Origin of the sequence: Aminobacter sp. NyZ550 (assembly GCF_025628925.2) — a bacterium.
Lineage (GTDB): Bacteria > Pseudomonadota > Alphaproteobacteria > Rhizobiales > Rhizobiaceae > Aminobacter > Aminobacter ciceronei.
Genome location: NZ_CP114190.1, coordinates 2614856 through 2838720 on the forward strand (window position 1 = coordinate 2614856; position 223865 = coordinate 2838720).

The window sequence follows — 223865 nt, forward strand, 5'->3', positions numbered from 1 at the left end:
GCTCTTCGGCGCCTGGTCGTCGATCGTGACGAAGGGGGCGTAGTCGACGCCCGTCTTGACCAGCGCCTCGGAAAACTGAGCGCAGACGCGCGGCGAGGTCGTGTCGGCGTCGATGGTGTGCTCGACGACGCGGAAGCCTTTTCGTGCCTTGAGGTCTTCATATTCGGCGCGGATGGAGGCCGAATTGTCGAGTGCGAGACTCGCTTCATAAGCCTGCAGCGAGGGTCGGAACATGTCGCGCTTGTCGAGGCCGCGCGCCAAAAGCGCCAGTGTCTCGGCGCGGTTGGTCGCCGAGCGCGACAAAAGATAGGCGTTGTAGGCGGTCGAGGTCGTGTCGCGCTGCAGCGACGCGGTCTCTTCGCCGTTGATCGGCGACACCATCGGCGTGGCGCGGGCGAGGCGCGTCCAGATCGCGGCGTCGTCGGGCAGGATGATCGCTGCAGCGCGGAACTTCTGCATCGCCGTGCGGCCGTCGCCGCCCAGGAGCGCCTGCTCGCCGGCATCGATCAGCGCGGCGAGGCCGAGCGCCGGATCGACGGTCGCATTGGTGGTCAGCGCACTGCGATACTGGCGCGCCTCGTCCACCATCGACGCCGGGAAGAACGTAAGTTCGGCCGGCGCGCCGATGTCAGGCTCGCCACTGACCGGCACGACCTTGCCGGCAACCGCGCCGGTGAACGACTTGATCGTGGCGAAGTCGGATTTCAGGAAGCACCATTTCGCCTTGGTGTTGTAGGTGAAAGCGCGGCAGGACTGGTCGCCCATGCACGAGATCTGGCACTGGTCGAGGCTGACATTTTGCTCCGAGCGCAGGTCGAAACCGAAATAGTCGGAGTTGTCGGTCGTCACGACGCGCCGGGCTTCGACCGCCGCAGCCTCGAATGTGTTGGCCAGCCCGAATGCCATGGCCAAAATGAGAAGAACGAATACCGGAAAAGCCCGCAGCGCACGCATCGCCAACTCCCTCCACCACCCTGATCGTCGCTCTAGACGACATGTTAAGCTTGCCACAGTCCAGTCAATACTGCAGCTACGCAGGCACCGCCTGCTACGTTAATACTTGTCTTGGACGCCGTGCATGGTATTGCCCGCCCATGCGGTTCGCTCCGATGACAACACCCGAATCCCTGGCCCGGCTGTCGTTCATTTGCCCAATGAATTCTGACATATCGAATGTGGCTGCTTTACGAAATGCCAGAAACTTCATTCCAATTTTAGGATTGGAGGTTACGGTGCCTTGATGTTTGTGCGGCGTTTGCGTGGATTCGACAGACCAACGATCGCCCGTGCGCTTCCGCGCGCGGCGGTTGCAATGCTGTTGTCTTCAGGCATCCTGGCCGTGGAGACCCAGGGCGCCTCAGCCTTCGAAATCTTCGGAATCAAGCTGTGGGGCTCGTCGAAGGAAGACGACGCCGACGTTGTCGACCCGCTCGACTATGCCGTTACCTTCGAAGTCGACACCACTGACGATGACCTGAAGGAAGCGATCGAGAACGCCTCGCTGCTGAAGGGCGAGGAGGATCGGCCGGTCTCCGGCTCGCTCGGCCTGCTCGCCAAGGCGCGCAACGACCGCGAGCGCCTTGTCGCCGCACTGTTCTCCAAGGCGCACTATGATGGCGTCGTCACCATTTCCATCGCCGGCAAGAATCTCGACGACCTCGCTCCTGACGCCGTCTTCGACGGGCCACAGCCCGTCCCGGTCAGCATTACGGTCCAGCCCGGCTCGATGTTCACGCTCGGCGATATTGTGCTCAAGGGCGATGCCGCCAACATCAGGGGCGCCGATTTCGGCCTGATCGCGGGCGGCAATGCCGCCTCCGACGCCATACTGAAGGCCGAGGCCGGCATCGTGCGCGCGCTGAAGGAAGAGGGCAGGCCGCTCGCCAAGGTGACCAGCCGGACCATCGTCGCGGATCACGCTACCACCACGCTCGACGTCACCCTCGACGTTGCCGCAGGCCCGATCGCCGGTTACGGCGCAACGACGGTCGAAGGCACCGAGGCGGTCGATCGCGAATTCACCGTTTACATGACGGGGCTGGAAGCCGGCCGGAAATACTCGCCCAAGGAAATCGAGGAGGCACGCAACCGCCTCCTGGCGCTCGAAGTGTTCAGCTCGGTGTCGATCAATGAGGCGCTGGCGCTCGATCCGACCGGCAACATCCCGATGGACGTCCGCGTCAGCGAGCGCAAGATGCGCTATTTCGGAGCCGGCGCCACTTACTCCAATACCGAGGGTGCCGGCATCGAGGGCTACTGGGGCCACCGCAACCTGTTCGGTCGTGCCGAAAAGCTGCGCATCAGCGGTTCGATCGGCCGCATCAGCGACACCACCGAACTCGGCAAGCTCAATTACAATGCCGGCATCATGTTCGAGAAGCCTGGCGTCATCGGGCCTGACTCGAAGTTTTTCGCCAACCTCAAGGCGTCCTATGAGCACCCCGATGCCTATGACATCTTCTCGGTCAAGGGCAATGCTGGCGTCTCCTACGAGCTGACCAGGCAGCAGACCGTCTCGGCCTCGCTCGCTGTCGACTATTCCGACATCGAGGACGCACTCAATCCGGATGGCAAGCGCTACCTGCTGGTCTCGACACCGCTGCAATACGCCTTCGACAATCGCGACGACAAGCTCAACCCGACACGCGGTTTCCGCGCGCTCGCCTATGTCGAGCCGACCTATGACGCGCTGAACGGCAACGCCTTCGTCAAGCTGAAGGGCGAGGGCTCGGCCTACTACGGCCTTGGCGACCAGAACCGGTTCGTTCTCGCCGGCCGCGTCGCCATGGGTTCGATCCTCGGCGCTGGCCTCGACGACGTGCCGGCCGACCGGCGCTTCTATTCCGGCGGCGGCGGCTCGGTGCGCGGCTACGCCTACCAGGGCATCGGCCCGGAGATCAACGGCAAGCCGACGGGCGGCCTGTCCTATGCCGAGACCTCGGTCGAGATCCGCTACAACTACAACGACAAGATCGGCATCGTGCCGTTCATCGACGCCGGCACGGTTTCCGCCAGGCAGTTCCCCGATTTCGGAACCGTCAAGGTCGGCGCCGGCATCGGCGTCCGCTATCTCACGCCATTCGGCCCGCTGCGTGTCGACGTCGCCGTGCCGCTCAATCCGGGGCCGGGCGACCCCAGCTATGGCTTCTACGCCGGCGTCGGCCAGGCGTTCTGACCGCGATGGTTATGCTGAAGAAAATCCTGCGCATCCTCCGCATCGCGGTTCTTGTCGTGCTGGCCTTCGTCATTGGCGCCACCGCCGTCTTCACGCTGACCTCGAAGGGCCGCGAAAACCTCGCTGGGTTGATCTCCAGCGTCGCCTCGACGCCCGACCAAAAGATCAGGCTGAGCGGACTAAACGGCATCTGGTCGGGCAATCTCCGGCTCGACAACGTGGTCATCGAAGACGCCCAGGGCGCATGGCTCGCTCTGCGCGGCGTCTCTGTGGACTGGTCGCCGCTGGCGCTTCTGTCGCGCACCTTCCGCGCCGGCAGGATCGCCGCCGACCGCATCGAGCTTGCCCGCCTGCCGCAGGGCGGCACGAAGAAGGATAGCAGCGGTGGCGGTCTGTCGTTGCCGGTTTCCGTCGACATCAAGGCAATCGAGTTGCCCGAGATCGCGCTCGGCGAAGCGCTGGCTGGAACCGGCATCGCCGAGCTTGCCGCCAAGGGCATGCTGCGCGCCGACCGTTCGCCGCTGGGCATCGAGACCAAGCTCAACGTTTCGCGCAGCGACGGGAAGCAGGGCGTCGTCGACGCCGACATCGCCTTTGCGCCCGCCGACAACCGCATCGCGCTCAACATTCGCGCCTCTGAGCCCGCTGGCGGCATCATCGCCAATATCCTAAAGCTGCCCAACCAGCCGGCGGTCGAACTCGTCGTTGCGGGTGAGGGGCCTGCTGCCAACTGGAGCGGCAACGGCACCTTCGCCGTCGATGGCAAGGTCGTCACCCGGATTTCCGGCACCCATCAGCTGACCGACAACGGCAACGTCATTTCGGCCAAGGGCGACGGCGCCTTCGAGGATTTCCTGCCCGCAGCGCTCAAGCCGCTGCTCGCCGGCAACACCACTTTCGACGTCGCCGGCACGCGCACGACGACGGGCGGCCTCGACATCGAACGCGCCACCGTCGCCAGCAGCGCGCTGACGGCCACAGCAGCCGGTTCGCTCGATCCGGAAGGTGCCGCTGACCTGTCGCTCGACGTCAAGGCCAATGAGGGGCCGATCGTGCTCAGCCTCGGCAGCGATGCCCAGCCGGTCACGGTTGCCATCAACGCCGCCAGCCTGCGCGTCTTCGGCGACGGCAAGGAGCCGGGGGTCGATTTCAGCGCCTCGCTGCTGTCGGTCATCGCCGGCAATACCGAGCTGCGCGACATCGCCGCCTCCGCCCATTCCGAAGGCTTCGACATTGCCAACCGCAGCGGCCCGCTGTCGATCAAGCTCGGCGTCGCCGAACTCAAGACCGATGTCGCCACGCTTGCACCGTTGGTCGCCGGCCGTGTCGCGGTCGACATGGCGGGCTCCATCAGCAAGGATCAGGTCGCCGTCGACGAAGGCACGATCCGCAGCGACACGCTCAACGGCGCGCTGAACGCCAAGCTCAACCTGGCTGACCTGTCGCTCGAACTCGGCGTCAGGGCCGACGTAGCTTCCAGCGCGCTGCCGGCAGGCGTCCGTATTGCGCTCGCCGAGCGCACGCAGTTTTCGGCCACCGCGAGCCGCGATGCCGAAGGCAGCTTCGCCGCCAACGCCATCGAATTCACCTCGGGCGCGCTCACCGCCAGCGGCACGGCCCGCATGAAAGGCACCGATGTCGATGCCGACCTCAAGGGTTCCTTCGCCGACATCTCGCTTCTGTCCAAGGATGCCAAGGGTGCGGTGGATTTCGCCCTGACCGCCAAGGGCGCGCGCACCGCCCCTGACATCTCACTGACCGTCACCAGCGACCGCATCGAAGCGGCGGCGCGCGAAATCACTGGGCTCAGCCTGAAGGCAACAGGCAAGGTCGACCCGGCCAACCCGGCCGCCAATGTGGCACTTTCGGGCAACGTCGCCGGTCAACCGCTCCAGGGCAGTGCCGTGCTCGCCACATCAGACGGCAAGCGCGAGATCAAGGGCCTGTCGCTGTCGCTGGGCGAGAACAAGCTGTCGGGCGACCTGGTCCTCGACCAGGATTTCGCGCCGCTCGGCACGGTCACCATCAACATGCCCGATATCGGCCCACTTGCAGCACTTGCGCTCGAAAAGGCCGAAGGCGATCTGCGCGGCAAGATCGACTTCACGCGTTCAGGCGATGTCCCGCAGGCGCGCCTTGAACTGGGCACCGCTTCGCTCAAGCGTGGCGATCTCGCCGCCAATGGCGTTTCCATCAACGCCGACATCCTCAACTACCTCAAGGCGCCGGCGATCTCTGGTACGATCAAGGCCAAGTCGGTGACCTCGGGCAAGACGGTCATTTCCGGCATCGATGTCGACCTCAAGCGTGATGGCGAATGGACCGGCTTCTCCGGTGGCGCCACCGTTGCCGACATTCCGGCCAAAGCCGCCGGTCGCGTCAAGCTCGCTGGCGGCACCACCACCATCGAGCTCGCCTCGGGTGACGCCGTCATGCGCGGCATCAAGGCTGCCGTTGCGCGTAAGACGACGATTTCGATTGCAGGCGGCACGACGACCCTCGACAAGCTTGCGCTCAATCTCGGCGGCGGCACGGCGACTGTCTCCGGCACGGCGGGCTCGGCGCTCAACCTCAACGCCACGCTGGCCAATGTGCCGGCTTCGCTTGCCAATTCCTTCGCGCCTGGTCTTGGTGCCGCCGGTTCGATCTCGGGTACGGTCAAGGTCTCGGGCGCTGCCGCCAATCCGACAGTCGGCTACGACCTCAAGGTCGCGGGTGCCGCGACCGCACAGACAACGGGGGCCGGCTTCGGTGCCATGAACATCGGCTCGACCGGCACTTTCGCCGGTGGCAAGCTCACCTTCCAGTCGACGATCAGCGAAGGGTCGGGCCTCGCGATCAAGGGGGGCGGCAGTGTCGTCACCACTGCCAAGCCGGTGGCGCTCGACCTCAATTTCCAGGGGCCCGTGCCATTCCAGTTCCTTGGCCGCACGCTGGCCGCCCAGGGCATGGCGCTGAACGGTTCCACCGACGTCAACGTCCAGGTGCGCGGCCCCGCCACGTCACCTGTCATCGGCGGCAGCATCCGCGCTTCCGGTGCGCGGCTTCTGATTGCCCAGTCGGGCATCGCCATCAACGACATCAATCTCGACATCGGCATTGCCGCCGGCGTTGCCCGTATCAACCGCCTGACCGGCGCGCTGTCGACGGGCGGCCAGCTCACCGCGAGCGGTACTGTCGGCACCAATGCGGCGCAGGGGTTCCCGGCCGACATCTCCATCAAGCTGACCGACGGTCGCTACACCGACGGCCGCGTCGTCACCGCCAATCTTGGCGGCGACATCGCGATCAAAGGACCGCTGGTTTCGGCGCCGGTGCTGTCGGGCACAATCAATCTGGCACGCACCGTCATCAGCATTCCGGAAAAGTTCCCCGGCGCGCTGACCGCCGTCGACGTCAAGCACAAGAACGCGCCCAAGGCGGTCGTCGCCCAGCAGGAAGCGATGCGTCCGCCGGCGAAGGCCAGCGGCGGCAGCGGCGCGCTGATGCTCGACGTCACCGTCAACGCGCCCAACCAGATCTTTGTCCAGGGTCGTGGTCTTGACGCCGAGCTTGGCGGTTCGCTGCGTCTGTCGGGCTCGTCGGCATCGCCGCAGGCGGTGGGTGAGTTCACGCTGCGCCGTGGCCGCCTGTCCATTCTGGGCAAGCGACTCAACTTCACCCAGGGTTCGGTCGGTTTTTCGGGCTCGCTCGTGCCGACGATCAACTTCGCCGCCGAGACGACCGCGGGCGACGCCACCGTCACCATCGGTATTTCTGGCGAGGCCAACAATCCGAAATTCGCCTTCTCATCGGTGCCGGCGCTGCCGGAAGACGAAGTGCTGGCGCGGCTGATCTTCGGCCGGTCGATGTCCAACCTGTCGCCGCTGCAGATCGCCCAGCTTGCCGACGCCGCTGCCCAAATGGCCGGCATCGGTGGTTCGACGTCGCTGCTGTCGAGCCTACGTGCGACGCTCGGCGTCGACGACCTCGACATCAAGACCAACGAGCAAGGTGATACTTCGGTTGCCGTCGGCAAGTATCTGAACGACCGTACCTATCTGTCGATCGAGGCCGGCGACCAGCCTGGCTCGGGCAAGGCGACGATCGACCTGAATGTCGGCCGCGGCGTCAAGCTGCGCGGCCAGGCGACGGACTCCGGCGAGGCCAAGGGCGGCATCTTCTACGAGAAGGAATACTGAGCGGGCTGCCGCTCGGGTAACCCCTGCACTGACATATCAGGCGATGTGTCGTGGCACTGCCGGCGATTGTCGGAACCCGGGCATATTAGCTTGGGGCGAAGATTCCGACGAATCCGCAACGCATTACCATTTTTGCGCCAACTCTGTCGCTATCACGCGAACTGCTCTCCGTTCAAAATTGCAGACTTACCTATGGGAACGATGACGTCCGACCGTTTTGACAACGGCAATCGGATGCGAAATGGTAACGTTACAGCTGCAATGGGAGACGGAAATGACATTCTACAAGAGCAACTCTGATCTTGTTCCCGGCCACATCCGTGAGCTGGCAAGTGCTGTCGTCGACGGCAAGATGGACCGTCGCGAGTTCCTCGCGATGGCAACGACCTTCGGCGCATCCGCAGCCATGGCCTATGGCATGATCGGTCTTGCCATGCCTGTCGAAGCCCAGGCGCAGGAAGCCAAGAAAGGCGGCGTCCTGAAGGTCGCACAGTGGATCAAGGACCCCAAGGATCCGCGCAAGGCGGACTGGTCCGAGATCGCCAATGCCGAGCGCCAGGCGATCGAGCCACTGGTCAAGTACACCGACAAATACACCTTCGAGCCTTATCTGCTGGCCAGCTGGGAAGTGAATGACGACGCCACCGAATATGTCCTGCATGTCCGTCCGGGCGTGACCTGGTCGAACGGCGATGCGTTCAACGCCGACGACGTGATTTTCAACTTCACGCGTTGGGCCGACAAGAGCGCAGAAGGCAATTCGATGCCAGGCCGCCTCGGCACGCTGGTCGACGAGAAGACCGGCAAGCTGCGCGAGGGCTCGGTTGAGAAGGTCGACGACATGACGGTCAAGCTCAAGCTGACCACCTCCGACATCTCGATCATCCCGAATCTCTGCGATTATCCCGGCCTCATCGTCCACAAGACCTTCGATGAGAAGGGCGGCGACTTCAAAGCCTGCCCGATCGGCACCGGCCCGTTCGAGCTCGTCTCCTATGACGTCGGCTCGAAGGTGGTCTACAAGCGCCGCGAGGACAACAAGTGGTGGAACGGCGAGGTCTATCTCGACGGCGTCGAACTGATCGACTACGGCACCGACCCGGCCGCCATGGTCAGCGCCTTCGAGGCCAACGAAGTCCACACCAACTTCGAAACCTCGGCCGACTACGTGTCGATCCTTGACGGCCTCGGTCTGGTCAAGTCGGAAGTCGTGACCGCGGCGACCATCGTCGCCCGCACCAACGTCGCCAACAAGCCCTATGACGACCAGAAGGTGCGCCAGGCGCTGCACAAGGCCGTCGACAACGCGGTCGTGCTGCAGCTCGGCTATGGCAATGCGGGTGCCGTCGCCGAAAACCACCACGTCGCGCCGATCCATCCGGAATATTTCGAGCTGCCCAAGCAGGCCCGCGATCCGGCGGCGGCCAAGGCGATGATGGCGGAAGCCGGCCAGGCCGACTTCGAGCATGAGCTGATCACCGTCGACGAGGACTGGCACAAGAACACCGGCGACGCTATCGCCGCCCAGCTGCGCGAGGCCGGCATCAAGGTCAAGCGCACCGTTCTGCCCGGCTCGACCTTCTGGAACGACTGGACGAAGTACCCGTTCTCGATGACCAACTGGAACATGCGCCCGCTCGGCGTGCAGGTCCTGGCGCTGGCCTACCGCACCGGTGAAGCCTGGAACGAAAGCGCCTGGTCGAACCCTGAGTGGGACAAGAAGCTGAACGCCGCACTTGCCGTCGCCGACGTCGCCAAGCGCAAGGAAATGATGAAGGACATCGAACAGACCCTGCAGGATTCCGGCATCATCATCCAGCCGTTCTGGCGCAAGCTCTACAATCACTCGGTCGCCGCGGTGAAGGGCGGCGGCATGCACCCGACCTTCGAGCACGACTACGGCAAGGTGTGGCTCGACGAGGCCTGAGCCTGGGCCGCAATTCAGGGAGGGGTGTCCTGCACCTCTCCCGCCTTTCGCAACCGGGTTGATCGCCACGGACCCCAAACCCACAAAGGCAGGGGACGCCAATGCTATCTTTCATCATGCGCCGCCTCGGCACCATGGCACTGACCATGCTGTGCCTGACCCTCGTGGTGTTCTTTCTCATCAATCTCGAGCCCAACCTGAAGAAGCTGGCGATCAGCCAGACCGAAATGCGCACGACGGCCGAACAGCTCGAAAGCTGGCTGCAGCGCAACGGCTACCGTCAGAACTTCTTCGTCCGCTACGGCCAGTGGCTCGGCGTCGTCCAGAAGCAGCCCAATATCGACCCGGCCAACGGCCAGGCGGTGCCGCGTTTCCGCTTCTGCAACGAGGCGGCGGAGCCTACCTATTCCGGCATCCTGCAAGGCGACTTCGGCTGCTCGACCAAATTCAAGACACTCGTCGCGACCAAGCTGTTCCCCGCACTCGGCGCCACCGGCATTCTGATGTTCTGGGTGCTCGTCACCATGGTGCCAATATCGCTGTTGATCGGCATCCTCGCCGGCATGCGCGAGGGCTCGCGCACCGACAGGACGCTGTCGGTCGCCTCGATCGCCACGACCGCGACGCCTGAATATGTCTCGGGCGTCATCTTCACCGTCATCTTCGCCTCGTGGCTGGGCTGGCTCAACGGCTCGGCGGCCTCCGCCAGCCAGGGTATCACCTTCTACAACTTCACCTTGCCCGTCATGACGCTCGCCATCTACGGCATCGGCTACATCGCCCGCATGACGCGCGCCTCGATGGTCGAGGTGATGACCCAGCAATATATCCGCACCGCCCGGCTCAAGGGCCTGTCCTTCGGCAATGTCGTGGTCAAGCACGCGCTGCGCAACGCGCTGATCGCGCCGTTCACCGTGATCATGCTGCAGTTCCCGTGGCTGCTCACCGGCGTCGTCATCGTCGAGGTGATGTTCCGCTACCAGGGTTTCGGCTACACGCTGGTCGAAGCCGCCGGCAACAACGACATCGACCTGTTGCTCGGCTGCTCGCTGGTCTCGGTCTTCATCGTGCTGATCACCCAACTGATCTCGGATGTCGGCTACGCCTACCTCAATCCACGCATCCGCGTTCAGTAGGGAGACAGCCGCATGCAGCTCGAATATATCGGCGCCTTCCAGGTTGTCCTCGGCGTGCTCGCCCGCTTCTGGCCGGTGTGGTTGGCGATGGCCATCGTGCTGGTCGCTAGCTTCAACTTCCGCAAGCATCTCGGCCTCTACGGTCAGCTCTTCGATTCGGGCGTCGGTATCGCCGGCGTCGGCATCTGCTTCTTCTGGCTGTTCACGGCGATCTTTGCCGCTAAGGTTGCGCCCTTCGATCCGCTCAGCCAGGTCCCTGTCATGAAGGACGCGCTGCCCGGTGCCATCGAACCCGCGTCGAAGCAGGTCTATCTGTTCGGCGGCGACAAGCTCGCCCGCGACGTGTTCTCGCGCATGGTCTTTGGCAGCCAGATCGTGCTGATCATCGCACCTGCCGCCACCGCCTTCGCGCTGATGGTCGGCATCACGCTCGGCCTGCCGGCCGGTTATTATGGTGGACGGATCGACTCGTTCCTTTCCTTCCTCGCCAACCTCGTGCTCGCCTTCCCGGTGATCCTTCTGTTCTACCTGCTGGTCACCCCCGGCATTATGGACACGCCGATCCCCTATGCCATGGCCGGTGTGTTCTTCCTGTTCCCGATCATCTTCTTTTCGGTGCTGTTCTACACCCGCTTCAAGAGCCGGCCCGAACGTATCTACCTGCTGCTCGGGCTCACCCTGCTGCTCGGCGGCTGGGTCTATGTCGGACTGGTCTTCAACGCAGACCCGCTCGGCATCATCTCGATCGATCCCAACCAGCTCAACATCTTCGTCGCCGTCGTCTTCGCTTCCAGCCCGGGCGTGTTTCGCATCGTCCGCGGCCTGACCATGGACATCAAGACGCGCGACTACGTCGCCGCCGCACAGACCCGCGGCGAGACGCCCTGGTACATCATGCTGTGGGAGATCCTGCCCAATGCGCGTGGGCCGCTGATCGTCGATGCCTGCCTGCGCATCGGCTACACCACCATCCTGCTCGGCACGCTCGGCTATTTCGGCCTCGGCTTGGCACCCGAAAGCCCGGACTGGGGTACCGCGATCAAGGACGCCAGCCGCCTGCTGCGCTCCTTCATCCACCCGGCATTGCCGCCGACAATCGCGCTGATGTCCTTCGTGCTCGGCCTCAACCTTCTTGCCGATGCGCTGCGCGAACAATCGATGAAGGACTGAAGGAGAGCGTCATGAACGAGACCGTCAGAAACGCCACCGCCCAGGAACCGATCATCGAGATCGAAAACCTGTCGATCTCGTTCTTCACCCGTCGCGGCGAGATCCCCGCCGTTATGGACTTCTCCTGTACCGTCATGCCGGGCGAGGCGATGGGCATCGTCGGTGAAAGCGGCTGCGGCAAGTCGACAGTGTCGCTCGGCATCATGCGCGACCTCTCCAACATTGGAAAGATCGTCGGCGGCCGCATCAAGTTCCAAGGCAAGGACATGGGCGACATGTCCGAGGACGAGCTGCGCTCCATCCGTGGCAACAAGATCGCCATGATCTACCAGGAGCCGATGGCCAGCCTGAACCCGGCGATGAAGGTCGGCCAGCAGCTGATGGAAGTGCCGATGATCCACGACAAGGTGTCGAAGGAGGAGGCCTACAAACGCGCACTCGAAATGGTCCGCTCCGTCAAGCTGCCCGACCCCGAGCGCATGATGCGCTCTTTCCCGCACCAGCTCTCCGGCGGCCAGCAGCAGCGCATCGTCATTGCCATGGCGCTGCTGTCCAATCCGGCGTTGCTTTTGCTCGATGAGCCGACGACAGCGCTCGACGTCACCGTTGAGGCCGGCATCGTCCAACTGGTCAAGGGGTTGGGCAAGCAGTTCGGCACCTCGATGATCTTCGTGTCGCACAATCTCGGCCTGATCCTCGAGACCTGCGACCGCATCACGGTGATGTATTCGGGCGAGGCGGTGGAAACCGGCTCGATCAAGGACGTCTTCGACCGGATGCGCCACCCCTATACGCAAGGGCTGTTCCGCTCGATTCCGCTGCCCGGCGCCGACAAGAACTCGCGCCCGCTGGTTGCCATTCCCGGCCAGCTGCCCTTGCCGCACCAGCGTCCCAAGGGCTGCAATTTCGGCCCGCGCTGCCACCATTTCGTCGAAGGCGTCTGCAACGCCGCCGAGATCCCGATGATCCCTGTGGCCGGCCATGACGGCCATTTCAGCCGCTGTGTGCGCTTCAACGAGATTGACTGGGCTGCGATGCCGCCGGGCGCCGAAAAGAAGCACGAGCCGGTCAAGCCGGGCGCGCCGGTGCTCAAGATCGATGACCTCAGAAAATATTACCGCGTCGGCGGCAACGAGGTCTTCGGCGGAGCCGAGGGCAGGGTTGTCAAGGCCAACGAGACCATCAGTTTCGAGGCGCGCGAATCCGAAACAGTCGCCATCGTCGGCGAAAGCGGCTGCGGAAAGTCGACGCTCGCCAAGGTGCTGCTCGGCCTTGAGACCGCGAGTTCCGGCAAGGTGCTGCTCGGCAACAAGGAGATCCAGTCTACCGGCATCGAGGACCGCGACGTTGCCACCGTCGCGTCGATCCAGATGGTGTTCCAGAACCCGTTCGACACGCTCAACCCCAGTCATTCGGTGGGCTCGCAGATCGTGCGCACGCTGGAGAAGTTCAAGATCGGCAAGACCGCCGGCGACCGCCAGCAGCGCATGCTGGAGCTGCTCGACCTCGTCAAGCTTCCACGCGCTTTCGCCGAACGCATGCCGCGCCAGCTCTCGGGCGGGCAGAAGCAGCGCATCGGCGTAGCCCGCGCCTTCGCCGGCCAGGCCAGGGTCGTCGTCGCCGACGAGCCGGTCTCGGCGCTCGACGTCTCCGTGCAGGCGGCGGTGACCGAACTTCTGATGGACATCCAGCGCAAGTCGAAGACGACGATGCTGTTCATCAGCCACGATCTGTCAGTGGTGCGCTACATCGCCGACCGCGTCGTGGTCATGTATCTCGGCCATATCGTCGAGCAGGGCACCACCGACCAGATTTTTTCACCGCCCTACCACCCCTATACCGAGGCACTTCTGTCAGCGATTCCGATCGCCGACACGTCCGTCGTGAAGAAGCACATCGTGCTCGAAGGCGACATCCCCTCGGCGATGAACCCGCCGTCGGGCTGCCCGTTCCAGACCCGCTGCCGCTACAAGAGCCAGGTGCCGGGCAATCTCTGCGAAACCCAGGTGCCGCCGGTGCGCGAATTCGGCGACGGCCACCAGATCAAATGCCACCTCCCGCCCAGCGCCTTCGACGCCATGGAGCCGGTCATCAGCATGGGCAAGGGTGCGACACCTGGCGCGCACGACGTGACGCCGGAGGCTTGAGGGGGCATCCTCTGCTCCTCAACTTTTGCCGATCTCTGTTGACGGATCACGCGAGCGCCTGTCTTCTCGGCTGAGCAACATGCGGCAGATGTTGGGCCTGCGCTCAGCTCTGGGGGGCGAATGGAAGAAGGGACAACGATCTGGGACCATGAGACCGCCAATTTCGGACGGCGGTCCATCGCATTCCAGTCATTCAATGGCCTCTACTCCGTCGAGATAGACGAGGCCAATCAGGACGAGATTTTTGTCCTGTTCGACGGACAGCGATTGAAGTGGCACGTCTTCGTCAAAAGCGTGCAGGATGGCGTGTTCAGCGTGCAAGGTATGACTGGGGGAACCGGCGATCCTTACAATGACGGAGGGGACTGGTTCGAACTTATCCTCAGCTCTCCTGCTGTCCTCCGATATTGGGGCAATCAGGTTCTGGTTCACGAGGACCAGGAAGTTTTGCCGGCGGCTTGAACGGGCGAGAGCGTGGAGAAGTTCTCCACGCCCTTCCATTTTTCTGAACGCCATCGCCAAGCGGAACTCCCGCAGATCGCCTCGGCCGCGATCCTTCCCACGCCCCCCTCTGCCCTGCCGGGCATCTCCCCCACAAGGGGGGAGATCAGGCCGTCATCGCCGCCGCGACCAATCGCCAAGGTCATCAGTCCTTCCGGGCTTTTCCATGGGACGTCGCAGAATGGGCGCCGCCGGCGACGCGACTGATCTCCCTCCTTGTGGGGGAGATGGCCGGCAGGCCAGAGGGGGTGCGAAGGATCGCAACGCCAAAGGTTTGCTTCGTAGGCACGCCCCTCGGCGCTCACTTGTCACCATCTGTCACCAACCCGCGTGGATAACCGCCCCGGTTTGTCCTCGCCCTCTCCACCTCCCGTAAATCCCCTTGCGATCTTCCACGGGACTCCGGTGCGCACCGGGCAGCGGGGGGAAGCGCCGGTGCCGGGCTGGCAGGAGGTCGGATCTCCTGCTGGGTGATGAGCCCCCAAGCCCGGGCTTTGCGGCGGCTGGCGGTGAAAGCCGAGGCGACTGAGCGGGGCAAGAACACCGGGCGGGGCGCGAACGTCGCGCCACATACTTACAATCGGAAGGCACGGCCTCGCGCCCCGCTTCCCGAACTTTCAAACAATAGCCAGACCGGAAACGGGGCGTGGCAAGGCGAGAACAGGCCTTCTCCCGCAAGGGGAGAAGGCCTTGCCAATGCCCTGCCTCTCGCAACGGAAGGAATCACCCCAGAATCAGAAAATCCTGACCAAAATAATCATCTTATTTTCACGCAAAATCAGAGACTTACGCCAAAAATTGACCAATTGATAAAAAATTAGAACGTGCTACGCTTCCTCAAAACGAGAACAAATTGGGGAACTGGAATGGCAGAAGGTCTTTTCAAGGAAGGCATCGTCGGCGGCCGCCTTGCGCCTGCACAATACGCCGACAATTTCTCCGACCTGCACCCGCCGCTCGACCATCACGAGGCGCTGGTGGAGTCCGACCGGTGCTATTTCTGCTACGATGCGCCCTGCATGCAGGCTTGCCCGACATCGATCGATATCCCGATGTTCATCCGCCAGATTTCGACCGGCAATCCGATCGGATCGGCCAAGACGATCTTCGACCAGAACATCCTCGGCGGCATGTGCGCGCGCGTCTGCCCGACCGAAACGTTGTGCGAAGAGGTCTGCGTCCGCGAGGTCGCTGAAGGCAAGCCGGTGCAGATCGGCCGCCTGCAGCGTTATGCCACCGATGTGGCCATGGCGCAGGGCAAGCAGTTTTACAGCCGCGCCGAGCCGAGCGGCAAGACGGTCGCCATCGTCGGCGCCGGCCCGGCGGGCCTTGCCGCCGCACACCGCTTGGCGCGCCACGGCCACGACGTGACCATCCTCGAGGCGCGGCCGAAGTCGGGTGGTCTCAACGAATACGGCATTGCCGCCTACAAGAGCACCGACGATTTCGCCCAGGCAGAAGTCGACTACGTCACCGCGATCGGCGGCATCAAGACCGAGAACGGCAAGGCGCTCGGCCGCGACTACCATCTCGCCGATCTCACCGCTTCTTATGATGCGGTATTCCTCGGCCTCGGCCTTGCCGGCGTCAACGCGCTGCGCGCCGAAGGCGAGGACGCCTCGGGTGTCTCCAACGCCGTCGACTTCATTTCGACGCTGCGCCAGTCGAGCGATCTCGCGGGCCTGCCGGTCGGGCGCCGCGTCGTCGTCATCGGCGGCGGCATGACAGCGGTTGACGCTGCCGTGCAGTCCAAGCTGCTCGGAGCCGAAGAGGTGACGATCTGCTACCGCCGCGGCCAGGAGCATATGAATGCCTCGGAATTCGAGCAGGATCTGGCGGCAGCCAATGGCGTTGTCATCCGTCACTGGCTGCAGCCGAAGAAGGTCATCTCCGAAGGCGGCAAAGTCGTCGCCATCGAACTCGAATACACTGCGATGAAGGGCGACAAGCTCTCCGGCACTGGCGAGACCGTGCGCCTTGCTGCCGACCAGGTGTTCAAGGCGATCGGCCAGAGTTTCGAGCCTTCGGCGCTCAACGGCAGTGGTCCATCGGTTGCCATGGACGGCGGCCGCATCAAGGTCGACGGCGAAGGCCGCACGTCGCTCGCCAAGGTCTGGGCCGGCGGCGACTGTATTGCGGGAGGCGACGACCTGACCGTCTCGGCTGTGGCGCAAGGGCGCGACGCGGCTGAATCCATCCACCGCGCCCTGGTCGGCTGAGGGAGGACAAGATGGCAGACATCCGCAACAATTTCGTCGGCATCAAGTCGCCCAATCCGTTCTGGCTGGCGTCCGCCCCGCCGACCGACAAGGCCTACAATGTCGTCCGCGCCTTCAAGGCGGGCTGGGGCGGCGTGGTCTGGAAGACCTTGGGCGAAGAAGGCCCGCCCGTCGTCAACGTCAACGGTCCGCGCTATGGCGCGATCTGGGGCGCCGACCGGCGCCTGCTCGGCCTCAACAACATCGAGTTGATCACCGATCGCGACCTGCAGACCAATCTGCGCGAGATCAAGCAGACCAAGATGGAGTGGCCTGACCGGGCGATCGTCGTGTCGCTGATGGTGCCCTGCGTCGAGGAAGCCTGGAAAGCGATCCTGCCTGTCGTCGAGGAGACCGGCGCCGACGGCATCGAGCTTAATTTCGGCTGTCCGCACGGCATGTCGGAGCGTGGCATGGGTGCCGCCGTCGGCCAGGTGCCCGAATACATCGAAATGGTCGTGCGCTGGTGTAAGGCGAACACCCGCATGCCGGTCATCACCAAGCTGACCCCCAACATCACCGATGTGCGCAAGCCGGCACGGGCGGCACTCGCGGGCGGCACCGACGCCGTGTCGCTGATCAACACCATCAATTCGATCACCGGCGTCGACCTGGACAACTTCGCGCCGATGCCGACCATCGACGGCAAGGGCTCGCATGGCGGCTATTGCGGTCCTGCGGTCAAGCCTATCGCCATGAACATGGTGGCCGAGATCGCGCGCGACCCGGAGACCGCGGGCCTGCCGATCTCCGGCATCGGCGGCATCACCACCTGGCGAGATGCTGCCGAATTCATGGCGCTGGGCGCCGGCAACGTGCAGGTCTGCACCGCCGCCATGACCTATGGCTTCAAGATCGTGCAGGAGATGATCGCCGGCCTCGAAAACTGGATGGACGAGAAGGGCCACAAGTCGCTCGACGACATCGTCGGCCGCGCCACGCCCAATGTCACCGACTGGCAGTATCTCAACCTCAATTACGTCGCCAAGGCGCATATCGACCAGGACGCCTGCATCAAGTGCGGCCGCTGCCACATCGCCTGCGAGGACACCTCGCACCAGGCAATTACCAGCATGCTCGACGGCGCGCGCCATTTCGAGGTGATTGAGGAAGAGTGCGTTGGCTGCAATCTCTGCGTCAATGTCTGCCCGGTCGACGGCTGCATCACCATGGAACCGCTGGCCGTGGGCGCCATGGACAAGCGCACCGGAAAGCCGGTGTCGCCGCACTATGCCAACTGGACGACGCACCCCAACAATCCGATGGCCAAGGTGGCGGCGGAGTAGGGGCGGCAAACCATGGACGACAGGAGCGAGATCGTTGAACTCGCTCTTGCCTGGGCGGAGGCGATCGTTGCCAACGATGCTGCCGCCATCGGCCCCTTCATGGCCGACGACTGGGTGATCATCGGCCCCGACGGCGCGACCGCCAGGGCGGATTTTCTTGGCCTTGTCGCCTCGGGCGATCTCACCCACGACATGATGCGTACGGTCGGCGATGCCAGGGTCGCGTTTTACGGTGCGACTGCGGTCTACACCGCCCGGGTGATCAACAACGGTCATATTCGCGGACAGCGTTTTGCTGCCGACGAATGGACAAGCGATGTCTTCGTTCGCGACGGAACCGGCTGGAAATGCGTGCTCAGCCACGTGACGCCGGCAGCGCAAGGCTAGGCCGACATCGACTGACACTCGTTCCGGCCAACTCGGCCGAGTGCCCTGCTGCGCTTGTGTCGATATCGTCGCGGCGAGCGAGGGAACAGGCGATGCGTCTGATCGGGGCTGGGGTGATGGTCGCGGCGAGCCTGCTTTCGCGTGGGGCGTGGGCCGACGATCTTCAGTCGCTCGACCTCGATGCGCTCGACAAGGCCGAGGTTGACGGCTTTCTCGGCAGATGGCGGATCCGCAACGAGGCCGGCGACAGGAGCTGCGATGTCGTGCTCGAGCGCGAGATGACCATCGGCGGCTTGCAGATCGATGTCGACCCGGCCTGCGCCAAAGCCTTTCCTGTTATGGACGAGATTGCCGCCTGGCGTCTCAAGGATGGCTGGGCCATCGACCTCGTCGACGCCGTCAGGCAGATGCGCCTGCGTTTCTACACACCCGACGTGACCTACATCGCGGCACAGGAGATCGATGGCATCTTCACCATCGAGCAGCTGCAGAAGAAGTGAGCCGTGGACGGTTTTTCCCAGATTGTTCGCATGCGCCTATTGCGGATATTATTTATCCACGATATTATATATCCACGATAAGGAGACCACGATGAAGCTCGGTGATGGCGTGGAGGCGGCGATCCATTGTGCGGCGATGCTGGCCGGCGTCGATGGCGACGGCACGCTGCCCGCCAATGCCATGGCCGAAGCCTTCGGCCTGTCACCGAGCTACCTGCTCAAGCACTTGAAGGCGCTGACGGCGGCGAAGGTGCTGGAATCGCTGCCGGGTCCGAGTGGCGGCTACAGGCTGGCGAAGCCGGCCGAGCAGATCACGCTGCTCGACATCGTGCTGGCGGTCGAGGGCAGGGAGCCGGCGTTCCGCTGCGGCGAGATCAGGCAGAAGGGCAAATATGCCCTCGACCCCTCGGCCTATGTGAAGCCCTGCGGCATAAATGTCGCCATGCTCAAGGCCGAGCGTGCCTATCGCGCCGCACTTGCAGGCACAAAGCTGTCCGACATCGTCTCCGACTTCACCGAGAACACCGACCAGCGCATCGTTGCCGCCAGTTGCGCATTCGTCGCGCTGAACCAGCGGCCGCAAAAGAGAACCATCAACGAAAGGAAGATACCGTGAAACCAAGGATGAATTTCTACACCGCTGCACCCGACCTGACGAAGCTCTTGGTCTCGCTCAACACCGCAATCAATGAATGCGGCCTCGAGCACAGCCTGCTGCACCTGATCAAATTGCGCGCATCGCAGATCAACGGCTGCTCCTATTGCGTCGACATGCACAGCCGCGAGGCCAAGCAGGATGGCGAGACCGAGCAGCGCCTCTGGCTCGTTGCGGCATGGAAGGAATCGCCGCTTTTCAGCGAGCGTGAGCGCATGGCCTTTGCCTGGACAGAAGCGGTCACCAACATTGCGGATGCCGGTGTTCCGGCCGAGCTTTATGCCGAGGGGCAAAAGCACTTCTCCGGTGAGGAACTGGTCAAGCTCACCATGGCGGTCGGTATGATCAATACCTGGAACCGGCTTTGCGTGACGTTCCATGCCGTCCATCCGGTCGCCGACGCCAAGGCCGCCTGAGTTTTCCAGCCTTCCCAAAAAATCAGACGTATTTTCAGCGGTCGCCGATGGCGGCCGCGCAAGGAGCTGTGCATGTTCGAAACTGATATTTCCGTGCTTACTGCAGTCGGCCGTCTTTTGCTCGGCGGCGCCTTCGTCTTTGCCGGACTGCGCAACATTACCAACACCAAGCTTTTGTCTGGCATGATGACTGCGCGCGGCGTACCGCAGGCCCATCTCGTCCTATGGGCCGGGATCATTCTGCAAATCGTCGCCGGCCTGATGCTGGTCGTCGGCTTTCACGCCGCCTATGCGGCCGCGGCCCTGATCGTGTTCCTGATTGCCGGGACGCTGATGTTCAACAATTTCTGGGATCATCAGGGCCCGGATCGCGCCTCGCGAATCAATGGCGTGGTCAGCAACGTGGCGCTGGCCGGCAGTTTTCTGATGGTGATCGCAACAGGCGGTTAAGCTGCTTTGCAGCGAAGGAACAGATTCAATCTGTGCTGCCAAGTCATGCCAGAAAAAGTGCTTTCCTGATTTGAGAAAGGCCTGTGGTCAGCGGCGTTGCGCTCTTCAAACAAGGTGAAATCACCTTGTCCGGACACGAAAACGCCTGCATCGGGACGCGTCTCATGTTTCAATGAACGCTGCAGCCTGTCCTCATTGGCGGGCCGCCAAGCCGACGGCGAAGACGAGACACGCCATGACCAGAACGCCCAAGAAAAGCGAAACGCTGGAAATCCGGATTCCGCACGAAACCAAGCAGGCCCTGATGGCCCGCAGTCGGGCAGAGGGGAGGCCGGCCAGCGAGGTCGTGCGCGGTTTCATCGACGCCTATCTGTCCGAAGCGGCATGTTCAACCCCCTCAGCTTGGGACAGAAACATGACCAGACTTCGCCTCTACGCCCGGCCATCCATGGCCCTTTTTGCCACCCTCGTCGCCGTAGGCGGCGTCGGGCTCGCCGTCTCGCCAGCCACCGCACTGCCGGACCTCCAGGCCGCTTTCAAGGAAGCCGACGCCGATGGCAATGGCGCGCTCAGCGCCGACGAGTTTGGCGGAACATTGTCAAGAACCTTCCGGATCGGGCCAGCGGCCAATACGGCCGAACCGCCGGCACCGCCCAAGGCTGACAAGGCCCAGCCGGGACTGATGTTCGTCATGTGTGCGGCACCCGAGACGGGGGACAAGCCGGTGGTATTGTCAGTGCGCGTGCCCGACAGCGGCGGCGCCAAGGATCGCGCCGGCCAGTTCAGGACAATGGATCTCAACGGCGACGGCAAGCTGAACTTCGAGGAGTTCGAGGCGCATCACCGGGCGCTGGTCGACCGGGCCTTCGCTGCCGTCGACGCTGACAAGGACGGCTTCCTGTCGCCGGGAGAGGTCGGTGGTGACGGCGATCGCGCTGATCTCGTTGCCGCCTTCGACCGCGACGCCGACGGCAGATTGTCGCCCCAGGAGTTCATGGCGCCGAAGGAGTAGTGGGTGACGGCGCTCCGGCCGCCGTGGCTGGAGTGCCAAACCGTCCCAAGGACGCGCAATCGCGCCTCCGAGAGAAGACCCACGGCCTTGTGTTCGAGCAGGATCGCTGGAAATGACACGGAAGTGGCGTGATAGCGCGGTCAGCCAGCCTTCGGCTTGAGCCCTTCGAGGAACAGCTGTTCGAGAAATCGGGCGGCATCCTCGAAACGGCCGTCGCCGCCACGGTCCGGGCCGAGCACGGCGCGGACCTGGACGTCGAAATCGGCATAATGCTGGGTCGTTGCCCAGATCGAGAAGATCAGGTGCCAGGGGTCTGTCCTGGCGATCTTGCCGGCCCGCATCCAGCCTTTGATGACCTCGGCCTTCTCGTCGACGAGTTCCTTCAGCTCGCCCTCCAGCATCGGCATGATGCGCGGCGCGCCTTGCAGGATTTCATTGGCGAAGAGCCGGCTCTCGCGCGGATAGTCGCGCGCCATTTCGAGCTTGCGCCTGATGTAGCTGCGCAACTCGGTCATCGGGTCGCCGATGTTGTCGAGCTCCTTCAGCGGCGCGAGCCAAGTGTCGAGCAGCCGGTGCATCAGTGTCTCGTGGATGTCTTCCTTGCGCCTGAAGTAATAGAGCAAATTGGGCTTCGACATGCCCGCCGCCTCAGCGATCTGGTCGATGGTCGAGCCACGGAAGCCGTTGGTCGAAAACACCTCCAGGGCGGCTTCGAGGATGACCTCACGCTTCTCTTTCTGGATGCGGGTGCGGCCGCGCGGTGTCGAGCCTTCCATGGTCATGACATCCCGCATTGGAGGGTGGACGGAGATCGCATCTGGACCAATCCGCTGGACCAGTTCTTGCCGACCTGTGGAGCGCGCCTCAGAAGCCGCATTTCCGGTAGTAATCCCTTGACCGCCAATGCGGCGGTGCTAACGTTTGTCCATTCGGTCAAAAAATTGCGTAGCATGAAAACGCACCGAAGACCAAGCGTTGGCCGTACCTAAACAGGGGAAGAAAGGAAAGCTTGGTCATGTCGGACAGGCTCAAAGTTACGCCCAACGATCTCAGCGCATTCTGGATGCCGTTCACCTCGAACCGGCAGTTCAAGCAGTCGCCGCGCATGATGGTTGCGGCCAAGGACATGCATTACACCTCGAGCGACGGCCGCAAGGTTCTCGACGGCACCGCCGGTCTCTGGTGCGTCAATGCCGGCCACTGCCGGCCCAAGATCACCGAGGCGATCCAGAAGCAGGCGGCAGAGCTCGACTATGCGCCGGCCTTCCAGATGGGTCACCCGATCGTCTTCGAGCTGGCCAACCGCCTCGTCGACATCGCGCCCAAGGGCATGGACCACGTCTTCTTCACCAATTCCGGTTCGGAATCGGTCGAAACCGCGCTCAAGATGGCGCTGGCCTATCACCGGGTGAAGGGCGACGGCGCGCGCACCCGCCTGATCGGCCGCGAACGCGGCTATCATGGCGTCAATTTCGGCGGCATCTCGGTCGGCGGCATCGTCACCAACCGCAAGATGTTCGGCACGCTGCTTGGCGGCGTCGACCACATGCCGCACACCCACCTGCCGGCCAAGAACGCCTTTACCAAGGGCGAGCCGGAATATGGCGCAGAATTGGCCGACGAACTCGAGCGCATCGTCACGCTGCATGACGCCTCGACAATCGCCGCCGTCATCGTCGAGCCGGTCGCCGGCTCCACCGGCGTGCTGATCCCGCCGAAGGGTTATCTGCAGAAGCTGCGCGACATCTGCACCAAACACGGCATCCTGTTGATCTTCGACGAGGTCATCACCGGGTTCGGCCGTCTCGGCACGCCGTTCGCGGCCGACTATTTCGGCGTCATCCCCGACATCATCACCACCGCCAAGGGCGTCTCCAACGGCGTCATCCCGATGGGTGCTGTGTTCGTGAAGAAGGAGATCCACGACGCCTTCATGATCGGCCCCGAGCATATGATCGAGTTCTTCCACGGCTACACCTATTCGGGCAATCCGATTGCCTCGGCCGCGGCACTGGCCACGCTCGACACTTACAAGGAAGAGGGCCTTTTGACCCGCGGCGCGGAGCTTGCATCCTACTGGGAGGAGGCGCTGCATTCGCTCAAGGGCGAGCCGCATGTCATCGACATCCGCAACATCGGCCTGATCGGCGCGATCGAGCTGCAGCCGATGGCTGGCGCGCCGACCAAACGTGCCTTCTCGGCCTTCGTCAAGGCGTTCGAGCGTGGCGCGCTGATCCGCACGACCGGCGACATCATCGCCCTGTCGCCGCCGCTGATCATCACCAAGGGCCAGATCAACGAGCTGATCGACCACGTCCGGGAAGTGCTGAGGATGGTGGATTGACCTACCAGGCGCGGCAGCAGGCGACGAGCGAAGTGCTCGTCGACGACGACAGGGTCCGCGTCACGCGCTGGGATTTCGATCCCGGCGCGGAAACGCGTTGGCACCGCCATGGCATGGACTATGTCGTAACGACGATCACGCCTTGCGCTTTCCTGCTGGAAGAGCCCGGCGGCGGCACGCGACGCGTCGACATGGCTGCCGGCGTCGCCTATAGGCGCGACGAGGGCGTCGAGCACAATGTGGTCAATGCCGGCGACAAGCCAATGTCGTTCGTTGAAGTCGAGTTGAAAGCATAAGGGTCCGAACCATGTCCGCACCAGGCGAAAATCTACGAATCAATTCAGAGCGTTTGTGGGATTCGCTGATGGAAATGGCGAAGATTGGCCCCGGCATTGCCGGCGGCAACAATCGCCAGACCCTGACCGACGAGGACGGCGAGGGCCGCCACCTGTTCAAGAAATGGTGCGACGCGGCCGGGCTTGAAATGGGCGTCGACGAGATGGGCACGATGTTTGCCCGTCGCGAAGGCACCGATCCCGATGCGCTGCCGGTGTATGTCGGCAGCCATCTCGACACCCAGCCGACGGGCGGCAAGTTCGATGGCGTGCTCGGCGTGCTTGGCGGCCTCGAAGTGATGCGCACGCTCAACGACCTCGGCATCAAGACCAGGCATCCGATCGTCGTCGCCAACTGGACCAACGAGGAAGGCACGCGTTTTGCCCCCGCCATGCTGGCATCTGGCGTATTCGCCGGCGTGCTCGACCAGGATTATGCCTACGCACGCACCGACGCCCATGGCGCGCGCTTCGGCGACGAGCTCGAGCGCATCGGCTGGAAGGGCACCGAGAAGGTCGGCGCCCGCAAGATGAAGGCCTTCTTCGAGCTGCATATCGAGCAGGGGCCGATCCTCGAGGACGAGGACATCGACATCGGCGTCGTCACCCACGGCCAGGGCCTGAAGTGGCTGCAGGTGACGCTGACGGGGCGTGAGGCCCATACCGGCTCGACGCCGATGTACAAGCGCCGCAATGCCGGGCTCGGTATGGCGCGGGTGACCGAGCTGGTGCACGAGATCGCCATGGACTACCAGCCCGACGCCGTCGGCGCCGTCGGCCACATGGAGGTCTATCCGAACTCGCGTAACATCATCGCCGGGCGAACCGTCTTCACCATCGACATCCGCTCGCCGGAGAAGGAAGTGCTCGACGCCATGGACGGGCGCATCCGCGAGGGCATCGCCACGATCTGCGAGGCGCTTGATATCTCCTACGAGATCGAGCAGGTCGGCCATTTCGACCCGGTCGCCTTCGATGAGAGCTGCGTCAAGGCCGTGCGCGACGCCGCCGAGCGGCTCGGCTACAGCCACCGCGACATCGTTTCGGGTGCCGGCCACGACGCCTGCTGGATAAACCGCGTCGCGCCGACGGCGATGGTGTTCTGCCCATGTGTCGACGGGCTGAGCCACAACGAAGACGAAGAGATCTATCCGGAATGGGCCGCCGCTGGTTGCGACGTGCTGTTCCACGCCGTGGTCGAGACCGCGGAGATCGTTGAGTGATTCTTTGGGCCGACATCTCCACGCTCGCAGCCCTTTCCCATCACGGGGAAGGGCGGCTTGCGCTTGGCCTGCGTGGAGTGTCTGCCGTTACATGATGTGAAACTTTGCTGAAGCGCTCGCAAAGAAGCGCGGCAACAATAGGGGAACTGAACAATGACCAAAGTCATCCGAAACGGCACCATCGTCACGGCCGACCGGACGTGGAAGGCCGACGTGTTGATCCAGCATGGCAAGATCGTCGCCATCGGCGAGAACCTGCATGCCGACCACGAGTTCGACGCCACTGGCTGCTACGTCATGCCCGGGGGCATCGACCCACACACCCATCTCGAAATGCCGTTCATGGGTACTTATTCGGCCGACGACTTCGAGAGCGGCACACGCGCGGCGCTGTCCGGCGGCACGACCATGGTTGTCGATTTCTGCTTGCCGTCGCCTGGCCAGTCGCTGCTCGAAGCGCTGCAGATGTGGGACAACAAGACCTCCAAGGCCTGCTCCGACTACTCGTTCCACATGGCGATCACCTGGTGGGGCGAGCAGGTGTTCAACGAGATGGCTCAGGTGGTCGACAAGGGCATTACCTCGTTCAAGCACTTCATGGCCTACAAGGGCGCGCTGATGGTCGACGACGACGAGATGTATTCGTCGTTCAAGCGTTGCGCCGAGCTCGGCGCGCTGCCGCTGGTCCATGCCGAAAACGGCGACGTCGTCGCCCAGCTGTCGGCCAAGTTGCTGGCCGAAGGCAATAACGGCCCCGAGGCGCATGCCTATTCGCGGCCGCCCGAGGTCGAGGGCGAGGCGACCAACCGCGCCATCATGATCGCCGATATGGTGGGCTCGCCGCTCTATGTCGTGCACACCTCCTGCGAGCAGGCGCATGAGGCGATCCGCCGGGCCCGCCAGAAGGGCATGCGCGTCTATGGCGAGCCGCTGATCCAGCATCTGGTGCTCGACGAGACCGAATATTTCAACAAGGACTGGGATCACGCCGCACGCCGGGTGATGAGCCCGCCCTTCCGCAACAAGCTGCACCAGGATTCGCTGTGGGCCGGCCTCCAGGCGGGTTCTCTCCAGGTGGTGGCTACCGACCATTGCTCGTTCACGACGGCGCAGAAGCGCACCGGCGTCGGCAATTTCACCAAGATTCCCAATGGCACCGGTGGTCTCGAGGACCGCATGCCGGTTCTGTGGACCAAGGGCGTCAACACCGGCCGGCTGACGATGAACGAGTTCGTGGCAGTGACCTCGACCAACATCGCCAAGATCCTCAACATGTACCCGAAGAAGGGCGCCATCGTCGAAGGCGCGGATGCCGACATCATCGTCTGGGATCCCAAGCGCAAGAAGACCATCGCCGCCAAGACCCAGCAGTCGGTGATCGACTACAACGTCTTCGAGGGCATCGAGCTGACCGGCCTGCCGCGCTTCGTCTTCACCCGCGGCGAACTGGCGATCCAGGAGCACGAGGTCAAGGCGCATCCCGGCCATGGCGAATTCGTCGCGCGCGAGCCGCATGCAGCCGTCAACCGGGCGCTGTCGCAGTGGAAGGAGATCACTGCGCCGCGCAAGGTGGAGCGGACGGGCATTCCGGCAACGGGCGTGTGATCGCTTGTTCGTCGTGGTTTCGATGGCGGCGAGGGCATTCCGATGGCACCGAAAACCGTCACGCCCAGACGCGGTTTCGACAGATACTTCTCACTCGGCGCGCTTGTCGGGAGCGTGTTCGCCGGCATTTGGGCTGGTGGGACCATGGTGATGCTCCCCAATGCTGAAACCATTTCGGAACTGCCATTGCATGTGGCTGGTTCGGTTTTGGCGAGCATGGTGATCGCAATCTTCTGGACCATTCCTATGAGCGCGGTCGTCGGTCCGATTGTCGCTGTGATGGCGATAGCATGGCACAATCGCCCACTGCCGGGTTTTGCAGGAGCTATGGGGTGGGGGGCTGCCGTTGGCTTGACGATTGGATTGCTGCTCGTCTTGCCCGATGTCGTCACCCGTGGGGCTGTTCTTATTCTTAGCAGCTGGCCGCTCGCCTTGGGCGGTATCGTGGGTGGAACGGTTGGCGGGGCCGCCTATCGGGCACTTTATGTCTATCGTTATCCGGACGAGGGGCATGGTCGGCAAGGAGGCCGCGTTTGACCAACCAAGGTTCCACGGCAAAAGGCCGGCCGTTTCCTGCGTCTAGAAAGAGTCGCGATCAAGTGGACGCCTACCTCAACTTCGGAGAGGATGGCATGATGTGGGGTAAAGTCGGGCAATGCTCATGACAGTCAATCAAGCCACGGCGACGCGTGTCGATCAGAACGCCGTCGTCGAAGCCAGACAACTGGGGCTGACCTTCCAGACCAATGACGGCCCGGTGCGGGCGCTGTCGGACGTCAATCTGACCATCAACAAAGGTGAGTTCGTCTCCTTCATCGGGCCTTCGGGCTGTGGCAAGACGACGTTCCTGCGTGTCATCGCCGATCTCGAGCAGCCGACGGAAGGGAAGATTTCGATCAACGGCATGTCGCCCGAGCAGGCGCGCGAGGCGCGCGCCTATGGCTACGTGTTCCAGGCGGCGGCACTGTTCCCGTGGCGGACGATCGAGAGCAATGTCGGCCTGCCGCTCGAGATTATCGGCCTGCCCAAGGCGGAGCAGCAGGAGCGCATCAAGCGCACGCTCGACCTGGTCAATCTCTCCGGTTTCGAGAAGAAGTATCCCTGGCAGCTTTCCGGCGGCATGCAGCAGCGCGCCTCGATCGCACGCGCGCTGGCCTTCGACGCCGATCTATTGCTGATGGACGAGCCGTTCGGCGCACTCGACGAGATCGTGCGTGACCATCTCAACGAACAGCTGCTCCGGTTGTGGCGGCAGACCAACAAGACGATCTGCTTCGTCACCCACTCGATTCCCGAGGCTGTCTACCTCTCGACCCGCATCGTCGTCATGTCGCCACGCCCGGGCCGGGTCACCGACGTGATCGAGTCGACGCTGCCCAAGGAAAGGCCGCTCGACATCCGCGAGAGCCCGGAATTCCTGGCGATCGCCGCGCGCGTCCGCGACGGGCTGCGCGCCGGCCATTCCTACGAGGATTGAGCCACAATGGATCGTGTTCGAGACCGGGTCGTGCCCGTCATCACCATCCTCGCTGTCATCGTCGTCGCCTGGTATGCCTTCGCCGTCTTCATGAACGCACCGTTCCAGCGCGATCTCGACCGACGGGCGGGCGAGACGCCGACGACAATGGAATTCATCGGCAAGACGCTGTCGCAGCCCAAGCCGACGATGCCCGCACCGCACCAGGTGGCGCAGAACTTCTTTGAAAACACCTTCCTCAGGAAGGTCACCAGTGCGCGCAGTCTCGTCTACCACTCGTGGGTGACGCTGTCATCGACGCTGCTCGGCTTCACCTTCGGGACGGCACTGGGCATCCTGATCGCCGTCGGCATCGTGCATGTGATCGCGCTCGACCGCAGCCTGATGCCGTGGATCATCGCTTCGCAGACGATCCCGATCCTTGCGGTGGCGCCGATGATCATCGTCGTTCTGGCGGCAATCGGCATTACCGGGCTGATCCCCAAGGCGCTGATTTCGACCTATCTGTCGTTCTTCCCTGTCGCCGTGGGCATGGTTAAGGGGCTGCGTTCGCCCGATCTCATGCACCTCGACCTGATGCATACCTACAATGCGAGTGCGTCGCAGACCTTCTGGAAGCTGCGCGTCCCGGCTTCGGTGCCGTTCCTGTTTGCCTCGATGAAAGTGGCGGTGGCGGCAAGCCTGGTCGGCGCCATCGTCGGTGAACTGCCAACGGGAGCGGTTGCGGGCATCGGCGCAAAACTGCTCGCGGGCTCCTACTACAGCCAGACCATCGACATGTGGGCAGCGCTCGTCGCCGGATCGGTGGTGGCGGCAATGCTGGTGGTGCTGGTGGGGATCGTCGGCAAGATTGTCGAACGCTCGATGGGTGGGAGGCCGGCATGATGAACTCCAAGCCGTCCTGGCAGGTCGGGCTGGCGGTGCTGCTTTGCGCCGTAGCCATGGCGACAATGCCGATGCTCGCCACGGAGGCTACGGCACCGATGTCGAGAGGCACGACGTCACTTGTCATCGGGCTGATCGCATTGAGCGGCGTTGCCTCCTTCGCCATGTTTGCCGGCATCGCCAGTGCTGCCCTGCTGTTCGTCGGCGCGCATGGCGCTGCCTGGTTGCTGATCGCGGGTGTTGCTGGCAATGAAGGCATGGCGCGCCTGCCATACTTCCTGCTGCTTGCCGCCGCCTGGCTGCTGGCCTGGCGTTGCGTCGCCGTGCTGTCGGCAGTCCGCCCGGTGTCGAAACAGGCAAGGACGTTGCTCAGGCTGCTGATCCCGGCGATCTTCGGGGCGTGGATCCTGATCATATGGGAGGCGGTGACCCGCGGAGCGGGCATCCCCTTCATCCTGTTGCCGCCGCCGAGCGCAATTGCCGCGCGCATCGGCGCATCGCTACCGACCCTTGCCGCCGACGTGCGCCAGACGATCTTCAAGGCGGTTCTGTTCGGCTACGTCGTCGGCTGCGCCTCGGGCTTCGTCGTCGCGATCCTGGCCGACCGCGTGCCGTTCCTGCGCCGCGGGCTCCTGCCGATTGGCAACATGGTATCGGCGCTGCCGATCATCGGCGTGGCGCCCATCATGGTGATCTGGTTCGGCTTCGAGTGGCAGTCGAAGGCCGCCGTGGTCATCATCATGACCTTCTTCCCGATGCTGGTGAACACCGTTGCCGGCCTCGCCGCATCGGGCCACATGGAGCGCGACCTGATGCGCACCTATGCGTCCAACTACTGGCAGACGCTGTTCAAGCTGCGCCTGCCGGCCGCCGCCCCCTTCATCTTCAATGCGTTGAAGATCAACTCCACGCTGGCGCTTATCGGCGCCATCGTCGCCGAATTCTTCGGCACGCCGATCGTCGGCATGGGCTTCCGCATCTCGACCGAGATCGGGCGCATGAATGTCGACATGGTCTGGGCGGAGATCGCTGTTGCGGCTCTGGCCGGTTCCGTCTTCTATGGCGTGGTCGCCCTGATCGAGAGGGCCACCACTTTCTGGCATCCGTCTGTCCGTGGTGGGCGGGCGTGACCTGAGCTCCTTGGGCGGGGCCGCGGTCCAACTTCAGAGGGAAAGAAGAAGATGAAAAGACTGATGGTATCGTTGATGGCGGGAGCGATGTCGCTGGCCGCCGCACAAGCGGCACTCGCCGCCGACAAGGTGACGCTGCAGCTCAAATGGGTGACCCAGTCGCAATTCGCCGGCTACTATGTCGCCAAGGAGAAGGGCTTCTATGGCGAGGAAAACCTCGACGTCGACATCAAGCCGGGCGGTCCCGACATTGCGCCTGAGCAGGTGATCGCCGGCGGCGGCGCCGACGTCATCGTCGACTGGATGGGCGGCGCGCTCGCTGCCCGCGAGAAGGGTGTCGGCCTGGTCAACATCGCCCAGCCCTACAAGAAGGCCGGCATGGAGCTGGTCTGCCCGAAGGACGGCCCGGTCAAGACCGAAGCCGACTTCAAGGGCAAGACGCTGGGCGTCTGGTTCTTCGGCAATGAATATCCGTTCTTCGCCTGGATGAACAAGCTTGGCCTCAAGACCGAGGGCGGCGCCGATGGCGTGACGGTGCTGAAGCAGAGCTTCGACGTGCAGCCGTTGATTCAGAAGCAGGCCGACTGCATCTCGGTCATGACCTACAACGAGTACTGGCAGCTGATCGACGCCGGCTTCAAGCCGGAAGAGCTGACTGTCTTCAACTACACCGCCATGGGCAACGATCTGCTCGAGGATGGCCTCTATGCCATGGAAGACAAGCTCAAGGATCCGGCCTTCGAAGACAAGATGGTTCGCTTCGTGCGCGCCTCGATGAAGGGCTGGAAATATGCCGTCGACAATCCAGACGAGGCTGCCGGTATCGTCGTCGACAATGGCGGCCAGGACGAAAACCACCAGAAGCGCATGATGGGCGAGGTGGCCAAGCTGATCGACAATGCCGACGGCAAGCTGATCGAGGCGGCCTACAAGCGCACCGCCGACGCGCTGCTGGCACAGAAAATCATCACCAAGGAGCCTTCGGGCGCCTGGACTTCGGCAATCACCGACAAGGCGATCAAGTAAGCTTTTGGATGATTTCGGAAATCGGAAAGGGGCGGGCGACCGCCCCTTTTTTGTTTGAGGTTGGCGCTCGAGGTGCCTCCTCTTCTAGGCTCGCCTTTCAGGCGAACACCTCAGGACGAGGGCCGTTGTGGCAGAGGCGCTTCCCGGAAGGGCGTAGCGCCGTCAGGAGAGCGGGGCCAACTCCTGCGTCCTGAGTGCCTTTGAAGCGGGCCTCGAAGGACCCGCGCACGACCAAGGTGCGCCCGTCGGGCAGCCGGACGCTACTTCGCCAGCGTGTAGAAGGTCAGCGTGCGCGGCTCGCCCTTGGAATAGTTCATGCCTTCAATGATACCGCGCTGCCGGAGCGCGTCGGCACCACCGGGAACGGCGGCGAGGAAGGCTTTGCTTTCGGCTTCTGCGACGACGGCGATGGCGCAGGCGGGATCGGCGATGAGTGCCGCAGCCGCACCCTTGCCGTCGGTCAGCTGGGTGTTCGTGCCGGCGAGGAAAACGAGGCTTGGCTCGCCATAGCCGGCCGAGGCCAGCACGGAGGTCGGGCAGGGCTTCAGCTTCTCGAAGCGCTCGGCGATCTCAGGGCTGAGCCAGAGCGGCTTGAGCGGCGGCAGGATCTTCAGCGTCAGCACGCCAAAGACCGCAGCAGCCGCCGCCGCGGCGAAGGCGATGCGCTTGACCGGGTCCATGCCATCAGGCGCGCCGATGCCGTAGCGGGCGGCGATCAGGACGAGCACGGCGGCCAGCAGCCCCCACCAGGAGACATAGCCGAGGAAGTAGGGCGTGATGCCGAAAGCGATTGCCGAAAGGCCGATGCTGATACCGAACATGCCGAAGGCGCAAGCGCGGCGCAGCCAGAGCTGCCAGCGCGACAGCTCGATGCTGGCGGCCGATTTGGAGGTCAGCAGCCAGGCCATCAGCAGGATCATCGCCGGGTAGGCCGGCAGGGCGTAATGCGGCAACTTGGTCGGAATCAGCTCGATCGCCACCCAGTAGGGCAGGTACCAGGCAAGGCAGAACAGCAGGCGCGGGTCCTGCCGGAAGTTGTTGAGCGCCTTGAGCCCGCCTTCGAGTGCCACCAGCGCGAAGGGCCACATGAACAGCGAATAGGTCAGGAAATAATAGCCGGGCGGGAAACCGTGGGATTCCTGGCCGGAGCCGACCTTGCTCAGCAGGTCTTTGCCGACTGACTCCTGCCAGAATTCGGCGCCGGTCTTGAGCGTAATCAGGATCAGCCAAGGGGCCGCAACCAGAAGGGTCAACAGCAGGCCGGTGAATGGTCGAAGCTTGCGCAACCATGCGCGGTCCTTGTCGAAGACGACGAGGGCGGAGATGGTGAGCAGGCTGAGGAAGGGGATCACCGGTCCCTTGATCAGCAGCGCCAGGCCCTGTGCGGCCCAGAACAGCCAGTTGGCGTTGCCCTGCGGCCTGCCGGCCTTGTGGCCGAGATAGATGGTGGCTAGCGCGCCCTGGGCGAGCAGGGCGGTGGCGAGAAGGGTGGCATCGGTCTTGGCGATGCGCGCCTCGACGCCCAACATCAGGATGCCCATCATGCCGAGGCCGGCAATGACCCCGGCGCTGCGTCCGAACATGCGGTCGGCGATGAAGGCCAGCGCCAGCACCGAGAAGGTACCGGCGAGCACCGAGATCAGGCGGTAGACCCAGATCGGGGCGTCGCTGCCCTGGCCGCTCAGAAGCACCGCTGTGGATTGCAGCCAATAGATGCCGGCGGGCTTCTTGTAGCGCGGCACGTCCTGGAAGCGGATGTCGACATAGTCGCCGCTCTCGACCATCTGCTTGGTCGCCTGGACGAAGCGCGACTCGTCGCGGTCGGTCGGCGGCAACGTCGAGGTGCCCGGCGCAAAGGCGAACAACGCGAGCAGGCCCAAGAGGAGATAAGTCAGCGGCGTCAACGTTTTGCGGGACGTTGCGGAGGTTTTGAGTCCGATGGTCGACATGCCCGTGGTCAGTCCGTCTTGGACATAGCCAGGCGCCGCTCATTGGCGATCAGCCAGAGATTGCGGATGTAGATGAACAGGCCAAGCCCCTGGCCGGCAATGAAGACCGGGTCCTGGCGCTTGATGGCGTAGATCAGAAGCAGCGCGCCGCCGCCGAGCGAGAAGAACCAGAAGGCGATCGGTACGACCGAGCGCTTGGCGCGTTCGGAAGCGAGCCACTGCACCACAAAGCGCATGGTGAAGAAGCCCTGGGCAACGAAGCCGAGCAGGATCCAGCCGTCGAACTGGGCGATGAAAACGTCGTGCAGCCAGGTGCCGAGTTCCGAGATCAGGTTCATTGGCCAAGCTCCGTGACTGATGGCACGACCTTGCGGCGGCGGCGCAGCCACCACACGCCGAAGAGGTCGAGAACGCCGCGCAGGCCGCGATCGAGGATGCCGTAGTTGGACTTGCCGTGGATTCGCGAGCGGTCGACGACGTCGACATGGACCACGCCACGGCCTTCGCGCAGCGCAAGTGCCGGCAAATAGCGATGCCAGCCGTCGAAGAACGGCAACTGGCGGAACAGGTCAGTGTGCAGGGCTTTGAGGCCGCAGCCCGAGTCGCGGGTGCCGTCGTGCAGAATCCGCTCGCGCAGGCCGTTGGCAAAGCGCGAAGACAGCTGCTTGAGCTTGGTGTCGGTGCGTTTGAGACGCTGCCCTGCGGCGATGCCGACGGTGGGGCCGGCGGCAACAAGCGCGTCGGCGAGCTTGGGCAGGTAGGCCGGGTCGTTCTGGCCGTCGCCATCCATGGTGACGACGACGTCGCCTTTCGCGGCAAAAACCCCGGAACGGACGGCCGCACTCTGGCCGGCGGAACGGTCGTGCCTGACATGGCGCAGGCGGCCGGCGCTGCGCGCTAGCTCGGCGAGAACGTCTGGCGTGCGGTCGGTGGAGCCGTCGTCGACGACGATGATCTCGTAGTCGCGGCCGGCCATCGCGGCGTGAACCTCGCCGATCAGGATCGGCAGGTTCTCAGCCTCGTTCTTGCACGGAATGACGATTGAAATCATCAGTTTGCCTGGGGAAGGTTACAACAGGATGGCGAAATTCGCGGCCTCAATAGCATAAAGCCGCGTCTTTGCCACGATGGTTGCGCCTTTCCCTGAGCCAAGTTCCCAGTTGACTGCTGGGGCAGGTCTCACTTTTTCGAGATGTCCATTGGGGCAAGGTCTCCCTTGCCCCAATGCAATGCTCAGCGCTTGTCCCTGATGTCACTCAGCGTGCGCGTCGGCGTGATCGCTTCGGGATCGAGCTTGATCTCGAGGATCGACGGCTTGCCGCTGGCGCGTGCGCGTTCGAAGGCTGCGGCGAACTCGTCGGTCTCACGCACCGTCTCGCCATGGCCGCCATAGGCGCGGGCAAGGGCTGCGAAGTCAGGGTTCTTGAGGTCGGTTGCCTCGACACGGCCGGGATATTCGCGCTCCTGGTGCATGCGGATGGTGCCGTAGATGCCGTTGTTGACGACGATCACGATGATCGGCAGGCCGTATTGCACGGCGGTGGCGAATTCCTGGCCGTTCATCATGAAGCAGCCGTCGCCGGCAAAGGCGATGACCTCGCGCTCCGGGAACAGACCTTTGGCGGCAACCGCTGCCGGTGTGCCATAGCCCATCGAGCCGGAGGTCGGCGCTGCCTGCGTGCCGTAGCGGCGGAAGCGGTGGAAACGGTGCACCCAGGTGGCGTAGTTGCCGGCGCCATTGGTGAGGATGGCGTCCTCGGGCAGCACCTTTTCCAGCCAGTTCATGATCGGGCCCATCTGCACGGGGCCGGGGCCGGTGAGCGGCGGGGTCGACCAAGCGAGATAGTCGGCATGCGCCTTTTTCGTCTCCTCGGCCCAGCCTGGTACTGCCGGACCCTTGCGCCTGGCGAAAGCTCGCACGAAAGCGGCCGGCGAGGCGTTGATGGCGATCGTTGGCCGGTAGACGCGGCCGAGCTCGTCCGGATCGGCATGGACGTGGACGAGCTGCTGGTCCGGATAGGGGCTCTTGAGCAACGTGTAGTCGGACGACGGCATTTCGCCGAAGCGGCCGCCGATCAGCAGCACGAGGTCGGCTTCCTTGATGCGCGTGGCGAGTTTTGGATTGATGCCGATGCCGACATCGCCGGCATAGTTGGCGTGCAGGTGGTCGAACAGCATCTGGCGCCGGAACGAGACGCCGACCGGCAGCGACCATTTCTCTGATATCGCCTGAATGTCATCGAAAGCCAGGCGCTGGTCCCAGCGCGTGCCGCCGAGGATGACAAACGGGCGCTTGGCTGCGTTGAGCAGCGCCTCGACCCGGTCCAGCTCGGCCTCGCCAGGATGGGTTTCCACTTGTACGGCGGGAAGGGCGACAGGTGCCTCGACTTCGCTGGTCAGCATGTCCTCGGGCAACGAGATGACGACCGGGCCGGGACGGCCCGACGTCGCCACCGAAAAGGCGCGGGTGAGCAGCTCGGGAATGCGCGCGGCGTCGTCGATCTCGACAACCCATTTGGCGATGTCGCCGAAGAAGCGGCGGTAATTGACCTCCTGGAAGGCCTCGCGCTCCTTGGCGTGGCTCGCCACCTGGCCGATGAACAGGATCATTGGGATCGAATCCTGCATGGCGATATGAACACCGGCCGACGCATTGGTGGCGCCGGGACCGCGGGTGACGAAGCAGATTCCTGGCTTGCCGGTGAGGCGGCCGTGGCAGTCGGCCATCATCGCGGCACCGCCTTCCTGGCGGCAGACGATGCTCTGGACCCTGGAATCATGCAGGGCATCGAGCACGGCCAGATAGGATTCGCCCGGCACGCAATAGATGCGGTCGACGCCATTGGCCTCGAGCGCCTCGACGATCAGTTTTCCGCCGGTCTTCATTTCGCAGTCTTCTCCAGTTCGGCAAGGATCTCAGCGGTGTGTTGCCCGAGGCGCGGCGACGGGCGGTCATAGGCAAGCGGCGTCTCCGACATCACCATCGGCGCGCGCACCGACGGCAGCCTGTTGCCGAGGCCGTCGTCGAGGTCCAAGCGCATGCCGCGCGCGATCGCCTGCGGATCGGCGAAAGCCTGGCCGATGGTGTTGATCGGGCTTGCCGGCACCCCCGCAGCCTCGAGCTTTGCCAGCAACTCTTCGCGGCCGAAGCCGGCCAGGGCTGCGACGATCTTTTCGCGCAACGCGACGCGGTTGGCTACGCGGGCCGAGTTGGTGGCGAAGAGCGGGTCGGTGGCGATGGCTTCGAGCCCGACGATGGCGCAGAATTTCTGGAACTGGCCGTCATTGCCGACAGCAAGGATGAAGTGCCCGTCGCGCACCGGCAACACCTCGTAGGGCGAGATGTTGGGGTGGGCATTGCCCATCTGCACCGGCGAGTTGCCCGAGACGAGGTAGTTCAGGTTCTGGTTGGCGAGCACCGACATCTGGGCGTCGAACAGCGCCATGTCGACATGCTGGCCCTGGCCGGTGGCCTCGGCGTGACGCAGTGCCGCCTGGATGGCGATGACGGAGTAGAGCCCGGTGAATATGTCGGTGACGGCGACGCCGACCTTCTGCGGCTCGCCACCGGCGGGGCCGGTGATCGACATCAGTCCGGACATGCCCTGGACGATGAAGTCGTAGCCGGCGCGGGGGGCGTAGGGTCCGTCCTGGCCGAAGCCTGTGATCGAGCAATAGACCAGCTTCGGATTGATCTTCTTCAGGCTGTCATAGTCGAGGCCGTATTTCTTCAGGCCGCCGAGCTTGAAGTTCTCAATCAGCACGTCGGCGCCTGCGACCAGCTTGCGCACGATCTCGGCCCCTTCCGGCGTCGAGAAGTCGAGCGCGATCGAGCGCTTGCCGCGGTTGCAGGAATGATAATAGGCCGCCGAAAGGTTTTCGCCGTCATGCGAGGTGACGAAAGGCGGGCCCCATTTGCGGGTGTCGTCGCCGCCGTCAGGATTTTCGACCTTGATGACATCAGCCCCGAGGTCCGCCAGCAATTGCCCGGCCCAGGGACCGGCAAGGATGCGGGCAAGTTCGATGACGCGGATTCCGTGAAGAGGCGGATTGCTCATGAGGCACCAGATGTCATTTCAACAGATTGTACACAATTGGCTCTAACAGGAGTCCCGATTGGCCGCCACAGCGTTGGACTGGGCCAGCCCTGCCATTCACCGGGGAAGCGTCCGGTCGAGCCAACCGGCGAAATCGGCCATGATGGGTTCGCGGTTGATCTCGTTCAGGCTTTCGTGGCGGGTCTCGGGATAAACCTTTGAAACGAGATTCGAAAAGCCCATCCGGCGCAGCCGCCCGGCGAGCGCCTCGACAGCCTTGCCGCCATCGGTTGCGGGATCGCGTTGACCGCCGACCAGATTGAACGGCAAATCCCTGCGCACGCCGGCGAAGTTGCCGTCGTCGGCACCGGCGAAGACGAGGTCGAAGACGTCGATCCACATCGACACCGACGCATCCCAACCGCAGAGCGGATCGGCGACATAGGCGTCGACCTCTGAGACATCGCGCGACAGCCAGTCGAATTCGGTGCGTCGGTTGGGAATCTTCCTGGCCCAGTCGCCGAAGGTCAGTTTGGGCAGCATGCGGGAGGGCACGTCCGAGCCCAGCCGGAAGCGCTCGAAGGCGAGGATCGCCTGCGCCAGGCGGCCAAGTATGCCGGCGGAGAAATTGGCGTTCCATATCGCGGCAGCAGCAACGCGTTCGGAGTGGCGCAGGACGAAATTGAGCGCGATCAGCCCGCCCATCGAATGACCGAAGACGACCACCGGCAGACCGGGATGCTTTCCGGCGATATGGTCGTGGATCGCCGCGATGTCGGCGACCACGATGTCAAAGCCGTTCTTGCCGGCGAAACGGCCCTTGGGCGCATCGGGGGCAGTTGTCGCGCCATGGCCGCGATGGTCGTGCGCATAGACATGGCAGCAGCGCGCGGCAAGGAAATCGGCGAAACGGGCGTAGCGCGCGCCATGCTCGGCGAGGCCGTGGTTGATCTGGACGACGGCACGGGCAGGTGTGTCGGCGTGCCTGACATAAAGATTGAGTTTTGCCCCGGTCGGGGAGGCAAGCGTGGTGGTGGTGTCGAACGGCATTGCTGTCTCCCCCGGTGCGGACTGTCGGGGATGTCAGGTGCGCCCGTCAAGGCCGGCGAACCGTGGTGCACAGGGACAATGTCAGGAGTTGTCACGACGTCCCTTGTTCGGCGGAAGCCAGCCCATATATTGCGCTAACCTCAGAACCGGCCGCCCCCGCCGGCATTTTTCGCGATTTTCCGTACCATTCCCAGCTGAAGTGATGATCGTCATGCAGCCGATTATTTCCGTTTCCAATCTTTCCAAGACCTATGCGTCGGGCTTTTCGGCGCTGAAGAACATCAATCTGGACATTCGCCGCGGCGAGATTTTTGCGCTGCTCGGGCCCAATGGTGCCGGCAAGACGACGCTGATCAGCGTCATCTGCGGCATCGTCAATCCGACTTCGGGCACCGTACTGGCCGATGGCCACGACATCGTTCGTGACTATCGTGCGGCGCGCACGCTGATCGGCCTGGTGCCGCAGGAGCTGACGACCGACGCCTTCGAGACGGTGTGGGCGACGGTGAGCTTCAGCCGCGGCCTGTTCGGCAAGCCGGCCAATCCGGCCCACATCGAAAAGATCCTCAAGGACCTCTCCCTGTGGGACAAGAAGGACAACAAGATCATCACCTTGTCGGGCGGCATGAAGCGCCGCGTGATGATTGCCAAGGCGCTGTCGCATGAACCGCAGATTCTGTTCCTCGACGAACCCACGGCAGGTGTCGATGTCGAGCTCCGGCGGGACATGTGGGAGGTGGTGCGCCTGCTGCGCGAAACCGGCGTTACGATCATCCTGACCACGCACTATATCGAAGAAGCCGAGCAGATGGCCGACCGCGTCGGCGTGATCAGCCATGGCGAGATCATCCTGGTCGAGGAAAAGGCCGAGCTGATGCGCAAGCTTGGCCGCAAGCAACTGACGCTGCAGCTGCAGCAGCCGCTGGAGCAGGTACCGCCGGCGCTTTCGAGCCACGGGCTCGAACTGTCCGAGGACGGCAACGAGCTCATCTACACCTACGACACCCAAGGCGAGCGGACGGGCATTACGGCCCTGCTCAAGGACCTCAACGACGCCGGAATCCGCTTCCGCGACCTGCAGACCAAGCAGAGCTCGCTGGAAGAGATCTTCGTCAATCTGGTGAGTGAACGGCGATGAATTTTTACGCGATCCGCGCAATCTATCTGTTCGAAATGGCGCGTACGTGGCGCACGCTGCTGCAGAGCATCGTCTCGCCGGTCATCTCGACCTCGCTCTATTTCGTCGTTTTTGGTGCGGCCATCGGCTCGCGCATCAGCGAGATCAACGGCATCAGCTATGGCGCCTTCATCGTGCCCGGCCTGGTCATGCTGTCGCTGTTGACCCAGAGCATTTCCAACGCATCGTTCGGCATCTACTTCCCGAAATTCGTCGGCACTATCTACGAGCTTTTGTCGGCGCCGGTGTCCTATCTGGAGATCGTCATCGCCTATGTCGGGGCGGCGGCGTCCAAGTCGATCATTTTAGGCGTGATCATCCTTGCCACCGCGGCCCTGTTCGTTCCGCTGCAGGTCCAGCATCCGGTCTGGATGCTGCTGTTTTTGGTGCTGACGGCGGTAACCTTCAGCCTGTTCGGCTTCATCATCGGCATCTGGGCGCGCAGCTTCGAGCAATTGCAGCTGGTGCCGCTGCTGATCGTTACCCCGCTGACCTTCCTGGGCGGCAGCTTCTACTCTATCGACATGCTGCCGCCGTTCTGGCGCACGGTGTCGCTGTTCAATCCGGTGGTCTATCTGGTGAGCGGCTTCCGCTGGAGCTTCTTCGGCGTCTCCGACGTCAATGTCGGCATCAGCCTCGGCATGACGCTGATGTTCCTGGCGGCCTGCCTTGCCGCCGTCTGGTGGATCTTCAGGACTGGCTGGCGCATCAAGGTGTAACAGAAGGGCGGAGGCTTACTCGGCCCATTCCCTGTCGGCGGTGAAGGCGATCGTCAGCCAGCGGTCGGGGCCTTCGTCGCCGAGTTCGTCGCCAATCTCGTTGCGCAGGGCGTCCCATTCCTCGATGGTCCTAGCGGGCAGGCCGGGCGGGACGATGAAATAGAGCTCGACCTGCATCAGGCGGCCGACCTTGGCGACATAGGCGCGGTATGAGACGAAGCCGTGCTTCTTCACCGTTGCCCGTGCGACCTCGTCGACATGTGCCTTGAGCGCCTCGGGCGTGATCAGCAGAATGTCGGAGAAGGCCTGGCGAATTGTGCCGATGGGCATCGGGATGATGACCAGGCAGACAAGCGCGAGCACAGCCGGATCGACATAAGGCGCTGTCCAGGCAAGCTTTGAGCCTTCGACTAGCCAGCCGCCGATGAAGGCGATCAACAGTGCCGCGGTGATGCCGCCCGACATCATCCAGGCGGTGACGTCGAGCGCCACGAAGTCGGACTGGATCGTCCGGTTGGCGCGGCTGCCGATGGTCGCCATCGTCAGGCATGCGGCAAGGGTGACGGCCGCATAGATGATGGCGAAATCGAATTCGAGATGATGTCCGCCGGCCAAAAGGTTGGCGACAGCATTGATCAGCGCGTAGCAGGAGACGCTGATCAGCACGATGCCGTTCAGGCCGAGCACGATGGGCTCGAGATGCCAGAAGCCAAACGAGAAGCGCTTGTGCAGGCGTCGGTTGTGGGTGGCATTGCTGGTGATGAGGCGGGCGACGATCAGCGCCAGGATGGTCATCGTCGCATCGGCGAGCGAATAGGCGCCGTCGAAGGCGATGGAGAAGGAGCCGCTGAGGACGCCGAAGACGATGCCGAACAGCGCGACGACGAACGTCACGGCGATTGACATCCGAAGCAGATTTGTTTCGGTTTTCATGGGTCAGCTATGAAATAGCCGCCTGCGGATGTCCATCGCTGACGGCTTGAGGGCGGTCTTGCCTCAGATCGCCTTGCCGTTCGAGGCCAGGCGGAAGCTCTCGCGGCCGCCGCTCGGCACCACGATCATCTGCTTGACCTTGCCCTGCTTGAAGGCGGTGAGGAAGCGCTTGTAGTCGGCGAAGGCGACGCAGCCATGCGACTCCTCGCGCCCACCGCGCAGCAAATAGCTATGCGTCAGGAAGCCGTCGCGGCCATATTTGTTCTTGCCGTCGACCGGCAGCATGCGGATCGCCTCGACGCCGTGGAAGCGGCTCTCGCGCATCTTGAGATTGTAGGTGTGGGGCGGGGTCGGGCCGTTCATCTTGACGTGGACGTAGCGCGGGTTGTCGGCCATGTTGCCGATGCCCGAATGTGCCTCGAGCACGCTGCCGTCGGGCATGTAGACCTTGGCGGCGCTGATGTCATAGACCGCTACGCCGTTGCCGGCGCGGGTCTTACCGCCGAACAGGCTGCGCAGCGACTGGCCGAGCGTGCTGCCCGGCTTGTCCTCGGGAATTTCCGGGCGCGCATAGGCGAGTTTTTGCGGCTTTCGGGTTTCTGGCTTTTCGACCACCTTCGGTGCACTGACCTCGGGATCGGGGACGTTCGCCTTGCCGACATCTGCAGGCTCGGCGGCAGCGACTTCGGGGCGGAGTTCCGGACGGGGGCCGGCCGACGGGGTTTCGGCATAGTCGGGCAGGGCGGCCGCTTCTGCTTCAGCTTGTGCCGCGGCGAGTTCCTCTTCGGAAGACCCGGTCAGAAGGGTCGACAGTGCAGTGTCGGCAGCGCCGCCAGGCGACGGATCAGCATAAGCGAGGATGGTCGGGCGCTCTGCGACCGAAGCTGGCAAGGATACCGGCTGATCGGCGCTCTCTGCGGCGTCGGCAAGCTGTCTCAGTTCGACGGAACTGGCCGCGAACAGGCTGGCGAGCTTCTTGGAGCTCAGATCAGCCATGCTGGCTATGGTGTCGAAGCGGGCGGCATTGCTGTTTGCGGGCGCGGCAGCCGCTACGGTTGCATGGCGGGCTGATTTGCCCAGACTGCCGGCTAGGCTGGCCATGGCGGCGGGCTTGGCGCCGTTGGCGGATATCAAGGGCTTGGTCGAGGCGGCGAGCCGCGATGCCTTGTCGGTACTGACATAGGCCGTGAGCCGCGCCTGCTTGACGATCACCGGCTGCGCGTGCGGCTTGGGCGCCAGGTGGGCCGGATCGAAGGCGCTGACATTGCTTAATGCGGCCATGCCGGCCATCGACCACGCTGCCATGCCGGCGAAAGCCGTGCCGACACAAGCGATGACAAACGGGCGCACCAGACGGCGCAAGGATTGTGGACGAACGATTTTACTCAAAACGCGTAGCAGACCAGTTGTCCCGCAACATCGTGCGGCCGGCGAAGCGACCGCAGTGCGTGATTTCCGGAATGTCCCCAACTCGACAGAACGATGGAGAAAGGATGGACAAATGTGGTTAATTTTTGCTTTGCGTCCGAGCGATGTGTCGCGCTCGCGCTCGGCTGCTCCAGCCGTACGCGTATAGCCAAATTGCCAATACCAAAAATCAGCTGTTGTCGGCGCTCGCTGCGGCAGGCGAATTCTGGCTGCGGCGTGCAACGTCGATGCACTCGGTCAGGTGCTCGCGCACCCTTTCAGCAGTTTCCAGGTCGAAGTTGATGTAATTGGTAGGGGAGCCCTGCGCGCCGGCATAGCCGTCAGGTATCATGGCGAGCGATATGTAGAATTTGGCGCCATCTATAGATTTCTTCACGCGCCACTCAAAGAACGAGCTCAGGTTGGTGCCACGTTCTCGCGGCGTTGCAAAAATGACGTCGCCAAGGAGAGCGTTCAGAGATTTTGACCGGGAGAACAGCTTTCTGAATACGGGCCACACCTGCCTGCTGCCTCCCAGCTAACCTTTGTTCAAGCGCAATGCTTACCATCTGTCGCACGGGCCTGATTGGGCTGCAATTGGCACGTTGGTGGGACATTCAGCCAAGTGTGTTCTTGTGGATCGTGCCGTCCTTCATGATCACGACCATGTTCTTTCCTGGCTCGCTGATCAGGTCGATATTTTCGAGCGGATTTCCGTCCAGAAGGAGCATGTCGGCGAGGGCGCCTGGTTCGATCACGCCGAGCTTGCCGGGATAGGGATTGCGCAGATTGGACAGCGCCAGCAGCTGCGCATTCCCCGAAGTTGCCATGCGGAGTGCCTCGGCATTGGAGTAGAAATTGCTGAGATGGGTGAACATGACGCTTTGGCGCGCGGTCATTGCCGGCGAAAACAGCACGTCGGAACCCCACGCGGTCCTGATGCCGTGCTTGCGAACAAACTCGTAGACCTTGGGAGTGCCGGCGAACAGCTGCTGTATGCGTTCCGCGCTTGGACCGGTCTGAGGCTCAGCATCCTCGACGGTGAGGAATGGCTGCATGCTAAGCCATACGTCTTTTTCGGCAAAGAGCTTTGCCGTCGCCTCATCCATCAGGTGCGCATGCTCGACGCAGGCCGCTCCGGCGTTGATCGCCCGCTGAACGGTGTTGGGGGCATAGGCGTGGACGGTGATGTATGTATTCCAGTCTTTTGCCACAGAGACGGCAGCGCGTATCTCGTCTTCGGCAAAGGTCGACATGTCGAGCGGGCTGCGCGGCGACGAAACCCCGCCACCGCCGACAAGCTTGATCTGCGATGCCCCCTGGATCAGCTGCTCGCGGATGCGCATCTTCAAGTCGGGAATGCCATCGACGACCGCGTTGGCTCCCATCAGTTCGCCGACGCTGAGCTGGTTGCCATCTCGCGGGATCTCTGTCGGCATGCGCAAATCGCCGTGGCCTCCTGTCGTCGTGATCATCGCTCCGCAGGGAAAGATGCGTGGGCCCGGAACGATGCCGCTGTCGACAGCCTGTTTGAACGAGAAAACCGGACCACCCAAATCCCGGATCGTGGTGAAGCCGCGCAGCAAGGTACGCTCTGCCTCGGCGGTGGTGGCAGCGAAGATGATGCCCGGATCGCCCGCCAGCAGTACGTTCAACGGCACCGCCGCAAACACCGTATGCCAGTGGGCGTCGATCAGGCCCGGCATGAGCACACGATCGCCGCAGTCGATGACAGTTGCGTCGGAGGGTGCTGCGCTGTTTTTCGTGTCTACCGCTGTGACACGGTTGCCTTCGACCAGGACCTGAACGCCAGTCTTGAGTGTGTCGGAGGTGCCGTCGAACAGCCTGACCTGCCTGAACAGGGTTTTTTGTGACGGGCCGGGTGCCTGGGCCAGGGAAGGCGAGGCAAGAGCGGCAAAGCTTGCTCCCATGCCCGCCATGAAGCCGCGTCGCGTAAGGGCCTCGAGGCGTCGCGATGCCTGCTGAATCTCGGGGCTGAAGCAGCTGCAGCCGGTTCCGTGAACGAGGTGCTGGTACTTCTGACCTAACCGGAGCATTGCATCCCCCATCAGCCTTCGAGCGAAGTTAATGTAGTCCCATGGGAGGCATTGGCAACCTTAGATATTGCCTTGGCAAGAATACCACCAAGGTGATCTGGATGGTCCTCTGCCTGTTGGCGCGGGCACGACCGAGGCGTGGTGTCCGGACAGTGCTCGGACGCGCGTGTCATCGCGATGTTCGCCCCGAAAGCATTTGCCGTTTGGGGTAGGATGGCCTACATAGCGCGCAAATCTCCGTTCACCTGAAGCAGGATACGCGCGCGTGGCACGCCAGTTCATCTATCACATGTCGGGACTGACCAAGTCCTACGGCACCAAGAAGGTGCTGGAAAACCTCAACCTGTCGTTCTACCCGGATGCCAAGATCGGCATCCTCGGCCCCAACGGCGCGGGCAAGTCGACCGTGCTCAAGATCATGGCCGGCCTCGACAAGGAATGGTCGGGCGAAGCCTGGCTGGCTGACGGCGCCACCGTCGGCTACCTGGCGCAGGAGCCGCATCTCGATCCGGCCAAGACCGTGTTCGAGAACGTCATGGACGGTGTCTCCAAGAAGACCGCCATCATCGAGCGCTACAACGAGCTGATGATGAACTACTCCGACGAGACCGCCGACGAGGGCGCCAAGCTGCAGGACGAGATGGATCGTCTCAACCTGTGGGACCTGGAACAGCAGGTCGAGATGGCGATGGACGCCCTGCAGTGCCCGCCCGGCGATTCTGAAGTGACCCAGCTGTCGGGTGGCGAACGCCGCCGCATCGCGCTGTGCCGCTTGCTGCTCGAACAGCCCGACCTTCTGCTGCTCGACGAACCGACCAACCACCTCGACGCCGAGACCACGGCCTGGCTGGAAAAGCACCTGCGCGACTATCCAGGCTCGGTGCTGATCATCACCCATGATCGCTACTTCCTCGACAACGTCACCGGCTGGATCCTCGAACTCGATCGTGGCCGCGGCATCCCTTATGAGGGCAACTACACCAAATATCTCGACGCCAAGGCCAAGCGCCTGATCCAGGAAGGTCGCGAAGACGATTCGCGCCAGAAGGCGATCTGGCGCGAGCGCGAGTGGATCGCATCCTCGCCCAAGGCACGCCAGACCAAGTCGAAGGCGCGTATCAAGGCCTATGAGGAGTTGGTCGAGCAGTCGCAGAATCGCAAGCCGACCGACACGCAGATCGTCATCCCGGCCGGCGAACGCCTCGGCAATGTGGTGATCGAGGTCGATAGCGTGAACAAGGGTTATGGCGACGAGCTTTTGATCGAAAACCTGAACTTCAAGCTGCCGCCCGGCGGCATCGTCGGCGTCATCGGCCCCAACGGCGCGGGCAAGACCACGCTGTTCAGGATGATCACCGGCCAGGAAACGCCCGATAGCGGCACGATCCGCGTCGGCGAGACCGTCAAGCTCGGTTATGTCGACCAGAGCCGCGATGCGCTCGACCCGACCAAGACGGTCTGGGAAGAGATTTCTGGCGGCGCCGAAGTCATCAAGCTCGGCAAGCATGAAGTAAACAGTCGCGCCTATTGCTCGTCGTTCAACTTCCGCGGTGGCGACCAGCAGCAGCGCGTCGGCAACCTGTCGGGTGGTCAGCGCAACCGCGTCCACCTCGCCAAGATGCTGAAGAACGGCGGCAACGTGCTGCTGCTCGACGAACCGACCAACGATCTCGACACCGAGACGCTGGGCGCGCTCGAAGACGCACTGGAAGCATATGCCGGCTGCGCCGTCATCATCTCCCACGATCGTATGTTCCTCGACCGCATGGCCACCCACATGCTGGCCTATGAAGGCGATGCGCATGTCGAGTGGTTCGAAGGCAACTTCGAAGAGTACGAGAAGGACAAGATCCGTCGTCTCGGCGCCGATGCGGCCACCCCGCACCGGATGAGCCACAAGCGCCTGACGCGCTGACAGACCAAGAAAACGCCCCGCCCAAAAAGCGGGGCGTTTTTTGTTTTCTGCCCGCTGCTTTGCGTAGCGAGACGGAAAACGCCCTCGCACTTCCCGGAATTGCTTCTGGAGTCCCCGACATGAAGGACTGGTCCGCCGCGCAATATCTCAAATTCGAGGACGAGCGGACGCGGCCGTCCCGGGACCTTCTGGCGCAAATCCCGCTGGAGCGGCCGAGAAGAGTGGTCGACATCGGCTGTGGGCCGGGCAATTCGACCGAGCTTCTGGTCGAGCGCTGGCCGGATTCGACGGTGTCCGGCTTCGACACGTCGCCCGACATGATCGAGCAGGCCAGGCGTCGGCTGCCCGATGTAGAGTTCCAGCTCGCCAATGCGCGCGACTGGACGCCCGACGAGCCCGTCGACGTGATCTTCGCCAATGCCGTGTTCCAGTGGCTGCCGGACCATCAGGCCGTTCTGGCACGCCTGATGACGCTGCTCGCCCCGGGCGGGTACCTCGCAGTGCAGATGCCCGACAATATCGGCGAGCCGTCGCATATGGCGATGCGCGAGACCGCAGCCGCAGTGCCCTTCGCCGCAAGGATCGCAGGCGCCGCCCGCGCGCAATTGCCATCGGTCGTTTCATATTATGACCTGCTCGTGCCGCTGTCGGCGCGGGTCGACATCTGGCACACCGTCTACAACCACCCGCTGGCGGACGCCGCGGCGATCGTCGAGTGGGTCAAGGGAACGGGGCTCAAGCCCTTCGTCGATCCGCTCGAACCGGCCGAGCGCGAAGCCTATCTCGCCGCCTACACGGCGCGCATCGCCGCTGCCTATCCGCCCGCCGCCGACGGCAAGGTGCTGTTGCGCTTTCCCAGGATCTTCCTGGTGGCACAGCGAGCATAGGGCGGGATATCGGGGCGAGTGTTGCGTTCAGGGCGTATTCGAACGCCTCCATGTGACGTAATCTGCACTTGGCGAGTCTGCTGGAGACGGGGGCAGGATGCGCCGGGGCCTGATGGCTCCATTTTCGTCGCTGGAGCATGGGTTTTTCCGAAGCGGTAACTGCTATCGGGCATGCTGCGGAAATTCAGGCATGGACGGTCTTATGCATCGCGTCATCATCAGTGGCATCGGCGTCGAAATTCCCCAGGCAACGATCAGCAACGACGAACTTGTCGAGAGCTTCAACGCCTGGGCCGACATCGAGAACATCAAGCGCGAAGCCGCAGGGCAGGAGCCGATCAAGAGATCGGACAGCGACTTCATCGTCTATGCCTCCGGCGTGAAGAATCGGCACGTCCACACGCTCGACGGCATTCTCGACCCTGAGCGGATGACGCCGCGCATCGCGCCGCGCGCCGACGACGTCCTTTCGGTCGAGGCCGAGTTCGGTGTTGCCTCGGCACGCGAGGCGCTCGCCCATGCCGGGCTCACCGGCGCCGACATCGACATGGTGATCTGCGCCGCCTCGCACCAGCAGCGACCTTATCCGGCGATCTCGATCGAGATCCAGAAGGAGCTCGGCATCGAGGGTGCTGCCTTCGACATGAGCCTCGGCTGCTCGTCGGCGGCGGCCGCCCTGCACGTCGCTTTCAATCTCGTCCGCTCGGGCGGACAGAAGCGCGTGCTGATTGTGACGCCCGAGATCATCACCGGGCACCTCAATTTCCGTGACCGCCAGACGCATTTCATCTTCGGCGACGCCTCGGTGGCGATGGTCGTCGAGGCAATTGGACCCAAGGAGACCCGGCCGGGGCGCTTCGAGATGCTCGACACGCGCAACTGGACGCAGTTCTCCAACAATATCCGCACCAATTTCGGCTTCCTGCTGCGTGCCGGACAGGAAAACACCTCCGTCGTCGAGATGGAGGGCAACATGATCAAGCAGGTCGGCAACAAGGTGTTCAAGGAGGTGACCCATGCGGCGCATCGCTTCATCACCGCCTTTCTCGCCGACCACGGCATGACACCGTCCGACATCAGGCGCTACTGGCTGCACCAGGCCAATGCGCGGATGAACGCGATGATCCTGAAGCTGGCGCTCGGCCATGATGCCGACCACGACAAGGCGCCGATGGTGCTGGAGCGGCTGGGCAACACGGCGGCGGCCGGTGCGGTCATCGCGCTCAAGGAAAACCACGAGGACATGAAGGCGGGCGACCACGGGTTGATCTGCGCCTTCGGCGCCGGCTACTCGATCGGCGGCGCGCTGGTCCGCATGATGTGAAGGGGCGACCAGGGGATCGATCAGTTCGGATGATCGCCGGGATCAGGCTTTTTGTCTGGATTTCCCGGGTCATGCCGCTAAACCGAGAAGGCTAAAGATGCTCGACCCGACCATGCACCGCGAGGGCGAACCTGAAATCCTGCCGGGCCGCAAATTCGCGGCGCGCGTTGCCGGTGTCTACACCGCGCCGGAAGACCATTTCGTCACCTGGGCGGTGGAAACGCTGCCGCTGACCTTCGAGGGCATCGTCGGCGATGTCCATGCTGGTCACACCAGGCGCTCCGGCGGGCGCGAGCCGTGGTATCCGCGAGGCACCGAGATGCGCAACGAGCGGCAGCTGTCGATCGTCGCACCCGACGAGATGGCAATCGTCGCCGAGCGCATGGGCCTTGCCGAGATCAAACCGGAGTGGATCGGCGCCAATCTCCTGCTCGAGGGCGTGCCGATGCTGTCGATGCTGCCCTCGGGCACCATGCTGTTCTTCAAGGGTGGCGTGACGATCAAGATCGACGGCCAGAACGCGCCGTGCCGCGTTGCCGGTCGCTCGATCGCCGAGCATGCCGGCATGGTCGACCACGACGCCGGCTCGCTGCTGTTCCCGAAAGTGTCGCGCCGGCTGCGCGGGCTTGTCGGCTGGGTCGAGAAGCCCGGTGTGATTGCGGCCGGCGAAGAGGTCTCGGTGCGGGTGCCCGAGCAGTGGATCTACAGGGCGTGAGCACAGCCCCTACCGGTCAGGGATAGGTGACCGGCATCGACCAGTCGGGGTCGTCGTGTTTCGCCCAATAGGCGTCTTTCAGCCTTGTGGTAACAGGGCCAACCTTGCCATTGGCAACGTCAGTCCCGTCGATCTTGGTCACCGGCATGATTCCGCCGGCGGTCGAGGTGATGAACACCTCGTCGGCGCCAAGCAATGCATCGACGCTGACGATAACGGCTTCGGCGACAAGGCCGGCTTCGGCACAGAGGTCGAAGACGCTGCGCCGGGTGATGCCGGGCAGGACGCCGGTTGCCGGCGTCGCCAGGCGCCCGTTCTTCACGGCAAAGACATTGAAGCCCGGGCCCTCGGCGACATTGCCGTTGAAGTCGAGCAGCAGTGCCGTCTCGGCGTTGTTGTCATAGGCATCATAGAGGCCACACACGAGGTCGAGCCAGTGGTAGTTCTTGATTGCGGGGTCGATCGAGGCCGGCGGGATCCGCACGCGCTGGCTGATCGACACATGCAGGCCGCGCTCTAGCTGCTCAGGATTGGCGACAGAGCCGAACGGCACGGCGAAGGCCATGAAACGGTTGGTGGCGTCGCGCGGGTCGCGGCTGAAGTTCGGCGAGGCGCCGCGGGTGCACAGCATCTCGACATAGGCCGAGCGATGCCCTGACAGCGCCACGCAATTGTGCAGGATCTCGGTGACGCCAGCCCGGTCGAAGGGGATCGACATACGCAGCCGCTCCAGCCCGCTGAAAAAGCGCTCGATATGCAGGTCGAGCCGGAAGAAGGCGCCGTTCCAGACATGGACAGTGTCGTAGGTCGCGTCCGAATGCAGGAAGCCCCAGTCGAGTACCGAGATCTTGGCTTCCGACATCGGCAGATATTGGTCGTCGAGGAAGGCGATGCCTTGGGGATAGGCATGCGGATCCACGTGGCGGGGTTCGATCGCCGGCAATTGCTGTGGCTTGACGTCCATTGTCGCTGGTTCTCCGCGTCCAGGATGATTGACCGGACTATGCCGCCTCGCGATACGCCATTTCGGTCAAAATGCCGGGCCAGATGACGCAGGCTGATCAAAATCCCGGCCTTGCTGAAACAAGAGCAATGCAGTCGAGCCGTTTGAAGAGCGAATGCAGTTATACGGCGACGCGCGGTTCGAACTTGACGCGGTCCAGCATGATCATCGAGCGGAACTTGCGTATGTTGGGATTGGAGTAGAGCCACTTGCGGGTGAATGCCTCATAAGCGTCGATGTCTTCGACGTTGACGATCACCACGAAATCGGCGCCGCCCGTCACCATGTAGCATTGGGTCACTTCGGGCGCTGCGCGCATCTGCCGCTTGAACGCGTCGACAAGATCGCGCTGCTCGGCCTCGAGGTCGATGTTGATCACCGCTGTCAGCGATTTGCCGACGGCTACAGGATCGAGGATCGAAACGTCGGCGATGATGACACCGGCATCGCGCAGGCGCTTGACCCGTCGCATGCAGGAGGCTGCCGACGAGGCGACCCGCTCGGCAAGTTCGGCGAAGGACAGCCGGTTGTCCTGTTGCAGAGCGGCCAGGATACGGCGGTCGAGCTCGTCGAGCGGCACAGCACTTCGGCTGTTGGGCTGCGTTCCGGTCATTCCAAATCCTCGTCTGCGTCGAGCAGGCGGGTAGCGCGCCAGCGGGTGAGGGTGGCGTTGACCTGGTCGATGACGAAGAAGCGGGCGGAATCGCGGTCGTAACCCTCCGACAGCAGCTTCTCGTAGTCGGTATGGGCATGGCGGACATGGGCGACGGTCGCCAGCCACACGGCGATCGACGGCGGCAGCGTCTTCAGATGCACAGCGAGCGCGTCGGCGCGGATGGCTTCCGTGTCGGCATAAGGCGCGAGTGGCAGGAGCGCGGTCAGCGATTTGGCCACTGCACGTTGGCGGCCAGTGGAGGCTGGCATGGTCAGGCGTCCTTGCTCGGACGCGTCGCGTCGGGAATGGCGTCGACTGAAGCGAAGTAGGGTTTCAGGTCGATGACCGGTGTGCCATCCAACGCATCGATGGCATCGAGCTCGATCACGCCGTTTTCCATGTCGAGCGAGACGATCGCCGCGACGTGAAGGCCGATAGGGTTCGGTCGGGCAGGCGAGCGCAGGGCAAAAACGCCTTTCGCGTCAGAGGCATGGCGCGGTTTCTGGACAATCAGATTCCGCGGCGCCTGTTCGAACCAGCTAAGCACGACGACATGGCTGAAGCCGGCAAGGCCGGCGAGCCCGGCACGGTAGGGGACGTCGACGGTGACGGTCGCGCCACCGCCACGCTCGCGGGCGGCGTTCATGTTCTTGGGGCAGTGCTCGCGCTGCTTCCAGGGCGAGGCGATGCGGCCGATATAGGCGAGGCGGGCGTCGTCGGCGTCAGCCGCCGGATCGCCGGCGAGCGGGATTTCGCCCTCGCGCTGTTCGAACATCTTCATGCCGCCTCCCACGGTCGCGCCATTTTCTTGCCCGCATGCGACATTGGGCGTTGCAATCATTCGCTGCGTCACATAAAGATATGTTTATGTCTTTTGGCGAGAACCAAAGCCGATGCATGTGACGCTCGACACCATGGTAGATACCTTGAAGGCGGCGGCCGAATCCAGCCGGCTTCGCATCCTGACGCTGCTTTCACGTGGCGACCTGACGGTTTCCGACCTGACCGAGATCCTGGGCCAGTCGCAGCCGCGCGTTTCGCGTCATCTCAAGCTGTTGCTCGAGGCGGGGCTGATCGATCGCTACCAGGAAGGATCCTGGGCGTTCTTCCGGCTTTCCGACGCCGACCAGGCGCGTGGCTTCGTGCAGGGGCTGGTATCAAGCATCGATACGTCAGATAGCCAGGTGGTGCGCGATTTCGAGCGTCTTGATGACGTCAAGCACAAGCGCCAGGAGCGCGCGGCCCGTTACTTCAGCGCCAATGCCGCGAGCTGGGACGAATTGCGCTCGCTGCATGCGCCCGATCGTGCCGTCGAGGCGGCCCTTGTCAAGCTAGTAGGCAAGCGGCCGTTCCAGTCGATGCTCGACCTCGGCACCGGCACGGGGCGCCTGCTGGAAATTTTCGCCCCGCTCTATCGCCGTGGCGTCGGCATCGACCAGTCGCGCGAGATGCTGGCGGTCGCCCGCGCCAATCTCGACAAGGCGGGCATTGCCAACGCGCAGGTACGCCAGGGCGACATCTTCTCGCCGCCGGTCGAGCGCGATGCCTTCGATCTCGTGACGGTCCACCAGGTGCTGCACTATCTCGACGATCCCGCCCGCGCCATCCAGGAGGCGGCGCGTCTGCTGCGCCCTTCGGGCCGGCTGGTGATCGTCGACTTCGCCCCGCACGGGCTCGACTTCCTGCGCTCCGAGCATGCGCATGCGCGGCTCGGCTTTTCCGACCGGCAGATCGAGGACTGGCTGTCCGAGGCCGGGCTTGAGCTCGAGGAGACCCAGGAATTCGAACCGCGCGGCTCGGCCAAAGCCAGCCTGACCGTCAAACTCTGGCTGGCGCGCGACAAGCGCCTGCTGGTTGCCGATCCCAATCCTGAACTGCAAGCCCAAAGGGAAACTGCCTGATGAACCAATTTCCGCTCTCCAGGCGTTCCGACATCGGCAACAAGATTCGCGTCTCCTTCGAGTTCTTCCCGCCCAAGAACGATGACATGGAGGCGCGACTGTGGGAGACCGTGACCCGGCTCGAGCCGCTGCGCCCGCAGTTCGTCTCGGTGACCTATGGCGCCGGCGGCTCGACGCGCGAGCGCACCGCCCGCACGGTCAAGCGCATTCTGACCGAATCCACGCTGACACCCGCTGCGCACATGACCTGCGTCGACGCCACCCGCGAAGAGGTAGACCAGGTGATCGCGGAGTTTGCCGCCATGGGTGTGAAGCGCTTCGTGGCGCTGCGCGGCGACCCCAAGGAGGGTGTGGGTGCTGCCTACCAGCCGCATCCCGGCGGCTATGCCAACGGCGCTGAACTCGTCGGTGCGTTGAAGGCGCAAGGCGATTTCGACATCTCGGTCTCGGCCTATCCGGAAAAGCATCCGGAAAGCCCTGATTTCGTCACCGATTTCGACATGCTGAAGCGCAAGGTCGACAATGGCGCGACGCGCGCGGTGACGCAGTTCTTCTTCGACAACGATCTTTACGAGCGTTATGTCGAGCGTGCCCGCAAGGCCGGCATCTACATTCCGATCGTGCCCGGCGTGCTGCCGATCCACAGCTTCACCCAGGTTGCCAATTTTGCCTCGCGCTGCGGAGCCCATGTGCCAGGCTGGCTGGCCGAGCGCTTCGAAGGCTTGGACAAGGACCCGCAGACCCATGCGCTGGTGGCGTCGGCCGTGGCGGTGGAGCAGGTGCTCGATCTCGTCGAGCGCGGCGTCAATGATTTCCATTTCTACACCATGAACCGGGCCGACCTGGTGGTGGCGGTGTGCCACATGATCGGCATCCGGCCGCAGCCAGTTGTGCAGGGATCGGCAGCCGCCTGACGGCAATCCGACTGGGCGGAATCAAAAAGGCCGGGAGGGTGATCCCGGCCTTTTCGAAGCTTCCACCTTGGAGGTGCTTTGGTCTTCCGCCGTTGAACGGCCTATGGAAGAACTCCGACAATAAGCGCGCCGATGAAGGCAAAGGCAGCGCAAATCATGACTGCATTGATTGACCTAGTCAGTCCCATGCATAGCCTCCTGTTTGCAAGCCACAGGCCGGAATCTAGGGGCATTTCGGTCACACACAAGCGAAAAATGTGCTGCATTGCGACAAGATTGTGGAAAATGCGACGCGTTTCTCACGCTTAGCCGTTGGATTTGCTTGGTAAACACACCGGCAAGGGTTGTGAAGAAATTGTGGCAAATCGATTAGCCACGACAGTGCCCAATCACCTTTTCGGAAGGCGAAAGACGGCGCTGCAGCAATCCCGAGCTGGGCATTGCTCTCCCCAATGGCGACCCGATTTCGCTCACGCGCCCGCCGGCTGGCGCCGCTTGAACAGACGTCCGTCGATGGTGACGAGCCCGAGCGCGATCAGCGCCATGCCGCCCAGTTCGAAGGCCTCGAGCCGCTCGCCGAGGAAGCTTACCGACAAGAGCATGGCGCTCGCCGGCACGATCAGCGTCACCAGTGAGGTGTTGGTGGCGCCGGCCGAAGCCACCAGCTTGAAGAACAGGATGTAGGCGAAGGCGGTGGCGACCAGCGCCAAGACAAACGTTGCCAGCCACGCATTGGTGCTGGCGGCAAACAGGCCAGAGGTGCCGTACAGTATCAGGACCAGCGGGATCATGATGACCGATGAGGCCGTCAGTTGGCCGGTGGCGATGATTGCCGGCGGCACGCCCCGCAGCCGGCGCGCCACCATCAGGGCGAAGGCGTAGGATAACGAAGCGCCGACAAGGGCGAACTTGGCCCAGACAGGGCCGCCGAGCCCGGCAACGATGCCCGGCCCGACCATGATGGCGGTGCCAGCGATGCCCAATCCGATGCCGGCCAACTTGTTCCAGTTCAGCTTCTCGTCGCTGGTGAAGGCGTTGGCGATGACCAGTGTCCAGAACGGCGTCGTGGCATTGAGCACCGAGGCAAGGCCGGCGCCGATCTCGGTCTGGCCGAGGCAGATCAGCGTGAACGGGATGACGTTGTTGAGCACCGCGAGCACGAACAGCGTGCCGAGATGGGGGAAAGCAAGGCGGAAGGAGGGGCCGCGCAGCAGAAGGAACAGCTGGAGTGCCGCCCCGGCGATCAGCACTCTGAACAGGACGAGCTTGAGCGGCGCGATCTCGGCGACCGCGATGTGCACGCAGAAGAACGATCCGCCCCAGATCGCCCCCAGAAGCATCAGCCTGGCCCAGTCGCGTGCACTCATGTCCGCTTCCTTCTTCGCTTCGTCACATTCGACAGCTACGCGCGATTCCTGGGTAGGGCCACCCGATTCCTTTGGCTGACGCAACACTCCTGCCAAGCCCTGTCGGGTTGCATCGCGGACCGCTTGGTTTAGATTTTGGCCGGCAAACGAGGAGCTTCCATGCAGCGATTCGAGAATGCACGCGAGGCAGCCCTCGCTCTTCGCCCCGATGCCCCCGTCTATTGCTTCCGGCCGGAAGTGTTGAAGACCGACGCGCGCGCCTTCATGGAGATGTTTCCCGGCAGGACCGCCTATGCGGTGAAGACCAATGGCGAACTGATCGTGCTCAAGGCGCTGGTCGAGGCCGGCGTGACGATGTTCGACGTGGCCTCGCCAGGCGAGTTCGCTGCGGTGAGGGAGGTCTCCGCCGAGGCCGAGATGATCTACATGCATCCGGTCAAGGCGCAGTCGGACATCCGTCTGGCGCTGGAGACCTATGGCATCAGGGTGATCGCGGTCGACCACGAGGACGAGATCAACAAGCTGAACCGGGTCGTCCGGGCGCTGGACATCGACCCCGGTGCGATCACCGTCTTCGTGCGGGTCCAGACCAAGGGCTCGGCGGCTTATGAGCTGTCGAAGAAGTTCGGGGCAGGCCCAGCCAACGCCGTCGAGCTGTGCGAACGGCTCAACCGCAACGGCTACAAGGTCGGGCTATGCTTCCATGTCGGCAGCCAAATCGAGGACCCCGACACCTATGAGCGGGCGCTCGCCTCGGTCGACTGGGTGCGCAATCGCGTGTCGTTCGACCTCGCCGGGCTCGACGTCGGCGGCGGCTTTCCGGCGGAATATGGCCATGATCCGAACTCGAAGAAGCCGGTCATGCCGTCGATCGGGCAGATCATGTCGCGCTTGCGCGGCGACCTCAAGGAATACAATTTCGATGAAATGCCGCTCGTCGCCGAGCCGGGGCGGGTGATCGTGGCGCGGTGTCTGTCGCTGATCGTGCGGGTGCTTTTGCGCAAGGGCAGGCGGCTCTACATCAATGACGGCATCTGGGCGTCGCTGTCGGACTCCTGGACCGGCAAGATCACGCTGCCGGCGCGCTTCATCCCCGATCCGGCGATCCGCGCCCGCAACGGTGATGCAGGCAATATCGTGCCGTTCAAGGTGTGCGGGGCGACCTGCGATTCCGTCGACATCCTGTCCCGGCCGTTCTGGCTGCCCGAGACCATCGACACCGGCGACTGGATCGAGATCGGCCATATCGGCGCCTACTCGCTGTCGCTCCGGACCCGCTTCAACGGCTTCTACCCCGACACCTTCGTCGAGGTGACGACGCCGTTCGACGAGGGCGACGCGCCGCAGGGCTTTGCCAGCCTGGAGACAATGGCGGCGGAGTGAGGGAAGGGAAGAGCGAACAGGCAAACAATGATCGTGGCTTGAATAGCCTTGGGCGCGTCCCGATCTACGCATCTCACCACTCGTTGCCCACCATTCGCTAAGTGACTATTCCCATGGATGTTTTCCTTCTCGGCGGCACCGGCTTCATCGGTCGCCATATCCTGCAGCGCCTGGTGGAGGGCGGCCACGATGTGATCGGCCTCGCTCGTTCCCAAGCGTCGGCTGAACGCCTCAAGTCTGCAGGTGCCACGCCGCTGCTCGGCGACCTGCGCACTCCGCGCGAATGGGCCGGCAAGCTTCCACCAGTCGATGCCGTGATCCATGCCGCTGCCGACTTCGGCGACGACATGGGCGAGGTCGAGACGGCCTTGCTTGACGCGCTGCTGCCGGTGCTCGGTGCGATGCCGAAGCGGCCGCGCTTCGTCTATACCGGCGGCTGCTGGCTGTTCGGTGCAACTGGGGAGCGGGCCGCGACTGAAGACAGCCCGTTCGATCCGCTGCCGGCCTTCGGCTGGATGATCGAGAACATGAACCGCGTGCTCTTGGCGCCGGAGGTGGAAAGCACCGTGGTTCATCCGGCGATGGTCTATTCCGGCGAGGGCGGGGTGTTCTCGTCCTACATGGATGCTCTGCGCAAGGACGGCACCGTCGACGTCATCGGATCGACAGATGTCGTCTGGCCGCTCGTCCATGCCGAGGACCTTGCCGACCTCTATGTGCGGGTCATGGAGAAAGCGCGGCCTGGCTCCGTCTACAACGGTTCGGCTATTGAAGGCATGAGCGTGGGCGACATCGCCTCAGCCGTGGCGCAGTACCTGGGAATGGGGCAACCGGCAGTCCGCGCTACTGCCGTCGATGAGGCTGCGGAGCGGCTCGGCGAGTGGGCACGCGGCTATGCCATCAGCCAGCGGCTGGGCGGTGACAAGGCGCGAGCCGAGCTTGGCTGGAAACCAAGGCACGGCAGCGTGGCGGAGTTGTTTGGAAGCGAATAGCGAATAGAGAGGTTCCAACGGCAAGGCGTTGGTATCCCTCCCTATTCCCTTACAGATCCGCCAGCAGCTCGTCTGTCGGCCAACCGTCGACGGGCAGCTTGAGGCGCATCTGCTCCTGGCGGATGGCTTCACGGGTGTTGGTGCCCAAAATTCCGTCGATGCCGCCGACGTCGTAGCCTCTGTCGTGAAGCTTCTGCTGTAACGCCTTCATGGCGTCGCCCGTCAGGCCGGCGTCGGGATTGCCGCGGTCGAAGGCCGGCTGGCCGGCGAGGCGGGCGGCGAGGTGGGCTGCCGTCAGCGTGTAGGTCGCCGACTGGTTCCATTCGAGATAGACGTCGTAATTGTCATAGGTCAGGAAGGCTGGACCCTTGCGGCCCATCGGCAGCACGATGCCTGCCTTGAGGCCGGTGTCCTTGAGCGGCGTGCCGTCGCGCATTGTGACACCCATAGCCGCCCATTTCGACAGCGGCTGTTTGTTGGTGCGGCCGGTTTCTTCCCAGGCCATTTCGGCCGGTACCCGAACCTCTTCGATCCACGGCTCGCCGCGCTTCCAGCCGCGCGACTGAATCTTCTTGCCGGTCGTCAGGATGACGTCGGCGGGAGTGTTGCGCAGGTCGACGATGCCGTCGCCGTCACCGTCGACACCGCGCGCCAGATAGTCGGACGGCAGGATCTGAGTCTGGCCGATTTCGCCGGCCCAGGCGCCCTGGACGTCGGCCGGCAGCACGTTGCGGTCGATCAGCGTGATCAGCGGGATGACCTGCGGCCGGAACAGGTCCGGGCGGCGGCAGTCATGCGCCAGCGTCACCAGCGCGTTGAGCGAGTTGAAGTTGCCCTGCACCGCGCCGAAATCGGTCTCCAGCGCCCAGAAGGCGGCGATGACCGGGCCGGGCACGCCGAATTCCTGTTCGGCCATGGTGAAATACTGGCCGTATTTCTGCAGGTTGGCGGCACCATGCTTCAGCCGGTAGTCGCTGATCATGCGCTCGGAGAATTGGGTGAAGGTCTGGGCGAACACGCCCTGGGCGCGGTCGCGCTCGAGCACCTTGGGGTCGAGGGTGGCATTCGCCAGAGCCGAAAGGCCCTTTTCACCAACGCCTGCGGCCCGGGCTTCGTTGGCAATGTTCTGTTTCCAGGTGGCGAAGTCGTCGCCGCATTCCAGCGTCGCTGCCGGCGCGGCAGGGGTGACGGCAGCGGTATTCTGCGCGTTTGCCGGCATAACGGCGGTGGCAATAAGGGCGGCGACCATCGCCTTGCTCAGCAACTTCATGGGCAGCTCTCCTGCTTGACCGGCCGGGCCTTCGCGGAACGGCGAAAGCAGGCAGACGGCCAGCTCAATGTCTTGCCGCGCCTTCTACAGAACCCGGGCGAGGGCCGCACCCCCTCTTCTTGTCGCATCTGCCATGCGAAATGCGCAGCCCGGAGGTGCAGTCCGGACTATCTGGTGTTGGCGGCGAGCCACTTCCTCCAGTGGGCTTCGCTGCCGTTGAAGACGTTGATGTCGGCGTCGCCCCTGATCCCAGGCACGACACCGGTACCGGTGTACTGCCAGAAGGTGAAGGGGTGACTGCCATAACGCGACGTCGGGTGGCCTGCGACCGAGCGCAGCCAGTATGGATAACCGCGGAACGTCGACAGGTTATTGTCGTCGAAGAAATCGATCGAGGTGTAGATGATCGGCTTTTTGCCGTAGTGGTTCTCGACCATTTCGAGGAAGATCTTCATCTCGCTGCGCACGGTGGCGGCAGGCGGACGCAGCTTGCAGCTCGGCGACTGCGGGTTCCATTCCATGTCGAGGATCGGCGGCAGCGACGAGTGCTCATTCGGTACGTTCTGGATGAACCAGCGCGCCTGCTCGGCGGCAGGCCTGCAGAAATAATAGAAATGGTAGGCGCCGCGCGGCACGCCGGCGGACTTGGTTTCGCGCCAGTGCTCGGCGAAATAGTCGTCGACGCGGTCGCCGCCCTCGGTGGCCTTGATGAAGGCAAACGAAATGCCGCTGCCCTTGGCCTGGTGCCAGTCGATCGAGGTCTGGTACTTGGAGACATCGGTGCCATGGATGGCGTAGGTCCACGGGGCGCCGCTTTCCCACTGGTGCGGATCGCTGTCGCTGAAGCGTGGGTTCTTGACCGAAACGGAGGCCATGTTGCCGGCATTGCCGACGGGGCCAAGCGACAGGGTGTCGGAGGTCGAGCAAGCGCCGAGGAAGGCGAGCAGCACAAGAGCCGAAGCGCGGCGCATTACTTCTCCTTGCGGCCGGCAGGAACCGGCCAGAGCATATCGTTCATGGGGCAGGCCCTGCGGCCCGGATACTATTCCGATGGATCAGCGGTTTCCCCGAGACACCGCACATCCCCCTCTGTGATCGCCGATCATGGTTGATAAACCGTTGATCGCGCTCGACAGCCTCAAAGATTTGGCGGAGGAATGACGGCAATTCCATGGCGGACGCATGACGTAGGGGGCGGGGAAAGCTATGCGCATCATCGGCAAGATCCTGAAATGGCTGGTCGCCCTCATTGTCCTTGTGGTCGCCGGCTTGTCGGCCTGGTTGTACTTTGCGCCCCCGGCGCTGATCCGTGTCGGCTCCGGCTATGCCGCCAAGATCGTCTGTTCCAATGTCTTCCTCGCCGGCCGCGACGCCAATCAGGTGCTGGCCGACGATGTCCAGGCACCGGGTCATCCATTGCTCCGGCTGATGTCGGTGAGCGTCGACCAGAGCGCCGGCACGGTGCGCGCGGGCCTGTTCGGCGTCTTCGGCAGAGGACTTGCCGTTGCCCATGACGGCGCTGGTTGCAGCAACGTGCCGGACGGTGACATTGCCGCCGCTGCGCTGGGTTCCGTACCGGTCGCACCCGCGGCCGATGCCGAGGCGCTGTGGCCTGAGGGCGAGAAGGTCGATGCCTCGCAGAACCCGGCGATCACGGCCGTACTTGACGATGCGGCACTGGCCGGCCCCGGCATGCGCGCCATCGTCGTCGTGCAGAACGGCCGGATCGTCGGCGAACGTTATGGCGAGGGTTTTGCTTCTTCGACCCCGCTGCTCGGCTGGTCGATGACCAAGACTGTGACGGCCGCGATCATCGGCACGCTCGTCGCCGACGGCAAGATGTCGGTCGACAAGACGGAGCTGTTCGAGCCGTGGAAGGCCGATGGCCGCGCCGAAATCAGCCTGGCCGACCTCATGGCGATGTCGAGCGGGCTGGAGTTCAACGAGGATTACGGCGACGTCACCGACGTCACGCGCATGCTCTATCTCGAGCCAGACATGGCAAGCTTCGCCGCGGCCAAGCCTCTGGCCGCCGAAGTCGGCAAGAAATTCTCCTATTCCAGCGGCACGACCTTGCTTTTGTCGCGCCTCTGGCAGGACGCCGTCGGCGATCCGGCCAAGGCCCTGTCCTGGCCACGCGAAAAACTGTTCGGTCCGCTCGGCATGACCAGTGCGGTGCTGGAGGCCGATGCGCGCGGCACCTTCGCCGGATCGTCCTATCTCTACGCCTCGGCGCATGATTGGGCGCGCTTCGGCCAGTTCCTGCTGCAGGATGGTGTCTGGAACGGCGCGCGCATCCTGCCCGAAGGCTATGTCGCCTGGATGCGCGAGAAGGCTCCTGCAGCCCCGATAGGTGAGTATGGCCGCGGCCAGTTGTGGCTGCAGGGGCCGGAAGGCGGCACGCCGGAAGGCGAGGATCCCGATGTCGGCTTCGATCTTCCCGACGACACCTTCTGGATGCAGGGCCATGACGGCCAGACTGTGGCGATGGTGCCTTCGGCCAATCTGGTGGTCGTCCGGCTCGGCCTGACGCCGTCCAAGCTGCGCTACAAGCCGCAGGCGATGCTGTCGGCTTTGGTGGCAGCACTCAGATAGGCTTGGCGCCGCCGACGACGATGAGCCAGGCATAACCGCGGTAGAGCGAGGTGAAGCGGCAGCTCTTTCCGGCGGCGCGGGCCTGCGCAGCTATGTCGGAGGCGAGCGTCTCGCGCGGGGCGACATGAAACTTGGCCAGCCAGCGACGCAGCAGCTTGCGGAACCAGCCGGGCAACCCTTCTTGCTGGCCGAAGTCGACGACATGGACGGAACCCGTGGAAGCGGCGAGGGCCGCCGACACCGAGCGCTCCCAGCCGGGGATCATCGACAGTGAATAGGAAACGAAGATGCGGTCGAAGCCGGCTCGACCGAACAGGGATGCGGCGTCGAACGAGGTCGCGTCGCCCTGCGCCAGCGAAATGCGATCCGACAGGCCGGCACGGGCGATCGATGCTCTGGCGGTGACCAGCATCTCGGCTGAAATGTCGAGGCCGTAGAAGTGGGCATCGGGAAACCGCCTCGCGGCAAGGATCAGGTTGCGTCCGGTGCCGCAACCGAGTTCGAGCACGGTGCCGCCCTTGGGCGGAGCGAGCTCCGAAATCATGCGGTCGCGGCCGAGCAGGTAGTATTTGCGCGTCAGGTCGTAGATGTGGCGTTGATGCCGGTAGACGCTGTCCATCAGCCCGGAATGGCCGGCCGAAAGCTCGGGCGTGCTCATCAGGATTTCTTCACATAAAGGTGGAAGCCGCCATAGATCGCCGAGCGGTCGCGGGCGGTGTAATCGCGCGAGGCCCGTTCCTCGTAGGTCCACTGGTCGAGCAATGCCGGCGACAGGCGGCCTGGCAGCAGGCTGGGTTCCGCCGCGGTGCGGAAGATGACGCGGGCGCCCGGCGCGGCCGTGCGCGTAATTTCGGTCCACAGCGCGTTGAGTTGCTCGTCGCTCATCCAGTCCTGGGCGTCGAGCAGGATGTAGCGGTCGACGGAACCGGCATCCTTGTCGGCCAGAAGTTCGGTGAAGTTGGCATGGTGGACGGTGACACGATCGACGCTCGCGCGGATCGTGGCGTAATTGTCCTGCTCGAGATAGGCGGGCAGGGCGGCTTCGCCGGGCTTGGGGTAGCGGCGAGCGAAGGCCTGCCAGGCGAAATAGTTGCTTTCGAGCGGGAAGTCGCAGGCGAGCTTTTCCAACCGCGCCTTGAGCACGCCGGCCATCGAGCCGTCGCCCGAAGTCAGAAGCGAGTCGTATTGCGCCGGCGGGATGCCGAGACCGAACAGCGAGGATTTGCGCGACGTGATGAAGCGCAGCATGCGGCGCTCGAACACCGGCGCGATCTTTTCGTCGAAGAAGCGGCGCTGCTCCTGCTGGCTGCCGGTGGCCATGATGGCGGCCGGGTCGACGCCGTAGAGTTTGGCGACGCGGTGACCGGCAGCGATGAACAGGCCAAGCAGGCCGGTCTTGTAGAAATTGCCGTTGAAGGTGGCGATGCGGCGCTTGCCGCGCCAGCTGCGGCGCTCCCAGTAGGCGCGGCTCGAAGCATCGAGATGCGGCGCGATGAAGCGGTCATAGGCATGCGAGTTGTGCTCGACATCGGTTTCGCCGAAGAAGCGGAACAGGTCGCCCTGCGTTGGCAGGTGGCGTACCGCGGCCAGCTTCATTCGGTTCAGCGCAATGTGGGCACCGTTGAGATCGACGGCGTCGATCCTGGCCGGCGAGCGAGTAAGATAGGCGAGAATGTTACAGCCGCCCGAGGCGATGGTGACGATCCTGTGGCCCTCGCCAAGCTGCATGGCCTCCATGTCGACGTCGGGATCTTCCCAGATCTGCGGATAGACGAGGCCCGAAAACAGCAGCGCAAACAGCCGCTCGGACAGGCCTTCCTTCGAAAGTACGCGGTTCTGGTAAACCGCCTTTCCAACTTTCTTGCCGCGACGAAAGACAAGTTCTCCGGAAACGTCGGTCATGGAAATGCGATTCCCCGCTTCGTTGTTGGGCGCAGCGGGTAGCCTACCGGCGTGACAATGCGGTGACGGTGCGATGACGGCGGCACGACAGGCGCTTATGTGTCAGGGCGCAACCGAACGTTACGAAACCGTGCGGGACCTCGCGCATTTCATCTCCGACGCCCGTTCAACGGGCCGTTCTCGAAAGGAGATTGTTATGAAGAAGTTCATTCTCGCGTCGGTTTCCGCCATTGCGCTGTTCGGCGTCGCCGCCTGTAGTGACAGCGGCACCGACAGCACGACCACTGAAAGCGTGAAACCGCCTGTGACCGAACAGCCGGCTCCTGTGAACCCGGCACCGGCCACGCCCGAGGCCTCGCCGCCGGCGACCGACAACACCACGACCAAGAGCATTACACCGGCACCGGAGAGCGGCACGAGCGGCGAGATGCAGAACACCGATCCGTTGCAGCCCAAGCCCGTCGAGCCGGCTGCACCCGCGCAGTAAAGTTGCCGGAGGAGGCAAGCCCGGAGCATCGCTCCGGGCTTTTCTTTTGTGTCGAGGTTAGCGCGTCACCCGGGCCCGGCGGCCAAGCGCCACGATCGCGATGACGGCGAGCGCGAAGATGAGAGTTCTTGCGCCGACATGTTCGCCAAGCAGGAACGCGGAGATGGCGAGGGTGACGAAGGTCTGCAGCAGCTGGACCTGGCTGACGCGGGCGATGCCGCCCATGCCGAGACCGACATTCCAGGCGAAGAAGCCGAGGAACATCGAGCCGAAGCAAAGATAGAAGAAGGCAGATGTCTGCGCCGAGGAGGCGGAGGCGAACTCCGGATGCCAGCTCAGCAGGGCTCCTGTTATGGAGATCGGCGCGGTCAGGATCAGCGACCAGCAGATGACCTCCCAGCCCGGCATGCGGCGGGACAGCTTGCCAGACACGACGTAGCCGAGGCTCGCCGAGAGGGCCGCGAGGAACAGGAACAGGTCGCCTGACGACAGCTGCGTGCCGCTGTCGCTGATGGCGAAGGTGACGACGAGAGCGGCGCCTGCGACGCCGCAGGCCCAGAAAAGCGAGGATGGCCGCTCGCCGCCGATGAGGGTGGCAAAGATGCTGGTGGTCAGCGGCAATACGCCGAGAACCACACCGCCATGGGACGCCGCTACCGCCTGCATGGCGATGGAGGAGAAGATCGGGAAGCCGAAGACCAGAAGCAGGCCGGCGAGAAACAATGCCGGCGCATCGTCCTCGGGAACCGCTTGCGCAGGACGAGCAGCAGCGCGGCCGCTGCAAGCGAGGCCATTGCCGCGCGGCTGTTGGTGACGAACCGGGGCGAAAGGGTTGCGAGAGCCACGCGCGTCGCCGGCAGGGTGCCGCCGAAGATGACGACGCCGAGCGTGCCCAAGGCAAGGCCAATCGTCTCACGGGAGACCGTGCGTGCCGGCTGGGTGGTGTTGCGTGCATCCATGACGCAGATCGATAGCGGCGGCTGGCTTTTGCGTCGTGAAAATTCCATTGGGCAAGAATTTTGGTCCAGATGCCGGACTGTTGCCGACAAAGTTATGCGCGCGGCACCAAGGCATCTCGCATTTGCGAATGTTTCATCCTAAGAAGCGGCCATGTCGATTTGGGACCGTCTCGGCGACTTCATCGCGCGTATCTCTGCGTCGGCGGCAAATGGCGTCGCGGACGTCGTCGAGGCCGTGCGCACCGTCTTTTCCGGAGACGCGGAAACCCGCCGCCGCGTGGCGTTTTCAGTGGCGATGATCGCGCTGTCGGCGAAGATGGCCAAGGCCGATGGGGTTGTTTCTCAGGCCGAGGTGCGCGCCTTCTACGAAATATTTGCGGTCCCGCCCGAGCATGCGCGCGACGTCGCGCGACTCTACGACATTGCCCAGCAGGACGTCGCCGGCTTCGAGTTTTACGCCGAACGCATGGCCAAGCTGTGCGGTTCCGGCCATTCCAATTGCGGAATGCTGGAGGACATTCTCGACGGCCTGTTCCACATCGCCAAGGCCGACGGCATGATGCACCAGTGCGAGGGCAGCTTCCTCCATCGGGTCTCCGAGATCTTCCGCATCGACGAGGTGCACTACCAGACCATCGTGGCGCGCCATCTCGATCTCGGCGACACCGATCCCTATCGTGTGCTCGGCATCGAGCGCGGCAAGCCGTTCGAAGATGTGCGCAAACACTACCGCAAGCTTGTCGCCAGCAATCATCCCGATAAGCTGATCGCGCGCGGCCTGCCGGAAGAGTTCATCAGGATCGCCACCACCCGCATCGCCGCGATCAATGCGGCCTACGAGATGATCGAAAGGGGACTCCGGCACGCATGAGCGGTTTTCAACCCGACCAACCGCATGCCGAGGTACGGCTTTCGCCCAATTTCGGGCAGCGGCGCGACGGGATGAAGCCCGACATGATCGTGCTGCACTACACCGGTATGGAAACCGGCGATGGTGCGGAGTCCTGGCTGTGCAATCCCGAAAGCGAAGTGTCGTCGCACTATCTGGTGCATGAGGACGGACGCATCGTTCAGATGGTGCGCGAAGGCGACCGCGCCTGGCATGCCGGCAAGAGCTCCTGGCGCGGCGAAACCGACATCAACTCCTGCTCGGTCGGCATCGAGATCGTCAATCCGGGCCATGCGCTCGGCTACCGCGCGTTTCCCAGGCGTCAGATGCGGGCGGTGATCGAGCTCTGCCTCGGCATCGCCGAGCGCCACAATGTGGCGCCGGAGCGCGTCCTGGCGCATTCCGACGTCGCCCTGGGACGCAAGGTCGACCCCGGCGAGAAGTTTTCGTGGCGGATGCTGGCCCAGTCCGGCATAGGTCATTGGGTCGCACCTTCGCCGCGCAAAGGGCGCGCGCTGCTGCAACCGGGCGACGGCGGGGCGGCTGTCGAGGAGCTGCAATCGATGCTCGCGCTCTATGGTTACGGCGTCGAGATCACCGGCCGCCTCGACGCGCAAACGGTTGTAACTGTTCAGGCTTTTCAACGTCACTTCCGCACCAGCTGCGTCGACGGCGTGGTCGATTCATCGACCGTGTCGACGCTGCGGCGGCTACTTGCGGCGCTTCCCGGCGGGCTTGACTAGCCCTGGGTTGGTGATTCGCCAGATTACAACCTGTCACGCATTGTGACTTGTCCGGTCATTTTTCCCGCCAGTTCCCCCGTCACATGCATTTCCGTGCAAGGCGCCGGCTAAATCTGCCATGCCCCGTAAGAGGGCCCTCCGGCGTTTAGGAAGGGATGCTGCGCGACGGCTTTCGGCTGTCGTTCGGCCTGTTCGAGAACAAGGATAATATGAAGAATTTGACCGTTTTAGCGGTGGCATGTGCCGCCGGCCTGACCTCTTTTGCCGCTCACGCCCAGGACGGCGCAGTCAGGGCCTCGAAGGCGATCATCGAAACCAGCAAGAAAGCCAGTGCAGCCAAGGCAAACAAGATCGGCGACGATTGCCCATATCTGTTCGGCTGCAGCGCCAAAAAGGAAACCGCCGTCGACAATTTCACGACCGCCTCGATCGGCGCCAAGGGCGCGAAGTCGCTGAAGGAGCAGGCTGGCAAGTCGGCCAAGGCCGCCAAGGCGAACGCACCTTACGGTGAGATCGTCGCGCGCTACGCTTCGTCCTACGGCGTTCCGGTTTCGCTCGCCCATGCCGTGATCAGCGTCGAAAGCAACTACCGCCCCAACGTCCGCGGCAGCGCCGGCGAAATCGGACTGATGCAGATCAAGCCGTCGACTGCCCGCATGATGGGTTACAGCGGTTCGGCCAAGGGCCTGTTCAACCCCGAGACCAATATCAAGTTCGGCATGAAGTACCTTGCCAAGGCTCACGAGCTTTCCGGCGGCACGACTTGCGGCACAATCCTGAAGTACAATGCCGGCCACGGTGCCAAGCGCATGAACCCGGTTTCCGCCGCCTACTGCAAGAAAGTCCAGGCCCGCATCGGCGGATAACCGCTCGGGGATCCCGCCGCATCGGCTCGAAAATCGTTTGCGATTTTCGGAAAGCACGATGCGCAGATGTAGCGAGTTGGAGCGTCCGGGGTGCGTCCATTCGGACGCAGAGTGCGCTGAAGGCGAATGTTTTCATTTGCCTTTTGCCGTGTGAACCATTCTATACGCCTTGCCAGCTGGCCGGGCGGCCGCACCCGCAATTGCCGAAAGGCAGCGGGTGAGGAAAGTCCGGGCTCCATGGATACACGGTGCCGGTTAATGGCCGGCGGGGGCGACCCCAGGGAAAGTGCCACAGAAAGCAAACCGCCGCGATTTTCGCGGTAAGGGTGAAAGGGTGGGGTAAGAGCCCACCGCGCGACTGGCAACAGGAGCGGCAAGGTAAACCCCACCGGGAGCAAAACCGAATAGGGGTGGTGCGAGGGGAAACCCTCAGGGCTGTTTCCGGCTCACCGCCCGGGTAGGTTGCGTGAGGCGCATGGCAACATGCGCCCAAGAAGAATGGTCGCCACGTTCCCGTGCTGCAAGGCGCGGGGGCCATACAGAACCCGGCTTACAGGCCAGCTGGCGCTTGCCTCTTTGCCCATGCCTTCAATCGCTTGTGGCCGATCTCGCGTGTCTTGATTCAAGGGCGCGGAGGCCGCGCCCCGGGGCATGTGATTGGCCGAGGTCGATCATGTCATTTTCTGTCGTGTTGGAGGCGGGCGCGTAGACATCCTGTGCGTCCTTCATGGCCATAGTGGTATCTCGGTCGACGACGTTTCGTCGTCCTGACTGCCGTCAACCGTCCAGCCTGTCCAGCGATGCCTTCATCGCGGTCCACAGCTCCTCCGCCGGCTCGCAGCCGACCGACAGCCTGACGAAACCCGGCGTAACTGCGTCGCCGCGGCGCAGCCTGCGCTCGGCGACGGTGTGCACGCCACCGAAAGAGGTGGCAGCATGCATCAGTTCGCAGCCATTGATGAAGGCTTCCGCCCGCTCCTCGGAGCCGAGATCGAAGCTGATCAGGAAGCCGAAGCGGTCCATCTGGACACGGGCCAGATTGTGCGACGGGTCGCCTTCCAGTCCTGGGAAGCGCAAGCCGCTGACGGCCGGGTGCGCATTGAGGCGCGGCGCGATGATTTCGGCTGTCGAACACATGCGGTCGAAGCGCAACTCGAGCGTTTCCAGGCCGCGATGCACCAGCCAGGCCTCGAACGGGCCGGGAATGCCGCCGGCATTCTGTCGCCATTCGGTGACGGCGGCGACGATGTCCGGATCGCGGCTGGCGACATGGCCGAACAGCACGTCGGAATGGCCGTTGGGCGCCTTGGTGTCGGCGGCGACGACGATGTCGGCGCCGAGGTCGAGCGGGCGCTGGCCGAAGGGCGTCATCGTGGTGTTGTCGACGATAAGCAGGCCGCCGGCCTTGTGCACGGCATCCGCCACGGCCGCGATGTCGCAGATGTCGAGCGTCGGGTTGGACGGGCTTTCGATGAAGACGAGGCGGTAGCCTTGGAAGCCGCCATCGAGAAAGCTTGCCGTCGGCCGCACGTCGGTCTTGACGCCGAAGGCGCCGAGGAAGCGATCGGCCAGGATGCGCGTCGTGTGATAGCCGTCCGAGGCGACGAGGATACGGTCGCCGGTCTTGAGCAAGGCGAAGAAGGCGGCCGAAATAGCCCCCATGCCTGAGGGAAATGCCACGCAAGGCGCCCCCTCCAGATGGCCGAGCATCTCTTCGGTGGCCGACCAGTTGGCGTTGCTGAAGCGGCCATACTGGTTGAAGCCCGTCGCGTCGCCGGGCGCGTGATAGATCGAGGCCATGGTCAGCGGCACCGGGATCGGGTCGCCGACGCCGAGTTTCGAACGGCGCAGATGGGCGAGGCTGGCAGCGCGGGCTTTCATGGTCTCGGACATGATTTGCTGTCTCTCCCTGGCAATGCAGATGACACCTCAACGCTAGGGGCTAGGTCCTTGCGCGGCAAGACGGAAACCGGGCCGCAGCGTTGGGCCACGTAAGACTTCGTTAGCCTTAAGGGATCATAAAAATCAGGAAGCCGCGAAAGGGTCCGAAAGGGCGCTGGTGACGGCCAAGTGTGCCCAGTTCCCGTTGACGCCCATATCACCCCATGTTATCCCAAATCGGTAACCATGATTTCGTTCCAGTAAAGGGTAAGGCGTTCGCCGATCCGGCAGCCGCGGCGGCTGCAGGTCGAAGTGCGCTGGCCCTGCGACGGAGGCATTTTTTGGGATTGATCCGGGCCATCGGGGCTCGGGTGGCATGACGAAGAGGGGCACGGCCACGGAAGTGGCCGGATCAGTCGATGGATCGGTTTCTGTCAAACGCGGTGAACAGGATCGATGCGAAGGGGCGGGTCTCCGTTCCGGCGCATTTCCGTGCCGTATTGCAGAAGCGCGGCTACGCCGAGCTCTATGCGCTCAGGGCACTCGACGTGCCGGCGCTGGATGTTGGCGGCCTCGACCTGCTCGACCGTTACGAGCAGCGCATCGCCCAAGAAGATCCGTTCCTGCAGACGGCGGACGACATGTCCTTTTTCATCCATGGCGACAGCACCTTCCTCAAGCTCGATCAGGATGGGCGCATTTCGGTGTCGGATTTCCTGCGCGAGCATACGGGGATCACCACCGACGTGGCCTTTGTCGGGCGGGGGCAGTTTTTTCAGATGTGGGAGCCGGAGCGGCTGCGCAGCCATGGCGCGGACGTGCGTGCCCGGCTCCTGAAGCTTCGGCAGGGGACGAAGCCTGGGGAGCGACCGGAATGACGGCTGGCCACGGCGATGACCATCTTGCTGTCGGCGGACCGGCCCGCCACATTCCGGTCCTCCTCGCCGAAGTTCTGAAGGCGCTTCATCCGCAGCCGGGCGACGTGGTCGTCGACGGCACGTTCGGTGCCGGCGGCTATACCAGGGCTATTCTCGCGGCCGGCGCGTCGGTGGTGGCAATCGACCGCGATCCTGATGCCATTGCAGCCGGGCGCGAGCTCGAAGCGCAGTCGAGCGGCAAGCTCCGTCTCGTCCAGGCGCCATTCTCCAGCCTCGACGAGCATGTCGAGCTCGTCGACGGTGTCGTGCTCGATATCGGCGTGTCGTCAATGCAGCTCGACCAGGCGCAGCGCGGCTTTTCCTTTCGCGCCGAAGGTCCGCTCGACATGCGCATGGCCCAGGCCGGTGCCAGCGCCGCCGACGTCGTCAACCGCTTCAAATCAGGCGATCTTGCCCGCATCTTCGGTTTCCTCGGTGAGGAGCGCCACGCCGGGCGTATCGCCCGTATGATCGAGAGCCGCCGCGAGCGCCGCCCGTTCGAGCGCACGCTCGACCTGGCAGACGCCATCGAGACCCATATCGGTCGCGCGCCGAAGGACAAGATTCATCCGGCGACGCGCGTGTTCCAGGCGCTGCGCATCTATGTCAACGACGAGCTTGGCGAACTGGCGCGGGCGTTGTTCGCAGCCGAGCGTGCACTGAAGCCCGGCGGGCGGCTTGTGGTCGTCACCTTCCATTCGCTCGAAGACCGCATCGTCAAGCGCTTCATCACCGACCGCTCGTCGAGCCCGTCGCGGTCGCGCTACATGCCGGAACTCGAAACCATCGCCACGACCTTCGACAAGGCCGGCGGTGCTGTCGGTCCGAGCGACGCCGAGACGGCAATCAATCCGCGTTCGCGTTCGGCCAAACTCAGGGCTGCCGTTCGCACGACGGCTGCACCGCGCGCCGAAGACTTTTCCATTTTCGGGCTTCCGAAACTTCCCGACGTCAGCCAGTCGGGAGAAAGGTGAACCATGTTCCGCACCAGTGACATCGTGCTGATCGCCGTCATGGTTGGCGCCGCGGCGTTCACCTACAAGACCAAGGATGAGGCCGAGAACCAGCTCAAGGCCGTCAACAAGATCGAGGCGCAGATCCGCTTCGAGGAAGACACGATCGACCTGTTGAAAGCGGACTGGAGCCTGCTCACCCAGCCCGCGCGCCTGCAGAAGCTGTCACAGGTCTATGAGGCCGAACTCAAGCTGCAGCCGGTGGATGCGCGCCAGATCGTTGGCCTGAACGATCTGCCGGAACGCCAGTTGACCATCGAAGACATCACATCGGAGCGTTTCGGCGGCGTTGCCGAAGCCGTACCCGACCAGACCGTGACCGGAGGGATTGCCCGATGATCGGCTTGCTTGGCAGGAAGCGCGGCAAGGGTGAAGGCAAGCCCTCGATCGTCGTCGACAGCGCGCGCAAGGCGACCGGCGGCCGCACGCGCAACCGCGTCGTCATGACCATGGCGGTGTTCTTCGGCATCTATGCGACGATTGCCGGACGTCTCGTCTATCTCGGCATGCAGGACCCCGAGACGTCTTCGGGACCTGAATCGCGCGTTACGGCGTCGCGTCCCGATATCGTCGATCGCAACGGCGAGGTGCTTGCCACCGACATCAAGACGTCGTCGCTGTTCGCCGAGCCGCGCCGCATCGTCGATGCCGACGAGGCGATCGAGAAGCTCACCACCGTGCTGCCCGACCTTGAGGTCGAGCAGACCTATCTCAAGCTCAAGAGCGGCACCGGCTTTGTCTGGCTCAAGCGCCAGCTCACACCCAAGCAGCAGGCCGAGATCATGGCGCTGGGCATTCCCGGCATCGGCTTCCGAACCGAAAAGCGCCGCTTCTATCCCGGCGGTGAAACGGCTTCGCACATCGTCGGCCTGACCAACATCGACAACAAGGGCATTTCCGGCCTCGAGAAATACATCGACGATCAGGGTCTCGCCGACCTCCAGGCTTCGGGCCTGGCAATCGCCAAGGACCTCAAGCCGGTCAAGCTGTCCATCGACCTGCGCGTCCAGCACATCGTGCGCGACGAACTCGTCAGCGCCCTGGAGAAGTACAAGGCCATCGCCGCCGGCGCCGTCGTGCTCGACGTCAAGACAGGCGAGGTGCTGGCCATGGGCTCGGTGCCCGATTTCGATCCCAACAATCCCTACAACGCCCAGGACAAGGATCGACTGAACCGCATGTCGGCGGGCCTGTTCGAGATGGGGTCGACGATCAAGAGCTTCACCACCGCGATGGCACTCGATTCCGGCAAGGTGACGATGGACAGCACCTTCGACGCGCGCCGGCCGATCACCATCGGACGCCAGACCATCCGCGACTTCCACGGCAAGGGCAGGGTGCTGACCGTGCCTGAGGTGTTCATCTATTCGTCCAACATCGGCTCGGCGCGTGAAGCCGATGTTGTCGGCATCGAAGGCCACCGCGAGTTCCTGAAGCGCATGGGTCTGCTCGACCGCATGCAGACGGAGCTGCCCGAAGTTGCCCGTCCGACCGAGCCGAAGGTGTGGAAGAAGGTGCATTCGATCACGATCTCCTTCGGCCACGGCATGTCGACGACGCCGCTACAGACAGCGGTTGGCGCCGCCGCCTTGATGAATGGCGGCAAGCTGATACCGCCGACTTTCCTGACGCGGACCGAGGCCGAAGCCGACGCGGTTGCGACGCAGGTCATCAAGCCGCAGACCAGCGAGGATATGAGGTATCTCTACAAGCTCAACGCGACCAAGGGGTCGGGCGGTTCAGGCGCGCGAGCGCAGGTCGAGGGCTACCGTGTCGGCGGCAAGACCGGTACCGCCGAGAAGGTCGTCAACGGCCGCTACTCCTCCGACGTCCGTTTCAACGCCTTTCTTGCGGCATTTCCGATGGACAATCCGAAATACGTCGTGTTGACCATCGTCGACGAACCCAAGCGTGAACATCCGGGCGTGGGCGCAACGGCGGGCTTCAACGCGGCACCCATGGTCGCCAACATTATCCGCCGTTCGGCGTCTCTGCTTGGCGTGAAGCCAGAATTCGGCCAAGAAGCTGGGGCAACGCTGGCTTCCTACCCTTGATTCTGGGCGCGCAGAAGCGTCCTGCTTGTTTGTGACGAACGGAACTCGATGAAAATAGAAGACCTTGCTGGTGTCCTGCCCGTCGACGGGGTTCTGCCCCGGGATGTCGAGGTGAGCGGGGTTTCGTCGGATTCGCGGCAGGTAACGCCGGGGATCCTTTTCTTTGCCGTCTCCGGCAGCAAGGCGGACGGCGCGACCTATGCAGGCGATGCGGCCAGGCGCGGTGCAATTGCTGTCGTCGCGGCCAAGGGCGTCGATCTTTCTTCCGCCGGCCTGCCGGTGATCACGGTGGACGATCCGCGGCGGGCATTGGCGCTCGCGGCAGCGAAATTCTACGGCAGCCAGCCCGAAACCATGGTTGCCGTTACCGGCACCAGCGGCAAGACCTCGGTCGCCGCCTTCACTCGCCAGGTCTGGAAACATGCCGGCCTGGCCGCGGCCAGCATAGGTACGACAGGCGTCGTCGCGCCCGGTCGGGTCGAATACGGCCAGCTGACCACGCCCGATCCGGTCGCCTTGCACAAGCTGCTCGCTGAACTCGCCGCTTCAGGCGTGACCCACGCCTCGATGGAGGCTTCCAGCCATGGTCTCGACCAGCGCCGCCTCGATGGCGTGCGCCTCGCCGCCGCCGGCTTCACCAATCTTGGTCGCGACCACATGGATTACCATCCGACGGTCGAGGACTATCACCGCGCCAAGCTGCGCCTGTTCGACACGCTGTTGCCCAAAGGCGCGCCGGCGATCGTCTTCGCCGACGATGCCTGGTCCGCGCCGACGATCGGAGCGGCCCGCGCCGCGGGCCTCGATGTCTTGACCGTCGGCCGTAACGGCCAGTTCCTGGCGCTCAAGCGCGTCGAGCACGAACGCCACCGCCAGCGCGCCGAAATCGAATGCGGCGGCACCATCTATGAGATCGACCTGCCGCTGGCCGGCGATTTCCAAGTCTCTAACTCGCTCGTTGCCGCGGGGCTCGCGATCGCTACCGGCACCGACGTTGCCAAGGCGCTGGCAGCCCTCGAACATCTCGAAGGCGCGCCGGGCCGTCTCGACCTCGTCGGCACAACGGCGCAAGGTGCGCCCGTTTATGTCGATTACGCCCACAAGCCCGACGCGCTCGAAAACGTGCTGGCGGCTGTCAGGCCGTTCACCACCGGCCGCGTCATCGTCGTGTTCGGTTGCGGCGGCGACCGCGATCGCGGCAAGCGCCCGATCATGGGCGAGATCGCGACGCGACTGGCCGACGTCACCATCGTCACCGACGACAATCCACGTTCGGAGGTTCCTGAAACCATCCGCGCGGCCATCATGGCTGCGGCTCCCGGCGCCATTGAGATCGGTGACCGCCGCCGGGCGATCCGCGAGGCCGTCGGCATGCTGCATGCGGGCGATACGCTGATCGTCGCCGGCAAGGGCCACGAGGAAGGCCAGACCATCGGCGCCGATACACTGCACTTCTCGGATCACGAGGAAGTCCGCAACGCGCTTGCCGGAGTTGCGGCATGAGTCTGTTGTGGACCTCCGAGGCGCTCGTTGAGGCGACAGGCGGCCGCCCGCTCGGCCAGATGCCGGAAGGCATTTCGGGCATTTCCATCGACAGCCGCAGCCTAAAACCCGGCGAGGCCTTTTTCGCCATCAAGGGCGACGCGATGGACGGCCACGACTTCGCTACCGCGGCGATCAAGGCCGGTGCCGGCCTGCTGGTCGTCGCCGAAGGCAAGCTGCCCGCCCTGGGGCGCCTGACGGCGCCCATGATCGTCGTGCCCGACGTGCTCGTTGCACTGGAGAAGGCCGGTATTGCGGCGCGTGCCCGATCGCGGGCACGGATCATCGCGGTGACCGGTTCCGTCGGCAAGACCTCGACCAAGGAAGCCCTGCGCCACGCTTTGTCGTCGGTCGGCAAGGTGCATGCCTCGGCCGCATCCTTCAACAATCACTGGGGTGTGCCGCTGACCCTGGCACGCATGCCCGAGGATTGCGACTACGCGGTCTTCGAAATCGGCATGAACCATCCCGGCGAGATCAGCCCACTGGTGCGCATGGTCCGCCCGCACATCGCCATCGTCACCCTGATCGCGGCGGCCCATCTCGGCTTCTTCCGCAATCTCGACGAGATCGCCAAGGCCAAGGCCGAGATCTTCGAAGGCGTCGAGCCGGGCGGGGCGGTGCTGCTCAACCGCGATGACGGCCGCTTCAAGCTGTTGGAAAAGTTCGCTCGCGCTGCCGGCATCGACAATGTCATGAGCTATGGCGAGAACGCCCGTGCCAATTTCCGCCTGCTGAAATGCACGCTGGAAGCCGATCATTCGATGGTCATGGCGCGCATCGGCGGCCGTGACGTGCCGGCCCGCATCGGTGCGCCAGGACGCCACATCGTCCAGAATGCGCTCGCCGTGCTGGGGGCAGCCCATCTCTGCGGCGCCGACGTTCCGACGGTCGCTACGGCGCTCGCCTCGATGACGGCCGAGAGCGGACGCGGCCAGCGCCACATTTTGCAGCTGCCGAACGGGCCGATCACGCTGATCGACGAGAGCTACAACGCCAATCCGGCCTCGATGAAGGCAGCGATCGAGCTGCTTGACGCGACGCCGATCCATGGCGCCGGCCGCCGCATCGCCGTGCTCGGTGATATGCTGGAGCTCGGCAGTCATTCGGCCAAGCTGCATCAGGCACTTGCCGAACTGATCGGCTCGACCAGGACCGACATGGTGCTGATGGCGGGACCGGAAATGAAGGCGCTTGCCGATACGCTGCCCGAGGGGTTCAGGGCCGAATATCGCAGCGGCGTCGAGGAGCTGAGACCCGTGCTCCTCACCACGCTGCGGCCCGGCGACGCGGTCATGATCAAGTCGTCGAAAGGCATTGGCTTCAATCGCCTGGTTGAAGCGCTCATCAAGACATTCCCGGCTGAGGCCGGCAACACCACACCGACCTGACGAGGTCTCGGGGGACCGATACGCATGCTAACTTTGCTTGTCGACTTTGCGGACAAGGTGTCGTTCTTCAACGTCTTCCGCTACATCACCTTTCGCACCGGCGGCGCGTTGATCACGTCGGCGCTGATCGTCTTCATCTTCGGGCCGGCGATCATCAACGCCCTGCGCCTGAGGCAAGGAAAGGGCCAGCCGATCCGCGCCGACGGTCCGCAAACCCATTTCAAGAAGGCCGGCACGCCGACCATGGGCGGCCTGATGATCCTCAGCGGCATCGTCGGGTCGACGCTTTTGTGGGCCAACATCACCTCCGTCTATGTCTGGGTGGTGCTGTTCGTCACCCTGGGCTTCGGCGCCATCGGCTTCTATGACGACTATCTCAAGGTGACCAAGCAGTCGCATCTCGGCCTGTCAGGCAAGGCGCGCCTCGGCATCGAATTCGTCATCGCCGGCATCGCTGCATGGGTCATCATGCACAATGGCCAGGCGCCGTTCTCGTCGTCGCTGACGTTCCCCTTCATCAAGGACTTCCTGCTCAATCTCGGCTGGTTCTTCATTCCTTTCGCCTGCTTCGTCGTCGTCGGCGCCGGCAATGCGGTGAACCTGACCGACGGCCTGGACGGCCTTGCCATCGTTCCGATCATGATCGCGGCGGCCTCCTTTGGCGTCATCGCCTATCTCTCGGGCAACGCGGTCTTCGCCGAGTATCTGCAGATTCACTTCGTGCCCGGCACCGGCGAACTCGCCGTCATCCTGGGCGCCGTCATCGGCGCCGGCCTCGGCTTTCTCTGGTTCAACGCGCCGCCCGCCGCCATTTTCATGGGTGACACCGGTTCGCTGGCGCTCGGCGGACTGATCGGGACGGTCGCGGTCGCCACCAAGCACGAGATCGTCATGGCGATCGTCGGCGGCCTGTTCGTGATGGAGGCGCTGTCCGTCATCATCCAGGTCGGCTTCTTCAAGATGACCGGCAAAAGGGTGTTCCTGATGGCACCGATCCACCATCATTTCGAAAAACTCGGCTGGACCGAGAGCCAGGTCGTCATCCGCTTCTGGATCATCGCTGTTATCCTGGCGCTGATCGGCCTTTCCACCCTCAAGCTGCGCTGAGGCACCCATGATCCCCGCGACGTCATTTCAGGGAAAGCGAGTGGCGCTCTTCGGCCTCGGCGGCTCGGGGATCGCGACGGCGCGTGCGCTCGCGGAAGGCGGCGCGGACGTACTTGCCTGGGACGACAATCCCGAAAGCGTGGCGCGGGCGGCCGGCGAAGGCATTGCGACCGGCGACCTGCGCGGCGCCGACTGGGCCGGCGTGGCCTCCTTCGTGCTGTCGCCGGGCGTGCCGCTGACGCACCCCAAACCGCACTGGACCGTGGAGCTGGCGCGCGGCGCCGGCGTCGAGGTCATCGGCGACATCGAGCTGTTTGCGCGCGAGCGCCTGGCGACGGCGCCGACCGCGCCCTTCATCGCCATCACCGGCACCAACGGCAAGTCGACGACGACGGCGCTGACCGCGCACATCCTGCAGTCGGCCGGGCGTGATACGCAGATGGGCGGCAATATCGGCCGCGCCGTGATGACGCTGGATGCGCCGCAGCCCGACCGCCACTACGTCGTCGAGTGCTCGTCCTACCAGATCGACCTCGCGCCCTCGATCAACCCGACTGCGGGTGTCCTGCTCAACCTGACGCCCGACCATCTCGACCGCCACGGCACGATGCAGCACTACGCGTCGATCAAGGAGCGCCTGGTCGCCGGCAGCGACACCGCAATCATCGGCGTCGACGACATCTACTGCGCCCAGATCGCCGACCGGCTCGGGCGCGCCGGCAAGGAGGTCGTGCGCATTTCCAAGCGTCTGCCCTTGACCGATGGCTATTTCGCCGATGGCACGGACCTGATGGAAGCCATCGACGGACGCTACAGCCGCATTGCCTTCCTGGAAGGCATCGGCTCGCTGCGCGGCCAGCACAACGCCCAGAACGCGCTCGCGGCCGTGGCTGCCTGTCTCAAGGTCGGGCTAGACCTCGGCGAGATTCAGGCCGGCCTCGAAAGCTTCCCCGGCCTGGCCCACCGCATGGAGCAGGTTGGGCGCAAGGGACACGTGCTGTTCGTCAACGATTCCAAGGCGACCAATGCCGACGCCGCGGCACCAGCGCTGTCGAGCTTCCCGCGCATCTACTGGATCGCCGGCGGCCTGCCCAAGGAGGGCGGCATCGAGCCGCTGCGCAGCCTGTTTCCGCGCATCGCCAAGGCCTATCTGATCGGCGAGGCGGCTCCGGCGTTTTCGGCGACGCTTGGCGAAGCGGTGCCCTACGAGATTTCGGGCACGCTGGCCGCTGCCGTCGAGCACGCGGCCGAGGATGCCGCCAGGGACGACACCAGCGAGGCCGTGGTGCTGCTGTCGCCGGCCTGCGCCAGCTTCGACCAGTTCAAGAATTTCGAAATTCGCGGCGAAGCCTTCAGGCAAGCTGTGGATGCTATTGATGGCGTCAGCGCTATCGGAGGGGCAAGATAATGGCCAGCCGTCTCGACAGAAGTCCCGTCGCCTTGTGGTGGTGGACGGTCGATCGATGGTTCCTCGCGGCATTCCTGTCGCTGATGGGACTGGGCATCGTGCTTTCATTCGCCGCAAGCCCGGCGGTTGCCGAGCGCATCGGCCTGGATGGGTTTCACTTCGCCACCCGCCAGATCATCTTCACCATCCCCGCCTTGGCGGTGATGATTGCGGTGTCATTCCTCGACACAAGGCAGATCAGGCGCATGGCGCTGGTGATGCTGTGCATTATGCTCGTCATGATGGTGGCCGTGCTGTTCATCGGCGTCGAGGTCAAGGGCGCCAGGCGCTGGCTGTCGCTGGCCGGTGTCTCGATCCAGCCCTCCGAGTTTCTCAAGCCGGCCTTCGTGGTCATCTGCGCCTGGCTGTTCGCCGAGCACGAGCGCCAGCCCGACATCCCCGGCAACCTGTTTGCCATGATCCTGCTCGGCCTCGTCGTGGCATTGCTTGTGGCGCAGCCAGACCTTGGCCAGACCATGCTGGTGCTGGGCACCTGGGGCGTGATGTTCTTCATGGCCGGCATGTCATGGTTCTGGATCATCGCGCTTGGATGCGTGGGCGCCGGCGGCCTGTTTGCCGCCTATACGATTTTCCCGCACGTCGCCGGACGTATCGACCGCTTCATGACCGGCGAGGGCGACACCTTCCAGGTCGACATGGGCCGCGACGCCATTATCAATGGCGGCTGGTTCGGCGTCGGACCGGGCGAGGGCACCGTCAAGCGGGTCATCCCCGACAGCCACGCCGACTTCGTATTCTCCGTCGCCGGCGAGGAGTTCGGCATCATCCTGTGCCTGATCATCATGGCGATCTTTGCCTTCATCGTGCTGCGCGGCCTGCGCACCGCGCTCAGGGAGCATGATGACTTCACCCGCTATGCTGTTGCCGGCCTCGTCGTCGTTTTCGGCTTCCAGTCGGTCATCAACATGGGTGTGAACCTACAACTGATGCCGGCCAAGGGCATGACGCTGCCCTTCATCTCTTATGGCGGCTCGTCGCTGATCGCGATCGCCATGTCGATGGGCATGGTGCTGTCCTTGACCCGCAAGAAGCCGGAAAAACTCAGGCCGGGTGGTTTCTCCGCCATGCCGCGCCATGTGGTTGCGGCCCAATAACATGGCCAAGGGAACTGTCATGCTTGCCGCCGGCGGGACCGGCGGCCATCTCTTTCCGGCCGAGGCGCTGGCACATGAACTGACCGCGCGCGGCTGGCAGGTGCATCTCGCCACCGACGACCGCGCCGAACGTTTCGCCGGCAAGTTTCCGGCTGCGGCCATTCATCCGATTTCATCGTCGACCATCGGCTCGAAGAACCCGATTGCGCTCTTGCGGGCCTTCTGGAGCATCTGGCGCGGCGTGCGCCAGGCCTCGAAGGTCATTGCCCAGATCAAGCCCTCCGTCGTCATCGGCTTCGGCGGTTATCCGACTCTGCCGCCGCTCTATGCCGCGACGCGGCGTTCCGTGCCGTCGATGGTGCATGAGCAGAACGCCGTGATGGGGCGCGCCAATAAGGCGCTTGCAGCCAGGGTCGATGCGGTCGCCGGCGGCTTCCTGCCCGAGAATGCCGGCGCCAATAGCGCCAAGGTCGTCGTGACAGGCAATCCGGTGCGCCCGGCTGTCATCGAGGCGGCGAAGACGCCTTACATTGCGTCGACCGGCGCGGATGCCTTCAATCTGCTGGTCTTCGGCGGCAGCCAGGGCGCGCAGTTCTTTTCCGACGCGGTTCCTGGTGCAATCGCGCTATTGAGCGAAGCGCAGCGCAAGCGCCTGTGTGTTACCCAGCAGGCACGCGTCGAGGATGCCGACAAGGTCAAGGCGGCCTATGCCAAGCTCGGCATCGCCGCCGACGTGTCGCCGTTCTTCGGCGACATGGCGCAGCGCATGGCGGCAGCGCATCTGGTGATCTCGCGCTCGGGTGCCTCGACGGTTTCCGAGATTGCGGTCATCGGCCGCCCGGCATTTCTGGTGCCTTATCCCTACGCGCTCGACCACGACCAAGCGGCGAACGCCGCGCGACTGGCTGCAGCCGGCGGCGGCGAAGTGCACCCGCAGGCAACGCTTTCGCCTGAGCGCATTGCCGAGCTGATCGGGGGTGCGATGGAGGATCCGGCGCGCATGGTGACGATGGCGGCTGCCGCCAAGTCAGTCGGCAAAGCGGACGCCACACGGTTGCTCGCCGACCTCGCAGAGGCTATTGCGTCCAAAACGCCCGTTTCGGAATTCAAGAAGGGAGTGCGGTCATGAAGATGCCGCAGACCATCGGCCTCGTGCATTTCATCGGCATCGGCGGCATCGGCATGAGCGGCATCGCCGAGGTGCTGCACAATCTCGGCTACAAGGTGCAAGGCTCCGACCAGTCCGAGAGCGCCAACGTCCAGCGCCTGCGCGACAAGGGCATCGAGTGCTTCGTCGGTCACAAGGCCGAGAACCTTGGCGACGCCGAGGTGATCGTCGTTTCGACCGCGATCAAGAAGACCAATCCCGAACTGCAGGCGGCACGCGAGAAGCTTCTGCCCGTCGTACGCCGCGCCGAAATGCTGGCCGAGCTGATGCGCTTCCGCAACGCGGTCGCCATCGGCGGCACCCACGGCAAGACCACGACGACCTCGATGGTGGCGACGCTGCTCGATGCAGGCGGGCTCGACCCGACCGTCATCAATGGCGGCATCATCAATGCCTATGGCACCAACGCCCGCATGGGCGAAGGCGAGTGGATGGTGGTCGAGGCCGACGAGAGCGACGGCACCTTCCTCAAGCTTCCGGCCGACGTCGCCGTCGTCACCAACATCGACCCCGAGCATCTCGACCACTACGGCACCTTCGACAAGGTGCGTGAAGCGTTCCGCCAGTTCGTCGAGAATGTGCCGTTCTACGGTTTTGGGGTGATGTGCACCGACCATCCCGAGGTGCAGGCGCTGGTCAGCCACATCGAGGATCGCCGCGTCATCACCTATGGCGAGAATGCCCAGGCCGACGTGCGTTTCACCAATCACCACATGGAAGGTGCCGTTTCGGTCTTCGACGTTGTCATCCGCAACCGCAAGTCGGCGACTTCGACCACCATCGAGGGCCTGCGCCTGCCGATGCCGGGCCGCCACAACGTCTCGAACGCCACAGCTGCCATCGCGGTTGCCACCGAACTCGGCCTTTCTGCCGAAGCCGTGAAGCGCGGGCTGTCGTCGTTCGGCGGCGTCAAGCGCCGCTTTACCCATACCGGCACCTGGAATGGCGTCGAGGTGTTCGACGACTACGGCCACCACCCGGTCGAGATCAAGGCCGTGCTGCGCGCGGCGCGCGAAGCCACCGCCGGCCGCGTCATCGCCATTGCCCAGCCGCACCGCTTCACCCGCCTGCGCGACCTGTTCGACGATTTCTCGGCCTGCTTCAACGACGCCGATACCGTCATGATCGCGCCCGTCTATACGGCCGGCGAGGATCCGATCGACGGCGTCAACTCGGAAGCCCTGACGTCCCGCATCCGTGCCGGCGGCCATCGCGACGCGCGTTACATCGATGGCCCGGCTGCCGTGGCGCCGGTCGTGCGCGAACTGGCCATGCCGGGCGACTTTGTCGTCTATCTCGGCGCCGGCAACATCACACAATGGGCCTACGCCCTGCCGGGCGAGCTCGCCGGGGGCGGATCGTGATCGGAGGCGAGGCGCTCATAGCCAAACTCGGCGACCGGCTAACCGGCCTGCGCGGACGCCTCACGCCCAGCGCCGAGATGGAGAAGATCACCTGGTTCCGTGCCGGCGGCCTTGCCCAGGCGCTGTTCCAGCCGGCTGACGAAGAGGATCTGGCTGCCTTCCTGAAGGCTGTGCCGGAAGAAATCCCTGTCATGGTCGTCGGCATCGGCTCCAACCTCCTGGTGCGCGAGGGTGGCATTCCTGGCTTCGTGGTTCGGCTGTCGGCCAAGGGGTTCGGCGAGGCCGAGGCAATTTCGGCGACCGGCATAAAGGCTGGTGCTGCGACGCCCGACAAGCGCGTGGCAGCCCTTGCGCATGACAACGGCATCGGCGGTTTTCATTTCTACCACGGCATTCCCGGCGCCATCGGCGGCGCCTTGCGGATGAATGCGGGCGCCAATGGCGTCGAGACGCGCGAACGCGTCGTCGAGGTCCGCGCGCTCGACCGCAAGGGCGACCTGCATCTGCTGTCGAATGCCGACATGGGCTACAGCTACCGTCAATCGGCTGCCGCAGCCGACCTAATCTTCACCTCGGCGACCTTCGAGGGTTATACGGAGGACAAGGACGCCATCAAAGCGGCGATGGATGCGGTCCAGCACCATCGCGAGACGGTGCAGCCGATCCGCGAGAAGACGGGCGGCTCGACCTTCAAGAATCCCGAGGGAACCTCGGCCTGGAAGGAAATCGACAACGCCGGCTGCCGCGGACTGATGATCGGCGGCGCACAAATGTCGCCGCTGCATTGCAATTTCATGATCAACACCGGCAACGCCAGCGGCTATGATCTCGAGTATCTTGGCGAGACGGTGCGCAGCCGCGTGCTCGAGAATTCGGGCATCCGCCTGCAGTGGGAAATCAAGCGTCTCGGCAACTTCAAGCCCGGCCACGAAGTGCAGGAATTCTTGGGGCAATTGCTCTAGGCGGCGCGCTCCGCCGGAGCAGCAGGAGCCTGTGAAGGCCATCCGAAATGACGATCTTCGAAAGGCCTCGGCGCATCCTCGCCGGGGCCTTTTTGCGACCCGAATTCCGCCTTTTCCTCTGGTCATCCTGCAGGTCAACGGAAGTCGCATTGGTCATGAAATTGCAACGAATTCCAATCGGCTCTTGCCACGGAATCAAGTCTCTGATTCTCTGACCTAAAGCGTTTCCTGATTTGAGTCGCGTGACGCGTAGCCCGCGTTTCCAGCCGGAGGTCCAACTTCCGGGTGCTCTTTTTTGATCTTTGGAAACAAGGCGTTGTGTCCGAGTCGAGAGGGGATCTCAGGGATGAAGTCAAAGCACGTCGCTGTCCTGATGGGCGGGTTTTCGTCCGAGCGGCCTGTGTCCCTGTCGTCTGGCAATGCCTGTGCCGAAGCGCTCGAGCAGGTCGGTTATCAGGTCACGCGAGTGGACGTCGATCGCGATGTCGGCGCAGTGCTTTCGGCGCTCAAGCCGGATGTCGCATTCAACGCCCTGCATGGCCCCTTCGGTGAAGACGGCACCATCCAGGGCATCCTCGAATATCTCGGCATTCCCTACACCCATTCCGGCGTGCTGGCCTCGGCACTGGCGATGAACAAGGAGCAGTCGAAGAAGGTGGCCAAAGCTGCCGGCATTCCGATTGCCGAATCCAGGGTTCTCGACCGTTTTGCCATCGGCAACCAACACCCGATGAAGCCGCCTTACGTGGTCAAGCCGGTGTCCGAAGGGTCGAGCTTCGGTGTCGTCATCGTCAAGGAAGACCAGTCGCATCCGCCGCAGGTCATCTCCTCATCCGAGTGGCGCTACGGCGACACGGTGATGGTCGAGCGTTACGTCCATGGTCGTGAGTTGACCTGTGCCGTTATGGGTGATGTTGCGCTTGGCGTCTGCGAGATCGTTCCGACCGGTCACGCCTTCTACGATTATGATTCAAAATATGTCGCCGGCGGATCAAAGCACGAATGCCCCGCGAAAGTTTCACCGAATATTTACCAAAAAATACAAACACTGGCGCTCAAGGCTCACCAAGCGATCGGGTGCCGGGGTGTCTCCCGGTCTGACTTCCGGTACGACGACCGCCATTCCGAAAATGGAGAGGTCGTCTGGCTGGAGGTCAACACTCAACCCGGCATGACGCCGACATCGCTGGTGCCTGAGATAGCCGCCCAAGCCGGGCATTCGTTTGGTGAGTTGTTGAGTTGGATGGTGGAGGACGCTTCGTGTTTGCGTTGAGGTCGGGACAGAACAGAAGGATGGGTGGCTCGGCGCCGCGCGTCTTCGGGCTGCCCTTGTCCGCGGAGCATTTCGTGCTGCCGCGGCTGCTGCGCAAGCCGGTTCGCATGCTGTCGCGCTTCGGGCGTGGGGAGTTCACTCCTCCGCCCTATGCTGCGTCGATGCTGACGGCTGCGTTCCTTGCCGCAAGCTCGCTTTATGGCGCCTATCTCGGTGGTCACATCCCGGCGATGGTCCAGGGTGTGACCGCTCGCAGCGGCTTTGCCGTCGACCAGATCAAGGTCTCGGGCAATCGCGAAACCTCCGAAATCGACATTCTCGACAAGCTCGAGCTCGATGGCTGGACTTCGCTCGTCGGCTTCAATCCGGAAGAGGCGCGCGAGCGTATCGTCAGCTTGCCCTGGGTGCGCGATGCCGCTGTTCGCAAGGTCTATCCCGATACGATCGAGGTTCGAATCGACGAGCGCGACGCTTTTGCGATCTGGCAGCACGGAAACCAGCTCAGCGTCGTCGAGAAGGACGGCAAGATCATCGCTCCTTATGCTGGCGGGCGCCAGGCCACGCTGCCGCTGGTCGTCGGCTTTGGTGCCGCCGACCGTGCCGCCGACTTCGTCGCCAGGGTTCAGGCGTTCCCCGCGCTTGGTTCGCGGGTAAAAGGCTACATTCGCGTCGGCGAACGGCGCTGGGATCTGCGTCTCGACAACGGCATCACCGTCAAGCTGCCCGAGAATCAGGTCGATGCAGCGCTTGCCGATCTTGCCGATCTCGACCGCGAGAACGCGCTGCTGACCCGTGACATCGCGGCCGTCGACATGCGTTTCAGTGACCGGCTGGTCGTGCAGTTGACGCCGGAAGCTGTCAAGCGGCGCGCCGATCTGCTGAAAAACAAGCCGAAAGCCCTCAAGGCGAAGGCGGAGAAGAGAATATGAGCTGGCTGGGCGGTCAAAAGGATCCGGTTTCGCGTCGCTCGGGCATCCTTACGGTGCTCGATGTCGGTTCGAACAAGGTCTGTTGCGTGGTCGCCAAGCTGAAGCCGGCCGAAGGCAGTCAGCTGCTCAAGGGACGTACCCACCAGGCCCAGGTCATCGGCATCGGCCACCAGAAGTCGCAGGGCGTGAAGTCGGGCGTGGTCGTCGATCTCGACCGCGCCGAACATGCCATCCGTCTCGCCGTCGACGCCGCCGAGCGCATGGCAGGCCTTACCGCCGACTCACTGATCGTCAATCTGTCCGCCGGCCGCATCAAGAGCGAGGCGTTTTCGGCAACCATCAATCTCGGCGGCCATGAGGTCGATGAAACCGACGTCCAGCGCGTGCTCGCCGCCGGTGCCAAGCAGGCGCTGAAGGCAGAGCGCGACGTCATCCACTCGCTGCCTGTCGCCTTCTCGCTCGACGCCGAGCGCGGCGTGCGCGATCCGCGCCGCATGGTCGGCGACACGCTTGGCGTCGACATGCATGTGCTGACCGGCGATTCGGCGCCGATGCGCAATCTCGAGCTCTGCATCAACCGCTCGCACCTGTCGGTTGAGCATATGGTGGCTACGCCTTACGCCAGTGGCCTTGCGGCACTCGTCGACGACGAACTCGAAATGGGTGCTGCCTGCATCGACATGGGCGGTGGCACGACCACGCTTTCGGTCTTTGCGGAAGGGCGCTTCGTCCATGCCGACGCCATTCCTGTCGGCGGTAATCACGTCACCATGGATATGGCCAAGGGCCTGTCGACGCGTCTCGACGATGCCGAGCGGCTCAAGGTCATGCATGGATCGGCGCTGCCCGGCACCACCGACGACCGCGACATGATCAGCATCCAGCCGATCGGCGTCGACGACAGCGAAGTTCCGCTGCAGATCCCGCGTTCTGTCATGACGCGCATCATCCGCGCCCGCATTGATGAGACGCTGGAACTGCTGCGCGACCGGCTCAACAAGTCGGGTTACGGCAATGCCGTCGGCAAGCGCGTCGTCCTCACCGGCGGTGCCAGTCAGCTCGTCGGCCTGCCCGAGGCAGCGCGACGCATTCTCGGCCGCAATGTGCGCATCGGCCGCCCACTCGGCGTGGCAGGTCTGCCGGAGGCGGCCAAGGGGCCGGCTTTCGCGACCGCCGTCGGGCTTCTCATCTACCCGCAGATGGCCGGCATCGAGAGCCAGTCTGCGAAAGGGATTTCCCGTTACAGGGCAACGGGAACTGGCGGAAAACTGCATCGCATGAGTCAGTGGTTGAGAGACAGTTTTTAGGAATTGACGGGGGCAGCCCCATTACCGGCCGCACGGCGAAGCGGTTCGAAAGGCAAAAAGGACGAGGACTATGACGATCAATCTGCAGAAGCCGGACATCACCGAGCTCAAGCCCCGCATCACCGTGTTCGGTGTCGGCGGTGGCGGCGGCAACGCTGTCAACAACATGATCACCGCTGGCCTGCGCGGCGTCGAGTTCGTCGTGGCCAACACCGATGCGCAGGCACTCACCATGTCGAAGGCCGAGCGTCTCATCCAGCTCGGCGCGCATGTCACCGAGGGCCTGGGCGCGGGTTCGCAGCCGGAAGTCGGTCGCGCCGCCGCTGAAGAGTGCATCGACGAGATCATCGACCACCTGTCGAACACGCATATGTGCTTCGTCACCGCCGGCATGGGCGGCGGCACCGGCACCGGTGCTGCTCCGGTCGTCGCCCGCGCCGCTCGCGAAAAGGGTATCCTGACCGTCGGCGTCGTCACCAAGCCGTTCCACTTCGAAGGCCAGCGCCGCATGAAGACGGCCGATTACGGCATCGAAGAGCTGCAGAAGTGCGTCGACACGCTGATCGTCATCCCGAACCAGAACCTGTTCCGTCTGGCCAATGACAAGACGACCTTCGCGGACGCCTTCGCCATGGCCGATCAGGTGCTGTATTCGGGCGTTGCCTGCATCACCGACCTGATGGTCAAGGAAGGCCTGATCAACCTCGACTTCGCCGACGTCCGTTCGGTGATGCGCGAAATGGGCAAGGCGATGATGGGCACCGGCGAAGCTTCGGGCGAGGGCCGTGCGATGGCCGCCGCCGAAGCAGCAATCGCCAACCCGCTGCTCGACGAAACCTCGATGAAGGGCGCCAAGGGCCTGCTCATCTCGATCACCGGCGGCCGCGACCTGACCCTGTTCGAAGTCGACGAAGCTGCCACCCGAATCCGTGAGGAAGTGGATCAGGACGCCAACATCATCCTGGGCGCCACTTTCGACGAAGACCTCGAAGGCGTCATCCGCGTGTCGGTCGTCGCCACCGGCATCGACAAGTCGGCTGCCGACATGGCTGCTGCACCGCTGACCATCCGTCAGGCGCCGAAGCCGGCACAGCGTCAGGTCGAGGCACCGCGTCCTGTCGTGCAGGCTGCTCCTGTCGAACAGCCGCGCATGGAAGTGCGCACCAACGATCCGGTTGCCGAGGCCATCCGCCTTGCCGAAGCCAATGCCGCCGCGATGGCGCAGCCGCGGCCAGCCGCTCCGGCTGACGACTTCCGTCCGCAGAGCAAGCTGTTTGCCGCTCCGCCGGCCCAGCCGCAGGTCCAGCAGTATCAGCCGCAGCAGTTCCAGCAGCCCGCACCGCAGCCGGTTGCCCAGCCGCAGATGGCACCGCAGCGCGAGATGATGCAGCCGGCCCAGGTTCAGCCGCGCATGCCGCGCGTCGAGGACTTTCCGCCGATGGTCAAGGCCGAGGTCGAAGCCAAGGCTCAGCCGGCCGAGCAGCATGAGGATCGTGGTCCGATGGGCCTGCTCAAGCGCCTGACCAGCGGCCTGACCCGCCGTGAGGAAGAACCGGCACGCCTGCAGCCCGCGCAGCCGCGCGAGCCCAAGCTGCGCCAGCCGGCGCCCGAGCAGCGCCGCATGACCAGCCAGGAATCGCAGATGTACGCGCCGCGCCGCGGACAGCTCGACGAACATGGCCGCCTGGCACCGCAGGCACGGACTCAGGAGGACGATCAGCTGGAGATTCCAGCGTTCCTTCGCCGGCAAGCCAACTGATCTGTGAACGGCCGGTAACACTGTTTGAAAGGCGGGCGTCTCGACGCCCGCCTTTTGCTCTGAAAAGATAAGTTAAAACATGAGCTTGGCGGGGCGAGTCGAAGCGTCCCCGCAGTTACACAGAGTAAGAAACCGTGATTTGGAGTCTCTCACCCGGAAGACTATCTTCGCGCCGATTAAGGTCGCTGACGGGTATTGTGGGGATGAGGTCCCGTCTGGCGAGCATAAGAGCCGTGCGCCGTGGTGTGGCGAAGCGGACGTGGTGAGTACGGGCATATGGGGATCGACTTGCAGGACTATCAGACAACACTCAAATCGCGTGTCACCCTGTCGGGCGTTGGCGTTCACAGCGGCAAGCCGGTAGCCATCCATTTCGCGCCGGCAGACGCGGATACGGGCGTGGTGTTTCAGGTTGCTGACCGAGAATTTCGCGCAATTGTGTCAGAAGTGGGTGCGACCGATCTTTGCACCTTGCTCGGCGATCCCGCCGGCCAGCACGTTGCCACGATCGAACACCTGATGGCCGCTCTGTTCGGCCTCGGTATCGATAATCTGCTGATCGAAGTCGAAGGCGCTGAAATCCCGATCATGGACGGCAGTGCCGCGCAGTTCGTCGAGGCCATCGACCTGGCCGGCATCGAAGTGCAGTGCGTCAAGCGCCGCTACATCCGCGTTCTCAAGCCGGTACGAATCGAAAGCGGCGCCTCCTGGGCCGAGTTCCGTCCCTATGGCGGCACGCGATTCGAGGTCGAGATCGATTTCGAGAGCCCAGCGATCGGGCGCCAGTCCTTTGCTTCCGATATCAACGACGACATATTCCGCCGCGAGATCTCGCGCGCCCGCACCTTTGGTTTCATGAAGGACGTCGAGCGCCTGTGGGCAGCCGGCTATGCGCTTGGTTCGTCGCTCGAGAATTCAGTGGTCATCGGCGACGACAACCACATCATCAACATGGAAGGCCTGCGCTTCTCCAACGAGTTCGTGCGCCACAAGACGCTTGACGCGATGGGCGACCTGGCACTCGCCGGCGCGCGCTTCATCGGCTGCTTCCGTTCCTATCGCGGTGGCCACCGGCTGAACGCCGCTGCGCTGCGCCGCCTGCTTTCTGACAGGTCGGCTTTCGAAGTCGTCGAGACGTCGCGCCGCGAGCGCGGCCGCTCGGCCGAACTTATCGCTGTCAGTGCCGCAGTCCACGCGCCCTGGACCCTCTGACGGCCGGCAATCGCCTAGAGGTGGTGTGACCTTGTTGCACCACTTGGCCGGCGAAATGGCATGCGTCATTGCGTGCCACAAAATTGCGCGATTGGCGGCTGATAGCGTTGCCCGGCAAAGCCAGTTGTGATCTATGGCCATTGCCTAAAAGCGAAACAGCGCCAAAGGGGCGGAACTCTGTGATGTCATTGATACGAGCCGATCGATCGAAATTGCGCGTGAAGCCTCTGGTTGTGGCGCTTTCGCTCATCGCTCCGACGCTTGCACTGTCCGGCTGCATGTCCGGCGAAGCCGATGTCGATCTCGCGACCTATGTCGAGCAGACCGAGCCGGCCGATGTGCTCTACAATCAGGGCCTTGCCAACCTCAACGCCGGCCGCCTCAAGGAGGCCAGCCGCAAGTTCGAAGCCGTCGACCGTCAGCACCCCTATTCGGAGTTCGCCCGCAAGTCGATGGTGATGGGCGCATTCGCCAGCTATCGCCAGGGCTCCTATGAAGAGGCCATCAACTCGGCCAAGCGCTATCTCGCGCTTTATCCCTCGACCGACGACGCGGCTTACGCACAGTACATCATCGGCCTCAGCTACTTCCGCCAGATTCGCGACGTGACGCAGGATCAAAAGGAAGCTCGCCGCACCATCGAGGCGATGACCGAGGTGGTTCAGCGCTGGCCCGCATCGGAATATGTCGACGATGCAAACGCCAAGATCCGCTTCGCCCGCGACCAACTCGCCGGCAAGGAAATGCAGATCGGCCGTTATTATCTTGAGCGCCGCGAATTTATCGCCTCGGCAAAGCGATTCCGCAACGTGGTCGAGAACTATTCGAACACCCGCCACATCGAAGAAGCGCTCGCCCGCCTGGTCGAGACCTACTACGCGATGGGCCTGACCTCGGAAGCCCAGACAGCTGCCGCCGTGCTTGGCCAGAATTATCCTGACAGCCAGTGGTACAAGGATTCGTACAAGCTGCTGCAGACCAATGGCCTAGAGCCCCGCGAGAATGCCGGTTCCTGGATTTCCAAGGCCGGGAAGATGTTCTCCGGCGCCTGACAAGAAATAGATGCTCTCGCGCCTGTCGATCCGCGATATTGTCCTGATCGAACGGCTGGACATCGATTTCACGCCTGGCCTGTCGGTGCTGACCGGTGAGACCGGCGCGGGCAAATCCATCCTTCTCGACGCATTGTCGCTCGCGCTCGGCGCGCGCGGCGATGCATCGCTTGTCCGCCACGGTGCCACGCAAGGGCAGGTGAGTGCGGTCTTCGACGTGCCGCGCAACCATCCGGCGCGTACGCTGCTTGCCGACAATGCCATCGACGACGATGGCGACATCATCCTGAAACGCGTCCAGACCGCCGATGGGCGCACGCGCGTCTTCGTCAACGACCAGCCGTCCAGCGTCACGCTGATGCGCGACATCGGCCGCGCGCTTGTCGAAATCCACGGCCAGCACGACGATCGCGCGCTTGTCGACGCCGGGGCGCATCGCGATGTGCTCGATTCGTTTGGCGGTCATGTCGGCGAAGCCAAGGCCACCGCCGACGCGTGGAAGTTGTGGCGCGGTGCCGAGCAGGAGCTGTCACGCCATCGCGCCCGCGTCGATGCCGCCGCGCGCGAGGCTGAATATCTGCGTGCCTCGGTGACCGAACTCACCAAGCTCGATCCCCAGCCGGGGGAGGAGAGCGAACTCGCCGAGCTGCGTGCCGCGATGATGCGCGTCGAAAAGATCGCCTCCGAAATCCAGGATGCACAGGACGTGCTGTCGGGCTCGTCGTCGCCGCTGCCGCAGCTTGCCAGCCTGTTGCGCCGCCTGCAGCGCAAGGCGGCCGAGGTGCCGGGCCTGCTCGATGAGGTGGTGAAATCGCTCGACGAGGCGATGATCTCGCTTGATGCGGCGCAATCCGGCGTCGATGCCGCCCTTCGCGCCACCGAATATGACCCGCAGCGGCTGGAAAAGGCTGAGGAGCGGCTGTTTGCCCTGCGCGCGGCTGCACGCAAGCACAATGTTGCCGTCGACGACCTAGCCAGGCTGCGCGACACGATGGTTGCCGACCTCGCCGACCTCGATGCCGGCGAGGAGCGGCTGCAGGTGCTGGAAACGCAGGCGAGGACCAGCCGCGATGCCTATGATCGCATCGCTGCCAGTCTGTCGGAGCTCCGCAAGACTGTGGCCGAGAGCCTGCGCAAGACCGTCATGGCAGAGCTGCCCGAGCTCAAGCTCGAACGCGCCGAATTCATCGTCGAGATGTCGAGCGAAGCCGACAATCGCATGCAGGAAGGTATCGATCAGGTCGAGTTCTGGGTGCGCACCAATCCCGGCACCCGACCGGGCCCGATGATGAAGGTCGCCTCGGGTGGCGAGCTGTCGCGTTTTCTCCTCGCGTTGAAGGTGGCGCTTGCCGACCGTGGTTCGGCACCCACACTGGTGTTCGACGAGATCGATACCGGCGTGGGTGGCGCGGTTGCCGACGCCATCGGCCAGCGGCTGGCACGGCTGTCCCGCCGGGTGCAGGTGCTGTCGGTGACGCATGCGCCGCAGGTCGCGGCCCGCGCGGCGACGCATTTCCTGATCTCCAAGAAGGGCAACACCGACAAGGTGGCGACCGGTATCCACGAGATGGACCGTACCGCGCGCCAGGAGGAAATCGCGCGCATGCTGTCTGGCGCCTCGATCACCGAGGAAGCGCGCGCCGCCGCCGAGCGCCTGCTGCGCGAGAACACGGCTGTCCTTTCCTGACCACGCGATTGCGGCTCCCATGTCAGGAGCCTTCGCGATGCTGCTGATTTGACGTGGAATTCGGTCCGGGCGGCTCCCGCTCGACAGCGTCCTGATCTATGGTGGCCGCGTTTTCAGCCGGAGCCGTACCATGTCCGACAAGCCAGTCGATTCGCTGAGCGAGACTGAAGCCGCGGCGGAGCTTGCGCGGCTGGCCGAAGAAATTGCCGGCCACGACCTGCGCTATCATGCCGAGGACGCGCCGACGATTTCGGACGCGGATTACGATGCGCTGCGCCGCCGCAACCTCGCCATCGAGCAGCGTTTTCCGCAACTGGTGCGTGAGGACTCGCCGTCCAAGTGGGTGGGCGCCGCCGTCTCCGAGAAATTCGGCAAGGTCACCCATGTCGTGCCGATGCTGTCGCTGGACAACGCCTTTGCCGACGAGGACGTCAGCGAGTTCGTTGGCCGCATCAGGCGCTTCCTCAGGCTGTCCGCCGACGAGCCGGTGGTAATCACCGCCGAGCCCAAGATCGACGGCCTGTCGCTGTCGATCCGCTACGAGAACGGCCGGCTGGTGACGGCGGCGACGCGCGGCGACGGCCAGGTCGGCGAAAACGTCACGGCGAACGCCCGTACCATTGCCGACATTCCGAACGTGCTGAAGGGCGACTTTGCCGAGGTGCTGGAAGTGCGCGGCGAGGTCTATATGAGCCACGCCGACTTTGCCGAACTCAACCGGCGCAATGCTGAAGCTGGCAAGCAGATTTTCGCCAATCCGCGCAATGCGGCCGCCGGTTCGCTGCGCCAGCTCGACACGTCGATCACTGCCAGCCGTCCGCTGCGCTTTTTCGCCTATGCCTGGGGCGAGGTCAGCGACATGCCGGCCGACACCCAGATGGGCATGGTCGAGGCTTTTAAGACCTACGGCTTCAAGACCAATCCGCTGATGAAGGTGTTCGACAGCGTCGACGGCCTGCTGTCGCAGTACCGGATGATCGAGGCCAATCGCGCCGGGCTCGGCTACGACATCGACGGCGTCGTCTACAAGGTCGATCGGCTCGACCTGCAGCAGCGGCTCGGCTTCGTCTCGCGTTCGCCGCGCTGGGCCATCGCGCACAAGTTCCCGGCTGAAAAGGCGACGACGACACTGCTCGGCATCGACATCCAGGTCGGCCGCACCGGCTCGCTGACGCCGGTGGCGCGGCTGCAGCCGGTGACGGTGGGCGGCGTGGTGGTCACCAACGCCACGCTGCACAATGAGGACTACATCAAGGGCCTCGGCAACAGCGGCGCGGCCATTCGCGACGAGGATCATGACATCCGCGTCGGCGACACCGTCATCGTACAGCGGGCAGGTGACGTCATTCCGCAGATCCTCGACGTCGTCCTGGAGAAGCGCCCGGCAGGAGCGCAGCCCTATCTGTTCCCGACGCGCTGCCCGGCCTGTGGCAGCCATGCTGTCCGCGAGGAGGGTGAGGTGGTGCGCCGCTGCACCGGTGGCCTGATCTGTCCGGCACAGGCTGTGGAGCGCCTTCGCCATTTCGTCTCGCGCAATGCCTTTGACATCGAGGGCCTGGGCGAGAAGCAGATCGAGTTCTTCTTCCAGTCGCAGGACCCGGCATTGCATGTCGGCTCGCCGGCGGACATCTTCACGCTGAAGCGGCGACAAGAAGGATCGCTCACCAAGCTCGAGAACATCGATGGCTTCGGCGCGACATCGACTCGCAAGCTGTTTGCGGCCATCGACGACCGCCGCCAGGTCGAGTTCTCGCGCTTCCTGTTTGCGCTCGGCATCCGCCACATCGGCGAAACCAATGCCAAGCGCCTGGCGCGCCACTACATCAATTTCGAGACCTTCCGCGCCGCTGGTGTTGCTGCCGTGATGCCTGAGGGCAAGGGTGACAAGGGCAATGCCGCCTGGCAGGAGCTGACCGGCGTCAACGGCATCGGCGCCATCGTCGCCGAGGCGGTGGTCGAGTTCTTCGCAGAGGAGCACAACAGGCAGGTGCTCGATGCGCTGCTTGCCGAAGTGACGCCGCTTGACGAGGAGCGTATCGGCGACGTGTCGTCACCCGTTTCGGGCAAGACGGTGGTGTTCACCGGCTCGCTCGAAAAGATGTCGCGCGACGAGGCCAAGGCGATGGCCGAGAAGCTTGGCGCCAAGGTGGCGGGCTCGGTGTCCAAGAAGACCGACCTCGTTGTGGCGGGCCCAGGCGCTGGCTCGAAGCTCAAGGCGGCGACCGATCTGGGTGTCGAGGTGATCACAGAGGACCAGTGGTTCGAACGCGTCGGGCAGGCGGGCTGACAGACGTCATGCGAGCACTTGCCATCGACTTCGAAACTGCCAATGAGCAGCGGAGCAGCCCGTGCTCCATTGGCCTTGCCTGGATCGAGGACGGCGCGGTCATCCGTATCGAGGAGCGACTGATCCGCCCCCGGGACATGCGGTTCTCGCGCTTCAACATTGCCGTTCACGGCATACGGCCCGAACATGTCGAGGACGCAGCCGAGTTTCCCGAGGTGATGGAGGAGTTCGAGGACGATCTCTCAGACACGCTTGTGATCGCCCACAACGCGTCCTTCGACATGAGTGTGCTCAGGGCGAGCTATCAGCTGTATGGCACTGTCAGTCCTGACATCGACTACATCTGCACGCTCAAGATGGCGAAGAAGGTGTGGCAGGAGCTGACCTCGCACCGGCTCAACGAGGTGTCGCGCCATATCGATTTCTCCTTCAGGCACCATAATGCTGCAGAGGATGCGCATGCCTGCGGCGAGGTGGCGCTGGCAGCCGCGCGCAAGCTGAACGTCTCGGCGCTGCGCGACCTGCCGATCAAGCTCGATATGACGATGGGCCGGCTTCATGCCGGCGGTAATGTGCCGTGCTCGGTGAAGCGGCCGCCGAAGGCCAAGAAGCGCTGATCGTTGGCTCAACCGAATTGATGTGACACGCCAAGCCGGCTGACTTATTCAGACCCCGCGCAAGCTATGGAGCCTTGGCCGAACTCGTTCGGCCTGTATCGTGCATTCCAACGCTCAAAATTCGATCTGGGGCCGATGCGCCACGGAGGCCTAATGTCTGATCGTCGCGGTGAATTCTTGCAGGGCATGCGATTGAGCGTGCCGGTGGTGGTCGCGTCGGCGCCCTTTGCCATCCTGTTCGGGGCGTTGGCCGTCGACAACGGCTTCTCCGTCGTCGAGGCGACACTGATGAGCGCCTCGATCTATGGCGGCGCCAGCCAGCTGGTCGGCATCGAGTTGTTCGGCCAGCATGTCGCGCCGTGGCTGGTGGTGCTATCGATCTTCGCCGTCAACTTCCGCCACGTTCTCTATTCGGCTGCCGTTGGCAAGCACATCGATCATTGGCCGTTCCTGAAGCAGGCCATCGGCTATTTCTTCCTGGTCGATCCGCAATATGCCGAGGCCGAGCGCAAGGGCGAGAATGGCGAGCAGGTGACCTTTGCCTGGTACATGGGCATGGCGCTGCCGATCTATGTCTTCTGGGTCGCCGAAAGCGCGCTCGGCGCGCTGTTCGGGCGGCTGATTCCCAACCCCCATGCCATCGGGCTCGACTTCCTGCTGCCGATCTATTTTCTCGGTTTGGTGATGAGCTTCCGCAAGCGCCCGCGCTGGCTGCCGATCGTCGTTGCCAGCGCCGTTGCCTCGATGATCGCCTACAAGACCGTAGGCTCACCCTGGCATGTTTCCATTGGGGCGCTGGCCGGCGTGCTGTTTGCGGCGGCGATGCCGGTCAGGTCCGACGAGAGCCTGACGAGCGAAGAAACGGCGGAGGTGGTGTCATGAGCACGACGCTTTGGATCATCATTGCCGGCGCTGTCGCCACCTATCTGACCCGTATCGGCGGCCATCTCGTCATTTCGCGTTTCGAGCGCATCCATCCGCGCGTCGAGGCGGGCCTGAACGCGGTGCCGGCTGCGGTTCTGACGACGCTCGTGGCACCCGCGGCACTCTCGGCCGGTCCGGCTGAGCTGGCAGCGCTTGCCGTGGCAGCCGTTATTGGACTGCGTGGTGGCCTGATGACGATGTTTCTGACAGGCGCTGCCGTGTTGATTGCCATGCGGCATTTCATCGGCTGAACGAAAACCGGCCGCATGAAGCGGCCGGTCGTTTTCATTACACGCTGATCAGGCGATCTGCGCCGTCGCCTTTTCCAGCCACGCCAGCGTTTCGCCGTCGAGCATCGGTCCGATCTCGGCCAGCACGCGGGCATGGTAGGCATTGAGCCAATCCAGCTCTTCGCGGGTCAGCAGGTCGGCGCGCAGCAGGCGCTGGTCGAAAGGCGCCAGCGTCAACGTCTCGAAGCCGTGCATGGCGATGTCGCCGCCGGGCAGCTCGGCGGTTGGCGTCACCAGGATCAGATTTTCCAGCCTGATGCCGTAATGGCCTTCCTTGTAGTAGCCGGGCTCGTTGGACAGGATCATGCCGGCGAGCAGCTTTTCCATGCCGGTCTTGGCGATGCGCTGCGGGCCTTCATGAACAGCGAGATAGGACCCGACGCCGTGGCCGGTGCCGTGGGCGTAGTCGAGGCCGTTCTTCCACAGTGCGATGCGGGCGAGCGCGTCGATGTCGGCGCCACGCGTGCCTGCGGGAAACCGCGCCAGCGAGATCGCGATCATGCCCTTGAGCACCAGGGTAAAACGCTCGCGCATCTCCTCACTCGGCTTGCCGACCGGCATAGTGCGAGTGATGTCGGTGGTGCCGTCCTGATATTGCGCGCCCGAATCGAGCAGGAACAGTTCACCCTCGGCCAGCACCCGGCTCGTCGCTTTCGAGACGCGGTAATGCATGATCGCGCCATTGGCGCCGGCACCCGAGATGGTGTCGAACGAGACGTCGCGGAGCGGCATCTGCGTTTCCTCACCGGTCTGGCGGCGGCATTCCTCCAGCTTGGTCACGACGGCGATCTCGTCGAGGCTGCCGGGATTCTGCCGGTCGAGCCAGCACAAAAGCTTGGCGACAGCAGCGCCGTCACGGCGGTGGGCAGCGCGCGAACCGGCGATCTCCTGGGCATTCTTGGTGGCGCGGGGCAGGCGGGCCGGGTCGGGCGCTTGCACCACCGTGCCGCCATTGTCCTCGATCAGGGCGCGCAGCCTGTCGGCGGCAAGCACCGGGTCGAGCGCGATCTTCGCACCAGATTTGGCAAGGGCCGCGACCGCGTCATCGAGCTTGCTCGGTGCCTTGATGTCGGCAAGCTGGGTGAGATAGGCCTCCTCGGTGCGGCCAAGTTTGCGCTTGTCCATGAACACGGCATGGCTGCCGTCGGCGGAGAGGATGGCGAAGCCAAGGGCAAGCGGCGTGTGGGGTACGTCGCCACCACGGATGTTGAACGCCCAGGCGAGCGACGACGGGTCGGTCAGGATCACATGGGTGGCGCCGTCGTTCTCGATCGCTGCGGCGAGCCGTTTCAACTTGTCCTTGGCCAGTTCGCCGGCAAAGGCCTCCGGATGGATCTCGACTGGGGCCAACGGTGCGTCGGGCTGATCTTCCCAGATCGCGTCGATGGGGTTGCGGGCGAGGGGGACAAGCACGGCGCCGACCTTTTCGGTTGCCGTTGTCAGCGCCTTGACCTCGCCCATGGTGTGCAGCCACGGGTCGATGCCAAGCCTTGCGCCCTTGGGCAGGCTTTCCTTGATCCACACCGATGGCGGGTTGTCGATCAGGCTTTCGACGGTGAAGATATCGAGATCGACCTCGTCGCGCACCTGCAGCGTGTAGCGCCCGTCGACGAAGATGTAGGCGCTGCGGGCGAGCACGATCGCAACGCCGGCCGAGCCGCTGAAGCCGGTCAGCCACCGCAGGCGATTCGAACGTGGCGGGACATACTCGCCCTGGTGCTCATCGGCGCGGGGCACGACGAAGCCGTCGAGCCCATTTTCCTTGAGCCATTGCCGGAGCAACGCCACGCGCGGCTTGCCGACGGTGGGATCGCCGGCTGAATCAAAGGACTGGAACATGGTGGTTTCCCGAAAGCTGGATGTCGGGCGAACCTATCCGCGCCGGCCGTTGCTGGCAACGCCGCCGGCTTGTCCAGCGGGCTCAGTTCTTGAGGTGGATTGTCACCCAGCCTTCCCTGTGGAAGGTCTCGATGTGGCGGAAGCCTGCCGCGACATAGGCTTCGACCACGGCGTCGTGCTGACGGTCGAGGATACCCGACAGCACGAGGGAGCCGTCGACCGCAAGGTTCGTGGCCATTTCGGGCGCCAGCAGCATCAGCGGCTGCGCCAGGATGTTGGCGACGATCAGGTCGAAAGGGCCGCGCGCGGCGAAGATCGGGTCGTCGAAGCCTGCGGCGGTGACCGTCTCGACGTGGTCGGCAGCACCATTGAGGCGGACATTCGCGGCGGCAACGTCGGTTGCGACCGGGTCGATGTCGGTTGCCAGTACCGGGATCGGCGCCAGCTTGGCGACTGCGATCGCCAGCACGGCGCTGCCGGTACCAAGGTCGAGCGCCTTGGCCGGTTTTTCCGCGGCCATCACCTTTTCGATCATCGCGAGGCAGCCTGCCGTGGTGCCGTGATGGCCGGTGCCGAAAGCGAGGCCGGCCTCGATCTCGATGGCGATCTGTCCGGGGCGCACGTCCTCGCGGTCATGGCTGCCATGAACGATGAAGCGTCCTGCCTGCACCGGCTTCAGGCCTTCGAGCGACTTCGCCACCCAGTCGACGTCGGGTAGCACCTCACGGCCCAGCGGGCCCTTGTGGCCTGCTTCTGCAACCACCTCGGCCATGCGGCGGGCAACGTCCTCGACATCGCCATCCGTGTAGAGCGAGACCTCGTGGATATCGCGGTCCTCGTCGACCTCGATCACGGCGATCGGCCAGCCATCTTCCTCGAAGGCGGTTTCGAGGGCAGCGAAGATGCGGTTGGCGGCTTCGCGGCCGGTGGTAAAGTGCAGCCGTGTCTGGGTCATGTCGGGTCCGGGAGAGGAGGGTCAGCCTTCCTTGGCAAGCCGCTTGAGCTTGGCAAGTGCGGTCTCTGGGTTCTCCTCATAGGCGATCGTGCCGAAGAAATCACCCTTGCTGTCGAGCAACAGCACCGACGCCGTGTGATCCATGGTGTAGTCGCCGCCTTCGGTCGGCACCTTCTTGGAATAGATACCGAAGGCCTTGGCCATGGCGGCGATCTTGTCGGGCGAGCCGGTGATGCCGGTGATGCGGTCGGAGACGTTGCTGACGTAGCTGTTCATCACCTCGGGCGTGTCGCGCTCGGGATCGACCGAGACGAAATAGGCGCGGAGGTTCTTGCCTTCGTCGCCCATCTGCTTGAGCAGGCCGTCGAGCTCGAACAGCGTGGTCGGGCAGACCTCGGGGCAATGGGTGAAGCCGAAGAAGACAGCACTTGGCTGGCCGCGGAACGCCGCTTCGGTGATCTCGGCGCCCTTCTGATCGACAAGCACGAAGGGCGCACCGAAAGCCTGGGCGCTGGTCTTGCTGCTGTACCAGTCGAAGGTCAGCCAGCCGACGCCGGCGGCCATCAGGATCAGAATGCCGGCAAGGATCGTGCGCATCATCGATTGTGATTCCATGGTGTTATTGATGACCGGTTCAGAAGCACCAGGACATGCCGGCCTCGACCAGCGACATGAAGATGCCGGCGTCCTTGTCCAGCCAGGAGGCGAAGGCGAGGCCCGAAGCTGCCGCAAACGCCATCATGCCGAGCGCGATCCACGCGGTCGCCGAAAGCGATATGGGCAAGGCCTGTTTCATCAACCCTACATAGCGCGGCGCGTGATTTGCCAAAAGGGACATGTTGACGCTCTCATTCGTCCACAAAACACCTTTTCGCGAGCAGGATGCAGCGTCTCTGGCTTGCAAGGCGGGCGCGGGCGACCCAAGTGTGGACGACTTCAGCCAATTCAGGAGGCTTTCATGCGGCTTGCCCTTTCCGTCCTTGCGACCACCCTTGCGCTCGGCGCAGCATTGCCCGCCATGGCCCAGCAGGTGGGCGAGGTCGGCGTCGACTGGCTCGGCAACGACATCATCGTCGAGGCGATCAAGGACCCCAAGGTCGAGGGCGTCACCTGCCACGTCTCCTATTTCGACCGCGGCGTGATCGACCGGCTGCAGAAAGGCAACTGGTTCGAGAACCCGTCGGACACCGCAATCTCGTGCCAGCAGACCGGACCGATCACCATTGGCGAGATCGACCTCGGCCAGGAGGGCGAGGAGGTCTTCAAACAGGGCATCAGCCTGATCTGGAAGGAGCAGGTGGTGAACCGCATCTACGACCAGAAAAACGAGACACTAATCTATCTCGCCCATTCGCGCCAAGTGCAGGACGGCTCGGCCAAGATGTCGATGACCACGGTGCCGCTCTATGGCCAGAACGTCGTCTGGGCCAAGGGCAAGCCGCAATAGCTTGCGGGCAGTGTGGCGCGGGCGTACATCCGCGTCATGGACGATCAAGCAGACCTTCGCTTCAAGGATGACGAACCGCGAATCCACCCGACGTCGGAGCTGAAAGGCTGCCGGCTTGGCCGCCATGTGATCGTCGGCGAGCGCGTCGTGTTGCGCGAGGTGGTGGTCGGCGACTACTCCTATTTCGAGCGCCACGCCGAGGCGATCTACACCACGATCGGCAAGTTCTGCTCGATCGCCGCAAATACGCGCATCAACGCGCTAGAGCATCCGATGGAGCGGCTGACCACGCACAAGCTGAGCTACCGGCCGAACGAGTATTTCCGCTATCTCGGCGTCGACAACGATTTCCGCGAGCGTCGCAGGGCTAAGCCCGTGATTATCGGACACGATGTGTGGGTCGGACATGGTGCGGTGATCATGCCCGGTGTGAGCATTGGCAATGGAGCGGTGGTCGGGGCGAATTCCGTGGTGACGCGCGACGTCGCGCCGTTTGAGGTTTTTGCCGGCGTGCCCGCAAAGAGGCTGAAGATGCGGTTCCCCGTCGAGGTTATCGCCCGCATCGAGGCGCTGGCCTGGTGGGATTGGCCGCGCGAAAGACTGTTCGAGGCGATCCCCGACATGCAGAGCCTGCCGATCGAGGCCTTTCTCGACCGCTGGGAAGCGAGGCAGGCCTAAGCGCCGGCTGCGGAACCCGAAGCGGGGCCCGGTTGTTTCCTTCGCACCGAAGGGATGTGGCCATGTTCGAGAAGGTTTTCACCAAGATCGCCAACAAGGTAGCCTATGCCGCCGGCCTGCCGCTGACCTTTCTCGGCTGCTGCATTGTCGTGTTGGCCTGGGCGGTATCAGGTCCGGTGTTCGGCTTTTCCGACACCTGGCAGCTGGTGATCAACACCGGCACGACCATCATCACCTTCCTGATGGTGTTCCTGATCCAGAACACCCAGAACCGCGACGGTGCTGCGATCCAGGCCAAGCTCGACGAGCTGATCCGGGTCGGCACCGGCCACAACCATTTCATCGGCATCGAGCATCTGACCGAAACCGAGGTCGAGGAAATCCGCAAGAAATGCGAGCAAGCGGCCAAACGGCATGATGTCCGAGCGAAAGCGAAGGGGTGAGTGCTGCGTCTCCTCGCAGACGAAGAAGTCCCTGCGCCTCGCATGCCTGGCGCTGCCTATGCTGCAGCGTCTTCATGCAGGCGCTTGGGATTTGGGAACAAAAACCACCGCGCGCAATTCCTGCTGCAGGCGTGAAAGTACTGTCCTCCGCTGCTCCCGGGCGGTTGACGATTGCCGCGGTCCGGAACAAGATTGTGGCGGGTAGGGTATGGCGTGGCGTGACTGACTGGCTGGATATCCTCAGAGAGCAGGCCGAGACCGGCGCCGAGATGGCGCGCGAGGTTCCGGCGACGCTCGCCAATCCCGACATCAGCCGCGACCAGGTCAAGAAGCTGTTTGCCGCGCTCGAACAGCAGGCCGAATTTGTCGAAAAGCTGAGGCAAGTGCTCGAGGCCAATGACTTCGAGCCGGAGGTGCTGGTTGCCGCCGAGGCTCTGGAGGAACGCTACGCCGAGCTGGCGGCGTCGGCCGCCGAACGGCTGAAGGCAATGCGCAGCGGCGAGCCTGTGCGCCGGCAGTAGGACAGGGCATCACCACTCGCGATGCGTTGCTGAGCCCTGCATCAGCACCGGCAATATGTCACGAGCATCAAATCAGGCCGGCGGCGAGCCTATATGGATGGCTTTCCTGACCTCCGCGCGGAAATCCGGTGTGTCATGCTCGCCATGGACGGCGACAGCATGCTGGACGGCAGCGTTGACCAGTTCGTCCTCGTTGTCGGCTGCGATCGCCACGGTGCACTTCATTTCGCTCGGGAATTCACGGCAATCGATATATCTGCGCATCGTCTTCGCCTCCCTGCGATCCACAATTAGCGCAAACCTGATGTTATTCCTGCGCATGCGGGGCGGCAACCGGTAAGTGGCGGCCGCGGCGGTGGCTCTCGCCGACGTGATTGCCGGCAAGAGGCTGATCGTGGCAGTCCTATGCCACCGGCAGCCTGATCTCGAAGCGGGTGCCCTTGTCGGTGCCGGCAAGCCGGATCGTTCCGTCATGGGCGTTGAGCAAGGCCGAGACGATGCCGAGGCCAAGGCCGGTACCGCCGGTTTCACGCCGTGTGGTGAAGAACGGCTCGAAGATGCGGGCGCGGTTGTTGGGCGAGATGCCGCAGCCATCGTCGGTGGCAGCTATGGTCACAGTGTCGTCAAAGCTGCTGGCCTCCAGCACGAAACGGCCGGCGCCATGGCGCAGCGCGTTGTCGACGAGATTGGACAGGATGGCCGCGCCATTTTCAGCCGACATGGCAAAGCGGATGTCAGCGCCAGACAAGATCGACAGGTCGACACCTTCGACAGGAGCGAGATAGCCGAGAATCTCAGTGAGCGACGTGCTCTGGCCTGGCAGCGCTGCCTTGTCGGCGCGCGCCAGTTCGATCAGGCGGCGAACCAGGCGGTTCAGCCTGTCGGTGTCGGCGACGATGTTGTCGAGGAAGCGCGTTCTTGTGGCCGGATCCATGTCGTCGCTGGCGTCGCGCAGCAATTCGGCGGCGCCCTGGATCGCGGTCAGCGGCGATTTCAGCTCATGCGAGACGTGGGTGGCAAAGGTGCGAATCGTTTCGTTGCGGATCTGCAGCTTGCGCGCCATGTCGAGGAAGGCTTTGGACAACTCCGCCATCTCGCGCGTGCCGTGATGGGCAAGTGGCTGGAGGGCGTCCGTTTGCCCCTCGGCGATGCGCGCGGTTCTTTCCATCAGATCGTGCATGGGACGGGAGATGGTGCGGATGAAGACGAAGCCGATCAGCAGCGTGACGCCTGTTACAAGGGCCGCTGCGGCGACCGCGCCATGCGATAGAACGGCGGGCTCGGTGGCCGGTTCGAAGCGCTGCTGATAGAGTTGGAAGCTGAACAGCCCCAATAGCGGCAGCGTCATGACGGTGGCAAGGATGGCCAGCACGACGAGGCCGAGGGGCGGGCGCCATTTTTCAGTCACGCGCCGCACCGCCCGAGGCGGAAGCCCATGCCATGGACGGTCTCGATCGCGTTGGAGCAACCCACTGTTGCGAACTTCGCGCGGATGTTGCGGATGTGGCTGTCGACCGTTCGCTCCGAGACGTGGATGTTGGCGGCATGGCTGGCATCGATCAGCTGACTGCGGTTGAGGACATGCATCGGTTTCGTCATCAGCGCCTTGACGATGGTAAATTCGGTCGCGGTGAGGTCGATGTCTCGGTCATCGTAATTCACCGCGCGCCGCAAAGGATCGAGCACAATCAGGCCGTGACTGAGGCTTGCCGAGACGAGTTCCGCCGGAGCCGGCCGTGCACGGCGAAGGATGACGTTGACGCGCGCCACCAGCTCTCGCGGGCTGAACGGCTTGGTGACATAGTCGTCGCCGCCCATCTCAAGCCCGAGGATGCGGTCGATTTCCTCGTCGCGGGCAGACAGGAACAACACGGGCACGTCGGAGGTTCGCCGAAGCCTGCGGCACAGTTCCAGCCCGTCCATCTCGGGCATGCCGACATCGAGCACGACCAGGTCGGGCATGCGGCGCTCTATGCGCGCCAGCGCTGCCATACCGTCGCCGACCGGCTCGGTCTCCATGCCGGCCTTGTCGAGGGCAAAGCAGATCACGTCGCGTATATGAGGGTCGTCGTCGACGACGAGGATATGGCGCGGCATCGTCGTCACTGCGGCTCTGTGCCGGAAGGCAAAGGCGAAGGCTGGTCGAGATACGCTGCCAGCCGGAAGTTCCGAAAACTCCAGGCACGCCAGTTCTGCAACTGCTCGCGAAACCGATCCGCCTCATAGTGGCGCGAGACGAGGCTTGTGCGCGCGACCGCGCCGGTATCACCCATGTGGTTCAGCACCACGTCGATTGCCGGGATGGCCTGGGGTCCAAGCGAGCGCAGATAATACCAGTCCAATTCCGATCCTCCATCCATCGCGCGGCTGTGGCTGACATTGTAGTGGGCGATGATTGCGGCGAAGTTGATGAAGCAACTGACGTAGAGAACTGCAGAAAGCGTCAGCATGTTGGCACCGAAAAGCCATTCGTTCGACTTGTCGAGAGCGATGCGGGACATGATCAGGACGATGCCGATAGCGACCAGTCCCATCCAGACAAAGGCGGCAACGCGCCAGTAGGTCAGTGAATATGCGTCGATGTAGAGGTCGAGCCGCAGGATGGACGAGATGACCAGGACAAAGTTCTGCGCCGACCAGAGATAGACCAGGGCGCGGACGCGGCGATCGGCCGAGGTCGTGCTGCCCGGCCTCAGTGCGAGCAGCACGAAAATCGCCGCCAAGAGTGCCGTGACGATGAGGGCGTAGGCACCGCGATGGGCATAGGCCGCATAGGTGAGCCCAGCGGGCAATGCCACGCCGCCCCAGAGATAAGCGCCGTCGAGGACGGTCTGCAGCGCGAAGATAAGGTTGAACACGACAAGCGCGCGCAGGATCGCCGCCTTGCCGAAGAGCGACTGGTGCAGTCTGGCGGGCGGTTCCAAGTTTACCTGTGCTTCGGCGATCGGCCGCGGTGTGAAGAGGCGCCATTTGGGTAGCCAACGCGGTAATCTTGGCCTGAGGAAGCTCCAGACGCTGCCAGCCACGACGAGCCAGAAGGCAATCCGCCAGACGTCAAGAAGGTTGAATATGGCCCGGATGTCGATCAGCGACATCCAGTAGCCGATGACGGGATTGGCGATGCCGAACAACGCGACGAACACCATGCCCAGAGCGACAGCCAGCGTCCAAGCGGTAAGGCTGTCAAGGCGCCAGATCTTGCGGCGTCCGGCCAGTTTCCGTAGCCGCGCGATGTCGAATGGCAGCCGGCCGGGGATTGTGAGGATAAAGCCGGCGATGCGCTTGAGGCAGTTTACCGGGCCGGATCGCAGGCGGGCCGAGACCGACAGAGCGAAGGCCGCCAGGCAAAGGGTCGCGACCGTCACCGAAAGCGGGCTGACATTTTCGGCGAGCGGGGCGAGAGCGAGCGCGGCGAGCACAATTTTGAGCGCGAGCGGGCGGGGACGGGGTCCCCGAGAATGAAATGCGATCATTGCACCAGCAGCCAGTGCGGCGAAGATGAAAAGCGAAATGTCCAGCGGCTGCCGGAACAGCAGAAAATCGGCTGCAAGGGTCAGCAGCAATGCGGCGCCAACCTTGGCGGAGATGGTGGATGGGGCATGGCGGAAGTTCATGCCCTACGCTCCAGCTTGCGGGGGAGTCCTGCCGGGCTGCAATATGTGCCAGGGAAGGGCGTGATCGCCTGAGGTGGCGCTGGATCAACCAGCCACCATGCTTCAGTGAGCAGCCGTTTGGGCAGCTGGCGGGGCGTGCGGTGCGTGGGGCTCGATGTCGTTTGCATATGACATCAATGCCGTTGCAGCGGGTGGGTATGGTGGCTGGAACGAGGAGATATTCAGGAGTTTCGTGCAGATTTCGTGCAGAGGGTTGAAGGTCGACCTGGCAAGTGAATCAGCTGCGGCCGCCTGTTGCGGGAGCGATACCAATGGGTCAAACCCGGCGACTGCCTGCCAAGCCCTGGATCACGGCGTCCGGTGGGAAAGGGCGTGGGCCGGCGGTGCGCGGTGCATTAACGCGTCTTTCGGTGAAATGGCCAGAGCAGTTGGCGCCCGAACTCTTCCGGTATGGGGTCGTTATGGATGCCGACATTTTCGGGCCAGGCATCGGCCGGCAGATAGAATGTACCAAAAAGCCTGTCGATCCAGGGGAAATGCACGGCGAAATTCTTGTCGATCGGCCTGACCGCATGGTGCCAATGGTGAAAACGGGGTGTGACCAGCAACTGTTCCAGCCAGCCGAGCCGTATGCGCATGTTGACGTGGTTGAAGGTGGCTTGTGCTGCCACGATGGCCAGCCAGATGTAGAGGGCGGCTTCGGAAAAGCCGAACAGGAACACGGGCACCAGAATGAGTGCCCGTGTGACGACGATATCGACCACATGCAGCCTGGAACCCGCCAGCCAGTCCATCGCGCGCGAGGAATGATGGATGGCATGAAACGGCCAGGCGAAACCTATACGGTGAAAGCTGCGATGTACCCAGTACTGCGTCAGGTCGGCAACGAGCATGATCAGCAGGACTTGCGCAATGAGTGGCATGCTCTTGACCTGGGCACTCATGGTATCGGCCTGCCAGGCTTGGGAGACAATCGTCGCAGGTAACAGTGTGAAGAAGGTCAAAAGCTCGACCAGCACGTGACTGACGATGAAATAGAGCCCGTCGGTCGTCCAGCCGGCACGGAACGTTCCATGCTTGGGACGCAGCGGAAACAGGCGCTCCAACGGCACGAAGACGAGTGACAACAACACGACATTGAGGACCAGCCAGTCCAAGCCGACATGAATCGGCGCGTCGCCGTCGTAATCGACATTGACGCCGGTGCCACCCAGAATGATGGCCAGCGTGGCAAAACCGATACCGGCAAGGCCCAGCTTCTTCGACGGCCTGAGCAGGATGTTCAGAGCGGAGAAGAAGAAACCGGCAATGATGGCGAGTACGAGCAGCCCGCGCATGAACTCGACCGGATAGGAGCTGCGCAGTTCGGACGTGGTCAACCATTCCGGAAACCGGAACACCAGGACCGCACAGAAACTTCCGAGGGACAACAAAAGCCCCAGCAGACCGGAAAACCAGCCGGATCCGAAACCTTGTGGTCCATGATCACCGAGCATGCGTTCGAACCAGCGGTCAAGCGCCGTGTGGCGGGACGTTGGCTCTGGCGCCGGGTCTGTCAAATGCCCTCACACTGGGTTCACGAACCCGTCCAGTACCTTCTTCTGGCCGGCCTTGTCGAAGTCGATGGTGAGCTTGTTGCCATCGATGTTGGCGATGTTGCCGTTGCCAAATTTCTGGTGGAAGACGCGGTCGCCGACCTCGAAGCGCGAGGGCTCCGTCGCGACCGACTTGGCGACCAGTTCGCCGTCGATTGTGCGGCCCTTGACCGAGCCGCGGCCGGCGCCGAAGCCGGAATCGGTTTCGCCATAACCTATGCGTTCGACCGAATGACCGGAGCGGGAACCCCAGTTGCGGTCGGTGGCTTCGGTGCGGTTTTGCTGGGCACGCTGCCAGCCGGGCGTGGCGTAGGTGTTGGAGAAGGACTTTTCACCGACGCTGTCGAAACGCGAGGCACCGTAGGGGTTCTGGCGGCCGCCGCCATAGCCGCCATAGGAATTGCCGGCATCGGCCACTTCGACATGCGCCTCGGGCAGTTCGTCGAGGAAGCGCGAGGGGATGGTCGACTGCCACAAGCCATGGATGCGGCGGTTGGAGACGAACCACAGATGCAGGTTCTTCTTGGCGCGGGTCAGGCCGACATAGGCGAGGCGGCGTTCCTCCTCGAGACCCGAGCGGCCGCCTTCGTCGAGGGCACGCTGGTGCGGGAACAGGCCTTCCTCCCAGCCGGGCAGGAAGACGGTCTCGAATTCGAGGCCCTTGGCCGAATGCAGCGTCATGATCGAGACGGCGTCGAGCTGCTCGTCCTGCTCGGCGTCCATGACAAGGGCGACATGTTCAAGGAAGGAACGCAGCGACTCATATTCCTCCATGGAGCGGATCAGCTCCTTGAGGTTTTCAAGTCGGCCCGGCGCTTCGGCTGAGCGGTCGTTCTTCCACATATCGGTATAGCCGCTCTCTTCGAGAATGATCTCGGCGAGCTCAGTATGCGGGGTGTTGTCGAGCGCCTTCTGCCAGCGCTCGAAATTGGCCGCGACTTCGCGCAGGGCGGCGCGAGGCTTGGGCTTGAGTTCGTCGCTCTCGGCGAGCTGGGCGGCTGCCTGCAGCATCGGCACGCCAAGGGCGCGCGCGGTATCGTGGACCTGGCGGATGGCGGCTTCGCCGAGGCCGCGCTTGGGCACGTTGACGATGCGCTCGAAGGCGAGATCGTCGGCACCTTGGGCGACGACGCGGAAATAGGCCATGGCGTCGCGGATTTCCTGGCGCTCGTAGAAGCGCGGGCCGCCGATGACGCGGTAGTTGAGGCCAAGCGTGACGAAGCGGTCTTCGAACTCGCGCATCTGGAACGAGGCGCGCACCAGGATCGCCATGTCGTTGAGATTGTGTTTCTGGCGCTGCAGCTGTTCGATGGTCTCACCGACGGCGCGGGCTTCCTCCTCGGAATCCCAGGCGGCATGGACATTGACCTTGCCGTCTTCGGGATCGTTGCGATCGGTGAACAGCGTCTTGCCGAAACGGCCCTCATTGTGGGCGATGAGGTGGGCGGCGGCACCCAGTATGTGCGCGGTCGAGCGGTAGTTGCGCTCGAGCCGGATGACGACGGCACCGGGGAAATCCTTGTCGAAGCGCAGGATGTTGTCGACCTCGGCGCCGCGCCAGCCATAGATCGACTGGTCGTCGTCGCCGACGCAGCAGACATTCTTCTGCCCCGGACCACCCGTTTCCTGGGCCAGGAGCCGCAGCCACATATATTGCGCGGTGTTGGTGTCCTGGTACTCGTCGACCAGAATGTATTTGAAGCGCTTGTGGTATTCCTTGAGCACGTCAGGGTAGGCGCGGAAGATGCGGATCGGATGACACAACAGGTCGCCGAAGTCGCAGGCGTTCAGCGTCTGCAGCCGGTCCTGATAGGCCTTGTAGAGCTCGCGGCCCTTGCCGTTGGCAAAGGAGCGGGCGTCGCCCTCGGGGATCTCGGCTGGACCGAGGCCCTTGTTCTTCCAGCCGTCGATCATCATGGCGAACTGGCGCGCCGGCCAGCGCTTGTCGTCGAGGCCCTCGGCCTGGATCAACTGCTTAATCAGGCGGATGACGTCGTCGGTGTCGAGGATGGTGAAGTCGGAGCGCAGCCCTGCCAGTTCGGCATGGCGACGCAGCATCTTGACGCCGATCGAATGGAAGGTGCCGAGCCACGGCATGCCCTCGACCGCTTCGCCGACAAGGTGGCCGATGCGCTGCTTCATCTCGCGCGCGGCCTTGTTGGTAAAGGTGACGGCGAGGATCTGGCTGGGGTAGGCGCGGCCCTGGCTGAGGATATGGGCGATGCGGGTGGTGAGCACACGCGTCTTGCCGGTGCCGGCGCCGGCGAGCACCAGAACCGGGCCTTCGGTGGTCTCGACAGCCTGGCGCTGCTCGGGGTTCAGGCCGTTGAGGTAAACCGGCGCTGACGGCGCCTGGCGCGCGGCCATGGCGCGCGCAGCGATACCGCTGGGCGCAGGCGTGCTGGCGGCCCGGGGTGGCATCCCGCCGGGCTCGTCGAAAAAGGGCATGTCGTCCGGAAAGTCTGACATTTGCCCCGAATGTAGTGATTCGGGGCGGAAAGGCCAGAAGTGTCTCTGTTTTGTTCTGGTTTTGCCGGGAAAAGCGAGCGGTGTTGACCCTGCCGCAGGCGCTTTGCTAGCGTGGCTGACGGCTTGATGTGGCCGGCAGTCCGCGCCCTCCGGGGGTATGGCGAACACATCGGACGCTTCCGTCACCTGATCCCATGGGATGGTGAGAGCATCGGCAATGCGGGCACTGATGGGATTTCTCGCCACAACCAGAGGATCGGAAGATCATGCGAACCTATCGTGACGCAAAGGCGATGGCGAAGGCCATGCGCGAGGCGCTTGCCCAGAAGAACCTCGAAGTCAGCCACAGCGAGGCGCTCGAGATCGTCGCCAGACAATTCGGCGTGGAGACCTGGAACATCCTGTCGAGCAAGCTCGAGAAGGCGGAAGAGCCGACAGCCGGTGCGGTGAGTTTCACCCAGCCGGTGCCGATCTTCCGCATATTCGACGAAGACAAGACGAGGGGCTTTTACGAGGGTTTCCTCGACTGCACTTTCGACTGGGAGCACCGCTTCCACCCCGGCGCACCGCTCTATTGCCAGGTGTCGCGCGGCGGCCTGAAGCTGCATCTGTCGGAGCATTCGGGCGACGCCAGCCCGGGTGCGACGGCTGTCTGCTACATGAAGGGCGTCGAGGCCTTCCAGAAGGGGCTGATTGCCAAGAACTACAAGTACAACCGCCCAGGCCTGGAGCGGCAGGACTGGGGGCTGGAGTGCCAGGTGATCGACCCGTTCGGCAACCGCATCCGTTTCATGGAAAGCGAAGACTGAGCGCTTGTCGAAGCGCCCGCGCCGACCTCGCGCGGGCGCTTTTTTCGTGGCCGCGGCGATCACGCAACAGTGAAACCAACTACATTTGCATACGTTAAACTCCCGGCCTCGGAACCAGACAGGGAGCGAGAAATGACACGACCTGCCATTACCCAGGCGATGATCGACGCCTATGACGAATACACCCACCTGACACTCGACCGGCGCGGCTTCATGGAGAAGCTGACCAGGCTTGCCGGCTCAGGCGCTGCCGCGGCGGCGATCGTGCCGTTGCTTACGACCAACCAGGCGCGGGCGGCGATCGTCGCCGACGACGACAAGCGGCTGAAGGCCGAGGACATTACCTATCCCGGTGGTGCCGGCGAAATGAAGGGCTATCTCGTCCGGCCGGCCGACGCCACAGGCAAGCTGCCGACTGTCATCATCATTCATGAGAACCGCGGCCTCAACCCGCATATCCGCGACGTGGCGCGGCGGGTCGCGCTCGAAGGCTTCGTGGCGCTGGCGCCCGATTATCTGTCGCCGCTCGGCGGCACGCCGGCGGATGAAGAAAAGGCACGCGAAATGTTCGGCCAGCTCGATGCGGCGCAGACAGTGGCCAATGGCGTCGCCACGGTGGCGTTCCTGAAGGGCCATGAAAGCGGCAATGGCAAGGTTGGCGCCATGGGCTTCTGCTGGGGCGGTGGAACCGTCAACGCACTGGCCGTCAACGCGCCCGATCTGGCCGCCGGCGTTGCTTATTATGGCTCCCAGCCGAAGGACGAGGCCGATATCGCCAAGATCAAGGCAGCCCTGATGCTGCATTATGCCGGCAAGGACGACCGCATCAACGCCGGCATAGACGCCTACAAGGCGGCACTGGAGAAGGCCGGCAAGGAGTTCCAACTGTTCGTCTATGACGGCGCCCAGCACGCCTTCAACAACGACACCTCGGAAGCCCGCTACGACAAGGCGGCGGCGGAACTGGCCTGGGGGCGTACGGTCAACTTCTTCAAGGAGAAGCTTGCCTGATCAGGCAAGCGGTGAAGGCGCGCGGCTGGCGCGCCTTTCGGCCGGCTCAGGCCACGCCGCGCTTGGAGCGGGCCTGGCGCAGGATGACGCGCCAGCGCAGCATTTCGATCGGGATCGGCCGGTTGTTGTTGGCGATCTCAAAAAGTTCGTTGTTGATGTTGCGAAGCGAACGCCAGAAATCATAGTCGCTGATGCGAGGGTCGCAGGCGAGTTTGTTGGCCGTTGCTTCGATGTCAGTGTGCATGCCTTGCCTCAAAGCCGTCCGGTGCCCGCCGCCGCGACTCAACTTCGCTTGCATGGGATTGTCGGAGGGCAGCGAGGGGCGATCAACGAACCTCAGGCTGTGGCGCAGGTTATAAACAGGTAAGGTTAATCGCCTGTGGCCTTGAAGCCACTATGCGGGCTTGCGTTTGATGCCGATCGAGCGACCGGCACGCTCGGGCGTCGGCAAGGCGGCATGGGCGGCGCGCATAGCGTCGAGGGTGGCCGTGATGTCCTGAGGGAAGGGCGCGACCTTCGGGCCGTTCATGTCGACATGCAGCGACAGCGTCTCTGACGTCGCCGACAGCCAGCCGTCGACATGGTGCAGTTCCTGGTAGACGCGGAAGCGCTTTTCGTCGTGGTCGAGCAGGTGGAAGGTGGCGGTGACCTTGTCGCCAAGATGCAGCTCCCTGACGTAACAAACATGGATCTCGGCGGTGTAGGTGGTGAGCTTGCGATCGCGGGCATAGGCCGCGCCCAGCCCAAGCAGGTCGAGCGCTTCTTCACCGCCGCGGTCGAACAGCACGTTGTAATAGGCCATGTTCATGTGGCCGTTGTAGTCGAGCCAGGCTTTCTCGACCTCCATGACGCTCGAGACGAACGGTGCAGGCATGGACGATCCTCTTGACCTTAAAGCGCCGCGCGTCCGTCAGGACGCGCAAAGGACGCTGTTAAACTTAGGTTTGTGCATGATCCTTTCCGATAATCCCGATTTTCGGGGTCATGCACGGTGGTGCTGGACAAACTGTCGGGGCTGGCAGATTACCGCAGCATAAGGCGCCGGCAAGGCGCCAGGCTGTTCCAAACGCGGAGGAAAACATGGCTCTGAGCGACCTGAAGGCGATGGCGCGGAACGAGGAGGGGATCGCGGCTGCGCTGGGCATCCTCAAGCAGCAGTTCGGCGAGCGCTTCCAGACCGGCCAGGCGATCCGCGAGCAGCATGGCCACACCACCACCTATCTGCCCAACCAGGCGCCCGATGGCGTGGTGTTCGCCGAAAGCACAGCCGACGTGCAGGACGTTGTGCGGGTCTGTGCCGCGCATCACGTGCCGGTCATCGCCTTTGGCACCGGCACCTCGCTGGAAGGCCATGTCAACGCTCCGGCGGGCGGCATATCGCTCGACATCTCGCGTATGGACAAGGTAGTGTCGGTCAATGCCGACGATCTCGACTGCACCGTCGAAGCGGGTGTGACGCGTGAGGCGCTGAACAATTATCTGCGCGATACTGGCCTGTTTTTCCCGATCGATCCCGGGGCGAACGCCAGCCTCGGCGGCATGGCGGCGACCCGCGCCTCCGGCACCAACGCGGTGCGCTATGGCACGATGCGCGAGAACGTGCTGTCGCTCAGGGCTGTCATGGCCGATGGCAGCGAGGTCGTGACCTCGCATCGGGCGCGCAAGAGTTCGGCGGGCTACGACCTGACGCGGCTTCTCGTCGGTTCGGAAGGCACGCTCGGCATCATCACCGAGGTGACGCTCAGGCTGCAGGGCATTCCGCAGGCGATCTCGGGCGGGGTCTGCCCGTTCCCGACTGTCGAAGCGGCATGCCAGGCCGTCATCACGACGATCCAGATGGGCATTCCGGTGGCGCGGATCGAGCTGGTCAACGCGCTGCAGATGCGGGCGATGAAGAATTACTCCAAGCTCGACTATCCCGAAAGCCCGTGCCTGTTTCTCGAATTTCACGGATCCGACGCCAGCGTGGCCGAGCAGGCGGAGAGCTTTGGCGAGATTGCGACGGAGTATGGCGGCGGGCCGTTCCTGTGGACCACTGTCGCCGAGGAGCGGGCGAAATTGTGGAAGGCGCGCCATGATGCCTATTGGGCGTCGCAGACGCTCAGGCCGGGCGCACGTGCCCTGTCGACGGACGCCTGCGTTCCGATCTCCCGCCTTGCCGAATGTATCGCCGAGACAGAGGCCGACATAGCGCGGCTGGGCCTGATCGCACCGATCGTCGGCCATGTCGGTGACGGCAATTTCCACACGCTGGTGCTGATGGATCAGAACGACCCCGCCGACATCGGCAGGGCGGAGGAATTCGTCAAGAGGCTGGCCGAGCGGGCGATCTCGATGGACGGCACCTCGACCGGCGAGCATGGCATAGGCCAGGGCAAGATGGGTCTGATGGAGCGCGAGCACGGCCATGGCGTGCAGGTGATGCGGACGATCAAGGCCGCACTCGACCCGCAGAATATTCTCAATCCCGGCAAGGTGTTACCCGCGGCGGAACAATCGACAGGGCATTGACGTGGCGTGGGCGGTGCTGCTACTGCGGCGCCGTCCAATCAGGAATCTTATGCGTAGAGACTTCCATCGCTGAAGCGTCGGCCCAAGTGCCGATGAGGCCGAAAGGCCAATACAGACGCTTATGCGTCTTTCTCTGATACGCAAAATTCCGAGGATATTCCCATGATACACGCCCATGGCGCGACGATCCGCGCCTATTGCGCCGCCGATCGCGATCGGCTGGCTCACGTCTGGCTCGAGGCTTCGCGCATCGGCCATCCCTTCATGTCCGAGGCTGACCTGCTGGAGCAGCAGGGGCGGGTCCGCGACATCTATCTGCCCCAGGCCGAGAACTGGGTGATCGAACTCGACGGTGAGCCGGCCGGCTTCATCGGCCTGATCGAGGGCTTCATCGGCGGCCTGTTCGTCGATCCCGCAGCCCATGGCCATGGGCTCGGCAAGGCGCTGGTGCTGCATGCCGTGGCGCTGAAGGGCGCGCTCGAGCTGGAAGTCTATGCCGAGAACGAGACGGCGGTCGGCTTCTACCGCAAGCTCGGCTTCGTCGAAACGCTGAGGCGCAACGCCGACGATGACGGGCGGTTGCAGGAGGTGATCCGGATGCGCCGCCCGGCATAGCCGGCTTGACCCCGCTTTGGTTCGGGCGGACAGTCCGGGTTGCTCAGGTCTTGTTGCCTAGGTCTTGGGCAACCGGACTGTGACAGGCGAGGACCAGAAGATGGCTGTTTCCAGGAAGCAGGAAGAACGAGCCCTCAGCGAAGACGAGTGGAAGCTGGTGCAGAACTCGCACCACCCGGTGGTGCAGGATCTCTCGGATGCCGAACTGCGCGACCTGCTGAAGGCGGTGCGCGAACGACGCGACAGGGCGCAGGGCGAAGCCAACCGCAAGCGCCGCGAGATGCGCGGCAAGGCAGCCGCCAAAGGCGCGCAGCCGGCGACCAAGGATCACGGCACCAAGGCAAAGCTCGGCGTGCTGGCGATGAGCATGCGCCGGCTCAACGGCGAACATGAGCGGCGGCGGCAATTGGCGGCGCGCATCGATCTCGTCGAGAACGCGCGCCACGCACTGGCGCTGAGCAAGGAAAAGAAGCCGGCCCGCGCCGCCGATTTCAACACCCGACAGGCGCATCTCGGCATGCGGGCGGTGGACAACGCCAAGGCCAAGAGCCTGGTCAGGCCGATGGAACGTGGGCGCCTGCGCAAGGCAGCGGCAGTAGCCCAGGCCAAGCGCGACTCAAAATAGCGGAGATTCAGGTGGGGCCGGCCTGCAAATGCCGGACACCTGCGCTTCCGGTACTCGCGTACCCGAATGTACGCTCCGTTCCGGTTCTCGGTCTCCACCATTTTCGGCTCGGCCTGACCTGAATCTCCGCGTCTTCGTTGGTCCGCTTGCAGGGACGGCGACGAATGCCGTGATGACGCGGCGCGACCGTTTTTCACGGGACAGGTTGCCGGGCGGCGTTGACGTGCTGCAGCGCACAGCCCAACATGCCACCAAATGACCACGCTCCTGCGCTTAGTCGCCTGGGACGCATGAAAGATTTGCCCAGAGGCAATGCTCGCACGCCTGTTTGTCATATTCGGTGGACTTTTCGTGCTGGCGCTGTGTGCGGCGCTGGTGGGGCCGTATTTCATCGACTGGTCGGGCTACAAGGCCGATTTCGAGCGCGAGGCCAGCGCAATACTCGGCCGCAAGGTTGCGGTGCAGGGAGAGGTGACGGCGCGCATCCTGCCGTTTCCATCGGTGACCTTCTCGGACGTCACCGTCGGCGGCGGGGCCGGCGGCAACGATGCGATGACCGTCGAGACGTTTTCGATGGATGCGGAGCTCGCGCCGCTGCTGAGCGGCGAGTTCCTGATCTACGACATGCGGCTGGTGCGGCCGAAGGCGATCATCGATGTCGCCGCCGACGGCGTCGTCGACTGGGCGATCCGCCCGTCTGCGCCGTTCGACGCCAGGCAGATCTCGATCGAAAAGCTGACCATCACCGAGGGACAGGTGCGGCTGCGCCGCGCCGCCAGCGGGCGCGACCACCTGTTGTCGGAGATCAACACCGAGGTCTCGGCAAAGTCGCTCGCCGGGCCGTGGCGCGTCGACGGTTCGCTGCGCGTCGACGGGCTGAAAACCCAGCTTTCGGTGTCGACCGGCTCCGTCGATCCGGCTGGACAGATGCGGCTCAGGATACGCGCGACGCCCGATCGCTACGGCGTGGTCATCGAAGGCGACGGCAATGCCTCGATGGACAAGGGCAAGGCCCTCTATGCCGGCGGCTTCACCGTGATCGAGGCGCAGCCTGAGCCCGTGGCCACGGCCGAAGGCGAAAAGCCGAAGGCGCCAGTCAAACCAGTTGAACCCGGCTTTCGGGTAAAGGGCAAGTTCGCGCTCGACCATGCCCGACTGGGCGTGGAGGAGTTCCGCTTCGAAAGCGGGCCACTTGAGGATCCCTATACCGCCGAAGGCACGGGCGAGGTCGATCTCGGCGCCAACCCGCATTTCACCATTACGGCCAATGGCGCCCAGGTGCGTTTCGACGAAGCGGTTGGGGGTGATCAGACCGGCACCGGCTTTTCGGTTTCCGAACGGCTGACGGCGCTTGAAAAGGTACTGGTCGACTTGCCGCGGCCGACGATCCCCGGCACCGTCGACGTCGACCTGCCCGCGGTCGTCGCCGGCGACACCACGGTGCGCGACGTCAAGATGTCGGCGCAGCCGGGCGAAGGCGGCTGGGTGCTGAAGTCGCTGGCTGCGACCTTGCCCGGCCGCACGCGACTCGAGGCCGACGGTTTCCTGCGCACCGAAAACACGCTCGGCTTCGACGGCCAGATGCTCTTGGCCGTGGGCCAGCCCTCGGGCTTCGCCGCCTGGGTCGCCAAGGATGTCGATGAGGCGGTGCGCAAGCTGCCGGCGGCGGGCTTCAAGGCCAAGGTGAGGCTGACCCGCGAGCAGCAGACATTCGATGCCGTCGAGCTGATCCTCGGCAAAGCCAAGTTCACCGGCGAGCTGGACAGCATGCTTCCCGACGATGCCAGGGCGTCGATGACGATGAAGCTCGACGGCGGCGAGCTCGATCTCGACGGGTTGCGCGCCTTTGCCTCGCTGTTCGTGACCGACCAGGGCGCCAACCGCTTCAGCGACGCCGACCTCGATCTCGCGGTGAAGGCCGGGCCGGTGAATTTCGCCGGCCTCAGCGCCGAAACCGTCGATACCGCGCTCAGGCTGCGCGAGGGCGTGCTGGAAATCGACAAGCTGTCGGTCGGCGGACTGGCAGGCGCCTCGCTCAGTGCCACCGGGCGGATCAAGGATTTTCCCAAGGCGCCGACCGGCAATCTCGACGCCTCGGTGATATCAGTCGACCTCGCGCCGCTGGTCGCGCTGGCAGCTAAACAGACGCCCGAGAACCGGCTGCTGAACGAGCTGGCAACCCGTGCTGCGGCCTATCCCGGCCTGCTGGCTGACGCGCGCATCGACTTCGTCGCCAGTGCCGTCGACAATGGCGACAAGACGACGAGCATTGCGCTCAGCGGGCAAGGCGAGGCCGGCGGCTCCGATCTTCTGGCGACGCTGTCGGCGCAGGCGATATCGAGCGCGCTTGCCAGCTCGCAGCTGAAGCTCGAATTCTCCGCCCGCAACGAGGATGCGACCAGCCTGCTGGCGCTGGCCGGCCTGCCGGTGCTGCCGCTCGGCGTGACCGGCCCGGGTGAGCTAGCCATTGCCGCGAAAGGTGCCGTGCAGAATGGCCTCGACGTGACCGCAAGCCTCAAAGGTGACGATTCTTCGGCCGGCTTCACCGGCACGGTGGCGGTGCGCGACGGCCTGCCCAGCCTGACGGGCCGGGCGACGCTGCAGGCTGCCGACCTGGAGCCGTGGCTGATGACCTCGGGCGTGAGCCTGCCGGGCATGGGCACCGGCACCGAGGTGGAGCTCGCCGCAGATGCCAGCCTTGCCCAAGGCGTTCTTGCGCTCGACAGGCTCGACGGCACCGTCAACCAGGGTGCGGTGGTCGGCAATCTCAAGGCCGAGCTGAACGAGGGGCTGCCGCATCTCAGCGGTTCGCTGACGCTTGACGAACTGAATCTCCGGCCGTTCGCCGAAATGACCCTGGGCGTCGCGGCGCTGGAAAGCGGCAACGGCGGGTGGCCTACGGCGGCATTCGCGCCGAAACCGATTGCGCCCTTCAGCGCTGACCTCGAAATCATCGCCGGCACACTTTTGGCCGAACCGCTGGCGACCGCCAATGATGCGGTGCTGGCGTTGCAGATCGACAGCCAGGCGCTCAGGCTGTCCAACATCAAGGCCAAGCTGTATGGCGGCGACCTTGGCGGACTTGTCGAACTCAAGAACAACGATGGCACGGCCTTCGTGTCGGGCCAGTTGAAGCTCGACGGCGCCGATGTCGCTGCGGTCCCGGTGGCCAGCGATATCGGCGGCAAGGGCAATTTTTCGGCGACGCTTTCAGGCAGCGGCAAATCGGTCGAGGGCCTTGTCGCCTCGCTGGCCGGGTCGGGCACGGCCGATATTGACGGGCTCGTCCTGCCCGGCTTCAACCCCGACGCGTTTGCCGCGCTGATCGCCAAGGCCGACGCGCTTGGCCGAGATATCAATGCGGCGCGCGTCGCAGAATTCGCGCCTGACCTGGCCGGCGAGGGCAGTTTTGCCGCCGGGAAGGCCGACATCGCGTTTACCGTTGCCGGCGGCATCCTGCGGGCGCCGCCACTGACGTTGAAAAACCCGGCTGCGATGCTGAACGCCGATTTGCGCACCGACCTCAACGCCGGTGTGATCTCGGCCAATGGCTCGATCACATACGCGCCCGGCAAGGAGCAGCTGGTCGGCTCGGAGCCGGCGATGAACTTCCAGATCGACGGCGAGCCGGGTGCGACGGTCAAGCTGTTCGACAGCGCGCCGATGGCGCAGTTCCTGACCCAGCGCGCCCTGGAAAAGGAACAGGCCCGCGTCGAGGCGATGCAGGCGGTGTTGCTGGAAAAGCAGCGGCTACGACGCGAGACGCGGTATTTCGCAGCACTCCAGGCCGAGCGCGAGCGTATCGCCGAAGAGGCGCGGCTTGCCGAGGAGGCCCGGATCCGGGCCGAGGAAGAGGCCAAGGCGAAAGCCGAGGCCGAAAGGCTGAAAGCCGAAGAGGAAGCCAAGGCAAAGGCGGAAGCGGAACGCTTGCGCGCCGAAGAAGAAAAACGCGCCGCGGAAGCCGCCGCGAAGGCCAAAGCCGAGGCGGACAGGGAAACGGCGCGCCAGGAAGCTGAGAAGGCACGCCAGGCAGCGGAAGAAAAGTTGCGGCACGAGGCCGAGCAGAAGGCGAGGCGCGAGGCTGAGGCTGCCAAGCCCAAACCAGCGGCTGAGATCGAGCGGGCGCCGTTGCCGGAAGTCCGGCCAATGGATGCGCCAGTCGACGCCGTGCCGGCGCCACCCGCCGATGCGCCGGTGAAGAAAAAGCTCGAACCGCTCAGCCTCGACGATTTCTTCAAGTCGCTGCAGAGCCAATAGGCAGGCGATGCTGGCCCGATGTGGTGGCGCTGTCGCGCCAGCCCGCCCTCTGCCTTTTCAGAACCTCGTTGATGCCTGTGCTCCAGCCTTTGGCAGTGGCCTTTGACTGGGCAATGACATCGGGATCGAGGCGGATGGAGACGACGCGCCTCAGGTCTGTCTCACGCCGCGCTTGGCTTGCTCCAGCACGAACAGCCTGAGCGCGGAGGAAAGGTTTGCCTCGCGCGGGCGCTGGGTGTCGACTTCGGCGACGAGGGCGGCCAGCGTCATGTCGCGCGCCGCCGATATGGCCAAGAGGTCGTCGTAGAACGGCTTTTCGAGCGAATAGCTGGTGCGGTGGCCGCGGATCGTCACCGAGCGCTTTTCGACCAGGCTCACCGGTCGGATTTCTCTGGATCGCGCTCGCGGCGATGGTCGTCGACGAATTTGTCGGCGCGCTCCGAGGTCAGTTGGTCGCGCTGTTTTTCGGCCTTGGTGCGACCGTGCAGGGCGCGGTTGCGGTCGGCAAGCGTCTCGCGCTCGGCCCGCGCCTTCTGTTTCTTGAACTGGCGAAGATTGACGATGTCGGCCATGCGACCTCGTCCTGGCTACTTCTTGCGGAACGCGTCGAGCGATACGACATCCGCGCCCTTGCCGTGAGCGGGCTCTTCGACGGCTTCCTTCTCAGTCGCGTCGGCTTTCTTTTTGGTCGCAGGCTTGCGCTCGGCAGGCTTGACCACCGCGATCGGCTCCGGCTTGGCGGCAACCTCTTCGGGGGCTGCAGCTGCTTCGGCCTTGACCTCGAATTCGAGTTCGAAGTTGACCGAGGGATCGTAGAAGCCGCGCACGGCAGAGAAGGGGATTTCGAGCTTCTCCGGAACATCCGAGAAGGACAGGCCGACCTCGAAGCCGGTGTCGGTGACCTTGAGGTCCCAATACTGGAACTGGATGACGATCGTCATCTGTTCGGGATAACGTTCATGCAGGCGCGAGGAGATGCGCACGCCCGGCGCGCCGGTCATGAAGGTGATGAAGAAATGGTGGTTGCCCGGCAGGCCGGTGCGCGCGACTTCCGCCAGGACCTTGCGCATGACCCCACGCAGTGCCTCCTGGGCGAGAATGTCGTAGCGGATCTGGTCTTCGGCCATATGTAGATGCGGGTCCGATTGAATCGTCTCCCTACCTGTAATCAAGCTTTTGGCCGGCGTAAACCGGATATAACGCGGTATGGAATGTTTGGGATTCGAGCAGGCGCCACGATGCCTGCCGCAGGTCCGGACGGCCGTCCATTCCCTAGGAATCAGACCGGGCGCGGCTTGCCGTAGGCGCGCAGGAAACAGCGCACGGCATTGCTTGCTGCTGTGCGCAGTTGTTCTTCCGAGACGGTGTCGCCGAAGATCAACGCCATCTGCAGATCGGCATTGACCAGCGCCAGGAACTGGCGCGCTGCGACATCGGGATCGTCGAGATCGAGCCAGCCTGACAAAGCGAGGCGGGCGAATCGCGCGGCAAGGGCCGCCCAGGTCTTGGCCGGGCCATGTTCACGCCAGCCGGCAAACAATTCGGGATAACGCTCGCCTTCGGTCTGCAGCAGCTTGCGCAGGAATTTGCCGTCGCGGTTGCACATGCAGTTCTGGTTGAGCCGCACGGCGAACTCGACGAGCTCGGCCGCGAGGTCGATCGGCTTGTCGGGGAAGGTGGCCAGCGTTTCGAACACACCAGCGTTGATGCGTTCGGTGATTTCCCGGACTACCGCGACGAGCAGGTTCTCCTTGTCGCCATGGTGGTTGTAGACGGTCTGGCGCGACACGCCGGCCTCGGCGGCGATGAGGTCGATGTTGGCGCCGGCGAAGCCCTCGCGGCAGAAGACGCGTGCAGCGGCGTCGAGGATCGAGAGCCGCTTGGCGGTGTGGCTGCGGCTGACCGCAATGTCAGGAGCGATGGCAGGTGTCATGGAATTTTTATATACAGGTGATTGACGATTTGGACAAGTCTGTCTAAAAAACTGGACGCAATGGCGAGATGCCGGTTCGGGAGGAGTCGGAATCTCATGTTGCCAAACGTCCTTGGATTACACGTCGCCGTGGCTTCACGGCGGAAACCCGATCCGAAAGAACCACATCATGACACCCCAATTTCTCCGCGTAGCGGTCGTGCTCGGCCTTTTGTCGGCCATCGGCCCGTTCGCCATCGACATGTATCTTCCCGCTCTGCCGACGATCGGCGCCGATCTCAACGCCGGCACCGCCGCCGTGCAGATGAGCCTGCTTGTCTTCTTCCTGGCCATGGGTCTGGCGCAGATCGTCGTCGGCCCGATCTCCGACATGATAGGCCGCAAGGCGCCGCTCTATATCGGCCTGGTGCTGTTTGCCATTGGCGGCCTTGGGGCGGCGCTTGCGCCCAATATCGAATGGTTGATCTTCTTCCGCGTCATCCAGGGCCTGGGTGCCTCTGCCGGCATGGTGGTGCCGCGCGCCATCGTGCGTGACCTGCATACCGGCACCGAAGCGGCGCGGCTCATGTCATTGCTGATGCTGGTGTTTTCGGTGTCGCCTATCCTTGCGCCGCTGACCGGTTCGCTTGTCATCGAAGGTTTTGGCTGGCGCGCCGTATTCTGGGTGGTGACTGCTGCTGCAGTACTTGCCATCGTGCTGTTGTCGACGTCGCTCAAGGAAACGCGCCCCGTCGAGCATCGCGCCGAAAGCTCGGTCGGCAGCGCGCTCAGCGGCTACCGCTTCCTGCTCGGCGACCGCAACTTCCTCGGCCTGACCTTCATCGGCGGCTTCGGCATTGCCAGCTTCTTCGTCTATCTCGCCAATTCGTCCTTCATTCTGATCGACCATTACGGCCTGTCGCCGTCGGTCTACAGCGTGTTCTTCTCGATCAACGCGGTAGCCTTCATCGGCATGTCGCAGCTGACCGGCTTGCTGACCGAGCGCTTCGGCCTGCACCGGGTGGTGCGGGTGGCAGTGGTCGGCTACGCCACGATGATGGTCATTCTGCTGGCGGTGTTTTCCGCAGGCGTCGACCGCCTCGACGTACTGGCCGTGCTTCTGTTCATCGGCTACGGCTTCCTCGGTCTCGTCATCCCGACGACCTCGGTGCTGGCGATGGAAGAGCATGGCGAAATCGCCGGAACGGCATCCGCACTGATGGGCACGCTGCACTTTGCCACCGGCGCCGTCGCCATGGCGGTGGCTGGCCTCTTCTTCGACGGAACGCCGCTGCCGATGGTGTTCGGCATCACCATCTCCGCCGTCGTCGCCTTCGCGCTGGCGCAGGTGACGCTCGGCCGCAGGCGCGAAACGGCCGTCGGCGCGCCGGCGGAGTGAGTTTTGTCGAGGCCGGGCATCCGCCCGGCCTCGTTTCACATCATCGTGACGCAGGTCAGGCGCTGTCGCCGTCGCTTCACAAAGCCTCGATATCGTTTGTTTACACTCGGCCGGTAAGTCGTTGCGAAGACACCGGAAGCAGAACCGAGACGTCGAGGCGACAAAAGATCTTGAAATTCATCCCTTCCGTCCTGTTGCTGTTGTTTGCGGCAACGTTCCTGTGCATCTGGCTGCTCGATCGCCGAAACAGGCACTTGCTGCTGTTTGCGCTGGCGTTCCTGACGATCAGTGCCGCAACCGTCGTCCAGTTCGCGCTGTGGCCGGCCGACGTCGGCTACAACACCATTGCGTGCGCGGTGCTCTATTCGGCGGCGCCGCTCTTTCTTGTGCAGGGCGTGCTGATGCGCTCGGGCAAATCGATGGCACGGGCCGAGCAAGCGCTGTGGTTCGGCGGCATCGTCGCCATCCTGACCTTCTTCTATTACGTCCACAACGATCTCGCCGTCCGCGTCTATGCCCTCAATTTCGGCATGGGCGGCATTTTGCTGAGCGGGGCGTGGAAGCTCAGGCATCTCGTGCTCGGCAATGTCGTCGACCGGGGCATGCTGTGGCTGCTGCTGGGCCTGGGGGCGACCTTTGTCGGCCGTACCTTGCTGACGGGCGGTACGGTGCCGAGCCGCGATGTCGATGCCTTCTTCCAGTCCGCCTTCTGGCTCTGGGCGCAGTTTGCCATGTCGGTGCTGGGCGTGGCGATGGGGCTTGCGTTGGTGGTCGTCGCCAGTGCCGACGTCATTCTGGCGCTGAAGGCGGAGCGCGACAGCGATCCTATGACCGGGCTGCTCAACCGCCGCGGCTTGCAGGGCAAGACCCAGCGCCTGTTCGCCAAGGGCGTAGGCCAGCCGTTGAGCATCGTCGCCTGCGACATCGACCGATTCAAGTCGATCAACGACAGCTTCGGCCATGCCGGCGGCGATGTCGTGCTGTCGAGCCTTGCCAGGGTCATCAAGTCGAAACTCAGGGCGGGCGACATCGCGGCACGCACCGGCGGCGAGGAATTCGTCATCGTGTTGAAGGATGCACCGGTGGACGATGCCTTCGGCCTGGTCGAGACGCTGCGCCGGGAGATCGCGAATGTGCGATTTGCCGGCATGCCCGGCGATTTCGCGGTGACATGCAGCTTCGGCATCGCCAAGCTGCATGCCGGAGAGGGCCTCTGGGACGCCATCGGCCGCGCCGACAAAGTGCTCTATGCCGCCAAGCGGGCAGGCCGCAACCGCACCTTCGCCGAAGGGCTGCAACTGCCGCACGCGGCGTGATTCGTCACGCCTGACGGACGTTTTCGAGAATGAAAGCGAGACGGTCTTCGACCGGTGCCGTGGGGACCTCGACAAGATCATAGCCGCAGGCAGCGTAGGTCGCGACCATGCTGGCATGGGTGCGCCGCGCCTCGTCCTCGTCCTGCCTGCGCTCGTTGTCCTGGGTGAAGATCTCGGGCCAGTGCGGAAGGACGAACACCTTGCGGTTGTAGCGAAATTCCCGGGCCGCCTGTTCGATATGGATCGGTACCGGCAGGCCGACGAGCCTGAGATAACCAATGACATCGGGGACGCCCCGATCGAAGAACGCCGGGCCGGGCGTAGCCTCGGCGATGGTATGCGAGCGCATTTCCCATGACAGCATGAGCTCGGCGAACAGCGCGCGGTCATGCCAGGGCAGGGCGGTGCCGGATATTGCGGCCTGGTCGCGGATGATGCTGCGACCGGCTTCGACCGAAGTGGCGTGGCCGGCTGCGGCAAGGCATTCGATCAAGGTCGTTTTGCCCGATCCGGGGCCGCCGGTGAGCACGAAGAAGCGGTTGGAATTGCGAGGCATGTAGGTCTCCGGATGGAACGGGACCGGCCATGGCAGGCCGACGCTGCGCTGCGGGGGCGGCCGGAGCGCGTCTCGGGCACCCGTCAGGACGCGCGGCGCACCGGCAAAAAAACAGGCAACGGCAAACCGGCATTGGCCGGCGATGACAATGTCTTGGGAGATTTTGATCTTGGAAGATTTTGGGGGAGAAGAGAAGTGGAGGTTTCTGTTGCCAGGTACCTCCGAACCCCGCCTAGAAGTGCGAACCTCTAGGGCTTAATTTGAAGCTATCGCACTGCATTAAGCAGCGAGACGTGCTTCCGCATAGTTGTCGTTTGCAACTACAAGTTTAGCCCGATAACGGTGGTACAATGCCGGGCAAAAGTCCGATCTTTACACCCTCGTCGATCCTATTTCGCCCCCAGCAAAAATCGTCGTTCGACCGTGCGACGACTTTTGGTGGAGGCGCCGGGTACCGCCCCCGGGTCCGAATGGCTTATTTCATCGGCAGTTTATCGCCATAGTCAGTCAAGCTGACGACCCCAATATAGGGAGGCCGGCTGCAAAATGGAAGGTGGGAACGGCAAGTCCTAACAGCCATTCGCAACAGATTCATGAAGCCACGCGAATAGGCAGGGTTGACTCGCGTGATGCGCGAACCGAAGCTTCGGCCCGCTGGGGATGCACCTGAACCGGTCTGAGCCGGGCCCCTGCGGGAGATGAGATCAATTCGTCGACGAGGGGAATTCACATGACCGACTATCTTGCAGACGTGAAGAAGTACGACGCCGGCGCCAAGGAAGAGGTGGTGACCAAGATCGTCAAGCACCTGGGCATCGCGCTCCGGAACCGCGACTCTTCGCTTGTCTCGTGCACCGACCCCAAGGAACTCGATCGCGTCAAAGCCGGCTGGATTGCCAAGAAGCTCGGCGTCGAGGATGCGAAGAAGGCGGACGGCGCGCTGGAAAAGGTCTGCAAGGCGATGTCGGCCGACAACACCAAGAACCGCGTGACGTTCTATTACCTTGTGGCCAAGGAACTGGGCAAACTCGGTTCGCTCTGAGCTGTCTTTCCGGCAAGTCCATCTGCTGGCCAATCATTAGCCTGACCCTGACCGGATCACCTGATTGTGTAGCGAGGCGCGCGGCAGATGGGGCCGCGGGCTGCTATGATTACGGTGGCTTGTCGAGGGAAACCGGCGATGGACAGACGCCGTCTCATTCTGACCGCAATGTTTCTGCCGCTCGCCGTGAGCGGGGCGCTCGGACCGGGCGTTGCGCGAGCGAAACAGGCTATGGTTTACACCGGTAAACCGCCCGGTGTCGGCGCGGGCGGCTATGACGTGGTCGCTTATTTCACCGCCGGCAAGGCGACCAAGGGGTTGCCTGCGCACGTCGCGGTGCATGACGGCATCACCTATCGCTTCGCCAGTGCCGCCAACCGGGGGACGTTCCTGCGGTCTCCGGCTCGATACCTGCCGCAATATGGCGGCTATTGCGCCTATGCCGTCAGCCAGGGTGCAACCGCTTCCTCAGACCCGAATGCCTGGACAGTGGTGGGCGACAAGCTTTACCTCAACTACTCCAAGAGCGTTCGCTCGTTGTGGCGGCAGGATGTCGAGGGCAACATTGCAAAGGCTGAGAGGAACTGGCCTGGCGTGCTGAAATAGGATCGGACGAGCGACCAGCCGCGTGTCCCGGCGTTTGCCGGGGCAGCGGAATGGGCTACGCTTGCGGCCAGCGAATCTCGCCAATCCGACCGGACGTCCTTCATGCGCCAGTATCTCGACCTTCTCAGCCATGTCCTTGAAAACGGCAGCGACCGTGGCGACCGCACCGGCACCGGCACACGCTCGGTCTTCGGCCATCAGATGCGGTTCGACTTGGGGCATGGCTTTCCTGTTGTCACCACCAAGAAGCTGCATCTGAAGTCGATCATCCACGAGCTTTTGTGGTTCCTCGCCGGCGACACCAACATCAAGTATCTCAAGGACAACGGGGTATCGATCTGGGATGAATGGGCCGACGAGAATGGCGATCTCGGCCCGGTCTATGGCAAGCAGTGGCGGTCGTGGCCGACGCGCGACGGCGACGAGATCGACCAGATTGCACTTTTGCTCAAACAGATCCGCAAGAACCCCAATTCGCGCCGGCTGATCGTCTCGGCCTGGAACCCGGAAGAGGTCGATGCCATGGCGCTGCCGCCGTGCCACTGCCTGTTCCAGTTCTATGTTTCCGACGGCAAACTGTCATGCCAACTCTACCAGCGCTCGGCCGACATCTTCCTCGGCGTGCCGTTCAATATCGCGTCCTATGCGCTGCTGACGATGATGGTGGCGCAGGTGACCGGGCTGAAACCGGGCGACTTCGTCCACACGCTGGGTGACGCACACATCTACCACAACCATTTCGACCAGGCGCGCGAGCAACTGACGCGCAGCCCGAAGACGCTGCCGACGATGTGGATCAATCCCGAGGTGAAGGACCTGTTTGCCTTCCGCTTCGAGGATTTCAGGCTCGAGAACTACGTCGCCGACGCCACCATCCGCGCGCCGATCGCGGTGTGAGGGCTACCGGATGGCACGCCGTGACGGACTGATCGCCCTGAGCGTTGCCGGCATGTCGGCGATGTCTGCTCCCGCATCCGCCAACGACACGACGGCGCAGCTTGGCGCCGGCGGGTTGATCATCGGTCGCAGCGACCAGATCGCCATGGAAAGCGAGGATCTGTTCATCTCCCCGGAGAAGGTGACGGTCGACTACGTGTTCCGCAACAATTCGGACAAGGATGTCGAGACGCTGGTGGCGTTTCCGATGCCCGACATCGAGGGCAGTCCCTACGCCAATGTCGACATTCCGGTGGATGCGTCCGACAATTTCCTCGGCTTCTCGGTATCGATCGACGGTCAGGAGGTGAAGCCTGAGTTGCAGCATTCGGCTTTTGCCGTGGGGCTGGATATCGGCAAGGAGCTGGACGCCAACGGCGTACCTTATTTTCCGTTCGGCGACGCGACGTTGAAGGCGTTGGAGAAGCTGTCGTCGGAAGTGGCGGCCGACTGGCAAAACCGCGGGCTGATCACACTCAATGAGTATGACGACGGTTCGGGCATGAAGAGCGTGCGCGAGCCTTTGTGGCAGCTGCGCTCGACTTATTGGTGGAGGGCCAGCTTTCCGGCGGGCAAGCCGGTGAAGGTCGCGCACAGCTACAAGCCGAGTGTTGGCGGCACGGCTGGTGTCAGCTTCTACACGGACGGAAAGTTTCAGGGGCAATACGACGACTACAAGCGCAAATACTGCCTCGACGAAAGTTTTGAACGCGCTGTCGAGAAGGCGACCAAGAATTCCGGTGACGGCTTCCCACCCTATACAGAAACCTGGCTGTCCTATGTGCTCACCACGGGCGGCAACTGGGCATTGGGCACGATAGGCAAGTTCAGGCTGACCATCGACAAGGGCGATCCAGCCAACATTGTCAGCTTCTGTGGCGCTGGCGTGAAGAAAGTGGGGTTGACCACCTTCGAGATGACTGCCACCGATTTTTATCCCGAGCGCGATATCGAAATTCTGATCCTGCAGCCCTACGATAGCCCACGATAAGCGACCGGGCGCAGATTCGCCTGGGTAGGAAGGGCGTCCGATGGAAGTTGCGATCTACGTGGCGATAGCCGAAAACGGTGTCATCGGCCGCGACAGCGGCTTGCCGTGGCGGCTGTCGAGCGATCTCAAGCGCTTCAAAGCAGACACGATGGGCAAGCCGATCATCATGGGGCGCAAGACCTGGGAGAGTTTCCCCAAGCGCCCTCTGCCGGGACGGCTGAACATCATCGTTACCCGTGACAAGGCGTTTCGCGCCGAGGGTGCGGAGGTGGTGCATTCGCTGGAAGACGCCATCACGCTTGGCACTGCCAAGGGTCGCTGCATGCCTGGCGTCACCGAAATCTGCGTCATCGGTGGGGGCGAGATCTACCGCCAGGCGCTGCCGCTCGCCGACCGGCTGCATGTTACCCATGTCAAGGCGGCCCCCGACGGCGACACGCGCTTTCCCGATATCGATCCGGAGATCTGGGCGGTTGCACACGCCGAAGATTTTGCCGCCGGCGAAAAAGACAGCCATGCGACACGCTATACCGTTTACGAAAAGCGCCACGACGTGCATTGATGGTGTGAATTCATACATTTGTAGTGGAATCCGAGGCACTTCAAGGGCATCGCGTTGAAAGCGCTTGCCCGCATCCCTATAGATGGTGTCAGTAATTGTGCGGCCGTCTCAGGCGTGGCTGCCATGGTTTCGTAGTCGAAAGGACATTCATGCCCTGGAACAATCAAAGTGGAGGCGGCGGCGGTGGCCCTTGGGGTGGCGGCGGCGGCAATAATGGCGGCGGCGGCCCCTGGGGGCAGGGACCACGTCCAAGCGGGCCGCAAGGTTCGCCTCCCGATCTCGAGGACATCATTCGCCGGGGCCAGGACAAGCTGAAGCGCGCGCTGCCCGGTGGCGGTGGCTCGACCGGCGTGCTGTTCGGCCTTATCGGCGCTGGCCTTGTCGCTTTCCTGGCGTTTCAGTCGGTCTACACCGTGCAGCCGGATGAACTGGCGGTTGAACTGCGTTTCGGCAAGCCCAAGCAGGAATTGTCGCAGCCCGGCCTGCATTTCCACTGGTGGCCGATCGAGACTGTCGAGAAGGTCAACACGGCTGAAAAGCTGGTCAATATCGGCGAAGTCCGCGGCAGCACGTCTTCCGGCCTGATGCTTTCGGGCGACCAGAACATCGTCGACGTCAAGTTCTCCGTCGCCTACCAGGTTTCGGATCCCCAGGCCTATCTGTTCAAGGTTTCCGAGCCCGACATCATGGTTCGCCAGATTGCCGAGAGCGCGATGCGCGAAGTCGTCGGCCGCCGTCCGGCGCAGGACATCTTCCGCGACGACCGCCAGGGCATTGCCGCTGGCGTGCGCGACATCATCCAGTCGACCCTCGACCAGTATGGCGCCGGCCTTGCCGTGAACGCGATCTCGATCGAGGACGCGGCACCGCCGCGCGAAGTGGCCGACGCGTTCGACGAGGTGCAGCGCGCCGAGCAGGACGAAGACCGCTTCGTCGAGGAATCCAACCAGTACTCGAACCAGAAGCTCGGCCAGGCGCGAGGCGAGGCGGCGCAGATCCGCGAGGACGCCGCCGCCTACAAGAACCGCGTCGTTCAGGAAGCCCAGGGTGAGGCGCAGCGCTTCATCTCGGTCTATGACGAATATGCCAAGGCGCCCGACGTGACCCGCCAGCGCCTCTATCTCGAAACGATGGAAAAGGTGCTTCAGGGCTCGAGCAAGGTGATCGTCGAGCAAGGCAACGGCCAGGGCGTTGTGCCCTATCTGCCGCTGCCTGAATTGCAGAAGCGCGCTCCGGCGGCGGGAGGCAACTAATGTCCAATCGTCTTCCCATCCTCGGCGTTCTCGCCGCTATCATCCTGTTCCTGATCTGGTCGTCGATCTTCGTCGTCAACGAACGCCAGCAGGCCATCGTGCTGCGCTTCGGCGAGATCGTCGACGTCAAGACCGAGCCGGGCATCTACTTCAAGGCGCCGTTCTCGATGTTCGAGGCCGACAACGTCCAGGTCATCGAGGACCGCGTGTTGCGCCTCGACCTCGACGACATCCGCGTCCAGGTTTCTGGCGGCAAGTTCTACGACGTCGATGCTTTCATCGCCTATCGCATCAACGACGCCCGCAAGTTCCGCTCGACGGTGTCGGGCAGCGTGGAACTGGCCGAGCAGCGCCTGCGCACCCGCTTCGACGCGGCCCTGCGCCGGGTCTACGGTGTGCGTGGTTTCGAATCCGCGCTCTCGGAAGAGCGCGCGGCGATGATGCGCGAGGTTCGCGACCAGCTGCAGCCTGACGCCACGTCGCTCGGCCTGGAAATCCAGGACGTCCGCATTCGCCGTACGGATCTCACCCAGGAAGTGTCGCAGCAGACCTTCGACCGCATGAAGGCCGAACGTCTGGCCGAGGCCGAAAGGCTGAGGGCCCGCGGCCGGGAAGCTGCGCAGCGCATCCGCGCCCGCGCCGACCGCGAAGTGGTCGAGATCGTCGCCGAGGCGCAGAAGGAATCGGAAATCCTGCGCGGTGAAGGCGAAGCTGAACGCTCGGCGGTGTTTGCCGACGCCTACAACCGCGATCCCGAGTTCTTCGACTTCTACCGGTCGATGAGCGCCTACGGCACGGCCCTGAATGCCGATGGCACGACCATGGTGCTGTCGCCGGAATCGGAGTTCTTCCGCTACTTCCGCGGCCCCGAAGGCGGTGCTGCAAAGGCTGCGCCGGCGCCTGCCGCCGGGGCTGCCGCTCCCGCCGCCAACAACTAAGCAGTGCGGGACTTCGTCGTCGCCATGGGCCTGGTCCTCGTCATCGAGGGCCTGGTCTATGGCGGTTTTCCCGCCGTGGCCAAGAGGATGGCCGCGCAGGCGGCCGAAATGCCCGAGGCAGTGCTCCGGACAGTCGGCCTTGCCGCCCTTGCCATGGGCGTCGGCATCGTCTGGCTCGTCAGGGGATAACGGACGATTTATCCCGTGCCCGTAGCAATGGTCGCAAACAGGCCTTATTTGTTTCCATCATGACGCTTCGCGTCCGGACGGCCCGGGCGCGATCTATGCCATGACAGCCCCGGGAGGCTTCCCTATGATTTCCACGCCCCTTTTGCGCGCCATGCGAAAGGCCTCTCTGGCCGCCACCACGGCGCTGATGATCGGCGCCTCCGTCGCCCCGTCCTTCGTGACGCCGGCGCTGGCGCAAGGACCGGAGTCGGTCGCCAACCTCGCCGAGGGCCTGCTGGGCGCGGTTGTCAACATCTCGACGTCGCAGACCGTCAAGGGCAGCGAGGGCGGTGAGGACGAGAACGCGGTTCCGATGCCGCAGCTTCCCGAGGGCTCGCCGTTCCAGGATTTCTTCGACGAGTTCTTCAAGAACCGCGAAGGCCAGAACAATGGCGGCTCCCAGAAGGTGCAGTCGCTCGGCTCCGGCTTCGTCATCGATGCCGAAAAAGGCATCGTCGTCACCAACAACCACGTCATCGCCGACGCCGACGAGATCGAGGTCAATTTCTCCGACGGCTCGAAGCTGAAGGCCGAGCTGGTCGGCACCGACACCAAGACCGACATTGCGGTGCTGAAGATCGACCCGAAGGCCAAGAAGCTGACCGCGGTGAAGTTCGGCGATTCCGACAAGATGCGCATCGGCGACTGGGTGATGGCGATCGGCAACCCGTTCGGGCTTGGCGGCACGGTCACCGTCGGCATCATTTCGGCGCGTAACCGCGACATCAATTCCGGCCCCTATGACGACTTCATCCAGACCGACGCTGCGATCAACCGCGGCAATTCGGGCGGGCCGCTGTTCAACATGGATGGCGAGGTCATCGGCATCAACACGGCGATCATCTCGCCCTCGGGCGGTTCGATCGGCATTGGTTTCTCGATCCCGGCCGAGATCGCGGTCGGCGTTGTCAACCAACTCGCCGAGTTCGGCGAAACCCGTCGCGGCTGGCTCGGCGTGCGCATCCAGCCTGTCACCGACGACATTGCCGAGAGCCTCGGCATGGCCACCGCCAAGGGCGCGCTGATTGCCGGCATCATCAAGGGCGGACCGGTCGACAAGGGCCAGATCCTGCCCGGCGACGTGGTGATCAAGTTCGACGGCAGGGACGTCGTCGAAATGCGCGACCTGCCGCGCGTCGTCGCTGAAAGCCCCGTCGGCAAGGCCGTTGACGTGGTGATCGTGCGCAAGGGCGTCGAGCAGACCGTCAAGGTGACGCTCGGTCGGCTCGAGGACGGCGAGAAGCTGGCTGAAGGCGAGGCCGCCAAGCCGGAAGAGGGCGCCGACAAGGGTGCCGAGGTCGCCACGGCAAGCGTGCTCGGCATGACCATCGGCGAACTCGACAGCGACGCGCGTGCCAAGTTCGGCATCGCTGCCGAGGTGTCAGGCGCGGTGGTCACTGCCGTTGCCAAGGATTCAGCTGCCGCAGAGCGCGGAATCGTCGCCGGCGAGGTGATCACCGAGATCGCTCAGGAATCGGTGTCGACGCCGAAGGAAGTGACCGACCGGATCGCCGCGCTCAAGGAGCAGGGTCGCAAGAACGCGCTGCTGATGCTGGCGTCCAAGACGGGTGAACTGCGCTTCGTGACGATCCGGATGGATTGAGTCAGGAGATTCAGGCAAACCCCTGAAAGACAAGGAAAAGGCGGCTAGTTGGCCGCCTTTTTCCGTTCTTGCCACTGGTTCCGCTTGAGGCTGTAGAAGACGTGGCGCTTGAGCTCTGGATGGGCGTCGGGAACGCGCGGGTGGTCGAAATTGCGCGACGGCTCCGCCCGCATTCCGAGGCGCTGCATGACCGCCGTCGAGCGATTATTGTTCCAGACGGCGAACGAGACGACTTCATCGTCGCCGATCGCCTCGAAAGCAAAATCGAGCCAGGCATCCGCCGCCTCGGTGACATAGCCCTTGCCCCAGAACTCTGGTGCAAGACGCCAGCCGATTTCGAGCGTGCCCTTGGGGATGAACGGTTCGAGGTCGGTGCGCAGCAGGCCGACGAAGCCGATGCATTCGCCTGTTCCGGCAATTTCGGCAGCGGCGAAGCCAAAGCCGTCGCTGTCGATGCCGGCGCGCAGCTTGTCCAGCAACCCGTCGCTCTCTGCGCGGCTGCGGCGCATGCCGAAGAACTCCATCACCAAGTCGTCGGAGTTGATGCGGTGGAAGAGGGCACGGTCGCGCTCTTCCCAGTTGCGCAGGATCAAACGCTCAGTACGAATCTCCTTCATCGCGCGAATTCGCGCGCGCTGTAGCCCTGGAGGTAGAGCAGGGCGGTAAGATCGGAATTGTCGATGCGTATCTTGGCTTGGGCGGCCACCGACGGCTTGGCATGAAGAGCAACGCCCGAGCCGGCGAGGCGGATCATGTCGAGATCGTTGGCGCCATCACCGACGGCCATCGCGTCGGTCGGGGTGAGGCTGAGGCGGGTAGAAATCTCGTTGAGCGCAGCGGCCTTGGCGGCGCGGCCGAGGATCGGCTCGGAAACCTTTCCGGTGAGCTTGCCGTCGGCCTCAATCAGGTGGTTGGCGCGGTTTTCGTCGAAGCCGAGCTTGGCGGCGATGCGCGAGGTGAAGACGTCGAAGCCGCCGGAGACGAGGGCGGTATAGGCACCATGCGCCTTCATGGTGGCGACCAGCGTTTTGCCGCCGGAGGTGAGTGTCAGCCTGGTGTCGATGATGCGGTCGATGACTGCGGCGTCGAGACCGGCAAGCAGCGCGACACGCTCGCGCAGCGCCGGCTCGAAGGCGATCTCGCCATTCATCGAGCGCGCGGTGATGTCGGCGACACGATCCTTGACGCCGATCTCGTCGGCGAGCTCGTCGATGCATTCCTGGTCGATCATCGTCGAATCCATGTCGGCGATGAGGATCTTTTTCCTACGTGTCGCGTTGTCCTGAATGGCAAAATCGATGGCTTCGCCGGAGAGGGCGGCGGCAAGCGACGCATGGGCATCGTCGGCCGAAAGTCCCGCTGGCAGGGCGATGTCGCAGGCAACGGCCTCGGCCAGCCACACAATGGCGCTTGCGCCCAGGGCGCGAGAGGCCTTATCGGCAAGGGACGGAGCCAGCAGAGCGCGGTCCGGATGGGAAATCAGCGTGGCGATCAGCGGCATCAAAAATTCCGGGACTAGCGAGGGGCGCATCAAGAACGCGACCCTGATAGCCGGGCCGACCGCCAGCGGCAAGTCGGCGTTGGCGCTCGAACTCGCCGAGCGTGACGGCGGCGTCATCGTCAATGCCGATTCGATGCAGGTCTATGGCGTGCTCGACGTGCTGACGGCGCGCCCGAGCGCCGACGATCTGACACGCGTGCGCCACTTCCTCTACGGCCATGTCTCGCCGGCGACGGCCTATTCGACCGGCAACTGGCTGCGCGACGTCGCCGTGCTGGCCGACAGCGGACTGTTTGCCGAAAAGCCGCCTGTGTTCGTCGGCGGAACCGGGCTTTATTTTCGGGGGCTCGCCGAGGGTATTTCGGAGATGCCCGAAATCCCAGCCGAGATCAGGGATCGCTGGCGCTGGCGCCTCAACGAGGAAGGTGCGCCGCGGCTGCATCGCGTGCTGATGCACGTCGACAGCGAGGTGGCGATGCGGCTGAAAGCCAGCGACGGCCAGCGGATCGTGCGCGCGCTGGAGGTGTTGGAGGCGTCGGGCCGCTCGATCCTGAAATGGCAGGCCGACAAGGGCCATCCGCTGATCGACTTCGCCACGGCGCGCTTCATCGTCATCGCGCCGGAACGGGACCTTCTGATCAAGCGCATCGACCAGCGTTTCGACAGGATGATCGAGGGCGGCGCGCTGGACGAGGTCAAGGAAATCATGGCGATGCGGCTTGCGCCCGAACTGCCGGCGATGAAGGCGATCGGTGTGCGCGAACTGGCGGCGGCCATAGCCGGCGAGATGAGCTTCGACGAGGCGATCGAACGTGCCAAGATCGCCACGCGCCAATATTCGAAGCGGCAATCGACGTGGTTCCGCAACCAGTTCGGGCCGGAGTGGCAACGCATCGGCGGCGAGGCCGGACGGACGTCCGGAGGCGCCGATGCATCGGAAGTGGCGGCAGGGATTAACCGTCCGTAAGGCGCAGCCATGACATAACCCGCGCAGGGGTTCCACTAGGATCATCATGCGCTTTCACCGGGCTGAAACCGCGTTTTTCATCTTCAGTGCGCTGATTTTGTCGGCAGCGCTGGGGATTTTCTACGCCTGGGGCCAGATGCAGGGGGCCGCGGAGGCGCTTTACACGCCCGGCTGGGTGCAGAGCGTCGAGGCCGTCGAGCGGCTGCTGTTCATGATCGCACTGCTTTTGAGCGGTACGCTTGTCTACGGCGTGTTCTTCATTTTTCCGCAGATCCGCACGCAGGTGAAGGAAGGCGGCGAGCTGCGCCAGATGACGGCGTCGCTGAGCGAGCGGTCGCGCACGCTTGAACAGGCGGCACTCACCGACGGTCTGACAGGCATGCAGAACCGGCGCTATTTCGACGATGCATTGCGGGAATATCTCGGCGAGTTTCGCCGCATCGACAGGCCTGTCGGGCTGATGATCCTTGATCTCGACCACTTCAAGCAGGTCAACGACACCTATGGGCACGACGCCGGCGACGAGGTTCTGCGCTCTGTCGCCAAGTGCCTCAAGAGCATGACGAGATATCACGACGTGGTGGCGCGGCTGGGCGGCGAGGAATTCGCCATCGTCGCGCCCAACATGGACATCGAGCTTCTGCAGCGCTTCGCCGAGCGCATGCGCAAGGCGATCGCCGGCATGGCCATCGAGGCAGGCGGCGCGCACCTCAACGTCACCTCGAGCTTCGGCCTTGCCTTGTGGGACCGCGAGGAAACGGCCGAAGAGTTCTATCGCCGCGCCGACAAACAACTCTACGAAGCCAAGCGGCAGGGCCGCAACCGCGTCTGCGCGTGAATTCCTATCGCTGAATTCGTGATGCCGGCCGCCTGACGCGGTTTTCTCCGCTTCCCGTGCTCACGGACTTGGTGTCCGCTCCGTTCCGGTTCTCGAAACCCACGCCATTCGGCACGACCTGACGAATTCCCCGATAGCAATAGGCACTGCGGAGCCGTTAGAGAAAGTCCTCCAGGCTGGCCAAGAAACGTTTGGGCGCTTCCAGCTGTGGCATGTGGCCAATATAGGGAATCGTTTCGAAACCTGCCTGCGGCATAAGCGCGTGAAGGGCCTTCGCCCGCTCAAGCGGGATCCAGGGATCGTCTTCTCCCCAGATGATCTGCACCGGGCAGCGCACATTTCCAAACAGGGGCTCGACCTCTGCCGTGTAACGCTCGTCGGCCTGGGCAAACTGCCTGTAAAAGCTGGCAGATCCGTCGTCCGTTAGCCATGGCTCGACCAGGCCGCGGATGTCGTCATCTGCGACCGTGCCGACCAGGGCGCCCCTGATGTAGGCCTCCACAAGCGCCCGGTGGATGTGGGTCGGCAGACCCTGGAAGGCCTCGACGTGCTTGCCCATGTGATCGAAGAATGCCGAGCCCCAGGGGCGCATCGCCACAACGTTCATCAGGACGTAGCGGTCGTAGTCGCAGCCAAGCAGAAGGTGCGCTCGCAAGGTGGTGGCACCACCGAAGTCGTGGGCAATGACCGAGGGGCGCACGAGTTGCCAGTGGGCAAGCATCTCGGCGAAAATCTCACCCTGGACATCGAGCGAAGTCCGCTGCGTGGCGACCTTGTCCGATTGCCCGTAGCCTGGCATGTCGTACCAGTGCACCCGGTATCGCCGCGCCAGATCAGGGATGACCCGGTGCCAGGAGAAGGACGACCAAGGCCAGCCATGCGCGAGCACGAGGTCGGGGCCATCGCCGGCGCGGCCGGCGCTGATACGGCCGGCGCTGGTCGAGACCGATTCGGAAAGCGTCCATTCGGCCATGCGCTTTTCTCCACGGTATGCCGGCTCTCATGGTCGCGGCTGCGGCGGCAGATGTCATGGCTCAGCGCCGGATGGCGACTGCGCCAAGGCGACGGAATTCATCTGCCATAGACCTTGGCTCTAACTTGCCGCTGGACGTCCTCGTCGAACGACGCAACACTGATCCTGCCGCCGTCTGAATGGCTGCGGCCGCATCAGGGCAGAGGAGGACGACGAATGGACGATTCAGACCGGTGGCGGAACATGGCGAGCGCGCCAAAGGACGGCAGCCGGATTCTGGTCACCGTGCGGCCTTCCGAACAGGGACCGGCGGAGGTCGACGTGGCCTACTGGGCCCGGCCCGACGCATTCGGCATCGAAGGCTGGCGCGCCGGCGATTCCTACCCGGGCTGCATCATCGGCTATGCCGATCCGGAACTGAAATGCTGGATGCCGCTTCCTACAGCCAATCTGAGCAAGAATTCCCCTGAAATGCCGACGCCCTGGGAAGGCGATGACGAGGAACAGCTGGACGGTTCGGGAATCTGAACTTGAACAGCCATTCTTGAGCCCGTTCAGTCCTGTGGCGGACGGCCGCCGAAGGTCGAGGGGCGCAGGCCGAAGCGGGTATCGAAATCGTCGTCCGGCTGCGGCCTCGGCGCTGCCGGTTTGCGGTAGTCGCTGTCGCCTGCCTGGCGCTGGACGTCGACGACTTCGGCGAAGCCGAGTGCCGTTGCTTGCGGTTTTGGCACGTTGCGCAGGCGCTCGACGACGGCGGCCAGATCGACGTCGTCGCCGCTGCTCGTCGGCGCCTCGGCGGCACGCTTGCCGGTGCCGGGGATAAGTTCGTCCGAAAGCTTTTCGAACTTCAGGCGCATTGTGGTGGCGACGCCTTCGCCAAAGGCGATGGCCTCACGCTGGCCCATCGACGACAGGAAGGAGAGTGTCGAGGCGGAGGAATCGGCGATGGCCGAGCGGATGATCGCCTGGTCCTGTTCGTTGGCGAGGCGCATGGCGAAAACGGTCGAGCATTGCGACAGGATTGTGGGGTCAAGTTCGCCCGGGCGCTGGGTGACGACGCCGAGGTAGCAGCCATATTTGCGGCCCTCCTTGGCGATGCGCGACAGCGCGTGGCGCGTCGGCGCAAAGCCGAGCCTGTGATCGGCGGGCATGTAGCGATGGGCTTCTTCGCACAGCAGCAGCAGCTTGAGGCGCCCTTCGCTCCACAGCGCAAGGTCGAAAGCGAGGCGGGCGAGCACCGAACAGACCGAATTGACGACTTCCGACGGCATGCCTGCCATTTCGAAGCAGGTGACCGGACGGCCATGCGTCGGCACGCGGAAGATGTTGCCGATGGTCTCGTGGATGGTGTCCTCGATCAGCCTGGAATGGAACATGAAGCGGTAGCGCGGATCGGCCAGCGCCGACTCGATGCGGGTGCGCAGCGACTTCAGGATCGGGCGCTCGTTCTTCGATTCGAGCAGGCCCATGCGTTCGTCGATCTGCTTGATCAGGTCTGCGATGCGGTAGGGCACGGGCGTGTCCGCGGTCAGCGCGTCGACGCCACGGCGCAGGAAGGCGCCGCCTTGGGGACTGCGGTAGAGGTTCTTGGCGACCGGAATGAGGTCGCGCAGCACGTCGATCTCGTCGGCGTCGGTCTCGCGGCCGCGAAACAGCACTTCCGAGAACTCCTCGAGGCGGAACAGCCAGAAGGGCAGGTCGAGCGAATTGGTGTCGACCTTGACGCAGTGCTCCGGCAGCGATGCAGCGAACTCGTTGTGCGGGTCCATGATTAGGACGCGCAAATCGGGCCGTGCCGAAATCGCCTTGCGCAGCAGGAGCGAGACGGCAGTCGATTTGCCGACGCCTGTCGTGCCGACGACGGCAAAATGGCGGGCAAGGGTCTCGTCGATCGCGATACAGGCGTCGATAGTATCGTCCTGGGAAAGCTGGCCGATGGTGACGGTGCGGCGTCCGGCAAGGTCGTAGACCGCCTGCAGGTCGCGGCTGCGTATGCGATGGGCGATGGCGCCGATATAGGGATAGGCGGTGATGCCGCGGTCGAACACCGGGTGCTTGTCGGTGCCCACGTCACGAACCTCTCCGATCAGCTCGACATTAACCTCGATGGGGTTGTCGCCTTCGCTGCTCCACGAGCGGTCGGACTTGGCGATGGAATAGACCAGGCCGATGGTGCGGGTTTCGCCGAGATTGATGCAGATCATGCGACCGACGGTCCACAGGCCGACTGCGGCCGAGGCGCCTTCGGCATAGGCGCTGATGACCGCGCGGGCGCCGTCGCACTGCACGACATGGCCAAGGATGCGGGCGTCGTCCTGTTTCGGGTCGCGTCGCTCCTGAGAGGTGGTTTCTCCGCCCTCGGCCTGACGTTCGAAGTACATCCCAGTAAATCCCCCAAATCTGACCAAGAGAATAGCGCTGTGCGGTTAAGGTGGGGTGATGGTTGATGGTGTAGCGATCGTTAAACGAAACGCTCGCATTGCAGCTTCCGAAGCACCGGGTGACGTTGCGGAAAAATTGCTGCGCCCGGTTGACAGCGCGGCGTCTCGCGCACTAACGTCCGCGCCCATGAACAAGACACTCATTCTCGTAGTAGGACTGCGCGTGGGCAAGGCGGTGTAACCGCCGGGCGAAATCCCCCCATGCGCAAATGTGAAGGCTCCCTCGGGGGCCTTTTTTATTGCCCGAAACAGGACTAAACGAGCAGCAACCGCCGAGAACGGCGAAGGAAAGACGGGACGGACCGATGAGCGGACATAGTGACAGCGGACGACGCGAAATGACCGGCGCCGAAATGGTGGTGCAGGCGCTGAAGGACAATGGCGTCAAGCACCTCTTCGGCTATCCCGGCGGCGCCGTCCTTCCGATCTATGACGAACTGTTCCAGCAGGACGACGTCCAGCACATATTGGTGCGCCACGAGCAGGGTGCGGGCCATGCCGCCGAAGGTTATGCGCGCTCGACCGGCAAGGCCGGCGTGATGCTGGTGACGTCGGGGCCGGGCGCCACCAATGCGGTGACGCCGCTGCAGGATGCGCTGATGGATTCGATCCCGCTGGTCTGCATCACCGGCCAGGTGCCGACCTCGCTGATCGGCTCCGACGCCTTCCAGGAATGCGACACCGTCGGCATCACCCGGCCGTGCACCAAGCACAACTGGCTGGTGAAGGACGTCAACGAACTGGCCGGCATCCTGCACGAGGCCTTCCATGTCGCCACCACCGGCCGTCCTGGCCCGGTCGTGGTCGACATCCCCAAGGATGTGCAGTTTGCCCGGGGCACCTACACACCGCCGCAGACTGCGCCGCGCACCTCTTACCAGCCCAAGGTCCAGGGTGACCTGGAGAAGGTCAAGGAAGCCGTTGCCCTGATGGCCACCGCCAAGCGGCCGATCATCTATTCCGGCGGCGGCGTGGTGAACTCCGGCGCGGAAGCAAGTCACCTGCTGCGCGAGCTGGTCGACCTGACCGGCTTCCCGATCACCTCGACGCTGATGGGCCTCGGCGCCTATCCGGCATCGGGCAAGAACTGGCTCGGCATGCTGGGTATGCATGGCAGCTACGAAGCCAACATGGCGATGCATGACTGCGACGTCATGGTCTGCATTGGCGCGCGCTTCGATGACCGCATCACCGGCCGCCTCAATGCGTTCTCGCCGAACTCGAAAAAGATCCACATCGACATCGATCCGTCGTCGATCAACAAGAACGTGCGTGCCGACGTGCCGATCCTGGGCGATGTTGGCCGCGTGCTGGAAGATATGGTGCGGTTGTGGCGGGCGACCGCCAAGGCGGACAAGAAGACGCTGTATCCGTGGTGGGAGCAGATCGCCAAGTGGCGCGCCCGCGACAGCTACGCCTACAAGCAGAACAGCGACGTGATCATGCCGCAATACGCGATCCAGCGGCTGTATGAGAACACCAAGCACCTCGACACCTACATCACGACAGAGGTCGGCCAGCACCAGATGTGGGCGGCCCAGCACTACGGCTTCGAGAAGCCGAACCGCTGGATGACCTCGGGTGGCCTGGGCACGATGGGCTACGGACTGCCGGCAGCACTCGGCGTGCAGATCGCGCATCCTGAATCGCTCGTCATCGACATCGCCGGCGACGCTTCGGTGCAGATGTGCATCCAGGAGATGAGCGCGGCGCTGCAGTATGATGCGCCGATCAAGGTGTTCATTCTCAACAACTCCTATATGGGCATGGTGCGCCAGTGGCAGCAACTGCTGCACGGCAATCGCCTGTCGCATTCCTACACCGAGGCGATGCCCGACTTCGTCAAGCTGGCGGAAGCCTATGGCGGCCACGGCATTCGCTGTGACAAGCCGGACGAGCTCGACGACGCGATCAAGGAGATGATCTCGGTGAAGAAACCGGTGATTTTCGATTGCCGCGTGGCGACCCTCGCCAACTGCTTCCCGATGATCCCGTCGGGCAAGGCGCATAACGAGATGCTGCTACCGGACGAGGCGACCGACGAGGCGGTGGCCAACGCCATCGACGCCAAGGGCCGCGAACTGGTGTGACGGACCGCGTGCGGCCTTCGGGGAAGGCCGCACAATCAACGAGTTGGCGCAAACGCCTGAGATCGAGATTCATCTTATGAACGCACAGCTACAGCCCACCGGTTCGGCCTATTTCATTGCCAAGGAAACCGAGAAGCCGGAAACCCACACGCTATCGGTGCTGGTCGACAACGAACCGGGCGTGCTTGCCCGCGTCATCGGCCTGTTTTCCGGCCGCGGCTACAACATCGAAAGCCTGACCGTCTCTGAGACGGAGCATGAGAAGCACCTGTCACGCATCACCATCGTGACGCGCGGCACGCCGCATGTGCTCGAGCAGATCAAGCACCAGCTCGAGAGGATCGTGCCGGTGCACCGCGTCGTCGACCTGACGGTCACTGCGCAGGAACTGGGGACCGGCGGCGCGCTGGAGCGCGAGCTGGCGCTGGTCAAGGTGTCGGGCACCGGCGACGCCCGCGTCGAGGCGCTGCGCCTGGCCGACGCCTTCCGCGCCAAGGTGATCGACGCCAACACCGAACACTTCATCTTCGAGCTGACCGGCAAGGTGTCGAAGATCGAGCAGTTCATCGCCATCATGAAGCCGCTCGGCCTGGTCGAGGTCTGCCGCACCGGAGTGGCGGCGATGAACCGCGGCCCACAGGGGATGTGAGGGCAGGGCGCGGTTTCGGCCGACGCCCTACATGCCTGGCCACGCGATCGTTCGGGGCCAGTCGTTGGCGGCCTCTGGCTGCTGAGGGTGATTGCAACAACGTCCGGGCAGTGTAGGTTCCGGGCGTTCAAGCTCAACTTCACAGCCTCAAGATGAACGACCTGACCGACCAGGATCTCTGGAACAAGATCACCGGCTACGACTTCGACGATCCGCAAGCCGAAGCTCCGTTTTCGGTGCGGCTGGCGCGGGACAACGGCTGGACGCCCGAGCGCACCAAGACGGCCATCGATCAGTACCGCCGCTTTATCTATCTGGTCTGCATTTCCGATGACATGCTCAGCCCGTCGCCCGACGTCGATAAGGTCTGGCACCTCCATCTGATCTACACCAAGGACTACTGGAAACGCTTCTGCGACGAGACGTTGGGGCAGGAGGTCCACCACTATCCGAGCCGAGGCGCGGACGAGAGCCAGGGACACCTGCGTGATGCCTACGCCAGGACTCTTGAATTTCTGACCGAGGAGTTCGGCGAGGCTCCCGATGCCACCGTGTGGCCTGCCGCTGATGCCAGGGATCGGCCTCTGGCGACCGGGGCGCTCGGACTGGGATCCGCGGTCCTGCCCGCGGCCGAGATCACCTTCGGGATCGCCCTGGTTTTGATCGTGATTACGGTTTCGCTGCTCTGGAGCAGTGGCATGATCGGAAAGGAGATCGGCGTGGGCCTGTGCGTGGCGGGTTTCATCGCCGCGATTGCGTTCCTGCCAATCAGGCGTCGGCGCCGGCGCCGTTCGGCAGCCGGGGATAGCGGTTGCGGCGCCGGTGGCAGCAGCGGAGATGGCGATGGTGGCGGCTGCGGCGGCGGTGATTGAGGCTGCCGCCATTGAGGCGTTCCGGCATATCTGGCTTAGCGCTTGAACGTCACTGGATCGTTGCCGAATCTTTCAAATAAGGTCAGTAATGCTGACATAAAATTACCCAAAGGGAGGGATCGATGACCTACGACGCATTCCTTGCACTGCTGGTCTATGCGTTCGTGACCTCGGTCACCCCGGGACCGAACAATTTCATGCTTTTGGCCTCGGGCGTGAATTTTGGCTTCGTGCGCACGATCCCGCACATGCTCGGCATCGGCTTCGGATTCTTGTCCCTACTGCTTGGCGTCGGCTTCGGGCTGGGCGCGGTGCTGACGGCGTTTCCGGCGCTGCATCTGGTGCTGAAGATCGCCGGCGGGGCCTATCTGCTGTATCTTGCCTGGCGCATCGCCATGTCGCGTTCGCTCGGCAAGGACGGCGAAAGCAAGGGCCAGCCGATGACATTTCTCGAAGCGTCCGCCTTCCAGTGGATCAATCCGAAGGCCTGGGTGATGGCCGTTACCGCGATGGCGCTTTACACCAGCACCGAAGCGCCGTTCCTGTCGGTGCTGATCATTTCCGCTGCCTTTGCCGTGGTGAACGTGCCGAGCGTGTCGTGCTGGGCCGGTTTCGGCATGGCGCTGCGCGGTTTCCTCGCCGACCCGGTGCGGTTGAAATGGTTCAACATTGCCATGGGCGTGCTTTTGGCGGCGACGCTGTGGCCGATGCTGAAATAGTCAGAATAGCTCGATCGCCGGCCGGTTCAGCATCAGCCAGAAGATGGCAATGACGCTGAAGAAGGCTGGGAAGCCGCAGGCGAACCAGACGCGGTAGAGCCTGAAGTAGCTGTCGGGCAGGCGCCGCCCCCTGGCAGCGGCGTCGCGCGCCAGGTTCCGCATCTTGATCTGGATGAATACCACAGGCAGCCAGAACAGACCGGTCAGCACGTAGAGTGCGAGCGACAGGACGATCCAGCTCTCTGTCAGAGGCCAGCCGACCTCATGCGCCAGCCAGGCCCCGGTAACCGGCTGCAGAATGGCCGCCGTGGCGGTGAAGATCGTGTCGGCGACGACCACGGTGCCGGCGACATGGGCGATGGTTGCGGGATCGCGCGTGCGATGGGCCATGACCATGAAAAAGGCGATGCCGGCCCCGGTGCCGAACAGCACGGCGGCACCGAGGACGTGGGCGAGGCGGAGGATTTCTTCCATCGTTCAGCGCTCATCCAGAATGGCAAGCGCCACCAGCGCCAGCACGATCGACGGCAGCACCTTGACCAGCGGACCGAGCGGATCGGCCCAGAGGCCTGAAACAAGCACTGTGGCCGACGCGAGATAGCCAAGGGAAAGCACGACCATGCCGATCAGCGCCGGTTTGGCATAGCGGCGGATGACAACGCCCAGGCCAAGCGCGATGTCGGCAAGGCTGGTGACCAGGGTGATGGCAGAAGCGAGCCTCTCGGATGCGCCGGCAGCGGCAAGATGCGCTGACGAGGCATCGAAGCGTAGCAGCGCGACGACACCGGAGAGCAGCCAGAACAGGCAAAGCGTGCCGATCACCAACGGTTTCAGCAGATAGAGCCGGGCGAACCACAAGTCCTGCACGCCGGCGGGATTTGCTGCCAGCGTCTGGTCGAGGGAGTGCGGCTTGCGGCCGGCCACGGTCGCATGGGCCGTGATGCCGCCGGCCGCGACCGCGAGTGCTGTCGAACGCAGGGGCGAACGCCAGCCGAGCCCGCCAAGCAGGTCGGCAGCACTGGAGGCGATACCGGCAAAAATACCGGGAAGGGCAAGCACGCGTGCCGGCGGCAGGCCGAGCCATTGGCGATGGCGTGCGACGGCTTCAGCGAGCGTCATTGTCTCAGGCGCCGCCAGGTCGAGGTCACTGCCGGCTGGGATTGAGCCTGACAAGGCGTCGGCGACGGCGTCAGCGACGTCGTCAAGCGCAACGAATTGCATGCGGCTGTCGCCCAGGACCAGCGGGGTTACAAGCGGAAACGCCGCCAGCGCCCGCAGCAATGCCGAGCCGCCATGGGCCGCGCGGCCGATGACAATGGCGGGGCGCAGCATGACGAAGGCCAGGCCAGAGGCCCGAAGAGCAGCGTCGGCCTGCCGCTTGGTGGCGAAGAACGGGGTGTCGGCGGCGACGTCGTCGGTGCGCGCCGATATCTGGACGAGGAGGCGCGGCGCCGCGACCTGGTAAAGCGCATTCATGGCGCCGAACTGGACAGCAGCGACATCGTCGCGTGGACCATCCTGCAGTGCGCCGGCGCAATTGACCACGGCATCGATGCCTTGAAGCAGCGGAAGCCAGTCCGCGGGCTGCGACAGCTGTGCGATGTCGGCCTTGACCCAGTCGAAGTCGGGATGGCGGCGGGCGGCAGTTTCGGTGTCTCGTGCCAATGCAACGACCGAATGCCCGCGCGTGGCAAGCGACCTTGCCACCGCCGCACCGATGAAGCCGTTGCCGCCGAGAATCAGAACCCGCATGGCGGAACGATAGCCAGCTTCGGGGCGACACGGCAAACCTCGGCTGGCCCAAGGCGAGGATGCTTGCGTGGCGCCGTGCCGGCGCTTAGCCTCCTGCCATGTCACACGACCATGACCACCATCACGACAATGAGCTCGATCCGATGGCCGCCCGCGTGCGGGCGCTGGAGACCATCCTGACCAGGAAGGGCCTGATCGACCCCGAGGCGATCGACGTCATCGTCGACACCTACGAGACCAAGGTCGGCCCACGCAACGGCGCGCGCGTGGTGGCCAGGGCGTGGTCCGATCCCGAATTTGCCGACTGGCTGAAACGCGACGCGACTGCCGCCATCGCCTCGCTTGGTTATAGCGGGCGGCAGGGCGAGCACATGCAAGCGGTGTTCAACACCTACGAGACGCACAACCTCGTCGTCTGCACTTTGTGCTCTTGCTACCCGTGGTCGGTGCTGGGCCTGCCGCCGGTCTGGTACAAGGCGCCGCCCTATCGCAGTCGGGCGGTGATCGACCCGCGTGGTGTACTGGAAGAATTCGGGCTCACCTTGGCGGCGGACAAGAAGGTTCGCGTCTGGGATTCGACCGCCGAGCTGCGCTATCTCGTCGTACCACAGCGGCCCGCAGATACCGATGGCTGGAGCGAGGAAGAACTTGCCGAACTGGTGACTCGGGATTCGATGATCGGCACGGCGCTCGCGCGGGAGGCGGCATGAACGGACCGCACGACCTCGGCGGGCAGATGGGCTTCGGGCCTGTCGCGCCGGAACAGGACGAGCCTTATTTCCACGCCGAATGGGAAAAGCGCGCGCTGGGTGTGACGCTGACGGCAGGCGCCATGGGTGCCTGGAACATTGACGAAAGCCGACATGCGCGCGAGAGCCTGCACCCGGCCGACTATTATGCGTCGAGCTACTACGAGATCTGGATCAAGGCGCTGGAAACGCTGCTCAAGCGACACAACTTTGTCACGGAGAATGATCTCGAGGCTGGCGATGCTGTCGACCCGGCGGCGACGCCCAAGCGGGTGCTGAAAGCAGAAAATGTGCCAGCTGTGCTTGCCAGAGGCGGGCCTTGCGACCGGCCGGTGGGAGGGCTGGCGCGGTTTTCGGTTGGTCAGCGTGTGCGGACCAAGAATTTTCACCCGACCGGCCACACCCGCCTGCCGCGTTATGCCCGCGGCAAGGAGGGGGTGATCGACGCTGTGCGCGACGGTTTTGTCTTCCCTGACAGCAATGCGCCTGGCCGAGGCGAAAACCCGCAACGGGTCTACACCGTGGTGTTTTCCGGCGGCGAACTGTGGGGCGAGGGGGCGGATCCGACGCTTGAAGTCAGCATCGATGCCTGGGAGAGCTATCTTGAGCCGGCGTGAGGCGAGAAAGCTTCTGGGGACGGCGGCACCTGACGCGCCTGTCTTTGCCGAGCCGTGGCAGGCCGAGGCCTTTGCCATGGTGGTGGCGTTGCACGAACGCGGCCTCTTCGACTGGGCAGAATGGGCGGAGCGCCTGTCGTCGGAGGTCAAGCGTCCGGAGGCCGCAAGCGACGGCAGCGACTATTACGAACGCTGGCTCGCCGCGCTCGAACGGCTGTTGGCGGAAAAGGGGCTTGCCGGCCAGGACGAGGTCGATGCGGTGGCTGCCGCCTGGGAGCGGGCCGCCCACGCCACGCCGCACGGCCAGCCGATCCTGCTGGAGAACGATCCGGAAAGCGCGTATTCGCCTGGCATCCGCTAAGGCTCGGCGCCCTAGAGCTGCCGCCACATACGGTGCACGATGTGGGTTTTCAGGCCGGCCTTGAAATCCGGGATACTCTGGAGCAGTCGAAAGTCTTCGCGCTCCCAGAAGGCGCGACCGCGGGTGTTGTCGTCGAGCACGGCAATCAGCAGCCGTGTCGCTTTGCGGGCCCGTGCTGTTGTGATCAGGTGGTCGAGGAAAATGCGGCCGAGGCCGACACCACGGCGGTTCTGGTCGATGAGCAGCAGCCCGATATATGCATCGTCGGTTTCAGGGTAGCCGAAGGCCATGTCGGCGATGGCGACGAGCGCGCCGCCGGGCAGGAACATGCCAAGCTTGCACGATGCCGCGAGATCGCCGCCCGGCGGGCAATCGGTGAAGAAGTCCGCTACCATCGTATCGGACGGCGCTGTGCCGGATTCCAGCATGACGAAGTCGGCGGCGCGATCGTAGAGGTCGCGCACGGCGGAAGCATCCGCCGGAATCAGGGGCCGGATTTGAGGGATTGCAGGATCTGTCGTCAAGACAAGGGCTTTCTTCGATCCTGAGCGGCGTAGCGGCAGTCTTTGGAAAACTCAATGGCGGAGCCGGGCAAACTGACAGGCCAGCCGATCGGCTCGGGACAAGCCGTATCGGTGGGGCGCGAAGACCTTATTTTGGGTGCTGTCGTTGATGTGTTTGCCTGAACGACACGAACGCGACGACGGCTCAATCGCCGTCGAAGAACTTGCGGATCGACGCTTCCAGCCTTTCGATGAAGGGGTGATCGTGGCCACTTCCAGCCCAGATCAGGGCGTTCAGCCTGGTGTCCTTGTTGAGGAAGTTCAGCTTCCCTGAATCCAGCAGATATTCCGCGATTGCGTAGTGGCGTCCCTTGATGGCCTCGATGAGGGCGTTGTTTCGTCCGCTTTTGTCGGTGGAATTGACGTCCGCGCCGTGCTCCACCAGCAGCCTGACGACATCAACATGGCCGTTCTTTGCGGCTTCGATCAGGGCCGTCCTGCCGTAATATTCCGCCTTTGCGTTGATGTCCGATTGCGGGTGTCCGACGATGGCGACAACGCAGGCGTGGTGGCCTTTGGCGGAGGCCAGGCTCAGCGGCGTGCTCTTCCATCTGTTCCTGCAATTCACATCGACGTCCGGGTGGCCGAGCAGCGTTTCCACCATTGGGACATGGGCGTTCAGGGCCGACAGGTGAAGTGCCGACCAGCCGTCGTCGTCCGCCTGATTGACGTCGGCGCCGGCGGCAAGCTCCGCACTGGCGGCGTCTACATCACCGCGCTCCGCTGCCACAAGCAGGGCAGGCCAGGTCTCGGCCTCATCGCTTTGCAGGCTTCTGGTCATGTCAGTCGCATTCATGGAGATGCACGCGCCACGATATCACAATTTGCCAGGTTTCTCGCGGTCGGCTGATGAACGAGGGCGTCCTGTCTGAGGAAGACTGCACCTTATTGGGCCAACTTGTCGGCTTATGTGGTGCTTCGGGACGCAATCTCTTGCCCTTGGCCGCCGAATCCTGTCAGTCGAAACGATGGATTTTTCACCTCAGCAAGACGAAGCGCTGCAGGCAGTGGCGCGCTGGCTCAAGTCCGGAAGGCCGCAGATATTCCGGCTGTTCGGTTATGCCGGCACCGGCAAGACGACGCTGGCACGCTATTTCGCCGAGCATGTCGACGGCCAGGTGCAGTTCGCTGCCTTCACCGGCAAGGCAGCGCAGGTACTGCGCTCCAAGGGCGCCACCAATGCGCGCACCATCCATTCGCTGATCTATCGGCCGAAGGGCGAGGAAGCGATCGCCGACGAGACGACTGGCAAGACCTCGATGTCGCCGACATTCTCGCTCAACCGGCAGAGCCCGATCGCCAAGGCCAAGCTCGTCGTCATCGACGAATGCTCGATGGTCGACGAGCAGCTTGGGCGTGACCTTCTGACCTTCGGCACGCCGGTTCTCGTGCTGGGCGACCCGGCGCAGCTGCCGCCGATCTCGGGCGGCGGCTTCTTCACCGAGCATGAGCCGGACTTCCTGCTGACCGAGATTCACCGCCAGGCGCGCGACAACCCGATCCTGAGGCTGGCGCTGGACGTGCGCGAGGGCCGTGAATTCATGCGCGGCGACTATGGCACAGCGCAGGTGATCGGCAAGGAGAACGTCACCCAGGATCTGGTGCTCGATGCCGACCAAGTGCTTGTCGGTACCAACCGGACACGGCGGCGCTACAACCAGCGGCTGCGCGAGCTCAAGGGTTTTACGGCAGGGTACCCGCAAGCCGGCGACAAGCTTGTCTGCCTGCGCAACGATCCGGCCAAGGGTCTGCTCAACGGCTCGTTGTGGAAGGTGATGACCTCGTCGCGCGAGACGGTGAAGCCTGGCATCAACCTGCTGGTCGCGCCTGAGGAGGACGATCCCGACCGTGGCGTCGCCAAGATCAAGCTGTTGAAGCAGACCTTCGAGAGCCCCGACGAGGAGATCCCGTGGGGCACCAAGAAGCGCTACGATGATTTCGACTACGGTTACGCGCTGACGGTGCACAAGGCGCAGGGCTCGCAGTGGAACAATGTCGTGCTGTTCGACGAGAGCTGGGCGTTCAAGGACACGCGCCAGCGCTGGCTCTACACGGCGATCACGCGTGCGGCCGAGCGGCTGACAATCGTCCGCTAGGAAGATCTGGCGACGCCGGAAAACGGGTGATGGCTGTTCTCGCGCTGTTGGTGTGCACGGAGATGCAGGCCGAGTGAGTTTCGGGCCGGCTCGGAAAAACTTTTCGTCTGGGCGTGCTCGACCGGAGCCTCGGCCGCTCCGCTTACCTTCATGGAACGATCTCGAACAGCACTGCCGTGGCGTCGTCCGAGATCTTGAAGCGCGGGAATTGCTGGCCGTCGGGGTCGTCGACCCGTTCGATATGCCGAAGCTCCTGCAGGAGCGGGGCAAGGCCTGTGCTGGCAGCGGCGCGGACCAGGTCGGAGACGCCATAGCGGCCATACTGGTCGGCAAGGGCGGCGAAGCCGTCGGAGCACAGCAAGCCCCTGGCCGGCAGGGCAATGTCGAGCTGCTCGGAGGCGATATGATCGGCGGCGGCGGGCTCGATACCGAGCGTCCAGACCGAGCCGCCGGGCTGGTTGTAAGCGGCGCGGCGGCGGCGCAACTCGTCGCGCACGACGGGTTCGTCGGCAAGCGCCTGATGCGTGGCGAATCCGCCTGACTGTGCAATCGCCCGCCGGGCGCGGTCGCGCTCCTTGGCGTAGGCGGCCTTGATGGCAGAAGTTTCGATGACCTTGCCATCGGCGTCGGCCAGGAACAGCCGGCAATCGCCCAGACCGTGCGTGACCAGCCGGTCGCCCTCGACATGAATCATCTGGAAGCTCGCGATCGGCAGATTCCAGGCCTCGATCGGCAAGGCGTGGGCCGCCTCGTGCACGACATTGGCGGCGCGCTGGTTCAGCTCGCGCACGACTTCGGTGACCTGGCGGCCGTTACGGACGAGTTCCTCGAAGGTGCTCTGGGCAAAACGGGCGAGCCAGGCGGCGTCCGAACCGTGCAGGCCGACGATGCTGGTGCCGCCGAGGCCGGTGGCACCGTCGATGACGAATGCGCAGCTGGCATTGCCGCCGGCGCTGTCTTCGTTCGAACGCGAGGCAGAGCCCGGGTCGGTGATCGAATCGATAATGCGGATGTTTGGCATGATGATCGCTGTGTGGCGCGCGCCGATGACCGGAGTGTGACCGCGGCAAGTGGTGTGAAGGTTGCAGTTTGCACAGTCCGTGGCAGATTGTCAGGTCAGGCAACCGAACCTTTGTTGGTCCATGGCAGTCTTTCAACAGATCGTCAGTCTCGGCCCGAATTGCCGCGCAAAGTTCCATATCCGGAAGATTTTCGGCGAGCGTATCTCGAGGCGGGGCGTGTTCGACTGGCAGGTGACGCCGATTTCAGCCGTTGCCGAATACATCAGGCGCGACTTCAATGGCATGTTCGAGCGGGACGATCTCCATGTCGTCGACGGCGTCGTCTTCAACAAGCGCTTCGGCACCAGCCACATCCACGAGTTTCCCAAGGACATTACCGAGAATGCGCTCGACGCGCTTTATGCCAAGGCGCGGGAAGGCCATGACATCTGGTGCGCGGTCAGCAGGATGGCGCTTAACAATGATCTTTCGACATTGTTCGTATTGGGCCGGCCGGTATCGGCGGGCGACATGGCCGAGATTGCGGGCCTCATCGAAAAAGCGCGTCGCGGGCGGCGTTTCCTGCTTCTTGCAGCACCTGAGCGTGACCACGACGACCACTGGAGCGGCGATCACGAGGTCTGGAAAGCGCATCTGTCGCCGTTTCAGATCAGGTGGCCGATGTCGGCCATCATGGCCGAGCAGATTCGGCGCCTGCGCAAGAATGTTCGTTATCTGAAGCCGCGCTTTGGGAAGGCCTAGTCCGCGTCGGCCGGCTTGGCGCCGAGCCATTCCCACGCCTTGGCTTCGTCGGCATCGATGAAATGTTTTGTCTCGATCGAGGTGAGTGGCGCAAACAGGCCGACGATCGGGCCCATCCAGACAGGGCCGCCGACGAGCGCGTAGCGCCTGATGTGATGCAATGCCTTCCATTTGCCCTTGAAGGTCAAGGGATCGAACAAGGCCGACCAGTCGAACCCGTCATAGCCGGTCGCGCGCAGCAGGACGTCGATCTTGTCATGGCCTTCATAGGCGGCATCGAGCAGGCCATAGGCGTTTTCGATGTCGGCCTGGGTGAAATGGCCGACGATCTCGAAGGCAAACACCTCCGCATTGTCGGTGTCGATGCGCCGGAAGGGCGGTGGAGCATCCATGGAGCTCATTGGGCTGTCCTCGTTGATGCGGCTACGAGCTGTGCATGATGCTTTCCGGCCATCGAATCCGATTGTCGGGGTCATGCATCCGTATCGACACTGGAACACATAAAAGCGCTCTCTGTTCCCGCCCAAGCCGTGATAGGTGGCGTGGGTGTCGCTTTTGCTGAGAGTTGCCGATGCCTGCCAAGCTGTCCGTGAACGTCAATGCCATCGCCATGCTGCGCAACCGCCGCGATCTGCCGTGGCCGAGCGTCACCGGACTGGGGCGCATCGCACTTGCCGCCGGCGCACACGGGCTGACGGTGCATCCGCGCCCCGACCAGCGCCATATCCGCTTTTCCGACGTGCCTGAAATCCGGGCACTGATCGACGACGAGTTCCCCAAGGCCGAATTCAACATCGAGGGCTATCCCAGCGAGGATTTCCTCGAACTGGTCGAAAAGCATCAGCCGGAACAGGTGACGCTGGTGCCGGACGATCCGTCGCAGGCCACCTCCGACCATGGCTGGGACTTCGCCGCGCAAGCGAGCCTGCTCAAGCCGGTGGTGGCGCGACTCAAGAAGGGCGGCTTCAGGGTTTCGCTGTTCTCGGATGCCGATCCGGCTGCAATGTCTGCCGCCCGCGACACTGGTGCCGACCGGATCGAGCTGTTCACCGGGCCCTATGGCGCCTGCTTCGATGACAAGGCAAAAGCTGCCAAGGAATTGGAAAAGCTGGCAAAAACCGCCGAGGCAGCATTGGCTGTGGGCCTCGCCGTCAATGCCGGGCACGACCTCGTCGTCGACAATCTGCCGCTGTTGATGAAACACATTCCCGGACTGGCCGAGGTGTCGATCGGCCATGGGCTGACCGCCGACGCCCTGGAGCATGGCATGGCCGGCACGATCAGGCGCTATCTCAAGGCCTGCGGGTGGTAATATCCGTGCCAGCCATGCGTTGCCTGCATGGGCTGAACATTAGCTGTCGCAAAACAGCTGTTGCTTTTGCGATAGGGCAAGCGTAGAGCCCCGCGGCTTCACGGAGAGTCGTTCATGACCGATGCCGGCGCTGACAAGGCGGCAAACAGCGGGCAGGCGGTCCAGACGGACGGCCATTCCCACGACATCAGACTGCTCGTCATCGGCGCGCTGGGTGTCGTCTTCGGCGACATCGGCACCAGTCCGATCTACGCCTTCCGCGAGGCCCTGGTGGCGTCGGCGGGCGGCCAGGTCGCTTCGCGCGAGGACATCCTCGGCGTGCTCTCGCTGATCATCTGGGCGCTGACGATCATCGTCACCGTCAAATATGTCATGTTCGTGCTTCGGGCGCACAACCGGGGCGAGGGCGGTACGCTGTCGCTGATGGCGCTGGCACGGCGCAGCTTGCCCAAGCGCTCCGGCATCATCCTGGCGCTCGGCATGGTCGGTGCTTCGCTGTTTTATGGCGACGCGGTGATCACCCCGGCGATCTCGGTGCTGTCGGCAGTCGAGGGCATGAATGTCGTGACACCGGCGTTCCAGCCTTACGTGGTGCCGCTGACCCTAGTAATCCTGGCAGCGCTGTTTTCGGTGCAGCGCTTCGGCACCAGCGGCGTGGCGATCGTCTTCGGTCCGATCACGCTCGTCTGGTTCATCGCCATCGGCTATTCGGGGGTCGTCCATATCCTCGACGACCCGGAAATCCTCTGGGCGGTCAATCCGATCTACATCGTCAACTTCCTCACCAACCAGCCGGAAGTGTCGTTCGTCACCATCGGCGCCATCTTCCTGGCGGTGACGGGTGCCGAGGCGCTTTATGCCGACCTCGGACATTTCGGCCGCAGGCCGATCGTTCTGGCCTGGCTGTGCATCGTCTTTCCGTGCCTGCTGCTGAACTATGTCGGTCAGGGTGCTTTCGTGCTCAGCCACAACGGTACCGTCGGCCATCCGTTCTTCGAGATGAACGAAGGCTGGATGCTGATCCCGATGGTGGTGCTGGCGACGGCCGCGACCGTCATTGCCAGCCAGGCGGTCATAACAGGCGCCTATTCGCTGACGCGCCAGGCGGTCCAGCTCAACATGCTGCCGCGCCTTGAGATCCAGCACACCTCCGAGACGACACTGGGGCAGATCTACATGCCGCGGGTCAACCTGATCCTCGCGCTGGTGGTGATGCTGCTGGTTGTCGGCTTCGGCGAGTCGAGCGCTTTGGCTTCAGCCTATGGCATCTCTGTCACCGGCAATATGCTGGTGACGACGCTGCTGCTTTCGGTCGTGATGCTGCGCATCTGGCGCTGGAAGGCGGCTGTGGCGATCGTGGCGACCGCGATATTCGGCCTGATCGATATCGGCTTTTTCGCCTCCAACATCGTCAAGGTGTTCGAGGGTGGCTGGGCCTCGCTGGCGGTGGCCTTTACCATCGTCACCATCATGTGGACCTGGGTGCGCGGCAGCCGCTACCTGTTCGACAAGACACGCAAGAACGAGATTCCGCTCAATTTCCTGGCGGAGAATTTGGGCAAGAAGAAACCGCATCTGGTGCAGGGCACTGCCGTGTTCCTGACCAGCGATCCCGACAGCGCGCCGACTGCGCTGATGCACAGCCTCAAGCACTACAAGGTGCTGCACGAGCAGAACGTCATCTTGTCGGTGGTGACGGCCCAACAGCCGGTGGTGCCCGACAGCGAGCGGGTCAAAATGGAGCAGGTAAATGACCTGTTCATGCGGGTGAAGCTGAAATTCGGCTACATGGAGCAGCCGAACATCCCCAAAGCGCTGGCCATCTGCCGCAAGCAGGGCTGGAAGTTCGATATCATGACGACGTCGTTCTTCCTGTCGCGGCGCTCGCTGAAGGCGTCGCCCAACTCGGGCATGCCATTGTGGCAGGACAGGCTGTTCATCGGCCTGGCGCGCACGGCGGCTGATGCGACCGAATATTTCCAGATCCCGACCGGCCGTGTGGTCGAGGTTGGCACGCAGGTGTCGATCTGAGACCGCCACGGGGCAAAAGGTAGCATTGCCAACGCAAGTTCCGTCCATGAACCTGCGTCGTGGACGGAAGGGCAGATGAGCGTTCGAAAACTTCGCATCGCAATCGCCGGCGCTGGACCGGCAGGGTTGGCCGCAGCACTCTATCTCAAGCGCGACGGGCACCGGGTCACAATCTATGACCGTTTCGCCGAGCCGAAGCCGCTCGGCTCCGGGCTGATCCTGCAACCGACCGGACTTTCGGTGCTCGCCGATCTTGGCCTCTTGGGCGAAATCTCACGACTTGGAAGCCGGATCGACCGGTTGCACGGCACCGATGCCGTGAGCGGGCGCACGGTGCTCGACGTGCGTTACGATGCGCGGCCGGGTGGGCGGTTTGGCCTGGCCGTCCACCGTGCGGCGTTGTTCGGCGTGCTGTACCGGGCGGTGTTGGGCGAAGGCATCGACATCGTCACCGCTGCCGAGCTGGAGGCCGTGGTTCCGGGCGAGCAGACACGGCTTGTCGACGCCGCAGGGCGGGAGCTTGGATCGTTCGACCTCGTTGTCGATGCCACCGGCGCAAGGTCGAAGATCCGGCGTAGCGCCGGCCTCGCGGGCGAGCCGAAACCGCTGGCCTATGGCGCGTTCTGGGCTTCGTTGGACTGGCAGGGCGAAGGCTTCGACAAACACTCGCTGACCCAGCGCTATCGCCGTGCCAGCATCATGATCGGGGTGCTGCCGATCGGCCGCGCCGAGCCAGGCGGGCGCAAGATGGCGGCGTTCTTCTGGAGCCTGAAGCCGGCGCATGCCGAGCGCGTGCAGGCCCTTGGGCTGGACGCCTGGAAGGCCGAGGTGGCAGGGCATTGGCCTGAAAGCCAGTCCTATCTCGACCAGATCGGGGATTTCGACCAGTTGACACTGGCCCGCTATGGCCATCACACGCTACTGCCGCCGGCGGCGCGGGGCCTTGCCGTCATCGGCGATGCCGCGCATTCGACCAGCCCACAACTGGGTCAAGGTGCCAACATGGCCTTGCTGGACGCTGCTGCACTTGCGCACGCCTTGCGGCAGGCAAGCAACACGGAGGCAGCGCTTACGGCCTATGTTCGCGCGCGGCGCCGGCACCTCAGGCTGTTCCAGGCGCTGTCGCTGGCCTTTACGCCATTCTACCAGTCCGACTCGGTGCTGCTGCCATTTCTGCGCGACCGGCTGGTGGCGACGGTCGCCAAGCTGCCGCCGGCGCCGCAACTGCTGGCCTCGATTGTCGCCGGCACGCTGATCGATCCGTTCGCGTCGGCCGGACTCAAGGAAGCGGACTGGACGGAGCGCAGCGAAGAAAGGCAAGTTCGCATCCTTGCTTGAGCCATGCTGCGGTTGTGGCTACCTTGCGTCACATTCAACCGGGGAGCGTGCGATGCGGGGACTTATGGTGCGTGGATTTCGAAAGGCAGCGGCAGGCTTGGCATTGCTCGCCGTCAGCTGCATGCCAGCGCTTGCCGATGCGACGGTGCCCTCCGCCGACATCGAAGGGGCCGCCGACAACGCGCTTGCCAAGCGCTATGAAGGCTCGTTCATCGTCTACCACCAGAAGCTCGACTACACTGATTTCCGCGTGCCGCTTTCGCCGCTTAAGGCCGATCCCGATCCGGACAAGCGCGACAAGAACAACAACAGGGTGTTCAAGCCGGAGAATGCTGAAGAGATTGAAGGCACGCTCACCCGGCTGTTCTATGTGCTGCCGGACGGCCGTTCGCCGCTCGAAGTGCTGCGCAACTACCAGGACGTGGTGCAGGCGGCCGGCGGCGAGGTCGTGTTCGAATGCAAGAAGGAGGAATGCGGTGGCGACGCTTCGCGCTCGGCCTCGAGCGGCGGCGGCGACATGAGCCTGATGATGAACTTCTTCTACGACAGCGACCTCGGCGTCGAGGCGTTCTCCAATGCCGCCTGCGTGGCCTCGTCTGGGGTTGCCGACCAGCGCTATCTCAGCGCCAAGGTGCCGCGTGACGGCGGCGACGCCTATGTCACGGTGCAGACCTTCCAACTGCTCGACGACCTCTACTGCAAGGCGCTGAATGCGCGCACCATCGCCATCGTGCACGTGGTGGAGCCCAAGGCGCGCGACAAGAAGATGGTTGTGGTGGAGGCAGCCAAGATGGCTGATACACTGTCGACCAGCGGCGGCATCTCGCTCTACGGCATCTTTTTCGACACCGACAAGGCCGACATCAAGCCGGAGTCAGAGCCGACGCTGAAGGAGATCGCCAAGCTTCTGGGTGACAATCCTGATCTGGCGGTGGCCGTTGTCGGGCATACCGACAGCCAGGGCAAGTTCGACTACAATATCGACCTGTCCAATCGCCGGGCGGCTGCGGTGAAAGCAGCGCTTGTCTCGCAATTCGGCATCGACGGCGGACGGCTGACTGCAGCGGGTGCCGGCATGATGGCGCCGGTCGCCAGCAACGACAATGACGAAGGCCGGGCCAAGAACCGGCGCGTGGCACTGGTCAAGCTGAATTGATCAGGCATTCTGCAGCATTGCGGCCGACGATGTGGCGGCCGACTGAGGGGGATGAATGGAAGATCTACCGGCGCGCCCGAGGCTGCGCAGCCTGCATCGCGCGTCGGCGCTGTTCATCGGCCTGTTCGTGCTGCTGCACATGGCCAATCATCTTGCCGGCCTGAGCGGGCAGGAGACCCACATCGCCTTCACGGCCGAAGCACGGCAGCTCTATCGACAGCCCTTCGTCGAGGTGGCGCTGGTCTGCCTCATCCTGTGGCAGGTCGGCAGCGGGCTCACCATGCTGGTGCGCGGTTGGGCGAGGCGAACGGGAACCGTCGCCTGGCTACAGGCGGCGTCGGGTGGCTATCTCGCCTTCTTCCTGGTCAAACCATATCGGGGCCGTCATCGCCGGACGCACAGTCTTTGGTCTCGACACTGACTTTCGCTTTGCCGCCGCTGGCTTCTTTGCGCCGCCCTGGCACTGGTTCTTCGCGCCCTACTATTTTCTCGGGGTTCTCTCGCTATTCGTCCATGTCGGTTGCGCGGCATACTGGAGCTCCCTGGCCAGCCGTCCCGCGCTGGGGACGGCCTTGCTTGGAGGTGCTGCCGGAGTGGGCGCGCTGTTGGCGGCGCTGATTGTCATGGCGTTGTCCGGCGCCTTGTATCCGGTAGCCATTCCTCCGCACTATCTCGCAACCTACGGACAGTAGGCGGCGGCCCGTCGGATCAGGGGATGATCCGGCGCTGGCGCAACTCACTGAAGGTGCGCATGAACATCTCCTCGGTGTCGACGAAGTCGTGGAAGCCTAGGCGTCGCACTTTGGTGCCGTCGGCGAAGAAATCGTAGTCCCAACCAAAAACGAAGTCAGCGAAGCGCCATGACGACACATCGGCATAGGGTGTGTCGGCGAGGCCGTGGCGGGCCTTCATCTTGTCCCACAGCGGCTGCTTGTCGGCCATGATGGTGTCGAGCGACATCGGCAAGGGCGGGGCTGTCTCGATGCCGAAGCTCGAGGCGATCTTCGGCCACATCTCGTTCCAGCGGAACAGGTCGCCATTGGTGATGTTGAACGCTTGGTTGGCGCAGCGTTCGTCTGTCGCGGTCCAGACGGTGGCCCGCGCCAGCAGGCCGGCGTCGGTCATCTCGATGATCTTGTCATAGGCGCCTACCTTGCCGGGAAAGCGCAGCGGCAGGCCAAGCTCCTTCGACATCGAAGCATAGACGGCAATGGCGATGGCGAGATTCATCGGGTTGCCAAGCGCCTGGCCGATGACCACCGAAGGACGCAGCGCCGACCAGCCCCAGCTCTTGCCCATCTGCCGGTCTTCGAGAAGATCCTGCTGGTCAGCGTTGAACTCCGGCGGCATGTGGTTGGCGTCGGTCTCGCGTGCCGGCGTCTTGAATGGCCCAAGATGCGCACCATAGACCTTGTAACCCTGCATCAGGCTGATGTGGCGCAAGTTCCTGGCGATCGGTTCGACCGTGTCGACGACATTGCGCAGCATGGCGACGTTGGGCTCGACGAGCTCGGCCCAGCTCGGCCGATCCTGATAGGCGGCGTAGAAGATGTGAGTGACGTCGTGGAGGCCGCCGAGCGTTTCCCTGGCGTCCCTGATATCGAGCAGATCGACAGCGATGTGACGGACTGAGCCTTGGCTCGAACCGCCGCGCCGAGACAGTCCGACAATGTCCCAGTTGCCGAGTGCTGCCAGGTGGCTGGCGAGATTGCTGCCGATGACGCCATGGGCGCCGACGATCAGTGCAGTGTTCTGTTTCATCATCCAAGTCTCCGGTGAGAGCCTTGATATGGACGCGGCCAACTAGATGAAGTAGACGTCGGTCTGGCGAAGGATATGTGACGTGAATTCACAATGATGCGCGTGGACGTCAACCGCTTCGGCGAAATGGAAGTGTTTGTCCGGGCTGTGGAGAGCGGTGGCTTTTCGGCTGGGGCACGCGCGCTTGATATGTCGCCTTCGGCGGTGAGCAAGCTGGTGTCGCGGCTGGAGAACCGGCTCGGCACGCGGCTGGTCAACCGCTCGACGCGGCGGCTGCAACTGACGCCCGAGGGCTGTGCCTTCTATGAGCGCAGCGTCGTCATCCTTGCCGACCTCAAGGAGGCGGAACAATGCGCGGCTGCCGGCGAGGCGCCGCGCGGGCGCCTGCGCGTCAACGCCAACGTGCCGTTCGGCAAGCATTTCCTGCTGCCGCTGTTGCCGCAGTTCCTGGCAAGATATCCCGAGATCTCCGTCGATATCGCCCTGTCCGACATTGTCGTCGATCTTCTGGAAGCACGCGCCGATGTGGCGATCAGAGCCGGACCGATGAAAAGCTCGAGCCTTGTCGCACGCAAGCTTGGCGCGACGCGGATGATGATCGTCGGAGCGCCCGCCTATTTCGCAATGCGAGGCATGCCGCGCAGCGCCGACGAACTGAAGCGGCACAATCTGCTCGGGCCGTCCTATGCCCGAACCATGCCGGCATGGCCGGTGCTGCAGGGCGGCGCTGTCGTGGACGTCACGCCCACAGGCAACGTCCAGGCCAGCGATGGCGAGGCGTTGCGCGAACTGGCGCTGGCCGGAATCGGACTGGCGCGCATTGCCGCGTTCCAGGTGCGCGACGATCTGGCGGCAGGCAGATTGGCCAACGTTCTCGAAGAGGCCAATCCCGGCGATATCGAGGATGTGCACGCGGTGTTTCTTGGCAATGGCGGCCCGGTGCCGGCGCGGGTGAGGGCACTGCTCGATTTCCTGGCCGAGACCGTCGATCTCGGTGGTTCCTGAGGCGGCCAGACGGCAAGTTTCCGGAGGGGCGGCTTCCGTCAAGGCGGTCACCAGATAATTGCAAGCGATGCGAAGAATCCGATTGCAGGGCTGCCTTCAATTGCGCTATCAACCGAACCGTAACGTACGGTACGGCTTGTTCGAAGCGAGCCGGCGTGACGTGGCAGGCTTGGAACGATGTTGCAGACGACAACTGAGATGATGGAAGGCGAGGGACCGACGGCACGTCAGCAGGACGTGCTCGACGCGGTGCTGCGCCTGCTCGTCGAGGAGGGCGACAGGCTGACGATGACGGCCGTTGCGCGCCGCGCCAGCTGCTCCAAGGAAACGCTGTACAAGTGGTTCGGCGACCGTGACGGGCTTTTGACCGCGACGGTGCAATGGCAGGCTTCGAAGGTGCGTGTGCCGCCGGTCGACCGCAAGGGACTGGACCTGGCGTCGCTGACGTCGAGCCTCGAACGTTTCGCTTCCGACTGGCTGCGGGTGATTTCGAGCGACACTTCGATCGCGCTCAATAGGGTTGGCGTTGTGCATGCCGGATCGGACAAGCGCGACCTTGGCGCCATCGTGCTGGAGCGCGGCCGCTTTGCGCTGGGGCGCAGGCTGAAGCCGGTGCTGGAAGCGGGGCGCGAGGCGGGCCTGCTCGAATTCGACGATGCCGAGACGGCATTCCGGACATTCTTTGGGCTGGTCGCCCGCGATGTGCAGATCCGTCTGCTGCTCGGCGACCGGCTGGAATTGACTGAGGCGGGGATCGACGGCGACGCCGTGCGCGCAACGCAGCAGTTTCTTGCTCTTCATGGAGCGAAAACCGGGCCCAAGGCCCTCTGACTTAAAAACCGGGAAGGAACCCACCAATGCGTGTCTATTACGATCGCGATGCCGATCTCAACCTGATCAAGGGCAAGAAGGTCGCCATCATCGGCTACGGCAGCCAGGGCCGCGCGCATGCGCTGAACCTCAAGGATTCGGGTGCCAAGGAACTGGTTGTTGGTCTGAAGGCTGGCTCTGCGACCGCCAAGAAGGTCGAGGCCGACGGCCTCAAGGTCATGACGGTTGCCGAAGCCGCCAAGTGGGCCGACCTGATGATGATGGCGACGCCTGACGAACTGCAGGCCGACATCTACCGCGACGAGATCGCTCCGAACATTCGTGATGGTGCAGCGATCGCCTTCGCCCACGGCCTCAACGTGCATTTCGGCCTGATCGAGCCGAAGTCGACCGTCGACGTCATTATGGTCGCGCCGAAGGGCCCGGGCCACACCGTGCGCGGCGAATACCAGAAGGGCGGCGGCGTGCCGTGCCTGGTTGCCGTGCATCAGGACGCTTCGGGCAACGCGCTCGATCTCGGCCTGTCCTATGCATGCGGCGTCGGCGGCGGCCGGTCGGGCATCATCGAGACCAACTTCAAGGAAGAGTGTGAAACCGATCTGTTCGGCGAGCAGGTCGTCCTCTGCGGCGGCCTTGTCGAGCTGATCCGCGCCGGCTTCGAGACGCTGGTCGAGGGCGGCTACGCTCCCGAGATGGCCTATTTCGAGTGCCTGCACGAAGTGAAGCTGATCGTCGACCTGATCTATGAAGGCGGCATCGCCAACATGAACTACTCGATCTCGAACACCGCAGAGTGGGGCGAGTACGTGACCGGCCCGCGCATCATCACCGAAGAGACCAAGGCCGAGATGAAGCGCGTCCTCAAGGACATCCAGACCGGCAAGTTCACCTCCGACTGGATGCAGGAATACCGTTCGGGCGCCGCTCGCTTCAAGGGCATCCGCCGCATGAACGACAGCCACCAGATCGAGGAAGTCGGCTCGAAGCTGCGCGCGATGATGCCGTGGATCGCCAAGAACAAGCTGGTCGACAAGGCGAAGAACTGAGACGATCCAGGTCTCCTTCATTGCGCGTCCTCGGGCTACGCCCTGCGGGCGCGCGGGGATCGCCAAGAACAAGCTGGTCGACAAGGCGAAGAACTGAGACGATCCAGGTCTCCTTCGTTGCGCGTCCTCGGGCTACGCCCTGCGGGCGCGCGGAGATCGCCAAGAACAAGCTGGTCGACGAGGCCAAGAACTAGGAAGTCCGCGTCACCCTGCCGGCCCCAGGCTCGGCAGGGCGATTGGCTCGAAAATCAAAAAGAGGCTGGTGGAGCAATCTGCCGGCCTTTTTTATCGACTGGGAATCGGGGGGTCAGCCGTAATGCCAGTGCGGCTTGGGTTCGGTGCCTTCGAACTGGACGCCGAGGCGGTCGGCCTTGCGCCAGCGCACGATGCAGCGATAAGCGATGCCGTCGACGGGGACATAGAGCAGGAACTGGTCGGGGACGCGGCTTTCCGCGGGGATTTTGATCTCGGCGCCGTTCGTATGCATGTTGCGGATGGTGCAGCGGGTTTCCGAATTGGTGATGCCGGTCAGAATCGCAGCACCCTTGAGGACGCGGTTGCGGCGCTCCCGGCGCAGTTCGTTTTCGGCTATCTCGGCGTTGTCTGCCGTCATGAATTCTCAACCCAGAATAGAAAATCCTCCCGGTATTCTTGGTTCTACACATGATACGTAAACAACAGCTTGTTGCTGTTTCGTATTAGCCTGAAGTCATATTTATAGAAAAAACGGCGCCGCAGGCGCGACGCCGTCTCCGTTGTTTCGGTTTCGCCTAGCTATAGGGCGACCAGCACTGCCGGCGCGGACCGTTATAGGGCTGGAAGGTGTTGTCCCAGGCCCGATACGAGCGATAGCGGTCGTAGCACCACTGGACGTGCGCAGAACCTCCGCCACGATAGATGCGGCGCGGCTGGACATAGCGTGGCTGGTGATAGCGCGGCTCGTAGTAGCGATAGGCCGGTATGCCGAAGTTCAGGTAGATGCCGGTGCCGAAATGGCGCCGGTGCGGGCGGTGCCGCCAGCGCCAGTCGTCGCGCCAGCGATCGCCGCGCCAGCTGTTGTGGCGCCAATTGTCGCCGCGCCAGTTGTCACGACGCCAGCTGTCGCGCGAGCCATCGCGGCGGCCGTAGCATCCGCTTCCGGGCGGGCAGAAATGGCTCTGGGCGAGGATGATATTCTGCGTCGCCTGCGGAACAATTGAGGGCATCTGGCCCAGGCTGGCTGGCGAAGCCGACGCAGCCAGCGGCAGGCCGGTGACGAGACCGAGCGCGACGAGCCCGGAACGTGCAAGGGATGAGAGGTTCATGATCGTCTCCTGAGTCCGAATCCCAAAGGCTCCATGCCCCCAAATTTCGATGGAGATCAGGCATATTCCGCCTTTCAGCCTGAACGGGAAATGAACGCCGAGTTCCCGTGGGCTTGTGGGCTGGGCTCTTGTGTTTGGGCCAACATGAAGGCAATGCTCGGCGCATGTCGCTGCGCCTTGCCACCTTCAATGTCGAGAACCTGATGAACAGGTTCGACTATTCCGGCTACCGCAACCAGCTCAACGAGGACCGGACACTTGCCCTGTTCGAGATTCGCAGCGAGGCCGAATACCGGCTGCTCGAGCAGGCACGCGCGATCGCGCACGCCGACGACATGCGCCAGCTGACGGCCTTGGCCATCGCCGAGACCCGCGCCGACATCATCTGCCTGCAGGAAGTCGACAACATCGAAGCGCTGAAGGCCTTCGAATACGGCTATCTGTTCAAGATGGTGGGGCAAGGCTACCAGCACAAATACACCACTTCTGGAAATGATTCGCGCGGCATCGACGTTGCGGTGATGATGCGGGCTGAGACCGCGCATGGCGAACCGATCGAGTTCGTGCGCATGACCAGCCATGCCCATGTCACCTTCGAGGAGCTCGGGCTGCATACGCCGGAACTCGCCGGTCTCGGCCAGGAGCCGTTCGAGCGCATCTTCCGGCGCGACTGCCTGGAGATCGACGTCAAGATCGGCGGCAAGCCGCTGACCATCTATTCGGTGCACTTCAAGTCGATGGGCTCGCCGCGCAACGGGCTGAACGGCCGTGACGCGACGATGCCGATCCGTGTCGCCGAGGCCAAGGCCGTCCGGCGGATCATCGAGGACCGTTTCGGCAAGGACCATGCAGCCGACAAGCGCTGGGTGATCTGCGGCGACATGAACGACTATCGCGAGCGGCTGGTGATCTCGGGCGATGCCTATCGGGGCTACGGCTTCACGCCGGTTCAGGAGACGGCGTCCTGCCTCGACGTGTTCCTCGCCGATGGTTTTGCCGAAAACGTTGTCGCGCGGCGACAGGAGATGGACCGCTGGACACTCTATCACACGCGTGGACCGCTGGAACGGCATCTGTGCCAGCTCGACTATATACTGCTGTCGCCGTCGCTGGCACGGACGAACGAGCAGGCGGTGCCCGACATCGTGCGGCGCGGCCAGCCCTGGCGCACCATCTTCCCGCCGGGGCAAGAGGTGGACCGTTATCCGCGCGCCGGCTGGGACCGGCCGAAGGCCTCCGACCACTGCCCGGTTGCGGTGACGTTGAGCATTACCTGAGAGATTTCCTTGGCATTCGACATTCCACGCAACCAGATCCTGCCGGTCGACGTCGTCGACGTGCGCCTCGATGCCGAGCCGCACCCGTTCGAGCGCGACAATGCCGATGCGATCTTGGCCAACTGGGCGGCTGAAAAGGCACTGACGCCGGCGATGTTCGACGGCACGGTGGTCCTCCTGTCGGAGCTTGCCTATGGCGACAACCGGCTCGTGGGTCGCTGCCACGCCGTCCGCTTCTCGACCTTCATGCTGTGGCGAAAGCTGAAACCGCTCACCAGTGCCGAACATTCCTTCGCGCACGCCATGCTGATCTCCAGCGACAATGCGCTGGTGGCGATCCGCATGGGCGCGCATACGGTCAATGCGGGAAAGATCTATTTCGCCGCCGGCTCGTTCGAGCCGGAAGACTTTTTTGATGGGCTCGTCGACCTCGACTACAACATGGCGCGCGAGGTTCGCGAGGAGACCGGGCTCGAGCTTGGCGAGGCCCGCGGCGAAGAACGCTGTTATGCGCTGTCTGGGGACACCGGCACGGCGATCGTGCGCTGCTACCATCTCACTGAGACCGCCGACGAGGTGGCCGCCCGCATCGAGCGCTTTGTGGCGGCCGATGCGGAGCCCGAGATCGAAGGGCCTGTCATCATCCGCGGCATGGACGATCTGCCCGACAATTTGATGCCGCATATGCCCGCGCTGGTGGAATGGCATTTTTCACGCGGCTGACGCCACCAGCCGTCGCCGACCTGCCGAAGCCCTTGCGGGCCGCATGCCGCTGGGTCACAAGTTGCCGCAGACCTTGTGCGGCATTTCGGGGGGATTCGATGGCCAGCTTTCCAGCACGTGCAAGTATTTTCGCCGGCGCCATTGCGCTGGCTCTGTTCCAGAGCGCCAGTGCCCATGCTCTCGACAACACGTCGTGACGCCGCTGGCGTCGACGACGGTGACCGCGAACGGACAGCCGATCGTGCTGCCGCAGAAGAACGTGCAGGTGCTGGTCTCCTCCTTCGAGATCCCGCCCGGGGCGTCGCTGCCGGTGCACATGCACCCGTCGGCGCGCTACGCCTATGTGCTCGAGGGCCAACTGCAGGTGACCAATGCCGAAACCGGCAAGAGCACCAGCTACAAGACGGGCAACTTCATCGTCGAGATGCTCGGCACGTGGCATCAGGGCGCCAATGTCGGTGCCGAGCCGGTCAAGCTGCTTGTCATCGACCAGGTCGAGGAAGGCACGGCAAACACGCTGCTGAAGAAGTAGCTTCGGCTATTCGTGCCTGAGCGCCTCGATCGGATCGAGGCGCGCGCCGCGCAGCGCGGGGAAGAAACCGAACACCATGCCGATCAGCGCCGAGAAGCCAACGGCAAGCAGCACGACCGCCAGACTCGGCGCAAACGGGATGGATAGCGCCAGCGAGGCGACGCCCGCCAGCGTCAGGCCGATGGCGATGCCTATCAGCCCGCCGAGCAGCGACAGCACGGTTGCCTCGACCAGGAACTGGATCAGGATGTGCTTTTCATGCGCGCCGATGGCGAGGCGAATGCCGATCTCGCGGGTGCGTTCGGTGACCGACACCAGCATGATGTTCATTATGCCGATGCCGCCGACGAGCAGGCTGACGCCGGCGACAGCGCCGAGCATGCCGGTCATCGTGGCGGTGGCGCTGGCCATCGCATCGGCGATCTGGGTCATGTCGCGGACGGAAAAATCGTCCTCGCGGTCGGCGGTGACGCGCCTGACGTCGCGCATGATGTCCTCGATCCGCGTCTGGACGACCGAGGTCGGTGTCACGTCATCGGCGGCGACATAGATGTTGTCGATGTCGCGGTTGCCGGCGATGCGGCGTTGGAACGCCTGAAGCGGCATCAGCACGACATTGTCCTGGTCCTGGCCGAAGCCGGAATAACCCTTCGGCTCGAGCCGGCCGATGACTTTGCAACTGACGCGGCCGACGCGGATGGCGGCGCCGTCGGGATCGCCGGCGCCAAAGAACTGCTGGCGCAAGGTTTCGCCGATCAGGCAGACATTGACGCCGCCGCGCACCTCGGACTCGCTGAAAGGCCTGCCCGAAGCGACCTTCCAGTCGCGGGCGTCGAGATAGGCGTTGTCGGTGCCGGTGATGGACGAGGTCAGGCTTTCGGTGCCGAAGACGACGCGCACCTGCTTCTGCGACGCCGGCGAGACGGCACGTACGCCTTCGAGATGGGCGGTGAGGGCTGCGACCTCCTTGTCGCCGAGCTGGCGGATGGTCTGCTGCGGGCCTGAGCCGGGGGCGGCGGGACGGCCGGCGCGGACGATCAGAAGGTTGCTGCCGAGCTGCGAGATGTCGGCCTTGACCTTCTCGGTGGTGCCGCTGCCGATTGTCAGCATGGCGATGACGGCGGCGACGCCGATGACGATGCCAAGCAGCGTCAGGAACGAGCGCAGCGCGTTGCGGCGGACAGAGCGGAGGGCGAGGCGGACGGTCTCCCAGATCATGACTTATGCTGCCTCCAGCTTTCTGGTGTCGGAGGCGACGTGGCCATCGCGGAAGGCGATGGTGCGTCCGGCATAGGCGGCGATATCGGCCTCGTGGGTGACCATGACGATGGTGAGCCCGGCCTCCTCGTTGAGGCGGGTCAGCAGCTCCATGATCTCGTGGCTGCGGGCAGTGTCGAGATTGCCCGTCGGCTCGTCGGCGACAAGAAGGGTGGGCCGAGTGACAATGGCGCGCGCGATCGCCACGCGCTGCTGCTGACCGCCGGAGAGTTCGGCCGGCGTGTGGTGCTCACGGCCCTCGAGGCCAACCTCGGCAAGGGCCTGCATGGCCAGCGCGCGGCGCTCATGCGCGGCTGCGCCGCGATAGATCAACGGTAGTTCGACGTTCTCCACAGCCGTGGTGCGCGGCAGCAGGTTGTAGCCCTGGAAGACGAAGCCGATGTAGAGATTGCGCAAGACGGCGCGGCGGTTGCGGTCGAGCCGGCCGGCGTCTGTGCCCATGAAGGCGTAGCGCCCTGAGGTGGGCGTATCGAGGCAGCCGATAATGTTCATCGCTGTCGACTTGCCGGAACCGGACGGGCCCATGATGGCGACGAACTCGCCTTGCGCGATGGCGATATCGATGCCGGCGAGGGCACGCACCTCGGCTTCGCCCTGGCCGTAGGTCTTCCAGACCTTGTCGAAGAGGATGAGCGGCGCGGTGGTCATCACAGGGGTTTCCACGACCAGCTCAATTGGCCCTTGCGGACGACGAGGCGGTGATGACCGCATCACCTACCGCAAGCCCGGAGACGATCTCGGTGCGATCGCCGTCGGTGGAGTTGGTCTTGACCCTGACCGCGACCGGCGCGCCGTTCTTGAGCACATAGAGCGTGCGCAGGCCATCTGTAGGCGTCGAGGCCGGACGGCTGCGGTCGGTCGGGCCGCGATTGGAACGGCCGAGGAACAGGTTCTGCAGGCTGAATCCACTGCTGCGGGCAACAGGTGCCGGGCGGTAACGGAAGGCGGTGGCTGGCACTGTCAGCACATCCTTGGCCTCCCGGGTGACGATCGACACCGTCGCCGTCATGCCCGGGCGCAGCAGCAGCTCGTCATTGGCGACTTCGAGCCAGGCGTTGTAGGTGACCACGCCGTCTGTGGTAACAGCGGCATAGGCTATGTCGCGGATCGTCGCCTTGAAGCTGCGGTCGGGAAAGGCATCGACGGTAAAGCGGGCGTTCTGACCCTTCGCCACCGAACCGATGTCGGCCTCGTCGACCGCCGCCTTGAGCTCCATCTGGGACAGGTCAGCGGCGATCACGAACAGCACCGGCGCCTGCATGGAGGACGCCACCGTCTGGCCCGGATTGACCGAGCGCGTCAGCACGACGCCGTCGATGGGGGCATAAATCGTGCTCCTGGCGAGGTCGGCCTGCTGCAGCTTGAGGTCAGCCTCCGAGATAGCCAGGTTGGCTTCGGCCATGTCGAGCGCGCTCTGCGCCCGATCGCGCTCGGCGGTGGCTGCTTCCAGCGCCTGGGTGGTGGCCATGCCGCGTTTTGCCAGTTCCTGCGCGCGGGTGAGCGCCTGGGCATTCTGCGACAAGGTGGTGCGCGTGTCTTCGACCTTGGCGGCGGCAGCCTTGGCGGACGCCTGGGCACGCTCGATCTGGGCGGAAAGCCGCGTCGTGTCGAGGGAGGCGAGCACGTCGCCTTTCTTGACCTGCTGGTTTTCGACCACCGCGACCGAGCGGACGACACCCGACAATTCGCTCGAAATGTCGACCTGGGTGAGCGGCTGCAGATTGCCCGTCGCCGACACCTCGATGGTCAGGTCGCCTGTCTCGGCGGCCTGGGTGGTGTAGACAAGCTTCTGGGAAGGCGTTGCGAACCAGGAATAGCCGGCATAGGCGCAAGCCGCAGCGACCAGCGCCACCAGCAGCCACAGCCAGCCACGGCGGCGGCGCGTGGCGCGGCCGTTGCCGTCGAGGCCGAGGGCTGCCTCTATCGATGGCGTGCTCGCCGATTGCGGGCGATTTGTCAGCTGGTCCAAGCCAGACCCTTTCGATGGTCCCAGAAAATCCGCCTAGAGCCTGCTCTAAGCTGGTTCGATCGAGCATGATCTTGTCTGAAACCGGGATGCCAGTTTGACGATCATGCTTTAAAATCACAGATCGGCTGAGTGGTCCCGAAATTCAAATTAAATTTCGCTCATGTTGCCGGCGCAGAAGGAGCAAACATGACGGGCGGACGCAAGTATTTTGTCTATGACGTCTTCACCGAAAACAGGCTTGCCGGCAACCCACTCGCTGTGGTCGTCGATGCCAAGGGGTTGAGCACGGCGCAGATGCAGGCCATCGCCAGGGAGTTCAACCTGTCGGAGACCTCATTCGTGTTGCCGCCCGAAAGCCCGAAGCACAAGGCACGGGTCCGCATATTCACGCCTGACTACGAGATGCCGTTTGCCGGTCACCCGACCGTCGGCACGGCGATCGCGCTGACCGAGATGGCGCAAGGTAATGATCTTGCCGGCATTTTTGTCCTCGAAGAGAATATCGGCCTGGTGCGCTGTGCCGTGAACAAGGTTGGCGACAGCCTGTTTGCCGAATTCGACCTGCCGAAACTGCCCGAGCCGATGCCGCTGGCCGCCAGCACCGATGCGGTTGCCGCAGCCCTTGGACTGGCGCCACACGAGATCGGCTTTGAAAACCATCGTGTATCGCTGTGGTCTGCGGGCGTTCCCTACATCACCGTGCCGGTGGCAGACACCAAGGTTGCGGCGAGAATTCGATTCGACAACGAGGCCTGGTTCACCTTTTCGCCGCGCAAGAACGACTCGGCGGTGGCCAGCGCCTATGTCTATTGTCGCGAGACTGTGGGGCACGAAAACGCATTCCACGCGAGGATGATCGTTCCCGGCAGCCCATCCTACGAAGATCCGGCGACAGGTTCGGCGGCTGCCGCCTTTGCTGGGGCGATCATGGAGTTCGACAGGCCGACCGATGGGGCGCAGCGATTCTGGATCGAACAGGGCATCGAGATGGGGCGACCGTCCAGGATCAGGCTGGAGCTCGAGATCTCGGGCGGCAAGCTGGCTTCCGCGCGCATCGGCGGACACGCGGTGAGGGTGGCCGAGGGCGTTCTGCTGGTTTGACCCAGCTATTTTTGCCGACTGAAAGAAAAAGCGGCCGGTGGGGTGGACAGGCGAAAATGCCTTGGCTATATGCCGGCCACGGTCGGTTCACCGGTCGCGAGTGGGTGCGTAGCTCAGTTGGTAGAGCAGCTGACTCTTAATCAGCGGGTCACAGGTTCGATCCCTGTCGCACCCACCACTTCTTTCCCTTAGCCGCCGAATACTAGAACGCCGCGCATATAATTGCGCGGGCGGATGGTCGATCTCCTTGTCCGGATGCAATGCCGCCAGGCTTTGCACAGGCAATCGCGTACCACTGCCGATTGCTGCATCTTTCTTGGCGAACATGGGTGGACAGCAACGGATGGTGTGGCTATATGCGGCCACGGTCGGTTCACCGGTCGCGAATGGGTGCGTAGCTCAGTTGGTAGAGCAGCTGACTCTTAATCAGCGGGTCACAGGTTCGATCCCTGTCGCACCCACCACTTCTTCTCCAAAGATTTCAAACCGCTGTGACTGTTGCTTCAATTGGGTTGAAGTCGCTTGGAGTTCTATTTCTGGTCGGCCCTGCGCTGCCTCAAATTCGGAACGACCAGAACAGGCAGGCAAGCGTTGCCACGCCGAAGAGGGCGAAGAAGAGGCTGCGCAGCAGGACGTTGCGGCGCAGTGCGTTCATTGCGAGATGGCAGCCGACAATGATGGCGACGAACAGGTAGCGCCAGTCGAGCAGGGCCCAAGGCGCACTGGCCTGGCCGAATACCCAGCGCGCCGCGAGGCAGCCGACGATGGTGGCGAACAGGGCGATGACGATCCAGTGGATGGTGTCGGCGGCATTGACCAGGACGATACTCGCCGCCTTGAGCGGCAGGATCATCATCAGCATCGCGGCAAGGAAGTAGATCGCCGCCAGCGGAATGAAGCTATCGGCGCTGGCGATGCCGTCGAGGCGCTGCACGCCGATGACGCCGAAGGGATAGCCGTGCCGCGCAACGGCGAGGCTGAGTGCCGTCAGTGCGGCCGCCAGCACGGCAACGAGGGCAAATGAAGCTGCGGCCTTGTTCATGGCGGACCTGTCGGTAGCGAATCGGACTGCATCTTGCCTAGCGTGCCGGATTCAGCATTGCCAATGCGCAAATGTCCGTCGGGCGCGGGGCAGCCAGTTGGCAAGCACGTTTCGCTCCGACCTGAGCATTTGCCCCGGCGATCCGAGCTCCGCCCCTCGCAGGCACTTGCGCCCTTGGCATGAACGTTCCGCTGATGGCCGGCGCTTCTTCTGGCGGCAGACTTGCGGGCCATTGCAAATGCGGCCCATCTGCCGCGACTATGCGGCACGACATGACAGCGTGCTCGTGACGTCTCCTGTCACGAATGGTTGCTTGTCATCAGCGCGAAGCGGTTTCAGGGCCAGGAGGTTGCAGGTGGTGGAGGCAATTCCGAAAACTCGAGGCCTCGGTTCTGGACAGCCACCGTTGCTTCAGCCGCAGTCCAGGACGGCGCTGCCGCCGTTCGCGGCCACAGCAGCTGTCGTTGCGATCCTGTATTTTGCCCGCGATGTGTTCCTGCCGCTTGCGATCGCGGTGCTGTTGACCTTCGCGCTTGCGCCGATCGCCAGCTGGCTCAGGCGGTTCGGTGTTCCCAGGCTGGTTTCGGTGATTGCCTGCGTGCTGGCCGCCTTCGGCGTGGTCGCGGTGTTCAGCTTCGTGGTGGTTTCGCAGATCGGCGAGGTCGCGCAGAACGTACCGACCTATCAGTCGAACATCCTCAACAAGGTGCGCGCGCTCAAGGAAAGCGGCAGCGGAGAGGGGATCATCGACAGGCTGAGCGGGGTCATCGAGCGCGTTGGCCAGGAGATCGATAAGCCGGAAGACAATCTCGCGCCCGCGGCCCATCCATCCCGGCCGGACCCGCTGCTGGTCGAGATCTTCACACCGCAAAAGCCGATCGAAACGCTGATGAACCTGATCACGCCGCTGATCGGACCGCTGGCGACGGCTGGCCTCGTCATCGTCGTCGTCATCTTCATGCTGCTGGAGCGCGAGGATTTGCGCGACCGGTTCATTCGCCTCGTCGGTTATGGCGACCTGCACCGGACGACCGAAGCGCTGCAGGATGCCGGGCGAAGGGTCGGTCAGTACCTTTTGATGCAGCTGGTGGTGAATGTCGCCTATGGCGTTCCGATTGGCATGGGCCTCTGGCTGCTCGGCATTCCGAATGCGATCCTGTGGGGCCTGCTCGCCATCGTGCTGCGCTTCGTGCCCTATATCGGGCCGGCGATCGCAATGATCCTGCCGCTGTTCCTGGCGATTGCGGTTGCCCCCGGTTGGTCGCTCGTGCTGTGGGCCGCGGCACTGTTCATCGCCATGGAACTGGTCATCAACAATGTGCTCGAGCCCTGGCTGTATGGCTCGAGAACCGGCCTTTCGCCGCTCGCCATCATCGTCGCCGCGATCTTCTGGACCTGGTTGTGGGGACCGGTCGGACTGGTCCTGTCGACGCCGCTGACCGTCTGCCTGGTGGTGCTCGGAAAACACGTGCCACAGTTCGAGTTCCTTGAAGTTCTGTTCGGCAACGAACCGGTGCTCGACCCCAAGGAGCGGCTATACCAGCGCCTTCTGGCAGGAGATCCTGATGAGGCGACCGATCACGCGGAAGAGATGCTCGAGACCGAATATCTCGTCGACTTCTACGGCAATGTCGCCATTCCGGCCCTGCTGCTTGGCGAATTCGACCGGGCGCGCGGTGCCCTGACCGACGAGCAGCGGACGCGCGTCGCCGCCAGTGCCGTGGTGCTGGTGGCCAACTTGAACGAAATCGCCGGCGAAGAAGCGGATGAAGAGGACGACGCGCCCGAGGATGTGACGCAGGACGATGGCGAGCCGGCCGACGAACTGCCCGACGGTGCGGGGAAGGCGGTGCTGTGCATTGGCGGGCGCGGCGAGCTCGACAACGCGGCCGCGGCCATGCTGGCGCAGGTGCTGACGGTGCAGGGCGCGACTGTTGCCACGGTGAATCATGCCGATGTCGAACCGTCCAGCATCAAAAGCCTGCCGCTCGAAGGCGTGCATACAGCCGTGATCGGCTTCCTGAATGCCGATTCGCTTCACCATGGCCGCTTTCTGGTGCGGCGTCTGAAACGTGCCAAGCCATCGCTCAGGGTAGGGGTGGTGCTGTGGACCGACGGTGCTGCCGGGGATGCCGACAAGCTTGCCGGCGACCTCAACGCCGACTTTGCGGCGTTCAACATGGCCGGCGCCACCATCGGCGCCCTGACTGACGCGCCCGCGGTACCGCTCAAGGCCGCCAAACGGAAGGTCCGGCGTCCGTCACAGGCGGGGCGGAAGAGCAAGGCGGCATAGGTCAGCGTAATTCGACGGGCTGGAAGCGGCTCGTTTCGAAGCCGGTTCATCGCGGCAGTTGCGGATCGGAGCTGCCCGAATGCTGCCCGATTGCCTTGGCATGCCTTGGGTTGAAGGGACTTAGTGGTCCACGCGCTGGAGAGGCGCGATGGATCGTTTTTCGCCGCCGCGCATTGTAGGCGAGGTGGGGACACATTTTCGGGAGTTATTGGTGATGATGAAACTCGTATTGAGTCTTGCACTTCTGGTGCCGCTGGCAGCCTGCTCGCAGACCGAACAGGGTGCAGCCATTGGCGGTCTTGGCGGCGCGGCGATCGGCAGTGCCGTTGCCGCACCCGGAAACCGGGCTGAAGGCGCGCTCGTCGGTGGCGCCGTCGGTGCCGTTGCCGGCGCCCTGATCGGCCGGGCCAACGAGCCGAACCGCTGCCGCTATCGCGACCGCTATGGTCGCACCTATCTGGCAGAATGCCCGCGCGGCTATTACTGAGCCGGCTAGCCGTATTTCGTCCGGTCCCGAAGGCGCCAACAGTGCCTTCGGGACATTTTTTCTTGCCTCCCTCCTGTCGTCGAATTCGGCCCAAAACTGTAATCTTTTGGCGACTGGATTTCGGCTATCCATCTGTTATGTAATGATGTTTTTGAGTTCATGCGTCCTGCCGCAGCGGCGCTTCAGCGCTCAACCGGTAGTCGGCAGATCATTCTCGCAAGAGAAAAATTGCTCCCGCCCAGCTGTGGCAGGGCAAAGCCGTTCCACAATCTCGCCAAAATTAGCAATCGACAAAGTCTATTAATTTTATAGACTAACGGCATGATGGAGATTGCGATGGCACAGACCCAGTATCTCTCGAACAGCCGCGTCGGCGAGACGGCAGCTGCGGCCGGCAGGCCTGCCAGCATTGCGCAGATCGCGTCGTATCTGTTCTTCACGGTGTCGTTCGGCTTTACCGCGGCCGTCGTCGTCGGTCTGGTCCACTAGGGCCACCCCGTGCCCGGAGGCGGGCGCGCCATATCATCTCAACCCAACTGAAGAAGGTTTTCCAGAGTAGCGCGTGAACCGGCGCGGGCGGCGCCAATAACTGTTCCTGACAAGATGAAGGAGTTTGCGATGCAGATCGACTTCACCCATTGCCCGGGCGGCGTTGCCGACAAGGACGAACTTCACTCTTCCTTCTTTTCAGACACGGCGGTTGCCGTGCAGAGGCTGCGCCAGCTCGAAAGGGCGGGCTTCGACTGCGTTCTCATCGACGACATGGGCGGCCTGCTTGCCAATATGGACCTGGCGTCGCTTGCGCTACGCAGCACGCAGTCGATCGGTGTGCTCGTCTCGCATTGGCCTGGAATCGTGGCGCCGGTGGTGGCTGCCCGGCAGTTTGCGGCCTTCGACCAGATCGGCTCTGGCCGGCTGGCATTGCGGGTGCCGCCAAGCCGCGACCTGCGCGAGATCAATGACGACAGCGGTCTCGTCGCCACGCTGGGGCGCACCGACGAATATCTGATGCTGCTCAAGCGGCTGTGGAGCAATGCGCAGCCCTTCGACCATGAGGGCCTGTTCTACCGCATCCATGGCGGTTTCGTGCCGATGAAGGCAGCCGAAGGCGCAATGATCCGGCTGCAACTCGGCGGATTGTCTGGCACGGCGCTCAAGATCGCGGGCCGGCACGCCGACAGGTTCGAGCTGCCGGTGGGTGGCTTCGACGACACGTTGCGGCTGATCGAACGCGTGAGGGTTGCTGCCGAACCGTTCGGTCGGGCCCAGCGCATCCGCTTCTCCTTGCCGGTGCATGTCGGGCATGTGCAAGCTGGCGAGGGCGGGCAGCAGGATTGGCAGCTGACGGGTGAGCCGGAGCACGTCGTTTCTGTGCTGGCTGGCTTTGTCGAACTCGGAGTGAGCGATTTCATCGTCCACGGGCTCGACGATGCCGATGCGGTTGAGGCCTTCGGGCGTCAGGTCATACCGGCATTGCGCAAGGCATTTCGCCGCCATGATCCCGCGCCGACCCATTTGCGCAAGCGGCCGGTGATGCTGCGCCGCATTGTCTGACCGGCACGGTCAGGCGTGGTTCAGGGCGTCGCTCAGAATGTCGTCATTGGCAGCGTCGCGCACCTGCGCGAGGCTGCGATTGTCGAGCACGCCGGCAATCGCCTGGCGAACTTCGAGCATCATGTGCCTGATCTGGCAGGTCGCCTCGTCGCAGTCGTCGCAGGGCTGGTACTGGGTCCGGCTGGCGCAAGGGATCGGTGCCAGCGGGCCGTCGAGCACGCGCACGACATGGCCGATCTTGATCTCGGCGGCAGGCTTGGCGAGGCGGTAGCCGCCGTCCTTGCCCTTGCGGCTCTGGACGAAACCGGCATTGCGGAGTTCGCCTAGGATCGCGTCGAGGAATTTTTTCGGAATCTTGTTGGTGGTCGCGATGTCGCCGACGAAAGCGAGCTGGCCGGCAGGCAGTTGGGATAGGTGAACGAGGGCCTTGAGGCCGTATTTGCCTTTTTTAGTCAGCATGGTGAACGCGTGTCATCGGCTTCCTGCTGCCAGTCGCAGCGTGAGGTTGCTTGCCGAGGATAACGATTCGTCCCCATCGCATTCCGGCCTTCACCAGAGATAAATTCCACAGACTTGATATACAAGCCGAAACGCGTTGATTTTCCGTAAGTTTTGCGGGTTTTGACCCTATTCGCGGCAGAATCAGCCTGCCGCATAGACCCTGGCGCGTTCGATGGTGATGATGCCCTGCTCGCGGGCACTGACCTGGGTTTCAGGCGCGACGTCGAGTTCGACGGCTTCGCCCGTTGCCGTCAGCGCCAGAATGCGCCGTCCGGCAGGCCGGTCGATGACGCGGGCGACGGTTGCGGGGATGCCGGCGCCGCTGCTGCTCCAGCCGAGATCGCTCGGGCGCAGGAAGATTTCGACCGGGCCGTCAGCAAAGCCGGGGGCGGGGATCTGTGCCTCGCCAAGGCGGGCTATGCCGCCGGCCACGGCTGCAGAAATGCGGTTGGTGTCGCCGAGGAAATTCATGACGAAGGCGGATGCGGGGTTGCGGCAGACCTCTTCGGGCGTGCCCTGCTGGACGATCTGGCCCTTGTCGAGGATGACGACGCGGTCGGCGAGGTCGAGCGCTTCCTCCTGGTCGTGGGTGACGAACAAAGTGGTGATGCCGAGCTCCTGATGGATCTCGCGCAGCCAGCGGCGCAGGTCGCGGCGGACATTGGCGTCAAGCGCACCGAAAGGCTCGTCGAGCAAGAGTACCTTGGGATCGACGGCGAGCGCTCGCGCAAGGGCGACGCGCTGGCGCTGTCCGCCTGAAATCTGGCCGGGGAAACGTTCGGCCAGGCCTTCGAGCTGGACGAGGCGCAGCAGGTCGGCGACGCGAGCATCGATGGCAGTCTTGTCGCGGCGCTGCTTCGAGACCTTCATGCCGAAGGCGATATTCTCGGCGACCGTCATATGCGGGAACAGCGCATAGTGCTGGAAGACGAAACCGACGCCACGGTCGCGCACCGGAATGTCGGTGGCATCCTCGGCGCCGAAATAGATGTGGCCGGCGTCGGCATATTCGAGGCCGGCGACCATGCGCAGGATGGTGGTCTTGCCCGAGCCGGAAGGTCCGAGCAGGGCCACCAGTTCGCCGCTCTCGATTTCAAGCGAGACGCCATGGACGGCGCGGAAGGTCTCGAAGGTCTTCACGACGTTGTCGAGGCGGATTTTCATGACGGAACCTCAGCGGAAGCGGTCTTGGGTGCGGCTACGGGGGCTGCAAGCGCGGGGCGACGACGGGCGCGGCCGGCGCCTTGGCGCTCGAGCAGCACCTTGGCAACGAGGGTAACGACGGCGAGCAGGGCCAGGATCGAGGCCGCGGCGAAGGCGCCCGCGGTCTGGTAGTCGTGGTAGAGCAGTTCGATATGCAGCGGCAGCGTGTTGGTCTGGCCGCGGATATTGCCTGACACCACCGACACGGCGCCGAACTCACCCATGACGCGCGCATTGCACAGCACCACGCCATAGAGCAGCGCCCAGCGGATGTTGGGCAGGGTGACCGAGAAGAAGGTACGCCAGCCCGACGCGCCGAGCGATGTCGCGGCTTCTTCCAGATCGCGCCCTTGCGCCTGCATCAGCGGGATCAGCTCACGGGCGACGAAGGGAGCGGTGACGAACATCGAGGCGAGCACGATACCGGGCAGGGCGAACAGGATCTTGATGTCAGCCTGCTCCAGCGCCGGGCCGAACAGGCCCTGCAGGCCGTAGACGAAGAGATAGGCGACGCCCGCGACGATGGGCGAGATGGAGAACGGGATTTCGATCACCACCAGCAGGAAGCGGCGTCCCCGGAAATCGAACTTAGTAATTGCCCAGGCGGCGGCAACGCCGAAGGCGGTGTTGATGGGCACGGCGATGAGCGCGGTGACCACAGTCAGGCCGATGGCGTGCAGCGTGTCGGGATGGGCGATCGCGGCGGCATAGACCGCGATACCTTGCGAGAAGGCCTGGTAGCCGATGACGACCAGCGGCGCGACGATGACGATGGCGACCAGCGTCAGCACGATGCCGATGAGCGCGCGGCGGAAGGCCGGCGCGTCGCCGACGCGGGACGGGCGGCCCTTGACGGAATTGCTCATCTCAGCCCCTCGCCGTGTAGCGCAGGGCACGTGCCTGCAGGATGTTGGTGATGGCGAGCATCAGGAAGGCTGTGATGAGCAGCACCGAGGCGATCGCCGCAGCGGCCTGGTAGTCGTATTCCTCGAGCCGGATGAACGCGAGCAACGCCGTGATCTCGGTCGACATCGGCTGGTTGCCGGCGATAAAGATGATGGCGCCGAACTCGCCCAAGCTGCGGGCAAAGGACAAGGACAGGCCGGCCAGCAGCGCGGGCGCCAGCAGCGGCAGGATCACGCGCAGGAAGATCGACCGGTCGCTGCCGCCGAGCGTCTGGGCCGCTTCCTCAAGTGCGGGGTCGAGGTCTTCCAGTACCGGCTGCACGGTGCGCACGATGAAGGGCAGGCTGGTGAAGGCCATGGCGACCATGATGCCGAGCGGGGTGTAGGCAACCTTGATGCCGGCCTGGGCAAGCGCCTGTCCAAACCAGCCGTTTTCGGCGAACAATGTCGTCAAGGCGATGCCGGCGACCGCCGTCGGCAGTGCAAAGGGCAGGTCGACGAGCGCGTCGATGAAGCGGCGGCCGGGAAAACGGTAGCGCACCAGCACCCACGCCAGCGCCATGCCGAAGACGAGGTTGAAGACGGTGGCTGCGAGCGCCGAAAGGGCCGTGACCCGGTAGCTGGCGACCGCGCGCGGCGACGAGACGATGCGCCAGTAGTCCTCGAAGCCGAGGCTGGCCGCCTTGAACACCAGCGCGCCGAGCGGCAGCACGACGATGATCGAGACGTAGACGAGGGTTATCCCCAGTGCCAGGGGAAACCCCGGCAGAATGCGGCGCGCCACTGAAATGCCTTCCCGGATACAACAATGCGGAAAGCCGGCATGGCCGGCTGTCCAATTCTCCACGATAACGACGACGGTGCCGCGCGTCCTTGTTGGACGCGCAAAGGACCCCGTAGCAGTCTGAGTTGTGCATGATCCTCTTCCGAAAATCGATATTGATTTCCGGGGTCATGCACTGAGGTCAACGCTCGCCGTAAATCTCTTCAAGCAGGCCGCCGGAACCGAAATGTTCCTTCTGGACCTTGTCCCAGCCGCCAAAGACATCTTCCACAGTGACCAGGCGAACATCGGGGAACTGCTCCTTGAATTCGGTGGCGACCGAAGGCTCGTGGACACGGTTGCCGTGTTGGGCGGCAATGCGCTGGCCTTCCGGCGTGTAGAGGAAATCGAGATAGGACTTTGCCAGATCGCGCGAGCCGCGCTTGTCGACGACCTTGTCGACGATGGCGACGGGGAATTCGGCGAGCAGGCTGACCGAGGGGATGACGCTCTCGACCTTGTCGGAACCATATTCCTTGGCGATCGAGCGGGTCTCGGCCTCGAAGGTGATCAGCACGTCGCCGATGTTGCGCTCGACGAAGGTGGTGGTGGCGGCGCGGCCGCCGGTGTCGAACACCGGCACGTTGTCGAACAGCTTGGTCACGAACTCCTTGACCTTGGCCTCGTCACCCTTGAATGCTTCCTTGGCGTAGGCGGTTGCCGCCAGATAGGTATAGCGCGCATTGCCCGAGGTCTTCGGATTGGGGAAGACGACCTTCACGTCGTCGCGGACCAGGTCGGACCAGTCCTTGATGCCCTTGGGGTTGCCGGCGCGGACGAGGAAGGACGGCAGCGAATAGAAGGGCGAGGCCTGGTTGGCGAAATCCTTTTTCCAGTCGTCTGATACAAAGCCGTTCTTGACCAGGAACTCGATATCGGTGACCTGGTTGAAGGTGACGACGTCGGCTTCAAGTCCTTCGACGATGGCGCGTGCCTGCTTGGAGGTGCCGGCATGCGACTGGTCGAGCGTGACACCCGGATTCTTGGCGATGAAGGCGGCATTCTCGGCAGCGAACAGTTCGCGGGCGACGTCGTAAGACGCGTTGAGCAGCTTGTCGGCGGCAGACGCCTGCAGTGGGCCGGCGAGCATGGCGGCAAGTGCTACGCCGACAAGAAGGAAACGTTTCATGGGGGCATTCTCCTGAGACAAGCGGCAAATGGCTAAACTTTGCCGCAACATAGCTGCGGGCCTGTTTCAGGTAGAGGCAGAGGTGGATTGCCTCTGCGCTTGTATGAAGAATTTTCTTCTATCCTTTTGTCAAACGAAGAAATCGATTTCTAGGCTTGAGATGTGCGACCGGCTTCCTGCGGAATGCCTAACTATTTTTCGGTGACACCGGCCTCGGCGAAGCTTGCCATTCTGGCGTGGCATTCCAGCGCCGAACGGACGAGATTGACGGCCACGCAGGCGCCCGAACCTTCGCCGAGCCGCATCCCCATGTCGAGCAGCGGCGCGAGCTTCAGGGTTTCGAGCAGCTGGCGATGGCCTGCCTCGGCGGAGACATGGGCCGACAGCGTGTGGGCAAGGCCTTCTGGGTGGAGTTTTGCCAAGGGGGCAGCTGCTGCCGTGACGACGAAGCCGTCGAGCAGGACGGGCACGTTGTGGTGGCGCGCGGCCAGCGTGGCGCCGAGGATGGCGGCGAGTTCGCGGCCGCCGAGATTGGCGGCGACAGCCAGCGGATCGGCGAGCGTGGCGGCATGACGGGCGAGGCCGGCATCGATGGCGGCGAACTTGCGGGCCAGGCCACTATCGTCGACGCCCGTGCCGCGGCCGGCCCACTGGCGGCCGGTGCCGCCGAACAGGCCTGCGGCGATGGCCGCGGCGGGTGTGGTGTTGCCGATGCCCATTTCGCCGAAGCAGACGAGATCGAGATCAGGCGTCACCGCGTCATAGCCGGTCGAGACGGCGGCGAGGAAATCGGCTTCGTCCATGGCCGCCGTCTGGGTGAAGTCACCCGTGGGGCGATCGAGCTCGAGCGGGATGACCGCGAGTTCGGCGCCGGCAAGGCGGGCGAGTTGGTTGATGGCAGCGCCGCCGCCGGCGAAGTTGGCGACCATCTGTACCGTCACCTCCGACGGATAGGCCGACACGCCCTGGGCGGTGACGCCATGGTTGCCGGCGAAGACGATGACCTTGACCTCGTCGAGCCTCGGCATCTCGCGGCCCTGCCAGCGGCCGAGCCAGGCGGCGATCTGTTCGAGCTTGCCGAGGCTGCCGCGCGGCTTGGTCAGCGTGTCCTGGCGGCGGGCGACGGCATCCGCTGCGGCGTCGCTGCCGGCCGGCAGGTCGAGGCAAGCTTGGCGCAATTCATTGAGCGATTTGAAGGCCATGGCAGTGAATACTCCAAAACAGAATCAAGCAAGGATGGCGGATGCGACAAACAGCAGGGCGATTTCGGCCATTTGCTGCAGAGCGCCGATGGTGTCGCCGCTCTGGCCGCCGATCTGGGCGAGGCAGAGCTTTCTGAAGGCGAAGAAGAGGAGGGCGAGGCACAACGCCGCGACGACCGCGCCGCTGAGCCCGAGGAACAGCAGGCCTGCGGCGCCGATGGCGAGGGCGGCGATCACTGCCCCGTCGGCGACTGTGCCGACGCCGGCGGCAAGGCCGTCGGCGCGGGCCTGGGGCAGGTTCTGCATGAAGGCGGGGATCAGTGCGCGCGAGCCGACATGAGCGGCGGCGAGGGCGGCGAAAACAGGGGCGGGGTCTTCGATTTCGACGATCGCGCTCCAGCGCGCCAGGATCGACAGCGCCAGCGCTGCCGCGCCATAGCTGCCGATGCAGCTGTCGCGCATGATCTCGAGCTTGCGCTCGCGTGTACGTCCGCCGCCGAAACCGTCTGATGTGTCGGACAGGCCGTCCTCATGCAGGCAACCGGTGACCAGCATGGCGGCAGCGATGGCCAGTGCGGCAGTCGGGCCTTCGGCGAGGCCGAGGGCTTGTCCGGCAGCGAAGGCGAGCCAGGCCAGGACCGCCACGACGAAGCCGACGAGCGGCGCAGTCCAGATGGCGTCGGCGAGCGAACGATCCCTGACCTCGAAATGCGGCAGCGGCAGGCGCGTGAAGAAGACGAGGCCGAGGCGGATGTCGTCGAAGATCGTCGCCGGCGTCATCGTCTCAGCCTCGCGCGATCGCGTGGAAGAAGGTGCCGGTAACATGGCCGCGCCGGCCGCCGAAGCTGCCGAGCGGCTTGCCCTGGCCATCGGCCAGTTGCCCGAGTGGCGTATCGTCGCCTGCAACAACCGTCTGGGCGTAATGGAACTCGTGCCCCCTGACGACGCTGCCCTCGGAGCCAAGCGGGCAAGGTGCCGAAAGTCTGGCCTGGCGGTAGCCGAGGTTCATCTTGCGCTTGGCGAAGCTGGTGGCATGGCCGAGCAGGCCGAGCATTGCGTGGGTGGCGCCATCGGCGTCCTCGATGGAACCGCCGAGCACCATGAAGCCACCGCACTCGCCATGGACCGGCTTGGTGTCGGCAAAACGGCGGGTGCCCGACAGGAAGGTGCCAGCTGCGGCGAGGCGGCCGGCATGGAGTTCGGGATAGCCGCCCGGCAGCCAGCAGATGTCGCAGGTGGCGTCGGGCGCCTGGTCGGCGAGCGGCGAGAACGGAACCAGCTCCGCGCCCATGGCGCGCCAGTGGGCGGCGAGGTGCGGGTAAAGGAAGGTGAAGGCGGCATCCTGGGCGAGCGCGATGCGCTGTCCGGGCGGCGGCAGGGCGAAGGATTGGTCGCCAGACATTGGCGCCAGCGGCGTCGCCAGTTCGACGATGGCATCGAGGTCGAGCGAGCGCTCGACCATGTCGGCGAGCTTTTCGATGTGGGCGAAGAGGTCAGCATGCTCTTCGGCCTGGACGAGGCCGAGATGGCGTTCTGGAATGGACAAGGTCGGGTCGCGCAGGATGGCGCCGACGACGGGCAGACCGAGCGCCTCGATGGCGTCGCCGGCAAGCTTGCGGTGACGGTCGCTGCCGAGCCTGTTGAGCACCACGCCCGCGATCCGGACGCCGGGGTCGTAGGTGGCAAAACCCTTGGCGATGGCCGCCGCTGTCTGCGACTGGCCGGAGACGTCGAGCACCAGAAGCACCGGCAGGCCGTAGAGACGGGCGAGATCGGCAGCCGCACCCGAGCGGCCTGTCTCCGCGGGGATGCCGTCGAACAGGCCCATGGCGCTTTCGAGGATCACCATCTCGGCTTCGGCCGATGCATCGGCGGCCAATGCGTTGAGCAGCGACGGCGCCATGGCCCAGCTGTCGAGATTGACGCCGGGCCGGCCGGTTGCGGCAGCGTGGAAGCCGGGATCGATGTAGTCCGGTCCCGATTTCGCGCCACGCACCTTGATGCCGCGGCGCGCGAGCGCGCGCAGCAGGCCAATCGTTACGCTGGTCTTGCCCGAGCCCGAGCGTGGGGCGCCGATGATGAGCCCACGCGCCGTCATTTCCGTCCAATCAGCTCGGCGCGCAGCGAGACAATGCCGCCGACGACGATGAGGGCCGGCGAGACGACCTTTTCGCGCTCGGCGGTGGCAACCAGTGTGCCGAGCGTGGCGGTGACCGTGCGTTCCTCCGGCGTCGAGGCGTTCTCGACAAAGGCTGCAGGCGTGTCGGTCGACAGTCCGCCGCGCAGAAGCTCCGTCACCGTCTCGGCCATGTGTGTCAGGCCCATATAGATGACGATGGGCTGGCCGGTGCGGGCAAGCGCTGCCCAGTCGGGCCGGTCGTCGCTGACGGCGGCAAAGCCGGTGGCGAGGATGATCGCGCCGTTGACGCCGCGCATGGTGGCTGGAATGCCGGCGGAGGAGAGGCCGCCGAAGGCCGAGGTGATGCCCGAGAGCACGCGCCAGGGAATGTTCTCTCGGGTCAGCACCAGCGCTTCTTCGGCACCACGCCCGAAGACGAAGGGATGGCCGCCCTTGAGCCGCACGACCTTGCGGCCTTCGCGCGCCAGCCTGACCAGCAGCGCATTGATGTCGCCCTGCGGGATCGACAGCCGGCCGCCGCGCTTGCCGACGAAGAATTTTTCCGCCTGTTCGGCAACCGCAACGATCTCGGGCGAGACCAGCGCGTCATGCACCAGCGCATCGGCCTGGGCCAGCGCCGACAGGACGTCGAGTGTCAGCAGACCGGGATCGCCGGGGCCGGCGCCGGCCAGCCATACATGGCCCGGTTCGAGCACGTGCTGCTTGTAATTCAAACGCGTGATAGCGTTTTCGAGTGTCATGCGTGTCGCTTTCGCCGATGACGCACAGGCTGTGCCAACCTATAGATCGCGTCATGAATGAAGAAGATCGTCCGCTCAAGCGCGGCTGGACCACCGGCGCCTGCGCCACTGCCGCCACCAAGGCGGCGTGCGTGGCATTGAAGGCGGGTGCGTTTCCCGATCCGGTGGAGATCGTGCTGCCGGGCGGGCAGAACGTGGCCTTTGCGCTGGCGAGAAACGAACGCGGCGACGGCCTGGCCATGGCCGGTATCGTCAAGGATGCCGGCGACGACCCTGACGTCACGCATGGTGCGCTGGTCATGAGCACGGTGCGGCCGGGCGCTGCCGGCAGCGGTCTTGTCTACAAGGCGGGCAAGGGCGTCGGCACGGTGACGCGGCCGGGCCTGCCGATTCCGCCCGGCGAAGCCTCGATCAACCCGGTGCCGCGCAAGATGATTGCCGGCGTCGTGGCCGAGGTGCTGGGCGAAGGGGCTGATGTAGAGGTCGAGATTTCCGTCGCCGGCGGCGAGGAAATGGCGCTGAAGACGCTCAACCCGCGCCTTGGCATCTTGGGCGGCATCTCGATCCTGGGGACGACGGGCATCGTCATTCCCTATTCCTGCTCGGCCTGGATCCACTCCATCCATCGCGGCGTCGACGTGGCCCGCGCCATGGGTTTCGACCATGTGGCGGGTTCCACCGGCAACACTTCCGAGCTGGCGGTGCAGAAATTCCATGGTCTTCACGAGGTGCAGTTGATCGACATGGGCGACTTCGTCGGCGGCATGCTGAAATATATTCGCGCCCACCCGGTGGCAAAGGTCACCATTGCCGGCGGCGTCGCCAAGATGACCAAGCTGGCGCAAGGCCTGCTCGACCTGCATTCGAGCCGCGGTTCGGCCGATCTCGACGGCCTGGCAGCCATCGCCGTCGGGGCCGGAGCAGACACCGGACTCGAAGCCCGCATCAAGGACGCGAACACCGTCGCCGAGGCCTTCATCGAGGCCAACAAGGCGGGCATCGGCATAGGTGACGCGGTCGCTGCTGCGGCCTGGCGCACGGCGGCAAGCGTGTTCGACAAGCTCGATATCGCGGTCGAAATCCTGGTCTTCAACCGCGAGGGAGAGCTGATGGGGCATGCGCCCTTCGCGGCCTCTCATAGCCCGTCGCGGCCCCTGAAGCGGCGCTGATAATAAGCGTCGTAGAGCGAGCTTTCGCGGAAATCTTGCGCTGCCAGCGACTGGCCGACGAAGATGATGGCGGTGCGCTCGATAGGGTCCTTTGCCAACTCGGCTGCTATGGTCGAAAGCGTGGCCCTGACGATGCGCTCGTCCGGCCAGGAGGCGCGGAAGACGACCGCCACGGGGCAATCCGGACCGTAATGCGGTGTCAGCTCAGTCACGACGCGGTCGATGGCGTGGATCGACAGGTGGACGGCAAGCGTGGCGCCGGTGCGGCCGAAGCCGGCAAGCGTTTCGCCCGGAGGCATCTTCGAGGCGCGGCCGGAGGTGCGGGTCAGCACCAGGCTCTGGGCGACTTCGGGGATCGTCAGCTCGCGCTTCAGCGCCGCCGCTGCCGCCGCGAAGGATGGTACGCCGGGGGTCAGCGTGTAGGGAATGCCGTGCTTTTCCAGTCGCCGGATCTGTTCGGCGACCGCACTCCACACCGACAGGTCACCCGAATGCAGCCGCGCGACGTCATGCCCGGCCTTGTGGGCGGCGACATATTGCGCCTCGATCTCGTCGAGCGACATCGGTGCCGTGTCGACCAGCCGGGCGTCGGCGCGGCAATAGGTCAGAAGCTCCGGCGCAACGATGGAACCGGCATAGAGGCAGACCGGGCAGGAGCCGAGCAGGCGGCTGCCGCGCACGGTGATGAGGTCTGCCGCGCCCGGGCCGGCGCCGATGAAGTGAACGGTCAAGCTGTGGCTCCAGAGGTGGCTATGGCGCAGGTTGCGGGGCCGACTGATATGCGCGGGCCAAGCAGTGCGGCATCCGCGCCGGCAGCGGCGAGCGCGGCGGCCTCCGATACGGATGGCGTGCCGGCTGCCTCCAATGAGGCTTGCGACTGGCTGGACGTACGGGATGCGGCGGCGGCGAGTGCCGCGTCGTCCATGACGAGCAGCGGCAGGTCGAGCCGGCGTGCGGCTGCAAGAATACCGGGCTCGTCACGTTTCAGGCTGGCGGTGGCCAGCGCCGAAAGTGCTGTGACGACAAGGCCGTGCGCCTCGAGCGCGGTTTCGATTGCCGAGAGGATGTCTTCGCCTGCTGCGCCTTTGCGGCAGCCAATGCCTGCAACCATCATGGCTTCACCCAGCTCCACTGTGTGACCGGCATTGCCGGCCGCCAGCCGGTCATCGAGCCAACAGGGGCGGCGCGGGAGACTTGAAGGCGCAGAAGATCGCCGCCATGCGCGGCATGGTGCGACAGCAGCAATGTTTCCATTTCGAGCGTGACGGCGTTGGCGACGAGGCGACCGCCTGATCGAAGTGCTGCGATTGCCGCATCGAAGACGCCGGCGTCCGAACCGCCGCCGCCGATGAAGATGACGTCTGGCGTCGGCAGGCCGATCAGCGCGTCAGGCGCTGCGCCCCTGACAACCGTGAGGCCGGGCACGCCGCAGGCGCCGGCATTGCGCTCGATGCCCTCGGCGCGCTCGGCATTGTGCTCGATGGCGATGGCGCGCAGCGAGGTGTGACACAGCATCCATTCGACGGATATCGAGCCGGAGCCGGCGCCGATATCCCACAGCAACTCCCCGCGGCGGGGCGCGAGGGTGGAAAGCGTGACCGCGCGGATCTCGCGCTTGGTGATCTGGCCGTCATGCTCGAACAAGTCGTCGGCGAGACCTGAGGCAAGCGGCAGGATCCGTGCCTGCGATCCGGATTCAAGCTCGAGCGCCAGGACGTTGAGCGGATTGATGTTTTCGAGGTCGAAGCCACTGGCTGTCGTGGCGCGGATGCGCTCGCTTTCTCCACCGAGCGCTTCGAGCACCGTCAAACGCGAAGAGCCGAAACCGTTGCCGGTGACAAGGGCTGCGATCTGGGCCGGCGCTTCGCCATCCGAGGTGAGTGCAATGATGCGCGCGCCCGGCTGCAGCAACGGGCGGATCAGATCGATGGCGTGGCCGTGGAGCGAAACCGTTTCGATGTCCTGCAGCGCCCAGCCCAGCCGCGAGGCGGCCAACGAGAAGGCAGATGGGGCCGGAAGGACCCGCATGTCCGCTGACGGCACGACGCGGGAAAGGGTGGCGCCGACGCCGTGCAGGAACGGGTCGCCCGAAGCCAGCACGCAGACATTTTCGCCGCGCAGGGCGACCACGTCACGCATTTCGCTGTCGAAGGGCGTCGGCCATGGGCGAGCCGCGCCCGTGATGAGCGTTGCTGCCAGCGCCAGATGACGCTTGCCGCCGAAGACGTAGGCAGCGCCTGATATTGCGCGCTTGGCCTCGTCGCCGAGACCCGCTACACCGTCCTCGCCGATGCCGACGACGGTCAGCCATTCTTGCATCGGGGCGTCGAGTTCAGCAGGCATGATGACCCACCGTATTCTGATCCTGGGCGGAACCACCGAAGCGCGGCAGCTGGCGGCTAGGCTCGCCCCCCGTGACGATCTCGACATCTTGCTTTCGCTGGCGGGCCGGACCGAAAACCCTGTCGAGCAGCCGGTGCCGGTACGAACCGGTGGCTTCGGCGGCGCGCAGGGGCTGGCCGATTGGCTGGCCGGGCACAAGACCGATCTTCTGATCGACGCCACGCATCCTTATGCGGCGCGCATCTCGGCCAATGCGGCGGAGGCGGCTCGGATATCGGGTGTGCCGATCTTCGCCCTGCGCCGTCCCGGCTGGGAGCCGGTCGAAGGTGACAGCTGGACGCTGGTGGAAGACGCCGAACAGGCTGTCGCCGCGCTGGGCCAGAGCTCGCGCCGCGTGTTCCTGGCGCTCGGTCGGCAGGAGGTCGCGGCCTTCGAGACAGCCCCCCAGCACGGCTATGTCATTCGCAGCGTCGATCCGATAGAGCCGCCGCTCGGCGTGGCCGACGCGACCTACATTCTGGCGCGCGGGCCGTTTCGCGAAGCGGATGAGCGGGCGTTGCTCGAGGCACACAGGATCGACGTCATCGTCGCCAAGAACAGCGGCGGGCAGGCGACCTACGGCAAGATCGCGGCAGCGCGGCAACTCGGCATCGAGGTGATCCTCTTCCGCCGGCCGCAGCTTCCCGAGGTGCCGTCCGCACCTGATGTCGCTGCCATGGCCGATCTTGTCGATCATTTCGCCGCTCCGGCGGAAAAACGCGGCGTGTAGACCAGCGGGGGCTTGCCGTCGCGTTCGATCAGGCGCGTCTCGGGCGAGCCGATGACGACGCAGGTCGCCATATCGGCCTTCGCCGCATCTGCTTCGCCAAGCGTGAAGATCTCGATGCGCTCGTCGGGCCGGCCGGCGGCGCGGCCGAAGATGACGGGCGTCGTGGCAGGCAGATGCTTGCGCAGGGTTTCCAACGCGCTGCCGAGCTGCCAGGGACGGGCCTTGCTGATGGGGTTGTAGAGTGAGATGACGAAGCCTGCCTGCGCGACGGCGACAAGCCGGCGCTCGATCAAATCCCATGGCTTGAGATTGTCCGACAGATTGATGGCGCAGAAATCGTGGCCGAGCGGTGCGCCGACGCGGGCTGCCACGGCCAGCATGGCGGTGACGCCTGGAACGACCGACAACTCGATGTCGCGCCATGCCCTCGGGCCGGCCTCGATGGCCTCGCAGACGGCGGCTCCCATGGCAAAGACGCCGGGGTCGCCCCCCGAGACAACAGCAACGTGGTGGCCGCTTGCCGCCATATCGAGGGCGGCGTTGGAGCGCGAGATCTCCTCGCGGTTGTCGGAGGCGACGCGGGTCTGGTCAGGGCGCAGCTCAAGCCGGTCGAGATAGGGCTTGTAGCCGAAGAAATGGCTGGCTTCCGCGACCGCGCGGCTGGCTTCCGGCGTGATCTGGTCCGGATTGCCGGGGCCGAGGCCGATGACGACGAGGGAGCCGCTCAATTGTCCGCTCCCGGCTTGCCGGCCCAACCGGGCACCAGCACGATGGCGAAATAGGGCGCCTTGTCGTCTGTCTTGTCCATCAGCTTCATGTGTTGGGTGTTGGGCATGGTGCCGCGCTCGACATACAGCGCGCGGCCGAGCTTGCCGGTCGCGTCCAGCGCCTTGCGGATCTTCGGCAGGTTGCGGCCGACCTTCATGATGACCGCAGCGTCGGTATCGGCGAGGCGGCGGGTCAGCTCGAACTCGCTCATCGTGCCGGGCAGTACCGACAACACGTCGTCGCCCTGGACGATCGGCACGCCCGTCTGCGACCAGCAGCCGGACATGGCAGTGACGCCGGGGATGACCTCGGTCGGGTAGAGATGCGACAGGCGCACATGCAGATGCATGTAGGAGCCGTAGAACAGCGGGTCGCCCTCCGACAGGATCGCAACCATACGGCCCTGATCGAGATGGGCGGCTATCGCTTGCGCCGACGCCTCGTAGAAGCCCGTAATGGCAGCGCGGTAGTCGTCGTGATCCTTGTCGATCTCGATGGTGACCGGATAGATCAGCGGCAGCTCGATCACGTCGTCGCGGAAATGTGCATCGGTGATGGTGCGGGCGTTGCCATTGGCACCGCGCTTGGCGAAATGCGCGATCACGTCAGCCTCGGCCAGCGCGCGCACGGCCTTGAGCGTCAAAAGTTCGGGATCGCCGGGCCCGGTGCCGACGCCGATGAGGCGACCCTTTGCAGCGGGAGCGCTCATACGCCGGGCCTCGCCAGCGAGTTGAGGGCAGCGGCCGTCATGGCGCTGCCGCCGAGGCGGCCGCGGACGATGGCGTAGGGCACGCCATAGGAATTCTCTGCCAGGGCGTCCTTGGATTCGGCCGCGCCGACGAAGCCGACCGGCATGCCGATGATGGCGGCAGGCTTGGGCGCGCCGTCGCGCAGTCTCTCGAGGAGGTAGAACAGGGCTGTCGGCGCGTTGCCGATGGCGACGACCGAGCCTGCGAGCCTGTCGACCCAGAGGTCGATCGCGGCGGCCGATCGGGTGTTGCCGATCTCCCTGGCGATATCTGATGTGCGCGGGTCGCGCAGTGTGCAGATCACTTCGTTGTCGGCGGGCAAACGGGCGCGGGTGACCCCGCGCGCCACCATTTCGGCGTCGCAGAAGATCGGCGCGCCGGCCTTCAGCGCACCGCGCGCAGCGGCGACGACGTTTTCGGAGAAGACGAAATGTTCGGCCGCCTCGACCAGGCCGCAGGCATGGATCATGCGCACAGCAACGTCGGCCTCGTCTTCGGAGAAGCGCTTGAGGTCCGCCTCCGAGCGGATGATGGCGAAGGAGCGTTCGTAGATGGCCATGCCATCATGGATATAGTCGTAGGCGGCCATGTTCATTCCTGTGCCAGAGCTTGCGCGAGGCGCTTTGCGCCCAACCGAGCGAGGCAGGCGGCGGCATTTTCGTCCGGCTTGCGCTCTTGGGCGAGCAATTTCGTGAGGCGGCCCATGCCGCGCGCGGCTTCATATCCTGCGGTGTAGGCGGCCGGAAGGCCCTTCGCCGTTCCGCCGACGACAAATACAGCACCCTTTTCGTCACCAACGATGGTGAGCGTGGCCGGTCCCGGATGGGCGCAGCCCTTGGCGCAGCCGGAGACATGCAGCGACAGCGTCGGGTCGAGGCTTTCGCCGATCTCGTGGGCAATTTCGGCGGCGACGTCACGCGCGGCGATCATGCCCGAAGCGCAGGCCGGCGCGCCGGGGCAGGCGGCGATGCGGATGCGGGGATCGGCGGGCGAGGTGACAAGGCTGAGGGATTGGGCGGTGGTGGTGAGCGTGGCGGCGGCGGAGCGGTCGAGGCCCATGACGAGCAGGGTCCGGCCGGGCGCCGGGCGAATGCCGGTGGCGCCCGCGGCTGTCGCCGCCTGGCAGAATCTGGCCAGAGTCGAGGCCTCGATGCTGCCGAAGGGCAGGGCGATGCCGAGGGCGATCCGGGCGCCTGTGAGCAGGAGGATTCCGATGGGCGATGAATCGGTTGCGGCGGAGTGCTCAGTTTTTGAGTCAGTTGGGTAGCGATCCTTCCCACCCTCCTCTGTCCTGCCGGACATCTCCCCCGCAAAGGGGGAGATCAGGCTGCCATCGCCGCCTCCGCCCATCGACGACGCTGCATGATCAGCGCTACCGGCGGAGCTGCCAATCTTCCTACCCGTGGCGGAGATGTCAGGCAGAACAGAGGGGGACGTGAAGGAGCGAGACGTTTCATATGCTTCAACGACAGCTCTTATGACCTCCGGGCCAAGGTCACGCGCGCGGCCTTGCCGGCCGAGTGCCGCAATTGCCTGGAGAATGTCGAGCGTGACCGCGCATGCGGCGTCGACATCGACTTCACCGACCAAACGCGCCGAACTCTCGTCGCCAGCAACTGACAAGCGCCAGCGCTCGGCATCCTTTGCCACCAGTCGGACGTCGCCGATGATTGCGCCGAGCCCGATCTGGCCACGCCCATCGACGACGACGGACACCTTCGGGCCGAGCCGCGTAGCAAGGTCGACCTCGGCTATGGCTGTCCGGATCGCCGCCGCCAGCGATGTCGGATCGGCAGTCTCCTTCGGGTCCATGCCGGCGAGCGGGCTGGTGTCGACCGGCACGCCGGTGCGCACCGCGATGCCGAGCGCATCGACTTCTTCGGCCAGCAGACGCGCGCTCTCCGCCGTCAGCCCCCTGATCTGGATGCTGCCACGCGCAGTCACCTCGACGATGCCGTTGCCATGCCGCGCGGCGGATTCACAGAGTCCGATCAAGACGTTGGGCGCGATTTCTCCAGCAAGCGGGTTGAGCCGCACCAACAGGCCGTCGCCGGTCGACATCGGGGCCGAAAGGGCCGGACAAGCGCCGCGGCGGGAAAAGCCGGTCATGCCGCAACCTCGCGCGCTTCAGCCTCGGCGATGAGGGCAGCGAGATCGTCGTCGACGGAGTTGCGCAGCGGGTGCCACAAGCCGCGCCGACGGGCGGTGGCAAAACGCTCGGCGATGAATTTTGCTGCCGCTGGGTTTTCGCGCAGCATGAAGTCGCGCACGTCCTCGTTGCCGACATAGGCGTCGTGGACGGCCTCGATCAGCGCGGCCGGGATGGCGTTGGTGGTCTCGGCAAAACCGATCAGCCTGTCGACCGTCTCTGCGAATTCGGAAGCGCCGCGCGGGCCATGGCGCATCTGGCCGGCAATGAAGCGGGCATTGGTGGCGCGTGCCCTGACGACGCGGCCGACAGCCTCAGTGACCGAGCGCGGTCGCGGCTTCTGCGGATCCGAGGTGTCGAGCACGATGACGTCCGCGTGCCTGCCGAGGGCTGCGACCGCTGCTGCGAAGCCGCCGATGAAGGCGACGTCGGCGGAGCCTTCGAGAATGTCGCGGCCGGGGTCGTCGCCGGTGTGCACAAGCAGATCGGCCCCGGCGATGCGGTCGGCAAAGGCGCCCGGCGCGGAAACGCCTTCGCCGTCGCTGCCCCCGTAGGCGTGGGAGGCAGCATGGAGATATGCGCGGCCGAGGTCCTCGCGCGCCTGCCAGTCACCGCTGGAAAGCAGGTCCTCGAGGCCCGCCCCATAGGTGCCGGGGGAGGAACCGAAGATGCGTGGCTCGACCTTGCCCGCGGCGCGCGTGCTGGCGGCGAGCGGGTTGTCGTGGTCGTCTTCGTCGCGGGTGGCAACGGCGCGCGCGGCGGCGTCGATGAGCGCGATCTGGGTTGGGAACATGTCGCGAAACAGGCCTGATATACGCCAGGTGACATCGACGCGCGGGCGGCCGATCGCTGCCGGCGGCAGCACCTCGATGCCGGTGACGCGACCGGTGGCGGCGTCCCATTGCGGCCGACAGCCCATCAGCGCCAGGCCCTGGGCGATCTCCTCACCGCCGGTGCGCAAGGAAGCGCTGCCCCACAGGTCGATGACGAGCGCACGCGGCCATTCGCCATGGCTCTGCAGGTAGCTGCGCATGACCTCGTCGCTGGCTGCCTTGCCGAGGTCGAAGGCCGTCGGCGTCGGCATTGTGCGCGGGTCTGACGTGAACAGGTTGCGCCCCGTCGGCAGGACGTCGGTGCGGCCACGTGCCGGAGCGCCTGCTGGGCCGGCTTTGATATGGCGGCCGTCGAGCGCGGCGATCAGGTTTTTCCGCTCGGCTTCTGCGCTGGCAAGGCGCGCTGAGTCCGGCCCGTTCCCTTCGGCGCGGCCATAGATATGTAGGCCGTCCTTGATGGCGAAATCCTTGAGGTCGCAGAGCCAGGCGTCGATGCGGCGCAGCGCTTCGTCGGGCGCGTCGGTCCCGGCGACGCCGGCCTCGGCAGCAAGGCCGGTCTGCGACGCCGTTTCGACGATGAGCTTGGCCAGGCGGTCGCGGCGACGACGGTCGAGGCCGTCTGCCTGGGCGTATTCGTCGACCAGGCGCTCGAGCTTCTGCTGGTGTTCGTCCAGGCCGGCAGCGGCGAGCGGCGGCGGCAGGTGGCCAAGCGTGATCGCTGCGATGCGACGCTTGGCCTGGGCCGCCTCGCCGGGATTGGAGACGATGAAGGGATAGACCACCGGCAGCGAGCCGGTGACGATTTCGGGAAAGCAGTTCCGGCTCAGTGCCACCGCCTTGCCGGGCAGCCATTCGAGCGTGCCATGGGCGCCGACATGGACGATGGCGTGGATGCCGAGCGACTTCTGCAGCCAGAGGCCGAAGGCAAGCAGCGCGTGGCGCGGCGGCAGCGTCGGGTCGTGATAGTCGGCGCGGCGATCGGCCGAACGGCCGCGGTCAGGGGCGAGGGCGACGGTGACGTTGCCGAAGGTGGCGGCGCGGAAGGCGAAGTGGGGCAATGTAGAGCGCGCACTTCCGCCTGTAGCCTCCGCTTCGGGATAGCCCCACGCCGCTTCGACAGCTTTCCTCGCCTCCCCAGGCAGATCTTCGGCAAGCGTGAGATAGTCTTCGAGCGCCAGCCCTTGCCCACCAGCCTCAATCAGGTCGAGCAATGCGCGCGGCGATTGCGGAATCGATTCAACTGTGTAGCCGGCCTCCTTGAGGTCGTGCAGCATGGCGAGCACGCTTGATGGAACGTCGAGGCCGACGGCATAGCCGGTGCGACCGGGGGCGCTGGGATAGTCGGGGACGAGAATCGCCAGCTTGCGCTTTTCGGGCGGTGTCTGGCGCAGCCTGAGGTGGGCGGCGATGCGGCGGGCGACCTGCTCGACGCGATCGGACTCGGGCCGGTTGGCGAAGGCGCGGAAACCGAGGGCTGGGTCGACTTCGCTCTCCGCCTTGAACGAGATGGCGCCGGCGAGGATGCGACCGTCGAGTTCGGGCATCACCACATGCATGGCAAGATCGGCGGGCGCAAGGCCGCGCGGGCTGCCTTCCCAGGCCTCGCGGCGGGTGGTGGCGACGATGACCTGGAACACCGGCACGCGGGCGCGGTCGAACAGCGTTTCCGTGCCCGGTTCGGCGCCGGCGCCGGCGGCGAAGGCGGTTGCGGTGATGATGGCCGTAGGCGCGAGCTGGTCCAGGGCTGCTTCGACGAATGCTAGGGAGGCCTTATCCTTGAGGCTTGAGACGAAAATCGGGACGGGGCGGAGGCCCTGTGCTCTCAGTGCCTCGACCAACGCGTCGATAGGGGCGACGTCGGCGGCGAGCAGCATCGAACGGTAGAAGAGGATGGGGATGGCAGGAGAGCTGGAGATGGCGTGATCCTGCGCACCCCCCTCTGTCCTGCCGGACACCTGCGCAGAGGCGCTGGTCCATCCGGCAAAAGAGGCTTCTAAATCACAGACGATGCCCCGCGCCGGATCATAAAAACCCGCCTTCGGCACTGCGACGGGTGCTGCCATGGCATTCTTGCCACCCGCCAGAGCTGCCAGCCGCGCCACCAGCGCCTTCATGTTCTCCGGGCCGCCCTCGCGGAAATAGCCGAGCAGAGCGTCGAGTTCGGTGCGCGGCAGGGTCGAGGCCTCGATCAGCCTGAGATCCTCGTCGTGGCTTTCGCCCGGCAAGAGCGCCAGCGCGATGCCTTTTTCGCGCGCCATCGCGGCAAGCTGGTCGCAGCCGTAGCGCCACCAGTCGTGGCCGCCGAGAATGCGGACAAGGATGACCTTGGCGTGGCTGGCGACGCTGTCGATCCAGAGATCGACCGACATCGGATGGCGGAGGTCGCGCAGGCTTGCGAGCCGCATCGATGGCAAGTTGTCCGCATCCGCCTTCCAGGCGCCGGCGAGGCCGGCTAGATCGCTGTCGGTGAAGGACAGCGCCACCACATCCGCAGGCTTCTGCCTGAGGTCGACAGGCTCGATCAGGTCATCGAGCGAGGCGGAGGTGGTGGTGAGGATGTGCATCCCGGCTGTCCGGTTCAGCCGACTAGGATACGCTCGATGGCCGGGCGGTCGAGACCCTTGAGGCCGATCACGACCAGGCGCGAGCGGCGGTCGTCCTCTGCGGTCCAGGCACGGTCATAATAGTGGTTGACGCGCGGTCCGACGGCCTGCACGAGCAGCCGCATCGGCTTGCCGCCGACGTCGACGAAGCCCTTTACACGCAACACGTTCTCTTCTTCGGCGGCGGTGGCGACGCGTTTCGCCAGTTCGTCCGGGTTGGCGATCGACGGGATCTCGATGACGAAGGTATCGAAGTCGTCATGCTCGTGGTCGAACGCCCCGTCGTGATGGGTCTTGCGGTTTTCGATGTCGTCCTCGACGGCGAGGCCGAGGCCGAGCAGCACCGACGGATCGACCTTGCCATGCGCCGACGGCACGATCTTGACGGCGCGTGCCAGGTGCTCGCGCACGATGGCGGTGGCGCGGGCGTGGCCGGCTTCGTCGAGCAGGTCGCTCTTGGACAGGATGATGAGATCGGCGCAGGCGACCTGATCCTCGAACACTTCCTCGACCGGGTCGTCGTGGTCGAGCGAATCGTCCGCACTGCGCTGGGCGGCGAGCGCTTCCATGTCGGAGGCAACTTTACCTGCGGCCAGCGCAGGACCGTCGACCACGGCGATGACGCCGTCGACCGTCACGCGGCTCTTGACCGTTGGCCACTGGAAGGCCTGGACCAGCGGCTTGGGCAGCGCCAGGCCCGAGGTCTCGATCAGGATGTGGTCAACCCTCGGTGTAAGCGACAGGATTTGGTCGAGGGCAGGGACAAAGTCGTCGGCGACGGTGCAGCAGATGCAGCCATTGGCCAGTTCGACGATGTTTTCCTCCGGGCAGGTATCGACGCCGCAGCCCTTGAGAATCTCGCCGTCGATGCCGACATCGCCGAACTCGTTGACGATGATGGCGAGGCGCTTGCCCTTGGAGTTCTCGAGGATGTTGCGCAGCAGCGTGGTCTTGCCGGCGCCGAGAAAGCCGGTGACGACGGTGCAGGGAACGCGTTCGAGGGAGGCGGTCATGTATCTTCCTTGATGAGAGCAAGTGGTGGGATGCGCGCGACGAGGCCGCGCTTGAGGCTATCGGGACGGCCGCGCCAGGGGATCAGGCCGTCGGTCGAGGTGGCGAAGAGTCTTGCGCCGGCGACGAGATCGTCGCCCGACATGGTGTTGAGATCGCCGAAGACGTAGCTCCACGCGCCGTCGCGGATCAGGGCGGCGCTAAGGCGGCGCTTGCAGTTGCCCAGGCACTCGACGCTGCGCACGGCGATCTCGCCATTGGCGGCGAGGCGGGCGTGCTCGGCAAGCTGGGCGCCGGCGCGTGGATGGGCGTCGGACCCGGTTTCGTCGCGGCAGGATGAGCAGACGAGGATGGTCACGTCGCATGGGCGCGCGTCGGCTGCATCGCAGGATGCGTCGGCTGATGCGACCGGAAGGTTGTCGTCGAAATCCAAATCCAGGCTCCTTGCCCGGGGCACCCGCCAGGCGATCGGATCAATGTCTGCGACGGCAGGTCTCCTGGCTTGCGGATCGTCGCCTTCGCTCGCCTTCCCGGGAAAATCCCAGTGGTCTTCGAGCTTGGCTCTTCGCTCACAGTTGCGGGGACAGCCGCGGATTTGACGCCACCGGCGCGCACCGCATTCCCTCTTAGCCTTCGCCGTTGCGGGCGAAGGACCGTCTGTGGGCGATTTAGGCTTTCGCGAGGGGTGGAGTCAACGAGGCGGAGCGACCCGCAATGTCGCTCAGGCCGGGTCCGAGATCGCCCGCGGGCGTCACCTCGATGCTTTCGAGGCCGAGCCAGTCGCGCATCTGCTGGAGTTCTTCGTAAAGTTCGGCTGCGGTTTCCGGTGGCGCACAGGGCTCTGCATAGGCGGCGTGGACGCGCAGGATACCCGCCGGTCGGTCGGCCTTCAGGTCGATGCGGGCGACGATGCGCTCGCCCAGAAGGAAGGGCAGGACGTAGTAGCCGTACTGGCGCTTCTCAGCCGGGGTGTAGATTTCGATGCGGTAGCGGAAGTCGAACAATTGCTCGGCACGGGTGCGCTCGAAGACGAGCGGATCGAAGGGCGCAAGCAGGGCGCGTGCCTGGATCTTGCGCGGAATGCGCGCATCGGCGTGGAGATAGGCCTGCCGGTCCCAGCCTTCGACGCGGACGGGAATCAGTTCGCCGGTCTCGACCAGCTCTTCGAGCCGGCCTTTCATGTCGGCTGGCGACAGGCGGAAATAGTCGCGCAGGCAGATGCCGGTGGCGATGCCATGGGCGCGGGCGGAGATTCGCAAGAGATCGCGATGCGCATCCTCGGTCTGGGGAGCTGGACGGTCGTATATGCCGGCCGGGAGCACGCGCTCAGGCAGATCGTAGAGGCGTTCGAAGCCACGCCGCGAATGGGTGGTGATGCGGCCGGCCCAGAACAGCCATTCGAAGGCATGCTTTTCCTGGCTCCAGCCCCACCAGCCGCCGGAACCCTTGGCGCCCTCGATGTCGGAAGCGGCGATCGGACCGCGGTCGACCACCTGGCGAAAGATCTCTTCTATATAGGGCCTGTTGGCACGGCCGAACTTGGCAAGCCCGCCATACATCCCGTCCTCGGCCCGCGCCATGCGCCAGCGCAACAACGGAAAGGTCTCCAGCGGCAGCAGCGACGCTTCATGCGCCCAGTATTCGAACAGCATGCGCTTCTTTGGAGCCATGGCGTCGTCGAGCAGGGCCATGGGGTAGGAGCCTAGTCGCGAATAGAGCGGCATGTAGTGGGCGCGCACGACGGCGCTGACCGAGTCGATCTGCAGCAGGCCGGTGCGGTCGAGCACGCGCTGCAGGTGACGCCGCGTGATCGCGCCGGTGGGGCGCGGGTCGGCAAATCCCTGGGCCGCCAATGCGATGCGGCGGGCCGTGGCGAGTGAGAGTTTTTCCTTCATTGCGGCAAGCTATCGCAGTCTCTTGAGGAGTGACGCAAGGGCACGAGAATCGACCTTTGCTGCAAATGCTAGCAGAACTTGGGTTCCGGTCTTGTCAGGAGCGTAAACTTGAGTAAAAAACGAAGGAAATCAAAGGGGAGCCACACGCGCAGGATTTTGGGCCAGCAGTGTGCTTTGCCACGTTTTGGCCAAGGTTGGACTTGCTTCGACCGACCGGCTGCGCTAACCGTCGCCGCATTGCAGCACGACCGTTTCGTCCGGCTCGGCGAGAATCTGTCGCGCTTCCGGAAACGGACCCCGTGCTGTAAATCTGGGTGGATAGGCCACCAACGGAATTCGCAGCATGAACGCTCTCCTGAGTTCGTACCTGCCCATCGTCATTTTTATCGGTGTGGCGCTTATTGTCGGCATTGCGCTTATCGTGGCGCCTTTCCTTGTGGCCTACCGCAGTCCGGATCCGGAAAAGCTTTCAGCCTATGAGTGCGGCTTCAACTCGTTTGACGACGCCCGCATGAAGTTCGACATCCGCTTCTATCTGGTCTCCATCCTGTTCATCATCTTCGATCTCGAAGTGGCGTTCCTGTTCCCGTGGGCGGTGTCCTTCGGCGAGATCGGCATGCTCGGCTTCTGGTCGATGATGATCTTCCTGGCCGTGCTGACCATCGGCTTTGTCTATGAGTGGAAAAAGGGAGCGCTGGAATGGGATTGAACGACGCCTCCGGCACCCTGATCGCGCCGAAGCCGAAAGGCATCATCGATCCGAACACCGGCAAGCCCATCGGTTCAGACGACGCCTTCTTCGGCGAGCTGAACAACGAATTGTCCGACAAGGGTTTCCTCGTCACCTCGTCCGAGGCGCTGATTACCTGGGCGCGTACCGGTTCGCTGATGTGGATGACCTTTGGTCTGGCCTGCTGCGCCGTCGAGATGATGCACATCTCGATGCCGCGTTATGACGCCGAGCGCTTCGGCATCGCGCCGCGCGCCTCACCGCGCCAGTCGGACGTGATGATCGTCGCCGGCACGCTGACCAACAAGATGGCGCCGGCGCTGCGGAAGGTCTACGACCAGATGCCGGAACCGCGCTACGTCATCTCGATGGGCTCGTGCGCCAATGGCGGCGGCTACTATCACTATTCCTATTCGGTGGTGCGCGGCTGCGATCGCGTCGTGCCCGTCGACATCTATGTGCCCGGCTGTCCTCCGACCGCCGAGGCACTTCTCTACGGCATCCTTCTTCTCCAGAAGAAGATCCGCCGCACCGGCACGATCGAGCGGTGATCCCAGATGAGTGAAGCCCTGAACGACCTTGCCGCGTACATTGCGGAAAAGCTCGATGCGGACATCGAAGAAAGCGTCGTCGCCTATGGCGAGCTGACGCTGACGGTGAAGGCCGCCGACATCGTCGACGTGATGACCTTCCTGCGCAGCGATGTGCAGTGCCAGTTCGTCTCCTTCATCGATGCTGCCGGTGTCGACTACCCGCAGCGTCGCAAGCGTTTCGATGTCGTCTATCATCTGATGTCGCCGCGCCAGAACCTGCGCATCCGCGTCAAGGTCGCCACCGACGAGGACACGCCGGTTCCGTCGATCACCTCGGTCTATCCGGGTGCCGACTGGTTCGAGCGCGAAGCCTATGACATGTACGGCATCCTGTTTTCGGGCCATCCCGACCTGCGTCGACTTTTGACCGACTACGGTTTCGAAGGTCACCCGCTGCGCAAGGACTTTCCGCTCACCGGCTTCGTCGAGGTTCGCTACGACGACGAGCAGAAGCGTGTCGTCTACGAGCCGGTCGAGCTCAAGCAGGAATTCCGCAATTTCGACTTTTTGTCTCCCTGGGAAGGCACCGAATACGTGCTGCCGGGTGACGAAAAAGCCAAGACGAATTGAGGCGCCGAAATGGCTGAAACCTCCGTCCGCAACTTCAACATCAATTTCGGCCCGCAGCATCCGGCGGCACACGGCGTGCTGCGGCTGGTGCTCGAGCTCGACGGCGAAGTCGTCGACCGCGTCGATCCGCATATCGGCCTTTTGCATCGCGGCACCGAAAAGCTGATTGAGCAGAAGACCTATCTGCAGGCCGTGCCCTATTTCGATCGCCTCGACTATGTCGCGCCGATGAACCAGGAGCATGCCTTTGCGCTCGCGGTCGAGCGCCTGCTCGGCCTCGAAGTGCCGAAGCGTGGCCAGATCATCCGCGTGCTCTATTCCGAGATCGGCCGCATCCTGTCGCACCTGCTCAACGTCACCACGCAGGCGATGGACGTCGGCGCGCTGACCCCACCGCTGTGGGGCTTCGAAGAGCGCGAAAAGCTGATGGTGTTTTATGAGCGCGCCTGCGGCGCGCGCATGCACGCGGCTTATTTCCGTCCGGGTGGTGTCCACCAGGACCTGCCGCAGAAGCTGGTCGAAGACATCGGCAAGTGGATCGATCCGTTCCTGCAGACCGTGCAGAATCTCGACGACCTTCTGACGCCGAACCGCATCTTCAAGCAGCGCAACGTCGACATCGGCGTGGTGTCGCTCGACGACGCATGGGCCTGGGGTTTCTCGGGCGTCATGGTGCGCGGTTCGGGCGCTGCCTGGGACCTGCGCAAGAGCCAGCCCTACGAATGCTATTCGGAGATGGAATTCGACATTCCGATCGGCAAGAACGGCGACTGCTACGACCGCTACCTGATCCGCATGGAAGAGATGCGCCAGTCGGCGAAGATCATGCGCCAGTGCGTCGATCTGCTGCTCGGCAAGGAAGCGACCGGTCCCGTGTCAAACGTGGACGGCAAGGTGGTTCCGCCGAAGCGCCAGGCGATGAAGCGTTCGATGGAATCGCTGATCCATCACTTCAAGCTCTACACCGAAGGCTATCGTGTGCCGGCTGGCGAGGTTTATGCAGCCGTCGAGGCGCCTAAGGGCGAATTCGGCGTCTTCCTGGTCTCCGACGGCACCAACAAGCCTTACCGCTGCAAGCTGCGCGCACCGGGCTTCGCCCATCTCCAGGCAATGGATTTCCTGTGCCGCGGCCACATGCTGGCGGATATCTCGGCCGTTCTCGGCTCCCTCGACATCGTGTTTGGTGAGGTCGACCGCTAAATGTCAGTCCGCCGTCTCGCAGAAGCCAGCGTCCAGCCAACGTCATTCGCCTTCAACAAGGCGTTCACGGCGCAAGCCAAGACCTGGATCAAGAAGTATCCCAAGGGCCGCGAACAGTCGGCCGTCATCCCGCTGCTGATGCTGGCGCAGGAGCAGGACGGCTGGGTGACCAAGGCTGCCATCGAGCATGTCGCCGACATGCTTGCCATGCCTTATATCCGTGCGCTCGAAGTCGCGACCTTCTACACGCAGTTCCAGCTCAAGCCGGTCGGCACGCGCGCCCACATCCAGGTCTGCGGCACCACGCCCTGCATGCTGCGCGGCTCGGAAGAGCTGATGGATGTCTGCCGCTCGAAAATCCATCACGACCAGTTCCACACCAACGAGGCGGGCACGCTGTCGTGGGAAGAGGTCGAGTGCCTTGGCGCTTGCGTCAACGCACCGATGGTCATGATCTTCAAGGACACCTACGAGGACCTGACGCCGGAACGCCTAGGCGAGATCATCGACCAGTTCGAGGCTGGCAAGGGCGCGCAGGTCAAGACCGGACCGCAGACCGGCCGCGTGTTTTCCGCCCCGCTGACAGGCTTGACCTCGCTGGCCGACGAGAAGGGCGTGCTCAAGACGACCCGCGACAAGGCTGCCAAGGCCGCGGCAAAGGCCGCCAAGGCCGCCGCCGTCGGAACGGCCGTTCCGCCGTCGAACGCCGCCAAGCCGAAGACCGACGCGATCGAGACCAGCCCGGCCGTCAAGTCTCCGTCGAAGGTCAAGGCAGCACCCGCAGCCGAGAAGGCAGCAAGTGTTGCAGCGCCCAAGGCAGCAGCTGCGGCCAAGCCGTCGCTCGAAGACAAGAACCGTCCGGCCGGCATCGCCAAGCCGGCTGCCGTCGACGACCTCAAGCTGATCTCGGGTGTCGGCCCGAAGATCGAGGGCACGTTGCACGAGCTCGGTATCTTCACCTTCGGCCAGGTCGCTTCCTGGAAGAAGGCCGAGCGCGATTGGGTCGACGGTTACCTGAATTTCAAGGGCCGCATCGAGCGTGACGACTGGGTCAAGCAGGCCAAGGCGCTCGCCAAGGGCGGTGTGGCCGAATACGTCCGCGTCTTCGGCAAGAAGCCGGTCTGAGGAGCAAGAGCATGCTTGAAGACAAGGATCGCATCTTCACCAACATCTACGGCCGCTTCGACCAGTCGCTGGCCGGCGCGATGTCGCGTGGCGCCTGGGATGGCACCGCCGGCATCATCGAGAAGGGCCGTGAGTGGATCATCAACGAGATGAAGGCGTCGGGCCTGCGTGGCCGCGGCGGCGCAGGCTTCCCGACGGGTCTTAAGTGGTCGTTCATGCCCAAGAGCAACCCGGATGGCCGTCCGTCCTACCTCGTCGTCAACGCCGACGAATCCGAGCCGGGCACCTGCAAGGACCGCGACATCCTGCGCCATGACCCGCACACGCTGGTCGAGGGCTGCCTGCTTGCCGGTTTCGCGATGGGGGCGGTTGCCGCCTACATCTACGTGCGCGGCGAGTTCATCCGCGAGCGCGAAGCGCTGCAGCGCGCCATCGACGAGGCCTATGACGCCAAGCTGATCGGCAAGAACAACAAGAACGGCTACGACTTCGAGATCTACGTCCATCACGGCGCCGGCGCCTATATCTGCGGCGAAGAAACCGCGCTGCTGGAGAGCCTCGAGGGCAAGAAGGGCCAGCCGCGCCTGAAGCCGCCGTTCCCGGCCAATGTCGGCCTCTATGGCTGCCCGACGACGGTCAACAACGTCGAGTCGATCGCTGTCGCGCCGACCATCCTGCGCCGTGGTGCAGCCTGGTTCTCCAGCATCGGCCGCCCGAACAATGTCGGCACCAAGCTGTTCATGCTGGTCGGTCACGTCAACACACCCTGCACGGTCGAAGAGGCCATGGGCATCAGCTTCCGCGAGCTGGTCGAAAAGCACGGTGGCGGCATCCGCGGCGGCTGGGACAATTTGCTTGCCGTCATTCCTGGCGGCGCGTCCTGCCCATTGGTCAAGGCCGAGGACATCATCGACTGCCCGATGGATTTCGACGGATTGCGCGAACGCAAGTCGTCCTTCGGCACGGCAGCCGTGATCGTCATGGACAAGTCGACCGATGTCGTGAAGGCAATCGCGCGTCTCAGCTACTTCTTCAAGCATGAGAGCTGCGGCCAGTGCACGCCGTGCCGCGAAGGCACGGGCTGGATGTGGCGCGTCATGGAGCGCCTGGTGCGCGGCGAAGCGCACAAGCGCGAGATCGACATGCTGCTCGACGTCACCAAGCAGATTGAAGGTCACACGATCTGCGCGCTGGGTGATGCGGCGGCATGGCCGATCCAGGGCCTGATCCGCAACTTCCGCCCGGAAATCGAGCGGCGCATCGACGAGTTCTCGCGCAATGCGCACCGCAGCGAGCCGGTGTTGGTGGCGGCTGAGTAAGGGTTAAGTCAGAAAGTGCGGGCCAAAGGTCCGAAACAGGAAACGACGAGGCAGAGGCGAACGGCGAAGGCGACAAGGAGCTATCAATGTCGACATTTCCCTTTCCCAAGAATGCAGTGCCTGAAATGGAACGTTTGGAGCAGATGAACAGGGACTTCGTGGCGATGCTGCCCAAGGAGTTTGCCGGATCGGCGAACCTCATGGTGCATCCTGCCGCAGGTTTCGCCGCTGCTTCGGCTCTCGGCGTCGGTCTCGCCAGTCACGCCGTCGGCGTCTGGATGGGAGCCGTGTCGGGCGCATCGGAAGCAGCACAGCGCCTGCTGTCGCCCTTTGCAGACTATGCGGGCGACGTGGCGAGCTTCGCGCCGGCGGGTATGAAGACTGCCAGACGCGGCGACGACGAAACAGCGTCTCTGATCGCCGAGGTCAAGACCCTGGCGCGCAAGCTGGAGCAGTCCGAGGCGAAGCCGGCGGTTGCTGTCGCGGCCGAACCGGTGGTCGTCGAGGCCGCTGTCGTTGAAGAAGCTCCTGTGGGGCTTCAGCCTGAGGATTTCAGGCAGCCTGCATCGATCGAAAGGCCTGAGACGCCTGACGATCTCAAGGCCATTTCGGGCATCGGTCCGAAGCTTGAGCAGGTGCTGAACGGTCTCGGCATCTGGACCTATGGCCAGATCGCCGGCTGGACGGCGGAAGAGGTGGCATGGGCCGACGACTATCTCGGCTTCAAGGGCCGGATCGGTCGTGATGACTGGATAGGGCAGGCGGCAACGCTTGCCGGCGGTAAATAAGCCGCTTGAATTGTGGATTTCGGGGCGCAGCGCAAGCCGCGCCCCTTGCAGGACGGAATGCGGATCATCCGCGGGATTTGAGGCGCTATGGCAAAGCTTAAGGTCGACGGGAAAGAGATTTCGGTACCCGACCACTATACGCTGCTGCAGGCGGCGGAGGAGGCGGGCGCGGAAGTGCCGCGCTTCTGCTTCCATGAGCGGCTGTCGATCGCCGGCAACTGCCGCATGTGCCTCGTCGAGGTGAAGGGCGGACCGCCCAAGCCGGCGGCATCCTGCGCCATGGGCGTGCGCGATCTGCGTCCCGGCCCGAACGGCGAGACGCCGGAAATCTTCACCAACACGCCGATGGTCAAGAAGGCTCGCGAAGGCGTGATGGAATTCCTGCTCATCAACCATCCGCTCGATTGCCCGATCTGCGACCAGGGCGGCGAATGCGACCTGCAGGATCAGGCGATGGCCTTCGGCCTCGACGGCTCGCGCTACAACGAAAGCAAGCGCGCGGTCGAAGACAAGTATATCGGCCCGCTGGTCAAGACGATCATGACGCGCTGCATCCACTGTACGCGCTGCGTCCGATTCACCACCGAAGTTGCCGGCATCTCCGAGCTCGGCCTGATCGGCCGCGGCGAGGACGCCGAGATCACCACCTATCTCGAGCAGGCGATGACCTCGGAGCTGCAGGGCAACGTCATCGACCTTTGCCCGGTCGGCGCGCTGACCTCGAAGCCCTATGCCTTCCAGGCGCGTCCGTGGGAGCTGACCAAGACCGAATCCATCGATGTGATGGATGCCGTCGGTTCGGCCATCCGCGTCGATACGCGTGGCCGCGAAGTGATGCGCATCATGCCGCGCATCAACGAGCAGGTGAACGAGGAGTGGATCTCCGACAAGACCCGCTTCATCTGGGACGGCCTGCGCACGCAGCGCCTCGACCGTCCTTATGTCCGCAAGGGCGGCAAGCTCGTTCCGGCGACCTGGCCTGAAGCGTTCTCGGCGATCAAGGACGCCGTCTCCAAGACTTCGGCAGAACGCATCGGGGCAATCGCCGGCGATCTCGCAACCGTCGAGGAAATGTACGCGCTGAAGCAGCTGATCTCCTCGCTCGGCTCGAAGAACATCGACTGCCGCCAGGACGGTGCTGCGCTCGATCCGTCGCTCGGCCGCGCCAGCTACATCTTCAACCCGACCATCGAAGGCATCGAGCAGGCTGACGCCATCCTGATCATCGGCGCCAACCCGCGCTTCGAGGCTTCGGTACTCAACGCCCGGATCCGCAAGCATTGGCGCGCCGCCAATGTGCCGGTCGCCGTCATCGGCGAGATCGGCGACACGCGCTACGACTATGAGCAGCTCGGCTCGGGCCCGGATACGCTGAAGGATCTGGCCGAAGGCAACGGCAAGTTCTTCTCGGTTCTGAAGAAGGCTTCGCACCCGCTGATCATCGTCGGTCAGGGGGCGATCGCGCGCTCCGACGGTGCTGCCGTGCTCGGTCAGGCTGCCAAGCTCGCGACCGCTGTCAAGGCGAGCCGCCCCGACTGGAACGGCTTTGCCGTGCTGCACACCGCAGCTGCCCGCGTCGGCGGTCTCGACGTCGGCTTCGTGCCGGGTGAGGGCGGCAAGAACGTTGCCGGCATGATCAGTGACAGTGACGTGCTGTTCCTGCTCGGCGCCGACGAACTCGATCTGACCAAGGCCGCGAACGCATTCGTCGTCTACATCGGCACCCATGGCGATACCGGCGCGCATCGCGCCGACGTCATCCTGCCGGCTGCCGCCTACACCGAAAAGTCGGGCACCTATGTCAACACCGAAGGTCGCGTACAGCAGACCAGCCGCGCCGGCTTCGCGCCGGGCGAGGCCAAGGAAGACTGGGCGATCCTGCGCGCGCTCTCCGACGTGCTTGGCCACAAGCTGCCCTTCGATTCGCTGCAGCAGCTGCGCGCCAAGCTGTATCAGGAATTCCCGCATCTGCGCCGCATCGACGCGATCGACGCGGGCGACAACGATGACATTGCCAAGGTCGCCAAGCTTGGCGGCCGGCTGAACAAGGGCGCCTTCACCTCTGTTGTGAAGGACTTCTACCTCACCAACCCGATCGCTCGCGCGTCGGCGGTGATGGCCGAATGTTCGGCATTGGCCAAGAACGGCTTCAAGCAGGCGGCGGAGTAAAGGCTGTCATGGATACCTTTTTCTCCTTCTACGTCCTGCCGGCGTTGATCATCCTCTTGAAGTCGGTCGTCCTGATCGTCGTCCTGCTGATCTTCGTCGCCTACATCCTCTACGCCGACCGCAAGATCTGGGCGGCTGTGCAGCTGCGCCGCGGCCCGAACGTCGTCGGCCCGTGGGGCTTGCTGCAGGCCTTCGCCGACCTTCTGAAGTTCGTCTTCAAAGAGCCGATCATCCCGTCGGGCTCCAACAAGGGCGTGTTCCTGCTCGCTCCCGTCGTCTCGGCGGTGCTGGCGATCTCGGCCTGGGCGGTGATCCCGGTCAGCGAAGGCTGGGCGATCGCCAACGTCAATGTCGGCATCCTCTATGTCTTCGCCATCTCCTCGCTCGAGGTCTATGGCGTGATCATGGGGGGCTGGGCCTCGAACTCGAAATATCCGTTCCTCGGCGCGCTGCGTTCGGCGGCCCAGATGGTGTCTTATGAAGTCTCGATCGGCTTCGTCATCGTCTGCGTGCTGCTCACGGTGGGCTCGCTGAACCTGACCGACATCGTGCTGTCGCAGGGCGATGGCATCGGCACGCGCCTCGGCCTGCCGAACACCTTCCTCGACTGGAACTGGCTCGTCCTGTTCCCGATGTTCGTGATCTTCTTCATCTCGGCGCTGGCCGAGACCAACCGTCCGCCCTTCGATCTGGTCGAAGCCGAGTCGGAGCTCGTCGCCGGTCACATGATCGAATATTCGTCGACGCCGTTCCTGCTGTTCTTCCTCGGCGAATACGTTGCCATCGTTCTGATGTGCGCGCTGACGACGATCCTGTTCCTTGGCGGATGGCTGCCGCCGTTCGACTTCGCACCCTTCACCTGGGTTCCCGGCGTGATCTGGTTCGTGCTCAAGGTCTGCATGGTGTTCTTCATGTTCGCCATGGTGAAGTCCTTCGTGCCGCGCTACCGCTACGACCAGCTGATGCGCCTGGGCTGGAAGGTGTTCCTGCCGATCTCTCTGGCGATGGTCGTCATCACCGCCGCCGTCCTCAAGCTTACCGGAGCTGCATGATGTCCGCTCTCGCACAAGCCGCCAAATCGCTGCTGCTGCAGGACTTCGTCGGCGCCTTCTTCCTGTCGATGCGGCAGTTCTTTGCGCCCAAGGCGACGCTGAACTATCCGCATGAAAAGGGGCCGGTCAGCCCGCGCTTCCGTGGCGAACATGCGCTGCGCCGTTATCCCAACGGCGAAGAGCGCTGCATCGCCTGCAAGCTGTGCGAGGCGATCTGCCCGGCGCAGGCCATCACCATCGAGGCCGGTCCGCGCCGCAACGACGGCACCCGCCGCACGGTGCGCTACGACATCGACATGGTGAAGTGCATCTATTGCGGCTTCTGCCAGGAAGCCTGCCCGGTCGACGCCATCGTCGAGGGGCCGAATTTCGAATTCGCGACGGAAACGCGCGAGGAGCTCTACTACGACAAGGACAAGCTGCTTGCGAACGGCGACCGGTGGGAGCGCGAGATCGCGCGCAACATCGCTATGGATTCGCCGTATCGCTGATGCCTGAACAATGGACGGGCCAAGTCGGCTCGTCTAAGGAACGCGCGGCCTGCTTCGGAGGCGGAGCGAGGACGTGAACAGGGCAGGGCGCACAGGCGCGCTGTCCGAAAGGAAACCCGGGGGAACCCATGCTCAACGGACTTGAAGCGGTATTTTTCTACCTCTTCGCCTTCATCGCGGTGGCGTCGGCCTTCATGGTCATTTCGGCGCGCAACCCGGTTCACTCGGTGCTCTACCTGATCCTGACGTTCTTCAACGCGGCGGGCCTGTTCCTTTTGACCGGCGCCGAGTTCCTGGCGATGATCCTGCTCGTCGTTTATGTCGGCGCGGTGGCGGTGCTGTTCCTGTTCGTCGTGATGATGCTCGACGTCGACTTCGCCGAACTGAAGTCGGGCGCGCTGCAATATGCGCCGATCGGTGCGCTCGTCGGCCTGATTCTAGCCGCGGAACTGATCGTCGTCACCGGCGGCTACGCCTTCGCGCCGAAGCTCGCGACAGCCGTTGCGCAGCCGACGCCCGATATCGCGACGCGCCACAACACGGCTGCACTCGGCGACATCCTATACACAGACTACATCTATTTCTTCCAGATCGCCGGCCTCGTGCTTTTGGTCGCCATGATCGGCGCCATCGTCTTGACGCTGCGCCACAAGCCGAACGTCAAGCGCCAGGACATCTCGGCTCAGGTCGCCCGTACCCCGGCGACCGCGATCGAGGTCAAGAAGGTCGAGACAGGCAAGGGAATCTGACCATGGTTGTCGGCATCGCTCATTATCTGACGCTTTCGGCGGTCCTGTTCACGCTCGGCGTGTTCGGTATCTTCCTGAACCGCAAGAACGTCATCGTCATCCTGATGTCGGTCGAGCTGATCCTGCTCGCGGTCAATATCAACTTCTTGGCGTTCTCGGCCCAGCTCGGCGATCTCGTCGGCCAGGTGTTCGCGCTGTTCGTGCTCACGGTTGCCGCCGCCGAAGCGGCGATCGGACTTGCAATCCTCGTCGTCTTCTTCCGCAACCGCGGCTCCATCGCGGTCGAAGACGTGAACATGATGAAGGGCTGATCGGCCAATGATGTACCACTTCATCGTTTTCCTTCCGCTTCTCGGCTTCCTGATCGCCGGCCTGCTCGGCCGTTCGATCGGCGCGAAAGCGTCCGAATATGTCACGTCGGGCTTCCTGGTGATATCGGCGGTCCTGTCCTGGATCGCCTTCGTGACAGTGGCCCTGGGCGACGTCGAAGCCTTCACCGTGCCGGTACTGCGTTTCCTGGACGTCGGCGGACTGCAGGCCGACTGGGCTCTGCGCATCGATACGCTGACCGCCGTCATGCTGGTGGTGGTCAACACGGTGTCGGCGCTGGTCCACATCTACTCGATCGGCTACATGCACCACGATCCGCATCGGCCGCGCTTCTTTGCCTATCTGTCGCTGTTCACCTTCGCCATGCTGATGCTGGTGACGTCTGACAACCTCGTCCAGATGTTTTTTGGCTGGGAAGGGGTGGGCCTTGCGTCCTACCTGCTGATCGGTTTCTGGTACAAGAAGCCGTCGGCGAACGCTGCCGCGATCAAGGCCTTCGTTGTCAACCGCGTCGGCGACTTCGGCTTCCTGCTCGGCATTTTCGGCCTCTACGTCCTGTTCGGCTCGGTCGAATTCAGCACCATCTTTGCCAGCGCTGCCTCCTACCTGCCGGCTGAAGGCGCCGCCGAACACGGTGGCACCGTGCTGAACTTCCTCGGCTACGCGCTGGACAAGTATAGTGCATTGACCATCGTCTGCCTGCTGCTGTTCATGGGCGCCATGGGCAAGTCGGCGCAGGTGCCGCTGCACACCTGGCTGCCCGACGCCATGGAAGGCCCGACGCCTGTGTCGGCACTGATCCACGCGGCGACCATGGTCACCGCCGGTGTGTTCATGCTGGCGCGTCTGTCGCCGGTCTTCGAACTGTCGCACACCGCGCTCACCGTCGTCACCTTCATCGGCGCGATCACGGCGATCTTCGCGGCAACCGTTGGCCTGGTGCAAAACGACATCAAGCGCGTCATCGCCTATTCGACCTGCTCGCAGCTCGGCTACATGTTCGTTGCGCTCGGCATGGGCTTCTACTCGGCGGCGATCTTCCACCTGTTCACGCATGCCTTCTTCAAGGCGCTGCTGTTCCTGGGATCGGGCTCGGTGATCCATGCCGTCTCCGACGAGCAGGACATGCGCAAGATGGGCGGCCTCCGCAAGCTGATCCCGACCACCTACTGGATGATGGTCATCGGCACGCTGGCGCTGACCGGCGTCGGCATCCCGGCGACGATCATCGGCACGGCAGGCTTCTTCTCCAAGGAAGCCATCATCGAAGGCGCATTCGTCGGCCACAATGCGGTCGCGGGCTTCGCTTTCGCCATGCTGGTTATCGCTGCCTGCTTCACCAGCTTCTACTCGTGGCGCCTGATTTTCATGACCTTCCACGGCAAGCCGCGCGCCACCGCCGACGTCATGCACCATGTGCATGAATCGCCGCCGGTCATGTTGGTGCCGCTGTTTGTCCTGGCTGTCGGTGCGCTGTTGGCGGGCGTCGTCTTCCACGACCAGTTTATTGGCGAAGCCTACAACGAGTTCTGGAAGGGCGCGCTGTTCACGCTCGACACCAACCACATCCTGCACGATTTCCACGGCGTGCCGATGTGGGTGAAGCTGGCACCGTTCGCGGCGATGATCGGCGGGTTCGCCATGGCCTACCTATTCTACATCCGGTCGCCGGAGATGCCGAAGGTCCTGGCCGAACGCCATCGCGGGCTCTACGCCTTCCTGCTCAACAAGTGGTACTTCGACGAGTTGTACGACTTCCTGTTCGTGCGCCCGGCCAAGTGGCTCGGCAGCTTCCTCTGGAAGAAGGGCGACGGCTGGTTGATCGACGGCTTCGGTGCCGACGGCATCTCGGCGCGCGTCGTTGACGTTACCAACCGCGTCGTCAAGCTGCAGACCGGTTACCTCTATCACTACGCATTCGCCATGCTGATCGGCGTGGCGGCCCTCGTTACCTGGATGATGCTCGGGAGCTCCTTCTGATGTCTGGCGTTCCCATTCTATCGCTGGTCACCTTTCTGCCGCTGGTCGGCGCGCTCCTGATCCTACTGATCAGGGACGATGGTGACGCTGCGCGCCGCAATATCCGCAACGTCGCGCTTCTGACGACAGTGTTCACCTTCGCGGTGTCGTTGCTGATCTGGATCTATTTCGACAATGCGGAAGCTGGTTTCCAGTTCGTCGAGAAGGCCGCCTGGCTCGACTCCGGCATCTCTTACCACATGGGCGTGGACGGCATTTCGATGCTGTTCGTCATCCTGACGACCTTCCTGATGCCACTGTGCATCCTGGCGAGCTGGGAGTCGGTGGAGAAGCGCGTCAAGGAATACATGATCGCGTTCCTGATCCTGGAAACGCTGATGATTGGCGTGTTCTGCGCACTGGATATCGTGCTGTTCTACGTCTTCTTCGAAGCTGGCCTGATCCCGATGTTCATCATCATCGGTGTCTGGGGCGGCAAGCGTCGCGTCTATGCCAGCTTCAAATTCTTCCTGTTCACACTGCTCGGCTCGGTGCTGATGCTGCTCGCCGTCATGGCGATGTTCTGGCAGGCCGGCACGACCGACATCCCGACGCTGCTGGCCTATGACTTCCCGGCCAACATGCAGACATGGCTGTGGCTGGCGTTCTTTGCCTCGTTTGCGGTGAAGATGCCGATGTGGCCCGTTCATACCTGGCTGCCGGACGCCCACGTCGAGGCGCCGACGGCGGGCTCGGTCATCCTGGCGGGCATCCTGCTGAAGATGGGCGGTTACGGCTTCCTGCGCTTCTCGCTGCCGATGTTCCCGTTGGCGTCCGAATTCTTCGCCCCGCTGGTGTTTGCGATGTCGGCAATCGCCATCGTCTACACCTCGCTGGTGGCGCTGATGCAGGAAGACATCAAGAAGCTGATCGCCTACTCGTCGGTTGCCCACATGGGCTACGTGACCATGGGCATCTTCGCGATGAACGAAGCCGGCGTGCAGGGTGCGATCTTCCAGATGCTCAGCCACGGCCTGGTCTCAGGAGCGCTGTTCCTCTGCGTCGGCGTCGTCTATGACCGCATGCATACCCGCGAGATCGTGGCTTATGGCGGCCTGGTCAACAACATGCCGAAATATGCGGTGGCCTTCCTGATCTTCACCATGGCCAATGTCGGTCTGCCCGGCACTTCCGGCTTCGTCGGCGAGTTTCTGACGCTGTTCGGTGTCTTCCAGGTCAACACCTGGGTGGCGCTGATTGCGGCAACCGGCGTGATCCTGTCGGCGGCCTATGCACTGTGGCTCTACCGCCGCGTCGTGTTCGGCGCGCTGACCAAGGAAAGCCTGAAGGGTCTGTTCGACCTGTCGGGTCGCGAGAAGGTGGTGCTCTATCCGCTGATCATCCTGGTCATCTTCTACGGCGTCTATCCGGCGCCGGTGTTCGACGCCACGACCGCCTCGGTCAAGGCGCTGATCAACAACGTAACCGTATCGATCGACGCCGCGCAGACCGCGGCGGCGAACTGACAGGGGTTTTGCGAACCATGACGCCCGAACTCCTTTCGAGCCTCTCGCTCTCCGCTCCGGAGCTGATCATCGCCCTGGGCGCTCTGGCGCTTCTGATGATCGGCGTGTTCTCCGGCGAGCGCGCCAACTCGACCGTGACCGGTCTGGCCGTAGCCCTGCTGGTGGCGGCTGGCGCCTGGATGCTGGTGTTCGGCCATGACGGCGCGGGCTACGGCACGGCCTTCGTTTCTGATGCCTTCGCGCGCTTCATGAAATTCCTGACGCTGCTCGGTGCCGCGGTAACGCTGATCATGTCGGTTGGTTTCGCCAAGGCCGAGAAGTTCGACAAGTTCGAGTTCCCGGTGCTGGTGCTGCTGGCGACGCTCGGCATGCTCTTAATGATCTCGGCCAACGACATGCTGGCGCTCTATCTCGGCCTCGAGCTGCAGTCGCTGGCGCTCTACGTCATTGCCGCGATCAACCGCGACAACGTGCGATCGACCGAAGCTGGCCTCAAGTACTTCGTCCTCGGCGCGCTGTCGTCGGGCATGCTGCTCTACGGCATCAGCCTCGTCTACGGCTACACCGGTCACACCTCGTTCGAGGCGATTGCCGCGGCCCTGACCGGTGGCGAGCGCCAGCTCGGCCTGGTCTTCGGCCTGGTCTTCGTGCTTGCCGGCCTGTGCTTCAAGATCTCGGCGGTGCCGTTCCACATGTGGACACCCGACGTCTATGAAGGCGCGCCGACGCCGGTCACGGCATTCTTCGCCGCTGCGCCGAAGATGGCGGCGATGGCGCTGATCGTGCGTGTCACCATGGGCGCGTTCGAGCCGATCGGCAACGACTGGCAGCAGATTATCGTCTTTGTCTCGATCGCCTCGATGGCGCTCGGCGCCTTCGCCGCGATCGGCCAGAAGAACATCAAGCGCCTGATGGCCTATTCGTCGATCGGCCACATGGGCTACGCGCTTGTCGGCCTTGCCGCCAACAGTGAAGCCGGCGTGCGCGGCGTGGTCATCTACATGCTGATCTACCTGGTGATGACGCTCGGCACCTTCGCCTTCATCCTCGCCATGCGGCGCAAGGACGGCAATGTCGAGCAGATCTCAGATCTCGCAGGCCTTTCGTCGACCAATCCTGTCATGGCGACGATCCTGACCATCCTGATGTTCTCGCTGGCCGGCATCCCGCCGCTCGCGGGCTTCTGGGGGAAGTGGTACGTCTTCCTCGCCGCGATCAACGCCAATCTCTACGCGCTGGCGGTCATCGGCGTGCTGGCTTCGGTGGTCGGTGCGTTCTACTATCTGCGCATCATCAAGATCATGTGGTTCGATGAGCCGGTTGGCGGTTTCCAGCCGATGGCGGGCGAGCTTCGGCTCGTGCTCGGCTTGTCGGGTGCGTTCGTGCTGTTCTACGTGGTGATCGGCGGCCCGATCGGGCAGATGGCGGAAGCTGCTGCCAAGACCTTCTTCTGACGGTATGGGGTTCCAGCTCGCACCGACAGCAACTGCCGACGGTTTCCGCCTCGAAGCCCATGACGCCGTGGGCTCGACCAACGCACTGGCGCTGGAACGGGCGATGGCCGGCGACCCTGGAAAACTCTGGGTCGTTTCGAAGAAACAGGAAAGCGGGCGTGGCCGACGTGGCCGCGCTTGGGCGACGCCGGAAGGCAATCTCGCAGCGACCCTGCTCAAGGTTCTCGACCACGACCTGCAATATGCGGCGACGCTTGGCTTCGTCGCCGGATTGGCGCTTGCCGATGCACTCGACGCAGTTGCGCCGAATGCGCGCTTTTCGGTCGGCGTCGACGGCGGCAGCGGGCAGGGCGTCAAGCGTTTCGAGCTGAAATGGCCGAACGACGTCTTGGCTTCCGGCGCCAAGCTTGCCGGCATCCTGCTTGAATCGACATTGCTCGGGCAAGGCAGGCTGGCGATCGCCATAGGCATCGGCGTCAATGTCGTGGCGCATCCGACCGATGTGCCTTATCCCGCGACCTCGCTCGCCAGCCTGGGGGCTGGCGTCGATGCCGAGACCCTGTTCCTGGCGCTTTCCGATGCCTGGAGCGAGAACGAACGCATCTGGGCCGGCGGCAGGGGACTGGCGGCGATCCGCAAGCGCTGGCTTGCACGCGCGGCCGGCCTCGGCAGCGAAGTCGCCGTGCGGATCGAGGGAAATGTGGTGCGCGGCGTCTTCGAGACCATCGACGAGGATTGCCGCTTCGTGATCCGTGACACTAAAGGTGAGACGGTAAAGATCGCCGCCGGCGACGTGCATTTCGGCGCGGTTGCTTCGGCCGGCGCGGCCTGACAGGCCTGAAAGGATTTCTGGTATGGCTAAAGCGGAAAAAGCCGAGCTCGTATTCGTGCCGCTGGGCGGTGTCGGCGAGATCGGCATGAACTTCGCTCTCTATGGCTTCGGCCCGGCGAACAAGCGTGAATGGATCATCATCGACGTCGGCGTGACGTTCCCCGATGCGACGCTGCCCGGCGTCGACCTTGTGCTGCCCGACACGCGCTTCATCGAGGAGCAGCTGGAAAACCTCCGCGGCATCATCATCACGCATGCGCATGAAGACCATTATGGTGCGCTGCACGACACCTGGCCGAAGCTGAAGGCACCTGTGTGGATGACGCCGTTCGCCGCCGGCCTGCTGGAAGCCAAGCGCCAGTCGGAGCAGGGTGCGCCGAAGATCCCGGTGACTGTCTACCGTGCCGGCGAAACATTCACCGTCGGTCCGTTCGAGATCGAGGCGATCGCTGTCAGCCATTCGATCCCGGAGCCCGTGTCGCTGGCGATCACCTCGCCGGCCGGCACCGTGATCCATACCGGCGACTGGAAGATCGATCCCGCGCCGGAAATCGGCCCGATGACCGACGAGGCCCGCTTCCGCGCTTATGGCGACAAGGGCGTGCTGGCACTCGTCTGCGATTCGACCAATGCGCTGCGCGAGGGCGACTCGCCGTCCGAGCAGCAGGTCGGGCAGGGGCTGCGCAAGGTCATTGAGGAAGCCAAGGGCCGTGTCGCGGTCACGACCTTCTCGTCCAATGTCGGTCGCATCCGCTCGATCGCGGAAGCCGCGCGCGATGCCGGTCGACAGGTTCTCGTCATGGGCCGTTCGCTCAAGCGCGTCATCGACGTGTCGAGCGAACTCGGCTACATGGACGGACTGCCCGAGTTCGTATCCGAAGAGGATTACGGCTATATTCCGCGCGAAAATCTCGTCGTCATCTGTACCGGCAGCCAGGGCGAGCCGCGCGCAGCACTCGCCAAGCTCGCGCGTGACGAGATGAAGTCGGTGGCGCTTTCGCCCGGCGACACCGTGGTGTTCTCCTCGCGCACCATTCCCGGCAACGAGAAGGCGATCCTCGAGATCAAGAACCTGCTCATCGACCAAGGCATCAAGATCATCGAGGACGGTGACGCGCTGGTCCACGTCTCCGGCCATCCACGCCGCTCGGAACTCAAGCGCATGTATGAGTGGGTTCGCCCGCGCATCGGCGTGCCGGTGCATGGCGAGGCCGCCCACCTTGTCGGCCAGGGCTCGTTGATGTCGCTGTCGGGCATTCCCGAGGTGGCGCAGATCCGCGACGGCGACATGCTGAGGCTGTGGCCGGGAGCTGCCGAGATCATCGACCAGGTGCCGTTCGGCCGCGTCTACAAGGATGGCAAGCTGATCGGTTCCGACGAGGCAATGGGCATTCGCGACCGGCGCAAGCTGTCGTTTGCCGGCCATGTTGCAGTCAACGTCGTGCTCGACGACAAGTACGAGCTCGCCGGCGACCCGGATCTGGTGGCGATCGGCGTCGCCGAAACCGATGCTGTCGGTGAAGATCTCGAGGAGTTGATGCTCGATGCGGCAATCGGCGCCGTGGACTCGATACCCCGCGCGCGGCGAAAAGACCTCGACCTGGTGCAGGAAGCCGTGCGTCGCGCTGTGCGCGGTGCCGCCAACGAAGCCTGGGGCAAGAAACCGCTGGTGACGGTGTTCGTCACGAGGTGAGCGGACAGGGAGTGGGGAATAGGCAACAGACGGCTGTTGTGGCCGTTTCGTCCTGTTCTGCGCTCACTGGTAGCCATTCGCTGGGATTTGGAACCATGCTTGGACGTCTCAACCACGTCGCGATCGCCGTGCCCGACCTCACAGCGGCAAGTGCTGTCTATCGCGATACGCTCGGCGCCAATGTCGGCGCGCCGCAGGCGCTGCCGGAGCATGGCGTGACCGTGGTCTTCATCGACGTCGGCAACACCAAGATCGAGCTGCTCGAGCCGCTGGGTGAGGGGTCGCCGATTGCGGCGTTCCTGGCCAAAAGCCCGTCGGGCGGCATGCACCATGTCTGCTACGAGGTTGACGACATCCTGGCCGCGCGCGACCATCTCAAGGCGACGGGCGCTCGGGTGCTCGGCGACGGCAATCCGAAGATTGGGGCGCACGGCAAGCCGGTGCTGTTTCTCCACCCCAAGGATTTCCAGGGCACGCTGGTAGAACTGGAGCAGGTATGACCTGGGTATCACTCGCAGCGATGTATTTTGTCTTCTGGTGGCTGACCTTGTTCGCCATCCTGCCTTTTGGCCTGAAGACCCAGGACGACGACCGTGACGTGACGCTCGGCACGGAGGCAAGTGCGCCGCGCGGACCGCATATGCTGCGCGCTATGCTGTGGACGACGGTGGTGACCGCTGTGGTGATCGGGGCGTTCTATTTCGTCACCAAGGGGCTGGGCTACAGCTTCGACGATTTCCCGCAGTTCATTCCCGAGATCAATTGACGCATTCCTAGGGGAGGGGAACGCAGTTAGTGTTGCTTCTCAGCGAAGCAGCATAAGCTGATGATTGCCCAAAAAAAATGCAAGGCACGAAGCCTTGCAATTTAAACGCGTCCGATCTGCTTTCCGTTGCCGGCGGCAGCGAGTTATCGCGCCTAGATCGCATCCTCCCAAGACTTTGACCGCGTAGGAGAGCGGATTTTTTCTCCGCCCTCTCGGTTATCGGGGCACATTAGACCAAGCCGAAATGAATTGTCACGCGGAATTTTGCTTCCTGGCGGGCAATCCTGTGCTGCGTTGCACAATTGATTGGCAAGTGCCCTCGATCAACCACAAAGCGCATTGTGACGCTGCGTCGAAACGGCATGCGCGGGTTTTCATTCCGCCTTGAAATGGCTATGAAGCCCGTTCAAGCAAGCCTCCTTGTCATGCCGATTCCGGCATCACCGATTTCATGGAACATTCGATGCGTCTGTCGCGCTATTTCCTGCCCATCCTGAAAGAGAATCCCCGCGAGGCGGAGATCGTTTCGCACCGGTTGATGTTGCGCGCGGGCATGATCAGGCAGCAGGGCCAGGGCAGCTTCTCCTGGTTGCCGCTGGGCAAGCGTGTGCTCGACAAGATCTGCCGCATCGTGCGCGAGGAGCAGGACCGGGCAGGGGCGCTGGAAATCCTGATGCCAACCATCCAGTCGGCCGAGCTGTGGCGCGAAAGCGGCCGCTATGACGACTACGGCAAGGAGATGCTGCGCATCAAGGATCGCAACGAACGCGACATGCTGTTCGGCCCGACCAATGAAGAGATGGTCACGGAAATCTTCCGGTCCTACGTCAAGTCCTACAAGGATCTGCCGCTCAACCTGTACCACATACAGTGGAAGTTCCGCGACGAGATGCGTCCGCGCTTCGGCGTCATGCGTTCGCGCGAGTTCCTGATGAAGGACGCTTACTCGTTCGACCTCGACTACGAAGGCGCGAAAGCTGCCTACAACCGCATGTTCGTTTCCTACCTGCGCACCTTCACCCGGATGGGCCTGCAGGCGATCCCGATGCGCGCCGACACCGGCCCGATCGGCGGCGATCTCAGCCACGAATTCATCATCCTGGCCGAGACGGGCGAAAGCCAGGTGTTCTGCCACCGCGACTACCTTGCTTTACCTGTGCCGGGCGCTGCGACCGATTTCGCCAATGACGGCGAGATCGACGGCATCGTCAAGCAGTGGACGACGCCTTATGCGGCAACCGAAGAGATGCATGACGAGGCCGCCTGGGCGGCGGTGCCCGCGGCCGACAAGGTATCGGCGCGCGGCATCGAGGTCGGCCACATCTTTCACTTCGGCGAGAAATATTCCAAGCCCATGGGCGCCAAGGTCATGGGCCCCGACGGCAAGGAGCATTTCGTGTCGATGGGCTCCTACGGCATCGGCCCGAGCCGCCTGATCGCAGCGATCATCGAGGCAAGCCACGACGAGAACGGCATCATCTGGCCGGAGGCCGTGGCGCCGTTCGACATCGGCCTGATCAACATGAAGGTCGGCGACGCCGACTGCGACCGCATCTGCGACGAGCTCTACAAGGCGTTCGAAGCGGCCGGCAAGGACGTGCTCTATGACGATACCGACCAGCGCGCGGGCGGCAAGTTCGCGACCGCCGATCTGATCGGCCTGCCCTGGCAGGTCATCGTCGGCCCGCGTGGTGCGGCTGCCGGCGAGGTCGAGATCAAGAACCGCAAGTCCGGCGAGCGCCTGACGCTGCCGGTGGCCGAGGCGCTGGCCAAGCTGGGCGCCAACGCATGAACCAGGCGGTGGCGGCGAAACCGGCAGGGGCTGGGCCTTTCTCGGTGTTCGAACGCATGGTGGCATGGCGCTACCTGCGTTCGAAGCGCAAGGAGACGGTGATTTCCGTCATCGCTTCGATCTCTTTCCTCGGCATCATGCTGGGTGTCGCCACGCTGATCGTGGTGATGGCGGTGATGAACGGCTTTCGCGCCGAGCTGCTGACCCGCATCCTTGGCGTCAACGGCCATCTTGTCGTAACCGCGACCGACACGCCGCTCGAGGATTATGCAGCGGTCGCTGACCGCATCAATGGCGTGGCGGGCGTGAAATACGCGATCCCGCTGGTCGAGGGCCAGGTGCTCGCCCAGGGCAATGTCGGCGCCGGTTCCGGCGCACTGGTGCGTGGCATCAGGGGCGACGACTTGGGCAAGGTGACCTTGGTCGCCAACAACATCAGGCAGGGTTCGATCGTTGGCTTCGACCAGGGCGAGGGCGTGGTGATCGGCAAGCGCATGGCCGAGAACATGGGGCTGGTGCTGGGCGATTCCATCCGGCTGATTTCGCCCGACGGCGACGTGACACCGATGGGAACGACGCCGAGAGCCAAGGCTTATCCGATCACCGGCATCTTCGAAGTCGGAATGTCGGAATATGACAGCTCGATCGTGTTCATGCCGCTCAACGAGGCGCAGCTCTACTTCAACTCCGAAGGCAAGGTCGGCTCGATCGAGATTTATGTCGACAATCCCGACAATGTCGACGCGCTGAAACCCAAGGTCGAGGAAGCGGCGCAACGGCCGATCTTCCTCACCGACTGGCGCGAGCGCAACCAGACCTTCTTTTCGGCGCTGCAGGTCGAGCGCAACGTCATGTTCATGATCCTGACGCTGATCGTGCTGGTGGCGGCGCTCAACATCATTTCCGGCCTGATCATGCTGGTGAAGGACAAGGGCCACGACATCGCCATCCTGCGCACGATGGGGGCGACACGCGGCGCGGTGATGCGAATCTTCCTGATGACGGGAGCTGCCATCGGCATGACCGGCACGCTCGCCGGCGTGCTGCTCGGCGTCGTCATCTGCCTCAATGTCGAGCGCATCAGGCAGTTCTTCTCCTGGCTGTCGGGCACCGTGCTGTTCAACCCCGAGCTCTATTTCCTCAGCCAGCTGCCGGCCAAGATGGACATGAGCGAGACCATCTCTGTTGTGCTGATGGCACTGGTGCTGTCGTTCCTGGCGACGCTGTTTCCGGCATGGCGGGCGGCAACGCTCGATCCGGTCGAAGCCCTGAGGTATGAATGATGGGCATCGAGCATGTCATCGAGCTCAAGGGCGTCGAGCGCCACTATGAGCAGGGTTCGCGCAAGCTGACGATCCTCAACAATGCCAGCTTCGCGCTGAAGCCCGGCGAGATGGTGGCGCTGGTGGCGCCTTCGGGTGCCGGCAAGTCGACGCTGCTGCACACGGCGGGGCTGCTCGAGCGGCCCGACGCCGGCGACGTCATCCTGAATGGGCGTGCCTGCGGGCGACTGTCGGACGATGAGCGTACCGCCATCCGTCGCAACGACGTCGGCTTCGTCTATCAGTTCCATCACCTGCTGCCCGAATTCTCCGCGCAGGAGAATGTGATGATGCCGCAACTGGTGAAGGGCCTGTCGCGCAAAGAAGCGGCCGAGCGTGCCGGTATGCTGCTCGACTACATGAAGATCGGCAAGCGGGCGCAGCATAGGCCGTCGGAGCTGTCAGGCGGCGAACAGCAGCGCGTGGCGATTGCACGCGCGGTGGCCAATGCGCCGCTGGTGCTTTTGGCCGACGAGCCGACCGGCAATCTCGACCCGGTGACGGCGGGTTATGTCTTCGACGCGCTTTCAGCACTTGTGCGGCAGTCGGGCTTGGCGGCTCTGATCGCCACCCACAACCACGAGCTTGCAGGACGCATGGATCGTCGCGTTACGCTTTCCGAAGGCAAGATCGTGCCCTTGTAGGGCTGCCTTTCTTCCGTCCACGGTGTCTCCAGAAGCGAGCTGCTGCCCGCTTCGCATCTCGTGCGGTCCGTTACCGCTGGTGGTCCGCGGCCTTCTCACAAGGCAGGCTAACGCGGCCGCATGCTCTGCGGTTGCCTCGCGCCCGCGAGTTTCCATTCCGCCACGAAATGGCTATGAAGCCTGTGCACTGAAGCTGTGCGCCGATTCCGGCGCAACGTTCCTCATTTTGCGGACCAGCCCATGCGTTTGTCGTGCAGTTTCCTGCCCCGGCAGGTCATCGTCGGACCGCGTCGTGTTGCCGCCGGCGAGGTCGAAATCAACCGCAAGTGCGACACGCGCGAAACGGTGCGACTGGCCAGCACCCTCCAGCGCCTGGGCGTTGCCGCATGAGCCAGACAAGCGCAGCCAAGCCGGCAGGCGCCGGACCTTTTTCGACTTTCGAGCGCATGGTGGCGTGGCGCTATCTGCGCTCGCGTCGCAACGAAACGATGGTATCGGTGATCGCCTCGATCTCTTTCCTTGGCATCATGCTGGGTGTCGCCACGCTGATTGTCGTGATGGCGGTGTTGAACGGTTTTCGAGCGGAGCTGCTTTCGCGGATTCTTGGCATCAACGGCCATCTCATCGTCACGCCGGTCGATTTGCCGCTGGAGGACTATGCCGAGCTTGCCAGGCGGATCAATGGTGTCCCAGGCGTCAAATACGCCATTCCACTGGTCGAAGGTCAGGTGCTGGCACGGGGCAATGTCGGCGCCGGTTCCGGCGCGCTGGTGCGCGGCATCCGCGGAGAGGATCTCGGCAAGATCACGCTGGTTGCCAATAACATCAAACAGGGGGCCATCGCCGGTTTCGATACGGCCGGCGGCGTCGCAATCGGCAGCCGAATGGCTAGGAATCACGGCCTGGCGCTGGGCGACATCATTACGGTGATCGCGCCTGACGGCGATGGCAGTCAGCTTGGCACGACGCCACGCCTGCAAGGCTATGCGGTCACGGCGATCTTCGAAGTCGGCATGTCGGAATACGACGCCTCGATCATCTACATGCCGTTGTCTGAAGCGCAGACGTACTTCAACTCTGAAGGCAAGGCGCAGAGCCTCGAGGTCTATCTCGACGATCCCGACAATGTTGACGGGATCAGGTCCAAGGTGGAGGAGGCAGTACAGCGGCCGATCTTCCTGACCGACTGGCGCGAGCGCAACCAGACCTTCTTTTCGGCTCTGCAGGTCCAGCGCAACGTCATGTTCATGATCCTGACGCTGATCGTGCTGGTGGCGGCGCTGAACATCATTTCCGGCCTGATCATGCTGGTGAAGGACAAGGGCCACGACATCGCCATCCTGCGCACGATGGGGGCGACACGCGGTGCGGTGATGCGCATCTTCCTGATGACGGGAGCTGCCATCGGCATGACCGGCACGCTCGCCGGCGTGCTGCTCGGCGTGTTCATCTGCCTCAATGTCGAGCGCATCAGGCAGTTCTTTTCC

Annotated in this window: 215 protein-coding genes, 2 tRNA genes, 2 other RNA genes, 1 pseudogene and 1 riboswitch (2 of these 221 running past the window's edge); of the genes and pseudogenes, 140 read left to right on the forward strand and 80 right to left on the reverse strand. The window is 63.8% G+C overall.

Features of this window, described 5'->3' with window-relative positions; genetic code table 11:
- Window positions 1-906: the 5' portion of an alpha-2-macroglobulin family protein gene (locus N7E70_RS12830; RefSeq protein WP_442866519.1), read on the reverse strand. It extends 4530 nt beyond the left edge of the window; only the first 906 of its 5436 coding nucleotides appear in the window; its start codon is at window positions 904-906; its stop codon lies off the left edge, out of view.
- Window positions 907-1312: 406 nt separating this feature from the next.
- On the opposite strand from N7E70_RS12830, the gene N7E70_RS12835 reads away from it, so the two are divergent.
- The 15 genes from N7E70_RS12835 (at window position 1313) to N7E70_RS12905 (ending at window position 21201) form a co-directional block, all read left to right on the forward strand.
- A complete protein-coding gene (locus N7E70_RS12835) occupies window positions 1313-3175 on the forward strand; it encodes an autotransporter assembly complex protein TamA (RefSeq protein ID WP_263006593.1) in 1863 nt (620 codons plus the stop codon).
- Window positions 3176-3186: 11 nt separating this feature from the next.
- Complete coding sequence (locus tag N7E70_RS12840) at window positions 3187-7356, forward strand: translocation/assembly module TamB domain-containing protein (protein WP_331461927.1); 4170 nt, start codon at window positions 3187-3189, stop codon at window positions 7354-7356.
- Between the two features lie 274 nt (window positions 7357-7630).
- A complete protein-coding gene (locus tag N7E70_RS12845; RefSeq protein WP_263006595.1) occupies window positions 7631-9283 on the forward strand; it encodes an ABC transporter substrate-binding protein in 1653 nt (550 codons plus the stop codon).
- A 101-nt stretch (window positions 9284-9384) separates the two neighbouring features.
- On the forward strand, window positions 9385-10419 hold the full coding sequence (locus tag N7E70_RS12850; RefSeq protein ID WP_192315479.1) for an ABC transporter permease: 1035 nt from the start codon (window positions 9385-9387) through the stop codon (window positions 10417-10419).
- Window positions 10420-10431: 12 nt separating this feature from the next.
- Entirely contained in the window at window positions 10432-11589 is a 1158-nt protein-coding gene (locus N7E70_RS12855; protein WP_263006596.1) for an ABC transporter permease, read from the forward strand.
- A gap of 11 nt (window positions 11590-11600) precedes the next feature.
- Window positions 11601-13736 carry a dipeptide ABC transporter ATP-binding protein gene (locus N7E70_RS12860; protein ID WP_263006597.1) on the forward strand — a complete coding sequence of 712 codons (2136 nt, stop codon included), beginning with the start codon at window positions 11601-11603 and terminating at the stop codon, window positions 13734-13736.
- Window positions 13737-13856: 120 nt separating this feature from the next.
- A complete protein-coding gene (locus N7E70_RS12865) occupies window positions 13857-14198 on the forward strand; it encodes a hypothetical protein (RefSeq protein ID WP_263006598.1) in 342 nt (113 codons plus the stop codon).
- 905 nt (window positions 14199-15103) lie between these two features.
- Window positions 15104-16456: an NAD(P)-dependent oxidoreductase gene (locus N7E70_RS12870; RefSeq protein ID WP_263006599.1), complete on the forward strand. Its 1353-nt coding sequence runs from the start codon at window positions 15104-15106 to the stop codon at window positions 16454-16456.
- Between the two features lie 11 nt (window positions 16457-16467).
- A complete protein-coding gene (gene preA / locus N7E70_RS12875) occupies window positions 16468-17781 on the forward strand; it encodes an NAD-dependent dihydropyrimidine dehydrogenase subunit PreA (RefSeq protein ID WP_067960262.1) in 1314 nt (437 codons plus the stop codon).
- Between the two features lie 12 nt (window positions 17782-17793).
- Window positions 17794-18168 carry a nuclear transport factor 2 family protein gene (locus N7E70_RS12880; protein ID WP_263006600.1) on the forward strand — a complete coding sequence of 125 codons (375 nt, stop codon included), beginning with the start codon at window positions 17794-17796 and terminating at the stop codon, window positions 18166-18168.
- A 92-nt stretch (window positions 18169-18260) separates the two neighbouring features.
- The gene (locus N7E70_RS12885; RefSeq protein ID WP_263006601.1) at window positions 18261-18668 is read left to right on the forward strand and encodes an AprI/Inh family metalloprotease inhibitor; all 408 of its coding nucleotides are present in this window, start codon (window positions 18261-18263) and stop codon (window positions 18666-18668) included.
- Window positions 18669-18759: 91 nt separating this feature from the next.
- A complete protein-coding gene (locus N7E70_RS12890; RefSeq protein ID WP_154386326.1) occupies window positions 18760-19284 on the forward strand; it encodes an RrF2 family transcriptional regulator in 525 nt (174 codons plus the stop codon).
- Between the two features lie 8 nt (window positions 19285-19292).
- Window positions 19293-19739 carry a carboxymuconolactone decarboxylase family protein gene (locus N7E70_RS12895; RefSeq protein ID WP_210283696.1) on the forward strand — a complete coding sequence of 149 codons (447 nt, stop codon included), beginning with the start codon at window positions 19293-19295 and terminating at the stop codon, window positions 19737-19739.
- Window positions 19740-19811: 72 nt separating this feature from the next.
- Window positions 19812-20189, forward strand: coding sequence for a DoxX family protein (locus N7E70_RS12900; RefSeq protein WP_263006602.1), 378 nt, complete (start codon window positions 19812-19814; stop codon window positions 20187-20189).
- Between the two features lie 415 nt (window positions 20190-20604).
- Window positions 20605-21201 (forward strand): EF-hand domain-containing protein, encoded by a 597-nt coding sequence (locus N7E70_RS12905; RefSeq protein ID WP_263006603.1) that lies wholly within the window; start codon window positions 20605-20607, stop codon window positions 21199-21201.
- 140 nt (window positions 21202-21341) lie between these two features.
- Here N7E70_RS12905 and N7E70_RS12910 read toward each other — a convergent pair whose 3' ends face one another.
- Window positions 21342-21977, reverse strand: a complete 636-nt coding sequence (locus N7E70_RS12910; protein WP_154386372.1) for a TetR family transcriptional regulator C-terminal domain-containing protein — start codon at window positions 21975-21977, stop codon at window positions 21342-21344.
- A gap of 239 nt (window positions 21978-22216) precedes the next feature.
- Between N7E70_RS12910 and N7E70_RS12915 the strand changes: the two genes are divergently transcribed.
- From N7E70_RS12915 to N7E70_RS12955, 9 genes are all read left to right on the forward strand, one after another.
- On the forward strand, window positions 22217-23545 hold the full coding sequence (locus tag N7E70_RS12915) for an aspartate aminotransferase family protein (protein ID WP_263006604.1): 1329 nt from the start codon (window positions 22217-22219) through the stop codon (window positions 23543-23545).
- Entirely contained in the window at window positions 23542-23841 is a 300-nt protein-coding gene (locus tag N7E70_RS12920; RefSeq protein WP_067960273.1) for a cupin domain-containing protein, read from the forward strand. The genes N7E70_RS12915 and N7E70_RS12920 overlap by 4 nt, the downstream gene beginning before the upstream one ends.
- 11 nt (window positions 23842-23852) lie before the next feature.
- Window positions 23853-25103 (forward strand): Zn-dependent hydrolase, encoded by a 1251-nt coding sequence (locus N7E70_RS12925; RefSeq protein ID WP_067960275.1) that lies wholly within the window; start codon window positions 23853-23855, stop codon window positions 25101-25103.
- 153 nt (window positions 25104-25256) lie between these two features.
- A complete protein-coding gene (hydA, locus tag N7E70_RS12930) occupies window positions 25257-26708 on the forward strand; it encodes a dihydropyrimidinase (RefSeq protein WP_263006605.1) in 1452 nt (483 codons plus the stop codon).
- A 42-nt stretch (window positions 26709-26750) separates the two neighbouring features.
- Window positions 26751-27245: a hypothetical protein gene (locus tag N7E70_RS12935; protein ID WP_067960280.1), complete on the forward strand. Its 495-nt coding sequence runs from the start codon at window positions 26751-26753 to the stop codon at window positions 27243-27245.
- Between the two features lie 118 nt (window positions 27246-27363).
- Entirely contained in the window at window positions 27364-28185 is an 822-nt protein-coding gene (locus N7E70_RS12940) for an ABC transporter ATP-binding protein (RefSeq protein ID WP_182573203.1), read from the forward strand.
- 6 nt (window positions 28186-28191) lie between these two features.
- Window positions 28192-29070 (forward strand): ABC transporter permease, encoded by an 879-nt coding sequence (locus N7E70_RS12945; RefSeq protein WP_154386322.1) that lies wholly within the window; start codon window positions 28192-28194, stop codon window positions 29068-29070.
- On the forward strand, window positions 29067-30200 hold the full coding sequence (locus N7E70_RS12950; protein WP_371818560.1) for an ABC transporter permease: 1134 nt from the start codon (window positions 29067-29069) through the stop codon (window positions 30198-30200). Before N7E70_RS12945 ends, N7E70_RS12950 begins: the two co-directional genes overlap by 4 nt.
- A gap of 51 nt (window positions 30201-30251) precedes the next feature.
- Window positions 30252-31226 (forward strand): ABC transporter substrate-binding protein, encoded by a 975-nt coding sequence (locus N7E70_RS12955; protein ID WP_067960286.1) that lies wholly within the window; start codon window positions 30252-30254, stop codon window positions 31224-31226.
- A gap of 260 nt (window positions 31227-31486) precedes the next feature.
- Here the strand turns inward: N7E70_RS12955 and N7E70_RS12960 are convergent, their stop codons facing one another.
- From N7E70_RS12960 to N7E70_RS12985, 6 genes are all read right to left on the reverse strand, one after another.
- Window positions 31487-33175 (reverse strand): ArnT family glycosyltransferase, encoded by a 1689-nt coding sequence (locus N7E70_RS12960; protein ID WP_263006606.1) that lies wholly within the window; start codon window positions 33173-33175, stop codon window positions 31487-31489.
- Window positions 33176-33183: 8 nt separating this feature from the next.
- Entirely contained in the window at window positions 33184-33513 is a 330-nt protein-coding gene (locus N7E70_RS12965) for a lipid-A-disaccharide synthase N-terminal domain-containing protein (protein WP_067960293.1), read from the reverse strand.
- The gene (locus N7E70_RS12970) at window positions 33510-34226 is read right to left on the reverse strand and encodes a glycosyltransferase family 2 protein (protein ID WP_067960294.1); all 717 of its coding nucleotides are present in this window, start codon (window positions 34224-34226) and stop codon (window positions 33510-33512) included. Before N7E70_RS12970 ends, N7E70_RS12965 begins: the two co-directional genes overlap by 4 nt.
- 182 nt (window positions 34227-34408) lie before the next feature.
- The gene (locus N7E70_RS12975) at window positions 34409-36061 is read right to left on the reverse strand and encodes a thiamine pyrophosphate-binding protein (RefSeq protein ID WP_154386320.1); all 1653 of its coding nucleotides are present in this window, start codon (window positions 36059-36061) and stop codon (window positions 34409-34411) included.
- Window positions 36058-37233, reverse strand: coding sequence for a CaiB/BaiF CoA transferase family protein (locus tag N7E70_RS12980; RefSeq protein ID WP_067960299.1), 1176 nt, complete (start codon window positions 37231-37233; stop codon window positions 36058-36060). The genes N7E70_RS12975 and N7E70_RS12980 overlap by 4 nt, the downstream gene beginning before the upstream one ends.
- 96 nt (window positions 37234-37329) lie before the next feature.
- On the reverse strand, window positions 37330-38262 hold the full coding sequence (locus N7E70_RS12985) for an alpha/beta fold hydrolase (RefSeq protein ID WP_154386319.1): 933 nt from the start codon (window positions 38260-38262) through the stop codon (window positions 37330-37332).
- A 211-nt stretch (window positions 38263-38473) separates the two neighbouring features.
- On the opposite strand from N7E70_RS12985, the gene N7E70_RS12990 reads away from it, so the two are divergent.
- Window positions 38474-39400, forward strand: a complete 927-nt coding sequence (locus N7E70_RS12990) for an ABC transporter ATP-binding protein (RefSeq protein WP_067966320.1) — start codon at window positions 38474-38476, stop codon at window positions 39398-39400.
- Window positions 39397-40158, forward strand: coding sequence for an ABC transporter permease (locus N7E70_RS12995; protein ID WP_067960302.1), 762 nt, complete (start codon window positions 39397-39399; stop codon window positions 40156-40158). Before N7E70_RS12990 ends, N7E70_RS12995 begins: the two co-directional genes overlap by 4 nt.
- Before the next feature lie 15 nt (window positions 40159-40173).
- On the opposite strand, the gene N7E70_RS13000 is transcribed toward N7E70_RS12995, so the two are convergent.
- From N7E70_RS13000 to N7E70_RS13015, 4 genes are all read right to left on the reverse strand, one after another.
- Window positions 40174-41091: a cation diffusion facilitator family transporter gene (locus N7E70_RS13000; protein WP_154386317.1), complete on the reverse strand. Its 918-nt coding sequence runs from the start codon at window positions 41089-41091 to the stop codon at window positions 40174-40176.
- 63 nt (window positions 41092-41154) lie between these two features.
- Window positions 41155-42441 (reverse strand): tlde1 domain-containing protein, encoded by a 1287-nt coding sequence (locus tag N7E70_RS13005; RefSeq protein ID WP_263006607.1) that lies wholly within the window; start codon window positions 42439-42441, stop codon window positions 41155-41157.
- A 247-nt stretch (window positions 42442-42688) separates the two neighbouring features.
- Window positions 42689-43018, reverse strand: a complete 330-nt coding sequence (locus N7E70_RS13010; RefSeq protein ID WP_154386316.1) for a hypothetical protein — start codon at window positions 43016-43018, stop codon at window positions 42689-42691.
- 97 nt (window positions 43019-43115) lie between these two features.
- Window positions 43116-44555, reverse strand: a complete 1440-nt coding sequence (locus N7E70_RS13015; protein WP_067960304.1) for a metal-dependent hydrolase family protein — start codon at window positions 44553-44555, stop codon at window positions 43116-43118.
- A 265-nt stretch (window positions 44556-44820) separates the two neighbouring features.
- On the opposite strand from N7E70_RS13015, the gene ettA reads away from it, so the two are divergent.
- The 4 genes from ettA to N7E70_RS13035 all read left to right on the forward strand — a co-directional run bounded on the left by ettA (window position 44821) and on the right by N7E70_RS13035 (window position 49396).
- Window positions 44821-46470, forward strand: a complete 1650-nt coding sequence (ettA, locus tag N7E70_RS13020; RefSeq protein WP_067960305.1) for an energy-dependent translational throttle protein EttA — start codon at window positions 44821-44823, stop codon at window positions 46468-46470.
- A gap of 119 nt (window positions 46471-46589) precedes the next feature.
- The gene (gene tam / locus N7E70_RS13025) at window positions 46590-47357 is read left to right on the forward strand and encodes a trans-aconitate 2-methyltransferase (RefSeq protein WP_067960308.1); all 768 of its coding nucleotides are present in this window, start codon (window positions 46590-46592) and stop codon (window positions 47355-47357) included.
- A 202-nt stretch (window positions 47358-47559) separates the two neighbouring features.
- Entirely contained in the window at window positions 47560-48681 is a 1122-nt protein-coding gene (locus N7E70_RS13030) for a beta-ketoacyl-ACP synthase III (RefSeq protein WP_154386711.1), read from the forward strand.
- A gap of 97 nt (window positions 48682-48778) precedes the next feature.
- Window positions 48779-49396 carry an MOSC domain-containing protein gene (locus N7E70_RS13035; protein WP_067960316.1) on the forward strand — a complete coding sequence of 206 codons (618 nt, stop codon included), beginning with the start codon at window positions 48779-48781 and terminating at the stop codon, window positions 49394-49396.
- Window positions 49397-49412: 16 nt separating this feature from the next.
- Here N7E70_RS13035 and N7E70_RS13040 read toward each other — a convergent pair whose 3' ends face one another.
- The 4 genes from N7E70_RS13040 to tsaA form a co-directional block, all read right to left on the reverse strand.
- Window positions 49413-50360, reverse strand: a complete 948-nt coding sequence (locus N7E70_RS13040) for an aminotransferase class IV (RefSeq protein WP_154386699.1) — start codon at window positions 50358-50360, stop codon at window positions 49413-49415.
- A gap of 160 nt (window positions 50361-50520) precedes the next feature.
- Window positions 50521-51012, reverse strand: coding sequence for an Lrp/AsnC family transcriptional regulator (locus N7E70_RS13045; RefSeq protein ID WP_154386698.1), 492 nt, complete (start codon window positions 51010-51012; stop codon window positions 50521-50523).
- Window positions 51009-51323: a DUF2293 domain-containing protein gene (locus N7E70_RS13050; RefSeq protein WP_067960323.1), complete on the reverse strand. Its 315-nt coding sequence runs from the start codon at window positions 51321-51323 to the stop codon at window positions 51009-51011. The genes N7E70_RS13045 and N7E70_RS13050 overlap by 4 nt, the downstream gene beginning before the upstream one ends.
- A gap of 2 nt (window positions 51324-51325) precedes the next feature.
- The gene (tsaA, locus tag N7E70_RS13055) at window positions 51326-51829 is read right to left on the reverse strand and encodes a tRNA (N6-threonylcarbamoyladenosine(37)-N6)-methyltransferase TrmO (protein WP_154386710.1); all 504 of its coding nucleotides are present in this window, start codon (window positions 51827-51829) and stop codon (window positions 51326-51328) included.
- Window positions 51830-51947: 118 nt separating this feature from the next.
- Between tsaA and N7E70_RS13060 the strand changes: the two genes are divergently transcribed.
- The gene (locus tag N7E70_RS13060; protein ID WP_263006608.1) at window positions 51948-52955 is read left to right on the forward strand and encodes an ArsR/SmtB family transcription factor; all 1008 of its coding nucleotides are present in this window, start codon (window positions 51948-51950) and stop codon (window positions 52953-52955) included.
- Window positions 52955-53869 (forward strand): methylenetetrahydrofolate reductase [NAD(P)H], encoded by a 915-nt coding sequence (metF, locus tag N7E70_RS13065; protein ID WP_263006609.1) that lies wholly within the window; start codon window positions 52955-52957, stop codon window positions 53867-53869. Before N7E70_RS13060 ends, metF begins: the two co-directional genes overlap by 1 nt.
- A 470-nt stretch (window positions 53870-54339) precedes the next feature.
- Here metF and N7E70_RS13070 read toward each other — a convergent pair whose 3' ends face one another.
- Window positions 54340-55236, reverse strand: coding sequence for a DMT family transporter (locus tag N7E70_RS13070; RefSeq protein WP_263006610.1), 897 nt, complete (start codon window positions 55234-55236; stop codon window positions 54340-54342).
- Between the two features lie 159 nt (window positions 55237-55395).
- Here N7E70_RS13070 and N7E70_RS13075 point away from each other — a divergent pair, with 159 nt between their 5' ends.
- On the forward strand, window positions 55396-56619 hold the full coding sequence (locus tag N7E70_RS13075) for an alanine racemase (protein WP_263006611.1): 1224 nt from the start codon (window positions 55396-55398) through the stop codon (window positions 56617-56619).
- Between the two features lie 113 nt (window positions 56620-56732).
- On the forward strand, window positions 56733-57611 hold the full coding sequence (locus tag N7E70_RS13080; protein ID WP_263006612.1) for an NAD-dependent epimerase/dehydratase family protein: 879 nt from the start codon (window positions 56733-56735) through the stop codon (window positions 57609-57611).
- A 49-nt stretch (window positions 57612-57660) separates the two neighbouring features.
- Here N7E70_RS13080 and N7E70_RS13085 read toward each other — a convergent pair whose 3' ends face one another.
- On the reverse strand, window positions 57661-58881 hold the full coding sequence (locus N7E70_RS13085; RefSeq protein WP_263006613.1) for a lytic murein transglycosylase: 1221 nt from the start codon (window positions 58879-58881) through the stop codon (window positions 57661-57663).
- 167 nt (window positions 58882-59048) lie between these two features.
- Window positions 59049-59852 (reverse strand): glycoside hydrolase family 25 protein, encoded by an 804-nt coding sequence (locus N7E70_RS13090; RefSeq protein WP_263006614.1) that lies wholly within the window; start codon window positions 59850-59852, stop codon window positions 59049-59051.
- A gap of 235 nt (window positions 59853-60087) precedes the next feature.
- Here N7E70_RS13090 and N7E70_RS13095 point away from each other — a divergent pair, with 235 nt between their 5' ends.
- Window positions 60088-61476 carry a serine hydrolase domain-containing protein gene (locus N7E70_RS13095; RefSeq protein WP_263006615.1) on the forward strand — a complete coding sequence of 463 codons (1389 nt, stop codon included), beginning with the start codon at window positions 60088-60090 and terminating at the stop codon, window positions 61474-61476.
- On the opposite strand, the gene N7E70_RS13100 is transcribed toward N7E70_RS13095, so the two are convergent.
- Window positions 61469-62134 carry a class I SAM-dependent methyltransferase gene (locus N7E70_RS13100; protein WP_263006616.1) on the reverse strand — a complete coding sequence of 222 codons (666 nt, stop codon included), beginning with the start codon at window positions 62132-62134 and terminating at the stop codon, window positions 61469-61471. The two genes, N7E70_RS13095 and N7E70_RS13100, sit on opposite strands and share 8 nt — an antisense overlap.
- A complete protein-coding gene (locus N7E70_RS13105) occupies window positions 62134-63378 on the reverse strand; it encodes a DUF3419 family protein (RefSeq protein WP_263006617.1) in 1245 nt (414 codons plus the stop codon). The genes N7E70_RS13100 and N7E70_RS13105 overlap by 1 nt, the downstream gene beginning before the upstream one ends.
- A gap of 196 nt (window positions 63379-63574) precedes the next feature.
- Here N7E70_RS13105 and N7E70_RS13110 point away from each other — a divergent pair, with 196 nt between their 5' ends.
- A complete protein-coding gene (locus tag N7E70_RS13110; RefSeq protein ID WP_263006618.1) occupies window positions 63575-63865 on the forward strand; it encodes a hypothetical protein in 291 nt (96 codons plus the stop codon).
- A 57-nt stretch (window positions 63866-63922) separates the two neighbouring features.
- Here N7E70_RS13110 and N7E70_RS13115 read toward each other — a convergent pair whose 3' ends face one another.
- Complete coding sequence (locus tag N7E70_RS13115) at window positions 63923-64588, reverse strand: DMT family transporter (RefSeq protein ID WP_331461929.1); 666 nt, start codon at window positions 64586-64588, stop codon at window positions 63923-63925.
- Window positions 64519-64824 carry a hypothetical protein gene (locus N7E70_RS30845; RefSeq protein WP_331461930.1) on the reverse strand — a complete coding sequence of 102 codons (306 nt, stop codon included), beginning with the start codon at window positions 64822-64824 and terminating at the stop codon, window positions 64519-64521. Before N7E70_RS30845 ends, N7E70_RS13115 begins: the two co-directional genes overlap by 70 nt.
- A gap of 151 nt (window positions 64825-64975) precedes the next feature.
- On the opposite strand from N7E70_RS30845, the gene N7E70_RS13120 reads away from it, so the two are divergent.
- The 4 genes from N7E70_RS13120 (at window position 64976) to rnpB (ending at window position 67891) form a co-directional block, all read left to right on the forward strand.
- Window positions 64976-65695, forward strand: coding sequence for a J domain-containing protein (locus N7E70_RS13120; protein ID WP_115731414.1), 720 nt, complete (start codon window positions 64976-64978; stop codon window positions 65693-65695).
- Window positions 65692-66456 (forward strand): N-acetylmuramoyl-L-alanine amidase, encoded by a 765-nt coding sequence (locus tag N7E70_RS13125; protein WP_154386691.1) that lies wholly within the window; start codon window positions 65692-65694, stop codon window positions 66454-66456. Before N7E70_RS13120 ends, N7E70_RS13125 begins: the two co-directional genes overlap by 4 nt.
- A 155-nt stretch (window positions 66457-66611) precedes the next feature.
- Window positions 66612-67322: a lytic transglycosylase domain-containing protein gene (locus N7E70_RS13130; RefSeq protein WP_083948550.1), complete on the forward strand. Its 711-nt coding sequence runs from the start codon at window positions 66612-66614 to the stop codon at window positions 67320-67322.
- Between the two features lie 172 nt (window positions 67323-67494).
- Window positions 67495-67891: RNase P RNA component class A (gene rnpB / locus N7E70_RS13135), an RNA gene on the forward strand.
- 208 nt (window positions 67892-68099) lie between these two features.
- Here rnpB and N7E70_RS13140 read toward each other — a convergent pair.
- Window positions 68100-69215, reverse strand: coding sequence for a cystathionine gamma-lyase (locus tag N7E70_RS13140; protein ID WP_263006619.1), 1116 nt, complete (start codon window positions 69213-69215; stop codon window positions 68100-68102).
- A 407-nt stretch (window positions 69216-69622) separates the two neighbouring features.
- On the opposite strand from N7E70_RS13140, the gene mraZ reads away from it, so the two are divergent.
- The 23 genes from mraZ to N7E70_RS13255 all read left to right on the forward strand — a co-directional run bounded on the left by mraZ (window position 69623) and on the right by N7E70_RS13255 (window position 96581).
- Window positions 69623-70081, forward strand: coding sequence for a division/cell wall cluster transcriptional repressor MraZ (gene mraZ / locus N7E70_RS13145; RefSeq protein ID WP_055969736.1), 459 nt, complete (start codon window positions 69623-69625; stop codon window positions 70079-70081).
- Window positions 70078-71094 carry a 16S rRNA (cytosine(1402)-N(4))-methyltransferase RsmH gene (gene rsmH / locus N7E70_RS13150; protein WP_263006620.1) on the forward strand — a complete coding sequence of 339 codons (1017 nt, stop codon included), beginning with the start codon at window positions 70078-70080 and terminating at the stop codon, window positions 71092-71094. Before mraZ ends, rsmH begins: the two co-directional genes overlap by 4 nt.
- A gap of 3 nt (window positions 71095-71097) precedes the next feature.
- Window positions 71098-71472 carry a cell division protein FtsL gene (gene ftsL, locus N7E70_RS13155; RefSeq protein WP_263006621.1) on the forward strand — a complete coding sequence of 125 codons (375 nt, stop codon included), beginning with the start codon at window positions 71098-71100 and terminating at the stop codon, window positions 71470-71472.
- Window positions 71469-73187 (forward strand): peptidoglycan D,D-transpeptidase FtsI family protein, encoded by a 1719-nt coding sequence (locus tag N7E70_RS13160; protein ID WP_192315545.1) that lies wholly within the window; start codon window positions 71469-71471, stop codon window positions 73185-73187. Before ftsL ends, N7E70_RS13160 begins: the two co-directional genes overlap by 4 nt.
- Window positions 73188-73235: 48 nt before the next feature.
- Window positions 73236-74690, forward strand: coding sequence for a UDP-N-acetylmuramoyl-L-alanyl-D-glutamate--2,6-diaminopimelate ligase (locus N7E70_RS13165; protein ID WP_263006622.1), 1455 nt, complete (start codon window positions 73236-73238; stop codon window positions 74688-74690).
- The gene (locus N7E70_RS13170) at window positions 74687-76120 is read left to right on the forward strand and encodes a UDP-N-acetylmuramoylalanyl-D-glutamyl-2,6-diaminopimelate--D-alanyl-D-alanine ligase (RefSeq protein ID WP_263006623.1); all 1434 of its coding nucleotides are present in this window, start codon (window positions 74687-74689) and stop codon (window positions 76118-76120) included. The genes N7E70_RS13165 and N7E70_RS13170 overlap by 4 nt, the downstream gene beginning before the upstream one ends.
- Before the next feature lie 24 nt (window positions 76121-76144).
- Window positions 76145-77227 carry a phospho-N-acetylmuramoyl-pentapeptide-transferase gene (mraY, locus tag N7E70_RS13175; protein ID WP_067960384.1) on the forward strand — a complete coding sequence of 361 codons (1083 nt, stop codon included), beginning with the start codon at window positions 76145-76147 and terminating at the stop codon, window positions 77225-77227.
- A 7-nt stretch (window positions 77228-77234) separates the two neighbouring features.
- On the forward strand, window positions 77235-78635 hold the full coding sequence (murD, locus tag N7E70_RS13180) for a UDP-N-acetylmuramoyl-L-alanine--D-glutamate ligase (RefSeq protein WP_263006624.1): 1401 nt from the start codon (window positions 77235-77237) through the stop codon (window positions 78633-78635).
- A complete protein-coding gene (ftsW, locus tag N7E70_RS13185; protein ID WP_067960389.1) occupies window positions 78635-79789 on the forward strand; it encodes a putative lipid II flippase FtsW in 1155 nt (384 codons plus the stop codon). Before murD ends, ftsW begins: the two co-directional genes overlap by 1 nt.
- Window position 79790: 1 nt before the next feature.
- Window positions 79791-80918, forward strand: coding sequence for an undecaprenyldiphospho-muramoylpentapeptide beta-N-acetylglucosaminyltransferase (murG, locus tag N7E70_RS13190; protein ID WP_067960393.1), 1128 nt, complete (start codon window positions 79791-79793; stop codon window positions 80916-80918).
- On the forward strand, window positions 80915-82321 hold the full coding sequence (gene murC, locus N7E70_RS13195; RefSeq protein WP_067960396.1) for a UDP-N-acetylmuramate--L-alanine ligase: 1407 nt from the start codon (window positions 80915-80917) through the stop codon (window positions 82319-82321). The genes murG and murC overlap by 4 nt, the downstream gene beginning before the upstream one ends.
- Entirely contained in the window at window positions 82318-83283 is a 966-nt protein-coding gene (gene murB, locus N7E70_RS13200) for a UDP-N-acetylmuramate dehydrogenase (RefSeq protein ID WP_067960398.1), read from the forward strand. Before murC ends, murB begins: the two co-directional genes overlap by 4 nt.
- Before the next feature lie 346 nt (window positions 83284-83629).
- Window positions 83630-84556 carry a D-alanine--D-alanine ligase gene (locus tag N7E70_RS13205; RefSeq protein WP_263006625.1) on the forward strand — a complete coding sequence of 309 codons (927 nt, stop codon included), beginning with the start codon at window positions 83630-83632 and terminating at the stop codon, window positions 84554-84556.
- On the forward strand, window positions 84544-85485 hold the full coding sequence (locus tag N7E70_RS13210) for a cell division protein FtsQ/DivIB (protein ID WP_269441460.1): 942 nt from the start codon (window positions 84544-84546) through the stop codon (window positions 85483-85485). The genes N7E70_RS13205 and N7E70_RS13210 overlap by 13 nt, the downstream gene beginning before the upstream one ends.
- Window positions 85482-86792 carry a cell division protein FtsA gene (gene ftsA / locus N7E70_RS13215; RefSeq protein WP_067960407.1) on the forward strand — a complete coding sequence of 437 codons (1311 nt, stop codon included), beginning with the start codon at window positions 85482-85484 and terminating at the stop codon, window positions 86790-86792. Before N7E70_RS13210 ends, ftsA begins: the two co-directional genes overlap by 4 nt.
- Window positions 86793-86862: 70 nt before the next feature.
- On the forward strand, window positions 86863-88551 hold the full coding sequence (gene ftsZ, locus N7E70_RS13220) for a cell division protein FtsZ (RefSeq protein WP_067960410.1): 1689 nt from the start codon (window positions 86863-86865) through the stop codon (window positions 88549-88551).
- A gap of 276 nt (window positions 88552-88827) precedes the next feature.
- Window positions 88828-89763: a UDP-3-O-acyl-N-acetylglucosamine deacetylase gene (lpxC, locus tag N7E70_RS13225; protein WP_182575649.1), complete on the forward strand. Its 936-nt coding sequence runs from the start codon at window positions 88828-88830 to the stop codon at window positions 89761-89763.
- 182 nt (window positions 89764-89945) lie between these two features.
- The gene (locus tag N7E70_RS13230) at window positions 89946-90815 is read left to right on the forward strand and encodes an outer membrane protein assembly factor BamD (RefSeq protein WP_067960420.1); all 870 of its coding nucleotides are present in this window, start codon (window positions 89946-89948) and stop codon (window positions 90813-90815) included.
- Between the two features lie 10 nt (window positions 90816-90825).
- Entirely contained in the window at window positions 90826-92502 is a 1677-nt protein-coding gene (gene recN, locus N7E70_RS13235; protein WP_192315557.1) for a DNA repair protein RecN, read from the forward strand.
- Between the two features lie 130 nt (window positions 92503-92632).
- Complete coding sequence (gene ligA, locus N7E70_RS13240; RefSeq protein WP_263006627.1) at window positions 92633-94789, forward strand: NAD-dependent DNA ligase LigA; 2157 nt, start codon at window positions 92633-92635, stop codon at window positions 94787-94789.
- 8 nt (window positions 94790-94797) lie between these two features.
- Window positions 94798-95406 (forward strand): 3'-5' exonuclease, encoded by a 609-nt coding sequence (locus N7E70_RS13245; protein WP_154386708.1) that lies wholly within the window; start codon window positions 94798-94800, stop codon window positions 95404-95406.
- A gap of 153 nt (window positions 95407-95559) precedes the next feature.
- Window positions 95560-96288: an AzlC family ABC transporter permease gene (locus N7E70_RS13250; protein ID WP_246340994.1), complete on the forward strand. Its 729-nt coding sequence runs from the start codon at window positions 95560-95562 to the stop codon at window positions 96286-96288.
- Window positions 96285-96581 carry an AzlD family protein gene (locus N7E70_RS13255; RefSeq protein ID WP_263006628.1) on the forward strand — a complete coding sequence of 99 codons (297 nt, stop codon included), beginning with the start codon at window positions 96285-96287 and terminating at the stop codon, window positions 96579-96581. The genes N7E70_RS13250 and N7E70_RS13255 overlap by 4 nt, the downstream gene beginning before the upstream one ends.
- 48 nt (window positions 96582-96629) lie before the next feature.
- Here N7E70_RS13255 and N7E70_RS13260 read toward each other — a convergent pair whose 3' ends face one another.
- The 4 genes from N7E70_RS13260 to N7E70_RS13275 form a co-directional block, all read right to left on the reverse strand.
- Window positions 96630-98459: an aminopeptidase P family protein gene (locus tag N7E70_RS13260; protein ID WP_182575650.1), complete on the reverse strand. Its 1830-nt coding sequence runs from the start codon at window positions 98457-98459 to the stop codon at window positions 96630-96632.
- A gap of 82 nt (window positions 98460-98541) precedes the next feature.
- On the reverse strand, window positions 98542-99414 hold the full coding sequence (locus N7E70_RS13265; protein ID WP_182575651.1) for a 50S ribosomal protein L11 methyltransferase: 873 nt from the start codon (window positions 99412-99414) through the stop codon (window positions 98542-98544).
- 21 nt (window positions 99415-99435) lie between these two features.
- On the reverse strand, window positions 99436-100014 hold the full coding sequence (locus N7E70_RS13270) for an SCO family protein (RefSeq protein WP_154386678.1): 579 nt from the start codon (window positions 100012-100014) through the stop codon (window positions 99436-99438).
- Between the two features lie 34 nt (window positions 100015-100048).
- Entirely contained in the window at window positions 100049-100252 is a 204-nt protein-coding gene (locus N7E70_RS13275; protein ID WP_154386677.1) for a hypothetical protein, read from the reverse strand.
- Between the two features lie 120 nt (window positions 100253-100372).
- Here N7E70_RS13275 and N7E70_RS13280 point away from each other — a divergent pair, with 120 nt between their 5' ends.
- From N7E70_RS13280 to N7E70_RS13295, 4 genes are all read left to right on the forward strand, one after another.
- Window positions 100373-100861: a CreA family protein gene (locus N7E70_RS13280; protein WP_182575652.1), complete on the forward strand. Its 489-nt coding sequence runs from the start codon at window positions 100373-100375 to the stop codon at window positions 100859-100861.
- Window positions 100862-100897: 36 nt separating this feature from the next.
- Window positions 100898-101539 carry a DapH/DapD/GlmU-related protein gene (locus N7E70_RS13285; protein WP_154386675.1) on the forward strand — a complete coding sequence of 214 codons (642 nt, stop codon included), beginning with the start codon at window positions 100898-100900 and terminating at the stop codon, window positions 101537-101539.
- A 62-nt stretch (window positions 101540-101601) separates the two neighbouring features.
- On the forward strand, window positions 101602-101982 hold the full coding sequence (locus N7E70_RS13290; protein ID WP_263006629.1) for a low affinity iron permease family protein: 381 nt from the start codon (window positions 101602-101604) through the stop codon (window positions 101980-101982).
- 218 nt (window positions 101983-102200) lie between these two features.
- The gene (locus tag N7E70_RS13295) at window positions 102201-102503 is read left to right on the forward strand and encodes a hypothetical protein (RefSeq protein WP_182575655.1); all 303 of its coding nucleotides are present in this window, start codon (window positions 102201-102203) and stop codon (window positions 102501-102503) included.
- Between the two features lie 72 nt (window positions 102504-102575).
- On the opposite strand, the gene N7E70_RS13300 is transcribed toward N7E70_RS13295, so the two are convergent.
- From N7E70_RS13300 to N7E70_RS13325, 6 genes are all read right to left on the reverse strand, one after another.
- Window positions 102576-102767, reverse strand: a complete 192-nt coding sequence (locus N7E70_RS13300; RefSeq protein ID WP_154386673.1) for a DUF1059 domain-containing protein — start codon at window positions 102765-102767, stop codon at window positions 102576-102578.
- Window positions 102768-102906: 139 nt separating this feature from the next.
- Window positions 102907-103911 carry a HAMP domain-containing sensor histidine kinase gene (locus N7E70_RS13305; RefSeq protein ID WP_263006630.1) on the reverse strand — a complete coding sequence of 335 codons (1005 nt, stop codon included), beginning with the start codon at window positions 103909-103911 and terminating at the stop codon, window positions 102907-102909.
- Window positions 103908-104600, reverse strand: a complete 693-nt coding sequence (locus N7E70_RS13310; protein ID WP_182575660.1) for a response regulator transcription factor — start codon at window positions 104598-104600, stop codon at window positions 103908-103910. Before N7E70_RS13310 ends, N7E70_RS13305 begins: the two co-directional genes overlap by 4 nt.
- A gap of 5 nt (window positions 104601-104605) precedes the next feature.
- Window positions 104606-106117, reverse strand: coding sequence for a DUF4153 domain-containing protein (locus N7E70_RS13315; protein ID WP_263006631.1), 1512 nt, complete (start codon window positions 106115-106117; stop codon window positions 104606-104608).
- A 395-nt stretch (window positions 106118-106512) separates the two neighbouring features.
- The gene (locus tag N7E70_RS13320) at window positions 106513-107496 is read right to left on the reverse strand and encodes a sterol desaturase family protein (protein ID WP_263006632.1); all 984 of its coding nucleotides are present in this window, start codon (window positions 107494-107496) and stop codon (window positions 106513-106515) included.
- 186 nt (window positions 107497-107682) lie between these two features.
- Complete coding sequence (locus N7E70_RS13325) at window positions 107683-110181, reverse strand: ATP-dependent helicase (protein WP_263006633.1); 2499 nt, start codon at window positions 110179-110181, stop codon at window positions 107683-107685.
- 266 nt (window positions 110182-110447) lie between these two features.
- Between N7E70_RS13325 and N7E70_RS13330 the strand changes: the two genes are divergently transcribed.
- The gene (locus N7E70_RS13330) at window positions 110448-110990 is read left to right on the forward strand and encodes a VOC family protein (protein ID WP_263006634.1); all 543 of its coding nucleotides are present in this window, start codon (window positions 110448-110450) and stop codon (window positions 110988-110990) included.
- 132 nt (window positions 110991-111122) lie between these two features.
- Window positions 111123-112001, forward strand: coding sequence for a dienelactone hydrolase family protein (locus N7E70_RS13335; RefSeq protein ID WP_263006635.1), 879 nt, complete (start codon window positions 111123-111125; stop codon window positions 111999-112001).
- Window positions 112002-112047: 46 nt separating this feature from the next.
- Here the strand turns inward: N7E70_RS13335 and N7E70_RS13340 are convergent, their stop codons facing one another.
- Window positions 112048-112245 carry a hypothetical protein gene (locus N7E70_RS13340; protein ID WP_067960475.1) on the reverse strand — a complete coding sequence of 66 codons (198 nt, stop codon included), beginning with the start codon at window positions 112243-112245 and terminating at the stop codon, window positions 112048-112050.
- 150 nt (window positions 112246-112395) lie between these two features.
- Complete coding sequence (locus tag N7E70_RS13345; RefSeq protein WP_263006636.1) at window positions 112396-112875, reverse strand: thioesterase family protein; 480 nt, start codon at window positions 112873-112875, stop codon at window positions 112396-112398.
- Between the two features lie 206 nt (window positions 112876-113081).
- Between N7E70_RS13345 and N7E70_RS13350 the strand changes: the two genes are divergently transcribed.
- The 4 genes from N7E70_RS13350 to N7E70_RS13365 all read left to right on the forward strand — a co-directional run bounded on the left by N7E70_RS13350 (window position 113082) and on the right by N7E70_RS13365 (window position 120009).
- Window positions 113082-114512 carry an FAD-binding oxidoreductase gene (locus N7E70_RS13350; protein ID WP_182575659.1) on the forward strand — a complete coding sequence of 477 codons (1431 nt, stop codon included), beginning with the start codon at window positions 113082-113084 and terminating at the stop codon, window positions 114510-114512.
- 162 nt (window positions 114513-114674) lie between these two features.
- Window positions 114675-115127: a GNAT family N-acetyltransferase gene (locus tag N7E70_RS13355; RefSeq protein WP_067960483.1), complete on the forward strand. Its 453-nt coding sequence runs from the start codon at window positions 114675-114677 to the stop codon at window positions 115125-115127.
- Window positions 115128-115227: 100 nt separating this feature from the next.
- Window positions 115228-115752 carry a hypothetical protein gene (locus N7E70_RS13360; protein WP_182573506.1) on the forward strand — a complete coding sequence of 175 codons (525 nt, stop codon included), beginning with the start codon at window positions 115228-115230 and terminating at the stop codon, window positions 115750-115752.
- A 312-nt stretch (window positions 115753-116064) separates the two neighbouring features.
- Window positions 116065-120009 (forward strand): AsmA family protein, encoded by a 3945-nt coding sequence (locus tag N7E70_RS13365; protein ID WP_182573505.1) that lies wholly within the window; start codon window positions 116065-116067, stop codon window positions 120007-120009.
- On the opposite strand, the gene N7E70_RS13370 is transcribed toward N7E70_RS13365, so the two are convergent.
- The 5 genes from N7E70_RS13370 to N7E70_RS13390 form a co-directional block, all read right to left on the reverse strand.
- The gene (locus N7E70_RS13370) at window positions 119987-120163 is read right to left on the reverse strand and encodes a BrnA antitoxin family protein (RefSeq protein ID WP_169808380.1); all 177 of its coding nucleotides are present in this window, start codon (window positions 120161-120163) and stop codon (window positions 119987-119989) included. The genes N7E70_RS13365 and N7E70_RS13370 overlap by 23 nt on opposite strands.
- On the reverse strand, window positions 120160-120387 hold the full coding sequence (locus N7E70_RS13375) for a ribbon-helix-helix domain-containing protein (RefSeq protein ID WP_067960490.1): 228 nt from the start codon (window positions 120385-120387) through the stop codon (window positions 120160-120162). The genes N7E70_RS13370 and N7E70_RS13375 overlap by 4 nt, the downstream gene beginning before the upstream one ends.
- Window positions 120384-120581 carry a DUF4169 family protein gene (locus N7E70_RS13380; protein ID WP_154386667.1) on the reverse strand — a complete coding sequence of 66 codons (198 nt, stop codon included), beginning with the start codon at window positions 120579-120581 and terminating at the stop codon, window positions 120384-120386. The genes N7E70_RS13375 and N7E70_RS13380 overlap by 4 nt, the downstream gene beginning before the upstream one ends.
- Before the next feature lie 15 nt (window positions 120582-120596).
- Entirely contained in the window at window positions 120597-121136 is a 540-nt protein-coding gene (locus tag N7E70_RS13385) for an SspB family protein (protein ID WP_067960496.1), read from the reverse strand.
- A gap of 152 nt (window positions 121137-121288) precedes the next feature.
- Window positions 121289-121942 (reverse strand): TetR/AcrR family transcriptional regulator, encoded by a 654-nt coding sequence (locus N7E70_RS13390; protein WP_263006637.1) that lies wholly within the window; start codon window positions 121940-121942, stop codon window positions 121289-121291.
- A gap of 169 nt (window positions 121943-122111) precedes the next feature.
- Between N7E70_RS13390 and N7E70_RS13395 the strand changes: the two genes are divergently transcribed.
- Complete coding sequence (locus tag N7E70_RS13395) at window positions 122112-123320, forward strand: multidrug effflux MFS transporter (RefSeq protein ID WP_067966336.1); 1209 nt, start codon at window positions 122112-122114, stop codon at window positions 123318-123320.
- 170 nt (window positions 123321-123490) lie between these two features.
- Entirely contained in the window at window positions 123491-124636 is a 1146-nt protein-coding gene (locus tag N7E70_RS13400) for a GGDEF domain-containing protein (protein WP_263006638.1), read from the forward strand.
- Between the two features lie 4 nt (window positions 124637-124640).
- Here the strand turns inward: N7E70_RS13400 and N7E70_RS13405 are convergent, their stop codons facing one another.
- Together N7E70_RS13405 and ssrA are read right to left on the reverse strand one after the other, a co-directional pair.
- The gene (locus N7E70_RS13405; RefSeq protein WP_263006639.1) at window positions 124641-125192 is read right to left on the reverse strand and encodes an AAA family ATPase; all 552 of its coding nucleotides are present in this window, start codon (window positions 125190-125192) and stop codon (window positions 124641-124643) included.
- A 194-nt stretch (window positions 125193-125386) separates the two neighbouring features.
- Window positions 125387-125748: a transfer-messenger RNA gene (gene ssrA, locus N7E70_RS13410) on the reverse strand.
- A 174-nt stretch (window positions 125749-125922) separates the two neighbouring features.
- On the opposite strand from ssrA, the gene N7E70_RS13415 reads away from it, so the two are divergent.
- The 9 genes from N7E70_RS13415 to N7E70_RS13455 all read left to right on the forward strand — a co-directional run bounded on the left by N7E70_RS13415 (window position 125923) and on the right by N7E70_RS13455 (window position 133351).
- A complete protein-coding gene (locus N7E70_RS13415) occupies window positions 125923-126234 on the forward strand; it encodes a DUF2853 family protein (RefSeq protein WP_263006640.1) in 312 nt (103 codons plus the stop codon).
- A gap of 138 nt (window positions 126235-126372) precedes the next feature.
- Window positions 126373-126840, forward strand: a complete 468-nt coding sequence (locus N7E70_RS13420) for a YHS domain-containing (seleno)protein (protein WP_067960508.1) — start codon at window positions 126373-126375, stop codon at window positions 126838-126840.
- 102 nt (window positions 126841-126942) lie between these two features.
- Window positions 126943-127737: a thymidylate synthase gene (locus N7E70_RS13425; RefSeq protein WP_067960510.1), complete on the forward strand. Its 795-nt coding sequence runs from the start codon at window positions 126943-126945 to the stop codon at window positions 127735-127737.
- A gap of 10 nt (window positions 127738-127747) precedes the next feature.
- Window positions 127748-128767: a DUF4424 domain-containing protein gene (locus N7E70_RS13430; protein WP_263006641.1), complete on the forward strand. Its 1020-nt coding sequence runs from the start codon at window positions 127748-127750 to the stop codon at window positions 128765-128767.
- Window positions 128768-128807: 40 nt separating this feature from the next.
- Window positions 128808-129329 carry a dihydrofolate reductase gene (locus tag N7E70_RS13435; protein ID WP_263006642.1) on the forward strand — a complete coding sequence of 174 codons (522 nt, stop codon included), beginning with the start codon at window positions 128808-128810 and terminating at the stop codon, window positions 129327-129329.
- A 149-nt stretch (window positions 129330-129478) separates the two neighbouring features.
- Window positions 129479-130582, forward strand: coding sequence for an FtsH protease activity modulator HflK (gene hflK / locus N7E70_RS13440; RefSeq protein WP_067960518.1), 1104 nt, complete (start codon window positions 129479-129481; stop codon window positions 130580-130582).
- Window positions 130582-131520: a protease modulator HflC gene (gene hflC, locus N7E70_RS13445; RefSeq protein WP_263006643.1), complete on the forward strand. Its 939-nt coding sequence runs from the start codon at window positions 130582-130584 to the stop codon at window positions 131518-131520. The genes hflK and hflC overlap by 1 nt, the downstream gene beginning before the upstream one ends.
- A gap of 3 nt (window positions 131521-131523) precedes the next feature.
- Window positions 131524-131709, forward strand: a complete 186-nt coding sequence (locus N7E70_RS13450; protein WP_263006644.1) for a DUF2065 domain-containing protein — start codon at window positions 131524-131526, stop codon at window positions 131707-131709.
- Between the two features lie 124 nt (window positions 131710-131833).
- Entirely contained in the window at window positions 131834-133351 is a 1518-nt protein-coding gene (locus N7E70_RS13455) for a DegQ family serine endoprotease (RefSeq protein ID WP_067960527.1), read from the forward strand.
- Between the two features lie 44 nt (window positions 133352-133395).
- Here N7E70_RS13455 and N7E70_RS13460 read toward each other — a convergent pair whose 3' ends face one another.
- Together N7E70_RS13460 and serB are read right to left on the reverse strand one after the other, a co-directional pair.
- Window positions 133396-133968 (reverse strand): GNAT family N-acetyltransferase, encoded by a 573-nt coding sequence (locus tag N7E70_RS13460; RefSeq protein WP_154386661.1) that lies wholly within the window; start codon window positions 133966-133968, stop codon window positions 133396-133398.
- The gene (gene serB, locus N7E70_RS13465) at window positions 133965-134852 is read right to left on the reverse strand and encodes a phosphoserine phosphatase SerB (protein WP_182573501.1); all 888 of its coding nucleotides are present in this window, start codon (window positions 134850-134852) and stop codon (window positions 133965-133967) included. The genes N7E70_RS13460 and serB overlap by 4 nt, the downstream gene beginning before the upstream one ends.
- Between serB and miaA the strand changes: the two genes are divergently transcribed.
- Together miaA and N7E70_RS13475 are read left to right on the forward strand one after the other, a co-directional pair.
- Window positions 134842-135819 carry a tRNA (adenosine(37)-N6)-dimethylallyltransferase MiaA gene (gene miaA / locus N7E70_RS13470; protein ID WP_185910400.1) on the forward strand — a complete coding sequence of 326 codons (978 nt, stop codon included), beginning with the start codon at window positions 134842-134844 and terminating at the stop codon, window positions 135817-135819. The genes serB and miaA overlap by 11 nt on opposite strands.
- 46 nt (window positions 135820-135865) lie before the next feature.
- Window positions 135866-136657 (forward strand): GGDEF domain-containing protein, encoded by a 792-nt coding sequence (locus N7E70_RS13475; RefSeq protein ID WP_263006645.1) that lies wholly within the window; start codon window positions 135866-135868, stop codon window positions 136655-136657.
- A 157-nt stretch (window positions 136658-136814) separates the two neighbouring features.
- Here the strand turns inward: N7E70_RS13475 and N7E70_RS13480 are convergent, their stop codons facing one another.
- Window positions 136815-137630 (reverse strand): alpha/beta fold hydrolase, encoded by an 816-nt coding sequence (locus N7E70_RS13480; protein WP_154386657.1) that lies wholly within the window; start codon window positions 137628-137630, stop codon window positions 136815-136817.
- Window positions 137631-137846: 216 nt separating this feature from the next.
- Between N7E70_RS13480 and N7E70_RS13485 the strand changes: the two genes are divergently transcribed.
- Window positions 137847-138158, forward strand: a complete 312-nt coding sequence (locus N7E70_RS13485) for a hypothetical protein (protein ID WP_067960538.1) — start codon at window positions 137847-137849, stop codon at window positions 138156-138158.
- Window positions 138159-138184: 26 nt separating this feature from the next.
- Here the strand turns inward: N7E70_RS13485 and N7E70_RS13490 are convergent, their stop codons facing one another.
- Complete coding sequence (locus tag N7E70_RS13490) at window positions 138185-140011, reverse strand: ATP-binding protein (protein ID WP_263006646.1); 1827 nt, start codon at window positions 140009-140011, stop codon at window positions 138185-138187.
- A 398-nt stretch (window positions 140012-140409) separates the two neighbouring features.
- Here N7E70_RS13490 and N7E70_RS13495 point away from each other — a divergent pair, with 398 nt between their 5' ends.
- From N7E70_RS13495 to N7E70_RS13510, 4 genes are all read left to right on the forward strand, one after another.
- Window positions 140410-142161 carry an acetolactate synthase 3 large subunit gene (locus N7E70_RS13495; RefSeq protein ID WP_269441465.1) on the forward strand — a complete coding sequence of 584 codons (1752 nt, stop codon included), beginning with the start codon at window positions 140410-140412 and terminating at the stop codon, window positions 142159-142161.
- Window positions 142162-142237: 76 nt separating this feature from the next.
- Window positions 142238-142810, forward strand: coding sequence for an acetolactate synthase small subunit (gene ilvN / locus N7E70_RS13500; protein WP_067960547.1), 573 nt, complete (start codon window positions 142238-142240; stop codon window positions 142808-142810).
- 152 nt (window positions 142811-142962) lie between these two features.
- Window positions 142963-143682 carry a glycine-rich domain-containing protein gene (locus N7E70_RS13505; protein WP_263006648.1) on the forward strand — a complete coding sequence of 240 codons (720 nt, stop codon included), beginning with the start codon at window positions 142963-142965 and terminating at the stop codon, window positions 143680-143682.
- Between the two features lie 122 nt (window positions 143683-143804).
- Window positions 143805-144401 carry a LysE family translocator gene (locus tag N7E70_RS13510; protein WP_263006649.1) on the forward strand — a complete coding sequence of 199 codons (597 nt, stop codon included), beginning with the start codon at window positions 143805-143807 and terminating at the stop codon, window positions 144399-144401.
- Here the strand turns inward: N7E70_RS13510 and N7E70_RS13515 are convergent, their stop codons facing one another.
- Window positions 144402-144875, reverse strand: coding sequence for a DUF2269 family protein (locus N7E70_RS13515; RefSeq protein WP_263006650.1), 474 nt, complete (start codon window positions 144873-144875; stop codon window positions 144402-144404).
- A gap of 3 nt (window positions 144876-144878) precedes the next feature.
- The gene (locus N7E70_RS13520; protein ID WP_269441394.1) at window positions 144879-146153 is read right to left on the reverse strand and encodes an SDR family oxidoreductase; all 1275 of its coding nucleotides are present in this window, start codon (window positions 146151-146153) and stop codon (window positions 144879-144881) included.
- Window positions 146154-146251: 98 nt separating this feature from the next.
- Here N7E70_RS13520 and nthA point away from each other — a divergent pair, with 98 nt between their 5' ends.
- Genes nthA through N7E70_RS13535 form a run of 3 tightly spaced genes read left to right on the forward strand, consistent with a single transcriptional unit; the run spans window position 146252 to window position 147880 of the window.
- Window positions 146252-146863 carry a nitrile hydratase subunit alpha gene (gene nthA / locus N7E70_RS13525; protein ID WP_263006653.1) on the forward strand — a complete coding sequence of 204 codons (612 nt, stop codon included), beginning with the start codon at window positions 146252-146254 and terminating at the stop codon, window positions 146861-146863.
- The gene (gene nthB / locus N7E70_RS13530) at window positions 146860-147519 is read left to right on the forward strand and encodes a nitrile hydratase subunit beta (protein ID WP_263006654.1); all 660 of its coding nucleotides are present in this window, start codon (window positions 146860-146862) and stop codon (window positions 147517-147519) included. Before nthA ends, nthB begins: the two co-directional genes overlap by 4 nt.
- A complete protein-coding gene (locus N7E70_RS13535) occupies window positions 147506-147880 on the forward strand; it encodes a nitrile hydratase accessory protein (RefSeq protein ID WP_263006655.1) in 375 nt (124 codons plus the stop codon). Before nthB ends, N7E70_RS13535 begins: the two co-directional genes overlap by 14 nt.
- Window positions 147881-147891: 11 nt before the next feature.
- On the opposite strand, the gene N7E70_RS13540 is transcribed toward N7E70_RS13535, so the two are convergent.
- Together N7E70_RS13540 and N7E70_RS13545 are read right to left on the reverse strand one after the other, a co-directional pair.
- The gene (locus N7E70_RS13540) at window positions 147892-148344 is read right to left on the reverse strand and encodes a GNAT family N-acetyltransferase (RefSeq protein ID WP_263006656.1); all 453 of its coding nucleotides are present in this window, start codon (window positions 148342-148344) and stop codon (window positions 147892-147894) included.
- A 244-nt stretch (window positions 148345-148588) separates the two neighbouring features.
- On the reverse strand, window positions 148589-149224 hold the full coding sequence (locus N7E70_RS13545; protein ID WP_263006657.1) for an ankyrin repeat domain-containing protein: 636 nt from the start codon (window positions 149222-149224) through the stop codon (window positions 148589-148591).
- Between the two features lie 187 nt (window positions 149225-149411).
- On the opposite strand from N7E70_RS13545, the gene N7E70_RS13550 reads away from it, so the two are divergent.
- On the forward strand, window positions 149412-150539 hold the full coding sequence (locus tag N7E70_RS13550) for an ATP-dependent DNA helicase (RefSeq protein WP_263006658.1): 1128 nt from the start codon (window positions 149412-149414) through the stop codon (window positions 150537-150539).
- A 148-nt stretch (window positions 150540-150687) separates the two neighbouring features.
- Here the strand turns inward: N7E70_RS13550 and N7E70_RS13555 are convergent, their stop codons facing one another.
- Window positions 150688-151560 carry a hypothetical protein gene (locus tag N7E70_RS13555; RefSeq protein ID WP_263006659.1) on the reverse strand — a complete coding sequence of 291 codons (873 nt, stop codon included), beginning with the start codon at window positions 151558-151560 and terminating at the stop codon, window positions 150688-150690.
- A gap of 121 nt (window positions 151561-151681) precedes the next feature.
- Between N7E70_RS13555 and N7E70_RS13560 the strand changes: the two genes are divergently transcribed.
- Window positions 151682-152302: a hypothetical protein gene (locus N7E70_RS13560; protein WP_263006660.1), complete on the forward strand. Its 621-nt coding sequence runs from the start codon at window positions 151682-151684 to the stop codon at window positions 152300-152302.
- On the opposite strand, the gene N7E70_RS13565 is transcribed toward N7E70_RS13560, so the two are convergent.
- On the reverse strand, window positions 152299-152703 hold the full coding sequence (locus N7E70_RS13565; protein ID WP_263006661.1) for an STAS/SEC14 domain-containing protein: 405 nt from the start codon (window positions 152701-152703) through the stop codon (window positions 152299-152301). The genes N7E70_RS13560 and N7E70_RS13565 overlap by 4 nt on opposite strands.
- Before the next feature lie 170 nt (window positions 152704-152873).
- Here N7E70_RS13565 and N7E70_RS13570 point away from each other — a divergent pair, with 170 nt between their 5' ends.
- From N7E70_RS13570 to N7E70_RS13590, 5 genes are all read left to right on the forward strand, one after another.
- Window positions 152874-153614 carry a pyridoxine 5'-phosphate synthase gene (locus N7E70_RS13570; RefSeq protein ID WP_263006662.1) on the forward strand — a complete coding sequence of 247 codons (741 nt, stop codon included), beginning with the start codon at window positions 152874-152876 and terminating at the stop codon, window positions 153612-153614.
- Between the two features lie 114 nt (window positions 153615-153728).
- A complete protein-coding gene (locus tag N7E70_RS13575; protein ID WP_263006663.1) occupies window positions 153729-155645 on the forward strand; it encodes a potassium transporter Kup in 1917 nt (638 codons plus the stop codon).
- Between the two features lie 75 nt (window positions 155646-155720).
- Window positions 155721-156983, forward strand: a complete 1263-nt coding sequence (locus N7E70_RS13580) for an FAD-dependent oxidoreductase (protein ID WP_263006664.1) — start codon at window positions 155721-155723, stop codon at window positions 156981-156983.
- A 52-nt stretch (window positions 156984-157035) separates the two neighbouring features.
- The gene (locus N7E70_RS13585; RefSeq protein WP_263006665.1) at window positions 157036-158139 is read left to right on the forward strand and encodes an OmpA family protein; all 1104 of its coding nucleotides are present in this window, start codon (window positions 157036-157038) and stop codon (window positions 158137-158139) included.
- Between the two features lie 55 nt (window positions 158140-158194).
- Window positions 158195-158560, forward strand: a complete 366-nt coding sequence (locus N7E70_RS13590; RefSeq protein WP_263006666.1) for a hypothetical protein — start codon at window positions 158195-158197, stop codon at window positions 158558-158560.
- 287 nt (window positions 158561-158847) lie between these two features.
- Here the strand turns inward: N7E70_RS13590 and N7E70_RS13595 are convergent, their stop codons facing one another.
- On the reverse strand, window positions 158848-159903 hold the full coding sequence (locus N7E70_RS13595) for an SDR family oxidoreductase (RefSeq protein ID WP_263006667.1): 1056 nt from the start codon (window positions 159901-159903) through the stop codon (window positions 158848-158850).
- A gap of 90 nt (window positions 159904-159993) precedes the next feature.
- Between N7E70_RS13595 and N7E70_RS13600 the strand changes: the two genes are divergently transcribed.
- The 3 genes from N7E70_RS13600 to ilvC all read left to right on the forward strand — a co-directional run bounded on the left by N7E70_RS13600 (window position 159994) and on the right by ilvC (window position 162782).
- A complete protein-coding gene (locus N7E70_RS13600) occupies window positions 159994-160905 on the forward strand; it encodes a LysR family transcriptional regulator (RefSeq protein WP_263006668.1) in 912 nt (303 codons plus the stop codon).
- 177 nt (window positions 160906-161082) lie between these two features.
- Window positions 161083-161736, forward strand: a complete 654-nt coding sequence (locus tag N7E70_RS13605) for a TetR/AcrR family transcriptional regulator (RefSeq protein ID WP_067960605.1) — start codon at window positions 161083-161085, stop codon at window positions 161734-161736.
- A gap of 26 nt (window positions 161737-161762) precedes the next feature.
- Window positions 161763-162782 (forward strand): ketol-acid reductoisomerase, encoded by a 1020-nt coding sequence (gene ilvC / locus N7E70_RS13610; RefSeq protein WP_067960608.1) that lies wholly within the window; start codon window positions 161763-161765, stop codon window positions 162780-162782.
- A gap of 307 nt (window positions 162783-163089) precedes the next feature.
- Here ilvC and N7E70_RS13615 read toward each other — a convergent pair whose 3' ends face one another.
- Both N7E70_RS13615 and N7E70_RS13620 read right to left on the reverse strand, forming a co-directional pair.
- Complete coding sequence (locus tag N7E70_RS13615) at window positions 163090-163395, reverse strand: PilZ domain-containing protein (protein ID WP_154383862.1); 306 nt, start codon at window positions 163393-163395, stop codon at window positions 163090-163092.
- A gap of 157 nt (window positions 163396-163552) precedes the next feature.
- Window positions 163553-164086, reverse strand: a complete 534-nt coding sequence (locus N7E70_RS13620; protein WP_263006669.1) for a BA14K family protein — start codon at window positions 164084-164086, stop codon at window positions 163553-163555.
- 164 nt (window positions 164087-164250) lie between these two features.
- On the opposite strand from N7E70_RS13620, the gene N7E70_RS13625 reads away from it, so the two are divergent.
- From N7E70_RS13625 to N7E70_RS13635, 3 genes and pseudogenes are all read left to right on the forward strand, one after another.
- Window positions 164251-165363 (forward strand): endonuclease/exonuclease/phosphatase family protein, encoded by a 1113-nt coding sequence (locus N7E70_RS13625; protein ID WP_263006670.1) that lies wholly within the window; start codon window positions 164251-164253, stop codon window positions 165361-165363.
- Between the two features lie 9 nt (window positions 165364-165372).
- Window positions 165373-166086 (forward strand): hypothetical protein, encoded by a 714-nt coding sequence (locus N7E70_RS13630; RefSeq protein WP_263006671.1) that lies wholly within the window; start codon window positions 165373-165375, stop codon window positions 166084-166086.
- A 190-nt stretch (window positions 166087-166276) separates the two neighbouring features.
- A pseudogene (locus N7E70_RS13635) lies at window positions 166277-166618 on the forward strand (cupin domain-containing protein); the annotation flags it as partial.
- 6 nt (window positions 166619-166624) lie between these two features.
- On the opposite strand, the gene N7E70_RS13640 reads toward N7E70_RS13635, so the two are convergent.
- From N7E70_RS13640 to N7E70_RS13650, 3 genes are read right to left on the reverse strand one after another with little or no spacing between them, the layout of a single operon-like run.
- On the reverse strand, window positions 166625-167836 hold the full coding sequence (locus N7E70_RS13640; RefSeq protein WP_067960623.1) for an ABC transporter permease: 1212 nt from the start codon (window positions 167834-167836) through the stop codon (window positions 166625-166627).
- A 3-nt stretch (window positions 167837-167839) separates the two neighbouring features.
- The gene (locus N7E70_RS13645; protein WP_067966350.1) at window positions 167840-168544 is read right to left on the reverse strand and encodes an ABC transporter ATP-binding protein; all 705 of its coding nucleotides are present in this window, start codon (window positions 168542-168544) and stop codon (window positions 167840-167842) included.
- A 22-nt stretch (window positions 168545-168566) separates the two neighbouring features.
- Window positions 168567-169865 (reverse strand): efflux RND transporter periplasmic adaptor subunit, encoded by a 1299-nt coding sequence (locus N7E70_RS13650; protein WP_263006672.1) that lies wholly within the window; start codon window positions 169863-169865, stop codon window positions 168567-168569.
- 186 nt (window positions 169866-170051) lie between these two features.
- Between N7E70_RS13650 and N7E70_RS13655 the strand changes: the two genes are divergently transcribed.
- The 3 genes from N7E70_RS13655 (at window position 170052) to N7E70_RS13665 (ending at window position 171430) form a co-directional block, all read left to right on the forward strand.
- Window positions 170052-170966, forward strand: coding sequence for a PhzF family phenazine biosynthesis protein (locus N7E70_RS13655; RefSeq protein ID WP_067960631.1), 915 nt, complete (start codon window positions 170052-170054; stop codon window positions 170964-170966).
- Between the two features lie 102 nt (window positions 170967-171068).
- Window positions 171069-171144, forward strand: a tRNA-Lys gene (locus N7E70_RS13660).
- Between the two features lie 210 nt (window positions 171145-171354).
- Window positions 171355-171430, forward strand: a tRNA-Lys gene (locus N7E70_RS13665).
- Window positions 171431-171522: 92 nt separating this feature from the next.
- Here N7E70_RS13665 and N7E70_RS13670 read toward each other — a convergent pair.
- Window positions 171523-172008: a hypothetical protein gene (locus N7E70_RS13670; protein WP_263006673.1), complete on the reverse strand. Its 486-nt coding sequence runs from the start codon at window positions 172006-172008 to the stop codon at window positions 171523-171525.
- 238 nt (window positions 172009-172246) lie between these two features.
- Here N7E70_RS13670 and N7E70_RS13675 point away from each other — a divergent pair, with 238 nt between their 5' ends.
- The 4 genes from N7E70_RS13675 to N7E70_RS13690 all read left to right on the forward strand — a co-directional run bounded on the left by N7E70_RS13675 (window position 172247) and on the right by N7E70_RS13690 (window position 176342).
- Window positions 172247-174301, forward strand: coding sequence for an AI-2E family transporter (locus tag N7E70_RS13675; RefSeq protein ID WP_442866458.1), 2055 nt, complete (start codon window positions 172247-172249; stop codon window positions 174299-174301).
- A gap of 214 nt (window positions 174302-174515) precedes the next feature.
- Window positions 174516-174788, forward strand: coding sequence for a glycine zipper domain-containing protein (locus N7E70_RS13680; protein ID WP_067960641.1), 273 nt, complete (start codon window positions 174516-174518; stop codon window positions 174786-174788).
- Between the two features lie 336 nt (window positions 174789-175124).
- Window positions 175125-175277 (forward strand): hypothetical protein, encoded by a 153-nt coding sequence (locus N7E70_RS13685; RefSeq protein WP_157097064.1) that lies wholly within the window; start codon window positions 175125-175127, stop codon window positions 175275-175277.
- Between the two features lie 129 nt (window positions 175278-175406).
- Window positions 175407-176342 (forward strand): LLM class flavin-dependent oxidoreductase, encoded by a 936-nt coding sequence (locus N7E70_RS13690; RefSeq protein ID WP_182573488.1) that lies wholly within the window; start codon window positions 175407-175409, stop codon window positions 176340-176342.
- Window positions 176343-176351: 9 nt separating this feature from the next.
- Here the strand turns inward: N7E70_RS13690 and N7E70_RS13695 are convergent, their stop codons facing one another.
- The 9 genes from N7E70_RS13695 to cobA form a co-directional block, all read right to left on the reverse strand.
- The gene (locus N7E70_RS13695; protein WP_067960647.1) at window positions 176352-176801 is read right to left on the reverse strand and encodes an RrF2 family transcriptional regulator; all 450 of its coding nucleotides are present in this window, start codon (window positions 176799-176801) and stop codon (window positions 176352-176354) included.
- Window positions 176802-176984: 183 nt separating this feature from the next.
- On the reverse strand, window positions 176985-178007 hold the full coding sequence (locus N7E70_RS13700) for a sulfate/molybdate ABC transporter ATP-binding protein (protein ID WP_067960650.1): 1023 nt from the start codon (window positions 178005-178007) through the stop codon (window positions 176985-176987).
- A complete protein-coding gene (gene cysW / locus N7E70_RS13705) occupies window positions 178004-178912 on the reverse strand; it encodes a sulfate ABC transporter permease subunit CysW (RefSeq protein WP_182573487.1) in 909 nt (302 codons plus the stop codon). Before cysW ends, N7E70_RS13700 begins: the two co-directional genes overlap by 4 nt.
- 1 nt (window position 178913) lies before the next feature.
- Complete coding sequence (gene cysT / locus N7E70_RS13710; protein WP_182573486.1) at window positions 178914-179735, reverse strand: sulfate ABC transporter permease subunit CysT; 822 nt, start codon at window positions 179733-179735, stop codon at window positions 178914-178916.
- Window positions 179736-179916: 181 nt separating this feature from the next.
- Complete coding sequence (cysP, locus tag N7E70_RS13715; RefSeq protein ID WP_067960659.1) at window positions 179917-180903, reverse strand: thiosulfate ABC transporter substrate-binding protein CysP; 987 nt, start codon at window positions 180901-180903, stop codon at window positions 179917-179919.
- A 191-nt stretch (window positions 180904-181094) separates the two neighbouring features.
- Window positions 181095-182105: a nicotinate-nucleotide--dimethylbenzimidazole phosphoribosyltransferase gene (gene cobT / locus N7E70_RS13720; protein WP_154383873.1), complete on the reverse strand. Its 1011-nt coding sequence runs from the start codon at window positions 182103-182105 to the stop codon at window positions 181095-181097.
- Window positions 182106-182129: 24 nt separating this feature from the next.
- Window positions 182130-182885: an adenosylcobinamide-GDP ribazoletransferase gene (locus N7E70_RS13725; protein ID WP_154383874.1), complete on the reverse strand. Its 756-nt coding sequence runs from the start codon at window positions 182883-182885 to the stop codon at window positions 182130-182132.
- A gap of 4 nt (window positions 182886-182889) precedes the next feature.
- Window positions 182890-184203, reverse strand: a complete 1314-nt coding sequence (locus N7E70_RS13730) for a cobyrinate a,c-diamide synthase (protein WP_067960665.1) — start codon at window positions 184201-184203, stop codon at window positions 182890-182892.
- A complete protein-coding gene (cobA, locus tag N7E70_RS13735; RefSeq protein WP_067960668.1) occupies window positions 184200-184985 on the reverse strand; it encodes a uroporphyrinogen-III C-methyltransferase in 786 nt (261 codons plus the stop codon). The genes N7E70_RS13730 and cobA overlap by 4 nt, the downstream gene beginning before the upstream one ends.
- A 53-nt stretch (window positions 184986-185038) precedes the next feature.
- Between cobA and N7E70_RS13740 the strand changes: the two genes are divergently transcribed.
- Entirely contained in the window at window positions 185039-186154 is a 1116-nt protein-coding gene (locus tag N7E70_RS13740; RefSeq protein WP_246340550.1) for a cobalt-precorrin-5B (C(1))-methyltransferase, read from the forward strand.
- Here the strand turns inward: N7E70_RS13740 and cobM are convergent.
- Genes cobM through cbiE form a run of 3 tightly spaced genes read right to left on the reverse strand, consistent with a single transcriptional unit; the run spans window position 186121 to window position 188497 of the window.
- On the reverse strand, window positions 186121-186885 hold the full coding sequence (cobM, locus tag N7E70_RS13745) for a precorrin-4 C(11)-methyltransferase (RefSeq protein ID WP_263006675.1): 765 nt from the start codon (window positions 186883-186885) through the stop codon (window positions 186121-186123). The two genes, N7E70_RS13740 and cobM, sit on opposite strands and share 34 nt — an antisense overlap.
- Window positions 186882-187268, reverse strand: coding sequence for a cobalamin biosynthesis protein (locus tag N7E70_RS13750; protein WP_067960673.1), 387 nt, complete (start codon window positions 187266-187268; stop codon window positions 186882-186884). Before N7E70_RS13750 ends, cobM begins: the two co-directional genes overlap by 4 nt.
- Window positions 187265-188497 (reverse strand): precorrin-6y C5,15-methyltransferase (decarboxylating) subunit CbiE, encoded by a 1233-nt coding sequence (cbiE, locus tag N7E70_RS13755; protein WP_263006676.1) that lies wholly within the window; start codon window positions 188495-188497, stop codon window positions 187265-187267. The genes N7E70_RS13750 and cbiE overlap by 4 nt, the downstream gene beginning before the upstream one ends.
- Window position 188498: 1 nt before the next feature.
- Here cbiE and N7E70_RS13760 point away from each other — a divergent pair, with 1 nt between their 5' ends.
- A complete protein-coding gene (locus N7E70_RS13760) occupies window positions 188499-189266 on the forward strand; it encodes a cobalt-precorrin-6A reductase (RefSeq protein ID WP_263006677.1) in 768 nt (255 codons plus the stop codon).
- Here the strand turns inward: N7E70_RS13760 and N7E70_RS13765 are convergent.
- The 8 genes from N7E70_RS13765 to N7E70_RS13800 form a co-directional block, all read right to left on the reverse strand.
- On the reverse strand, window positions 189230-189994 hold the full coding sequence (locus N7E70_RS13765) for a precorrin-3B C(17)-methyltransferase (RefSeq protein WP_263006678.1): 765 nt from the start codon (window positions 189992-189994) through the stop codon (window positions 189230-189232). The two genes, N7E70_RS13760 and N7E70_RS13765, sit on opposite strands and share 37 nt — an antisense overlap.
- Window positions 189991-190743: a precorrin-2 C(20)-methyltransferase gene (locus N7E70_RS13770; RefSeq protein ID WP_182573479.1), complete on the reverse strand. Its 753-nt coding sequence runs from the start codon at window positions 190741-190743 to the stop codon at window positions 189991-189993. Before N7E70_RS13770 ends, N7E70_RS13765 begins: the two co-directional genes overlap by 4 nt.
- Window positions 190740-191372 (reverse strand): precorrin-8X methylmutase, encoded by a 633-nt coding sequence (locus tag N7E70_RS13775; protein ID WP_154383881.1) that lies wholly within the window; start codon window positions 191370-191372, stop codon window positions 190740-190742. Before N7E70_RS13775 ends, N7E70_RS13770 begins: the two co-directional genes overlap by 4 nt.
- Before the next feature lie 2 nt (window positions 191373-191374).
- Window positions 191375-192844 (reverse strand): precorrin-3B synthase, encoded by a 1470-nt coding sequence (gene cobG / locus N7E70_RS13780; RefSeq protein ID WP_442866459.1) that lies wholly within the window; start codon window positions 192842-192844, stop codon window positions 191375-191377.
- Window positions 192845-192888: 44 nt separating this feature from the next.
- A complete protein-coding gene (gene cobN / locus N7E70_RS13785) occupies window positions 192889-196329 on the reverse strand; it encodes a cobaltochelatase subunit CobN (RefSeq protein ID WP_263006679.1) in 3441 nt (1146 codons plus the stop codon).
- A gap of 14 nt (window positions 196330-196343) precedes the next feature.
- Complete coding sequence (gene cobW, locus N7E70_RS13790; protein ID WP_067960695.1) at window positions 196344-197381, reverse strand: cobalamin biosynthesis protein CobW; 1038 nt, start codon at window positions 197379-197381, stop codon at window positions 196344-196346.
- Window positions 197378-197812: a DUF1636 family protein gene (locus N7E70_RS13795; protein WP_067966355.1), complete on the reverse strand. Its 435-nt coding sequence runs from the start codon at window positions 197810-197812 to the stop codon at window positions 197378-197380. Before N7E70_RS13795 ends, cobW begins: the two co-directional genes overlap by 4 nt.
- A gap of 37 nt (window positions 197813-197849) precedes the next feature.
- A riboswitch (cobalamin riboswitch) is annotated at window positions 197850-198052 on the reverse strand.
- Window positions 198048-199274 carry a winged helix-turn-helix domain-containing protein gene (locus tag N7E70_RS13800; RefSeq protein WP_192315660.1) on the reverse strand — a complete coding sequence of 409 codons (1227 nt, stop codon included), beginning with the start codon at window positions 199272-199274 and terminating at the stop codon, window positions 198048-198050. Its footprint overlaps the riboswitch before it by 5 nt.
- A 343-nt stretch (window positions 199275-199617) precedes the next feature.
- Between N7E70_RS13800 and N7E70_RS13805 the strand changes: the two genes are divergently transcribed.
- The 24 genes from N7E70_RS13805 to N7E70_RS13920 all read left to right on the forward strand — a co-directional run.
- The gene (locus tag N7E70_RS13805; RefSeq protein WP_067960700.1) at window positions 199618-199983 is read left to right on the forward strand and encodes an NADH-quinone oxidoreductase subunit A; all 366 of its coding nucleotides are present in this window, start codon (window positions 199618-199620) and stop codon (window positions 199981-199983) included.
- A complete protein-coding gene (locus tag N7E70_RS13810; RefSeq protein WP_067960703.1) occupies window positions 199974-200555 on the forward strand; it encodes a NuoB/complex I 20 kDa subunit family protein in 582 nt (193 codons plus the stop codon). Before N7E70_RS13805 ends, N7E70_RS13810 begins: the two co-directional genes overlap by 10 nt.
- A 6-nt stretch (window positions 200556-200561) precedes the next feature.
- The gene (locus tag N7E70_RS13815) at window positions 200562-201167 is read left to right on the forward strand and encodes an NADH-quinone oxidoreductase subunit C (protein ID WP_067960706.1); all 606 of its coding nucleotides are present in this window, start codon (window positions 200562-200564) and stop codon (window positions 201165-201167) included.
- Window positions 201168-201176: 9 nt separating this feature from the next.
- Window positions 201177-202367: an NADH-quinone oxidoreductase subunit D gene (locus N7E70_RS13820; protein ID WP_067960709.1), complete on the forward strand. Its 1191-nt coding sequence runs from the start codon at window positions 201177-201179 to the stop codon at window positions 202365-202367.
- Window positions 202368-203492, forward strand: a complete 1125-nt coding sequence (locus N7E70_RS13825) for an NADH-quinone oxidoreductase subunit E (RefSeq protein ID WP_263006680.1) — start codon at window positions 202368-202370, stop codon at window positions 203490-203492.
- Between the two features lie 11 nt (window positions 203493-203503).
- Window positions 203504-204811, forward strand: a complete 1308-nt coding sequence (gene nuoF, locus N7E70_RS13830) for an NADH-quinone oxidoreductase subunit NuoF (RefSeq protein WP_263006681.1) — start codon at window positions 203504-203506, stop codon at window positions 204809-204811.
- An 86-nt stretch (window positions 204812-204897) separates the two neighbouring features.
- Window positions 204898-205599 carry an NADH-ubiquinone dehydrogenase gene (locus N7E70_RS13835; protein ID WP_263006682.1) on the forward strand — a complete coding sequence of 234 codons (702 nt, stop codon included), beginning with the start codon at window positions 204898-204900 and terminating at the stop codon, window positions 205597-205599.
- An 87-nt stretch (window positions 205600-205686) separates the two neighbouring features.
- Window positions 205687-207768, forward strand: a complete 2082-nt coding sequence (nuoG, locus tag N7E70_RS13840) for an NADH-quinone oxidoreductase subunit NuoG (RefSeq protein WP_263006683.1) — start codon at window positions 205687-205689, stop codon at window positions 207766-207768.
- 8 nt (window positions 207769-207776) lie between these two features.
- Entirely contained in the window at window positions 207777-208820 is a 1044-nt protein-coding gene (gene nuoH / locus N7E70_RS13845; RefSeq protein ID WP_067960748.1) for an NADH-quinone oxidoreductase subunit NuoH, read from the forward strand.
- Window positions 208820-209311 (forward strand): NADH-quinone oxidoreductase subunit NuoI, encoded by a 492-nt coding sequence (nuoI, locus tag N7E70_RS13850; RefSeq protein ID WP_055970601.1) that lies wholly within the window; start codon window positions 208820-208822, stop codon window positions 209309-209311. Before nuoH ends, nuoI begins: the two co-directional genes overlap by 1 nt.
- Before the next feature lie 128 nt (window positions 209312-209439).
- A complete protein-coding gene (locus tag N7E70_RS13855; protein ID WP_067960751.1) occupies window positions 209440-210060 on the forward strand; it encodes an NADH-quinone oxidoreductase subunit J in 621 nt (206 codons plus the stop codon).
- A 2-nt stretch (window positions 210061-210062) separates the two neighbouring features.
- Window positions 210063-210371, forward strand: a complete 309-nt coding sequence (nuoK, locus tag N7E70_RS13860) for an NADH-quinone oxidoreductase subunit NuoK (RefSeq protein ID WP_263006684.1) — start codon at window positions 210063-210065, stop codon at window positions 210369-210371.
- Between the two features lie 10 nt (window positions 210372-210381).
- Window positions 210382-212370: an NADH-quinone oxidoreductase subunit L gene (gene nuoL, locus N7E70_RS13865; protein ID WP_263006717.1), complete on the forward strand. Its 1989-nt coding sequence runs from the start codon at window positions 210382-210384 to the stop codon at window positions 212368-212370.
- On the forward strand, window positions 212370-213875 hold the full coding sequence (locus tag N7E70_RS13870; protein ID WP_263006685.1) for an NADH-quinone oxidoreductase subunit M: 1506 nt from the start codon (window positions 212370-212372) through the stop codon (window positions 213873-213875). The genes nuoL and N7E70_RS13870 overlap by 1 nt, the downstream gene beginning before the upstream one ends.
- A gap of 17 nt (window positions 213876-213892) precedes the next feature.
- A complete protein-coding gene (gene nuoN / locus N7E70_RS13875; RefSeq protein ID WP_263006686.1) occupies window positions 213893-215329 on the forward strand; it encodes an NADH-quinone oxidoreductase subunit NuoN in 1437 nt (478 codons plus the stop codon).
- 4 nt (window positions 215330-215333) lie between these two features.
- Window positions 215334-216161, forward strand: coding sequence for a biotin--[acetyl-CoA-carboxylase] ligase (locus N7E70_RS13880; RefSeq protein WP_192315669.1), 828 nt, complete (start codon window positions 215334-215336; stop codon window positions 216159-216161).
- A 22-nt stretch (window positions 216162-216183) separates the two neighbouring features.
- On the forward strand, window positions 216184-217854 hold the full coding sequence (locus tag N7E70_RS13885; protein ID WP_263006687.1) for a ribonuclease J: 1671 nt from the start codon (window positions 216184-216186) through the stop codon (window positions 217852-217854).
- 95 nt (window positions 217855-217949) lie between these two features.
- Window positions 217950-218354 (forward strand): methylmalonyl-CoA epimerase, encoded by a 405-nt coding sequence (gene mce / locus N7E70_RS13890; RefSeq protein WP_263006688.1) that lies wholly within the window; start codon window positions 217950-217952, stop codon window positions 218352-218354.
- Window positions 218351-218620, forward strand: a complete 270-nt coding sequence (locus tag N7E70_RS13895; protein WP_067960771.1) for a DUF1467 family protein — start codon at window positions 218351-218353, stop codon at window positions 218618-218620. Before mce ends, N7E70_RS13895 begins: the two co-directional genes overlap by 4 nt.
- A 463-nt stretch (window positions 218621-219083) precedes the next feature.
- Entirely contained in the window at window positions 219084-220412 is a 1329-nt protein-coding gene (gene proS, locus N7E70_RS13900) for a proline--tRNA ligase (protein ID WP_263006689.1), read from the forward strand.
- Window positions 220409-221695, forward strand: a complete 1287-nt coding sequence (locus tag N7E70_RS13905; protein ID WP_067960776.1) for a lipoprotein-releasing ABC transporter permease subunit — start codon at window positions 220409-220411, stop codon at window positions 221693-221695. Before proS ends, N7E70_RS13905 begins: the two co-directional genes overlap by 4 nt.
- Window positions 221695-222378: an ABC transporter ATP-binding protein gene (locus N7E70_RS13910; protein WP_067960781.1), complete on the forward strand. Its 684-nt coding sequence runs from the start codon at window positions 221695-221697 to the stop codon at window positions 222376-222378. The genes N7E70_RS13905 and N7E70_RS13910 overlap by 1 nt, the downstream gene beginning before the upstream one ends.
- A 240-nt stretch (window positions 222379-222618) precedes the next feature.
- The gene (locus tag N7E70_RS13915) at window positions 222619-222768 is read left to right on the forward strand and encodes a hypothetical protein (protein ID WP_263006690.1); all 150 of its coding nucleotides are present in this window, start codon (window positions 222619-222621) and stop codon (window positions 222766-222768) included.
- Window positions 222765-223865, forward strand: partial view of a lipoprotein-releasing ABC transporter permease subunit gene (locus tag N7E70_RS13920; protein WP_263006691.1) — the 5' portion only. 186 nt of this gene lie beyond the right edge of the window; only the first 1101 of its 1287 coding nucleotides appear in the window; it begins with the start codon at window positions 222765-222767; its stop codon lies beyond the right edge, outside the window. The genes N7E70_RS13915 and N7E70_RS13920 overlap by 4 nt, the downstream gene beginning before the upstream one ends.

Excerpts from the sequence above, each read along its gene's own strand:
- ftsW (WP_067960389.1), top strand. The coding sequence starts at position 78,635 with ATGGCCAGCCGTCTCGACAGAAGTCCCGTCGCCTTGTGGTGGTGGACG.
- N7E70_RS12940 (WP_182573203.1), top strand. The coding sequence starts at position 27,364 with ATGCTCATGACAGTCAATCAAGCCACGGCGACGCGTGTCGATCAGAAC.
- ftsA (WP_067960407.1), top strand. The coding sequence starts at position 85,482 with ATGAGCTGGCTGGGCGGTCAAAAGGATCCGGTTTCGCGTCGCTCGGGC.
- N7E70_RS12865 (WP_263006598.1), top strand. The coding sequence starts at position 13,857 with ATGGAAGAAGGGACAACGATCTGGGACCATGAGACCGCCAATTTCGGA.
- N7E70_RS13335 (WP_263006635.1), top strand. The coding sequence starts at position 111,123 with ATGACACGACCTGCCATTACCCAGGCGATGATCGACGCCTATGACGAA.
- N7E70_RS13680 (WP_067960641.1), top strand. The coding sequence starts at position 174,516 with ATGATGAAACTCGTATTGAGTCTTGCACTTCTGGTGCCGCTGGCAGCC.
- N7E70_RS12950 (WP_371818560.1), top strand. The coding sequence starts at position 29,067 with ATGATGAACTCCAAGCCGTCCTGGCAGGTCGGGCTGGCGGTGCTGCTT.
- N7E70_RS13075 (WP_263006611.1), top strand. The coding sequence starts at position 55,396 with ATGCAGCGATTCGAGAATGCACGCGAGGCAGCCCTCGCTCTTCGCCCC.
- N7E70_RS12955 (WP_067960286.1), top strand. The coding sequence starts at position 30,252 with ATGAAAAGACTGATGGTATCGTTGATGGCGGGAGCGATGTCGCTGGCC.
- N7E70_RS13565 (WP_263006661.1), bottom strand. The coding sequence starts at position 152,703 with ATGAGCTCCATGGATGCTCCACCGCCCTTCCGGCGCATCGACACCGAC.
- N7E70_RS13605 (WP_067960605.1), top strand. The coding sequence starts at position 161,083 with ATGTTGCAGACGACAACTGAGATGATGGAAGGCGAGGGACCGACGGCA.
- N7E70_RS13905 (WP_067960776.1), top strand. The coding sequence starts at position 220,409 with ATGAACCAGGCGGTGGCGGCGAAACCGGCAGGGGCTGGGCCTTTCTCG.
- N7E70_RS13910 (WP_067960781.1), top strand. The coding sequence starts at position 221,695 with ATGGGCATCGAGCATGTCATCGAGCTCAAGGGCGTCGAGCGCCACTAT.
- N7E70_RS13590 (WP_263006666.1), top strand. The coding sequence starts at position 158,195 with ATGGAAGATCTACCGGCGCGCCCGAGGCTGCGCAGCCTGCATCGCGCG.
- N7E70_RS13080 (WP_263006612.1), top strand. The coding sequence starts at position 56,733 with ATGGATGTTTTCCTTCTCGGCGGCACCGGCTTCATCGGTCGCCATATC.
- N7E70_RS13505 (WP_263006648.1), top strand. The coding sequence starts at position 142,963 with ATGAACGACCTGACCGACCAGGATCTCTGGAACAAGATCACCGGCTAC.
- N7E70_RS13340 (WP_067960475.1), bottom strand. The coding sequence starts at position 112,245 with ATGCACACTGACATCGAAGCAACGGCCAACAAACTCGCCTGCGACCCT.
- N7E70_RS13815 (WP_067960706.1), top strand. The coding sequence starts at position 200,562 with ATGAGTGAAGCCCTGAACGACCTTGCCGCGTACATTGCGGAAAAGCTC.
- N7E70_RS13625 (WP_263006670.1), top strand. The coding sequence starts at position 164,251 with ATGTCGCTGCGCCTTGCCACCTTCAATGTCGAGAACCTGATGAACAGG.
- murC (WP_067960396.1), top strand. The coding sequence starts at position 80,915 with ATGAAGATGCCGCAGACCATCGGCCTCGTGCATTTCATCGGCATCGGC.
- N7E70_RS13140 (WP_263006619.1), bottom strand. The coding sequence starts at position 69,215 with ATGTCCGAGACCATGAAAGCCCGCGCTGCCAGCCTCGCCCATCTGCGC.
- N7E70_RS13915 (WP_263006690.1), top strand. The coding sequence starts at position 222,619 with ATGCGTTTGTCGTGCAGTTTCCTGCCCCGGCAGGTCATCGTCGGACCG.
- N7E70_RS12905 (WP_263006603.1), top strand. The coding sequence starts at position 20,605 with ATGACCAGACTTCGCCTCTACGCCCGGCCATCCATGGCCCTTTTTGCC.
- N7E70_RS13615 (WP_154383862.1), bottom strand. The coding sequence starts at position 163,395 with ATGACGGCAGACAACGCCGAGATAGCCGAAAACGAACTGCGCCGGGAG.
- N7E70_RS13555 (WP_263006659.1), bottom strand. The coding sequence starts at position 151,560 with ATGCCAAACATCCGCATTATCGATTCGATCACCGACCCGGGCTCTGCC.
- N7E70_RS13580 (WP_263006664.1), top strand. The coding sequence starts at position 155,721 with ATGAGCGTTCGAAAACTTCGCATCGCAATCGCCGGCGCTGGACCGGCA.
- N7E70_RS13100 (WP_263006616.1), bottom strand. The coding sequence starts at position 62,134 with ATGAGCACGCCCGAGCTTTCGGCCGGCCATTCCGGGCTGATGGACAGC.
- N7E70_RS13585 (WP_263006665.1), top strand. The coding sequence starts at position 157,036 with ATGCGGGGACTTATGGTGCGTGGATTTCGAAAGGCAGCGGCAGGCTTG.
- N7E70_RS13775 (WP_154383881.1), bottom strand. The coding sequence starts at position 191,372 with ATGGCCGCCTACGACTATATCCATGATGGCATGGCCATCTACGAACGC.
- serB (WP_182573501.1), bottom strand. The coding sequence starts at position 134,852 with ATGCCGCTGATCGCCACGCTGATTTCCCATCCGGACCGCGCTCTGCTG.
- N7E70_RS13770 (WP_182573479.1), bottom strand. The coding sequence starts at position 190,743 with ATGAGCGCTCCCGCTGCAAAGGGTCGCCTCATCGGCGTCGGCACCGGG.
- murD (WP_263006624.1), top strand. The coding sequence starts at position 77,235 with ATGATCCCCGCGACGTCATTTCAGGGAAAGCGAGTGGCGCTCTTCGGC.
- N7E70_RS13885 (WP_263006687.1), top strand. The coding sequence starts at position 216,184 with ATGGCTAAAGCGGAAAAAGCCGAGCTCGTATTCGTGCCGCTGGGCGGT.
- N7E70_RS13015 (WP_067960304.1), bottom strand. The coding sequence starts at position 44,555 with ATGCTCCGGTTAGGTCAGAAGTACCAGCACCTCGTTCACGGAACCGGC.
- N7E70_RS13520 (WP_269441394.1), bottom strand. The coding sequence starts at position 146,153 with ATGCGGGTTCTGATTCTCGGCGGCAACGGCTTCATCGGTGCGGCGGTG.
- nuoH (WP_067960748.1), top strand. The coding sequence starts at position 207,777 with ATGGATACCTTTTTCTCCTTCTACGTCCTGCCGGCGTTGATCATCCTC.
- N7E70_RS13045 (WP_154386698.1), bottom strand. The coding sequence starts at position 51,012 with ATGACCGGAACGCAGCCCAACAGCCGAAGTGCTGTGCCGCTCGACGAG.
- N7E70_RS12980 (WP_067960299.1), bottom strand. The coding sequence starts at position 37,233 with ATGAGCAATCCGCCTCTTCACGGAATCCGCGTCATCGAACTTGCCCGC.
- N7E70_RS13685 (WP_157097064.1), top strand. The coding sequence starts at position 175,125 with ATGGCACAGACCCAGTATCTCTCGAACAGCCGCGTCGGCGAGACGGCA.
- N7E70_RS13670 (WP_263006673.1), bottom strand. The coding sequence starts at position 172,008 with ATGAACAAGGCCGCAGCTTCATTTGCCCTCGTTGCCGTGCTGGCGGCC.
- N7E70_RS13255 (WP_263006628.1), top strand. The coding sequence starts at position 96,285 with ATGAGCACGACGCTTTGGATCATCATTGCCGGCGCTGTCGCCACCTAT.
- N7E70_RS12935 (WP_067960280.1), top strand. The coding sequence starts at position 26,751 with ATGGCACCGAAAACCGTCACGCCCAGACGCGGTTTCGACAGATACTTC.
- N7E70_RS13330 (WP_263006634.1), top strand. The coding sequence starts at position 110,448 with ATGCGAACCTATCGTGACGCAAAGGCGATGGCGAAGGCCATGCGCGAG.
- cobW (WP_067960695.1), bottom strand. The coding sequence starts at position 197,381 with ATGACCGCCTCCCTCGAACGCGTTCCCTGCACCGTCGTCACCGGCTTT.
- lpxC (WP_182575649.1), top strand. The coding sequence starts at position 88,828 with ATGGGGATCGACTTGCAGGACTATCAGACAACACTCAAATCGCGTGTC.
- N7E70_RS13395 (WP_067966336.1), top strand. The coding sequence starts at position 122,112 with ATGACACCCCAATTTCTCCGCGTAGCGGTCGTGCTCGGCCTTTTGTCG.
- N7E70_RS13730 (WP_067960665.1), bottom strand. The coding sequence starts at position 184,203 with ATGACGGCGCGTGGGCTCATCATCGGCGCCCCACGCTCGGGCTCGGGC.
- N7E70_RS13355 (WP_067960483.1), top strand. The coding sequence starts at position 114,675 with ATGATACACGCCCATGGCGCGACGATCCGCGCCTATTGCGCCGCCGAT.
- N7E70_RS13125 (WP_154386691.1), top strand. The coding sequence starts at position 65,692 with ATGAGCGGTTTTCAACCCGACCAACCGCATGCCGAGGTACGGCTTTCG.
- N7E70_RS13640 (WP_067960623.1), bottom strand. The coding sequence starts at position 167,836 with ATGATCTGGGAGACCGTCCGCCTCGCCCTCCGCTCTGTCCGCCGCAAC.
- N7E70_RS13490 (WP_263006646.1), bottom strand. The coding sequence starts at position 140,011 with ATGTACTTCGAACGTCAGGCCGAGGGCGGAGAAACCACCTCTCAGGAG.
- N7E70_RS12860 (WP_263006597.1), top strand. The coding sequence starts at position 11,601 with ATGAACGAGACCGTCAGAAACGCCACCGCCCAGGAACCGATCATCGAG.
- N7E70_RS13810 (WP_067960703.1), top strand. The coding sequence starts at position 199,974 with ATGGGATTGAACGACGCCTCCGGCACCCTGATCGCGCCGAAGCCGAAA.
- N7E70_RS13655 (WP_067960631.1), top strand. The coding sequence starts at position 170,052 with ATGACGGGCGGACGCAAGTATTTTGTCTATGACGTCTTCACCGAAAAC.
- N7E70_RS13245 (WP_154386708.1), top strand. The coding sequence starts at position 94,798 with ATGCGAGCACTTGCCATCGACTTCGAAACTGCCAATGAGCAGCGGAGC.
- hflK (WP_067960518.1), top strand. The coding sequence starts at position 129,479 with ATGCCCTGGAACAATCAAAGTGGAGGCGGCGGCGGTGGCCCTTGGGGT.
- N7E70_RS13280 (WP_182575652.1), top strand. The coding sequence starts at position 100,373 with ATGCGGCTTGCCCTTTCCGTCCTTGCGACCACCCTTGCGCTCGGCGCA.
- N7E70_RS13550 (WP_263006658.1), top strand. The coding sequence starts at position 149,412 with ATGGATTTTTCACCTCAGCAAGACGAAGCGCTGCAGGCAGTGGCGCGC.
- N7E70_RS13570 (WP_263006662.1), top strand. The coding sequence starts at position 152,874 with ATGCCTGCCAAGCTGTCCGTGAACGTCAATGCCATCGCCATGCTGCGC.
- N7E70_RS13105 (WP_263006617.1), bottom strand. The coding sequence starts at position 63,378 with ATGACCGACGTTTCCGGAGAACTTGTCTTTCGTCGCGGCAAGAAAGTT.
- N7E70_RS12960 (WP_263006606.1), bottom strand. The coding sequence starts at position 33,175 with ATGTCGACCATCGGACTCAAAACCTCCGCAACGTCCCGCAAAACGTTG.
- rsmH (WP_263006620.1), top strand. The coding sequence starts at position 70,078 with ATGACGGCTGGCCACGGCGATGACCATCTTGCTGTCGGCGGACCGGCC.
- N7E70_RS13430 (WP_263006641.1), top strand. The coding sequence starts at position 127,748 with ATGGCACGCCGTGACGGACTGATCGCCCTGAGCGTTGCCGGCATGTCG.
- N7E70_RS12900 (WP_263006602.1), top strand. The coding sequence starts at position 19,812 with ATGTTCGAAACTGATATTTCCGTGCTTACTGCAGTCGGCCGTCTTTTG.
- N7E70_RS13090 (WP_263006614.1), bottom strand. The coding sequence starts at position 59,852 with ATGCGCCGCGCTTCGGCTCTTGTGCTGCTCGCCTTCCTCGGCGCTTGC.
- nthB (WP_263006654.1), top strand. The coding sequence starts at position 146,860 with ATGAACGGACCGCACGACCTCGGCGGGCAGATGGGCTTCGGGCCTGTC.
- N7E70_RS13170 (WP_263006623.1), top strand. The coding sequence starts at position 74,687 with ATGAGTCTGTTGTGGACCTCCGAGGCGCTCGTTGAGGCGACAGGCGGC.
- N7E70_RS13085 (WP_263006613.1), bottom strand. The coding sequence starts at position 58,881 with ATGAAGTTGCTGAGCAAGGCGATGGTCGCCGCCCTTATTGCCACCGCC.
- N7E70_RS13060 (WP_263006608.1), top strand. The coding sequence starts at position 51,948 with ATGCATGTGACGCTCGACACCATGGTAGATACCTTGAAGGCGGCGGCC.
- N7E70_RS13165 (WP_263006622.1), top strand. The coding sequence starts at position 73,236 with ATGAAAATAGAAGACCTTGCTGGTGTCCTGCCCGTCGACGGGGTTCTG.
- cbiE (WP_263006676.1), bottom strand. The coding sequence starts at position 188,497 with ATGCCTGCTGAACTCGACGCCCCGATGCAAGAATGGCTGACCGTCGTC.
- N7E70_RS13895 (WP_067960771.1), top strand. The coding sequence starts at position 218,351 with ATGACCTGGGTATCACTCGCAGCGATGTATTTTGTCTTCTGGTGGCTG.
- nuoK (WP_263006684.1), top strand. The coding sequence starts at position 210,063 with ATGGTTGTCGGCATCGCTCATTATCTGACGCTTTCGGCGGTCCTGTTC.
- ligA (WP_263006627.1), top strand. The coding sequence starts at position 92,633 with ATGTCCGACAAGCCAGTCGATTCGCTGAGCGAGACTGAAGCCGCGGCG.
- N7E70_RS13405 (WP_263006639.1), bottom strand. The coding sequence starts at position 125,192 with ATGCCTCGCAATTCCAACCGCTTCTTCGTGCTCACCGGCGGCCCCGGA.
- N7E70_RS12895 (WP_210283696.1), top strand. The coding sequence starts at position 19,293 with ATGAATTTCTACACCGCTGCACCCGACCTGACGAAGCTCTTGGTCTCG.
- N7E70_RS13620 (WP_263006669.1), bottom strand. The coding sequence starts at position 164,086 with ATGAACCTCTCATCCCTTGCACGTTCCGGGCTCGTCGCGCTCGGTCTC.
- N7E70_RS13415 (WP_263006640.1), top strand. The coding sequence starts at position 125,923 with ATGACCGACTATCTTGCAGACGTGAAGAAGTACGACGCCGGCGCCAAG.
- N7E70_RS12915 (WP_263006604.1), top strand. The coding sequence starts at position 22,217 with ATGTCGGACAGGCTCAAAGTTACGCCCAACGATCTCAGCGCATTCTGG.
- N7E70_RS12855 (WP_263006596.1), top strand. The coding sequence starts at position 10,432 with ATGCAGCTCGAATATATCGGCGCCTTCCAGGTTGTCCTCGGCGTGCTC.
- N7E70_RS13690 (WP_182573488.1), top strand. The coding sequence starts at position 175,407 with ATGCAGATCGACTTCACCCATTGCCCGGGCGGCGTTGCCGACAAGGAC.
- N7E70_RS12890 (WP_154386326.1), top strand. The coding sequence starts at position 18,760 with ATGAAGCTCGGTGATGGCGTGGAGGCGGCGATCCATTGTGCGGCGATG.
- cobT (WP_154383873.1), bottom strand. The coding sequence starts at position 182,105 with ATGGCCTTCAAATCGCTCAATGAATTGCGCCAAGCTTGCCTCGACCTG.
- N7E70_RS13595 (WP_263006667.1), bottom strand. The coding sequence starts at position 159,903 with ATGATGAAACAGAACACTGCACTGATCGTCGGCGCCCATGGCGTCATC.
- N7E70_RS13315 (WP_263006631.1), bottom strand. The coding sequence starts at position 106,117 with ATGAACTTCCGCCATGCCCCATCCACCATCTCCGCCAAGGTTGGCGCC.
- N7E70_RS13110 (WP_263006618.1), top strand. The coding sequence starts at position 63,575 with ATGAAGAAGTTCATTCTCGCGTCGGTTTCCGCCATTGCGCTGTTCGGC.
- nuoL (WP_263006717.1), top strand. The coding sequence starts at position 210,382 with ATGTACCACTTCATCGTTTTCCTTCCGCTTCTCGGCTTCCTGATCGCC.
- N7E70_RS12985 (WP_154386319.1), bottom strand. The coding sequence starts at position 38,262 with ATGCCGTTCGACACCACCACCACGCTTGCCTCCCCGACCGGGGCAAAA.
- N7E70_RS13695 (WP_067960647.1), bottom strand. The coding sequence starts at position 176,801 with ATGCTGACTAAAAAAGGCAAATACGGCCTCAAGGCCCTCGTTCACCTA.
- N7E70_RS13425 (WP_067960510.1), top strand. The coding sequence starts at position 126,943 with ATGCGCCAGTATCTCGACCTTCTCAGCCATGTCCTTGAAAACGGCAGC.
- N7E70_RS13230 (WP_067960420.1), top strand. The coding sequence starts at position 89,946 with ATGTCATTGATACGAGCCGATCGATCGAAATTGCGCGTGAAGCCTCTG.
- mraZ (WP_055969736.1), top strand. The coding sequence starts at position 69,623 with ATGGATCGGTTTCTGTCAAACGCGGTGAACAGGATCGATGCGAAGGGG.
- N7E70_RS13700 (WP_067960650.1), bottom strand. The coding sequence starts at position 178,007 with ATGAAAATCCGCCTCGACAACGTCGTGAAGACCTTCGAGACCTTCCGC.
- ilvC (WP_067960608.1), top strand. The coding sequence starts at position 161,763 with ATGCGTGTCTATTACGATCGCGATGCCGATCTCAACCTGATCAAGGGC.
- preA (WP_067960262.1), top strand. The coding sequence starts at position 16,468 with ATGGCAGACATCCGCAACAATTTCGTCGGCATCAAGTCGCCCAATCCG.
- N7E70_RS13290 (WP_263006629.1), top strand. The coding sequence starts at position 101,602 with ATGTTCGAGAAGGTTTTCACCAAGATCGCCAACAAGGTAGCCTATGCC.
- nuoI (WP_055970601.1), top strand. The coding sequence starts at position 208,820 with ATGTCCGCTCTCGCACAAGCCGCCAAATCGCTGCTGCTGCAGGACTTC.
- N7E70_RS13575 (WP_263006663.1), top strand. The coding sequence starts at position 153,729 with ATGACCGATGCCGGCGCTGACAAGGCGGCAAACAGCGGGCAGGCGGTC.
- N7E70_RS13050 (WP_067960323.1), bottom strand. The coding sequence starts at position 51,323 with ATGCCAGCCTCCACTGGCCGCCAACGTGCAGTGGCCAAATCGCTGACC.
- N7E70_RS13205 (WP_263006625.1), top strand. The coding sequence starts at position 83,630 with ATGAAGTCAAAGCACGTCGCTGTCCTGATGGGCGGGTTTTCGTCCGAG.
- recN (WP_192315557.1), top strand. The coding sequence starts at position 90,826 with ATGCTCTCGCGCCTGTCGATCCGCGATATTGTCCTGATCGAACGGCTG.
- N7E70_RS13825 (WP_263006680.1), top strand. The coding sequence starts at position 202,368 with ATGTCAGTCCGCCGTCTCGCAGAAGCCAGCGTCCAGCCAACGTCATTC.
- N7E70_RS13285 (WP_154386675.1), top strand. The coding sequence starts at position 100,898 with ATGGACGATCAAGCAGACCTTCGCTTCAAGGATGACGAACCGCGAATC.
- N7E70_RS12835 (WP_263006593.1), top strand. The coding sequence starts at position 1,313 with ATGCTGTTGTCTTCAGGCATCCTGGCCGTGGAGACCCAGGGCGCCTCA.
- murG (WP_067960393.1), top strand. The coding sequence starts at position 79,791 with ATGGCCAAGGGAACTGTCATGCTTGCCGCCGGCGGGACCGGCGGCCAT.
- metF (WP_263006609.1), top strand. The coding sequence starts at position 52,955 with ATGAACCAATTTCCGCTCTCCAGGCGTTCCGACATCGGCAACAAGATT.
- N7E70_RS13040 (WP_154386699.1), bottom strand. The coding sequence starts at position 50,360 with ATGGACGTCAAGCCACAGCAATTGCCGGCGATCGAACCCCGCCACGTG.
- N7E70_RS13300 (WP_154386673.1), bottom strand. The coding sequence starts at position 102,767 with ATGCGCAGATATATCGATTGCCGTGAATTCCCGAGCGAAATGAAGTGC.
- tsaA (WP_154386710.1), bottom strand. The coding sequence starts at position 51,829 with ATGTTCGAACAGCGCGAGGGCGAAATCCCGCTCGCCGGCGATCCGGCG.
- N7E70_RS13880 (WP_192315669.1), top strand. The coding sequence starts at position 215,334 with ATGGGGTTCCAGCTCGCACCGACAGCAACTGCCGACGGTTTCCGCCTC.
- N7E70_RS12870 (WP_263006599.1), top strand. The coding sequence starts at position 15,104 with ATGGCAGAAGGTCTTTTCAAGGAAGGCATCGTCGGCGGCCGCCTTGCG.
- N7E70_RS12995 (WP_067960302.1), top strand. The coding sequence starts at position 39,397 with ATGAATTTTTACGCGATCCGCGCAATCTATCTGTTCGAAATGGCGCGT.
- N7E70_RS12970 (WP_067960294.1), bottom strand. The coding sequence starts at position 34,226 with ATGATTTCAATCGTCATTCCGTGCAAGAACGAGGCTGAGAACCTGCCG.
- N7E70_RS13260 (WP_182575650.1), bottom strand. The coding sequence starts at position 98,459 with ATGTTCCAGTCCTTTGATTCAGCCGGCGATCCCACCGTCGGCAAGCCG.
- N7E70_RS13070 (WP_263006610.1), bottom strand. The coding sequence starts at position 55,236 with ATGAGTGCACGCGACTGGGCCAGGCTGATGCTTCTGGGGGCGATCTGG.
- N7E70_RS12945 (WP_154386322.1), top strand. The coding sequence starts at position 28,192 with ATGGATCGTGTTCGAGACCGGGTCGTGCCCGTCATCACCATCCTCGCT.
- cysW (WP_182573487.1), bottom strand. The coding sequence starts at position 178,912 with ATGAGCAATTCCGTCAAGGGCCGCCCGTCCCGCGTCGGCGACGCGCCG.
- N7E70_RS13325 (WP_263006633.1), bottom strand. The coding sequence starts at position 110,181 with ATGTCAGACTTTCCGGACGACATGCCCTTTTTCGACGAGCCCGGCGGG.
- N7E70_RS12850 (WP_192315479.1), top strand. The coding sequence starts at position 9,385 with ATGCTATCTTTCATCATGCGCCGCCTCGGCACCATGGCACTGACCATG.
- N7E70_RS13035 (WP_067960316.1), top strand. The coding sequence starts at position 48,779 with ATGCTCGACCCGACCATGCACCGCGAGGGCGAACCTGAAATCCTGCCG.
- proS (WP_263006689.1), top strand. The coding sequence starts at position 219,084 with ATGCGTCTGTCGCGCTATTTCCTGCCCATCCTGAAAGAGAATCCCCGC.
- ftsL (WP_263006621.1), top strand. The coding sequence starts at position 71,098 with ATGTTCCGCACCAGTGACATCGTGCTGATCGCCGTCATGGTTGGCGCC.
- cobG (WP_442866459.1), bottom strand. The coding sequence starts at position 192,844 with ATGTCGACCGGCGACGGCCTGTTGGTGCGGCTCAACCCGCTTGCTGGA.
- N7E70_RS12965 (WP_067960293.1), bottom strand. The coding sequence starts at position 33,513 with ATGAACCTGATCTCGGAACTCGGCACCTGGCTGCACGACGTTTTCATC.
- N7E70_RS13600 (WP_263006668.1), top strand. The coding sequence starts at position 159,994 with ATGATGCGCGTGGACGTCAACCGCTTCGGCGAAATGGAAGTGTTTGTC.
- N7E70_RS13870 (WP_263006685.1), top strand. The coding sequence starts at position 212,370 with ATGTCTGGCGTTCCCATTCTATCGCTGGTCACCTTTCTGCCGCTGGTC.
- N7E70_RS12880 (WP_263006600.1), top strand. The coding sequence starts at position 17,794 with ATGGACGACAGGAGCGAGATCGTTGAACTCGCTCTTGCCTGGGCGGAG.
- N7E70_RS13275 (WP_154386677.1), bottom strand. The coding sequence starts at position 100,252 with ATGTCCCTTTTGGCAAATCACGCGCCGCGCTATGTAGGGTTGATGAAA.
- N7E70_RS13460 (WP_154386661.1), bottom strand. The coding sequence starts at position 133,968 with ATGAAGGAGATTCGTACTGAGCGTTTGATCCTGCGCAACTGGGAAGAG.
- nuoG (WP_263006683.1), top strand. The coding sequence starts at position 205,687 with ATGGCAAAGCTTAAGGTCGACGGGAAAGAGATTTCGGTACCCGACCAC.
- N7E70_RS13390 (WP_263006637.1), bottom strand. The coding sequence starts at position 121,942 with ATGACACCTGCCATCGCTCCTGACATTGCGGTCAGCCGCAGCCACACC.
- mce (WP_263006688.1), top strand. The coding sequence starts at position 217,950 with ATGCTTGGACGTCTCAACCACGTCGCGATCGCCGTGCCCGACCTCACA.
- N7E70_RS13750 (WP_067960673.1), bottom strand. The coding sequence starts at position 187,268 with ATGATGGTTGCAGGCATTGGCTGCCGCAAAGGCGCAGCAGGCGAAGAC.
- N7E70_RS13725 (WP_154383874.1), bottom strand. The coding sequence starts at position 182,885 with ATGACGCCGGCGACGATCTTCGACGACATCCGCCTCGGCCTCGTCTTC.
- N7E70_RS13475 (WP_263006645.1), top strand. The coding sequence starts at position 135,866 with ATGCGCTTTCACCGGGCTGAAACCGCGTTTTTCATCTTCAGTGCGCTG.
- N7E70_RS13350 (WP_182575659.1), top strand. The coding sequence starts at position 113,082 with ATGGCTCTGAGCGACCTGAAGGCGATGGCGCGGAACGAGGAGGGGATC.
- N7E70_RS13030 (WP_154386711.1), top strand. The coding sequence starts at position 47,560 with ATGCATCGCGTCATCATCAGTGGCATCGGCGTCGAAATTCCCCAGGCA.
- N7E70_RS13455 (WP_067960527.1), top strand. The coding sequence starts at position 131,834 with ATGATTTCCACGCCCCTTTTGCGCGCCATGCGAAAGGCCTCTCTGGCC.
- N7E70_RS13805 (WP_067960700.1), top strand. The coding sequence starts at position 199,618 with ATGAACGCTCTCCTGAGTTCGTACCTGCCCATCGTCATTTTTATCGGT.
- N7E70_RS13345 (WP_263006636.1), bottom strand. The coding sequence starts at position 112,875 with ATGCCTGCACCGTTCGTCTCGAGCGTCATGGAGGTCGAGAAAGCCTGG.
- N7E70_RS13360 (WP_182573506.1), top strand. The coding sequence starts at position 115,228 with ATGGCTGTTTCCAGGAAGCAGGAAGAACGAGCCCTCAGCGAAGACGAG.
- N7E70_RS13495 (WP_269441465.1), top strand. The coding sequence starts at position 140,410 with ATGACCGGCGCCGAAATGGTGGTGCAGGCGCTGAAGGACAATGGCGTC.
- ftsZ (WP_067960410.1), top strand. The coding sequence starts at position 86,863 with ATGACGATCAATCTGCAGAAGCCGGACATCACCGAGCTCAAGCCCCGC.
- hydA (WP_263006605.1), top strand. The coding sequence starts at position 25,257 with ATGACCAAAGTCATCCGAAACGGCACCATCGTCACGGCCGACCGGACG.
- nthA (WP_263006653.1), top strand. The coding sequence starts at position 146,252 with ATGTCACACGACCATGACCACCATCACGACAATGAGCTCGATCCGATG.
- N7E70_RS12840 (WP_331461927.1), top strand. The coding sequence starts at position 3,187 with ATGCTGAAGAAAATCCTGCGCATCCTCCGCATCGCGGTTCTTGTCGTG.
- N7E70_RS13545 (WP_263006657.1), bottom strand. The coding sequence starts at position 149,224 with ATGACCAGAAGCCTGCAAAGCGATGAGGCCGAGACCTGGCCTGCCCTG.
- N7E70_RS13480 (WP_154386657.1), bottom strand. The coding sequence starts at position 137,630 with ATGGCCGAATGGACGCTTTCCGAATCGGTCTCGACCAGCGCCGGCCGT.
- N7E70_RS13130 (WP_083948550.1), top strand. The coding sequence starts at position 66,612 with ATGCTGCGCGACGGCTTTCGGCTGTCGTTCGGCCTGTTCGAGAACAAG.
- N7E70_RS13310 (WP_182575660.1), bottom strand. The coding sequence starts at position 104,600 with ATGCCGCGCCATATCCTCGTCGTCGACGACGACCCTCATATACGCGAC.
- N7E70_RS13760 (WP_263006677.1), top strand. The coding sequence starts at position 188,499 with ATGACCCACCGTATTCTGATCCTGGGCGGAACCACCGAAGCGCGGCAG.
- N7E70_RS13270 (WP_154386678.1), bottom strand. The coding sequence starts at position 100,014 with ATGATGCGCACGATCCTTGCCGGCATTCTGATCCTGATGGCCGCCGGC.
- N7E70_RS13485 (WP_067960538.1), top strand. The coding sequence starts at position 137,847 with ATGGACGATTCAGACCGGTGGCGGAACATGGCGAGCGCGCCAAAGGAC.
- N7E70_RS12990 (WP_067966320.1), top strand. The coding sequence starts at position 38,474 with ATGCAGCCGATTATTTCCGTTTCCAATCTTTCCAAGACCTATGCGTCG.
- N7E70_RS13740 (WP_246340550.1), top strand. The coding sequence starts at position 185,039 with ATGAATGAAGAAGATCGTCCGCTCAAGCGCGGCTGGACCACCGGCGCC.
- N7E70_RS13380 (WP_154386667.1), bottom strand. The coding sequence starts at position 120,581 with ATGGCCGACATCGTCAATCTTCGCCAGTTCAAGAAACAGAAGGCGCGG.
- N7E70_RS12925 (WP_067960275.1), top strand. The coding sequence starts at position 23,853 with ATGTCCGCACCAGGCGAAAATCTACGAATCAATTCAGAGCGTTTGTGG.
- tam (WP_067960308.1), top strand. The coding sequence starts at position 46,590 with ATGAAGGACTGGTCCGCCGCGCAATATCTCAAATTCGAGGACGAGCGG.
- N7E70_RS13820 (WP_067960709.1), top strand. The coding sequence starts at position 201,177 with ATGGCTGAAACCTCCGTCCGCAACTTCAACATCAATTTCGGCCCGCAG.
- N7E70_RS13265 (WP_182575651.1), bottom strand. The coding sequence starts at position 99,414 with ATGACCCAGACACGGCTGCACTTTACCACCGGCCGCGAAGCCGCCAAC.
- N7E70_RS13120 (WP_115731414.1), top strand. The coding sequence starts at position 64,976 with ATGTCGATTTGGGACCGTCTCGGCGACTTCATCGCGCGTATCTCTGCG.
- N7E70_RS13800 (WP_192315660.1), bottom strand. The coding sequence starts at position 199,274 with ATGAAGGAAAAACTCTCACTCGCCACGGCCCGCCGCATCGCATTGGCG.
- N7E70_RS13250 (WP_246340994.1), top strand. The coding sequence starts at position 95,560 with ATGTCTGATCGTCGCGGTGAATTCTTGCAGGGCATGCGATTGAGCGTG.
- ilvN (WP_067960547.1), top strand. The coding sequence starts at position 142,238 with ATGAACGCACAGCTACAGCCCACCGGTTCGGCCTATTTCATTGCCAAG.
- N7E70_RS13675 (WP_442866458.1), top strand. The coding sequence starts at position 172,247 with ATGCGGCCCATCTGCCGCGACTATGCGGCACGACATGACAGCGTGCTC.
- N7E70_RS13095 (WP_263006615.1), top strand. The coding sequence starts at position 60,088 with ATGCGCATCATCGGCAAGATCCTGAAATGGCTGGTCGCCCTCATTGTC.
- N7E70_RS13510 (WP_263006649.1), top strand. The coding sequence starts at position 143,805 with ATGACCTACGACGCATTCCTTGCACTGCTGGTCTATGCGTTCGTGACC.
- N7E70_RS13835 (WP_263006682.1), top strand. The coding sequence starts at position 204,898 with ATGTCGACATTTCCCTTTCCCAAGAATGCAGTGCCTGAAATGGAACGT.
- N7E70_RS30845 (WP_331461930.1), bottom strand. The coding sequence starts at position 64,824 with ATGGATGCACGCAACACCACCCAGCCGGCACGCACGGTCTCCCGTGAG.
- N7E70_RS13855 (WP_067960751.1), top strand. The coding sequence starts at position 209,440 with ATGCTCAACGGACTTGAAGCGGTATTTTTCTACCTCTTCGCCTTCATC.
- mraY (WP_067960384.1), top strand. The coding sequence starts at position 76,145 with ATGCTAACTTTGCTTGTCGACTTTGCGGACAAGGTGTCGTTCTTCAAC.
- N7E70_RS13365 (WP_182573505.1), top strand. The coding sequence starts at position 116,065 with ATGCTCGCACGCCTGTTTGTCATATTCGGTGGACTTTTCGTGCTGGCG.
- N7E70_RS12975 (WP_154386320.1), bottom strand. The coding sequence starts at position 36,061 with ATGAAGACCGGCGGAAAACTGATCGTCGAGGCGCTCGAGGCCAATGGC.
- N7E70_RS13515 (WP_263006650.1), bottom strand. The coding sequence starts at position 144,875 with ATGGAAGAAATCCTCCGCCTCGCCCACGTCCTCGGTGCCGCCGTGCTG.
- cobA (WP_067960668.1), bottom strand. The coding sequence starts at position 184,985 with ATGACACTCGAAAACGCTATCACGCGTTTGAATTACAAGCAGCACGTG.
- hflC (WP_263006643.1), top strand. The coding sequence starts at position 130,582 with ATGTCCAATCGTCTTCCCATCCTCGGCGTTCTCGCCGCTATCATCCTG.
- cobN (WP_263006679.1), bottom strand. The coding sequence starts at position 196,329 with ATGCACATCCTCACCACCACCTCCGCCTCGCTCGATGACCTGATCGAG.
- N7E70_RS13000 (WP_154386317.1), bottom strand. The coding sequence starts at position 41,091 with ATGAAAACCGAAACAAATCTGCTTCGGATGTCAATCGCCGTGACGTTC.
- N7E70_RS13560 (WP_263006660.1), top strand. The coding sequence starts at position 151,682 with ATGGCAGTCTTTCAACAGATCGTCAGTCTCGGCCCGAATTGCCGCGCA.
- N7E70_RS12845 (WP_263006595.1), top strand. The coding sequence starts at position 7,631 with ATGACATTCTACAAGAGCAACTCTGATCTTGTTCCCGGCCACATCCGT.
- N7E70_RS13645 (WP_067966350.1), bottom strand. The coding sequence starts at position 168,544 with ATGACCACCGCGCCGCTCATCCTCTTCGACAAGGTCTGGAAGACCTAC.
- nuoN (WP_263006686.1), top strand. The coding sequence starts at position 213,893 with ATGACGCCCGAACTCCTTTCGAGCCTCTCGCTCTCCGCTCCGGAGCTG.
- cysP (WP_067960659.1), bottom strand. The coding sequence starts at position 180,903 with ATGAAACGTTTCCTTCTTGTCGGCGTAGCACTTGCCGCCATGCTCGCC.
- N7E70_RS13435 (WP_263006642.1), top strand. The coding sequence starts at position 128,808 with ATGGAAGTTGCGATCTACGTGGCGATAGCCGAAAACGGTGTCATCGGC.
- N7E70_RS13385 (WP_067960496.1), bottom strand. The coding sequence starts at position 121,136 with ATGGCCGAAGACCAGATCCGCTACGACATTCTCGCCCAGGAGGCACTG.
- nuoF (WP_263006681.1), top strand. The coding sequence starts at position 203,504 with ATGCTTGAAGACAAGGATCGCATCTTCACCAACATCTACGGCCGCTTC.
- N7E70_RS13420 (WP_067960508.1), top strand. The coding sequence starts at position 126,373 with ATGGACAGACGCCGTCTCATTCTGACCGCAATGTTTCTGCCGCTCGCC.
- N7E70_RS13160 (WP_192315545.1), top strand. The coding sequence starts at position 71,469 with ATGATCGGCTTGCTTGGCAGGAAGCGCGGCAAGGGTGAAGGCAAGCCC.
- N7E70_RS12910 (WP_154386372.1), bottom strand. The coding sequence starts at position 21,977 with ATGGAAGGCTCGACACCGCGCGGCCGCACCCGCATCCAGAAAGAGAAG.
- N7E70_RS12885 (WP_263006601.1), top strand. The coding sequence starts at position 18,261 with ATGCGTCTGATCGGGGCTGGGGTGATGGTCGCGGCGAGCCTGCTTTCG.